We start from the raw sequence: 230,686 nt of genomic DNA, 5'->3' as shown, positions 1-230,686 counted from the left end.
AAAGTTTTTAAATTTTATTTCTAAAAACAGGAATGAAATTGAAGTTCTAAATTCTGACTGTGGGAAAATGGGAAATTATGTAATTGAGAAACGAACAAAAGCCGGCAGGTAACACCGTATAAACTTTATTGCTGGTTTTGGCTCACTTGGGAAATTCTTCGGAATTTCGCCGTTCGTGTTTTATTTATTAAATTCACTACTTATACATCGCAACAAAGCTTATACACAACCGTTAGCTACAATTTGAGAAAGCCAATCTACATATTAATCCTAATTATAATTTTCTCTTGCAAAGAGAATAATAAAAAAACGATGAAAATTGATAGTCCTGAAAAATTTGCTGAATACACAAACGAATTACAAAATAAAAAACATCCACTTTTACCAAAAAAAATTAGCATCCAATTAAAAAATAAAAACGGTGAAAATTTACAAATGGAAAACGTTCTCTGTCATCTAAACATTTATATTGATTCATTGAGTTATTACACTTATAGTTTTATTCCGACAAACTCGAACGGAATAGTCAATTTAACAAAAGAGCAAATGATTCAGAATACGGAGTTAAAACACTATTATGATGAAAGTATTCTAGCAGACAAAACTCCTGTAAAATTTGATTTTATGGTTATGGACAACAATATGCTTAATGGTATAATTTCAAGTATGGAAAATTATTTAAGAATAGATACAGAATCAATCAAGGCTGATTTGAAAAACAGAGGTCTGACTGATTCGCAAATTACTCTTCAGATTGGAGCTATTGAGGAAAAAATGAAATCTGACAAAAAATTGTTGGAATTTTTAGAGAAAAACCAAAACGCAGAATTAGAATTTAAACAAGCTGAATAAAAACAATCTAACATAGAGAAAATGGACAAAGATTTATTAAAAAAATTAATGGAAGACAAATTAAAAAATGGTGGAGAAGTTGACAAAAGTTTACCTTTTAGAAAACCACCAAAAGATTTGTTAGATAATGTAGAAAATCAAAATAATTCGGAACCTGAATCTGATAATTCTGAAGAAAAAGATAAATAAAAGCCAGTGCCTAACAAAGTATATAAAAAATTGCTGGTTTAGGCTAAATTTAAAGGAAGTTGCTTATTTTGTTACGTTTGATTTTCCTTCGAAAAATCCTCGCATACAAAACCGCAACTTTCCATATACATAAACGTTGTATGTAATAAGTCCAACTTTTGGCTTTTAAATACACTTTTTGATTGTGATCAAGGATAGGTAAAACAGGATTAAAATTAACTAAACGTAAGAATGTAGTTTAGTCAAGCTTATCGATTGACATCGTATGAGAGTTACACTTTCAAATACGCATGCTAGCGTAAAAAGCTTGCCGAAATTAGAAGATTTTTTTGACAATGTCAAGTTTTAAAACGATAATTTTATTTAAATCAATGTTTTACAGCAAAGCAGAAAATCATTTTTCAGATAACAAACCATATCAGTCTGTGGTTGATATAATTCATAATCTTGAAAAAACAAGTGGATTTAAAGTAATCTGAATGTAGCGCCTGGACTGACTACGTAAATATAAAAACAGAAACTATAAGATTTTAGCTATATTTACTACAAACAACAACGTGTAAATTGCATTAAAACGCAACTTACACGAAACGTTGTGTGTAACCTGAAAAAGATGAAACATTTATTTGTACTATTCGTTTTTATTTTAACTTCTTCTTGTAAAGTCGAGAATAATAAAATCAATAAAACATACAATCTAGATACAACTGTAGTTCAGACTGATAAAAACCAAACAGAACTTCAAAAAAGTAAAGTACAGAAAACTGATAGAGGTAAAAAGTACTCAGATACTACTCAAATTGATTATTTGAAAAACCAAAAAATTCTCGATATTCTAAAAATACTTCCGCTTGAATCAATGGAAAGTTGGAAATGGCCTCAAAAAGATCGAATCAAAACTGTAGAATTTATAGAGAAAAACAACTATCTCATAGACACTACCCAAGCTTATCACAAATTTAAATACATAAAACCAAATACTTTAGGAATTCAAGTTGTAGACGGTTTTTGGACACTTTCAATCTTTAACCTTACTTCAATAAAAAGTATTGTTATTACCAATGATATTGTAGGAGACGGAAAAGATATTCACACTTATATTTTTAATGGAGATAGTTTAGAACCAATTGAATTTAAAAAAGTATTTAGTAATGGTTTAGAAAATATTCTTAAAAAGAGATCGGAATCTTGTAGACTAGAACTAGAAGACAACTATTTTACCTTTGATTTTGATTTTTCAGACCCTAACTTAGTAAAATTCAAATCTTGGGGAATAGAAAAAGATGAACACCACAATTGTTTTAAGGGTAACGTCTTAGAGTTTGAAATAAATAAAACGAAAGAGTCATTTGAATTGAGAAAAACATACTGGAATAAAAACTAAATACGGCAACACACAACAAAGCGTATAATTAATTGCGGCTGAATTTCCTTATCAGAAATTCAATCTTATTAATTATCTTTCCGAAAAAACGGAAAAAGACTCGTATCCTTTTCCCGCAACTAATCATACACAAAACGTTGTGAGCAATATGAAAAAAATACTATCGATAATAATTTTAACTCTAATTTTAGCTTGTCAAAAATCAGAATACAAAACGGTTGACTTTAAAGCGTTTGAAATTACTGTTCCTTCAAGTTGGAACAAGTATAAAATAAAGGGAATTGATAGTTATGTAAGGGGACTAATAACTGACAAAAATGATACTTTGATTTTCGATTTAGGTTGGTACTCTGGAGATTTGACTAGAAATAATGAAGTTCTGGTATTTGATAAATCTGAATATTCTGAATTTACAGAAAAACAAAAAAAGCAACTGGAAAAAGTGAAGTACTTGGTTGTCGATGATTTTCTAACTGCAAAATATAATACAAAAGATTATCTAAAATACGAATATGAATTAGATAGTATTGATTGCTTTCAAGCTAAATTCATCAAACCAAAGAACAAAGGATTTGGAGCTAGTGGAATTTATATCGACAGTCTTAAAGGTGGTGGACCAAATTCTAATAAAACGAGATTGAGTTTTTATGGAAATAGTTTATCTGACTCAACTCAAACGGAATTTTTTAAAGCTTTAAAAAGTATAAAACTGACAAAATACTGTGAATAAAATACTGCTCACAACAATGTATAACCGCAATTACGGCGGATTCGACTTTGTCCGAATCTACTCGGAATTGCAAGCGTCAGTGCTTAACCAAAAAACAGTAACTTTAAACCCGTAACTGACGGTTATACGAGACCGTTGTAAACAATGCCGAAACCAAGTGAAGTACTATATTGGAGCATATTATCTGATTAAATTAAAACCTCTCGAATCCGGAACGATTAAAGGTTCGAAAATCTATACTTGTAGTCGTTGCATAAACGACTCTTTTTTTGACTCGTGGGCAATTTCTTGGGCAACAACTGAAAAAAAAGAATTTGAGGAAACCAAACGTACTTTTAATCTAACAGATAAAAATATTGAGGAGATTCAAGTTTGGGCGGACAAAAAACTGGATGAACAAAAACTTGGTTGGATAAATACATTTTCGGACATAAAAACATTGACGGAATACAAAGAGAAATTCTTTCCGAAAGATTCAAACTTTGAAATATTAAGTATCAGCTTCCCTGAATCTGACTTGGACGAAGTTTTGGAAATGACAAAACCAACTGATAAACTAACTGGAGAAGTTGGGATTTATCACAAACTAAAAACCAAAGAGATTGATTTAGAAAAAGATGAGAGTTTAGGTTACGACATAATCGGAATTGAAGCAGGTGGAGATTTTCACTCATTTCATTGCAATGATTTAACTAACGATTTGAAACATAAATTCGGAATTACAATAAACGAATTTGGTCTTATAGAAAATTATGCGAACTGGAATGAAATAATGGAATTCATGAATGACCAAGAATATGGATTTGAGCCTGTGCCTTGGTTTTATGTCAAAGTAAATAGAATAACGAAATGAAAAAAGCACTGTTTACAACAATGTATAACCGCAATTACGGCGGATTCGACGTCGTCCTAATCCACTTGGAATTGCAAGCGTTAGTGCTTAACCGAAAAACAGTAACTTTAAACCCGTAACTGACGGTTATACGAGAACGTTAACTATCATTGTCGAGAATTATATGAAGTTCTCCTTTTGATAAATCAAAGTCAGTTTCAAAATTGTACTTTTCAACAATAATTCCAGCTTTGTCCTTTTTTTAGAGAACTAAACGTTTGATGGTTTGGATCATTTGCCAATCTCCTAATTTCTTGATTGTCGGTTCTTATTTTGTGTTTGAAAAGTCTCTGGCTCGTTCCGATAACTAAGCTTACTTTTTATTTTTGAGTAGAACCTCATCGTATTTTTAGCCAATTCTCGCTGAACGTTCTGATCCGTTCTTTTTCTAAAAAAAAGGCTTTGTACTAAACTTAAAATACGCAAACTAAATGCAAGTAAGGCTTGTAACTATTTATCTTTTATTGGCTGACAATTGTTCTTGCTTATAAACCTTTAGATTTGCATTCTGTCTCGTTTGCTTTCAGTGTAAAATTTTCTAAAGGCTTTGAATTTTGGCTAGTGTTCTCCAACATTAGTTAACAGCGTGTATAAAAAAATGCTTCTTTATCTATAAATCAAAAATTATATTTACTTTTAAATCATGAAAATGAATGAAAAATTGCTACTAAAATCATCGCAACTTTTCATACACAATTACGTTGTATGTAATAAGTCCAACTTTTGGCTTTTAAATACACTTTTTGATTGTGATCAAGGATAGGTAAAACAGGATTAAAATTAACTAAACGTAAGAATGCAGTTTAGTCAAGCTTATCGATTGACATCGTATGAGAGTTACACTTTCAAATACGCATGCTAGCGTAATAAGCTTGCCGAAATTAGAAGATTTTTTTGACAATGTCAAGTTTTAAAACGATAATTTTATTTAAATCAATGTTTTACAGCAAAGCAGAAAATCATTTTTCAGATAACAAACCATATCAGTCTGTGGTTGATATAATTCATAATCTTGAAAAAACAAGTGGATTTAAAGTAATCTGAATGTAGCGCCTGGACTGACTACGTAAATATAAAAACAGAAACTATAAGATTTTAGCTATATTTACTACAAACAACAACGTGTAAATTGCATTAAAACGCAACTTACACGAAACGTTAGCTACAAGTTTTAACATCATATATTCATGATAAAAAAGAGATTTAAATTTATCTTACTAATTACTTCAATATTCAGTCTTTTTTCTTGCGCAAATACAAAATGTACTGAAATTAATTCTGCAGAAGGGAAAGGAGAGAAAGTATTGATTTCTATGATTGACTGTTACTCTTCAGAAATTGTTTTTGAATTAGAGGTAAAGTTAAATTTTATCAAAGACAGTTTGACCAATACTAAAACGATTAACATAGCTACTGAAAATATCTCATTAAAAAAGAGAAAGAACTTTAATTATCTTGTAGATGCAATTAGATTAAGTAAAGATTTTTACAGCTTGAGCATAGCAATAAGTAAAGGAAATAAAATTAGTATTTCTGGCATGAACCCTAATGATAAAGTTCTACCTAATTATTCTCGTAAAAGAGTTATTAAAGGTTCACTTTACACGTTTAGTTTTACAGGTACCGTAAGAGAAAAAAATGGGAACTTTTATTCAGTAATAGAGGCTGATTCTTCTAATATAATAGCAATAAAAGGCTTCAATAAAGATTATACTAATTATTTAAAAAATTATACAATTGAATTATCAATACACCAGTAGCTAACAAAATGTATAATTAATTGCGGCTGAATTTCCTCAACGAAAATTGTATTTTATTAATTATCTTTCCGCAACACCGGAAAATGACTAGCATCAATTTCCCGCAAAAAATCATACACAATTACGTTGGCATTCATTAACCAACATTTTCGCAAAAATTGATATTTAGAAATGAAAAAGATTTATTCACTTTTAGCAATCTGTATATTATTAACAAGTTGTTTTGATTTATTTGACCCAGCTTATTGGAAGGATGGAGATTATATTTTATCCACTAATCCTGGAGAGCATAGTTGCTTATCACTTGCCAATGACGGAATTGTACTTTTGGATTGTGTTAAAAGCATTGGAAGCAATAAGGAATATATAATAGCTAAAGAGACAAACGGAAAAAAACAGTTAAATTATTGGATAATCAAAAAACTTGAAAACAAATACAAAGAAAAACCAGAAGGTCCTTTTGTATATGATGAATTTGTTGAAATGAAGAAAAAACTTTCAATAGCAGATTTGAAATTTGAAAAGGAATTTGGGAAAAATTAAAATATATTACTCAAAGTACTAAAACGAAATGCCAACAAGATGTATAATTAATTGCGGCTGAATTTCCTCAGCGGAAATTCAATCTTATTAATTATATTTCCGCATCAACGGAAAATGACTCGCGTCCTTTTCCCGCAAAAAATCATACACAAATACGTTGCCATTCATTGGCGAAACGTACTCAAAAATGAATAATTAAAGAAATATTATTATGAAAATATACACAAAAAAAGCATTGAAATCGGGAATATTCGCAGGAATTGGTTTTGGAATTGCTACAGCCGGAATAGACTATTATGATGGAGATGATTTTCAATTATGGAAATTTATTTTTAAAGTTTTATTCTTTGCAATATTTATGGGACTTTATTTTAATTACAGCTTTAAAAAACAATTCGAAAAAGAATCTAAATAGAAATCTAAAACTGAACTGAATGCGGAATTTAGCAAGTTGCAGAATTGTTCACTCAATAGGAATTGAAAAAGTTTGTGGATTAAAACACTGACTGAACAAATTTACTAAAACGTTGAAACTCGGAAAACCGAATTTAGCGGAACAACAACAATCTAAAAAAACAACGAAATGGCAACACCGTGTATAATTCATTGCTAGTTATAGCCTACTTACGAAAGTCCGCGCGGACTTTCTATCTGTGATTTATTTGTTAACTTTAGTGCTTAAACACGCAACAAAATCATACACCAATACGTTAGCAATAAGCGAAAAAACTATGAAAAAAAATATTTTAATATTCACTTTAGTATTAATAAACTGTAGTAAAACGGATAAAACAGATTTTTTGTTAAAAGGAATCACTAAAGGAATCAAAGACAAAACACCAATCTATTTAAAAATAGAAAATCAAACAATAGACTCTACCAATATTGAAAATAACACATTCTTTTTTCAAACAAAAAAAATAGAGTTTCCTGTTGAGGCGGTTTTAAGAATAAACAATCCACCACAATACAAATCAATATGGTTAGAAAATAAAGAAATTCTATTTGATGCGTCTAAAACTGAATTTATAAAATATGCTAAAATAACAGGTTCTGAAACCCAAAAAACTTCCGATAGTTTATATCAGGAAATTAAGAAACTTTCATATAAAGAATCATTAAAAAAAGGAATGAGTTTCGTAAAAAACAATCCTAAAAACATTTTAAGTGCTAACCTACTTTCTTTCTATTCAACTACTTGGGGAAGAAAAAAAACGAAAGAATTATTTAATCCGATGTCTATTGAAAACAAGAATTCTATTTATGGAAGACAAATTAGTAATTACTTAAAATTAAATAAAAACTTTAAAATAAGTGACAAATTTGTTGATTTTGAAATGGAAGATCAGTTTGGATTAAAAAAACGATTATCCGATTTAAAAAACAAGGTTATTCTGCTTGAGTTTTGGTCTTCTTGGTGTTCTCCATGCCGAGAGGAAAATCCGAATCTAGTTAAAACGTACAGGAAGTTTAAAGACAAAGGTTTTGAAATATTTGCTGTTTCAGTAGATAATAATAAAAGTAGTTGGCTTAGAGCTATTAAAAAAGATAGTTTGGAATGGATTCATGTAAACGACCATTTGAAAGGGGATAGAAATGTAGCTTCTTTGATATATGGAACTTATTCACTACCTGATAATTTTTTAATTTCAAAAAGCGGAGATATTATTGCCAGAAACTTAAGAGGTAAAAAATTAAACGAGAAATTAAATCAAATTTTTGAATAAAACCTATTGCTAACAATGTATAACCGCAATTACAGCGGATTCAACTTCGTCCGAATCCACTCGGAATTGCTAAGGCTAGTGTTTAATCCTAAAATAATCGCTAATTTACCCGTAACTGACGGTTATACGAGACAGTTGTATGTAATAAGTCCAACTTCTGGCTTTTAAATACACTTTTTGATTGTGATGAAGGATAGGTAAAACAGGATTAAAATTAACTAAACGTAAGAATGCAGTTTAGTCAAGCTTATCGATTGACATCGTATGAGAGTTGCACTTTCAAATACGCATGCTAGCGTAAAAAGCTTGCCGAAATTAGAAGATTTTTTTGACAATGTCAAGTTTTAAAACGATAATTTAATTTAAATCAATGTTTTAGAGCGGAGCAGAAAATCATTTTTCAGATAACAAACCATATCAGTCTGTGGTTGATATAATTCATAATCTTGAAAAAACAAGTGAATTTAAAGTAATCTGAATGTAGCGCCTGGACTGACTACGTAAATATAAAAATAGAAACTATAAGATTTTAGCTATATTTACTACAAACAACAAAGAACTGAGGTAAAAAACCAACGATAATCTATTTAACTTAAGAAGTGTATAATTAATTACGTCTGAATAGCAACTATTTTAATAAGACAATTCAATAATCTCCTGTAGTAATTCCTCAGGAGATAGTTTTTTAGTAAGTCTTTCCAGGTTCTTTTCTGCTTTAGAAACATGACCAAATAATGAGTGGGATACTCCAATCTTTTTTATAAGATTAATAAAATATTCTAATGCTATTATGTTCTGATAGCGAACAAACTGATCAGCGTTTAAGTGTGGCACACCTTGACTTTTAACTACGTTGGAGAAATACTTTGAATACATATTGCAAAGTTCGTTATAATTTGTAGCATTAATTGCTTGATTTTGTAGCAAAAGTGAATTTTATTGCTTTAAGTACAAAATCCCCTTCCCCCAGAGTATGAATTTACTGGGTAAAAAATTACAGTACTCAGGAAAATACTCAAAATAAAACACTATATAACAACATATTAAAAAGCGAAAACAACAAAAGAGTATAAAAAGTACATTTTTTTCAGCTTTACTATTCTAGAAGTTAAATTTTCACAGTTTTTATATCAACATTTGCTTTTAAAATTTCCTTTGGGGTATATTCCTCAGTTTGTATTATTGAATGATGTCTTGCTTGATCTCTTACTGCTATTGTTGGAACTCCAGCTTTTAATAAATTTGTTATTCCTGTATCTTTTAAACTATACCATTGATATTTTTTAGACAAGTTCAAATGCAATCTTACTTTAGCCCATTCATCAGATATTTTTTTAGGAGCAAGTTTATTTTTACCAGGTAAAAAACTATCTGAGAATAAGTAATCACCAAGTTCAGCATTTTTAATATGATCAACTAAATAAGGAATTACCAAATCAGGTATTGTAACTGGCATGCTTTTTTTGTTTTTGGAAATATTACTATTAACATAGATAACGCCATTTTTTAAGATAATATCGCTTACTTTAAGTTTTGTCATTTCAGTTCTTCTAATTAGACAATAGTAACATAGTAAACAAAGCATATAATAATTCCTCTTTTCGTCTTCTAAGTATTTGAAAATTTCCTTTAAAGCTCCATCAGGTATTATTTCACGTTCTTTTACTTTTTCTGGAATTAATTCTATTCGATTCGTCGGATTATGTGAAATAAATTTTTTCACTATTAGCCAATCACTAAATGTTTTAATGAAGTTTAAATAATTATTTCGAGTTCTAGCTGAATTATCTCTATCATAATAAATAACATCTAAGAAATCACGCACTAACTCACCTTTAAACTTAATAACAAACATATCCTCTTCTTTTATCTCTTTGAGGTATTTGATAATATTTTTAATAAATGATTTGTAGCTCCTTAATGTATCTTCTCTTTTTTCGTTATTTCTTACTTCTTTTTCAGTTCTATCTAAAAATAGTTTTGATGCTTCAGTAAATTTATAAAACCCCTTACTTTCATTTTCATTTAAAAATGGGTTCCATCCCCTTTCAAGTTTTCTATTAATTTCTAAAACCATCTTACGGCCTAACTTTCTTCGTTCGGTAATACTTTTTAATGGACGCACCCTATTAGCTTTTCTCTTAAGCTTATTATCAAAAGGACATTTGACATAATAAATTATTTCCCAGCGTTTGTTTTCTCTCAATTCTGCAGGTACATAATCTACTAAGGATACTACGGTTTTTGGGTTTTGACTAGTGGACATTTTTTTTTTACATCAGGTTTAAAAAACTGTTGTAAAAAGTTAAACATCAATTTGCGGCGAATTTGCGGCGTTAATACCGCTATAAACTAACAAAACCCTTGTTTTCAAAAGGGTTTTGTTCAACTTAGTAGCGGGAGCAGGACTCGAACCTGCGACCTTCGGGTTATGAGTTCGAAGATTAAACCAATCATTTACTTTGAGCCCTTATTTTATTGACTTAAAGTAAACAACCCACTAATAAAAACTGTTAAAATAGTGTACGATTTAAGGCACGTTGTTAACATCTGCAATTTAATATAAATGGTTGAAATTTCTAATAGATAACTTTAAACAGTTATAATTTTATCTATTAATGGTTTTATTTCACTACTGATCAAAAGATCTATCTCGGTTGTCTCCATTGAAACAAACCCCTCATCCAAATCTGTTGCAACACTACAATAAACCAAAGCATCATCTTCTTCAGATAACGAATAACGTTTTATAAACTTCAAATAAGAATATGTAATCAATTGCTCATAATAAATATCTTTCAACATTCCCTTAGGCATAGATAAGGTCTCTATTATCAAACTACCCTTATTTTCTAGTTCTTTTAGTCGTAGAACATAATCAGAATCTACTTCTACTCCTTTGTATTTTTTGTCAACATCTGGATCATCTTTTCTATGACCAAAAACAGCATATACAGTATTCGGTGAAGTTTTCCCATTAACAGCAACAAACACGATAAATCTCATTGCCTTAGTTCTACTGTAGATCTTCTTATTAATATTCGAAAGTTCATCATACAGGTTTAGTTTCATAAGATTTGACAACATATAAGCACCCTCTTTAATTACTTTATTGTCATTTTTCAATAATTTAATCTCTTCTTTTTGCTTCCTATCTTTTCTGTCGGTTATATATTTATAATAACCAAAAAAAATTGGTGCCAAAACACCAATTAATTTTAACAAAAGCTCAAAGAACTCTATTGTCTTATCATCCATCATTTTCATTAATCATTTTAGACTTTATATAACGCTCCAGGAACTTTAAAATAGTAGTATGAAAACCAAAAGCAATCCAGTAACTAGCAATATATTTTCCCAAACCAACCTTTAAACTAATAGCATAAGGTATAGTAACAATTAAGCTAAAAACTATTATTTTCAAAGTTTTACTCTTCACAAAGACAATAGGAACTTTATGCACAAACCATCCTGAAGTAATAACTAACAGAACTATCATTACATTGATATTACTTATAACAGAATCAACTAACTCAGTATAACTCCAACTAGCCATATTCAACAGAATTTAATTTATACTGAATTGATTAACACTATAATAACCAGAAATTGTTAAAACTCCATTACCTGAATAAGCTGGAGCTCCTAAAGAACTAGCGTCCTCTTTATTCTGAAAGTAGATGTAATTATCAGTTACTCTTGGAACGAATAATTCACTCTCTTGAGACAAACCAGTATTTCTTATATTTAATATAGATACACTCTCTAAAGAACCAGACTTTAAATAAGGCATATTATTAATTCTTAGATCACCAGATGGCGAACCATTTCCTCCAATACCAACAAAAGAAATCGTAAAATAAACAATATTACCTACCCTATAATACACCCCATTAGTTGTTGATACATTATAAGAATAGCCACCACCACTATCAACCAAAACAGGATTAAAAGAAGTCTCATCTTCATATATATTGGAAAAATACGACTTAACCCAACCAGCAGTTGTTAAAGTATTATCGCCGTTAAGATTAATAACATGGTTTGCCATATTAGAAGTTAAAAGACCGTCAAACTCAAATTCAGTAGCCTTCATTTTAATATACTCTTCCTCATCATTTAACTTAAAATACGTTTCCCCGCCCTGTCCGTTAGGATCACCAATAAATACTTTAATCTCCCCTTCAGAAACCAAACCATCACTATACACACCTTCTACTCCAATTATATTTGGGGCCGAAGGATCACTATCATCAACAATAAAATTATTTCCTCCCGAAATATTTCGGACAACTACTCCCAAATCTTGAATTACCTTATCTACAAAACTTACCTTTGGAAGGTAACGAATATCCCCTTTATCATTTATAACGACTAAACTATCACTATCTGCTCCTACTCTTAAATTCTTAATCTGTAAGTCTCCAGTTGTAATCTTATCATTTCTTTGAGAATAAGAGAATAATACTGAAAAAACTAACATTAAAATTGAAAAACACTTTTTCATACTTTTTACTTTAAAATTAATAACCTTACTTCACTTTCTGGATTCGTCTCTACAAACAAACATTTACTTTTAACATAACCTAAACTTAATTCTGTAACTTCCTCTGCGGAAACATAAACGGACTCACACCCATCTTCAACCCTTTTAACTATAACATTTGATTTCTCTGAAAGATGTATTGACAACACAATTTCATCTCCCTTCATTCCAAAATATGCCCGCCCTTTAGCATCCGTTTTTTCGACATACCAAGCTTGACTAACACCTAAAACTTCCATTTCCTAAAACATTTTATAATAAATTACTTTTTAAACACTATTATTTCAACTGAACCATCAGAATCTGCTTCCAACCAAATTTTTGGTATTTTTAAAAATCCAAAATTCAAAACCCCTTCTCCTTGAATACTACCATAATCTTCTTTACCACTATTACTGCCTGTTTTTAGATAACCAGAACCTGAAAAATCAATAGCCATTAACAAAGAATTCTCTGGCAAGTCATACTCAACTGATTCACCCATAATTAAATCACCTAAAAGAATCTTTTTAACACCTTTCTCACTTAACTCATTAATTGCCTCTAATAGAGATTTTTTAGTTGTTGTTTTTAACAATGACATATCAATCAATCTTTCATCTGAACCATCCCATAAGTTCTGACCAAAACAAGCCAAAATAATTTCCAGAAAATTCTGATTCAATTTATTTCCAACCGTCTTCCCATCATCTCCTGACTGATTATTTACCCCTGTACCAAGATTAAATTTTTTCATTTCCTAAAAATTATTTTTCTTCACTTAAAAACCATGTATCATCACTTAAAAAATGTCTAGTACTATCTAAAGTAAAAACCCCTCTTCCTTCATTAGGATCAACATAGTTTGAGTTTTGTTCGAAAACAAAACGATGAATTATCTTTTCCGTATTCATATCTATACTTGTATTGACAACCAACTTAATTCATTTGACTTTTCTTCGTTCGATTGAACAAATACTATCCAAGATCCTGACGAAGGAAATTCAATACTAAATTCAGAGTCCGACAAACTCAAATTTTTTATAATCTTGGCCCCTTCTAATGTTTGAGTACTAATATTAAACTTCTGAACGATTTGTTGCAGATTAACGGGCGCATAACCATCCTCGTAACTAACTAAATATTTCCCCTGAACATTCAAAGGGTCACCAATATCAACTTTTGTAATTGCAATTTTAGACTGAACTTCTTCCTCACTAGTTGAAACAACATGAACATATTGTCTGTTCGAAAAATACTCCCCTTGTTTCAACTCAATTTCATACCACCCTTCCTCCTCAGGCTGAATATTAACACCGAAAGACTTTATTGTACTACCATTACTATGTGAAATAGGAAAAGCCTCTTCAGTTCCTTCATAATTAAAACTTGAAGAACTAACATAATTCTCAAGTTTTCTTAAAAACAACATTGCATTTACCTGATTAATACCTGTAATAGTGTAACTTGTTTCTAAAAAATACACATATGCACCAAAGGAAGTCGGAGATAAAAACTTGGTCGATATAACAATGCTAACATCATTAACACCACCTCCATCAGGAATTTCAAAATCATAGTCAACCGAATCTGAAATTTCTCCTATTTTCTTTTCAACTAGAACCAACTCGGTTTGATTTCCTGTTAAATCAAGCGTAAGATTTTCTATATTATAATCACGTAAGCCCTGATAATTAAACCTGATTATATCAATAGGAGAAAATAAGCCTTGACACACACCACTCATTTTCACGTTAATTTCATTTTGCAATTTCAAATACATTTTTGCAAAAACATCCAAATAAGAGGAAACTTCCTCGTCAGTTGATAACTTCCATCTACCCAAATGATAATCTGAATAATTATAAACCTCAGAATCCAAACGTATCTCTAATAAATCTCCTTCCTCTATAAAAACATCTTGTGAATTGGCAGTAAGATACTTTTGCTGAACAATACACTCACCTCCATATTCTGAATCATATACAACCGAATAATTCAACTCATTAACCTTTTCATAGTTAAGTGAATCAGTTTTTTTAACATACAACTTAAAACCATTATTCAAATAGTTAAAATCCTTCTTTGAAATTTTCATAAACAACAATTCAACAAAAGGATTACCGAGATACTCAACTTCTTTTAAAACAAAAGAACTTGGTATCAAAGAAATATTAACCGGAAATAAAGTAGAATTAATAATTTGACTCGTTATAGAATCAGAAAAGTCAAATCTTCTCTTAGAGAAAGAGTCAACAGCAGCTGAGTGAAACAATTCTTCTTCATATATTGTTGTAAAAGCTAAACCTCTATTCAAAGAATAACCAGCTTCCCCTTGATGATTTAAAGTGAAATCACATTTTGTAAAAACTAAACCTAATCCTAAATAAACCGTATTTAAAACAGGTTTTTCAACAGCAGGAAACAATCTTATATTATACCAACCCGTTTCCTTTAAAATAATTTTATCGATTTTCAATTCGCCTTTTATCTGAGAAGAACTTTGGGCTGTTAACTTAAAATCATAAATCCCTTTAGGAATATCTACATACTCAAGATTACTTAGAACAATTTCTTCCTCAACAATACTGGAGTTTTTGAAACTTTTCCTAGTAATAGCAAAGTAAAAAATGTCATCATAAGACCCTTCTTTGATATTTTCAGACAACGAATCATCCTCCACCGGAGAATATTCAAAATCAATTGATAGAGTTGCATATCTATTTAAATCATCTGAGCCTTCAACATAATATGACTTTACTAAAGTGGCATAATTATTCTCTAAATCTGTTTTACTCGAAACAAAATCTCTAAAAACTAAATTAGGACCTATAAAATCTTTCCCCGTATTCGGGGTAGCACTTAACCCTATAAAATCATTAGTGAAATTTAGTTTAGAATAATCAAAATCAGCGTCATAAAAAGACAATAACACTGAAAAATCTATAGATGAATTTGATATTAAAGTCCAATACTTAGGAGTTCTATCATTTACATCAGAATCAAAATTTAAAGGAAAAGCAAGAGCATTATCTTTAGGAATTATATGTTTTGATTTATCTGAATCCCAATTAACCACTACTTCATTAAGCAAAGGCTCTATTGAAATCATCTGTTCACTATAAAACTTAACAAACTTCTTATTTCTTACAAATGTACTTTTGCCCTCGTACACTATCGATTGTAAATATTTATTACTATAAACAAAAAACTCAATTTCATCATGAGCAAACTCATTTAAACCAATAACAACCCATTTGCCAAGATACTGAAACAACTTACACCCAATACTTACCAATAAGTCGCTAAGAATATCATAAGTCCTTTTCTTTCTTCCTGAGTCCATATAAACTGAAGTATCTACAATGAGATCATTATAATTCAACTCAAAGAACAGTTGCTGAATTGCAGGAGCAAACCAGACATCTAAAAACAATCCTGTTTGATTCAGACAAGCAATTAAAATCTCAATAACTGATTTTCGTTCTTCGTAAAAAGAATCTTGCAAATACTTTCTTTTTAAACGAGCTATACCATCAGAAGCAATAAAATCAACAAAAAAACCGCTATGATCATAAGGCTCAGAAAATTGTTCAGGAAGCAAAAAACCTTCCCAAAATAACTCAACTTGATCATTTTCATTTCGAGTTTCAACTATCACTTTAAATCTAGTTTCACTACCAGTAAACAGATGAAAGAAATACGCTTCATCATTAACTGGAACTAACATATTAAATTGGAGTTCTGAAGTAATTAGATTGTGAAACTTTGAGTCAGAACCATTGTAAATTAACTTAGGTGAGCCCTGTTCAGTTTTCTCATAAGACAATTCACGTCCATTGCCCTTTGCATCTATTATCTTTATATCGTAGAATACACTCATTACTTCGTTCTAGATTTTCTTGAATTATACTTATCTAGAACAAACTGCAACTTTCCTGCATCAGCTGTTATCCTTCCTCCCAAAACAATATCTAATGCCTGTCCAGCTGGAGTTATCAAATCCTTTAACTTATTCAATGGAGCAACAACCTCTGGATTATTACTTGCTCCAGCATACTCTCCTATCAAAGCATTTGTCGGACCGTAAACTATACCCCCATTTGCAAAAGGCCTTGGTGATGAACCACCATCTCCACCAGAAAAGTTAGTCGCAATACTACCAATCAAACTTCCAATTGCAACCAAAGCTACACCCGCAGCAATAGCTGTAAAAGGATTTGTAAAGGCCGCTTTTATCGCTAGCATTCCAACACCAATTTTTATTGCGGCTTTCCCTAATTGAACGGCTATATCTCCAACAGTTTTAAGCAACAAACCAGCAACATCTCCCATACTTACAGAACCATCAAACAATCCCGCAATCATAACTCCGAAATTCTCTAAAACAGAAGCTGAAGCAACAGAAATTGTATCAGAAATCTCAGTTGAAAAATCAATAAAACTGTCATTAACCGACCTTAATTCAGTTTCCAACTCTTCTCTTTCTTGTTTTACACCCTCAACTATACCTAAATCAGGAATCTGAGCAATCTTCCCTTCACCATTTCGCTTATCATCTAAAACTCCACGAACTTTATTTTTAGAACCATTTACACCTAATTTAACCGGTATATTTAATGGACTAATCTCATTTACTTTTTCAATTATCTCAGTCGTATCAATGTTAGACTTTAATAGTTTAATTTTTGATCGATTACCAACATTTTCAAAGGCCTTTTTTGTATTATTCCCAACATCACTCATTAACTTCGACCAATCTTCTTTTAACGACTCTCCAACACCAGAAACTCCCTTCCGAGTTTCATCTTTGTATTTTGATACTATTTTTGGAATTTCCTTGAATGATCCAGTGAATACAGCCTTGAATATTCTTCCAATAAGTTTAAACCTACTAACGAAAGAAGCAATAAAACCCTTTACTAAACTTGAGATTGACGAGAAAGCAAATTTCGCTACTGACCACATATTCCTGAAGACTAGAACAACGCTTTCAACCCCAGCTCTGAATAAAGAACTTTCATTATACAAGTCAATGAAATAGTTAGCAATATCAACTAACACTTCCCTAATAGGTGACCAATTTTTATAAACTATTACTCCAATTGCAGTTAAACCAGCGACTACCAATCCTATTGGACCAGTCAATAAAGTAAAACCAGTTGAAATAGCAGGTAAAATAGTTCCCGCAAGAGCTAATAATGGACCCACAGCGGCAGCTACACCTCCTAAAATAACTATAAACTTCTTTGTTTCAGGAGATAAATTTTGAAACCCAGAAACCAAGCCCTTTATGGTCTCCACAAAAGGAATAATAGCTTCCGCTATAATTGCACCAAACTCCTCGGATAAATCTCCAATACTGTTTTTTAACTGAGTTAAAGGACCTGTTCCTGCTTTTGCAGCAGCAGCAGCACTCCCTCCATATTGTTTTTCTAATTCATTAAGAATAATAGTTTGAGCTTCAGCTAATCTATTTGTTTCTACAAGTGTATTTATTGTAGATTTCTGTTCTTCCGAAAACTGTATCCCGGAACGACTTAAAGCTGACAAATTAGCAACAGGATCATTCAACGCCTTACCCAATTGAATAGAAGCTGACTTTAAATCACCATCTAACCTAGTTGCTAAATCTAATGCGGCTTGTTGAGTTCTATCGAATTGCTGACCTGCAATATTTGTAAAAGTTAATAATTGAGCTGTAACATTTTGCAAAATTTCTTCATCTCCAAAAAGAGTGTTGCTTTGTAAACTAGAAGCCATTTTTTGCAACTCATTTGAAGTAAAACCAACAGCATTTCCTGTTGTTCTTAATCCAGTTTCTACCTGAGCTATCGCTTTAACTTGTTTATCCCAATTTTTTAATGAAAGTGCGGAAAAAGCAATAAAAGGAGCTGTTACCCCAACAGATAATTGAGCACCAATTTTTTGCAAATTCTTTCCCACCTTTTGCATCTGTCTATTGACATTTTGCATTTGAGACGAAAACCCTTTTAAATCAGCGGTAAACTTTATATTTACATTAGCTAAACTAGCCATTGAAAGTTTCTTTTTTTAGATTATTAAAATACTCTTGTAACTCTTTTTTTGTATTAACCTTTCTTTCTATGTGTGTAGGCTCTTCTTCATCCCACGGCAACTCAAAAACATCTTTTAGAGAAAAATCCTTTTTATCTGTATGTGGCAACAAACAGTAAAAAATCGATAACCTTGTTCTTTGCCATTCTCCTTTTTCTTTGATTTCTTCTTTACGACGATAACCAATCAAAATATTTGCAAACTGGCGTGGTGTTAAAGAGTAGAAATAATCAATAGATAAACCTAATTCACCACAAGCCAAAATTTCTAATTCATCAAATGTCGGATCGAATATATTCGTTGCATCCGATCCGACTTTTACTTTCCCCCTTTCTTTGGTTCTACTTTATTGTTTGGCAACGAACTTGAAAACTCTCTCATTACTATAGATATATCAATATCTGACTTTAAAACACTTGTAATAACATCATCAGAATTAACTTGTACATCTGGAGTATGGCTTTTAATTCCTGAGATAATTAAATTTCCAATGAAATCTAACTGCTCAAAAGAAGGATCATCCATTTTATCAAGCTTTAACTCTTTAACCAATTTATCATAACCGGATACTTTATTATACCCATAATGCTGGCAAACATTTCTTAAAGCTCCATACCCAAACTTTAAACCGTAACTTTTACCTAAAACTTTTACCTTGATCATACCGCTATTCCTGTCATTAAAACACCATTACCCTTTAAAGAATAATCAAAAGTTACAGTTTCATCATTTGTTGATTTAACCGAAAAACTTTCAATGTAAGCCTTACCAGAAAACACAACATTACCAGCAACACCATCAGTAAACTCAACATCCACTAGCACACCTGATTGACCTGCATCTGAAATAGCTTTCAAATCATTCTCTGTTCCTGGAGCATTTCTTGCGTACGCATTCGAACTCAAACTCCAAGAACTTTTTCCTGGAGTATTTTCTACTCCGGTTGTATCTTTTGACGCAATCTCCTTAAACTCTCTTTGCCAATTTAAAGTCGCATCTGTTTCATGATAAACTTCATTCGTACCAATCTTGATACGCATTTTTGATCCCTCGTAAAAAGCCATAACTCTTTATAATTTTATATTAAATTTTTGTTCTATCAATAATCTTCCTTCTTCCAATACTCCTGATATTCCTCCCAAATCTTTATATGAATAACCTGAAGATTTAAAAGCGGATGTAACTGCATCAGCTATTGCACAACATTCGTCATACCCTAACGCATAACTAGTTACAATTACATTGTATCTTCTTGATACATCTTTTGACGCTGAACCAATATCTTCTATTCGATAAACAACAAAATTTTCAGATTCTTCAACAGAAGCATATAAAGGATAAATACTTTCAACTGTATTACTCAATAAATCGGTTAATTCACTCGAATTCTTTAAATCCGAATACACCCTTTCTGAACTTTCAACAAAACTCATATACTAAGCTTATTAATTTGTTTTTGAATATACTTAGCCAATCTTTGTTCCGATTCTCTAGCAACCCCACCTTTTGTTTGAGTATATGCTCTATCCATAAATGGATTTGATTTTATTTTCTTAGTTCCCCCAATAACAAACTGCCTTAAATACCAACCATCTGCTTTTTTAGTACTTCTAGGGCTTACAATAACCATCGGATTCAAACTCCTTCGCATTGTTTTCTTTCCTATACTTCTTTTACCTGTACCTGGAGAAATTACTGCTCCAAACACTTGATTTCTTCGTTTTTGAACATGTGGTTTTTTACTCACTGGAGCTAAAGACTTTGCCACCTTTACTGTAGAATTTGCAACTTGCCCTAATATTTTTGTTACTTCTCTCCTTTTCGTTTTATCATCTCCTAATTCCTTTAACTTTCTCTGCAGCTCCCGAAACCCCCTTATTTCAACTATTGATTTAGTCAATTTTAAACGCTTTTATCCTTAAATACCTCTTTACTCCAATTTTAGAAACTGAAACAATATTATACTTCTCATCATCAAACAAAACCTGCTTCTCTTTTGTTGCTCCAGGACCAACTAAACGAGCATCATATCGTAATACAAATGACTTTTTGTTTACATAAACAATTCTTCCTTCAATCTCTTCAGTACCTGAAACATCCTCTACCTTAGCCCAACAATTTTTTAAAACTTGCCATGTACTAGTTGTAGCACCTGTTGACTGTGATTTACTTTCAACATAACTCTGAATCGTAACCCTTTCAGTTAGCTCTCCTATGTATGCTTCATTCCTATTCATTGGAATAATATCTATGCGGCGCTAACATATGCATTACCGCAGTATTTTTAACTTTTGACCTGTCACTTCTAAACTCGTAATACTCTCCGACCAGTAAGAATAATGATTGCTTTATAGCCTTTGGGATTTTTTTAAATCCGCATGTTACCGTTAATGTAACTGCATCTGACTTATTCACTTTAACTTTTGGTAAATCCGATAACAAAAACAAAATTTTACTCTCAAACTTATCAATTGACTCTAAGTAATATAAATCTGTAGAAAGTGTTTGTTGTTCATTGCCCTCATTAACATATTCAACATTATCAACAGATTTAATAGTTTGTCTCTTAAAAGCAAAAACATCCTCGAATGACTTTCCTTTTACTGTATATGTTTGATCTAGTACATCACGACCTAGATAACTTATTATATAAGAGAACGCTGCCTCCATATAACTCATTATTAAAGCATCATCTTCAATATAATCTAGTTCAATCTTCAAATGATCTTTAACTTCTTTTAAAGTCACCAAATCCGTTACCTGTAAATCATTCAACTCTGTATAAAATGCCACTTACTTTAATTTTTTTAAAAAAAAGCCTGCCTCTAAGCAGGCTTTTTAGTATTCAAGAAACAACTAAACCAAATATCTAAAACGAAGATATCTATACTTTCTCAGCGTATTTTGTCTCAATTAACTCCATAGCTAAAGGCTCTGGAATATTCGCCTCATCACCTACATGATACCCTAGTTTAAACAGACCTGTAGGAGACAATAAAAACCTAACCTCTAAAAACTTTACTTTCCCAACAAGACCCATATTGGATTTACTATTTAATTCATCTTTTTTATTAAAAATTCCCATTCAATTTTCTTTTTTTTAAACCAACAAGAATACCTATGAAATAACCCAATCTTTAACAACTGAAAAAGCTTCAGGACTCCTTAATAAAATATCTAAATATTGATTTACAGTAATCTCAATGATTCCTGCCTTTTTTCCTGTAATATTATCCACGACCATATCAGAGAACCCCCATTCTCCAATTAACAACTCCTTAAAACTTCCTAAAATAGCAGCAGATAAATTTGTTCCAGTACCTTTGGTTAGATCAGATGGTAAAAAATTACTAACACCATACCCATAACCATTACACTCATTATTTGTTATTAAATATTTAGCATCACCTGTAGTATGTAAAGACTGTTTTAAAGAACCTTTCGTTTTAGTGTTAAACAGGTACTTTAAATCATTATCATAATAATTTGCATCACCCACCTTAGTCTCCATATCAACTAAGTGACTCCAAGAAGGCGAAGAACCATTAACCCCTGCTGAAAGAATATTCACATCAGGAGAATTTAAAATACCTAAAGGGACATTTCCAGTTCCTGGACCATTAATAGCTGCCAAATCTATTGCTCTTTCAACTGCTCTTCCTATCTCTTCAGCTGTAAACATCTCTAAATCTATTACTGACTGATGCAAGTTTTGAACAGAAATTGGAACAGTCGCAGAAACTCTTTTAGCATCCATAGCAACCCTTTTATATTGGTTCTTAGAAGAATTTACCTCAGAAATTTCACCTTCCCAAGTCGCAATAATTCCCCCTTTATTTTTAACAAAAGACGCAGGCCCCTTTAATCCTCTAACATATCTAGCCCCTAAAGACTCAATAATTGGTTTCGGAGTAAGAGCATCTATGACACCTTTAAATTCCTCATAAACTAACTTACCCCCAAAATCACCAGAATCCTCTCCAACAGTCTGTCCTGCAGCACGCATACTGTTAGGAATAGCAACTCCCTCAATTGTTCCTCCAAAATTTTTAGCTTCCCTTAAAGCTTCTTGGTGATACTCTGCTTCGACTCCATCCAAAACACCTCCAGGCAATTGAGAACGTAACGCTTTATGTAAAGAAAAACGTTCTAACATTTGCTGCTTTTCACGTCTTTCAGATTTACCTAATCCTGTGCCATCAATACGCACTCCATCTGATAATGACGTCGCTTTTTCATTATCCTCAATTATTTGAGCACGTTCAACTTCAGCATTTAGTCGAACTATTTCAGTTTGATGAGCATCAAATTGAGTATTTTCATCATCAGTCATTTGCCTTTTTTCATTTCGTGCCTTATTAACCAATGCTTGTTGTTTTTCCTTTAATGAAGCACGTTCAACTTTTAAATCTTGTAAAGTTTTCATATTACTTTTTTAACTATTAATTATTAATTGTGCTTCACGCACACTTCTTTTTAACTCTTGACCTTCCTCAGAAGAAGCTTCTGAAGACACCTCTTTTTTCACATCCTCAATCATTTCCTCCAAAGTGATTTGATTTCTTTTATGCGCATCGATATTGGAGCCTACTGTCACAACTGACCACTCAAATAGTTCGTGTCGTTCGAAATACAAGACATTCTCATCTTCCCCTTTCTCTTTATCTCCTAACCTTGCTTTATGCACACGAGCTCCAACACTAGCCATTTTTAGTGTTCCGTTTACGACTTTACGAAACACCTTTTCAGCCTTAGGGTTTGTTTCTGCATCTTCGAAAGTTACCACCCCAATCAACTTATCTCCCTCAACTCTCACAGTTGAAGTTCCAATGATATTATCTGGATCATCTGAACCAGACCTATGTTGGTAACAAACAATTGGGTTTTTTAAATACCTATTTAAATCCCAACCACTAATTCTAAAAACGGTATTATAACTATCTACCGCTTCCGAAGAGATTACAAACTCAACCTGACGGTTAGCAATCATCTCTTCTGACACATTCCTTACATATGCATCACGAGTGACTATTCTTTGATTTGAATTTTTACTCATTTGTTTTTTCTTTTAATTCTTTAAGCTTTGTATCAATTTGCTCTAAGGTTTGAGCATTAACAGGAGTTAAAGGCTCAGATAATCCTTCAAGCGAATTCATATCAAGTAATGATCTAACTTCATTTCGTGTATAAACTCCCGAGAAAATTAATTTTGAAAAATATTCTGCTTGCGTTTTTTTGTCTGCTTGAAGCAAAGAATTATGGTTAAAATTGATGTAAAGACCTTTTTCAACCTCTGACTTTGTTAATAACTTAACATCGTATTCAGCTTTAAACGATTTTGCCCATGGAAGAATTGAATCTGATACATGTGCAATTTCTTGATGTTCAATATTAGAAAAAGTTGCTCCTTCCAATGACTTTAATTTATGAGGTGGGATATTTAACCAACGAGCAACCTCGATAACTCCTTCTTTGTTTGTTTGAAGAAATTGCGCCTCTTGCGGAGTTAATCGGATATAATTGAAAGAACCTGATTCATCTAATACAGCAACTTTATGCTGTGTTGCAGTATTTAATCGATTTTGCAACGCACCTGCATATCTTGTTTTTGCCTCAGGATCCATTGGCTTGGCTGTTGTTACAATTCCAATTCCTTCTCCTTTAGTCTCATAATATTCTGAAGCGTACTCTTGTGAGTTTAAGTTGACTCCTAGACTCATTGCAGCTAATGTTACAACACCTACACCTACAATTCCATTTAATGTAAAACCAGGAACATGAATAATCTCGTATGAACTATATGATTTTTCTTTAATACGATAAAATAGCTTTGATTTGTGCTCAATTACTTTTACAGGAGTTAGATTTTGATCAACATACTGTAATGATTCTACTTTTTGTGTGAGCTCATTTCGATTAATAATGGCGTACGCATTTCCTTTTAAAATAGCTGACAACAGCATTACTTTATCAAAAGAAAATGCTGTCATGTATTGATTTGGACGTTTTGAAACTATGTAGTTCAAATGATGGCCTGAAAGTTTGATTCGATCACCATCCTTTTTCCGATAAATCGACTTAGGAAGTTTCGCATAATCGTTTGAAAGAATATTTAAACCATTATAAAATGACGAAAGTGTCAAAGCTGTTGTTTCATTTATTGGTTTTCCACTTTTGGTAATACCTCCAAAGAATGAATTAAAAAAACCGCCCGATTTAACAGGCGTGTTTCTTTTTTCCACAAACTCAGATTTAAGTGACTGTAACAACATTCTTTACATATTAACAATGTAAAGATGCTGGGTTTAGAATTTTAAGAAGTAAACAAATTGTTTGTTTTTAATATTTTGATAGAAATTTTTTAAATATTACATATCCAAAAACCAACTCCACAAGAATTAACATACAAACTAAAAAATATCTTACAGGGTTTCTGAAAATCTCTATTTCTAACAACAATGAAGTTCCAATTGCAACTCCAAATGTTAATAATACTATAGAAATGATTTTCAAGTCATCAAATTTCTTCATGTTCCACTTTTAAATTACCTAAATATTTGTTTATGATTCCATGAATCGTTTGCCTTTCAAGACCTGTTTTCTCTGCTATTGCAGGCACCGTATTATTTTCTTCACTTAAAAACAAATCAATAACTACCGCCGATTTAGTTTCATATGATACTGCCATAATTAATTTTTTAAATAATTTTTCCTACTATTTCTAAATGATTGAATTTCTGAATACTTATACTTACCAAATATGAGATAGTGTAAAAGATTTACTAATTCAAATGCTTGAGTTTGTGTTCTACACTTCTGCAATACTTTAAAATAATATTCCATAAATCCCGCTGTAGTACCTAGTTTTACAACTAAATCATAAGCCAAAGCTTTTAATCTTAGTTCAAATTGTTCCGCTTTTTGGTATTGATTCATTTTAATTATAATCTTCTATATTGTAATAATCTAGACTTTTTATACGGTAAAATATTAACCTCATTTTGTTGATTCCCTCCAAGAATATAAATGTGATCATTACTTTCTCTAATAAAAAAACCTACATGACCTTTCCACGTATATTTAGACCCTCTCCATAAGACAACAATATCGCCTACTTGAGGATTAACAACCTTTTCACCATATTCTAACCAACTTCTAGCATTCAATTTACCCGAATATTCACAGCCTGAAACCTTTGCTACCCAATTAACAAAAGCACTACACCATGCTGTTTCATCTTTTAATTTTGAACCATCAAAACCAATTTCATTGAAATACTTTAAAACCTCAGGATTATCTTCCTTACCTACGTACTCTTTCACTCCTATTTGAGACAAAGCATTATTTAGCAAAATGTTATTATTCATACTAGAGGTTTAATTCAATTTGTTATACCATTCAATTGCTTGCTGAATAGCTTCTACTTGATAGAAATTCTCTGACTCATTTTCAGAAATCAATTCCTTTTTTGCTGATTCTAAAATTTCAATTGTCGTTTCCCCATCAATCAACTTTTGACAAAGTCTTTCTTTTACTACCTTAATTTTTCTTTTTGCTTCCTTTTCTGTTATCATGATATTTACTATTAGTTTATATTTTGTTTACTCATTAGTGAATTGATGATTTTAACATCGAGTTCAGATAACTTATCTCTATTCGGGTATTTCAATTGCATTACCTGTCTAAATCTTAACCCTCTAATTGTTTTGTAGGATTCAAACAAAAAATTATTATCAATCCAAAAATGGTCGTGACGTTTTGACTTCTTATGTTGCAACATATTGCTCATACTACAGGTTTAATCTTCGTTTTTGTCTCCTCGTCAAATTCTTAATTGGAATACAAACAGTACCTTCTTTACATCCTGAATTCTTTTCTGGAATATTGGATTTAGGAGTTATATTTATTGGAGAATCTGTGTTTAATTCATTAATTTTCTTGAACTTATTTTCTATTTCCGTTTTAATATTATTTTCAATTTTCGTTGTTTCCTTGTTAATCGAAGTAATAATTATTGGTTTTAAAACTTTGCTGGTATAGACACTTAATCCAACAAATATGACTAGCATATAAATGATATTTTCAATTACATTTTTAATATTCATTCTATTCTTTTTTAAAGGTTAAATAATGAGTTACTCTAACGTAAGCGAGCATTTGTTGAACTATTCCAACAGATGGATCATAGTATTTATCATTATGTTTAATAATTATATGGCCATTGCCACTAGGAAAACAAACACGGACTAAGCTGTCGTTAGGAATTTCATCAAATTCAATCTTTCCACTACCTACTAGTTTAGTCTTGTAGCCATTTCTTTCTAAAAATGATTGCAAATCAGAATCCAAGTGAGTAGTCCAAAACTTCCCTAAATCTTCGCATATCTCTTCAATACTCTTACCTGTAATCATTGAGAGACAAGTTTGACCACATTGCATTGATTTATACGGTTGTTCTTTAAAAACAATCATTTCCAACTATAAATAATTACTTAATAGATTATCAAGCCAGTTCAAAAATTTCTTTACTAATTCCATATCAAAAAAACACTTATTGAATATTTTATAATTTGTAATAGTTCTCTATAATTTGTTTATCCAAATGAGATTTCAACATCAGGATTATTGTATTTACTCTCATTCGATTCTTCGATTGAAAGAGTTCCAGCTATTCCCATTATTGCAGCTATAATTCCATCTATCCGATTCGTAGAACGGCTTTTATCTATTCTGACATTTTCGTTTGTATCGTAAATAGGCACACAACCACTCAACATCCATTTAAGAATCGGATTTTTACCAACTCTTAATTTTCCAGACATAATTAGCCTTTGAAGTTCCTTTGTTGGTGACGAGTAATTAGTTAGTGTTTGCGTGAAAGGCGATAACTCAATACCTTCATCCATTAATTCTTGAACTAATACTCCCGAAAACTTTCGATCATACTCAACATGTTGAGTTTTGTTCTTGTAATAATTATTAATAATAACATCTCTAACAAAAGAATAATCAACCATATTACCAGGAGTTGCAATTAAATAAGTGTCATTTTCATCAACTGCATTTTCTCTTTTCATAGAAGCCCAGTATCTATATGGAACACCATCTTCTTTACTCCTTTTATCAATTGTGTCTTTCGGACAAAAACACCATACTTTCAAATCTCTAAAACCATTTTCATCTGGATAACTAACCATTGCATAAGCGGTTATATCCGTTGTAGAAGAAAGGTCAAGACCGCCACAATTACCAAGCAAAGCGAAATTCTCTTCTTTAATTGGCTCTTGGCATTTTTCCCAGTATTCAGTTTCAATCCATACTTCTGGAGCATCAACCCATTTGTTTAAATGTTTTGTCTTAAAATTTGGAATCTTACTTGGTTGATTTTTTGCCTTTTTATACTCTCCTAATAAAAAATCCATGGAAACAGTTATCCCTAAATTTGGATTAGCTTTCACCCAATTGCTCGGGTCCTCCCAATCATCACTTTCATCCATATCGTGAATCATTATGAAAAAACTATCATCCTCGTCAATACCTTCAAGTATTCTTTCACAACTCTCTTCAAACTTTTTACAAACTCCATGAATGTTGAATCCTGCAGTTGTAATCGTTTTTGTTAATGGTTGCTTTCTTGATGCGGAAGAAGACTCTAAATTTTCCTTAACTGAATCATCTTTGTGAGCATGATACTCATCAATAATTGTTCTATGTGAATTGATACCATCCTGAGTTTTACTATCTCCTCCTAACGGCTTCATAAAAGAGTTAGTTGGTAAGAACTTTATTTCTTTCTGGTACACTCTGTAACCTAGTTCTTGTAACAATGATGAACTGGAGATAAACTCAGATGCTTGAGTAAAACAAAGTTTAGCTTGTTCTTCTTTAGTTGCTCCAATATAAACTTCTGCACCCTGCTCAAAATCAAAAGCCATACAAAACAAACCGTCACCAGCTTCAACTGCTGTTTTACCATTTTTCTTAGCCACCTTTTCATAGGTGTTTTTTATAAGTCGGACCGCCTCCCCCTTTTCATTCGTAGTTTGCCAACCATAAACATTATATAAAAAGAACTGTTGATGCGGGGATAACTTAAATAAACTACCAGCTGATTTCCCTTTAGTATGTTTTAAAAAATTTTCAAAGAACTTAATTGGTGCGAATCCCTTTTTATGATCCAACCAATAACCTTTTTCATCTGCCTTGGATCCTACAAATTCGAAAAAGCGTTTAACTGCTAATTGAATTTTACGCCCTGTAACTATTTTTCCTGAGCGAACATCTTCTGCATATTGAAAAGGAATTGATGAGAGTATTTCTTTAGGAACTTGCATTTCTATTTTTTATCCGTGTAATACTTCTTTTACTTTTTCAAATAAACTTAACTGGCCATCACCCGATTCAATAGATTTTAATTTTTGACGATCTTTAATACTCAATCCAAAATGAGCAGAAACTTCATCAAGATGTTTATCCGCTTTTTCAATAATTGAAATGTGACCGGTTACATTCGTATAGCCTTTCTCAAATGTTTGGACCAATCCTCTGTAACCTAACCTATTTACTTCGGCATAAGCTTTACATCTAGCATCCATCCAAAAAGCTGCTTTCTGTAAGTGAGTTAAATCCAATTTTGAAAACTGCTTTGTACTCACAAATTCATACCCGAACCAATACCACCATTTCTTTTGTGCAGCGTTTAACTTCATAGAAGTTTCTGGCTTAGGCAACTCATTCAATACTTGGTATAATTTGGATTCCTTCTCAGTCAATTCTTGTTTTCTTCCTGAACTCGATTGACTATGCACAACTTTCAATTTCTCATTTTCCATTCACTTTCACTTTTACCCCCCCTACCTAAAAAATTAGTGTGAGTAAAATTCTCACTTGTAGGGGATGTACAGCGGTAAAACTCTCTAGAGATTTACCCCCATACCCTATTATTTATCTTGTTTATAACCATGCGCTTCTTTACCTGACTTACTATTATGACATTTAGAACATAATGGTTGTACGTTAGATCTAGACAACTTTTCCCCACCGTCTACAATCCTTACAATATGATCAACAACCTTAGCTTCTTTAACTAATCCCTTACTAGAACATAATCGACATAACGGTTCTTCAATCAAAACTTGCTTACGAAAATTCCTCCAAGCTCTACTGTTGTAAAACTTTGAGTTATCATTTAACCTTCTTCCGTGAGGAACTCTCTTCTCCTGCCAAGGTTTTCTCTTTGGTTGTGGTTTAAAAGGCATCCTGATAAGTTTGATTCTTAACAACTTCTCCATCAACATACTTCGTTTTATCTTCGAGATAAACCAACGGTACGTTCCCCAATGAACCATTTCGATTTTTCTCCACGATTAAAACAGCGTTCTCTTCTCCAATAAGCCCAAGCTCATCATACAAATCAGGATATCCTTCTCTTACATAACCATAATAGTTTGGACGATATAACATTCCAATTACATCGGCAGCTTCTTCAATTGCCGAAGCTTCTTTTAAATGATATTTTTTAGGGAGTTGATACTTTGATTTTCTTACTTCTCTACTGATTTGAGATAAAGCAATCACAGGAATATCTAACTCCTTAGCTAAATTTTTACACTCTCTTGCTGCTTCACCAACATTCATTCTGATATCCTTATCTCCTGAAAACATTTGGATGAAGTCAATCACTAACAACTCTATTCCGAATTTTCTTTTTAAAGACCTTGCTTTCCTTTTCATTTCTGGAACCGTTAACGCGGGCTTATCATCGATGTGAATTGGATAATCTTTTATCACGTCAATCTTTTTATTCAGAGTTGTGAAGTACTCTACTTTCTCAAATCCTTTTCTCATCAGTTGATTTAAATGAAAGGAAGTTTCTACAGCCACAGCTCTCAAACCTAATTGCTTTACAGACATCTCCATTGAAAACATTCCTACAGGTTTTTCAGATTTAGCAGCAGCTAACATTGAACATAAAACAAAGGCTGTCTTTCCCATTCCACTATCGCCACCAATGACAATAAAATCTTGTTTTTGCCATCCAGAAAAGTGATTATCTAAAGCAGTTATTCCCGTAGGCAAACCAGTTACAGAACCGTTGTTATTTGTTAATCTTTCCACATGTTCGGGAATAGAAACTATTGCATCGTGCCAAGTAACAGCGCTAGAATTAGTGTTTATCGAATCATCAATTAAACTCAAATCAGAACCTAATCTCTCAATCAATTCAATCGTATCAATTTGCTCATCATAAGCAGATTTAATTGCACTTGTAGAAATCTCAATTACTTTTCTCTTGATAAACTTTTCATGAATAAACCTAGCATGATATTCAATGTGTGCGGAAGAAGCAACTTTCTGTGTAAGCTTGATTAAGTAAATATCTCCACCCGCCTTTTCTAACAGCCCTAGTTGCCTTAATTTCTTGCTTAACGTCATCATATCAATTGGAGAATTCGAATCGAAAAGAGAACAAATTCCTTTGTAGATATTTTGATGTTTAGGATCATAGAACATTTCAACCTTCAGAAAAGAATAAACTTCCTCTATTGCCTTGGTATCTACTAACAAAGCTCCTAGAACCATTTCCTCGAATTCTGTTGCTTGTGGCGGTATGTTTGCTTTGATATTATTCATTACCCAATTCTTTTTCGTTTAATAGTTGGTTGATCATTCATAACCTTCACAACTTTTAAATCACCAGCCCAATTAAATTTTAATCTTTTAAGTCTTCCTAAAAGTTTTGACACGGAGTATTCAATTTCTTCCTCTTCAACTTTGATTTCAAAGTATTCTAAAAACCTTTCGAAATCTTTGATGGATTTCTTGTTTTGCATTTCCCAAATCTCAAGTTCTGATTTAGCATATTTTTGCAAAAATTGATAAGCAGAAAAATCTATATATATATGATTACTGGTATATTGATTATGATTCGTCGGGATTTTTCCCGAACCTTGATTGACAACATCACTAGTAACGTGGTCTACAGCGTTTTTTTGAGGTTCGGGATTTTTTACGACCCTTGTCGGGATTTTTCCCGAACCTTGACAAGCTTCGGGATTTTTCCCGACCCTTAAAATCCTCTTTCCTTTAGTCGATAATCGGATAAAATTCTTCTGATCTTTTCCCTTTTTTCTCTGATCAACATACCCCAATTTTACCAACGATTTTGTAATTCGATACACTTTATCATCTGAAGAAAAAATAACTGGCAATTCCCTTACAATTTTACCATATGAAATATTATAATAAACACCATCTTCGAATGTGAAAGCATCTGCCCAGGTACTTAACTTTCCAAAAAACTCCATTAAAGCACCTTGAAAATAAGTAAGCCTATACTTTACGCACATCTGCTGGTTAACTATTATAGAATACTCCATTTACTAAAAGTTGAATGATTGCTGCTTGTTAAAATCACGAGTAATGCGAAACATTACTCCTTGAATTTTCCTACTCTTTTTAAACCTTATCGCAAAAGCAGTTACAGAGTTTCTTATCTTTTCCTCCTCCTTTTTGAAATGTTTAGCCAAAAAACCAAAATTACATCCCAATAAAACGACCGATAAATACAACAGAACCTTAGTTTTATACTCTCCAATAACTAGCGGACTAGAATCCACTAACTCTTTTAATCTTTCAATTTTTTGAGTCATAACTAATACTTTTTTAGTGTCACACTCACACCATCTCTTATCGAGAACTCTGTTTTCTGTTTTGACGAATAATCTCTTCTATCAACTATAAAACCAACTATTGGATTTATACGAGTATCCCATAACGATTTTTCAGATTTACTTTTCATTATTTTTCACTTTTATTACGAATACTTTTTTAAACTCAATAGAGTGAGATTTCGAAGAAAGGTTAAGCATTACATCCAACTTCTCGAGATCATCCATACTCTCACAGTAATGCTTACTTTCTTCTTGACAAAAACTACAATCAACAACTCTGGAGTTATCACCCTCCATATATTTTTTATGTGAATTCATACCAAATTGAAATTTTTAATCATCTTCGCTTTAATAACATCAATATCCACAACATGCTTCGCTTTTGGTTTTTTAACATTGCCTACTCCTAGAATATCGCGAGCCATTTGTTTAGCTTCTTCTGATAAATCAGGTAGTGAATTGATGATATGTTTTTCAAGCGGAGACATTTATGAAATAGTAATTTCTCTTTTTGACCTTCGATTTAATCTTTGAGTTCTTGGAACTCTAACATCAAACTGATTTACAGAAACAATCATGAATAAGTGTAAAAACAACATGAATACACCAGGAACAAATGATTTAGGATCATCTAAACTCAATAGATACTTTTGAACAATTCCAGCTTTACTTCGAACACCAAATTTTTTTCGGATATTTTTAGTATGGCTATGAACAGTAGAAGGAGAAATAAACAGTTTATCTGCAATTTCTTTTTCACTTAAATCACTAGAAATGCAATGCGCGATTTTCATCTCTTGATTAGTTAATGTTTGCATAAGATTCTAATATTTTTTTCTTGCCTGTTTCAAAACCTGACTGTTTATATATATCTGCGATTTCAGCCGCACATTTAATTATTTTCAGATTCCCTTTTTTTTCACCCTTTATAATATCAGATACGTATGACTGATTTTTATATCCAAAAACTTGAGTAATTTCCTTAACAATACCATATGGTAAGCTTTCTCTTAATTCATCACTACCAACTAGTTCTTCTCCCATTTTTATAGTATATTTTGTGCTTTTATAATCTACTATTAGGTTTTTTTGTAACTTTGAATAGTGCAGTGACCTAACTTTACAAATATATAGGTTTTTTTAGATTATTATATGTTTTTTAAGGTTTTTGTATGTTTTTTTATACCTTTTTAATGTAATGCAATTACAATCAGTATGTTAACTATTGAAGAAAAAATAGATTTAGTTATTTCATTATGTGAAAAACATGATATTACCGCCTATGAAATAGGGAAAGAAACATCTGTTTCCAAAAGCGCCGCTCGAAATATTCTTAATAAGACCCAATCAAATCCAAAAAACAAAACTCTAAACATAATACTAGAATACATCGAAGAAAAGATTGTAGGAAGTCAAGCACAAATAGAATTAAAACCTGAAATTGCAGAAGAACACAGAAATGCTGCAAAGAGAAACTTTGAAACTCATATTCCACAGGAAGTAGATTTTGACTCTCTATCTATCGAGAATAAATTAAAAACTATTTATTTTCAGAATCAAAAAATACTTGCAATGGATGATAAATTAGAACAGGTTGCACAAGCTTTAAGTATTTTACTCCTGGATACTGATGCTATTAAAGATAAACTTGGAATTGAAGATGAAGTGAAAAACCAATTAAAAAATAATTTTTAGGTTCTAACAAAAAGTTTCTTCAACTGAAATTAATTTCTATTTTAGTGTACAATTAACCTCTTACATTAAAAATTATGAGCATATTATCGTTCCTTTTTGGGACTAGTAAGAAATTGCCCTACAATAAAAACGTTACGTTTAAAAGAAAAACTTCTGATTTTAAAATAGAAATAGGTGATAAAGTTAACCTTTGGAATCAACCAAACACAAACATTGTTAACCTATATGCCGAAGGTTCATCTGGTGGAGATGGCCTTGTAGGAACCACTAATGATAAGACACTAAGCTATCATCTTGTAAACAATAAAAATCTTTTTTTCGAGAATAAAATAGTTGGTATCTCAAACGATTTTATTCAGCTTCAAATCCTCATTTACAGAGACCAAATTCAAACTCAAAAGAACGAATCGGAAGCATATGATAAATGGATTAATAGATACACTAAACCATTTAACCCAAAAACTAACTGGGAACTTCGTTTTTATACAAACCAAGATGTTAAACTAAATAACCCTCAAATAGAAACTATAACTAAAGAATCTTTAAGTAAATATTACAATGATATAGAGAGTAGTATCTGGCTATCCGATGAAAACAAACATAAACTGGCTCTAGAACATAAATCTAGAAGTGTAGACATTGAAAAAACATTGCGAGCCTCATTTACAGGACATTCATTAGAAATTAAAAATACCAAACAAGAAGATTCTTGGCTTTATTTAGAGGTTGGGACTATTTAAAAAAATAAATAAACCTATGGAAGAGTACACAAAATCAGTAAAAGCCGTTTTATACGATAGAGCAAAAAAACCATTTACAGGAACCTTTATATTAGCTTGGATAATTTGTAACTGGAAATTTTTAGTAGCCTTATTTTTCATCAACGAGGAACGTTTAGGAGAAGGAATCACAAGAATTGAATATATCCAAAATCAGAGCCTTTTAACAACTTGTAACTTATTTTGGACCCCCCTATTATATACAATTGGAGGATTAATATTTTTTAGCATATTCAACTACTGGACTTTACTATTCTTGAAGATTTGGAAAGACCTACAATTCACAAAAATTGATAAAAAAACTAAAGTCGACGCAACTGATTATGCCAAATTACTTGATGAGTTCACAAATAGCAAATCGACATTTGCCAAACAAATTGACTCCCTTAATAAAGAAAAGACACTACTCCAAGCTGAAACCGTAAAACAAAAAGAAAGAATAAAAGTATTAGAGGAAGATATAAAAAGCTACCAGCAATCAAAATCTAAATTAAGCACTCAAAATAAAGAATACATAAAACAAAAAAGAGAACGTGAAGAAACTATAGACCATGTTTATGAAATACTGAAGGCTTATATTAACAAGTTTGGATCTATTACTAGAAGAAGTACTGGAAACTCAGTAAAAAACGAAGCTCCTAGCATAAAAAAGATAGAAGATAAAATAGCATTTATTAAGAATTTCTTCAATCACTATAGAGATAATTAACCATACTCACATGAAGAGAAAAAACAGATTCAAAAGACTATTGCTCTATAATATCAAATGTTTGTTAGTTGTATTTTTCCCTAATTCTCAAGGAGGGAATAGGTTTTAGACTTACTCATCGACCTTGACAACGATTTCAACCTTTTCCTTAGCGAAATTATAAAAAAAGTAAGCATTATGTCTATTGAATTCATTCGCTAAAAAAAGACCTGTTAGTCCTCCGCCAACAATTAGCATATCTGTTTATATCATTTTTGTATGAATTGAAAATATTCTATTATTAAACCTAGAAATGCAATAAAAAGACCTAGCCCAGCTACAGCTTTTCCTCCTGCTATTTTGTCAAAAAATGAGAGAATATTTAAAAAAACGTGTCCAACATGCATCATTACAATTCCAATAATTGCAGAAACTAATCCGATAACAAAAAATATTATATGTTGAACTTTTCCCCAAATAGTTTGCTCATTATAATATTCTTTTATGCTGTCAATGGTTTCTGAGAAGCCAACTTCAGCACCGTAATGTACGAATACGACAATTATTAATAACTCAGTAATTACAAAAAGTAACGCAATTATATTCTTGAAGTAATATTTGATTTTCCCAAATAAATCAATTGGAACTTCCTCTATTCTTAAATTATCGTTTAAATAGTCAAGTTTTTGTTCTAGATAATCAGTCACTTTTGGGAAGTACACATCTAAAATAGCCATAGAAAAACCAACTAGTTCTATTAGAAAAGAATTATTACTCAGGATCTCTATTATTTTATTCATTTTTTGTTTTTTAATGCCACACGATTAGTATAAAAGGTAGTTTTAATGCCGTTTCGGTTTTGTTTTTTATTCTCATTCTACATTTGCTCCTATTCCTATTTCTATAAAATCAATTTTTAATTTATCTTGAATTTTTAATTTATCTTGACTTTTTATCTCTTCTACACTTATTTTTCCTTGTAAGTGTGCTATTTCTACCTTAATCCAGAAAAATAATGATTTCAGTGTTTCTTTATATTCAATGATATCATCATAATTGCCTCTGTTTTGTGCATTAATTAGTTCAGCAGAAATTTGAAGAAGAGTTTCTTGAGATATGTTTTTTGAAACTGTTTCGTTCTCAATGATAGTTACCAGTAGATCAGGGTACGGTAAAGGATTATGTAGTCTCCGATATTTTTGATCATCTTCATCTTCGCTAGAATCTTGTTCTATATCAATATCTTGTTTGCCGAATTGATTAGTAAATGCATAAGTAACCTTTAATACTTCCAGCCCTGAATTGAGTAATTTGATAGTATCATTTCTTTCTTTTTTTTTATCCTCAATAGTAGATAAAGTTATGGCTACTAAAACACCAAACAGAGTAGCGATCATGGTTGATAAAAATGATAAGCTTTCTGATTTCTTACCCTTTTTGTGTGTTCTTATTAAGAAGATAATGCTAACAAGGGTTAATATTATCAGGATTTTTATATTTTCCATAGGTGTTCTTATTTAATGTACACAACGTATTTGTGTATGATTTTTTGCGGGAAAAGGACGCGAGTCATTTTCCGTTGTTTCGGAAAGATAATTAATAAGATTGAATTTCCGTTGAGGAAATTCGGCCGCAATTAATCATACACCTTGTTGTACACCGTTTTTCATTTATTTAATTTTTATCAAATCTGGTAAATTCCATCCGTTTCATTTTCGGACAATGATTAACTACAATGTCAAACTCTGAAACTTTTTCCGTTGGTGTCACATACCATTTGCCAAAACTATAAGTTAGCAAATAGACATTTTCAAATTCAGTCGGTTTTATGGTCAGTTCAGTTTTTTCAGTTTTCGCTTTTTGTGGAACAGTTCTTAATTCTAATGATATTTCATTTTCCGTCATTTTCCTTAAATCAAACATCAAGTCAACATCAGGCTCCAATTGGTAGAAGAATAGAACTGAACTTTCATTTATTTCAAAAGCGGTTGTGTTTCCATCGCAAGGTTCATAAACCACAAATTCATTGTTGAGTTTTTTTAAACTTATCCAATGTCTTGGGAATTCTTTTAGGTCAATTTTTATTGGTTTATGTTTTTTTGCAATTTCTTTTTCTTGATATGAAATTGCGTCATTATCCATTCGGTTTGGTTTCCAGTTAATCAGTCTTTTAAACGTTTCTGAATTTCGAGTTGTGTCGATAAACAACTGATGTTCGGAAAGGTCTAGGCTTTTCGGATTGTTCTTTTCCAAAATTGTATCCAAGTCAGCTTTCCAAGTAGGAATTTCAGTCAGTTTATTTTCCGTTTTTTCAGGTTTAGTTTTCTTATTACAAGAGACCAAAAATCCTAATATAAATGCTATGTATATTGCTTTTTTCAAATGGTGTACAACGGTTCGGCTATGCGTAGTTGCGTGGTTTAGTACTTAACTTTGCGAGTACATACCAAACTGAAAATCGGCGTGGATTTTCAGAAGTAAACGAGAACCAGCAATTACTTATAGCCATTGTTATGTGCTTTATTTTATTTTCGCTTTAAAAATTTTTTAAATTAAGTTCTTCATCAATGTTTGAATGTTTATTAGTCCAATCCTCACAAGCTGCAAATAAATTATCAAATTTTTTTAAAAACTCTATTAACGTACAATTATTATTTTCTTTAAATAGCCAATATTTTGTTTCTTTTTTTACTAATTCTTTTTTCCCTTCAGAAGTAAAATATAAGTATAATAGTTCGTTAGATTCGTTAAGTTTGGAGCCGCCCATTCCACCACTAATTCCAAGAAACTGAGCTTTCTCAACTATTGATTTTGGCATTATAGGATTATTAATCACTTTTCTAACATTCTGAAAACCATTGTCAAAATCAGTCGAGTTTATAACTATTTGTGTATTCAGTATCTTTTTGAAAAAATCATCTTTCGAAAATCTTTTTTTATGGTTCTCAACCATATTTTTTTCAAAATAGAATGATGGATTTGACATAAATTCTCCATTTATTTTAAAGTGACTACCAAATCCTTCTTGTTTTTTTAATTCCGTTAATAATTCGATTATTAACTCTACTCTTTTTTCTGTTAATTTTTTATTTAATCCAAATTGGTCAAACAGGCTAACTGCAATGATTAATGAAATTGCTGAAAATTCGAATACAGCTAATTCTTTAGCGTATTTAATTATTTTTTCAAAACAATAATCATTATGGATTATTATCCAAGAAATCAGAATTATATTTAATATGATAAAAACAATAATAAAATTCTTTTTTTTCTTCTTCATTTTGATCTAGTATTCTCTTTTGGGTTATTGCACATAACGTTCTGGCTAAGCTGCGTTTTAATGCAGTTTAGCTGTTGTTGGGCTTAGTTATTTCATTTTTCTTAGTTTGTCTCCGTCTATTTGAAAAATTCCGCCATCTCCAAATGTCCAGATTCTACCTTTTTTATCCTTTCGAACTCCTAAGCATTGAACGCTTTTCATTTCACGTTCAATTTGTATGCTATCATTAATGATTTCCACAAATAATGATTTATATCCTCCGTAACCTCCTGCTGCAACATAAACCTTATTTGAATCCTTTAAAATATCAAAGGGAATGGAAATATTAGGAATAGTGGTGACTTTATTCCATTCATTTTCTTGGTCTTTCTTTTCTAGAAGTCCATTTTGAGATATTCTATAATTACCATTAACCTTAGGGTTAGAGGCTTTAAACTCAGTTTCATTATCTTCGAGCTTGTCTATTCTCTTCCAGTTTTCTAGATCATTCGGTACACCTCCTTTGTGCTCAAGGATCAGCCCGTCCCAAGTAATTAATTGAACTACAGAGCTATAATCATTAGGAAATTCCAGAGGGAAAAACTCATCTAAATTAAATTCAAACTTTTCCCAAGTATCTCCATAATCATCTGAATAAAAGATTCTTGAATAGCTACTTTCGTGAATACCAATCCAACTATCTATACCCCAAACTCTGTTTTGATTATCAACTGATAAGTGTTTAATCAATGGGGTTTTTATTTCAATCCAATTTTCACCTCCATCAATTGTCCTAAGAATACCACCATTCCAAATTGCGGCTATTAAAGTGTCACCTGAAATTGGAACTAAATCGTGTATGGCAATTTGGTTTTCAGCAATTTCAACCAGCTTTTTACTCTCGTTCTTGTTATTTCTTTTTTGTCCGTTTTCACATGACAAAAGTAAGAGAGTAGCTATTAGTATGTTTAGAATGCTTTTGTTCATTTCAATTAAGCCCAACGGTCTCGTATAAACGTCAGTTACGGGTTTAAAGTTACTGTTTTTCGGTTGAGCACAAGCCTTAGCAAGTGCGAGTGGATTCGGAAATAGTCGAATCCGCCGTAATTGCGGTTATACCTTGTTGTGCAACGTTTTTTATTCACAGGTTGATTTTAGTGTTGTTATTCCATTTTCTTCAACCATTTCAAATCCATTATCAAGCATTGGTTGAAAGCTTTTTCGCCCAGTAAATTGCCAAAGAGCATATCCATATTGACATTGATTGATTATTCCATTCTGATATTCTTTTAACATTAACTCCTTTAGTTCATTCCAATACTTTCTCGGCGAATGGATAAAAATTATTAGTGGGTTAAATTCTGGGTCGACAAATTCTTTTTTATAGTATTTCCTAATTCGTTTAGTGCTTGGAAAACCGTATTTTTTTGTTATTTCTATCATTCTCTCGGTATGTTCAGCATCCATTGGATTAATGTATTTTTTATAAATTTTATTGCTTATACTGTCCGATACAAATTTCCGTTTTTTCATTTCTTCAATTCTTAAACTATCAGGAAGATTTTCAATTCTATCTGTTTCTGATTTGTCAAAAGTTTTAAAAATTGTGTATTCGCGCATAGTTTGGTCATATCCATACATAAATTCCATTTCCTCAACTAAAGCATTAATATCCTTTTGCAAGAGAGAGTCTTTAGCAGATTGAGAATAAATCGAATTACTCAATAATATGCTAAAAATCAGTAATTTTAATTTCATTCGTGATGTTTTTGGTAAATGTTGCACAACTCGTTATATCTGTATAAATATTCCTATTTATCGATAAAACATTCCGGATAACAGGAACTTTTATGTTTTTTTAGTGTTTCTATTTATCGGGGTTATAATTCAAAAATATTGAAATTAAATTAGAATCCAAATATATTTTCTTAAAGCTATAATTCAATCAATCTACAAGCAAATAAACGATTTCTTCATCCGTTGATTCTTGAATCAATCCTTTAATTTCACTTATTAATTCTTTTCTGAGGCATCTTTTTTCATTCAAATCAAAAACATCAGAGTTTGCTCTGTATTTTAAAACATCATTTAATAATTTACTTTTCATAGGGATTAACTTACTACAATAGATTTCTAACCTGAGAAAATCTCAAGAATAAAAAGAGTAACAAATTAGGGGGATATACTAGCTTTTCGCGACTTTTTTCACAACATCAATCATAGACTCTTTTTTATCTTCTTTCGCATACTTCATACCATAAAATGACAACTTCACTCTATCCTCTTTAAGCTTAGATATAATCTTTACTCTTTGCTTTTCATATATCCATACAGCTAGAGCAACAAAATATGTTGAACCTAATGTGAAGAGATAATACATTAGTTTTGAAAAATCCGCCAACGTTTTAAAAATCCAGAAGAATTGAAAGAAACAATAAAACAATAAAACATAGTGAATAATTCTAATTCCAATATTATTTCTTTCGACCCTATATGAACGAACCAAATTGAAAAACACATAAAAAAATATCGCAACAGTTGTAAAAAACTCAGTTGAAAAAAGCTGAAAAGAATCGAATCCAAAAAAGCGTTCTTCTTTTTTAATTTGTTTAAACTCTGCCGATACCTCCCTGTAAACCTTATTAACTTCGAGATATTCTTGATATTCCTTCGTTCCTTTAGCTGAGGCCTTTAATTTATTCAAAGCCTTCTTATTTTTATTTTTGACATCATAAAACCTAGACTCTCCATCAGAATAAACTTTAGAGAAATTAGGAATAAACTCATACGAATAAAACATTGAGGCTATTACGGTCGCAAAAAATAAATTTAAAAATAAACGAAAACGACTACTCTTCGTCGAAATCGTGGTCGTTTTGCCCTCCATTGTTTGGGTTGGTAATATCTTTCTTATCGGTTCCGAATTCATCTTGTTGAAGTATTTCATCATTGGTTATACCTTTTTCAGTATTATCTGTACAAGAAACAAAGCCTAAGACTGCAACAACTGCAATTAATTTTAATAATGATTTCATTTTATTTGTGATTTAAATTAACCACTAAAAATAAAATAAAAATCATTACCTCATATAGCTTTATTTCATTTTAAATCTGTGCTTTACACTTAACATCACTAACTTATAATTAGTTTTAACACCTAATTTCTCACGCATCCTTGCTGTCAAATTATAAAATGTACTTGGGGAATCCAGCCCCATCTCATTACATATTTCCTTCGTGCTTTTTTCCTCAATCATTAATTGTAAAGCTTCCGCTTCCCTTTCCGAAAGAATTTCATCAAGCGTAACAATCTTTCGTGAATCCAATTGCATCCTCAAAATCTCATCCATTACCACCTCAGAATAATACTTCTTCCCTCCACTAACTTTTTGCAAAGCTTCAATTACATCTTCAGCAGCTTCATATTTAGTAATAAAACCTAAAACACCGAGCACCATGGCCTTTTGAATCTGATCAACATCGTAAGTTCCTGAGACAACTAAAATATTAGGTATCCCCTCTAATTCATACAAAGTTTTAAGAATTTCTATCCCACTAATATCAGGCAACCCTAAATCGAGTATTACAACATCGCAATAGTTATCTTTATTATTAATCCACTCTAAAAAACCACTACCAGTTTTAGAAGAACCAACCATGGTAATACCATATTTTTTAAACATGGCTTGATAGCCCTCAATCACAATATCATGGTCATCTGTTACAAACACTTTCATTTCTTTTCTTTTTTTCTAACTGCTAATAGTGGCAGAATAGTATTCTTAAATTTAAATCACGGAAACAAATTTACATAACTCATTAAAAAGAATTTGTAGAGAAAACCTTAGACGCTCAAAATTTAGGCTTAACCGATAAAGCAATTAAAAAACTATTTCAATCATACCAGACCAATCTTTTGGAATATCAGCATCAATTTTATGCAGATAATTTTTCAACCCTTCCTTTGAATCGTGTCCTGTAATAGGCATTAATGCATCTACAGCTTGGTTATATGATAAATCTTTGGTTGTTCTTAGATACCTAAACAAATTGGTTATATAACTATGACGAAAAGAATACATTCCGAATTTTGAGTCTAACCCCAACTCATCTTTAATTTCTTTGAAAATCTTAGTGAAATAATCTCTTTTAGATTCTGGCTTAATTTGCCAAACCCCAGGTTTACCATTCATAGAAACCAGACTATAATCACCCGGATAAGTATTAAAATTTCCTGATCTCAATTCTTCCAATAAAACAGAAGGAATTCTTTTTACTTTGGTAGGTTTATTCTTTGCTTTGAAAAACAATAGACCTTGGTCCAAATCAACATCCTTCACTTTCAGTCTACACACTTCTATAGGTCTCAAAAAATTATAGGAAACAAATTTCAAAACAAGTAATAAAGCAATGTTATTCTTTCTTACTGCATTGGTAATCTCAAGAAGCTGTTTATCGGTAAATCTTCTATCCGTTTTACTTTTTGCGTCTTCTTTATGAATGGATTTTATAAAATTCTCTTCAATGATCTCTTGTTTCTCTAAAATACCAAACAAAGCACTCAAATCTGTTCGAGCATTATTTCGAGTCCTGGGGGAAGTTTCATTTAACACATGATTCAAAAATTTAAGCACTATTTTTTTATCAACCCAAGTAATTTCTTTTAGCTGATTTTCCTCTCCTATAAAATCCAAAAACTTATTCTTATAACTTCTGTACCCTTTTAAGGTACTATCACCAACTAGATTTTTAGCTATATCATAAGCAAAATCAAGCGCTTTTTTCACCGAATAAGCAACCTCTTGAAAATTCTCTTTACTATCTTCTAGTTTTGACTTTAAATCTTGCGGAGTATAGCCTGAATCTAATAGTTGTTTCAAAGCTCTTTTACTTTGATTTAAGAAATCTATTCTCTCAGTTTTAGTTTTGAAGTAGTTTACCCCTCCTTTAAAATTGGTTTGTCTTTCTAACTTTCCAGTATCAGGATTTCTATAAGACCAACGTAAATACCAATCTTCAGATAAAGCTTCTTTTTTTTGTTCTTCACTTAAATTCTTCCAATTATCGACTTTTACACCACCGGTGTAAAATCCTATTGAGTATTTCTTCTTCATATGTAAAGTGTTAAAAAAGTGTACTTTTTCGTGTACTTTGGGCAATTTAGGCTTTTTTGCAGACATAAAAAAAACGGTTTAAATTGCTTTAAACCGTTTTGCTATCGCTTGTTGCTCTTAGTAGCGGGAGCAGGACTCGAACCTGCGACCTTCGGGTTATGAGCCCGACGAGCTGCCTACTGCTCTATCCCGCGATATGGGTGGCAAATATACAAATATTTTTTTGTTATATCCAAATAAAATTTAACCTTTTTCAAAAAAACTAAATGAGTCTTTTTATAATCAACAGAATAAAAAACACTTACCTTTGCTTTTATGACACATAAAGCAGGATTTGTAAACATAATCGGGAATCCGAATGTTGGAAAATCAACCTTAATGAATGCCTTAGTTGGTGAGAAATTATCCATAATTACCTCTAAAGCACAAACAACCAGACATAGAATTCTGGGAATAGTAAATGGAGAAGATTATCAAATTGTTTTTTCAGACACTCCTGGAATTATAAAACCGGCATATGAATTACAAGATTCTATGATGGATTTTGTAAAAGCAGCTTTTGATGATGCCGATGTTTTGATTTACATGGTAGAAATTGGAGAAAAAGAATTAAAAAACGAAGCTTTCTTCAATAAGATAATTAATAGTAATATTCCTGTTATATTATTATTGAATAAAATAGACCTATCAAGCCAAGAAAAAGTTCAAGAAAAAGTGGAATACTGGAAGAAAAAAGTACCAAATTCATTTGTGTACGTCGTTTCTGCACTCGAAAAATTTAATGTAGAAACTGTTTTCTATAAAATAATTGAGCTACTTCCAGAGTCACCACCTTTTTATCCAAAGGATCAATTGACTGATAAACCTGAACGTTTCTTTGTAAACGAAACTATTCGAGAAAAAATCTTACAACATTATAAAAAAGAAATTCCATATTCGGTAGAAGTAGAAACAGAAAGTTTTGTTGAAGAAGATAATATTATAAAAATCCGTTCGGTAATTATGGTTGAGCGAGAAACACAAAAAGGTATTATTATAGGACATCGAGGTGTGGCTATTAAAAGAGTAGGAACAGAAGCTAGAAAAAGTCTTCAACATTTCTTCGATAAAAAAATATATCTTGACCTTTATGTAAAGATCAATAAGAACTGGAGATCGAACGATAAGCAACTTCGCAGATTCGGATATAAAGAATAATTTAACATAAACCGCTAATCGCTAACAATCACTTTTTGTTAAGATAACTTTCAAGTAAAATTTTACATGAAGTTTTGCCAAAAACTATCAATCATGAGAATTTTATTTAAAAACTTATCATTAGCACTAGCGGTTTCTTTAGTTAGCTGTAATGATGACAATGCTGGAACTACACCAGTAAATACAGAAGTTAACTTTGCATACGTAAACACCATAAATGTTGGTGGTGAAGGTGCTGCTGAAATTTCTGCATACGATTCAACAACTCAAAAACTATTTGTTGTCAATTCAGAAGCAAAAGAAATTTCTATTTATGACCTAAGAGATGTTGACTCTCCTGTTAAATCTGGATCAATTCCCGTTATGTCTGGTGCACCAAATAGTATTAGCACTTATGATGGAAAAGTTGCAGTAGCTCTTGAAGATGCCGTAAAACAAAACGATGGGAAAATTGCATTATATAATGCCGAAAACAATACTTTAATTTCTTCTTATACTGTAGGAGCTTTACCAGACATGGTTACTTTTTCTAAAGATGGAAAGTTGATTATTTGTGCAAATGAAGGAGAACCAAACAGTTTGTACACCAATGATCCTGAAGGAAGCGTGAGTATTATTAGTGTTGAAAATGGTAATGTTACTACTTTAAACTTCTCTGACTTTAACAGCCAAGAAGCTTCACTAGAAAGTAGTGGTTTTAGAGTATTTGGACCAAACGCTGATTTAGCAAAAGATATTGAACCAGAATATATAACTGTTTCAGACGATTCAAAAACTGCTTGGGTTTCTTTACAGGAGAATAACGGTTTAGCAAAAGTAAACTTAGTTACAAAAACTATAGAAGGAATATATCCTTTAGGATTTAAAGATTATAATGTTCCAGGAAATGCTATCGATCCTAGTAATAAAGATGATAAAAAAGAATTAAGAAATATTCCTGTTTATGGTATCTATCAACCAGATGCCATTACTTATGTGAATATTAATGGAACAGGATATATTATTTCAGCAAACGAAGGAGATGCTAGGGAATATATTGATGATAAAGGAACAGACACTGAAGATGATGACGAAGAAATCTTTGTAAATGAAGAAAGAATCAAGAAAATTGATTTAGATCCTACTGCTTTTCCAAATGCTGCTGAATTACAAAAAGAAGAAAATTTAGGAAGATTAAAAATAGCTTTAGATTTAGGTGACACTGATAATGATGGAGACTATGATAAGCTTTATTCTTATGGTGGAAGATCTTTTTCCATTTGGTCTGAAAATGGCGCTCTAATTTATGATAGCGGAAATAGTATTTCTGAAAAAACATTAGAATTAACTCCTGCTACTTTTAACGATGATGACGGAAGAAGTGATGACAAAGGTGCAGAACCAGAAGCTGTAGAAGTATTAAATATAAACAACGAACGTTACATTCTTTTTGTTGGACTAGAACGTACAGATCAAATACTAGTTTACGACATTACCAATCCAGCTTCACCAATGTTCTTAAGTATTTTATCTCATAATGGAGATGAAGCTCCTGAAGGTTTATTAGTTATTACAGCTAAAGATAGCCCTAATGGAAAAGATCTTCTATTAGTTTCAAATGAAGATAGTGGAACTGTAAGTATATACCAAAACGTACAGTAATCATTATACTAATGTATGGTAAGCAATCACTGTTTAATAAAGCAGTGGTTGTTTTTTATTCAGTTTCCAAGTGTAATGGTCGTGACTAACACAACTTTCTATCTCAAAGATATCAATGATTATAGGATGAACTAATAATTCAAATCTATACTACTTTTTTTCCTTACAACTACTGAAATTTTTGACAGTAATTCCTTTATCGAAAAACTCATATTAAGATAACATCTTGACTTTAAAAAAACCTGATTGTAAATAACTTATCATCAATATTCACAAGGTAAATATTATACACCTTAGCAAAAAAAGCATAGTAATTAAAAATACTAATGGTTTCCTTTCAGTAAATTGTATCTTTGCCCCAAATTTTATTTTAAATGAGTAGCATCGTTGCCATTGTAGGAAGACCAAATGTAGGTAAATCAACCCTTTTCAACAGATTAATTAAACGTAGAGAAGCTATTGTTGACTCCGTAAGTGGAGTTACAAGAGACCGTCATTACGGAAAATCTGAATGGAATGGAAAAGAGTTCTCTGTGATTGACACAGGAGGATATGTTGTAGGATCAGATGATATTTTTGAGGAGGAAATCAGAAAACAAGTTCAACTTGCGCTTGAGGAAGCAGATATCATTCTTTTTGTAGTAGATGTAGAACAAGGTATTACACCAATGGATAATGCTGTTGCTAAAATTTTGCGTCAAGTAGAAAAGCCTTTATTCATGGCTGTAAATAAGGTTGATAATGCAATGAGAGCTGCTGATGCTGTTGAATTTTATAACTTAGGTTTGGGAGATTACCACACTATTTCTTCGGTAAACGGTAGTGGAACTGGTGACTTATTGGATGCCATTGTTGAAAAAATACCAGAACCTATAGAAGACGATAAAGAAAATGAATTACCAAGATTTGCAGTCGTAGGAAGACCAAATGCTGGAAAGTCTTCTTTTATTAACGCGTTAATTGGTGAAGACAGAAATATTGTAACGAACATAGCGGGAACAACAAGAGATTCTATAGATACGAAATACAATCGTTTTGGCTTCGAATTCAATTTAGTTGACACCGCTGGAATTCGCAAAAAATCGAAAGTTAAGGAAGATCTAGAATTCTATTCTGTGATGAGAGCTGTTCGTGCAATTGAACACAGTGATGTGGCTGTAGTTGTTGTTGACGCTACTCGTGGTTTCGAAGGACAAGACGAGAAAATTTTTTGGTTAGCAGAAAAAAATAGAAAAGGAATTGTCATTCTGGTGAATAAATGGGACTTAGTTGAAAAGGAAACAAATACAATGCGTGATTTCGAAAGAAAAATACGTGAAACTGTTGCCCCTTTTACTGATATTCCAATCGTATTTATTTCTGCTTTAACAAAACAAAGAATATTCAAAGCAATTGAAACCGCTGTAGAAGTTTTTGAAAACCGTAAGCGTAAAATTCAAACGAGTAAATTGAACGAAACAATGCTCGAAATTATGCAGCATATGCCTCCTCCAGCAATTAAAGGTAAGTTTATCAAAATCAAGTATTGTATGCAACTACCAACACATACTCCTCAGTTTGCTTTCTTTGCTAACTTACCGCAATATATAAGAGATCCATATAAACGTTTTGTTGAAAATAAACTACGTGAACATTATGATTTTTCCGGTGTTCCAATTAGTATTTACTTCAGACAAAAATAAAAAGGAACCATAATTACCTAACTAAAACTTACTGTAATTATCTAATTTGAAATCTAGAGGTAAACGTATTCTAAGTGAATATATTCGTTATTTAGTTTACTTGTTATAAATTTTGGTAAAAGAGTAATTAATCTTTTTGCCTCTTCCTCCAATAGCTTTGCATTTTCTGGTCTCGACGTTGTAATGTTCTGAACGTACCCTTCTTTATCAACAATAAATCATACCCAAATTCTCGCTTCAATACCTTCAGAAACTGCATCAAGAGGATAAACTAAATTCCCTAAAAGATAATTAGCGAGAGTTTTTTTGATTCATTATTGTCGAATGGTAGTCTCATAATCCGACCAACCTATAAAAACTGGAATTTTACTTAACTTATCAAAACACACGTAATCTTTAATAATACCATTTACTAAAACTGTTTTATTCTGTGATTTAATAAATTAAAATTAACATATACTCTATGCTTCATTTTGGTTACTTTTCCATTATGTTTGGCTGGAAGCAACTTTGGTAAACTTGAAATTAATCGTTTCGCTTCATCTTCTAAAATCTGATGCTTTTTAGAACTAATAATATTCACATCCGAAACCTCACCTTTCTCATTAATAACAAATTCAGCTAAAACGTGATCTTCTAAACCGTTTTTAAATGCAGATGCAGGGTACTTCAAATTACTATTGATATGATGTTTAATTTGATTATTAAAGCAAATTTGCTGTTCGTCTCGGCTTGAGGTCAAACTACAGTTTTCAAATAATGGAATTTGATCAATCTCAAGAATTGACAATTTTCTGGGCGAAGATTTTTTTACACTTTTCCTTAAATTTAAAATACTAGAAGATATTCTTCTTCTAACGACTCTTTTACGAGATGAAATTTTAACAAATTCCGTTTCTTTAGATTTTTTAAAATTATCTTTGGCACACTTTCCAATTGAATTAAAATCTTCCACTTCATTCTCTGAACTTGTACAAACTTCCTTTTGGCCCATAACAATTAGGCTAGTAAACATTATTATTAGTGTAATAGAATTATTTAAAATCATAATATTGGGGGTTTAAAATGATTAATAAAACAATGAGTACTCAACCTATTTTAAGAATTTATGATCCTCTTCATTTCCTATTTCAAAATATTTTCTAATGACTAAATTTTTTAAAATCCAGTTTGTTAGGAAATACAATAGTGCTAAAGATTTTGAAAACTTTATTTCGGAACTAACTCATTATTTATAGTTTTTAATTTGGTATTCTCTTATATAATGTAAAAGTCACTTGCGTTATTTCTACTCCTCTCCCATTCTAAAATAATTACTACTGGCTATAACTTGCGTGTAAAATCTTTTAAATAGTACTTGTGCTCTTCCTCTAAAATGAGTTAACAAGAAGAAATTGTTACTTTGTTTTGAAAAAGGCTATTAGTCCATTTTTGAAGATTTCTTATCCGTTCTACATTGACTTTTTAGTACCTCATCGAATCATTAATATGCTACAGAAGGGTTCTTTTCATTGAAAGCTTTTATCCCTAAGTCAATTGCCTTAGTAGAGTAAACATATATTTATGAAAAAACCGAAAATTGAAAAAATATTCTTAGCAAGGAAGTAAACAAAATTTTCATGTTTCGGGGGTAACATTTTTTTGTTAATCCTAAGATACTGATTAAAAACACACTACACAAAGTTTTCTCAAAAAGATATTCTAAAATCAGGAAAAAACCCTTTTATCAAAAAACAACTTAAAATGAGTTTTTAAGTGAAGTTTAAAGGGAATTTTCTAAATGAAAAATAACATAAATTAACTTTTATTAACTTTTCGGAGCTCTGTTTTTTTTGTTCTTTTACGCCGACAATCAAAAACACCAATAAGTTCTATGAAAAAATTATTGATTTTAATTGCTTTAACCACATCTTTCTTGGTTTCTGGTCAGTCCTATAAATTTAGGATTTCAGGTCAAATTCAAACACAAAAAGAGAAAATGCCAATTGAAGCCGCAACAGTACATCTGGAGAAAGAAAAAGATAGCTCAATTGTTTCTTATACTATTTCTGATGATAAAGGTTATTTCTCTCTAGAAGGAAAATCATTTCATACCAAAGTAAAGTTATTTGTTTCTTTCATCGGAATGGATAACTACAGTAAAATAATCTCTTTAGACGAAACACCAGAATTAAACCTTGGAGCTATTTCTTTGAAAGAAGAATCAAATCTCCTGAACGAAGTAATCATAAAGTCAAGAGCACCCATAACTATAAAAAAAGACACACTTGAGTTTAATGTAAAATCTTTTAAAACTAAAAAGGATGCTAACGTCGAAGATTTATTAAAAAAGCTTCCTGGTGTTGAAGTCGATGAAGAAGGAAAAATTACTGTTAACGGAAAACCAGTTAATAAAATTCTAGTTAATGGAAAACCATTTTTTGGGAACGACCCATCAATTACAACAAAAAACTTAGCAAAAGAAATTATAGAGAAAGTACAAATAACAGATACTAAAACTAAATCTGAGGCATTTTCTGGAGAAAACGGTGATGCAAATAATAAAACTATTAACTTAACGATTAAGAAAGAAAATAATAAAGGGTGGTTTGGTAGAGTTTCTGCCGGAGGAGGAACTAATGAACGCTTTGAAGGTGCAACGATGGTTAATCGATTTGACAATAATCAACGTTTTAGTGTTTTAGCAAGTGCAAACAACATTAACTCACCAGGTTTTAGCTTTGGTGAAATTCAAAAAATGTTTGGAAATGGAAGCGGCGTTTGGATTGGAGGTAATGGTTCTTTTGGAGTTGGCGGTAGACAATTCGGAGGAGGAAATGGAATTATCACCTCAAAAACAGCTGGAGCAACATATGCCGATGAGTATGGAAAAGGAATTGATGTAAACGCTGATTATTTTTATTCAGGAAGTAATTCTAAAAATGTTTCTCGTAATAATCGAGAATATACATTACCAGATAGAAGATACTTTACAAATTCAAATTCAAATTCAGACAACGATAATCACAATCATAGCATAAATGCTGAACTTGACATCGAAATAGACTCTACATTTTTAATTAATGTAAATCCATCATTTGTATTTAACAAAAGGGAAAGTATTTTTAATAGATCAGAACAATCATTGGATGAGAACCAAGTATTAACAAACGAATTTACAAGTAGTTCTATCTCAAATTTCGATGCTAAAAACTTTCAAAATAGAATAGATATTACAAAACGTTTTGGTAAAAAAGGGGCGTTTATCAAAGCCACTGTGGAAAATCAAATTGATCAATCTGATGGAGAAGACTTTAATAAATCAACCATTGATATTTTAGGAACAAATCCAAGCTCTGAAGTAAGAGATCAAAAGAGCATTATAGACAATGAATTAAATAGTATACGATCAAGAATTTCGTATCGAATTCCTGTAATCGCAAAAAAGTTATATGTTGATGCTAAATATCGTTTTAGACGTGACGAAAGAACCAATGTCGAAAGCACCTTTGATTTTGATAATACCACACAAGATTTTAGTATTTTTAATACAGATTTAAGTTCTAATTTTACTTATAATGACATTACAAAAACTCCATCTATTGACTTTGTTTACAACGTAAAAAAATGGAGATTCAATTTTGAAATTGGTCAAGTAAATAGAACTTTGGAAAATATCGACTTGTTACGTCCAAACTTAAGTCTTGAAAAAGATTTCAATAATATTTCATTAGATGGAACATTTAGATATAGATTTGACTCTAAAGCATCTGTGTATTTAAATTATTCTTTAGATAACAATGCTCCAAGCATAAATCAATTACAGCCATTTAGCGACGTAAGCAACCCGTCTAATATTATCACAGGTAACCCAAACTTGAAACCAAGTCAAACTCATAGAGTTTATGCCAACTTTAATAAATTTAACTGGCAAAAAAGAACAGGTTTCTTTCTTTATATGGGAGGAAGTTTAACAAATAATCAAATTGTAAGCAGAACAACTATTGACGATAATTTAGTTAGAACCTCATCGTATGATAATGCTGATGGAGTGTATAATTTTTGGAGTGGAGCCAACTATAATAAAAATGTGAAACTAGATTCTGTCACAAACATTAATGTTAGAATTGGTACTCGTATAAACGGAAACAGAAGTGTGAATATTTTAAATGATGTTGACAATATTGCCGAAACATTTTCTGTAACTCCTAATTTTGGTTTTTCATTTAAATGGAATAAAGTTATATCTATTGAACCAAGATATGATTTAACGTTCTCCAAAACATCTTATAATGTAGATTCGTTTTTAGATCAAGAATTCACAAGTCACAGAGTAAGAATTAGAACAAGAACTAATGTACCTAAGAAATTAGAGTGGAGAAACGACATTAACTATACTTACAATCCAAATGTCATTGGATTCAATCAGTCTGCATGGTTTTGGAACTCAACATTGGCTTATTCTATCTTAAAAGATAAAGCAACAATTACACTTAAAGCATACGATTTATTAAACCAAAATACCAACGCACGTAGAGTTGCTACTGCAAATTATATAGAAGATTCGGAAAGCACGGTATTACAACAATACTTTATGCTTGGATTTAGCTGGAAATTTAATAGTCTTGGAAAAAAAGGGAAAATTAGAGAATACGATTATAGTTTCTAACAAAAAAGCCATCTGAATAGATGGATTTTTATATTCTTCTCGTGTAATATTTTCAAATTTGTGCGACTAATTTACACATTTCGTAATTTTGCAATTACAAAAAGAAGAGAAATAATGACAATACGTAACTTTAATGGAAGTTCAAATTTAGAATTACCTCTACATATGAACATCAGTTTCAAAAAGGTTTATGACCTCTTTGTTAAATACACTGATAATCAATATAAAGGACATCCTTATCATATCTCTTCCAAACATATGGTGGAAGAAATAAACAAAACCCCTGAGCTAATTGAAGGTTTTTCTGATTTTTCATTACTTGAAAAACATGAAGAAATTATTGACCTTGTTCTAGATCCATTATTCCCTGAAATTCTTAATGGAAACGAAATTAAAGCAGCGACTATTCCTTTCTCTTTTACCTGCTTCAAATTTACTAAACGATTTGAAATGATTTTAGAGAACGCTGGTAAGGATTATCTTTTTGAAGTACGAAATTTTGAGCCAGACGTTATGTATATTTATGCATGTACTTTAATTTTAGCTGCTATTTACGATTATCCAGTTGACTTAAAGCGTCCTTTTTATTTTGATATTCCAGATAAAAATACCGGATTCACAAGACACTACAGAGTTGCATTCAATGGCGATTTTATGGATATTACCCCAACCCCTGATGCCCCAAAAATTTCAGAAGAGGACATAAAATTGTTACTAGATAATTTTGATAATATAGATATTTGGAGAGAAAAGTTCCCGCCAAATTCATACCTTTTCAAAGGTTTTGGTATCATGAACCTTTTTGACGTGACAGCCGATGAAACTATCAATTCGATTCAAAATAATTTAATTGGTAGAGAGGATGAATCTATGACAGAAAAAATCAGAAATAATTTGAGAAGCTTTTTCGATATTGGTGATTTAAAAGTTGGTTATTCACTTTTTGATTTAGGAAATATGGAAGAAGGTCACGTTAAACTGAAACGATCTGAAAGCATATTACTAGGTAATCAAAGAAAAATTAACTGTTCGAAATATTTTTGTAGTAACGTAATTAATAAAATCTTTGTTGAAAGAGAAAGTGTTGTTATTTCAGATGTTCAAAAATATAAGGAACTTTCTGATGGAAATCAATTTTCACTAAATCTTGAGGAAAAAGGTATTGGAAGTATTATTTTAATTCCAATAAAAACAGCCGCAAATCAAGATTTACTTTTACTTGAAATGGCATCTCCGAGAGCCTACGAATTAAACTCAGTAAATAAGCAAAAACTACGAGACATTGTTCCAATGTTTAGAGCTGCGGCAGAACGCAATTCAGAAGAATACTTAAATGTTTTGGAAGCTACAATTCAAGAGTTTTATACATCTATTCATCCATCTGTAAAATGGAGATTTTATGAGGCTGCAGAAAATTACCAAAATGCACTTTTAGACAAAGATGAAGATGCAAAAATTGAAAAAATTGTATTTCATAACGTGTATCCTCTATATGGACAATCCGATATAAAAGGATCTTCAAAAGCAAGGAACTCAGCCATAAAACAAGATTTAACAAAACAATTAAATGCCGCTATTCATGTTTTAAGAGAGGCCTGTAAAAAAGAAACGCTTCCTATTTATGATGAACTAATGTATCGTGTTGAAGATTATTTAATTGAAGTTAATAAAGGAATGAAAGCAGGTGATGAAGTTGCTATTCTAGACTTTTTAAAGCGGGATATATATCCTGTTTTCAATCACATAAAAGAAATAAATGAAGAATTAACCCAAGTTGTGAATCAATATTTAAATCAATTAGATGATAATCTTCAAGTTGTTTATGAGAAAAGGAAAGATTATGAGAGCAGTGTTACAAAACTAAACGACAAACTAGCTAAATTTATTGACAAAAAACAAGAGGAAGCTCAAAAAATTTTCCCTCACTATTTTGAAAGATATAAAACAGATGGCGTAGAGTACAACATGTACATAGGTCAATCTATTACAAAACAACATAAGTACGACTCGTTATACTTGTATAATTTAAGATTATGGCAATTACAAACCACGTATGAAATGGAGAACCTTGCTTATAATCTTAGAAAAATCTTGGACTATGATTTACGTGTTGCTTCCTTAATTCTTGTGCACAGTAATCCACTTGCTATTGAATTTAGAATGGATGAAAAGCAATTCGATGTTGATGGAGCCTATAATATTCGATATGAAATTATCAAGAAGCGAATTGACAAAGCTTATTTAAAAGGTACTAAAGAACGTTTAACCGTTCCTGGTAAAATTGCTATCGTATATTCTCAAGATAAAGATGCTAATGAGTATTTAAAATACATTAAATACTTACAGTCTAAAAACCAATTAGGAAAGGTTGAGCTATTAGAATTAGAAGATTTACAAGGCGTTTCGGGTTTAAAAGCTATTCGCGTAGAAGTGATTTACGAAACTGATATAGATACTAAATCTTCGACATCAATTAATCAGTTGATTAAAAACATAAAATAAATTAATTCAAATACAGTATTAAAATAAGCATGCTACAGGAGAAGTTATAGCATGAATACTTTGTAAATAAAAAGCAATTGCAAAGGCTATTACACTTATAATAATTCCAATCATAAATACGGTATAAGTAGTTCGTAACAAACTATATTTTCTATTCAATACTAAACCAAGAAAATACAAATCTTTAGTTAAAGAACCGTATAAATAGTTTCTATCTTTCATCATTTCACTCATTCCCCATTCAAATTCTGGTAAACTCATTTTATGAAAGTTTCCAAAGAAAATTAAATTTACTTTTTTATTAGCAATATCTTCTTTTGAGAATTTTCCTTCTGTAACATTTGGTCTTGTTGCTAAAACTGACAAGACAATAGAAATAACAGTAAAAATTATAAATATAATACTTGGATAAATTAAATAACTATTTGATGGGTTATCTAGCTTTGGAATTAATGTTGATAAAACCATTGAAATAATAATAGCATTTACAGAAAGTAAAATATTCGCCTTCGTATCGGCTATATCACTTAAGGTAATATGATTTTTTAAAGCAACTCTAAACATAGTTTCAATTCCACGCTCAGGTAGTTCAACCTTTTCTTTTTTAAATTGTAACTCCTCCTTCTTTTGGAATAATTTTTTGTTTTCGTGTTTTATCTTTTTCTCAATCTTTAGAAGCTGGGCTAAATTTTTAGATTTTTGTTTTTGCCATTTTCTAATAGCTACATCTGAATAAAAACGGTGTTGATTTGTCAAGAAATTGATATTTTTTTTAACCCAATCAGCCTCTTTGATTTTTTCATTTGTTACTAATTCCATTTCTTTATGGAGTAACTGGGAAAATTCAGTGTAATTCTTACTTCCTAAATGCGAACAATCTGCATCTTTTAATAATTTTTGTAAATCTGTAGTAGGATTACTGTCGATTTTAGTAGCTAAAATAGTTTCTGCTACTACATCAACAAAATCTTTCCCAACACCTTCATTATTTAAAAATTCTGAAGCAATTTTTACACTTTCATCTTCATGACCTTTAGCTTTCACAGTAAATCCAGAATCATGAAACCAAGCAGCAACTAATAACCTTTCTCTATCAGCCTCTTCTAACTTTGCTTCTTCTGCTAATTCTGAAGATTTTTCAACAACTCGAAGGGTGTGTGACAAACTATGATAAACTAATTTTGTATCTAACTTTTCATTTAACGTAGCCATCACAAAACTTTCCGTTTTTTCTAAAAGAGTGCTCATAAATCAGTAATTTAGTTTAGTAAAAGTAACTAAACTTTAGTAATTTTAATAACGTAAGTTCTCATACAATTTCACGACAAACTATTATGCTTACTTGGAAAAATATAATATACTTCACAGTTAATGGAAATCCATTACCTGATAAAAGAATTGAAAAAACAGACGAAGAGTGGAAAGCTGAGCTTACCCCAGAACAATTTATGATTACCAGACTTAAAGGTACAGAAAGACCTTTTAGTGGAGAACATTGTTCTTCATTTAGCTCAGGTAAATACAACTGTGCTTGTTGTGGAACACCATTGTTTGATTCAACAATTAAGTTCGATTCAAGTTCTGGATGGCCAAGTTTTACGCAACCTATAAAAGAGAATGCTGTGAAATATCATAAAGATACTACTCATGGTATGATTCGAGTAGAAATAGTTTGTAATACTTGTGATTCTCATTTAGGACATGTATTTCCTGATGGGCCAGAACCAAGTGGATTAAGGTATTGTGTAAACTCATTATCAATTGAATTAGAGCATGAAAACTAAAATAGCTACAGTTGGCGGTGGATGCTTTTGGTGTACCGAAGCTGTGTTTAATCAAATTAAAGGCGTAGAAAAAGTAGTCTCTGGATACGCAGGTGGAAATGTTCCTGGCTACCCAACATACAGAGAAGTTTGTTCTGGGTTAACTGGACATGCAGAAGTTGTTCAGATATCGTATGATCCTGAAGTAATTTCATATCAGGAGATTTTGATAATTTTCATGACTACTCATGATCCAACAACTTTAAATAGACAAGGTGCTGATGTTGGTACGCAATACAGATCTGTAATTTATTATACTAGCGGAGAAGAGAAATCAGTGATTGAAGAAGTAGTTAAACAAGTTCAACCGTACTACGACAATCAAATAGTTACAGAGGTTAGCGAATTACCAACTTTTTATCCTGCAGAAGAATATCATCAAAACTATTATGCTAATAATAAAGAGCAAGGATATTGCAACTTTGTAATTACTCCGAAAATCTCGAAGTTAAGAAAGTTATATGCTGATAAATTGAAATAGATTATCTGACAGAGTTCTTTAGACGACAATCAAATTTTTCTATCCAAAAGCAGGGTGACTCGAAATAAGTGAGTGTTTATGTAATTAATGTGAACAAATCTAGTGAAGAATTGGAAATCACCTTAGAAAAACCAAACAGACACGATTTGTTCACCAAAGTGATAAAATTAGCTTGGTAACTTAAATGAAAAACAAAAAGCTAATCTCCTAGAAATTGCAGCAAACTGTCCTGTTCATAAAACATTGGAAAACTAGATATACTTTAATCTAGTTTAATTGATTAGGCGTATCTTTATAGTTCTTAAAAATAGTCCATGATTTTTGACCTTAACGACACATTTAACAAAGAACTTCCAGCAGATATTAATCAGGAAAATTCGAGAAGACAAGTATATAATGCTTGTTATTCTTTTGTTACTCCAAAGCAAACTTCGAATCCTACACTAATTCATTTTTCAAATGATTTTATCCGTGAAGTTGGAATTACAAAAGAGGATGCTCAGACGGAAGAATTCCTTAAGGTATTTTCTGGAAATAAAGTGTTGGAAAATACACATCCTTATTCCATGTGTTATGGTGGGCATCAATTTGGTCATTGGGCAGGACAGTTAGGAGATGGTAGAGCAATTAATCTATTTGAAATTGATCATAACGATAAACATTGGACTTTTCAATTGAAAGGTGCAGGTGAAACTCCATATTCAAGAACTGCGGATGGATTGGCCGTTCTACGTTCTTCAATAAGAGAACATTTATGCAGTGAAGCGATGCATTATTTAGGTGTCCCTACAACTAGATCCTTATCACTGAGTTTAACGGGAGATCAAGTAATGAGAGACATTATGTACAATGGAAAAGCTGCTTATGAAAAAGGAGCTGTAGTTTGTAGAGTGGCTCCTAGTTTTATTCGTTTTGGAAATTTTGAAATTTTCGCAGCTAGACAAGATGGTGAAACACTTAAAAAACTTGCTGATTATACTATAAAACATTTTTATTCGAATATTACTTCAGAAGGGAAACAAAAGTATTTAGATTTTCTAACGGAAGTTCTAAATAAAACTATAGAAATGATTGTACATTGGCAACGGGTTGGATTTGTTCATGGCGTAATGAATACAGATAATTTATCTATTCTTGGATTGACCATTGACTATGGACCTTATGGATGGTTAGAAGGATTTGATTATGATTGGACTCCGAATACCACCGATGCACAAAACAAAAGATATCGTTTTGGTAATCAGTCATACATTGCTATGTGGAACTTATATAAACTTGCTAATGCCTTATATCCTCTAATTGAAGAGGTAGAACCTTTACAAGCAATATTGAATGAATATGAAGCTATATATTTGAAAAAGTATGAGGCTGTAATGAAACAAAAATTAGGCTTGGAAACAGAATCAGACTATGCTTCTCTTATTTCTGGTATTGAGAAAACATTGCAATTAATCGAAACAGACTACACAATATTTTTTAGAAACTTATCATCAGTTACTAAAAATGATACTCCAGCGAGTGCAATACTGAAAATATCAGATGCTTTTTATAATCTAGAAGAACTTCAAAAAGAAAGTAAAAAAGAGTGGTTATATTGGTTTGCAGAGTATATTGAAACTATTCAATCATTAAATTCTACAGATGAAGAAAGAGCTTCACAAATGAACAATATAAATCCGAAATATGTTCTACGAAATTATATGGCACAATTAGCTATTGAAAATGCGGAGAAAGGAAAGTATGATTTAATTGATGAATTATATCAACTCCTTAAAAAGCCTTATGATGAACAACCACATTATGAGAAATGGTTTGCTAAACGTCCTGAATGGGCTCGTCATAAAGTTGGCTGTTCTATGTTATCTTGTAGCTCTTAGGTTTTTTATTTATTAAAAATAGTTACTCTTCTTCTAGCTTTCATTGCCGAACTTTATATGGTAACGAAATTGAGATAAGGCATTGGTTCAATAGTTAATCAACTAAAACTAATGATAACTTTTCACATATTAGAATCAAGATTTGATAACTCAAATTAAAAATTTGTCAAAATAAAACTATCAAAATAACTAATTCGCTCTTAACTACTATTTCAGAATACTCAGAATTGAAAGATAAATCACATCGATGTAATGTTAGAAAGTGGATCAAATAGCACATCCAAATAGTTCTGAAATATTCAATACATAAACCAATCTAAACCACAAGAAAAAATAAATCAAATATTTAGTAAGGTTTTTCTTAAGCGGTAAGATCTTCAAGAATCATAACGGAATTTAAAAATCAATCGAGTCTATATATATTTCAATCTCTTAGCTAAATTGTATATTTGTTATAGTTAAATTTTCTAATAAATGAAGAAACTATATCTAGTTCTTATCACATTAATTTATTTTTACGGGTGCGCATCTCATAAAGCTAAATATCATTCAAAAAACTACTCGCACACCATTACAACGAAAAAACCTACTCACTCTTTCTATTTAATTGGGGACGCTGGTAATGCTAAAATGAACGAAAGTGTAACTTCTTTAGAATACTTTCAAAAAGAAATTGATAAAGCGGATAAAAATAGTACAACACTGTTCTTAGGTGATAATGTATATCCATACGGTATTTATCCTAAAGATCATAAGGACTATGAATTGGTAAAACATAGACTTAAAATTCAAACCGACGCGGCGAAAAATAATTTGGGTAGAACAATTTTTATCCCTGGAAATCATGACTGGTATAATGGTATTGATGGCTTAAAAAGGCAAGAAAAGTTAGTAGAAAACGCTTTGGGAAAAAATACTTTTTTACCAAAAAATGGCTGTGGAATCGACAAGGTAAATATTAATAGCAATTTAACTTTAATTATAATTGATAGTGAATGGTTTATTATGAATTGGGACAAAGAACCAAATATAAATGATAATTGTGATATTAAAACCCGTGAACGCTTTGTAGAAGAGTTATGGAGCTTATTCAAAAAAAACAGGAATAAAAATGTCGTTGTTGCCTTACATCATCCACTATATTCAAATGGACCTCATGGTGGAAGCTTTTCTATCAAAGATCATATAGAACCAGTTCCAATTTTAGGAACTTTCAAAAACGTAATACGAAAACACGCTGGAATCCAAACAGATAATTTTCACAAGCAATATCAAAATTTTGTTCAACAAGTAGAAACAATAGCTGAAGACTTTAAAAATAATATTGTCTTCGTTAGTGGTCATGAACATAACTTACAGTACATTGAAAATAATGGATTTAAGCAAATAGTAAGTGGTGCAGGTTCAAAAAAATCAGCTGCTTTAATAGGTCATGGAGCTCAATTTACTTATGGTAATCTCGGCTATTCAAAATTAAACTTTTACCAAGATGGATCGGCGATTATAGAATATTACGCAGCAAACAATGAGGATAAAAACAAACTACTTTTTAGTAAACAAATAATTAAACCAAAACTAACCAAAACAAACTTTGATTTTTCCGAGTTTGAACTTCACAAGGAAGAAGTTACACTTTCTCTTTATAATAAAAAAGCAGTTGAAAAAAGTGGATTTCATAAGTTTATGTGGGGTGACTTAAATCGGGAGAAATATGGAAAACAAATTACAATTCCTGTGTTAGAGCTAGAAAATGTATTTGGTGGTCTCAAACCGATAAGAAGAGGTGGAGGAAACCAAACTAACTCTTTAAGATTAGAAAATCCTGATGGAAAACAATATGTACTCCGATCAATGTATAAAGATGGAAGTAGAATTATGGGAGGGATTCTTAAAGAAACTTTCTTAGTAGACGTTGTTCAAGATATTTTCACTATGTCTCATCCTTATGCTGCTTTTGTAATCCCAGATATGGCAGAAGCTGTTGGAATTTACCATACTAATCCGAAGTTATATTACATGCCTAAACAACCTGCTTTAGGAATGTATAATGATGTTTTTGGGGGAGGAATGTATTTACTAGAAGAACGTCCAGCTGGAAACCGAGAAGATATAACAACATTTGGTAATTCAAAAAAAATAATAAGTACTTACGATGTCTTAGAAAAGATTCGGAAAAATGGAAATCATAGAGTTGATCAAAACTTTACTGTTCGATCTCGATTATTTGACATGGTTATTGGAGACTGGGATCGACATGAAGATCAATGGCGTTTTGCTCGATTTGAAACTGAAGATGGAAAAAAATACTACAGACCAATACCTAGAGATAGAGATCAACCGTTCTCAAAATTTGATGGAGTTTTAATTCCATTATTAAAATTAAATACTCCACTTATCAAGAATATGCAATCGATGGATTATGATATAAAAGACATGAAATGGTATAATAATTACCCAAGATTCTTCGACGCGGAATTTTTAAATCAACTCTCATTAAATGACTGGTTAAAAGAAGCAGAACATATTCAAAATAAACTTACAAACGAAGTAATTGAAAGTGCTATTAAACAATTTCCTGAAAACATATATGAGATTGATGGAAAGGAAATAATCGAAAAAATAAAATCAAGAAGAGATAAGTTAAAGGAATTTGCAAAAAAATATTACAATAAACAAGCCAAAACAGTTCAAGTTGTAGGAACTGATAAAGATGATAAATTTATTATAAAGAGATTGAATAATAATGAGACTAGTATCGAAATCTTCAGAAAAGAAGATAAAATATTCAGCAGAGTTTTCTTAACAAGTGAAACCAATGAAGTACAATTGTATGGTTTAAATGGTGATGATAAATTTTATATTTCGGGTGATGTTGATGATAGTATTGTTATCCGATTAATTGGTGGAAAAAATCATGATGTTTATGAAGATACATCTCATGTTAATGGATGGAGCAAAAAAACTAAAGTATATGACTATTTATCAAAAAAGAATACTGTAAATGGTGGAACTGAATTAGAAGATTTAAGAGAAGATAGTTACTTTAAAAACACATACAATCACAGAGATATTGAAAATAACACCACGCTTATATTTCCAAGTTTAGGTTTAAATCCAGACGATGGATTATTTTTTGGTTTCAACGCAACACATACACGCTACGGATTTAAGAAAAGACCATTTGACAATCGTCATAATATTACAGCGAACTTCTACTCAGCAACAAATGGTTTTGATATAAGTTATACAGGAGAATTTGCAGAATTTATTGGAAATTGGATGTTAGAGTTAAAAGGAAAAGCTACAAGTGGTAACTACGCATTTAACTTTTTTGGGTTTGGGAATGTAACTGAATTTCCTGATTCTAAAGATTTAGATTTCTATCGAGTTAAAAAAGGAGAATACACATTTTTACCCTCTTTGGTCAGGATGTTCAATTGGGGAAGCACTTTAAAACTAACTGGAACTTTCGAAGCAATCAAAATTGAAAATACCCCTGGCAGAAATATTACAGACTTTTCTAACAGTCCAGTTAATATTTTTAATAGAAATTACTTCATTGGAGGTGAGTTTAATTTCAATCACAGAAGGATTGATAATAACAGTTTCCCTACGAAAGGAATGAACTTCAATTTAACCGTGGGTGCAAAAATGAACGCAGAAAACACAAATCGTAACTTTGGTTATATTAAAACTTCTTTGGCTATTTATCAAAATTTAGTTTCAAACAGAAGCTTGGTTTTGGCTTCGGAAATAGGAAGTCATTTAAACTTTAGAAATAGATTTGAAATTTACCATGCAGCAACAATTGGGGGTAATAGAAGTTTAAGAGGATATAACCGTCAACGTTTTACTGGAAGCGAAAGTTTTTACCATTCAAACGATTTACGTTTACGTTTAGGTGAAATTAAAGCTTTTATTCCGATGAAAATGGGAATTACAGGAGCTTTTGATTATGGAAAAGTATGGAGTCCTTTTGCTCCAACAGAATCAGAACCGTGGAATTCAAGCTACGGCGGATCAATATGGATAAGCGGATTAGATATGTTTACCATGAATTTAGCAATGTTTAACGGAAATGATGGAGGTAGATTTACCTTTAGCGTTGGATTTAACTTTTAATAATGACAGAACAAATTGTATTAACTGCAGCTTCTATTTTTGGAGCTTTATCAATTATCTTAGGAGCATTTGGAGCACATGCCTTAAAGAAAAAATTAACTTTAGAACAATTAACAAGTTTTGAAACTGGTGTTAAATATCAAATGTATCACGCCATTGTTTTACTGTTAATCGGATTTAATTTCCAATCAAAGCTAGATAATGCTTCACTATTTTTTATCATTGGAATTATATTATTTTCGTTTAGTATTTATGGTTTAGTTTTATCAGATGCGTTCGGGAAAAAAATAAAAATCCTTGGACCAATTACTCCAATTGGTGGTTTGTGTTTATTAATTGGTTGGCTTTTACTACTAGTAAATTTCTCGTAAAAAATAGTTGTTCTTCAACAGCAAAAATCTCAGAATTATATTTTTGTTTAACTTATATCAAAATAGATTAAACATTTTGTATCTTTGTAACTCAAAGAGTCATATTATGTTTGGTTTATTTAAAAAGAAATCCGAAAAGGAAAAACTTCAGAAATTATACACGAAATTATTAGCAGATGCTCACAAACTATCTACTTCAAACAGAAAATTGAGTGATGAAAAGGTTTATGAGGCAGAGCAGGTAATGAAGCAAATTGAAGCTTTAGAAAAACAATCTTAACATGACTAAGAAAAAAAAGCCAGATTCGGTTGTATATAATACAGAATCCGATAAATACGATGCCGCATTAAAACCCTACGCAACCTCTGTTGGAGCTCCCGTAATTACACCTACCGACACCACTGCATGGAAAAACAGAAGTGTTAATAAGGTAAATCATAAGATAAAAACAAAATACCTCGAACTCAAAGCTGAATACGAAAGAATGATGCAAGAGTTCGAATACAACAACTTAATTCTAAACGCTAACTTCTCTTTCGAACCCATAATAGGTGAAACATATCATTTATATTTAAATAAGAAAGAAGAACATTTTTTGTCTTTAATTGCCCCTGAACATTGTAATTTTAATTATGTTGGTAGCTTCATTTTGAATGCTGATCAAATCTGGGAAAAAGTTTAGTCTAACGTAATTGTATTGAATGACTGCAACAAAACATCAAAACATTTATATAATTGGAGCTGGAATTAGCGGACTAATTACTGCTCTTGAATTAGAAAAAAATGGCTATACTCCAACAATTTTAGAAGCTTCAGATTCTGTTGGAGGTAGAGTTAAAACCGATGTTTATGATGGTTTTCAATTAGATCATGGATTCCAAGTACTATTAACTTCTTATCCAGCTGCCCAAAAGTACTTGAACTACGAAGAACTAGAACTTCAAAAATTTTTACCTGGTGCCATAGTCTTTGGAAATAAAACTTCTTCAACTCTTGGGGATGGTTTTAGAAGTTTTGATTTGCTTTTTTCAACATTAACAACAAATAAGGTAACTTTCGTAGATAAGCTTAAAATACTAAAGCTAAATAAAATTCTAAAAAATAAAACTCTTGAGGATATTTTTTCCGAAGACGAAACCTCAACTTTAAAATATCTGGAGAAATTTGGGTTTTCACAAAAGGCAATCCGTAACTTTTTCACTCCTTTTTTCAGTGGTATTTTTTTAGAAACTACTTTAAGCACTTCGAGTAGAATGTTCGAATTTGTTTATAAAATGTTTGGAACAGGTTATGCAGCATTACCAAAAGCTGGTATTGGCGCTATTCCAAATCAGTTAAAAGAACAACTAAAATCAACTTCATTTTTATTCAATACGAAAGTAGCGTCAGTTGAAAAGAATTTGATCACACTAACAAACGGAAAAACACTTAAAAGTGATTTAACCATTATCGCTACAGATTCCTCGAAATTGTTAACCAATCATATTTCTTCTAATTTCCAACAATGGAAATCTTGTCAAACCTTATACTTTGAAACACCAAAAAGAACTATTGATAAACCACTAATTGGATTACTCGCAAACGAGTTTTCACTAATTAACAATATCTTTTTTACTACTTCGATAACAAACAATAATTCTTCCAAAAAAGAACTTTTATCTGTTACAATTGTAAGAGATCATAATTTACATGAAACTTTATTAGTGAAAGAAGTTATTAAAGAACTCAAGGAAATTTGTGGAATTGAAGTCTCAAAGTTTGTCAAGATGTATGACATTCCTAAAGCACTTCCAAAACTAGATACTTTAAGATATGCTCCAACTAAAGAAGCAATAACTGTTAGTGATTCTATTATTTTAGCAGGAGATCAATTATGCAATGGCTCTTTAAATGCCGCCATGCTTTCTGGTGAATTAGCAGCACAATTAGCTATTGAGACTTTAGAAAGCTAGATTAAATACTCTTTTGATACTCGTATTTTTTTAGTAATTCTAAAGTTGTATACTTCAACGCTTTTTGATCTGTAGCCTCTAAAATAATTTTCGGAGCTTTTCCATATTTTTCTGCTTCCAACCATCTGGAAATACATAAGCACCATTTTGATCCTACTTTTAAGCCAGGAAATTTCCAATTTGGAATTGGAGTTGTTAAATCGTTACCCCGTTTTCTAGTAAATTCCAAAAAGTCATCAGTCATAATAGCACAAACTACATGAGTGCCGTAATCAATACCTGTAGTTCTACAAAATCCGTCGCGAAAATATCCTGTTGCTGGATCAGCACAACAACTTTGCAAGGGTTTACCTAATACATTTAATTCCATTTCATCTAATTTAAACTTCTACGTTAATCTTTTGGAATAGAAATTCTATACAAATTTCCACCACTACCATGAGATCTTTCATCAGAGATATACAATGAATCTCCCACAAAATCAATGGCTTCTTTTTGTGAAGAAAATCCTAAATCAATTCTCTTTAGGTTTCCGGTAAAAAAATCATCATTTTTGAAATCACTAAATAATAAAACTTCCTGAGAAGTTAATAAAGCAACTTTAGTTTTATCCTTGGAAATTGCAGCAGAAGTAATCCAACAATTAATATTCGAACAGTTTTCAAAACTACTTATATATTCCGCTTCAAATGTTCCTTTCTTAGCAGGAATTCGATATAAACTTGTTTTTCCATAGTTATGTTTTACTCTACTTTTAGTAAAAATGTATAAGTTTTCTTTCAGGTAGAAAATACTTTCTGCGTCGAAAAATAGCTTTTTCTTTTTTGGTGGAAATTTATTTTGTTCTGGATAACTGAACTTTATTTTTTCAACTTTAACAGATTTTTTACTTAACAAATCTGATTCTTTAATTTTTAAAATAACCAAATCTTTTCTAGCACTTCGATTGTTCCCAAAATCTGCTAAATAAATATTTCCTTTATTATCGGATGTGATATCTTCCCAATCTCTATTTTTAGCTTTTATCTCGACAGTTTTAATAATTTCACCAGAAGTATTTATCAAATACAATCGATTTTTATTTCCTCCGTCATTGTGCATCCAAAAAGTTGAGTCGGTTGATTTCACCAAACCAGAAGCTTCTTTTAACTTCTTCGGAAGTTTCGTTACAAAAGTAACTTGACTATAATTTGTACAGCCATAAAATAGAAAAATGAAGACGAATAATTGAACAATTTTCATAGGATTAAAGATAAAAAAAGCTCCTGACAACAAGAGCTTCCTATCTTGTTAAAATAACGTTTAAATAGTCAAGGTATTTTTTACTGATGTCGTATACGTTTTTTCCGTTACAGAACTTACATAGGTCCAGTCCGTTTTAACTGCTGCTGCTGTTACAGTTAATTTCATTAACCCTCTATCTACTAAATTTGTACAATTCAAATCATCAATTAAAAACTCCAAAGCACCACCAAATTACTGTGCTACATCTCTTCCAACAAATGATTCATATCCAAGAGAGTAAACCGAGCTTCTTGCCAACTCATCCCCTACTTTTTCACCAGTAGTTGTTATTAAATCACTTTGCCATGCATTATGGGTATCTCCTGCTAGACTAGGATCTCTAAAAGAACCGTAAGTATCTTCTCCATACTCGTAAATATAATCACCTAAATGTACAACTACAACACCATCCGACTGATTGATTGCTTCATAAACATTAAAATATCCGTAAGCATAATTTGAACAAGAAGCTACAGCTAACTTTAATTCAGTAGTACTTGCTCCAAAGGTTAGCGTCTTACCAACTACAGAGGTAGCTTTATCATCAACATTAGCAAATCGATAATATAATTTTAAGTTCTGTGCCAAGTCTTTGATCTCGATAGCCACAGTATAATCTCTAGACGCATCAGTTTCTACTTCTCCTTTACGAACAATATTCGTAAAAGATTCATCTTTTGCTAATTGCCATCTTAATTTTACAGAAGTTTCCTGAGATGTATATCTCGTCCAAATAATTACTTGAGAGTTAGTTGGATCGAAACTTGCAACTCCGAGGTCGAAATTCTTTTCTGTTGCATCTGAAGGAATCGATGGTAAAGTATTTACATCATCTGAACTACAACTAATAAAATTTGGAGCTAACAGCATACCTCCTGTAGCTAATAAAGAGTTTTTTAAAAGTTTCTACGTTTTAAATTGGTTGCCATTGTATTTTAGGAATTTGTTACCTGCATAGCTACATAGCAGATAAATCCTAAATGTTATCAAAAGTTAACCGAAGTATAAATAAATATTACCAACCTCCAGTCGCACCGCCACCGCCGAAGCCGCCACCGCCACCGAAGCCGCCAAAACCACCTCCAAAACCGCCACCGAAACTACCTCCTCCACCAAATCCACCAGTTCTTCTGTAGCCACCTCTACCGGCATTACTCAAAATGATAGTTTCTAATATATCACGGGAATCTGAATCAGTATAATTTCGTCTACCTCCTTTACCTTTTCCTCCTCGAGAAATAAGAATGAAAAAGATTATCAAAATGATAATAAAGACTACAAAAGCAAAATTTCCTCCTTTTCTATTTCTTTTGCGAGTATTCTTATACTCGCCTTTCATTACTTTAAAGATAGCTTCTACTCCACTATCTAAACCAGCATAAAAATTACCCTTTTTGAAATATGGAAGAATCTCTCTTTCAATTATTTGTCTAGAAGTAAAGTCAGTTAATAAATGTTCCGTTCCATAACCAGTTCTAATAGTTATTTTACGATCGCCCTTGGCCAATAACATAAAGACCCCATTATCTTTGCCTTTCTGTCCAATCTCCCATTCATGAGCCCAATTAGTTGCCAAATATCCAATTTCTTCTCCCTTAGTCGAGTTAATTATAGCTACGAGAATTTCAGTAGAAGTCGAGTCACTATATCTAACTAATTTTTTATGGAGTTGTTCATACTGGAATTTATCTAGTAGTCCTATGCTATCAACTATCGCCGGAATAAAATTAGGTTTCTTAGATATTACAAACTGAGAAAAACCAATCTGAATTCCTAGAAAAAAAATAAATAATAAAAGTAGTTTCTTCTTCATTTATCCTTTCGAAATTTCATTTGACAATTCATCTTTATCATTAGAATTCCAGGGAAAATGAGATTTTAATTCATCTCCTGCTTTTAAAATACCTTCAACAATTCCTTCCTTGAATTTACCTGATATAAAACATTCTTGAATTATGTTTTTAGTTGAATCCCAAAAATTGTCGGGAACAACTGCATCGATACCTTTATCTCCGTAAATCACAAACTTATGATCCTCAACAGCAATATATATTAATACTCCATTTTGCTGTTCTGTTTTATTCATTTCTAGTTTTTGAAACACTTCTAAAGCTCGATCATAATGCCTAAGTTTTGTAGTACTTTCAATATGCACACGAATTTCTCCCGAAGTATTTCGTTCTGCTTGCGTAATGGCCTGTACGATTTCCTGTTCTTCTTCTGATGAAAGAAAATCTTCTAGATTCGACATAAAGTTAGAATTTAAAATTTACATCTACTGCTTTTTCAGATCCTTCTTCCGATTTAAATCTTGGCATATCTTTAAAGCCGAAGATTTTTGCAAAAATTACCCCAGGAATTTTCTCAATTTTATTAGCATATTTATTAACCTCATCGTTATATCTATCCCTTGCAACATTGATTCTATTCTCCGTACCTTCTAATTGACTTTGTAACTCCAAAAAATTCTTATTCGCTTTTAAATCAGGATATCTTTCTACATATACTAATAATTTAGATAAAGCTCCCTTTAACCCTGTTTGTGCTTGTTGAAATTGAGCTATATTTTCAGGAGTTATACTATTAGCATCAATTGATATCTGTGTTGCCTTAGCTCTTGCGTTAATCACTTCAGTTAAAGTACTTTTCTCAAAATCAGCAGCTCCTTGAACGGTTTTAACCAAGTTTCCTATTAAATCATTTCTTCTTTGATAAGAACTTTCAACTTTAGACCAAGCTGTCTTAACGCTATTTCTTAATCCAACCATCCCATTGAATTGAAAAGCTCCTATTAAAATTAAAATGATTATTCCTACTCTGGTTAGTTTATTTTTTCTCATACGTCTTTATTCTAATTGATTTTTTATTTGAATTAACTCAGCTTTCACTGCTTCTAATCTACTAATTATTTCCTGATTTTTCATTACTTTCTCAGGGTCTTGTTTTAGTTTTTGTTTGGCTCCATCAAGAGTAAAACCTCGTTCCTTAACAAGATTATAAATTAGTTTGAAATTTTCAATATCCTGTTGCGTAAATAATCGATTCCCTTTTGCATTTTTTTTCGGTTTTATGATGTCGAACTGTCCTTCCCAAAAACGAATTAAAGAAGTATTAACGTTAAAGGCTTTCGCAACCTCTCCGATTTTATAGTATCTTTTCTCAGGTAAATCAACGTGCATTGACGGTTTTTATTTGCAATGTACAAATTAATCAAAAGACTGACGTTGCTCTTGAGATGCTTTTTGCATCGCTATAAATTCTTCTGGAGATAAATCACCATAGTAGTAATAAATTGGATTTACTGGTCGGTTATTTTTATGTACTTCATAATGTAAGTGTGGAGCTGCAGAACGCCCTGTATTCCCAACATATCCGATTAAATCTCCTCGTTTAACTTTCTGTCCTTTTTTAGTCACTATTTTACTCATGTGAGCGTAAACAGTTTTGTAACCGTAACCATGCTCGATATAAACAACTTTACCAAAAGTTGCGCTTCTGTTAGCTCTTGTCACCTGACCATTACCTGATGCATATATTGGTGTTCCTGTTGGAGCCGTAAAATCCATGCCATTGTGCATTCTCCAAGATTTCAAAATTGGATGCAGACGCATACCATATCCTGAAGCCATTCTTGTTTCATCTTCATTTTTTATTGGCTTAATTGCAGGAATTGAAGCTAACATTTTTTCTTTCTTCTTAGCTAAATCAACAATTTCATCTAAGGATTTTGATTGAACCACGACTCTTTTAGAAAGAATATCAAGATCCTTCGTCAAGTCTATAATCATTCCACTATTATCGAATCCTTCTAAATTTTTATAACGATTAACTCCACCAAAACCTGCTTTTCTTTGTTCATCTGGAATAGGATTTGCTTCAAAATAAGTTCTGTAAATATAATTATCTCTTTGCTCTAAATCTTCTAAAACAGAGGTAAGTTCACTTAACCTCCTACCCAATAACTCCATATGTAGGTTGGAATTTTCTAACTCTCTCTTTTGCGCTTTCTCTTTTGGCGACTCAAAAAATTGGCTTAATACTACAAAACCAAGAAACGCAACTAAAGCAACACCAAGTAAACCAATAACTGTGTTCTTAAATTTATCCCTTTTTCTTACCTCAATCTGTTGGTAAGAAAGTGTCTCTGGGTCATAATAATATTTTACTTTTGCCATACGACCAAATGTAGTATTTTTGTGTCCTTTAGTAGAGAACGACTTCTATGTTTAGACGTGCAAATTTAAAAAATGTTTCAACATATAAGCATTCTTTACACTCAATTAGAAATTTTTTAACTAAAAAAGAATGAAATCTCAAGAGATTAGAACTAAGTTTTTAGAATTTTTCAAGTCTAAACAACATGAAATTGTTCCTTCTGCACCAATGGTGTTAAAAAACGATCCAACCCTAATGTTCACCAATTCTGGTATGGCACCGTTTAAAGAATATTTCTTGGGAAACGCCGCCCCAAAAAGTACTCGAATTTCTGATTCGCAGAAATGTTTACGTGTATCTGGAAAACATAACGATTTAGAAGAAGTTGGTTATGATACGTATCATCACACCATGTTTGAAATGCTTGGAAACTGGAGTTTCGGTGATTATTTCAAAAAAGAAGCAATTGCTTGGGCTTGGGAATTACTTACTGAGGTATACAAAATTCCGAAAGACATTTTATACGTTACTGTTTTCGAAGGAGACGAAAAAGACGGAACTCAAATGGATCAAGAGGCATATGACATTTGGAAAGAATATATTTCTGAAGATCGTATTCTAATGGGGAATAAGAAGGATAACTTCTGGGAAATGGGAGAACAAGGACCTTGCGGTCCATGTTCTGAAATTCATGTGGATATTCGTTCAGCAGAAGAAAAAGCCAAAACTGATGGAAAATCTTTAGTAAATGAAGATCATCCGCAAGTTGTTGAAATTTGGAATTTAGTTTTCATGCAATTCAATAGAAAAGCCAATGGTTCATTAGAAGAATTACCAGCAAAACATATTGATACAGGAATGGGATTTGAGCGTCTTTGTATGGTTTTACAAGGAGTTCAATCGAATTACGATACTGATGTATTTACTCCGTTAATAAGAGAAATCGAAACAATTACAGGAATTGAATACGGAAAAGATGAAAAGATTGATATTGCAATTCGTGTAATTGCAGATCACGTAAGAGCTGTTTCATTTGCAATTGCAGACGGCCAATTACCAAGTAATAACGGAGCTGGATACGTAATCCGTAGGATTTTAAGAAGAGCTATACGTTATGGGTTTACTTTCTTAAACAAAAAAGAACCATTTATTTACAAGTTAGCAGAAACACTTTCTCACCAAATGGGAGATGCTTTCCCGGAAATTAGAAAGCAAGATACACTTGTACATAATGTTATTAAGGAGGAAGAACAATCTTTCTTAAGAACTTTAGACCAAGGATTATTATTACTTGATAAAGTAATTGAAGATACAAAAGGAAAAGAGGTTTCTGGAAAAAAAGCTTTCGAATTATACGACACCTATGGTTTCCCGTTAGATTTAACTCAGTTAATCGCTCGTGAGAAGGGTTATGAAATAAATGAAGAGGAGTTTAGTGCAGGAATGCAAGCTCAAAAAGATCGATCAAGAGCGGCATCTGCTAGTGAAACTGGAGATTGGATAATATTACTTGAAGATGAAGTTGAAGAATTTGTTGGTTACGATACACTAGAGGTTGATGTTAAATTAACACGTTACAGAAAAGTATCTACTAAAAAAGATGGTGATCAATATCAATTAGTATTTAACATGACTCCTTTTTACCCAGAGGGTGGCGGACAAGTCGGTGATAAGGGGTATTTAGAAACTGCAAATGGCGATATCATTTATATTGTAGATACTAAAAAAGAAAACAATGTAATTATACATTTTGCTAAAAATCTTCCTAAAAACTTGAACGAAACGTTTAAGGCAGTTGTAAATGACGAATTCAGAAACTTATCTGCAAGCAATCATACAGCAACTCACTTATTACACCAAGCATTACGTACAATTTTAGGAACACATGTGGAACAAAAAGGTTCTTTAGTAAGTCCGGATTATTTGCGTTTTGACTTTTCTCACTTCTCTAAAGTTGATAAAGATCAACTTGCAGAAATCGAAGAATTTGTAAATGCTCGAATTCGTGAGAACTTACCTTTAGAGGAAAAGAGAAATATTCCAATGCAACAAGCAATTGACGAAGGCGCTATTGCATTATTTGGAGAAAAATATGGAGATAGTGTAAGAGCAATTCGTTTCGGACAATCAATGGAATTGTGTGGAGGAACACATGTCCAACAAACTGGAGATATTTGGTACTTCAAAATAAAATCAGAAGGAGCTGTTGCGGCGGGTATTCGTCGTATTGAAGCCATTACAAATGTTGCCGTAGGAGAGTACTTCGAAAATGTAGAACGTAATTTCTCAGAAGTAAAGGCTTTACTTAAGAATCCTAAAGATGTAGCCAAGTCTGTTAGTTCATTACAGGATGAAAATGCTGCACTTAAAAAGCAAATTGAGCAACTTTTAAAGGATAAAGCTAAAAACATGAAAGGTGATTTAAAAAATCAAATCACTGAAATTAATGGTGTAAACTTTTTAGCTACAAAAGTAGATTTAGATCAAGGAAGTATCAAAAACATCATGTTTGAATTAGGAGGGGAAGTTGATAATCTTTTTGTGTTATTTGCAACGGCGCCGTCTAACGAAAAAGCGATGTTGACTTGTTATATTTCTAAAGATTTAGCCAATGAAAAAGGTTATGATGCTGGTAAAGTAGTTAGAGAATTAGGAAAACTTATCCACGGAGGTGGTGGTGGTCAGAATTTCTTTGCTACAGCTGGAGGTAAAAATCCAGGTGGAATTCCAAAAGCATTAGAACGTGCAAAAGATTATATCATATAGAATCGAATATAAACTCACTAGTATTAAAGTCTAAAATTGAAATTTCAGTTTTAGACTTTTTTTTATTTTTGAAATATGAAAAAGAATGATCTATTTAGTAAAAGAAATGCAACCTACGTTTCATCTTTAGCAGGAAGTTTCTTGACTGTTTTTTACAAAGAAGAATTAGATTACTACTTTGATCAAATCCCTAAAACTATAGTTACAATCGGATTAGTTTTATTAGTAATTTACATCACCATAAAATTGTTTTTCTTAAAGAAAAAAGATTCTCATGTTTTATATATTCCTAGTGAAAACGATTATGTACACAAGGACACGGGGTTAGGCTCCACAGTTATTCTAATTATTGCTTTTTTAACGTATGGGTACTTTATCAATGAATATAATATACATGGAATATTAATTTTTCTCTTCCTTTTAATTCTCTCTGTAAGCAGTATTCCTTTAGAAAAAACTACTTCATTTCAAGTTAAAAATAAAAACATCACCTATAAAAATGGTAAAGAAGAACGAGTTTTCAAAACTGATGAAATCATATCTTTAGAAGTCTATCCGAATCAAATTCACATTCATAAACAAGACTCAAAAGAAACATTATTATTCTTATCCTTGGACCAAATAGATTTTCAAAACATCAAATCTTATTTCAATAAAAGAGTACCAGAAATTTCAGTTAAATTAGCTCAGAATTCCTCTAACTAAAAGAAAATGGATATTTACACAGCCGATTTATGTGATGATTTTATTGATATGCTTCAAGTAGCTACTCCAATTGGTTTTAAAGATTATGGTGCTAAAAAGAACTTTCACGGTGAAATTGTAACTGTAAAATGTTTTGAAAAAATTCCTTTAGTAAAACAAACTCTTAATACAGACGGAACAGGAAAAATTTTGGTAGTTGATGGTGACGGGTCATTAAATTGTGCTCTTATGGGAGATAATTTAGCCGCAATGGGAATTAAAAATAACTGGAACGGAGTGGTAATTTTTGGTTGTATTCGTGATAATAGAGAAATAGCCACCATAGACATCGGTGTAAAAGCACTGAATACGACACCGATAAAAAGTATAAAAATTCCTGAAGGAGAAGTGAATGTTAAAATCTCTTTTGCGGATATAGACTTTACTCCTGGTCATTATATTTATTGTGATGAGGATGGAATTGTAGTCTCAAAAACAAAATTAGTTTAACTTTTAGATATGAATCTACAAACTCAAATACCACTTCAGAAAGAAGTTCATCGTCAAATTGATTATTCTTCTAAGCTTTTTCTTTTAGGTTCTTGTTTCTCTGAAAACATTGGGAATAAACTTTCATATTACAAGTTTCAATCAACTCAAAATCCATTAGGAATATTGTTTCATCCGAAAGCTATTGAACAATTAGTTGTAAACTCAATGAACGATAAAGAATATACAGAAGAGGATATATTCGAATTAAATGAACGTTGGCATTGTTTTGATGCACATTCTCAATTAAGCAACAACGTTAAAGAAGAACTGCTTCATAACTTAAATGAAGCTATAAAAACAACAAATGAACAACTTACCAACTCAACGCACATTATAATTACCTTAGGAACGGCTTGGGTTTACAGACATATAAGTTCTGATAAGATGGTCGCAAACTGTCATAAGGTTCCTCAAAAGCAATTTTTAAAAGAACTGCTATCTGTTGATGAAGTAACTGAAAGTTTAGAAAGTATCACGGCTTTAATTCGATCAATAAATCCTAAAGTCTCTATAATTTTTACGGTTTCTCCAGTACGACATGTAAAAGATGGTTTTGTGCAAAATCAACAAAGTAAATCGCATTTAATTGCTGGAATTCATAACGTAATCGAACCTAGAAAAAATATTCATTATTTTCCTTCTTATGAAATTATGATGGATGAACTACGTGATTATCGTTTTTACAAAGAAGATATGATCCATCCTAACCAAACAGCTATTCATTATATCTGGGAAAAGTTTGTTTATAGTTGGTTTAATGAATTTTCATTATCAACAATGAAAAGAGTTGAAGAAATACAAAAAGGAATTACTCACAAGCCTTTCAATCCTAACTCTGAAGCTCATCAAAAGTTCTTGGAAAAATTAAAATTTAAACAAGAGAAGTTACAGAAGGAATTTTCATTTATAAGCTTCTAAATTTTGATTTGCCAACAAAAAATAAAACTTAACGAATTCGTTTTTGTATACTCAAAATGAGGTTCACTCTCTATACTTACAGTTCCCAAATGATTTCTTAGCTCCATGAAACAACTGAACATTTGACTTATATCAAAAATTTTACCTATCCCTAATGAAATACCAGAATCAAATTCAGAAAAATATTGAGATAAATCATCACTCCACTCTCTTTCATTTATTCTTTCTCTAGCCTTTAGGAAATAAGAAGTAAAAAAACCACCTTTAACATATAAAGGACTCTTATCACTAAAATTATACTGTACAGTTAAAGGAACTGTTACGAATTCATAAAGATCGTAAATCCTAAAGCTATTTATAACCTGTCCATTCAGAACAAACTCAGGAGAAAATACACTTGCTAATTTTCTTTCGTAATTGATTTCAGTTTGAAAAGACCATCTTTTACTTAGATAAATATTGGCATTTATACCAAATAAATAATCTATTTCAGAATCATGTTCTAAAACATCAGCTTCAAATCGCAACGATGAATAAGTTGCTCCTGCATGTAATCCGAGTTTAACCTTATTCTGACCGTATAAACCTGTGAAACAAATCAAGCCCAAGGTTAGAAAAAGTACTTTTAAAAATTTCATAACTTTTTTCTTACAAAAGAAATCATACCTAACTAATAAAAAAACAAAATCAATTAATGATTTCTTTATTTTAAAAACTAATTCCCGATAACTTCCATTTTATTCCAAGAAATACCTTCCTCATTCTAATTTTCATTTTCTTTTGGAGATTAGTCCTGATATTTAAAGTGTTCAAGAAAACCTAAAAGCTTTCCTAAACATACTAAACTCAATATTCACTTAAAACTTTATAAAAATGGGAAATGTAACATCAACAATTTACTCGACTACAGCTAAGGAGCCAATGACTCAACTAAACTTTTCTACTGATTTCAACGCAGAATCAGCTGTGGTAAAAGTAGATTTTTTAAAGAGTGGAAGCGTTGTAACCAGTCAGAGTTATAATTTAGATAACGCTAATCGTATTGCTAAAATTAATTTGGAAGCAACAGATATGAAATCTGAAGGAACATTAACTTTTGCTGCTGACGGCAATGCAATTGCCTATTCCGGAGTTGGAATTTGGGGGAATGTAACTTCTTTTAGAGCAGTAAACGTTGCGGTTGCTTATAGATAAGCACTAAGCATATTCATAGTAAGTAAATGAGAAAGAGATGCAGATTGCATCTCTTTTGTATTGTAAAATCTTATTAAATCTTTATAGGTATTGATCAACATTACCCCATGGCCCGCCATTAATAATATCAACTCCATGACCTTGTAAAAAATCTGTAGCTTGTCCACTTCTTCCTCCACTTCTACAAACAGCTATAACTGGTTTGTTCCAAGATTTAATATCTTCTACATTCTCTGGAATCGTGTTCAAAACAATGTGTTTCGCTCCTTCACTATGTCCTTCGTTCCATTCAGCTAAAGTTCTTACGTCTAATACAACTGCACCTTTATTTAGGTACTCTTGAATTTTATTTGCCATATTTTTTTTCTAAATAATAAATTAAATAAGTTCATTTAAACTACTTGCTCGTTATATATTATCGACAATCCATCATTAATCAAACTAGAATACTCTTCATCGACTTTAAGATTATCTAAATATGCTTTTATTTCATCTTGAGTACTGTAATTGTTTTCAACAGACAACTCATACAACTCCAATGCTAATAACCAATCGTTATTAAACTTCTCTTGAACAATGTTAAAAATACCTAAAACTACTTCTTCAGAAATAGTATCCTCTTCTCGAATTTGTCGAACTTGATCATACAAACCATACAGTTCTCGATCAGAATCGGAGTAATTAATTTTATGCGTTTTAGTTTCAGAAACTTTACCTAAATCTTCGTAAGAATTTACATCTGCAGGGCCTGAATAAGCCGAAACAATATCTACCCCAACAGCCATATCGTAAATCCCCCAATCTGGATGGAATAAAACGGTATCAAAATGAGAAACAGTACAGTTTTTAAAAGAAATTAATAAGATTCTACCTCTTAAATCTCTTGTTCCTGTAATTACTTCACCTTTAACGTTAACACCACCTTCAAATTCTAAACTTACTGTTTTACCTTCATAAATTCCATAAGCCTCTAAATCTCTAGGACTCATATTCTCAATCGGAATATTAATTCCTTTCAATTTACCAATTGGACTTCCAAATCCTTCTTTATGATAATTAATTCCGTGACCGATTAATTCTTTATCTCGATTTGAAAGTGCGGTTCCTCCAGCTGTTTGAATATAAATTGGTTTGTTATTTGAATCTGTAATTACATTCGAAAATACTCCTGAAATTTGAATTCCTGTTGACAATTCAATTGTTCCCAAGTTTTTAGAATCTATTAGTTTCTTAACTCCACTTAATCCGCCTTTACGAATTCCCATAGTGTTTGCATATTGCTCTAACACTAAACTTAAATGAGCAAAATCTGGTGTTACAAATAATTGGGGTTGTGGTTTTGTAATATCAAAAGAAACATTTGAAGCATTTAATGTATATGGCAATTTCTTAACAGAATCTTGCATACACCATTTACTCTCTCCTATGGAAGATAATAAACCTGCGCCATAAATCTTAGGATTCTCCACAGTTCCAATAAGCCCATACTCAACAGTCCACCAATGTAAGTTTCTTATTTGAGCCATTTCAGAAAGCTCTCCCATATTATTCTGTAACCATTCAACCTTTTCTTGAGCTTCTTGAATTTCTTTAAGAGTAGAATTTGGATTTTCTTTTAATATAGAAAGTAAACGAATTGCCTCATACATTTCATAATCTCGAGCGGAAGAAATTGCTTTTGCTCCAATTTCTCCGAATCGTCTTAAATATTCAGCATATTCAGGATTAGCGATAATTGGTGCATGACCAGCAGCTTCATGAATAATATCAGGTGCTGGAGTATATTTAATATGATCTATCGTTCTCATATCAGATGCAATTACCAATACATTATAAGCTTGAAATTCCATAAATGCATTTGGTGGAATGAATCCATCAACTGAAACCGCAGCCCATCCAATTTCTTTCAAAATTCTATTCATTCCTTCCATTCTTGGTATGGTATTAACAGAAATTCCTGTTTTATCTAATCCATCTAAATAGGAATTATGAGCTACTTTCCCCAAATAATCAACATTCATCCTCATTACATATCTCCATACTGCTTGGTTCTGAGAAGTATATTCATCATACGGTTGCTTCACCACAAACTTGTGCAAATGTTTCGGTAGTTTTTTCGTTACCTCATTAAGCTCAAAGTGAGTTTTCATAAGTTAAAAATCTTAGGGTTGTTTGTAAGCATAAAAATACTCATTTGAAAATTAATAAACCTTAAAATTTTAAATTTTGTATCTTTTATTGGACCAAGAAAACCATTCAAAATAAGAAGAAGAAAACTAAAAAAAAGATTGTTACTTCGTTAAAAAACTATAGTCTTTATTTATAATTTAAAACATAATGAAAACAAGAAAATCTATTTGTCGTAATAATACAAACAATTAGTCTTAGCGCAGAGCAGGATATCGCTTTTAATCTCTAGAGTGCAAATTTACTTGATCTAGAAGTAACGTTAGCAGACTTTGACCAAACAACGACTAGCAGTTTACATTTATAGAATCAAGAATAAATTTAATTGATAATTGACTGGTAAAAAAAAACAGAATATAAACATGAATTTCATTTACTAAAAAATAAAAAAACGATAAATGCTTTTGCTTTTATAGATAGAACTAAAAACGGGTTCTTAAAAATCATCAATAAGATGATTTAGAAAGGAACAATTTAGATGTAAAACTAACGCTAAAATCGGGTTATATTTCTCGATATAGAAAAAATCATACTATAAAAACTACAACTGAGCCAAGTAAACTCTCTGAATTTCAATTTAGACATCCTATTAAAAAAAGAATTCAAAAAATAAAGGGAACTATTTGAAAATATTCGAATCGAGATTAATAAATCATTATAAATAAAAAAAGCTAATACAGAAAGTATCAGCTTTTTTTTAATTTTAACAAAATGAAAAATTTATGCTCCTTTTAGCTTTCTAATAGCCTCTTTTTTAATTTCAATCTCTCTTTCTATTTTATTTAATCTCTTTTCAATTCTTTTTATAACTGAATATCGTCTTTCGATAGATTCCTTTGTTAGAGATCCCTCGAATTTTGCCGTTTCTAGTTTCTCTTTATTTCTTTTTAAACCTTCCCTACCACTTACTAAAATTTCCTCATTCACACTAATATCATCTTCAAAATCTATGATTTTTTGTCTGTTTTCTTTAGTCAATTTATCCTGAATAGCTTTCTTTTCAGCTTTTAACTCATTATCAAGTTTAGAAAGCTCATCATTCTTTTTTCTAAGCGCTTCTTGTTGTCTTTTAAAAGCCTCTTCACTTTCCTTAATTTCTTGAGCTAGTTTTTGCTTCGCTAATGCTAACTTCTCCTCTCTTTCTTTAATATCTAAATTATTTGTCTTTTCAACAACTGCATTCTCAACAATTTTAGCTTCTATTTTTTCTTCCGCAGCAATATTTAGGCTCTTTTTAAAATCATTCAATTCTTCCTTTTGTTTTGCTATTTTTCTTTCTAAAGAAGAAAGTCTCGATTGTACACTTCTTATTATCTTTTCCTTTCTTTCTGCTTCTATTTGACTTATTTTCTTTTTAATCTTATCTTTCTCTAAACGACTTTTAATTCTTGCTAATCCTTTTACTCCAGAAACTAACATTTCCTCGTTTACGCGTATTTGTTCCTCTTGCACTTTTATTTGCTTCTTACTTTCTCTTGAAATTTCTTGAGCAAAAGCAACGTGAATATTTAAACACACTAAAATAAGAGCAGGGATTATATTAAATACTTTCATTTTGTATTATTACTTTTATAATTCTTTATTTACACAATTGTCTATAATATATTCTTAGAATAAATCACAAACACATACCTCCTTTTTTGAGGGGTGCAAAACTACAATTTAAATTAATATCAACAAATTAACCAAAAACAATCTTTCAGCACTTTAACTGTAACAATTCTTACCTTTTAACTACCTATCAATAAAATTAAAACAATTTGCTATGGGATTCGGAGGACCTGTATCTGCTATGATTAGCAGTTTAAAAAACAACAAAAGAGAAAGAAAAAGTACATTTAAAAAAATGAAAAACCACTCGAGTCATTCGGACTCAACAAATCATTTGATTTTTAAGAATAGTGCAACGAAAGAAGATTTATTATTGATAAAAAAGAAGATTCGTTTAGAAAATAAGAGAAAGCTATTAACTAATGGAATTGGAATTTCTTTGATCGCTTTAGGAATCACCTATTTCTTAATTCGGTTAAAATTTTAGTTGAAAATTTATTCGAACTCGCAATCGGTTTCGTTAAATTTTAAGTGTAGGTAGTAAATCTTTACTACTTTTACTTTCCAAACTAAATCTAATGAACAAGAAAGTTATTTTAATGATTTTAGATGGTTGGGGAATTTCGCCTGACCCAAAAGTATCTGCAATCGACAAAGCCAATACTCCTTTTATTGATTCTTTATATAAAAGCTATCCTCATTCAGAACTAAGAACGGATGGCGAACACGTTGGTCTTCCTGTTGGACAGATGGGTAATTCCGAGGTTGGACATATCAATTTAGGCGCTGGAAGAATTGTTTATCAGAACCTTGCTAAAATCAATAAAGCTATTGAAGACAACACGTTGTCTTCTGAAAAAGTATTAATTGACACTTTTGAATTTGCAAAGCAAAATAACAAAACTGTTCACTTGTTAGGTTTAGTTTCTGATGGTGGAATTCATTCACATATTAATCATTTAAAAGGGTTAATTACAGCTGCCGATAACTATGGAATTGAGAACTTGTTCTTGCACGCTTTTACAGATGGAAGAGATACGGATCCAAAATCTGGAAAAAGATTTATCGAAGACATGAACAAGTTTATGAATTCAACTTCAGCAGAATTGGCAAGTATAACAGGAAGATATTATGCCATGGACAGAGACAATCGATGGGAAAGAATTGCTCTAGCTTACAACGCCTTAGTTCATGGAGAAGGTAAAAAAACTACAAATGCAATTGAAAGCATTGAAAACAGTTATGCTGAAAACGTAACTGACGAATTCATTAAACCTATAATTATGGTTGATGATGAGAATCAACCAAAAGCGACCATAAAGGAAGATGATGTTGTAATATTCTTCAACTTTAGAACCGATCGCGGACGTCAATTAACACAGGCTTTAAACCAAAAAGATTTTCCAGAACAAAACCTAAAGAAATTACCATTGTACTACGTTACAATGACAAATTATGACGATACTTTCGAAGGAATTAAGGTAGTTTATGACAACAAAAACATTGTAAATACTTTAGGAGAAGTTTTATCAAAGGCAGGTAAGCAACAAATTCGAATTGCTGAAACTGAAAAATACCCTCATGTTACATTTTTCTTTTCTGGTGGAAGAGAAAAAGAATTTGAAGGGGAAAAGAGACTCTTATGTCCTTCTCCAAAGGTTGCTACTTATGATTTACAACCAGAGATGAGTGCTTTTGAGATTAAAGATGTAATTGTTCCTGAACTTCAAAAAGCAGAAGTAGATTTCGTATGTTTAAATTTTGCAAATGGCGATATGGTTGGACATACAGGTGATTTTGACGCTGCAGTAAAAGCATGTGAAGCTGTAGATAAATGCACAAGCGAAATCATTACCACAGCATTAGAAAACAACTATACTACTTTAGTCATTGCTGATCATGGTAATTGTGAAACAATGATTAATCCTGATGGTTCACCAAACACAGCTCATACTACCAATCCTGTCCCATTAATTTTAATAGACAATGAGCTAAAGTCAATTAAAAATGGTATTTTGGGCGATATAGCTCCAACAATTTTAAAATTAATTGGAGTCGAACAACCAAAGGAAATGACACAACATTCATTAGTATAAATCCAAAATGAAAAAAATACTTTTATTCGTTTCAGTAATAATTTTAGCCGCATGTGCTTCCAGTCAAAAATTAGCAAACAATAATTCTAAACCCAAAGCGACTAAAAATGCTAATGGAAATTTAGTAGGCTATGCTACTAAAAGTGACTTTAAACAAGAGCCATTCGGTAGCGAATGGTTTAATGACTACTACGAATATTACGAAACTGATAAAAGTGTTATCAATAAATTAAAGCCACTTTTAACAAATATCACTATCAAAGGTTTTATGGGAACTTGGTGTGACGATAGCCGCAGAGAAACACCTAATTTTTATAAGATTTTAGACGAAGCAGGTTTTGATTACAACAAACTGGCTTTTGCTACTGTAAATCGTAATAAAACTGCAAACGGAATTGAAAAAGGATATAATATTGAAAGAGTTCCTACTTTTATTTTCTACAAAAATGGAAAAGAAATTGGACGATTTGTAGAACATACGATAGATGGAGCTTCGCTGGAGGAAGACATGCTTTTAATCCTTTTAGAAAAAGGATACAAACATGCATATGAAAAATAATTGGTGTCAAACAATGACGCTTCAATCCTTATTCAAAAGTTTACTAATTTCCATAATAACATTTTGTGTTACCTCTTACGTTTCTTTAATGTATTCTCTCTTATTCTCAGCTGGAAATTTAAACATGAAGCCAGTTGTTAATATTGGTTTTCCATTTAAATATTATCATCAATTTTGGCTAAATAAAAACGATTTCCCAAATAATAGCTGGAACCTTTCAAATTTCTTTCTGAATATTCTTCTATGTTGGATATTAACATCGTTTATTTATTTTTATTTCAATAAACCGAGACAATAGTATTTATCTGATTTTCTTAAATTATATTTGCACTTTATTTTAGGTTATGATCATACAAAAAACTAAAGAAGAAATAGAATTAATGCGTCAAAGTGCGCTTGTAGTTTCTAAAACATTAGGAATGCTTGCTAAAGAGGTAAAACCTGGTGTAACTAGTTTGTATTTAGATAAGTTAGCGGAGGAATTTATTAGAGAGCAAGGCGCAATTCCTGGTTTTCTTGGCTTGTATGATTTTCCAAATACACTTTGTATGAGTCCTAACTCTCAAGTAGTGCACGGAATTCCAAACAACACACCTTTAACTGAAGGGGATATTCTATCTATTGATTGTGGTGCCATACTAAATGACTATTATGGTGATCACGCTTATACTTTCCCTGTTGGAGAAATCGCTCCTGAAACTCAAAAATTACTTGATGTTACTAAAGAGAGTTTATATGTTGGAATTCGTGAGTTTAAGGTAGGTAACAGAGTTGGAGATGTTGGATATGCTATTCAACAATATACTGAAAAACATGGTTATGGTGTAGTTCGTGAATTAGTTGGTCATGGACTTGGTAAAACGATGCATGAAGATCCTGAAATGCCGAACTACGGAAGAAGAGGGAGAGGAAAAAAATTCATTGAAGGAATGGTTGTAGCAATTGAACCAATGACAAACATGGGCACTCAAAAAATAAGACATCATAAAGATGGCTGGACCATAACTACTTTAGACGAAAAACCTTCTGCACACTTCGAACATAATGTTGCTATTGTTGATGGAAAACCTGAATTACTTTCAACTTTTCATTACATTTATGAAGCTTTAGGTATTGAAAGTGACGAAGAAAAAGAATTCAGACAACAACCTTTAGTTCTTTAAATTGTCTCTTTTTAAATCCATATTAAACACTATTCCTCGTCCGTTGCTTATTAAATTAAGCTATCCGGTGAGATTCTTTTTAACTTTTTGGTTGAAAGGAAATAATTTTACGGATCCAATTGACGGTCAATCATTCAGAAAAATGCTTCCTTATGGATATGAAATACAACGTAAGAATGTATTATCACCATCGACCTTGTCTTTGGAAAGGCATCGCTTAATTTGGTTATATTTAAAAAATGAAACTGATTTCTTCACATCACAAAAGAAGAAAAAACTACTACATATAGCACCAGAGCAATGTTTCTACAGTCGATTTAGATATCAAAAGAATTTAGATTACCTTACATCTGACATTGAATCTCCTTTAGCAGATATAAAAGCAGACATCTGTGATTTACCTTTTGAAGCTAATACTTTTGACATTATTTTCTGTAACCATGTTTTAGAACATGTTACTGATGACACTAAGGCAATCCAGGAATTATTAAGAGTTATGAAACCTGGCGGATTTGGAATATTTCAGGTTCCTCAAGATATTAACAGAAAAAATACTTTTGAAGACAACTCTATAACGGATCCAAAAGAACGTGCTAAAATTTTCGGACAATACGATCATGTTCGTATTTATGGAATGGATTACTTCGACAAATTACGCTCTGTTGGATTTAACGTAGAAGAAATTAAATACTCGGAAAAAATTCCCCATGACTTGGTTACAAAATATGCGTTAGACGAAACTGAAATTCTGCCTATTTGCTATAAAAATTAATTAGTAAACTCAAGAATCTCTCCTTCTTTATTCGCGTACAATAAAACCACCTTTAATTCTGGATGTTTTTCTAGAAATACTTTTGTTTTTTCTAATCCCATAGCCATAAAAGCAGTCGCATACGCATCGACATCTGCACAGTCACCTTTAATTAGAACTGATGCACTTAACAAATTATTTTCTTGCGCTAAACCTGTTTTTGGATTTACAGTATGAACAACTTTCTCTCCCTTGTTATTTAACTTGAACTTTCTGTAATTACCAGAAGTTGCCATAGATTGATTGTTTATTTCAATAGTTCTTGATTGACTTCTTGAACCATCTGTGTTAGGGTCGTCAATTGCTACTTTCCAAGGTGAATTTCTCGGACTTTTTCCTCTTGCCCTTATCTCACCTCCGATTTCAACAAGGTAATCTTCGATATTTTTACCTTCTAATAATCTTCCTACAACATCAACCCCAAAACCTTTTGCAAAGGCATTTACATTGAACTCTATTTCGTTTGGCTTATTTACTTTATTTTCTACAAGAGTAATTTTCTCAAATCCCATAAACTGTTTCAAAGAATCTATTTCTTCTTTGGTTAAGTTTTTCTTCTCCTTACCAGAACCAAAACCATAAGCATTAATTAATTTACCAATAGTAGGATCAAAAAAACCATCTGTCTCTTTATAAATTCTTTTCGCTTTTTCAAAAGCCTCAATAAAATAGTCATCAACTACGACAAACTTATCGTTCTCATTAACTTTGGTTATAATTGAACTAGGAATATAAGTTGACAATGAATTATTAAACGCTTCAAAAACTGTATTAATTTCATCTTGATAATTTTTACTATCCTTATAAACGATTGTATAAGTGGTACCAAAAATATCGCCACGAAGCTTGGTATATTCATCTTTTTTTTGCTCTTCTTTACAAGCACAGAATATTATTAAAACTGAAAACGACAGAAGTAAATATTGCTTAAACATGGTTGATTTAGATTTATTTAACAAAAATAAACTAATATATACTAAAATAGCGTTAAGATGACTTTTAGTTTAATCATTTTGCTAAATTTGCAACTTACATTTAACTATAATCAAGATGAAAAAAATAGTATTATTTATATCAGCTACTTTTTTGTTAATGTCATGTGCTGCTAATAAAGAGCTTGAAGCTTTAAAATTACAACACAAGCAAACAAAAGATGAATTGTTAACAGTAAAAACTAACTTAACCAAGTGTTTAGTAGAAAAGGAAAAATATCAAGATCGCTCTAAAGATTTAGAAACACGAGTTGAAGAATTGAAGAAAGATAAACAAAATACTATTCAACAAGTTGAAAATTTAACCGTTCTTACCAAAGGAGCTAATGATAATATAAAAGAAACATTATCTCAATTAGGAAAGAAAGACAAATACATCAACAAAATTAGAGCAGCAGCATCTAAGAAAGATTCATTAAACTTAGTTGTAGCTTTTCACTTAAAGAAAGAATTACAAGATGGAATTGATGACCAAGATATTGAAGTAAATGTTGAAAAAACAGTAGTTTTCATTTCTATTTCTGATAAATTATTATTTAAAAGTGGTAGCTATACCATCACAGATAAAGCTTCTAAAGTTCTTAAGAAAGTTGCTACAGTTGTAAATGCTCAGCCGGAAATGGATGTTATGATTGAAGGTCATACTGATGACACTCCAATTTCTGAAGGATCAACTTTAAAAGACAACTGGGATTTAAGTGTAAGAAGATCTACTGCTATTGTTCGTGAGTTACAAAACAAATACGAAGTTGCTCCACAACGTTTAATCGCAGCTGGTAGAAGTAGTTATATTCCATTAGCAGTAAATGACTCTCCTGCTAATAAGGCAAAAAACAGACGTACAAAAATCATTATATTACCTCGCTTAAATCAATTCTTTGATTTATTGGATCAAAAAGTAGAATAGTATTTTACAATGAATAATCTTAAAATAGCGTAACAGTTATTTATGGATTAAATATGTGAAACATCCGAAGAAGTATAAAGCTTTGAGGGTGTTTTTTTTTATGATTTTATTATCATTTTGTTTTGATATTCTATTTTTTACAGTCAAAACTTGCACAGCTGAGCTTTCTTCTCAAGTTTTATCCAAATTATAACCTGTAAAGTATGTATCGGTAACTAATGAAATGTAAATAGGAACTTTTCGTTTTCCTTGATAGATAATATCTGCTACTCAAACTCATTCTGGTCGATTCACTTCAAATGTTCAATAAGATTTGTGTGTTCTCTTGTTCCAATTCTTAATTGTTTTGTTTTTACACCTCGAACCAACTAAATAATTTTATTTGCTATTAATTGAACTGTCTTAACTGTATAATTAGTTCGATAATAAACCATTCTACTAATAATTCGAGAGTATACACGTAGAAGAAATATTTTCTTTCTCTTAAGCTTCTAAACGATTGTTTTGCTTTTCTAATTGACGTGATTTTTGCACTAACTCTACTAATCTTTGTTCTGGTGATTGTAGAATATAGATGGCGCTTTGTGATCTTAATCAAAGCTACCATATGTTCTTAACCATACTAAAAAAGCACTATGGACTTTAATTCCAGGTTTAAGTTAAGCCTTTTAGTGAGCTAATTTCCATTTTACACTCTAAATACAACAAAAAGTTTAAAATTCAACTTACCATCTTTCTGTGTTCGTTTGCGGTGAATGTTGTCGTTCATAAGGTAACATAATTGTGTAACGTTACTTCAAAACGAAACAAATCTCTGCTTACTACAAAAACCTATAAGTTGCTTTGATTAAAAATGTATTCTCTAAAGTATTATCTAAAATCTGATTATTCAATCCTCCTAATAAAGATCTATCAGAATCAACATTTCCAGTAGTTCCTTGTGCCCAAACCAAAAACAGTTCAGAACCCGGAATATATTCCCATCGTGCTACTAAATTTGAACGAAACTGAACAAATGAAAAATTAGGATCCGAGAATTGATAATCTACAACTCCATTTCTGTCTTCATCTACTAAATAATCTCCTCCTGGTGATTGTTGAATTTGATTATCATCATACCAAGTAACACGCTCATTTAAATCTTTAGCAATAGAATTATTTACGTAGTTGAAATTATTATATCTACCTCTAGAAATAAATGGTTGACCATAATACTGAATCGATAAATTAGGATTAAAACTATAATTCAATCTTAATGTTGTACTCCATGTTTTTTGATCGATATTTCCTAAAAGATATCTTTTAACAGAACCATAATCTGCCTCTCCTACATATTGAGTTTTATTAGGGTTTTTAGAAAATTCTGTTGTTAAAGAAGCGCTAAAAGAATCAAAAGGCTGATAATTAAAACCTAAGACATATCTTGTAAGAGAGAAATTGTTTTGTTCAGTCCCACTTTGAATATATCCAGCTCTAAAATTAAACTTCCTACTCTGATCTGAACCAAAAAACAACACCATATAATTCTCTTCAGAATAACGCCATCTTGGTCCTCCTCGTAAGAAGGTGTTTAAAAATATTCTTGGCTTATGGACTAACTCTAATTCGGTCCACCAATTATTTATCCAATTAATGTTTCCTTCAAGACTATATTCCATTCGGTTATAATTTCCTTCAAAATCAAAAGAAGATAATTGTCGAACTCTAACATTAGCATCCCTATATATTTTTGTTGGAACTTGCCACAAATATCGAATATTCGCAAACTGTCTAATTTCATCTGCTTGCCTAAGAAAACCTACGTCATTCAGTTCTAACTCTGGAGAACGCCAATTTACTCCAGCCCAATATCTCCAATTTCCTCCGCCTCGTTTTCCTCCAAAAACTCGACCTCCAGTTCCCGTTAACGAAGTTCTATTTGGATCAACTTCAACATGACTAGCATCTACTCTTTGAAACAAGTGCGTTAGAGATTCTTGTGTTGCTTGAATTGCCTCTTTACTACCTGTTACGTGACTAGCAACAAAGTTACTTTGAATATAATAATCTCTATTATGCCATTCATGACGAAAATCTAATCCTCCTGTATAAGCATTTTTTCTTAGGAAACTTAAATCGTCAGTTAAATTTCTGTTTGTTGATGTAAAAATTCCACCAATATAACTGTTTCGCTCATTAAAATCTTTCTGAACTCTTGCTACAAAATAATTCGTTAGCGGCTCAACAAGCTCTTCTCTCCTATTACCATTATTTTCTATTTCTGCATATTCATTAGAAGTAACTGTTTCTAAAATTCCGATCGACCAACCATCTTTTGTTTTACCTGAAAACTTTGCAGCACCTAAAATTGTAGTATTGATAGGAACATCCGCAAATTCATTATCCGCTAAACTCACACTACCTTGTGGAGCTCTACCAATTCGTCGACTGTAAAAAACATTATCTGGCCCATTCGCAAATCGAAAATCGAAAATATTCTTATTTTCAACAAAAAACGGACGTTGTTCATTAAAGAATATTTGAAATCCATCTAAAGCAATTGCTCCTGGATCAGCTTCAACTTGTCCAAAATCAGGATTCACGGTTAAATCTAGCGTTAAATCATTAGTAATTCCAATTTTAGCATCTAAACCTGCATTTACACTAAAATCGCTACCATCTCTGAAGGGATTACTACCTTCCTTTTCATAAGTATCGTATTGAAAAACTGTAAATGGTTGAATTTCTAATTGCTTTTGTGATTTTAATCCTTTTAAACCATGAAGTTCACCAGCTTCGCTAATAAAGCCAGAAACTTCGTTTGGGATTCTTTGCCAGAGAGACCTTTCTTGCTTTCTAAATAACATTCTATTGATGTTTAAACCCCAAATTTGCTCCTCTGAATTACCAAAACGCAACTGCGTTAAAGGAATTTTCATTTCAGCTGTCCATCCTTCATCATCAACTTTAGCGTCTGTATACCAAATTGGATTCCAGCTAGCATCCCAATTCTGACCATTTTGTGTTGCAAGCTCTTCTCCCTTAACACCAGCAGCTGTTACCGTAAAAACAAAAGCTGTACGTTTATCATGATAACTATCAATAATAACATTTATTCTATCTCCAGCAAATCCGTCTCTTCTAGAAAGACGCTCCTCAATTTTTTCTGGTTCCTCATCAAAAGCTTTTAAGGCCACATATAGATACTTTTCATCATATCCTATTTTAAACTTAGTATCGTAGGTTGGAGCCTTACCTTCATCAGGAACTTTTTGTGTAAAGTTTCCACCCCAATCCAAATGATCCCATGCCTTATCTGTGATTACTCCATCAATTTTTGGAAGTGTAATCATTTTTTTTGTGTTGTAAATTTTTTTTGGAACAACAATAGTACTATTTTCACTCTCTTGACTGAATGTATTTTTGAATAGAAACAATCCAAGAAAAGGAAGTAATTTTCTGACTCTCATTAGTAGTTTTTAATAATCTTCAAAAGTACCGCCAATTTCTCTTAATAATATGTTAATTTAAAATATCGATTTAACAAACCAAAACAAAAGCAACTTACTATTTGCCAGATAAATAATTAATTGTAAATTTGCACTCCTTTTTTAAGGAAAAAATAAAAATTATTAACAGACAAAAACTAAATCGTGTATGAACACATTAAGTTACAAAACGGTATCGGCTAACAAAGCTACTGTAAACAAAGAGTGGGTTTTAGTTGATGCGGACGGGCAGTCATTAGGTCGTTTAGCTTCTAAAGTTGCAAAACTTATTAGAGGTAAACACAAAACAAACTACACTCCGCATGTTGACTGTGGTGATAACGTAATTATTATCAATGCAGACAAAGTACAATTAACTGGAAGCAAGTGGACTAACAAAACTTATTTACGTCACACTGGTTACCCAGGTGGACAAAAATCTCTTACTGCACAAGAAATTTTCGAAAAAGATCCAACAAGATTAGTAGAGAAAGCAGTTAAAGGTATGTTACCAAAAAATAAATTAGGTAGCGCATTATTTAGAAATTTATATGTATACGTTGGTACAGAGCACGGACAGGAAGCTCAAAAACCACAAACTATTAACCTTAACGATCTTAAATAATGGAAACAGTTCACAAAATCGGTAGAAGAAAAACAGCTGTTGCTCGTGTATATGTTTCTGAAGGAAGTGGAAACATTACTATCAACAAAAGAGAATTAAATAATTATTTCACAACTCCAACTTTACAATATAAAGTTCAACAACCTTTAATGTTAACTGAGAACTTAGCTTCTTACGATATTAAAGTTAATGTATATGGAGGTGGTGTTACTGGTCAAGCAGAAGCAATTCGTTTAGCAATTACCAGGGCTTTAGTTTCAATCAATGAAGAACACAAAGCAGTATTAAAGCCAGAAGGGTTATTAACTCGTGATCCAAGAATGGTTGAGCGTAAGAAATTCGGCCAGAAGAAAGCACGTAAGAAATTCCAGTTCTCTAAACGTTAATCGTTTATTTGAACTGTTATTTATAAGAGTATATTATTTATTAACAGTTTAGTATCTAAATATTTCAGACTTAATAACTACTGAAATATTGCGAAAACAGAACGTAAACACATTTTTTAAAATGGCAAACATTCAAGAATTATTAGAAAGTGGAGTACACTTCGGACACTTAACTAGAAAGTGGAACCCAAATATGGCTCCTTACATTTATACTGAGCGTAATGGTGTTCACATCATTGACTTGTATAAAACTTCAGCTAAAATTGATGAAGCTACTGCAGCTCTACAAAAAATAGCTAACTCAGGACGTAAAATCTTATTCGTTGCTACTAAGAAGCAAGCTAAAGATATCGTTGCTGAAAAAGCAAAATCAGTAAACATGCCTTACATCACTGAAAGATGGCCAGGTGGTATGTTAACTAACTTCGTTACTATCCGTAAAGCTGTAAAGAAAATGGCTTCTATTGATAGAATGAAACAAGATGGTTCTTTTGATGCATTATCTAAAAGAGAAAAATTACAAATTAACCGTCAACGTGAAAAATTAGAAAAGAATTTAGGTTCTATCTCTGATATGACTCGTTTACCAGGTGCATTATTTGTAATTGACGTAAAGAAAGAGCACATTGCTATTGCTGAAGCTCAAAAATTAAACATTCCTATCTTTGCAATGGTTGATACAAACTCTGATCCAAGACCGATCGATTTTGTAATTCCTGCAAATGATGATGCTTCTAAGTCAATTGACAAAGTTTTATCTTATGTTACTGAATCAATTTCTGAAGGGTTAGCTGAAAGAAAAGCTGATAAGGAAAAAGCTAAAACAGAGAAAGAAGCTCAAACTACTGAAGCAAAAGCTGAAGAAGCAAAATAAATTTTAATTTAAAGGTTTCATCATATTGAAACCTTTATTTTATTTTATCATTGTAATTATTAATACAACTAATAAAAAAACATAAAATGTCAAAAATTAGCGCTGCAGACGTAAAAAAGTTAAGAGAAACTACTGGTGCAGGAATGATGGACTGTAAGAAAGCTTTAGTAGAGGCAGAAGGAGACTTCGATAAAGCAATTGAAATCTTACGTAAAAAAGGACAAAAAATTGCTGCTAAAAGAGCAGATCGTGATTCATCTGAAGGTGTAGCCATCGCTAAAGTTAGTGAAGATAACACTTATGGTGTTGCAATCGTTTTAGCTTGTGAAACTGATTTCGTTGCTAAAAATGATACATATAAAGAATTAGCCCAACAGTTTGTTGATATCGCTATTAACTTTACTAACAAAGAAGATTTCTTAGCTGCTGATTTTGGAGATGGTAATACTGTTGCTGAAAAATTAATTGAGCAAACTGGTGTAATCGGTGAGAAAATCGAAGTTCCTTCTTTTGAAAGAATTGAAGCTCCTTATGTAGGATCTTATACTCACGTTGGTAAAATTGCTGCTTTAGTTGGAATTACTGAGCCAGTTGAAAAAGCTACTGACTTAACTAAAGATTTAGCTATGCAAGCTGCTTCTATGGGAGCTACAACTTTATCTTACAAAGATTTCTCTCCTGAGTACGTCGCTGCTGAAACTGATGCAAGAATTGCTGCTATCATAAAAGATAACGAAGAATTAGTGCGTTTAGGTAAAACTTTAAAGAATGTACCTCAATTCGTTTCTAGATTACAGTTAACTGACCAAGCTTTAGCTCAAGCTGAAGAAACTGCTAAAGAGCAATTAAAAGCTGAAGGTAAACCAGAGCAAATATGGGACAAAATCTTACCAGGAAAAATGGAAAGATTTATTTCTGATAATACTACTTTAGATCAAGAGCAGTGTTTATTAGATCAGAAATTCATTAAGGATGAGAAGAAAACTGTTGCAGAATATGTTTCTTCTTATGGTGATGTTGAAGTTAAGAACTTCGTAAGAGTTACTTTAGGGTAATTACTTTCTAACATATTTTATAAAAGACCTTTGAATACTCAAAGGTCTTTTTATTTTTACAATAAAAATTTTATAAAAAAATCATCGCTATTCTGTTTATCATAATTTCCATTTTTTATCGATAGAATTCCTAATTCAAATTCCAGACATAATAACTAATCCTTCTAGAACAAATAATTCATACGGAACTGGTTATTTGATTGGCTCTTTATTACCTTTAATTTTCACCTTTGGACTTTTAAGCATCGGTTTAAAATGGTTAAAATCAAAGCCAATGAATAATAATGAGATTAATAATATTGGTTCAGACTACTTTTCAACTGAATTATTGATAAGATTCATCTTTTTTTAGTTCCTAATACTTTGGTATATTTGCACAACTTTCAACAGAACTATGCAATACAAACGAATACTTCTCAAATTAAGCGGAGAAGCCCTTATGGGAAATCGCGACTATGGAATTGATCCAAAAAGATTAAAAGAATATGCCTTAGAGATAAAACAAGTTGTTGAAAAAGGTATAGAAGTTGCCATTGTAATTGGTGGAGGAAACATATTCAGAGGTGTATCTGGAGCAGCCAACGGAATGGACAGAGTACAAGGTGATCATATGGGAATGTTAGCGACTTGTATAAATGGTTTAGCTTTGCAAAGTGCCTTAGAAGATGAAGGTGTATTCACAAGAATGCAAACGGCATTAGAAATTAAAGAAGTAGCAGAACCATACATCAAAAGAAAAGCGATTCGACATCTAGAAAAAGGGAGGGTTGTTATTTTTGGAGCAGGAACTGGTAATCCATACTTTACAACAGATACTGCTGCTGTATTAAGAGCAATTGAAATAGATGCCGATGCAATTTTAAAAGGAACTCGTGTAGATGGAATCTATAATGACGATCCTGAGAAAAATAAAGATGCTATTAAATTCGAAACTATTACGTTTAAAGATGTTATTGACAAAGGCTTGAAGGTAATGGATATGACAGCCTTTACTTTGAGCGAAGAAAATAAATTACCTATTATTGTGTTCGATATGAATAAACAAGGAAATTTAATGAAATTAATTTCTGGAGAATCTATCGGAACAATAGTTGATCACAAATAAAATCGAATTAATCAAACCAATTCTGATTTACAAAATTTTCGAAAAATGACTGAAGAAATAGATTTTATATTAGACAGTACTAAAGAAGCAATGGATAGTGCCATTTCTCATTTAGAGAAGGAATTAAGAAGTATTAGAGCTGGAAAAGCTTCACCTGCAATGTTAGCAAATGTCCAGGTGGATTATTATGGATCTGCAACCCCATTAAGTCAAGTTGCAAACGTTAATACTCCTGATGCTCGTACAATTTCTATTCAACCTTGGGAAAAAAATATGTTACAAGAAATCGAAAAAGCAATTATGATTGCGAATTTAGGTTTCAACCCAATGAACAATGGAGAAAATATTATTATTAATGTTCCACCATTAACTGAAGAACGTCGTCGTGATTTAGCGAAACAAGCAAAAGCTGAGGCCGAAAATGCAAAGGTTGGTGTTAGAAATGCAAGAAAAGACGCGAATAACGAAATAAAGAAATTAAATGTTTCTGATGATATGAAGAAAAACACAGAAGCTGACATTCAAAATTTAACTGACAACTACGTTAAACAAATTGATGAAAAATTCTCTGTTAAAGAGAAAGAAATTATGACAGTTTAATTTTATACTATATTTTTTAAAGAAGAGTGTTTCCAACACTCTTTTTTTTTGTTCTATTACCTCATTTTAACCTACCTTTGCACAAATTTTTTTGGATGACTTTTTGGACTAAGATCGCAGGATTTATTTTACGTAATCGCTACCTAGTATTAGCTGTAATTATTGGTATTACTGCATACTTAGTCTCCCAAACAGATAATATTCGTTTCTCATATTCAGAAGCAAACCTGCTTCCAGAGGACCATCCAGTGAATGTTGAGTATGATAAATTCTTAGATATTTTTGGTGAGGAAGGAAACCTAATCATTCTAGGGTTAAAAGATAGCACTGTTTTTGAAGTAGAGAAATTCAATGCTTGGAACAAACTTGCCAAGAAACTAGATTCAACTGCTCAGGTAGAGCTTACCGTATCGATAACCGATATTAAAAAATTAGAAGCAGACAGAAAAAACAGAAAGTTCGTAGTAAGTCCGCTTTTAGACAAAGCTCCAAGCAAACAAGAGGATATTGAAAAAATAAAAGAACAATTATTTGAAAAATTACCGTTTTATGACAACATTCTTTACAACGAAGAAGGAACTATTCAAACGGCTATTTATTTAAAAAAAGATATTGTAAATACACCTGAACGTGCTGATTTCATAGAACAAGTTCTGATTCCAGAAGTTGAAAAGTTTGAAAAAAATTACAATCTTCAAGTTCGTATTTCGGGAATGCCTTACATCCGAACGTTAAATTCAAAGAACATCGCAGACGAAATGTTACTTTTCGTAGGAGGTGCACTTCTAATTACGGCTATTATATTCTTCTTCTTTTTTAGATCTTTCAGAGCAACGTTTATTACATTATTAGTTGTTGGAGTTGGCGTTATTTGGGCCTTCGGGTTTATAGGTTTATTAGGTTATGAATTAACGGTTTTAACTGCTTTAATTCCACCGTTAATTATTGTAATAGGAGTTCCGAATGCTGTTTTCCTCATAAATAAATATCAGCAAGAAGTTAAAAAACACGGAAATCAGGCAAAATCTTTACAACGTGTAATTTCTAAAATTGGAAATGCTACGTTAATGACGAACATAACAACTGCTTCTGGATTTGCCACTTTTGTTTTTGTAAAAAGTCAATTATTACGAGAATTCGGAATTTTAGCCTCAATCAACATTATTAGTATTTTCATACTTGCATTATTGATTATTCCTATTTTATACAGCTTCATGCCATTACCACAAAAGAAACATTTAAATCATTTAGAAAAAAGATGGATGGAAAATGTAGTAAATTGGATGGAACGAATGGTAAGACATCAACGAATTGCTATTTACATTACCACTGTTGTTATCATTATTTTAAGTATGGCTGGACTTTCATTAATCCGAGTTTCTGGAAGTTTAATAGAAGACATGCCTAAAGGAAAACAGTTTTATAAGGACATCAAATTCTTCGAAACTGAATTTGGAGGAATCATGCCTTTAGAAATATTAGTTGACACTAAAAGAGAAAAAGGTGTAATGAAGCTTTCAACACTGAAAAAGATGGAAAAGCTGAATGAAACAATTGAAACATTTCCTGAATTATCAAAACCTATATCAGTAAACAACATAGTTAAATACTCGAAACAGGCATTTTATAAAGGAAACCCAAAATATTATCAACTACCAACCAGCCAAGAACAAAATTACATTTTTGCCTACACAAAAAACTCAAATGGTAATTCAGAAATGTTAAAAAACTTTGTTGATAGTACCGGAAGATACGCACGTATCACTACATTTATGAAAGATGTTGGAACAGATAAAATGGATATTATTCAGGAAAGATTAAATGCCGTAATTAAAAAGCAATTCCCTGGTGAAAAATTCCAAGTTTCAATGACTGGTAAAGCATTAGTTTTCTTGAAAGGGACGAATTATTTAATAAGAAACTTAGTTATTTCTTTATCACTAGCTATTGTTCTAATTTCTATTTTCATGGCTTGGATGTTTAGAAGATTAGAAATGATTTTAATTTCGTTAATTCCAAATATGCTGCCATTGTTAATGACAGCAGGATTAATGGGAATCTTCGATATTCCAATTAAACCATCAACTATTCTTGTATTTAGTATCGCGTTTGGGATTTCCGTCGATGACACCATTCACTTCTTAGCGAAATATCGTCAAGAACTCTTAGCTAATAATTGGAAAATTAAACCTGCCGTGTACTCCGCTCTAAGAGAAACTGGTGTAAGTATGTTCTATACTTCTATAGTTCTTTTCTTTGGTTTTTTAGTATTTACGGTATCTAGTTTTGGAGGAACTATTGCACTAGGAGGATTAGTTTCCGTAACACTTTTACTCGCAATGGTTTCCAACTTATTATTACTTCCTTCTCTACTTCTTTCCTTCGAGGATAAAATCGCAAATAACAAAGTATTAAAAGAAACAAACTTTAAGATATTACCTCCCAAGGAGAAAACAGAAAAATAAAAGTATCTTTATTATAATAACCTATTATTCATAGGATAATTCCGTTGTTAATTTCTCTTTAAAAAATTATATTTGTCCCTCAATTTTTTAAAGAATATGAAAACAAGTAGCGTAAAAGAATTATTAGCTTCAGAAAAACTTCTGCAAGAAGTAAATGTTAAAGGTTGGGTAAAGGCGTTTAGAAGTAATCGTTTTATTCAATTAAATGATGGTTCTACTATTAATAATATTCAATGTGTTGTAGATTTCGAAAATACAAATGAAGACTTATTAAAGAGAATTACTATTGGCGCTGCTATTTCTGTAAATGGAACTTTAATTGAAAGTCAAGGTAAAGGTCAATCAGTCGAAGTACAAGTAACAAATGTCGAGATTTTAGGAGATGCAGATCCAGATGAGGTTTCAAAAACAATTTTACAGCCTAGGAAACACTCATTGGAATTTTTACGACAACAAGCGCACTTACGAGTAAGAACAAATACCTTTGGCGCAGTTATGAGAGTTCGTTCTGCCCTTTCATTTGCTGTACATCAGTACTTCCAACATAACGGATTTTACTATGTAAATACTCCTATTATTACTGGATCGGATGCTGAAGGTGCAGGCGAGATGTTTAAAGTTACTAACTTTGAAGCCAATAAAGCTCCATTGAATGAAGAAGGAGAAATCGATTATACACAAGACTTCTTTGGTAAGCAAACGAACTTAACAGTATCTGGACAACTAGAAGCTGAAACCTATGCAATGGGACTTGGTAAAGTGTATACTTTCGGACCAACTTTTAGAGCAGAAAACTCAAATACAAGACGTCACTTAGCTGAATTTTGGATGATTGAACCTGAAGTTGCATTTAATGATTTGGATGCTAACATGGATTTGTCTGAAGATTTCATTAAGTACGTTTTACAGTATGTTTTAGATAATTGTAAGGATGATCTGGCTTTCTTAGAAAACAGATTGATTCAAGAAGAGAAGACTAAGCCTCAAGCAGAAAGAAGTGAAATGTCTTTAATTGACAAAATTAAATTTGTTGTTGACAATAACTTTAAAAGAGTATCATACACAGAAGCAATTGATATTTTACGCAATAGTAAACCTAACAAGAAGAAAAAATTCCAATACATAATTAACGAATGGGGAGCTGATTTACAATCTGAGCACGAACGTTATTTAGTTGAAAAGCATTTTAAATGTCCTGTAATTTTATTTGATTACCCAGCAAAAATTAAGGCTTTCTACATGCGTTTGAATGATGATGGTAAAACAGTAAGAGCAATGGATGTTTTATTCCCTGGAATTGGAGAAATGGTTGGTGGATCGCAAAGAGAGGAACGTTTAGATGTTTTGAAAGAGAAAATGGCCGCTTTAGGAATTGAAGAAGAAGAATTATGGTGGTATCTAGATACGCGTAAATTCGGAACTGCTGTTCACTCTGGATTTGGATTAGGTTTTGAGCGTTTAGTATTGTTTACAACAGGAATGGGTAATATTAGAGATGTAATTCCTTTTCCAAGAACACCACAAAATGCAGAATTCTAAAAAGAATATTAAAATACGTCAAGATATCGCCATTCCTAATAAGAATGGCGATTTTATTTTTTCGAAAATCATATATTTGTAACTATGTTAAAACAAAGTTTACATCAAAAATTACTTCAAAAACTGTCTCCTCAACAAATTCAGTTAATGAAATTGATTCAATTACCTACACAAGCATTTGAAGAAAGATTAAAGCAAGAAATTGAGGAGAATCCAGCATTAGACACTGGAAAAGAAGAAAGTGATAGTTTTGAAGATGATTTTGCCAACGATATTGATTATGATGACTCTGGGAATGAAAAAATTGATGCGGAAGATATCAATATCGATGAATATTTAAGCGACGATGAATATCCTAGTTACAAAACTCAAGCTAACAATTATTCTGCCGATGATGAAGAAAAACAGGTTCCTTATGCTGCAGGAACAACCTTTCATCAATCTTTAAAAAATCAATTGAATACTTTCAGAATTAACGAAGAGGAAAAAGCTGTAGCCGAATTTTTGGTTGGAAGCATCGATGAAAGTGGATATATACGAAGAGAAATTATTGATTTAATTGATGATTTAGCTTTTACTCAAAACGTATTCACCTCAGAAGAGAAAGTTGAATATGTACTTAAAGATGTTGTTCAAAAGCTAGATCCCATTGGAGTTGGCGCAAGAGATTTAAAGGAATGTTTAATAATTCAATTAAAATCAAAATCTGAAACAAAAAGTAGAGTTTTAGCCATAAGAGTTTTAGAAACAGCATTTGACCATTTTGTAAAGAAGCATTACAAAAAGCTACTTGATAAATTTGATATTTCAGAAGAAGAATTAAAAGAGGCGAACGCTGAAATTGCGAAATTAAACCCTAAACCAGGAAGTTCATATGCTGGAAATAACAAAATTGCGGAGCAGATTGTTCCTGATTTTACAATAAGAATTATTGAAGGGAAATTAGAGTTGACCTTAAACTCTAGAAATGCTCCAGAACTACATGTTTCTAGAGAGTATAATAACATGCTTAAAGGTTATCAAGACGCAAAGGATAAAACAAAATCTCAAAAAGATGCAGTTTTATTTATTAAACAAAAACTTGACGCCGCTAAGTGGTTTATCGACGCGATAAAACAACGGCAACAAACGTTATTGGTTACGATGAACGCAATTATGCACTATCAGTATGATTATTTTTTAACTGGTGATGAACGTAAGTTAAAACCAATGATTTTAAAAGATATCGCCGATACTATTAACATGGATGTATCGACTGTTTCTCGTGTGGCCAATAGTAAATACGTTTCCACTCCTTACGGTACAAAGTTAATTAAAGAGTTCTTCTCAGAATCAATGAAAAACGATCAAGGTGAAGATGTTTCAACAAGAGAAATAAAGAAAATATTAGAAACAGTAATTGCTGAGGAGAATAAAAAGAAACCTTTAACAGATGAAAAATTATCAGGAATATTAAAGGAAAAAGGCTATCCTATTGCACGTCGCACTGTAGCAAAATACAGAGAGCAGTTAGACATTCCTGTAGCAAGACTCAGAAAAGAAATATAATGATGCGCTGGCACAAATTCTTATCTACAATACTGCATCCTATCGTAATGCCAACCATAGGTATATTATTGTATTTCTTGCTCTCACCTTTTTCGATAAGTTTTCCAGAGCAACTATACTTTCTAACATTCGTTTTCAGCTTAACTTATGTAGTTCCTGCTGTATTACTTATCACACTAAAATTAACGCGTCAGATAAGCTCAATAAACCTTCCAACAATAAGGGAAAGAAAAATTCCATTGTTTATAATGATGTGTCTATTTCTATTTCTAGCCAGTTACTTTAGTAATTTTAGAAATGTTCAAGATTTATCATACCTCTTTTATGGTACTTTATTGGGTTTAATTGGAGTTTACTTGATTTTCGCAATGGGAATTAAAACAAGTATACACTTACTTTCCATGGGGAGTGCTGTTGGTTATTTTATAGTTTTTCAACTTATTTATAATGTTTCCGTCATACCTTTAATCTTAATTCTTATTTTACTTTCAGGGCTTCTTGCTTCTTCAAGATTACATTTGAAAGCACACACACCTAAAGAAGTTTATTTAGGATTTCTGTTAGGAATTTTTACCCAACTGATATCCTACTATATGTTATAACAGATAAAATATAAGACCAAATTTTGTGATTTTACTACTCACATTAACTCCATTAATTGCGGCATTTTTATACATTGAATTTAATCCATAATAAAGGTAAAAATTAAAAGCATCATAACCGGCAGATATTTCTAACCCTGTCTGAAACTTATTGAATATATCAATGTTAGTGAATTCTCTCAATTGAGAATCATCCTGGTATGTAAAACTATTACTCAAATTATAACTAAATTTCACACCTGTATAAACTCTCCAAAATGAATAAGTCGCTGCACTAGAAGATCTCCATCGTAACTGCAACGGAAATTCCAAACTATGGGTTTTAAATTTGTTAGAACTGATATTATCAGCAACCTGAATAGTCTTTGAATCGATGACCTGTAAATCATGATTAAAGGAACTATATCCGTAACCTAAACCAAAAGCCCCAGCTAATTTTCCACTCTTTGAAAATGGAATATCCTTAATATAACCAAAAGATAAACTATAGGAAAAACCAGTATCATCAGCAGTATCTGGTTGATTACGTAGCAAATCATACGTAATCGACATATATAATTGATCTTCCCAATATTTTTCTCCAATTCGCAAAGAATCTTTCTGTGCTAAAACGTTAAATGTTAATAAAAAAGAGGAAATAAAAAATATTCTATACATGATCCGTCAAAATCTAAAAAAAAAGAGCAATTAAATAATTGCTCTTTTTCTATATAATAAATCAAAATGAAATTTATTCACTAATAGTACTTCCCTTGTGAGTAGACAAACTTAATTTAAGAGCATTTACATCTCTTAACCTTTGTCTAATATCAGTTAAAGTACCTACACTCATTTGCTTATCAGCCTTGATCGAAGTCGTCATTCTTGGATGATTTTCTTCAGGAACATCCAACCTTGCATTTAAAATAAATGCTGGAATGTCATCTGGCGTTGCAATCTTATCGTTTAATTGGATACTGTTATACTTCTTACCATACTTATCCATCTCTTTTGCCTGTCCTACATAAATGGTAGTAACTAAACTCTTTTGCTCTAGTTTTTTTACTTCTGTTGCACTAGGTAATTGTGGACTAGTAATTTGTAAATCTGTTTCTCTCATCACGGTAGTAACCATGAAGAAGAAAAGTAACATAAAAACAATATCAGGTAAAGAGGCCGTCGAAATCGCTGGAGTCCCTTTTTTCTTTTTTCCAAATTTTGCCATATCTAATTGTTTTTATCAATAATTATTCCGTATCTGTAGGGTCTAAATCCGTAATGATTTGAGGATAAGAATTTTTAATTAACTTAACTTGAACTTCAAGATTTTCATCTTTATTTCCGCTCTTTTTGTAAGCCTCTTCTATCTCATTAAAAGATCTCTTAAATTTCTTAAGTGCTAACTCATTTCTCAGTTCAGTGTAAGCTGTTCTTAATTCATTTTGAATCTTAACATAAACCTCGTAATCCGAAGCTCTATCACTTTCAATTGAAATAATTGCTTTATTTGGATGATCGGATGAATCAGGATTTCTATCTCCCGAACAATAATCACATTCCTTACCCTTCTCTTCTCCTGGCATTGGATTTCCAACACCTCCACCATTATCTATGAACTTTTTAGCAGCCTCTTTTAGATCTTTTAACTCCATAACATCTCCATCTACAAATAGATCGTTATTTCTGTTAATGCTAATTTCAAAGATATTTCTTTCTTTAATTTTTGGTGGATCGTAATTCGCTGGAGGTTTCTCTGGTAACTTCATAGAAATACCTGAGTCAACATCCATTGTTGTAGTTACAAGGAAAAAGATAAGTAGCAAGAAGGCGATATCTGCCATCGAACCTGCATTAATTTCTGGGTTTTCTCTTCTTGCCATGATACACTATTTAATTAATCCTTTTAATAAATCGAATACGAAGAATGCTCCAGCTATCACTAACAAGAATAAACTTCCCCAAATACCAGTACTAGTTAATTTTGAAACTGAACTGTCAGCAGCTGCAATAATTTCTTTGTTAGCGTTAATTACTTGATTTGCATCTGCAATCAAATATGAAACTAAAATTACCACACCTAAACTAGCAACTCCTAATATTGCTCTCTTTAAAGCAGCAGGATTTTTCAAAAACCCTAATAATGAAGCAACAACCGCAACAACAACCGAAGCAACTAATAAAATAATTGCGAAAGTAACCATCGGTGAAGAAGCATTATCAACTGCCACAACATCTTCTGCATCTACAGCCATAATGTTCGCATAAAGACCTAAGCCTACAACTCCCATAATAGCTATAAATATTGTTAAAATTTTATTATTCATGCTAGATACTATTTTTTATATTTAGCTAATAAATCGATTAAAGAAATAGAAGCATCTTCCATGTTATTTACGATACTATCTACTTTTGAAACAATATAGTTATAAAAAATCTGTAAAATTATCGCTACAACTAAACCGAATACTGTTGTTAAAAGTGCAATTTTAATACCTCCTGCCACTACTGCTGGTGAGATATCATTTTGTACCTGAATTTTATCAAAAGCCTCAATCATACCGATTACAGTACCCATGAATCCTAACATTGGTGCAAGAGCAATAAATAAAGATAACCAAGAAATATTTTTTTCTAATAATCCCATTTGAACTCCTCCATATCCAACTACTGCTTTCTCAGCTGCATCTAAACCTTCGTCAGTTCTTTCTAATCCTTGGAAGAAGATAGAAGCTACAGGTCCTTTAGTGTTTCTACAAACTTCTTTTGCTGCTTCAACACCACCAGAACTTAATGCGTCATCAACACTAGCGATTAATTTCTTAGTGTTGGTTGTAGCCATATTTAAGTAGATAATTCTTTCGATTGCAATAGCTAAACCTAAGATTAAGGCAACTAATACAATACCCATAAACGTTGGGTCTCCTTCAATAAAACGTTGCTTTAACTCTTGGTGGAAAGTTTTTTCCGCTTCTTGTGCAAAAGTTGATTGAATAGCCCCAAAGAACATAAATCCTGTAAGAGTTAGGACATTTACTGCTTTTTTCATTTTGTTATAATTAATTTAAAAATAGTTAACGTGTTAAAATTACAAATTTCTGTATTGATAATCAGCTTGATTACCAGTGAACTACCGTCAAATATCGACATCACCTATGTAACCCCGCCAGTTTTCAGAGAGCCAAGTAACAAAAAAATGTTGGTACATTAAAAAAAATTAACGCTAATTGTTAAAAAACTTTTCCTTTTTGCCACTTTAAATTTTAAAATTCTCAATTAAATTTCCGAACTTATTTCTCCTCTTAATGGTTTCTCAAAATAATATTTAAAATCTTCCTGTGATAAATTCTCTCCAAGTAGATACATCATTTTCGCTACGGCTGTTTCTGTGGTTATATCTCTACCATTAATTATGCCAATTCGCTTTAAATCGGTACTAGTTTCATATAATCCTAAAATTACGCTTCCTCCAGCACACTGTGTTACATTTACAACTTCAACTCCTTTTTGGATAATCTCTTCAAGTAAATTAATAAACCAAGTCTCTGTCAAAGCATTTCCAGAACCATAGGTTTCTAAAATAACTCCTTTTAGGTTATCTATATTAAGTATAGCCTCAACTACTTTTTTCGTAATGCCTGGAAACAATTTTAGTATAACGATATCATCAATTAGATTCTTTCTAAAAATCAATTGATTTTCTTTTGCTTCATTTTGAAATAACAAATGATGATTGAAGTGAAGATGAACACCACTTTCAGCTAATGGCGGATAATTCATAGAAGCAAATGCTTCAAATTGTTCAGCATTAATTTTAGTTGTCCTATTAGCCCTGTAAAGCTTATATTCAAAGTAAAGACCAACCTCTCTTATTACAGGCTTATTATTTACTCTTGCACAAGCAATTTCTATAGACGTAATTAAGTTTTCTTTAGCATCTGTTCTTAAATCACCAATCGGTAATTGAGATCCAGTAAAAATTACAGGTTTTTGTAAATTCTCGAACATAAAACTAATTGCAGAAGAAGTATACGACATCGTATCTGAACCTGTAAGAACTACAAAACCATCGAAATTAATATAATTCTCTTCAATAATTTCTGCAATTTTCACGTAATACGCTGGATTCATATTAGATGAATCAATTGGAGACTCAAAAGAAATGGTTGAAATATCGCAATCTAAATGTTGTAATTCGGGAATTTTCTCTTGAATTTGATTAAAATCAAAAGCTCTTAAAGCTCCTGTTTTATAATCTTTAATCATACCGATTGTACCACCAGTATATACTAATAAAATTTTTGGTTTGTTTGCCATTTTGTCAACTTTAACCACTGTTTTCTTGAAATGGAATAATTTATGCTGTAAATTTATCAAACAAAACAAGATTTGAAAATTAATTAGATACGATTATGATAGGCTTTTATATTCTTATTGGTATTATTACATTAATAAGTGCTTCTGTAAGCAATACCTTAAAAAGTAAATTTAAAAAATACTCAAGGATTCAATTGAGTAATGGAATGAGTGGAGCTGAAATTGCTGAAAAAATGCTTTCAGATCATGGAATATATGATGTTAAAGTTATTTCAACTCCTGGAATGTTAACAGATCACTACAATCCAAAGAATAAAACCGTAAACTTAAGCGAAGCGGTATATAACCAAAGAAATGCGGCAGCAGCAGCCGTTGCAGCCCATGAAGTAGGACATGCTGTACAACATGCACAAGCTTATGAATGGTTAGAAATGAGATCGAAACTTGTTCCAATGGTAAGTATTACTTCAAGGTTTTCTCAATGGATGATTATTGGGGGAATTGGATTTGGTGCAGCTTCAGGAAACACAGGTATTGGTTTTTATATCGCTATTGCTGGATTAATATTTATGGGATTAGGAACCCTGTTTAGTTTCGTAACTCTTCCTGTTGAATACGACGCTAGTAATAGAGCATTAGCTTGGTTAGAAAATAAAAACATGGTTACTCGTAAGGAATTAGCAGGTTCAAAGGATGCGCTTAAATGGGCAGCAAGAACTTATCTAGTTGCGGCTTTAGGATCCTTAGCAATGCTAGCATACTGGGCGCTTCAAATTTTAGGAAGTAGAGATTAAAAGCCCAATGCATAGAATAACAAAAGTCTCCCCAAACGGGGGGACTTTTGTTATTACCAACTTGATTATTCTTCTATTAGTGCAAGTTATATAATGAGCACTTAGACAATCACCCTTTTATTCAATACTATTTTTAATCTTAAAAGTTTTAGTCTAGAACTATTAACACCAAAGAAAATAACTAATATGTTTGAAAAGATAAATTTTGGTCTAGTAAATCAGAATATAGAATGACAATTCGTAAATAAATATTTCTTAAATTACTAAGAGTAATTCTTCACTTAATCAAACATGAATTATGTCACCCAAATTCGATAATAATACACTTTCTAAAGAACATTAGCCTACTTCAGTTACAAGAAACTTACCATCTGTTTAGATGCTAAACATGGGAATTCGGAAAATATTATTTGGTCAATTTTTATACATTTTTTTAAAAATACTAAGCTAAGATCAAGTACTCGATACTATAAGAAAATTTTATTATCTCTAAGTAAATTAAGAAACCACTTTTCGTAAATTTTAATTGACCTTTCACATTAGAAAACCAGAAATTAAAATAATTACAGAAAAATTGTAGGATTGAAATCCTAATTCGACCGAAATTTAACCCACTTTAGCGATTTTCAATTTTCAAAAACTTTCAGCAAGTATAGTTTTGACTTGTCTTTAGAAAAATGAAAATCAAATGAAAAAAATATTAAAAAAATTACTTTTATTAATTCTAGTTAGCCTATCCTTTGCTTCGATTCTTGGGCAACATTCAATAAATGGAAAAATTATCGATAATCAAAAACTACCTATGCCATTTGCGAATGTAATCCTAAACAGTGAGAAAGAAAACAGTACCCCTAAGGGAGTTGTTTCAGACAACAACGGAAATTACAGCTTCAATAATATTCCAGAAGGAAAGTATACTATAGAAGTTTCAATGTTAGGCTTTAAAACAAAGACTTCAGACAAATTTAACCTAACCTCAAACAAAACAATCAACTTTACTTTAAAAGAAGAAAACGAATCTTTAGACGAAGTTGTTGTTAAAAGTAAAAGACCTGTTATTCGTCAAACTGCTGAAAAATTAGTTGTTGACCTTGAAAATTCAGAGATGTTAAATAATAGTTTAGAAGATGTGGTAAAAAGAATCCCTGGTGTTATTGTAACAAATAACGGAATTAACTTCGCTGGTAGATCTGATGTTAGAATACTAATTAATGGTAAAACTACAGATTATATGGATATGGATACTCTTTTACAAGATCTTCCCGCTGATAACATAGCAAAAGTAGAACTAATTGAACAACCAGGAGCTGAATTCGATGCCGAAGGAACTGGACCAATTATAAATATAATCCTGAAAAAAAATGTACGATTAGGAAATCATGGTAATGTTGGACTATGGTTAGGTGAAGATGAAGGTTTTGAGTATGGTACAAATGCATCAATAGCAAGTTATAAAAACAAATTAAATTGGCAATTAAATACAGGATATTCAGCACCGACTTGGAGAAACGATTTATTCATAACACGTACTGTTGGAGATACATTTTATGATCAAGCAACTATTGAACCCTTTGACCCTAAAAGAATATGGGTCGGTGGAAATCTTGATTACTATATAAATAATAAAAACTCTATCGGCTTTGGAACACGTTTCAATAATACAATTTCAGAAAGAATTTCAAGAAGTAATACAGATATCTCATCTACATCTTCCTTAGAAAGATTTGTTACTGAAAACACCTTTGATAGAGATAGAAATACTTTTAGCATTAATCCTTATTATGAATTCAAATCTGAAACAGATCGATTGTTTGTAGATTTCAACTACGTGGATTATAAAAACGAAAATACAAATGATATTTATGCAGTAAATGGTAACACAATCCCTTTTCCAAACCAGCGCTTTCTTCAAAATGGAAAATATAACATTAATACGTATAAAGTGGATTACACCAAAACTATCTCAAATGAATTTAAGTTAAGTTTCGGAACTAAATACTCAGATGTTGACACTGATAGTGACTTACAGTTGTTCACGGAGAATTCTTCTGGTGGTTTTGATTTTCAACCAGAGGATAGTAATCGTTTTTTAATCAATGAAAATATATTCGCACTTTACACTAAAGTTAATACTACCATTGGCGATTGGTCACTTTCAGGAGGTGTTCGCTACGAAAACAGTTATACGAAAGGAACATCAACAAACACAAATAAAACCAGAACTAGAAATATTTCTCAATTATTTCCAAGTGCATCCATAAGCAAAAAACTTACAGAATCATTGGGTGTAAATGTTGCATATAGCTATAGAATTAGAAGACCTAACTATAATAGTCTAAATTCTTTTGTTACTGTTTATGATCCTTTAACTTCTGAGATAGGAAACCCAAACTTGAAACCAGCTTTCACTAATAATTTTCAATTCAATCTGACATTTGACAGTCAACCTTTCTTTACAGTTTCTTTCAGCGAAACTAAAGACAACTTATTCTTGTTTATATCACAAGATGATGATACAGCTCAAATATCAAGAACTACAATTAACTTAGAAGATAGACAAAACTGGAATTTCCGATTATTTGCTCCGTTAAAATTTGTGGAAGGATTAGAAGGTTTTACAGGTGTTATTGTTGATTACAACAAATTTGCATCCACAGAATTAGATCCAGATTTACTATTAACGAAGTGGAACTACGGATTATACACGCAGGCTAGCTATAAACTTCCTTGGGATGTAAAAGCAGAAATGTCTAGTTATTTCGGATCTGGAGCATTAGAAGGACAAATTGATGTAGGTTGGATTGGAAACTTAAGCTTTTCTTTCGGAAAAAAATTCATGAACGACAGGTTAAAGGTAAACTTAGGAATCAATAAAGTTTTAGACCGTGGTTTTGTGGGACGCGTAAATTACGATAATATCAATGCAAACGTTGAAAGTAATGGATCAAGACAAAATGTACAACTTCGATTCACATATAATTTCGGTGCTAAGTTTGGCAAAAAGAAATCTAAGAGTAATTCTTCAAGAGATGAAGAAAATAGAATCGACAGCAATGACTAATAATTTAATAAACTATAAACCTCTTTTTGTTCTAGGATTACTTTTTGAATGTTTAGGACAAATTTTACTAGCTCAAGGAAATAAATTTGTGTATTCCTTACAACCTATAGATTTTGCTCATTGGAGCTTACTATTAGGAGTTGCTTTTCTAATACCTCAGCTTGGTCAATTTCCTAAATCGGTTTTCACGTTTATTGGAGCTCCAATTCTTCTAATTGGAATTGTATCCATTATCGGTATGTGTGTATTAGATTTCATTTGGTGGAGCCAAACAACACAAGAAATCAGAAATGAATTTGCAGGACACTTATCCCAATTTCCTTCAATTTGGAAACCGTTTATCACAACAGGACCGGGATATACAAATATTGGTTTACTACTTCTTTCATTAAATTATTTCAAAACTGAAAAAGTTGGAGTTGGACTAATAATAATTGCTACCTTGTTGATCTATTTCGGAAGTTTTATAGCGTCTAGACTAATTTACGTGTATCTAATTTCTGCAATAGGTTATGCAATTATGTTGTTTAAAAACCCAATTGATGAACACCAAAATCAACAAATCTGATGTATATATATTAGCTATATATTTCACTTTCTCTTTCATAATTCAATTTTTCGATTATTATGATAGAGGGACTTATATGGTAGATTTCATTTTTGATTTTCCAATAGAATTAATAACTACAAATGCTATCATTCTTACATATGTATTTTGGTTAATTCCAAAGTTCATTATAACTAAACAATACGCTTCTTTTACTTTTATAGGAATATTGATATTGGTGTTCTTCTCTACTATAGATTATACTGTTGGATATTGGTCGGGCAAAAACGATTGGAATAATTATCCTATAGGATTAGATTATCTATTTGAAATGATAAATATCGGTACCAATAATAGTGCCTTTCCTTTTGCCTTATTACTTACTAAAAAATTTTATGAAGGACAGACTCAGTTTTTGAAAATGGAAAAGCAACAAAAAGAAAATGAATTAAAACTTTTACGATCTCAATTAGATCCACATTTTTTGTTTAATAATTTGAACACATTAGATAGTTTAATTGATTCAGACTCAGAAAAAGCAAAAGAATATATTAATCGACTATCACTAATTTACAGATACCTCATTAAAACTAAAGATTCTGAAGTTATGGAGTTGGAAGATGAAATACAATTAGCTGAGAACTATATTTTCCTAATTCAAACTCGATTCGGAGTAGATTATCATTTTCAAATTGATAAACAATCACCTTTAACTGATAAATTTATCCCTACAGGAGCAATTCAAACATTACTTGAAAATGTTGTAAAACATAATAAACCAAACGGTAAACCAGTTAAAACTTCAATTACCATTAAAGATAGCGAGCTAACTGTAGTTAACGAGAAATCTTCTTTAAAAAACAACAAAGAATCCTTTGGAACCGGTTTAGAAAACCTAAAAACCAGATATCAATTATTATCGGATCAAGAGATTTCAGTTGTGAATACAGAAAATAAATTTGAAGTAACTATTCCTATTATTAACTTAATTGAATAAATAATACTATGAAAATACTTATTCTAGAGGATGAAATACCTGCATACCAGAAACTTTCTGCCTATCTAAATGACTATTTCAAGGATAAAATGAATCACGATTGGGCCAGAAGTATAAAGGACGGCAAGCAATTTATGCAGGAAAAAATGTATGATATAATCCTGTCTGACATACAACTATTAGATGGAATTTCTTTTGATTTATTCGATGTTATCAATACGGACATTCCTATCATATTCTGTTCGGCACATGATGAATATTTATTCAAAGCTTTTAACTCCAATGGAATTGCTTATATTTTAAAACCTTATACTAAAAGAGAGTTTAATGGTGCTTTGGAAAAATACGAATCACTTTTTAAAAAAGGAACCTATGGCAACTTGAATACTGAAGTAATTAATGAATTGAAATCTACATTAAAAGAAGAAAACACAACGTTCAAAAAACGATTTGTGATTAAAAAGAGTAAGGGAATACAACTGCTAAATGTCATTGATATTTCCTTCATTGAGGCTTCTGGAGATTTTTGTATCGCAACCGATTACAATGGAAAAAGACACACCATTTCTCAATCGTTAGGGAGTATATCTAAAAAATTAAATACAGATAAATTTTTCAAGATCAATAGAAGCGAAATTATCAACATTGAATTCATAGAAAACATTGAAAGTCATTTTAAAAACAGATTGTTATTGACAATATCTGGATGTAAGGAAAAGCCTATGACCAGCTCTTCTACAACTGCTGAATTCAGAAAATGGCTTGAACAATAGATGAGGTTATATAAAATCAAAAGACTCGATTTCTCGAGCCTTTTTTCATATATAAACGATAGTAAATTTAAACTAATCTCTGTCTAAAAATATTTGTAAAACATACCAGAACAGTAGCATTAAAGAAGCAAATAAACCTAATGCGGCTGGTATATAATCTTCGGTTGTAAACTTATGTACTAAATTAGACGTTTGATATAAAATAGAACCTCCAGCTAATACACACATTCCTACTGAAAACCAAAGTCCCATATTAAACCCGAATAAAGATCCCCCAATGATTAAACCGATTGCTATAAAGAATCCAATAGTCAAAGCAGACCTTAAAAAAGAGAAGTCTTTTTTAGTAATGATAACTACGGCCGATAATCCCGCAAACAACGTTAAGGTGACAATTCCAGCCTGTTGAAGTACTGCCATACCTTCCGCTCCCATAAATCTAGTAACAATCGCGATTAATGGAACAAAAATAAATGCTTCTGCAAAAACATAACCTGCATAAGCCATGTACTGTAAATTCTTGTCTGTTGTTCTTAAAGCTGTACTTTCAGCATAGTTAGTTATTAACATAAAACCTCCGAGTAACAGTAACCACTTCCAACCTTGGGTCATTGAAAACATAAAGTTTACAAGAGCATCACTTTGCTGTAATAAAAATTCGAAAACAATAAATAATAAAACACCACCTGCAACGTGAGCATATGTTTTCTTATAAAACTCTACTCTTTCAGCATCGGTTGTTTGGGCGATTAATACTCTATCATTATCAAATGAATTAAAAGAATTTTCCATAGTTTTTTAAAATTTAATTAGATTGTAAAAATAGAATTTATTTTTAAATAAAAAACCCTAGAATTTTACTCCTAGGGTTAAATATATATTAATCATTTAATTTCAATACAGCCATAAAAGCCTGTTGTGGAATTTCTACATTTCCAACCTGACGCATTCTCTTCTTTCCTTTCTTTTGTTTCTCTAAAAGCTTACGCTTACGAGAAATATCTCCACCGTAACATTTTGCTGTTACATCTTTACGTAAAGCCTTGACCGTTTCACGAGCAATAATTTTTGCTCCGATTGCTGCTTGAATTGGAATATCGAATTGTTGACGAGGAATTAATTCTTTTAATTTCTCACAGATTCTTTTTCCAATCGAATAAGCGTTACTGTCATGTAATAAAGATGAAAGTGCATCAACCGATTGCCCATTTAGTAACATATCTACACGAACAAGTTTTGATTTCTTCATTCCAATTGGGTGATAATCAAAAGATGCGTATCCTTTAGAAACTGTTTTTAATCTATCATAGAAATCAAAAACAATTTCAGCTAACGGCATTTCAAAAATTAACTCTACTCTTTCGGGAGTTAAATATGTTTGATTAATAATTTGTCCACGTTTTTCAATACACAAACTCATCACTTGTCCTACAAAATCTGATTTTGTAATAATAGACGCTTTGATAAACGGTTCCTCTACTCTATCTAATTTGGATGGATCAGGTAAATCAGACGGATTGTTTACGATAATAATCTCATCTGGCTCTTTTTTTGTGTAGGCATGATACGACACGTTAGGAACAGTAGTTATAACAGTCATGTTAAACTCGCGTTCTAAACGCTCTTGAATAATTTCCATGTGCAACATACCTAAGAATCCACAACGGAAACCAAATCCTAATGCCGCTGAACTTTCTGGTTGAAATACTAAGGAAGCATCATTTAATTGTAACTTCTCCATAGAAGCTCTTAATTCTTCATAATCCTCGGTGTCTACCGGATAAATCCCAGCAAATACCATTGGCTTTACATCCTCAAAACCTTCAATATTATCAGTTGTAGGATTTACAAAATCTGTAATAGTATCTCCTACCTTTACTTCTTTAGCAGTTTTAATACCTGTAATTAAATATCCAACATCTCCAGTCTTGATTTCTTTCTTTGGCTCCTGTTTTAATTTTAAAGTTCCAACTTCATCAGCAAAATAGTCATTCCCAGTTGCCATGAACTTAATCTTTTGGTTCTTTTTAATTGAACCATCTATAATTCTAAAGTATGTTTCAATTCCTCTATATGAATTATACACACTATCAAAAATTAATGCTTTTAAAGGAGCATCTGGATTTCCTTCTGGTGCAGGAATTCTGTCTATAATAGCTTCTAGAATATTATCAACTCCAAAACCAGTTTTACCACTTGCTGGAATTACATCTTCCGGATCACAACCCAATAAATCAACAATATCGTCCGTTACTTCTTCAGGATTTGCCGATGGTAAATCAACTTTATTTAAAACTGGAATAATTTCCAGATCATTTTCTAAAGCTAAATATAAATTAGAAATAGTTTGTGCTTGAATACTTTGAGCAGCATCTACAATTAACAATGCTCCTTCACACGCAGCAATTGAACGAGAAACTTCATAAGAAAAATCTACGTGCCCTGGAGTATCAATTAAATTCAAAATATAAGGTTCTCCATTGTGAACATAATCCATTTGAATTGCATGTGATTTGATTGTAATTCCACGCTCTCTCTCCAAATCCATATTATCTAATAATTGATCTTGCTTTTCGCGCTCTGTTACTGTCTGCGTGAAATCTAATAATCTATCCGCAAGCGTACTTTTTCCATGATCAATATGGGCGATAATACAAAAATTTCTAATGTTTTTCATTCGTTCTTAATTCCTACTTAATGACTTGCAAAGATACGCTAATTGCACCGTGTCTAGCAAATAAAAGTTTATGATCACTATTTATTTTAAAATATTCTAATTTAAACAGAAACTATTATTTTTTAACGATAGTAATAACGAGTTTTTAAGTAAAGTTTCTGCTAATTCCAGTTCCTTTACTATCATGAAAAGTTCCTTTCAAGAATATTTATTCGTCTCCAAAATTAGAAGTCCTATAAATTTTATTAAACTATTTATTGTATGACTCATTTGCACAGTGATTTAAAGCACAGAACAAATGTTGGGTTTTCGAAAAGTAAGGCTACAGAAATAAAAATCATGATTACTAACGAAGTTGACAAACATATAACAATCAAAAGTATCCACACAAACATTCAATCAACCCGTGCTTCGTAAGGAATGGTAAAAGACTGCCTAATTTAGAAATAGGGCACACGAACGAAGTTCAGCTCTCATCATTCATTATCTGACTAATGGTAATTAAAATGACAAACTAATTTATTGTTGAAGATTAATTACATCATAGAATAAAAGTAATTACGTAATATTCTTAGGGTGAAAACAAGATAGCAAACTTTTGTAATGATTCAAAAAGTAAAATAGAATTTAGTGTTCGGTTTTGATGTTGCTCCAAAAATTGACTTGGATGTTCAGAAATATTACCAAAACGAAATTTACATAGAACATTATTTCACCAACACTCAAACCTTTGATTCAGAAGGATAAATTTCTATGAAGGTCTATGTTTAACAAAAAACTTAAACCATTTTTTTCCCTTTTAACCCAAATAAATTCCCCTTGACTGTAATTAATTATAAAAAATCTCGTAAGTAAAATAAATTTGCTACGACATTAATAATGATCTTAGGATTTGAGACCAAAATGAAACTTAGAATTTAATCTATATAACAAGCCATCAATCCAGAGTAACACTTGAATATTTAAGGTGTAACTCGAAGACTCAGCATATTCGTTTTTATTCTATTCGAACTAAAATCCGAAATTAGAGGTAGACATTATTAATAATTAAAGTTTTTAGAATCGTTTAAATATTAACATATGCTGAGCTCTTAAATGAAATGCACCACCCTAAGATTAAATACCTTACTTACTAATACTTACCGAGAACAAAGTTTAGAGTTCCAATTCTCCCTATATATAAATTACAAACAAAAAATCATGAAAAAACTTAGTCTAACATCACTTTTAATTTTATCTTTAGTAACTGTATGTTGTTCTACTTCGGAAGTCGTCAACGAAAATCCTGTGGTGATCGACCCTACTCAAAAAGTAACCTACCAAAAAGATATAAAAAATATAGTTAACAACAGTTGTGCGGTAAGTGGATGTCACACAGGTTCATCTCCTGCAGCAGGAGTATCGTTAAATACATATACTCAAGTTAGAAGTCAAGCTGAAAATGGGAATTTATTAAATCGTATTAATAGTACATCCAATTTTATGCCACCCTCAGGCCGATTACCTAGTGCAACACGTAGTATAATTGATCAATGGAAAGCTGATAATTTTTTAGAGAATTAATATTCTAACAATAAAAAAGAAACTATAATATGAGATTTTTAATTATTTTGATGCTGATTGCTCAATCAGTATTTGCACAAAAATATTTTACCAGAACTGGTACTACCGGTTTTAGAGCATCTGTAAAAGCTTTCGAACCTGTACAAGCGTTAAACAAAAGCACAAGTGCAATTTTAACCAATGAAGGAAAAATCGCTTCACAACTTTTTATAAGTGCATTTAAATTTCGACTGGCATTAATGCAAGAGCATTTTAATGAAAACTTTATGGATTCAGCAGAATTTCCAAAAGCAACATTTAGAGGATATGTTCAAAATATTAAAGTAAGTGAACTTGAAAATTCAAAAGAGATTATTATCAAAGGAACACTTAATATTCGGGGAATTGATAAAGAAATGGAAGCTAAAGGGACTATATCTAAAGTGGGAGAAAAAATCATTCTTGTTTCCAAATTCGTGGTTCTTCCAGGAGATTTTAATATTGAAATACCAAGTCTTTTACGACGTAAGATTGCACAAGAAGTAACTATTGAAATCAACTATGAATTTACTGAAAAATTATAACAAACTTATTCTCGTCTCCTTTATATTAATCGTTGGTTTTTTTGGATATAATTATGTTTTCAAAAAAGCTGATACAACAGAAGATATTGAAATTTCATTCGAAGGATCATCAAAAGATTTACTTTTAAAATTATCTAAAAGTGCTGATAAACTCAACAGTAAAGTTGTTTTAATAGAAGGAAAAGTATCTTCTATTAACGATGAAGGAATTATTATTGATGAAATGGTATTTTGTCAATTCACTGATGTACAATCAACACAAAAACTTAAGGAAAGTCAAACTGTAAAAATTAAAGGAATTATTATAGGCTACGACGACTTACTAAACGAATTAAAACTAAACCAATGCATTTTAAAAGACTAACCTTATTTTTCTGCTTTGTTTTGTCTATTAGCACATCAACAGTTCTTTCCCAAGATGATTTGTTAGATGAGCTTGATGATTTAGCTAAAAAAGATAAAAAATCAACAGATAAAAATGATAAAAACCTAACCCAGTTTGAGCTGCCAGCATTCAAAACACTTAAAATCGGAAATTTACAATCAACAAAAATTGCCGCTAAAGGAGAATTATATTTAATTGTTTCACACAGATTTGGCCCCTTAAAAGATGGTTTGGATACTTTTCTAGGTTTGGATTTTGCAAACACAAAAATAGAATTACTGTATAGTTTTTTTGATGGAATACAATTTAGCATCAGTAGAGAATCTTTTGAAAAAACAGTTGCTTTAGCAAGTAAAGTTAGAGTAGCTAGACAATCAAGTTCTTTTCCGATGAATTTAGCTGCATATGGTACTGTAAATATTAATGCAGAACTAAGCAATAGTCAGTTTAGCAACTATCGTTTAAAGGATGCAGATAGATTTAGTTATGCACTACAATTTTTAGCATCTCGAAGAATTTCAAAGAACCTATCTTTAGAGTTAGCTCCAACATATATTAGAGAGAACTTACAAATTCTAGAAGAAACATTTGAACTGAATCACAATCAATTCGCTATGGGAATTGGGGGACGTTTAAAGTTAAGTAAGCGTATTAGTTTCAATGCTGAATATGTGCATAATTTTAACAGACACCCAAAATCAATCTACTACAATCCATATACTTTTGGTGTTGATATAGAAACTGGCGGACATGTATTTCAATTATTATTTACAAATGCACAATCTACAAACGAACCCGGATTTATTAGTAATGCTAACGGAGATATTGCATTTGGATTTAACATTGTAAGAGTTTTTTAGCGAGTAATCCCTGTACTCAAATGTAGTTTACGCTAATCATGATTAGGGTAAACTACATTTATTTTTTCTCTAATCTCATCTAAAGTTTGAATCAAATTTAAACTAAATTGATTAGTTAATATCGGACTTTCGATATAGCCCTTATCTAAACATTCCATAACATGGGAAGCTTCAAAATAATATCCAAATCCTGCCCCATCATCTTCTTTTAATTCTTGAATTCCTTCCTCTGTTTTAATTAAAATCGGACAATTCATTTCTCTTGATATTTGGACCGTACCTTTTTCAAAATGAAAAATTGAAAAGTTTGGAGCATCGTTCATAAATCCTGCTCTCAAATATGCTCTTCTGTCTTCATTATATTCAAAAATAATATCAATATGCTGATCAGAGCCTGTTGGACTTTTAATTACATTCGCGACTATATTTTCTGGATTTCCTAGAGTTTGTAGGGCTGTAAAAACTGGGTAAATACCAATATCAAGTAAAGCTCCACCTCCTAAATTTAAATCATACAACCTACTTCGTTCATCAAACGGAGCATGAAACATAAAATCAGATTGAACCATTTTTAAATCTCCAAGCTCTTTTGATTCAATAATTGATAAAACTCTTTGAAACGTTGGAACCAATCTTGTCCAAAATGCCTCCATTAAAAACGTATGTTCCTGTTTCGACGTTTTAATCATTTTTTTAACCTCCTTGCTATTAATTGCAAAAGCTTTTTCGCACATAACCGCTTTCTTATATTTCAACGACATAATCGTGTGTTTGTAGTGAAAACTGTGAGGAGAAGCGATGTAAACAATATCGACATTCTCGTCTTGTAACATTTCCTCATAACTTCCAAAAGCTTTTTGAAAACCAAAATCCTTAGCAAATCTTTTCGCTTTATCAATATTCCTTGACGCAGCAGCATATAACACTGCATTATCTAATGTTCTTAAATCACTTGCAAAAATTTCCGCAATCCATCCGCAACCTAAAATTGCCCAATTATACTTTTTCAAAATAGTCTACTCTTTAGCTTAGAAAGATACTGTAGACGAGAAACTTTAACTAATATTAAAACGCGAAAAGATTAACACAAATACACGATAAATTCTATCTTAAAAAAGGAACAAATCAAACAAAAGAGTAATTTAAAACAAACTATATTTCAATAACTTAACTAAAAATTGCTAGTAATAATATAAATCGTAAATTTGCATCGATTTTGAATTATGGTAAAGATAGACAACATAGAACTTCCTAATTTTCCATTGTTATTAGCACCAATGGAAGATGTGAGTGACCCTCCTTTTAGAGCATTATGTAAAGAAAATGGTGCAGATGTAGTTTACACTGAATTTATTTCTTCTGAAGGATTAATTCGTGATGCAGCAAAAAGTGTTATTAAATTAGACATCTACGAAAAGGAGCGTCCGGTAGGAATACAAATTTTTGGAGCAAACATGGATTCTATGTTACGTTCCATAGAAATCGTAGAAAAAACCAAACCAGATATTATTGATATTAATTTTGGATGTCCAGTAAAAAAAGTCGTTTCTAAAGGTGCTGGTGCAGGAATTTTAAAAGATATCGATTTAATGGTAAAACTTACAGAAGCTATGGTGAAACATACCGACTTACCGGTTACTGTAAAAACCCGTTTGGGTTGGGATCATGATTCAATAAGGATTGTAGAAGTTGCAGAACGATTACAAGATGTTGGTATCAAAGCAATTTCAATTCACGGAAGAACTAGAGCACAAATGTATAAAGGAAGCGCTGATTGGAAACCAATTGCCGATGTAAAAAATAATCCTAGAATGCATATTCCTGTTTTTGGAAATGGTGATGTTGATTCTCCAGAAAAAGCAATGGAAATGCGCGACAAATATGGATTAGACGGGGCAATGATTGGTAGAGCCTCTATCGGTTACCCTTGGTTCTTTAATGAAGTAAAGCACTTCTTTAAAACCGGTGAACATTTACCTAAACCAACAATAGCCGAACGTATTGATGTTGCGAGACGTCATTTACAAATGTCTATTGATTGGAAAGGTGAACATTTAGGAGTTGTTGAAACAAGAAGGCATTATACCAATTATTTCAAAGGAATTCCTCATTTTAAAGAGTACCGTTTAAAGTTAGTAACCTCTGATGATCCTGCTGATGTATTTAGTGCGTTTGATGAAATTCACGCAAAGTTTGGTAACACTAGTATACCTGAAATGGGATAGGTTCGCCTTTTATCGAAATTTGTGAACCCTTCAACGAAAAACAAACTTATAAACAGCTAATTTTCAATAGTTAAAGCGAAATAGATTGTATCTTGGACATGTCAGTTAATTAAAACAATACCAAGTTAAAAGATTAATTAGACTTTTCTTTGATAAATGAAACATAAAGTAAATCTCGTCTTCCATTTAAGAGATCACTAAAAAGAAACATGTATCAAATTAAACAACATTAAAAACCGAACTAACACTTTAATGCAAGTTCGGTTTTTCTATTTATCGTATGAATTAATCTAGTATACGAAACGAATTTATCATCTTTTCAACTTCTGGAAATCTTTGGTAATAAGCCTCCCGTTCAGCAACATATGATATTGTATAGCCCACATTGTTGTAAACAATTAAATTATCTGATTTTTCTATTTGTTCGTTAAGTTTAAACCTTTTAATATAATTTATAACATAAATTTCGTCGTAAAGTTTATGCTTAGCTTTAACTAACTTATAATTGAACTTTTTTCGATTCCACTTTTCCTTCTTTAAAATGTAAAAGTTGAAATAATCTTTAAGGTTAACAGAATTTTTAACCTCTTTTTTAAGATCAGATCTATAGATACTAAGACTTGGACTTAAATTAGAACTTTTACTAACTCTTGGAACGTAATATTTTGCCCCTAGATCGCTTTTAAGTTTCAAATCACTGACTGTTTCAATAGCAAAAAATCCTTCTTTTGATAAACTCTAAACTATCTAAAACCTTAAAAGGATTGTTTTCAAATTCAGCGATTTTTGGATTGCTGTATGTTGATTTACATGATAAAAATAATACTAAAATTAGAGCGGTAAAGAATCTAATATATACCGTAATAATTATTTTGAAACAAAATCGATTGTTATTCTGGAACTTGCAATTTTAGCTGCAATAAATCCTAATATTGTAATTGTTAAAATTACAATAAAGAAATTAGACCATTGGAATTCTACAGGGTAAGGGATATTCTGTGTAATCATAAATACTCCAAACTGCTGTTGAATAAGTACAAGTATCACAGCCAAAAACAGACCTATAACTAAACCAAAAAGACAGAGCAAAAAACCTTGTAAAACGAATACTCGCTTAATATCTTTTAGTGTTGCGCCCAAATTTATAAGAGTTTTTAAATTCTTTCTTTTGTCAATAATCATCATGATTATTGCCCCAATAACATTAAATAAAGCGATAATTACAATTAATGTAAATATTAAATAAGAAACAAAATTCTCGGTATTAATCACCTTATAAATTAAAGCATTTAATTCGGCTCTGGTTTGAACCTTAAAAGAATCACCCAAATTTTGTTGTAAAATTGCAGCTTCGTCATCTACCTTGTCTGCATTTCTTAATTTAATCTCAACCGCTGAAACTTGATTTGGTTCGTAATTCAATAATTGTTGAGCAACTTCAAGTTCCGTAAAAACATATTTATTCTGAAACTCTTCCGATCCCGAATACACTCCAATAATTTGAACATTCGCAGATCGAAAAGCATTTGCCGCATTTAACATCCCTTTTCCTGGCTTAGGAACAAATATTTTTAACGGATCGGTCATGTTGAAGATTCGAAGTGATAATTTGTATGAAATTCCACTTCCTATAACTGCAGTATTTCTAAACTCAGGATCAACCCACTCTCCTATTACCAAAGACGAATCTAATGCAACAATTTCTGTATAATTATTATCTACACCCTTAATATGAGCAATATGGCTTTTGTCTTTATACTTTAAAAAAACACGTTCCTCTACTACTTTAGAAAATGAAACAATGTTCGTGTTAGAAATTAACTCTTCATCAATTTTTTGATCGTAATTAAAAGTCTTTCCTGTAATTGGTGAAATTTTAATATCAGGATCTGAAGCATTTAATAATGAATAACTAAATGTTCGTAAACCTGAGAAACCAGAAAGTATAATGAATAAAGCAATGGTACCAACAATTACTCCAAACATAGCAATCAAAGTAATGATATTAATAGCATTTGTGCTGCTTTTTGATTTTAAATATCGTTTGGCTATGTAAAAAGAAAAATTCAATTCGCGTTTAAATATATAGCAATATAAGAGTTACAGTAAAATTTAGCGTTTTTGTCTGCGTGGTAAAATATTTGGATTTTTAATTGGGTTTTCGTCTTCTCCGTTTAACGATTTATCAATTTCCTCGATATAATCTAAACTATCATCACCAAAAAATAATAATTCAGGCATTCTTCTTAATTGATTTCTCGTACGTTGTGCCATTTCATGACGGATTAATGGTGTATTAGATTTTACTCCTTCAATAATTTCATCTCTTTTATCTGAAGGAAAAACACTTAAATATACTTTTGCTACCCCAAGATCTGCCGTTACTGAAACTTTAGATACTGAGATAATCACTCCTTTCATTCCGTTTTGAGCAGCACGTTGAAGTACATCAACTAAATCTTTCTGTAATAATGCTGCAATTTTTCGTTGCCTGTTCGTTTCTTCCATGCTGCAAATTTATTGATAAATATTGAATTAGAGGTTAAACAAGTCTTCAGAAGTATTGAATAAAATAAAAAGTCGCCTGTTACAAAACTATTTTAAAACAACTCTGTAATATGGCGACTTTTTATTTTGAGTAGTACGAAGTATACTAGGGCATGTAAATCTTATTTTTTATAGCATACATTACCAAACCAACTCTATTGCGAATATTTAATTTTGTAAATAAACTGTCCCTATAACCATCTATAGTTTTCGGACTTAAAAACATTTTCTCTGCAATTTCCTTGTAAGTCAGTTCTGAACAAGCTAACCGCATGAATTTGATTTCGTTTTCTTTAAAGTTGACATGTTTATTAGCATTTTTTCCTGAAACTGATTCTAAGAGTAAGTTGGTTACATTTTTGGTATGGTAAAATCCATTTTCCATAATTTCCATTAATGCTTTTTCTAGGACTTCCTTTTTCGTGTCTTTTAACAAATACCCAATAGCACCTGCTTTTAGCATTTTTAAGATTGTACCATCAGCATCTTCAACAGACAATGCTAGTACATTTACATTTGGATAATTCGCTACTATCCATTCAGTAGTTTCTATACCATTCATAACTGGCATATTCACATCTACTAGAACAATATCAGGAATGTTTCGGGGTGATGCAGTAAATTTTTCTTGCACTTCACCTCCATTTTTACAAGTGTACAATACTTTAAATTTATCGAAAGTATTCACCATGCCCTCAATAGCCTGAGATAAAAGCGTATGATCGTCTACAACGACAACTGAATATTTCATTTTTGTTAGATAAGTTAGGTTACAATTTTTATATGAAGGCGATTATAATGTATAAATGTAGTAATAAATATTTAAAGTAGTACCCTTATTTGGAATCGATTTTAAATCAGCTTTTGCATTGATTAATTCAACTCTGGTTTTGATATTTTGAATACCAATTCCTTTGTTATTTGCTTCGTCAATATTAAATCCAACTCCATTATCTTTTGCGGTTATTTCTAAGACATCTTCTTTAAAGTTTAGGATGACATCTAATTTTGATCCTCTTGCATGTTTAATAGTATTTGAAAAGAACTCTTGTAGAATTCTAAACATTATAATTCCATGCTTTTGATCAATTTCCTTTTCCTCTCCGGTAACAGTTAACGAAGCTTCAATAAACTTTAAACGATTAAATCGTTCGATTTCTAAAGCAACAGCTTCTTTAAACTTGATATTGTTTATAAACTCTGGGTTAATCAGTTTAGACAAGGATCTAATTTCATTTAAACTTTTTGTGATAGTTTCTGAAATATCGTTCAAATTATCGGGGGTAGCATTTTGCAATTGAATTTTTGCTAAAGTGAGAAGTTGCCCGATATTATCGTGCAACTCCCAACTTATATTTCTTAACGTTTCTTCTCTAATTTCTATTTGCGTTTCGGCAATTTCATTTTCGAACCGTTTTTTCTCTTCTGCCTTTTCAGTTAGTAACTGATTTTTTCGGCGCTGAAATATTGTAAAAAGTACAATTAAAAAAAGTACAATTAACGTTATTATTATAGTAGAGATTATAAGTACTTCTTTTCCTTCTTGCTCCATATCAATCCATAAATTATAAATAAGTTCATTAATATAATTAATATATGTAAAATGAAGAAAAGGCCTCTATTTTGCATATACTTATAAAGAGTAAAAAAAGGAATCGAAGGCAAATAATAAACTAGAAATCCTACTGAAATCCAAAAAGGTAATAATTCTTTATAATTAAGTATTCTATCTGATAATAAAAGCTCTCTTAGGTATAGAAAAACATAAATACTTACGGAAATCGCAATAATTATAATCAAATAAGAAAACAAACTACTTCTATAAAAAACACCTAACCATAGCGATATGAATATTACTGGTAACATCACAAATAACTTTTCTTTTCTTTTATCTCTAATCAGTTTTAAATACATAAAAGTCATGATACTAAACTGAAAAAAAGAATAAAAATGATATATCGAAAAAGCAGTTTTATTAATACTTATCCTGTAAGCTCCAATAAGTTCTGTTATAGCTGAAAGAACGGTCAGAATTGTTAGTATAAATAAAAATCTTCCATTATATTTTACAAAATAAAATAAGCTAAGAAGGGCTGTTAATACTTGTAATAGTAACTCAATATATTCAATTTTCATTGCACTTTAAAAATTTTTAATTCAATGGAGGTGATAAGTGTCCATAATTTCCAGCACTACTTTCTTCTTCAGTAAATCCATCACGCATCATCATAGTTTTAAAAGAAGTTTTTACTTCTTCTTTTTTACTCGATTTCAACTTAAAGTTTTCCTTGTTATCATAACGCCATTCATAATTATATTTTTCAAGTATTTCTTTAAATGTTATTAATTTCTCTCTGGAAGAATTTAAAACATCTACTTGAACTTCTTTACCATTTACAATACTCGTGGGAATATATAAAAGATTCTCGTAACTTCTAACTTCCTCTTTTGGAGCATTCTCCTTTGAATAAACACCTTTGATGAAACTAATTCCTTTTAATTTTATTCCTTTTTCCTTAGCTTCCTTCTCCATATAATTCATATAGTTTTTCAACTCTTGAAAATCAAATGTATTAATCCGAGTATCCTCAAAACCTAATCCATTTACCAATAACTCAAATCGGGTTCTATCATACTCATGAAGCATAGTAACGATTTCCTTATAGGTTAATAATCTTTTTGGTTTTGTTACATCTGGACCATCATTTGTAATGATTCCAAAAAATTTACAAAGTTTACGTAGTAACGATTTCATTTTAGTTAAAGTTTAGTTATTTAATAAATTCAAAAATACAAGCATTTTTTTTACATAAAACAAACTCTTTAATTCTTGCTCAAAGAACTTAATAACTTCAAAACAAAATCGCAGGAAAAACCCCTTTTACTGTAAGGGATTTTCATATATCTACATATTAATATAAAACAAATAATTATACTTACTTCTCTTGAAATTTTAATACAAATTACTCGAAAGGAGGTGCTAAATGCCCTCTATTTCCTGCACTACTCTCCAAATCTTCAGCACTGCTCCTTTTTACATAATTCTCTCGAAGTCTTTTATTCACAATATTTCTGTTCTCATAATCTTCTTTACTATCGTACACCCAGTTATATCCATAATGAGCAAACATTTCCTTCATAGTGATAACTTGTTCTTTTGAAGATTGTACCGGATCAAATGCTATATTCTTTCCGTTTATGTTTGTTGTTGGCATTAACATTATGTTCTGATAATTAGGAACACCATGATCTGTATTCTCAGGATACGCACCAGAAACAAAATTAATTCCTGTAAACTCAATACCTTTTTCTTTAGATAACTGTTTTACATATTTGATGTAATTCTCTAAAGTTTCAATAGAATAATAGTTAATCCTCGTGTCTTCAAAACCTAAAGCATTCTCTAAAACAGGTTTTCTGGTTTTATCATAATGCTCCAGCATACCAATCATATCTTTGTACATTAAAGCATTCCAAGGTCTTTCCACTGAAGCTTCTTCAACATTTGTATTAACAGTGTCTTCATCTTTTTGGCATCCAATAAAAGATACCGCACTTACCAATAAGGCAAGTGAAACAATTTTAATTGTTTTCATAATTAAAAATTAATATTAATAAAATTAGTTTTGAATAATTACCTCCATTTAGGTTCATAGCATGAAATAGAGATAGCAATTATTTGGTTTAAAACTACAAAGAAATTATGGTTTAGATATTATAAAATATTTATTTCTCAAATTTATTTCCACCAACTAAATAGAAATTCATTTCGCGGCTACAATTTCTCGAATAAATGTATCCAAAAGTTTTCCTCTTTTTTATACAAGAAAAACACTCAAGAATCTTACTGAATACAACCTTTTGAATTCCAGTTTTTCTACTACCAACCAAACTAATTCTTTTACAAATCTTTGCCATCGCTATTTCGAAATACAAAATCAATGGCGGAAACCGAAAAGCCAGATAAAAAGAGTAGGTAACATCTAAAAACTATTAATTATGCCAAATTTAGTACCTGAGCTTAATAGCTTAGATTTTAATGTATACGTTGGGGGACCATTACAGGCAGCTATTCAAGCGCAAACTGCAGCTTCAATGGCAACCGTAAACTTTATTAAAGAAGTAGGGTTTGAAAAAGATGCAGATCCTACAAAACCAGATGAATTACGTTATGTAGATTTCCAATACAAGAAATCTGTTCCGAATCCACATAAAGGAAAAACATCACAAGAACTTCAAGATGAAGGTTTACCAGCAAATACAGACGTAATATCAAATTTTATTGACAGCGAAATCGAAATTAAAGTTCCGTTTTTAACTATGTTAACCATTCCATCAATCCGAATTGATGAAGTAAACATTGACTTTAATGCTCGTTTAAGTTCTACAGAAACAAGTAATGTTTCATCGGAATTTGCTGCTAGTGCAGAGTTAGGAATCAATTACAAAATTGTAAACTTTAAGGCTTCTGCTTCGTATAAAAGAAACACTTCTCAAGGAGTAAAAGTTGATAAAACTTACAATTTAGGAGTGAAAGTAAAAGCGGTAAATGATGAATTACCAGAAGGATTAAGCAGAATTTTGGACATGCTTGAAGATAGCATCGCTGCTGTAGCTTAATACAAATTTTAAAAGGTTGTTCTGCTTTTATGAATGACCTTTTCAAACTCTTCTTCTCATCAATTAATTTAAAAACTTACATCATGATTAACTTACATGAATATATCGGGAGTATTGCCACAAGTTTAACCGAAGCAAGAATGATTTCTGATTTAAAATCATTAGAAATTGCCCAGAAATTTGCTCAGCATGATTTATTAAAACATTTTTCTATTCCAAGATTAAGAGCACAAAATATTGAATTAACAATTCCTGTAGCTATTGGTGAACTAGAAACTAAATACCAAAAAGATTATCAACCTATTGATAATATTGAATTCAGTGCACAAACGTATAGTATTTTAAAAGACGTCACCCAAAGAACATCTTTCGATAGAAAAACTTCCGTTAGGTTAAAAGCGGCGATTAATAATGAGGTAGAATCTTTAGAGAAATTAATTAAAGCTACAAATGATGAAACTAGTTCTTTGCAATTATATGCTGCTAAAATCGCAGAGCAATTCATGGCAATTTCAAATGAAAAAATTGATGCTCCAGCTTTGATCAATCGAATATCGGAAAACCAAGCAAGCCAAATTAAACCAAAACAACCTGTAAAACAAGAACCAAAGGTAATTGTTGAGAGTTACAAGTTACAAGAAATAAAACCAGAAAACTTGATTCAAATTAAAATGACTTTAAACGAAGAAGGTTTAGAATGGCATACTTCGGAAGATGATAATGGAAATAGAAGTTCTAAATTATTGCCAGAATAATCATGAGAAAGTCCACTACTAAAATCGTAAATAGCCTAGAATTACAATTAGGTAAAATTTCGAATATTGTAAACTTATTAGAAAAGAAGAGCAGTACCAGTACTTCTACTTTAAAAAATTGGTTAACAGAAACAGAAGAAATGTTACAACAATTAAGCATTCCTGAATCCTCCCAATTTGCTGTAAAACGAGGAGAACTTACCACCTTTTTACCAGAAGATGCTCGAAATAAGCGAAAGGAATTATATAGGTTTTCTGCAAGTTTATTAACTGGAGCTCAAGAAAATTTATGGAGTCTTTATCAACAACACAAAGAAAAGTTAGATAATGCCTCACAACTTATTCATCAGTTATTACATATTATCTACCAAACAAAACAGTTCAAATACGATCCGAAAGAAGATTTTACCCAGTTCATTCATCAAATTTGGGGATTTTGCACTTCCCATGAACAGCTCAAAGCGTTAACTGTACAAATACTATCGTTAATAAATAAAACAGATGTACTTCTTGTATTGGCCAAGGAAATTGAAATTGAAAATCTATAGACTATCGTTTATAGATTTTTTATTTTTACCCCATGAACAAAATAGAACACATCGGAATTGCTGTAAAAAGCATCGAACAATCAAATACATTATTTAAAGCCTTGTTAGGAGAAGCACATTATAAAATTGAAGAAGTAGCTAGCGAAGGTGTTAAAACTTCTTTTTTTAAATCTGGACCTAACAAAATTGAACTTTTAGAAGCTACAACACCTGACAGCCCAATTGCAAAATTTATAGAAAAAAAAGGTGAAGGAATTCATCATATTGCCTTTGCTGTTGACGATATTGAAAATGAAATTCAACGTTTAAAAAAAGAAGGATTTACCGTGTTAAACGAAGTTCCTAAAAAAGGAGCCGATAATAAGTTAGTCGCTTTTTTACATCCGAAAACTACCAATGGAGTTTTAATTGAACTTTGTCAAGACGCTCCAAGCTAAAGATAGTCAAAAATCAAAGGAACTTGTTTCATATATTAGACCCATTTTTTTGACTTAATTTTCACTCTCAAAAGAGAAGCGAACTTACTCTTACTTCTCTTTTTTCATTTTGAACAATGACTAGTTTTTACCAATAATTTGTAAATTGCCAAACAAAACTCGAGTAAATGACGAATTCTTATGATTCTTTTCAAAAAAGACGATTACGCTCATCGTATGCTTCGGTTATTATAAGTATTGCTATCGTGTTATTTATGATTGGGATTTTAGGATTGATTTTATTAAAATCGACCAAAGTTGCCAACCATTTTAAAGAAGAAGTTGTCATGTCTTTGTTTTTAAAAGACGAAGTAACCAAAGAACAAATTAATGGTTTTAGAGAATCTCTTTTAAAAGAATCCTTTACAAAAGAACTCTACTTCATTTCTAAAGAAGAAGCAGCAAAAACTTACAGTAAAGATTTAGGTGAAGATTTCTTAGAATTTTTAGGAAGTAATCCTTTAAAAAATGGAATTGATTTGCATTTAAATGCCGACTATGTTACGCCAGAACAGATGCAGGAACTTCAACAAAAATTCTTAAAAAACGCATATACTTTTGATGTTTCCTATGATAAACCTCTAGTTGAACAGCTTACTAAAAACATTCAAAGAATGAGCTTTTGGCTGTTAATACTTAGTGGATTTTTTGTCGTAGTATCTATCATTTTAATTAATAGCTCCATTCGATTATCTATTTACTCAAAACGTTTTAATATTAAAACAATGCAAATGGTTGGGGCAACTAAAAACTTTATTCGTAAACCATTTATTTGGCAAAGCATAAAGCTTGGATTAGTAGGAGCTGTAATTGCTTTAATATGTTTAACTTTTGTTATTTATTATATCGATCAATACATCCCTGAACTAGAATTAACCAAAGACTATTTATCTTTAGTATATTTGGCCTCAGGAATTGTAGTAAGTTCATTTATTATTACTTGGGTTAGCACATTTTTTGCAACACAAAGATTCTTGAATTTACAAACCAACGAATTATATTATTAGACTATGAGTAAAAATAAAAATTCACAGCAACCAGAATTTTTATTCGGTAAAAGAAACTACATGTTAATGCTTATTGGATTAGCAGTCATCGCTTTAGGATTTATCTTAATGGCAGGTGGCGGAAGTGATGATCCGAATGTATTTAATCCTGAAATTTATAGTTGGAGAAGAATTCGCTTGGCTCCTACACTAGTTATTATCGGACTAGGAATTGAAATCTACGCAATTTTAGCGAATCCAAAAAAATAAGCATGGACATTATTGAAGCTATTATCCTTGGAATTATTCAAGGATTAACAGAGTTTTTACCTGTATCATCTAGCGGACATTTAGAATTAGTTAAGGCAATTTTAGGAGATACTTCTGTTCCTGAGGAAAGCATGACTTTGACGGTTGTATTGCATTTTGCAACAGCTTTAAGTACTGTTGTTATTTTCAGAAAAGAAGTTGGAGAGATTTTAAACGGTTTATTTCAATTTAAATGGAATGAACAAACGAAGTTTTCAGCGAAAATTGTGCTTTCAATGATTCCTGCTGTAATAATAGGGTTATTATTCGAAGATCAATTAAAATCATTATTCGATGGTAATGTTTTATTTGTTGGTTTAATGCTTTTAATTACCGCTATATTACTTTTACTAGCCGATAAAGCTAAGAACACAAATAAAGACGTTTCTTTTACAAACTCAGTAATTATTGGAATTTCACAAGCTATTGCAATGTTACCTGGAATTTCACGTTCAGGAGCTACTATATCTACTTCTGTTTTACTTGGAATTGACAGAACTAAAGCCGCCAAGTTTTCATTCTTAATGGTTGTTCCTTTAATTTTTGGAAAGATTGCTAAAGATATTTTAGGAGGTGATATTAATTTTCAATCATCAGAAATTATTCCAATGACTGCAGGATTTATAGCTGCTTTTGTAGCAGGATTATTAGCTTGTCAATGGATGATTGCTTTGGTAAAAAGAAGTAAACTTTCTTACTTCTCTATTTATTGTACCATCGTTGGTGTAATTGCAATTATTTACTCTTTATTAAATTAAATTATGAGTACTGTTGAAGATTTTAAAAACGGTAAGGTTTTACTTATCGATAAACCTCTTGAATGGACTTCTTTTCAAGTAGTGAATAAACTTCGTTGGCATATTCGTAAGCAATTTGACATTAAAAAAATTAAAGTCGGTCACGCAGGAACATTAGATCCTCTTGCTACTGGTTTATTAATCATTTGTACTGGAAAACAAACAAAAAGTATTGAAACCTATCAAGGTCAGATTAAAGAATATACAGGAACCATTGTTATTGGATCAACAACTCCAAGTTATGATTTAGAAACAGAAATCAATGAAACTTTTCCAACTGATCATATTACTGATGAGTTAATTCATAAAACAGCAGAACAATTTATAGGAAAAATTCAACAAAAACCACCTATTTTCTCAGCTATTAAGAAAGATGGCAAACGATTGTATGAATTAGCCAGACAAGGAAAAACTACTGAAATCAAATCCCGTGAAATTGAAATTCGAGAATTTGAAATCACAAATATTGATTTTCCAAATGTAGAATTTAGAGTTGTTTGTAGTAAAGGAACTTATATTAGGTCTTTAGCAAATGATTTTGGAGCTGCCTTAAATTCAGGTGGACATTTATCTGTATTACGCCGTACTAAAATTGGTGAATTCTCAGTAGTAAATGCACAGACTATTGATGGTTTTATTGGGGAACTCACTAATTAACTTTATCACAATCTACTCCTAAACTTTCGCAACGAATTTGGTAACAATTTTGAATTTTCGATTTTAACAGCGTTTTATTTGGCGATAACTCGATTGCTTTATTATAAAAAAACAAAGCATTTTTATAATGTTGAGAATTATAGAAAACATCCCCCTTATTCAAAAATATTTTTATTTGTTCTTGTTGAATTTTCAGGTTTTTAACTTCAATTCGTTTTTTGTAAGCTTTATTTTCTTGAATAAAATAGACTGCAAAACACCCCACTATAAGGTTTACAAAAACAATCATTAAAATATTGATTAGAATATTTTTATTAGCCTCCTTTTTTAACTCTGTTTTAATAGTCGATAATTCCTCATCCGAACATTTTACAAATTCCAATTTTCCTTCTTCTGATTTTAAATCCTTCTCTCTATCTCGAAATAAATTTTTCTTTCGTAATAACTTATCGTTATTGTCTAGAACTGGTTGTATACTTCCATATCCTCCCATAACTTTTTTAATTATAGGACGTAAAACTTCTTTTTTGTTACAAACTTCAACTTGGAACAATTGTTGTTTCAAAGAAGAAAACTTAAAAAATTACATGAAAAAACTACTACTTATTTTGGCATTAACAATCAGTTCATATACTCAAGCTCAGGTAAAAGAAAAACAACCATTTTTTATTGGAAACATAGGCACAACATTTGGCATCAATCAACAGTATCGTTTTGGAGAAGATGGAAATGGACCTTTTATAACTCCAAAATCTATTTTATTAAGAGCTGAAGTTGGATATCAAATTGATAAAAGATGGTCTGGTAGTTTGAGCATTGGATACGATCATCATTTTACTTATAGTATTAATTCTATTCCTCAGTTTGCTACTATCCGTTACAATTTTATCAATAAAAGTAGTTCCACCTATTTTATTGATGCTAGTTATGGAAGAATGTGGAGACCTTCAAATAACTTTAGCAATGGTAATTATTACAAACTAGGGCTTGGAATTATGAGTTTTAGTTCTAGTAGTTGGAATGGATTAATTAGAGTTGATTATCACCGAAAGAAAATTGCAGAATTTGAGAATGGAAATTTAGATAGTATTTCATTAGGTATCGGTTTTTCTTTCTTTTAAGGAAATCCCTATAAGAATCGATTATACCAACTATCTGTGATTGGCACTTCCCAGAAGTGTTCTAAATCATATTTGGTTTGAACGAGGTTATCAAATACGATAGTCTTGGCATTTACGGATTTATTTTTAAGTAATTTTTTAAACTCTTTGAGATCTTTATATTGAACAAACTCTCCTTGCTTAAAACATACATTCATTTTATCAAGTAACTCAACCTCGTATTCAATTTGTAGTTTTAGAATAAAAGCAACTTGTTCATCAAGATTTTGGTTAGTTAATTTAATTTCATCCTCTATGGCAAAAATTATAAATCTATCATACAAAACCTGATACCCAACATCACCATCAAAAGATTTATTCCATGTATTCAAAAAAGAAGTTAGTTTTTCTTTCAATGGTTCAATTTCTTGTGGATAAAATTTACGATTACATGGATAAATCCATAGTTTAGCCTCTTCGGATAATTTTTCAAATTCTACTACCATTTGGCAAATATAGATAAACAAAAAACCACCTAGTTAAGAACTAGATGGTTTTTATAACATAACCTTTATTTAAATTTAGTTCGATAATAAAGCAATGATGTCTTCTTGAACATTCACACCTTTATCTTTATTATACCATCGTTGAAGATCTTCTTTTACTTTAGCATCTACTACACCATTTTCTTCTTTATAATCAGCAATCATTTTCGTAGCTAACGAAGGTCTTGGTCCCCAAGTAAACAATACGTTTTTATCTTTATCTAAAGCTATCAACTTTGGTATTGATCTTCCTCCATTTGTTAAAAACTCATCCATTAGCTCGAGATTATCGTCTCTTAACACTAACTTCAGATCAACTTTTTCACTTTCATCTGCCATCTTACTCAACACAGGTAAATTTTGAGCAGCATCTCCGCACCAACCTTCTGTTAAAACCAACCAAGTTTGAGACTTTTCAATACTTTTAACAAACTCGATAGTATCTTCTCTTAGTTTAGATGTTTTATCCAATCTTTTCATTCTCCTATCATTCAATAAGCTATAATTATATAACGCCTCTGATTGATTCGGCCCTGTAGATTTATGCTCCTTTAATAAATGGCTAACTAACTCTCTATATTTTTCGTAAGAAATACTACTTTCTAAACTATTTTCAATTACTTCTTTCATATCTAACTTATCTTCCACAACTACTAAGACGCAATAAATAGTAAAAACTTACATTACAGATTACATGCTCATCATACTAGATTGAATATTTTTTAACATCTCTTTTGTCATTGATTCTAAATCAAACTTATGAGACCAATTCCAGTCTATTCTTGCTTTAGAATCATCAATGATTTGTGGCCAACTATTTGCTATGTCCTGACGAAAGTCAGGTTTATAACTAATTTCAAATTCACTTATATGCTTTTTTATTTCAGAAGTAATTTGATCGGGTGTAAAGCTAATTGCAGCTACATTATATGAAGTTCTAACTTTAATATCACTGGAGTTTGCCTGCATAATTTGAATTGTTGCATCAATTGCATCTTTCATATACATCATTGGAAGCTCAGTATCTTTATCCAGAAAACATTCGTATGTTCCGTCTTCAACCGATTTAAAATAAATATCTACAGCATAATCGGTAGTTCCTCCTCCTGGTTTTGTTTTCCAACTAATAATACCTGGATAACGTAAACTTCTAACATCTACTCCAAACTTTTTATGATAATAATTACACCAATGTTCACCAGCCAATTTGCTCATCCCGTAAACCGTAGTTGGATTCATAATGGTATCTTGAGGTGTGTTTATTTTTGGTGAAGCTGGTCCAAAAACAGCAATTGAACTAGGCCAATAAACAGTTTGAATTTGTTTTTCTCTTGCTAATTCTAAAATGATCAATAATGAATTCATATTTAACTCCCAAGCTTTCTGAGGATATTTCTCGGCAGTCGCAGATAACATAGCAGCCATTAAATAAACCTGAGTAATTTCATATTTCTTTATCACCTCTAAGATTGTATCCCTATCAGTTGCATCTATAATTTCAAAAGGACCTTCTTTTACAAATGAATCTTCTCCATATCTAATATCAGAAGCTATTACATTTTCATTACCGTTAATTAATCTCAAGCTTTGCGTTAATTCAGTCCCAATTTGACCACATGCACCAAGTATTAAAATCGTTTCTGCCATTTGTAAATATATATTTTCAGACTATGGCAAAGTTAATAAATTTAAAAATTCGTAAAATTGTTTTGTTATTTTTTAACTATTATCAAAATTAAGTTTCAACATCCTGATTTTTAACCTTTAACTTTATCTTTAGGAACTAAGTAATGAAAAGATGTATTTTTGTTTCGTATTTTAATGATTTATGATTCGACAAATATTTTTCTTATTTCTGGGTGTAACTGTATTAATCAGTTGCAAAAAGACTATTCAAAATACTGAAAAAGTTCCCAAAAAGACTGGGATGCAAATTCCTGTTAAAAGAAGAGGCATTGACATCTTATCAAATCTAGCTCAAAAAAAAGTTCAAGACTGGCAGCAATACGATAATTTGAGTAATTACCTAAATCAATTCAATAATACAAGTCCAAATGAAGCCTTAGATATGGCTATTGAACTAAATGAATTCATAAAGAATATAAAAGATAGTTTAAAAATTGAGGATTTAAAAACAAATTCTTTAAATGCACGTTACAATGTTTTAAGGAACGAGGCTCTTCGTTTGAAGGATATGACACTTATCCCTGCTATCCAACCCAACCAAGTAAATGAACAAGTAGATAAGATTATAATGGTATTTAACAGTTATACTCAAAAGGTTAATACGATTTATAACAAAAAGAAATTTGATGAAGAAATTAACTTGGATGTTATGTTCCAAAAAGATTTTTAGTTTAGTTTTTATCACTTTATCTTAAAAATGTTAAAATTTAGAATTCCGTTCTATGTTCTTTAATCCTTTTTTTATTAATTGAGGCATCATTTCAGGAATAAAATTGACTCCATTAGCAATACCATTCCCATTTACTTTATCCAGAAATCCAAAAACTTTTTGACTAAGCATTAGCTTTTTATGAGTTATGTCATATATATCTATAGAAATCTCTGAATCTCTAGACATATTTCTATCAATATCTTTTTCTGAATAAACATTTATGATGTACTTATAATTTGTAGTATTATTAATCAGTTCTAATTCTTGTAGGCTTGGCTTATTTGGTATATTTAAAAAGTGTTTTTTTCCTTTTTTATCTGCCATTTTTAATCTTTTAGTCACTTTGTTTTTAGTCCACTTTGAAAACGTTTCAAAAATAATTTCTTCTGAATTTGAATTCCTATGTTCTGGTAATTTCACCGTGTTAAGCAACCAATCCCCAGATGTATTTGTAAAATCAATTCCTTTATCAAAAGTGATAAACTTATGGCTATAGTTTATTGTTTTGAAAGAACATGAAATAAAAGTAGTTGAGATTAAAATGAGTAGAAGTATTTTTCTGAACATAATTTTAGTTTGAATCAATAATAATAAAAAGTCATTTCAATAATAAGAATTATATGTTGTAGAAAAAGAGAGTTTTGGAAATTTTATTCTTGTTTCATACCTAAAATTTTCAGGAAATTCATGGAAGAATAAAATCGTCTAAAAAAGCCGTAAATTTTCGGTAAAATGATGTAAAAAAAGCTTTTATATAGTTTTTTTATTGATAATCAGCTGGTTAATTGGTGCAGGCCAACTAATAGAAGTTCAGGAGTCTCTATATAGGGAAAACTATTTCTAAGATTAGTAAAATATAGAGAGGTTAAGGTGTTGGCGTTCAGTTTGTAAAAACAAAAAAGCTTCACAAAAAGTGAAGCTTTAAAGGTGGTCCCACATGGGCTCGAACCATGGACCCCCTGATTATGAGTAATATTCACAATACTGATTAAAATATTGATTAACAGCGATTTGAAGGTTTGTATTACATTTAAATTCGTAAAAAATTTGTAAATATAAATTAGTTCTTGTATCAATAGTTCTTTTTCGTTTCTTATAAGTCTTTGATAAAAAGTAGAATTTTTTTAGCTCTAAAATAGCTGTAAAGCTACTATTTAGTTTGAATTTGAAAACACTTATTAACATGCTACAAAATCAAGCAATCAATGCTACAAATTATAACGAACTTTGCAATATGTATGCAAAGTATTTCTCCAACGTAGTTAAAAGTCAAGGTGTGCCACACTTAAACGCTGATCAGTTTGTTCGCTATCAGAACATAATAGCTTTAGAATATTTTATTAATCTTATAAGAAAGATTGGAGTATCGCACTCCTTATTTGGTCATGTTTCTAAAGCTGAAAAGAACTTGGAAAGACTTACTAAAAAACTATCTCCTGAAGAATTATTACAGGAGATGATTGAATTGTCTTATTAACATAGTTGCTATTCAAACGTAATTAATTATATACTTCTTAAGTTAAATAGATTCTCGTTGGTTTTTACCTCAGTTCTTTGATGTATGCTGATTTTATTTTATTCATTTTGTTTTTAGCGTTGGCGAGAAAGCGCTGCCGCAAACGCAGTAAGGAGAAACCTTTAGGTTCACGAACACAAAAAGCAAACGAAAACCTGTGAGTAATTACAATGTTCTTGAACATGCGTTGGCTATTATCTATCTCGATTGACCCAAACCTGGGTTATCAACCATTCGTTTCATAGTATCAAAGAAAGCTTGATAGAAAGAGTCGTCTTTTGCATAGAGTTTATACAAGTCCAGTTCTTTTTTACGTTGCTCTCGCATTACATCATCTAATATCTTTTTGAAGGCAATTTCTCGATTCTGCGTGTCGCTATTCTCCGCTACCTTGGTTTGATAATCAGGATGTGCCTGAATATGCTTGCTCAGCGTGACAAATTTCACTCTTTGATCCTCTGGTGTTGCATCCCAACCATGAAACCATCTTTCATTGAAAGTTCTTATGATTTCTTCTAGCGGGTCTTTTTCTTCATCTCCGCCATGGGCTCCTCTTGGATTTGGATTTTGTGGGTCCAATTCCGTTGAAGAATCATCTAAGCCAATGGTGTGATTCAGTTTTGTTCGTTCCAAACCATACGTGGACAGATCAACTGATTCCAACAATTCATCAATGAGTTCGTCCTCTTTGGTTTTCACAATCAATTTAGGAACTAAGAATTTCAGGAACCAAAACAACTTTTCCCACTCCAATACCTCATAAGGCATGATGGAAGCCATTTGTCCATAGATTTTTACAAACTGTTTGGCTTTAATTTTGAAGTCTGCTTTTTCATCATCTTCCAATTCCAATTCTTGGTTGAAACGATTGGCTGCTGTGTCAATAATTGGACTGAGTTGTTGTGCATCTACACCCTCAAAATACTTTTCTACAAATGATTCTACTTCTGACCATTCATAAACAGCTACATCATCTAGAGATCCCTTGATTTCGTGCAATACATTAATATCTGTTACACCACTTAAAGAAGTAGAGGTATAAAAAGGATCAAATGAAGCTTTAATGTCATCTACTTTGTTGAAGAAATCTAGAACGAACAGATCTTCTGTTTTCTTTCCTAGCTTATCTGCTGCTCGGTTTAATCTACTTAAAGCTTGCACCGCGAGAACACCTTGCAATTTCTTATCTACATACATAGTACATAACTTAGGTTGGTCAAAACCTGTTAAGTATTTGTTAGCTACTACCAAAATACGGTACTCGTCCGTGTCAAATTTATCGCGGGTGTCTTTGTCTCCAAAGCCATTTAAATCTGCTTCTGTGTATTCTACACCATCTACCAGTTTCTTACCAGAAAAAGCGACTGCAATATTAAACGGATTGCCTTTGTCTTTTAATATTCTGGATAGCGATTGATAATAACGGATTGCTGATGGAATGTTTTGTGTTACTACCATGGCTTTTGCCTTTCCTTTCAGCTTTTTGGTGTTGTACACTTTACTAATAAAGTGCTCCATCATAATTTCAGCTTTGGTGGCAATGGTGCGTTTATCTCGCTCTACAAATGCACGCAGTTTCTTTTGTGCTTTTTTGGTATCGAATAGTGGATTATCTTCTATAGACTTTTCTATTTCGTAATAGCTTTTATAAGTGGTATAGTTCGCTAAAACATCCAAAATAAACCCTTCTTCAATGGCTTGTTTCATAGAATACAAGTGGAAAGGTTTAAATGAACCATCTTCTTGTTGGGTTCCAAAACGTTCTAGCGTAGCATTTTTTGGGGTGGCTGTAAAAGCTAAATATGAAGCATTGCCCTTCATTTTTCGGGCTTGCATGGCTTTTAATATTTTGTCTTGCGCATCTTCTTCCTCTTCATTTTGCCCCATACCCATGGCTTGGTTCATTTTACCTGCGGCTGTTCCACTTTGGGAACTGTGTGCTTCATCAATAACTACGGCAAATCGTTTGTCACTTAAATCTGTAATGCCATCTACTATGAAAGGGAATTTCTGAATGGTGGTAATGATGATCTTTTTGCCTTGCTCTAAATTGTCTCGTAAATCTTTAGAAGTGAAAGCAGGGGCAACAATATTTTTAACTTCTGAAAACTCTTTGATGTTTTCACGAAGCTGTTTGTCTAGTAACCTTCTATCGGTTACTACAATTACGGAATCGAATAATGGATTCTGAATCCCTTTTGAACCCGGTAATCCTTCTTGTTCAGGATAAGTTTCTATGAGTTGATAAGCCGCCCATGTAATGGAGTTGGATTTTCCTGAACCTGCCGAGTGTTGAATTAAGTAGGTATGACCCACACCGTTTTTAGAAGCGTGCCCCAATATTTTACGTACCACATCCATTTGATGGAAACGAGGGAAAAATAAGGTGCGCTTGCTGAGTGCATCTTTAGCTTTGCCATCAAAACGAACAAAATGCTGAATAATGTTGGCTAAACTTTCACGCGTAAATACTTCTTCCCACAAGTAAGCAGATTTATGTCCAAAAGGATTGGGTGGATTGCCTTTACCTTCATTATGTCCTTTGTTAAAGGGTAAAAAGAACGATTTACTACCAGCCAATTTGGTGCACATATACACTTCATCCGTATCTACCGCAAAGTGCACAATGCAACGCCCAAAATTCAATAGTGGCTGTCGGGTATCTCTATCGTATTTGTATTGTTTGATACCATGAACTTTGGCGTTTTGTCCTGTCCATTGGTTTTTGAGTTCTAAACTGGCAATTGCCAAACCGTTGATAAAAACCACCATATCAATTTCTTCTCTGGTGTTTTCTAGGTTATAGCGAATTTGTCGGGTAACACTAAACTCGTTTTTCTCAAAATTGTCTTTTACCATTTGGCTACTACTCGCCATAGGCAATTGATACAACAAGGTAAAATGCGCATCTTCTACTTCTAGACCTTTCCGTAACAAACGCAGAATGCCGTATTTCTTAACCATACGGTCGTAGCGCTCTAGAATTTTTAGTTTCCAATCGGAAGAGCGTTGCAGTTTTTCGAGTTCTTCTTTTTGAGTTTCCTCTAAAAAGTGCCAAAAACGGGTTTCATCTAGGGCATATTTTGCATTAAAATCATTGGCAACACCGATATAATAGCCATTGCCTGTCCGATACAAATCTTGCGCTTCTTGCACGGTGTTTCCTGCTGATTTTACATCTTCTAAGCAAGTTCCAGTTAAGGCTTTTTCTATGGCAGCTTCTAATGCCTGTTCGTTAGTTTTACTCTGCATGTATTGTACTTTTTAATGAGGCGATTAAGTAATCTTCAAATCGTCTAAAACTTAATCCAAATGCTTCAATTACTTTTTGAGGTACTAGTGTTCTATAATCACCATCTAGGTGAATTTCATCCAGCTGTTTAGTTTGCTCAAAAACTTCCACAAGGTGTTCTACCTTTTCACCAATATTGTTGACGAATTTTATATTGTCTAAAATTTTGTTGATATCTGAGATTTCAAATCTGTCTTCTTCATGATAGTCGGTCATGTCTACAGAACATAAAGCATAAATATTATGGTGCTCATTAGATCTCAATGTTTGGTTCCGAGACATTTTGATTGAAGTTCGTTTATCCCATCTAGATTTTACTTCTATGTAGTATTTAATCTCATCCTTTATTTTGATGACTATATCCTGACCATCTTGCTCGCCTAATACTTCACATTTAATATCCTCTGGCTGAAACAACTGTTTTAGGTGTTCTTTCAATTTCTCTTCTATGTGAGTACCGATTTGATGTTTGAATTGAAAATTAGCCTTACGTTGATTTTCATCTTCAATACTTTCAAGTGCTTTATTCAGTATTTCTTCAAAATTGGATTTTCTTACTAGGTCACCAATGTTTTTGATTTTTTCATCATCTAGTGTCACTATTGAAAATATGTCTTCTTTGGTTTCTTCTTTAGAAACCACTGAAATCATTATGCTTGCCTTTTTGTCGTTTAACTGAGGAAACAAATGTTGATATTTTTGCTCCGTTAAAAGTGGGATGATTTTGAGTATAGTGGTTTTAAAAGGATGATTCTCTATATCACTAATATTATCCTGAAATAAGGTTTCTTCAATAGTAGTCGTTAGAGATCTATTGTTGATGTAGTCGTCTGGTAGAAATGCATTAAAATCGCTAATCACTAAAACTTCATTAATATCCTTAGCAATAACACTTAAATAAATTAATTTAATATCCTCATCAACCCCTTTATCTCTTTTCAAATCTTCAGCTAAATGAAGTTCGAACAATTGATTTGGATAGATTTTGCTTTCCTTGTAAACCTCTTTATAGCTATCGTCATAGAGGGAGCATAAATCGCTCAAAAACGCAGTGTTCTCTTTAACCCAATTGTTATTGTGCAATGCTATTAAATTGCAGAATATTTTAATTAGTACTTTTCTGGTAGAGCGTGACTCAATATTTTCACTGTCTTCACTTAAACTAGGCAGGTGAAGTAAACTTTCATCCCAATTGTAGTAGGTTGAAATCTTTTTTAATAGTTGGTTTGGCTTACTGATTGAATCAGTACTATTGGTGAGTTTACAAAATTCTAATAGGGATTTGAAATAGGATGCCTCAACTTTATTTTTTGTCTCTACTAAATCATAATGATAAAGTTCATTGTTTAGTTCTTCAGGATAAAAAATAGAATCGCCTATATTTTTTTCATCTAAGCTGTTTTTTACTTCATCAGAGAAATTTCTACGATTAAATAAATTGATAGAAAAACTGAAATGAAAAGCAGGATGAATCAATTTTGAAACTGAGACAGGTATTAAAACTTTACCCAGTTCAATAAGTGTATCATTGAGATTATCGGGTTTTAGCAATACTCCAATTTTATTGAAATTCCCTTCTATATTGGGTATTAAGTCTAAATCGTTGAAATAGGCGATATCAACAAAATCAATGATGTGTTTATAGTATTGTACAAGAATCGTTTCGTTAAAATCTTGAAGACTACATTCACTTATTTTCTCAAGTAAATCACTATGAGTTATAAAATTGGTGGATTCATTGCTCCAGTTAATGGCGTGTTCACTCCATTTGACGATATCTTCTTTAACAGGGATGTTGGAATAAAACTTTGAGATGAGTTCATAAAAACAATCGAAAAGGTCATCTTCTGTGTTTAAAAAATCTTCCGATAAATAACTTACATTATTTATAGATTTATAGCCATCATTTGTTTTTACAAACGGTAGTTCACTTAATTCTGAATTCCATTTATTACTCAACTCGGTAAAGTACTCGTTCAAAAAGATATCATCTCTGTCTGTTCTAAAGTTGACGTTTGTATAGAGTAATGGGTTTTTAACTTCAATGATGTTGCTTCTTAAAAACGAAAAAATAAGGCTAGAGCATTTCTCAATAATGAGCCTATTTGCTTCTTCATCTGCTTTTACTTGATCCTTATCACTTTTTAAATGAATGGTGTCTCTAGGTTCTGTGGGTAAGAACTTATTGCAATTAATGATAAAGTTTAAACCAAAATCTTCTGAACCAATTAAAGGATAGTAATAGAATAAACGGGCAATATTCTCATTAAACTGAATGACCTCATTGTTCTTGTTTATTGGCAGGATAATTTCAATTTCTTCTTCCTCATCTCTTATACTGAAGAGATGTATTTCTTCATTGTTCTTTAATAGAATCGATTGGTGTAATTCAATTCCCTTGTCGTTTTTTATTCTTTGTTTACTATGAAATTGGTAAGTGTCCTTTGCTCCATTTGGTTGATGAATTACAACTTCTTTTAATCTATCATTTATTGTAAAAACCAAAGGGATATAATCATCTAAATACTTGGATGACTCTTTGATATATTCACGTTCTTTCTCCGAATGAGGGAGATACGTGAAAGTGGTTTTTAAGGCAGAAACTTCTACTGCACTTTCTTTCTCTAATAAATCGTAAACACGTTTTTTCTGATCCGAAATATTGTCACTTAGGTCTTGCCAAATTTTAGGTGTTCTGTCAATTTCAAAGTCTTTAATTGGCAAATAATATCCATCTGCATCCAGATAGGAGTTAAGCTTGAATTTCCTTCCAAAAGTGTGCGTAGTTAAAAACCCTGTGCCGTATTTACCGACCTCTGTAATATCTTCATCACCATATTTACCACTTACTTGTTTTACTAAAGAAATTAAAGTCTTAGTAGTAAATGCTTTACCGTTATGCGAGAAAGAAAACAGGTTATCTCGATAATCTATTTCAATTTTACACTGCGTGGTTAAATCGCAGGCATTTTGCACCAATTCCCAAATGGCACGATTGGAAGAATTTTTATTGAATTTTTCAAAATCACGCAGCATCCCATCAGCGTGCTGTTTTAAATCTGATCGTTCGTCTTCTTTCCTGGTTTTCTCTATTAATTGGTCTCTGTCTTCTTGCATAGCAGCTAACACACTTTTATTTTACCCGTTACCGCACTATCTATCAAGGTAGCTTTATACTCTTTAAGCTTTTCGATTTGGGTTTGTTGAAGGGCAATGGTATTATTAATTCTAAATGATTTTTTTTCAATAAAGTCGGTAATTACTTTTTGCTCTTTGATAGCAGGCAAGGGAACAATTTGCTCTCGAATTGAGTCGACCTCCAAATATGCTTGATTGGCAATCCATAATGAGATTCTATCAAAACTATCTCTCATATATTTACTCACGAAAACATACTTCAAAAAACTCTTTTCTATCTTAATATTAGCACGAAAACAAACTGTATTCTGATTTAAATATGCATTATTAAACCCCTCCTTTACAAATGCTAATTGGCCTACAGCAGATTCTTTTATATGCGGCTTACTCCCAACTGTTGATATAATAATATTACCCGTTGACAATTTAAACCTCGAAAATTCTTCTCTTTGATTGCTATAATCTATGAAGGACTTAACATTCTTAATCTCCCAATTTTTAATATTACTTGCTTTGACAATTGGTAAGCCTTTCTCTTCAATAAAATCTTGAGATTTGAAAGCAAACCCTTTAAAATAATTAGTTAGATTTTTCAATCTCTTCACCTCCCAATGCTCCGGAATCTCCCCAATCCATTCCACACCAGAGTCTTTCATCTTTACATTAGGGTCTAAACCTTTGGTTACCGCATTTTGAATGATGATTTGCTTGCGTTCTTTAAGCAGGGCTATTAGCTGCTCTTTTTGGGCAATGGCTTGGTCTATTTTAGCGGTTTTGTCGTCTAAGAAATTGGCAATGGCGGTTTGTTCATTTAATGGAGGGTATGCCAATAAACTATTTGAAATATGATTAAAATTTATTGTTTGCCTTACTCCAGAACCCAACAACTTCATGTAAGCTACATCATATCTATGTAGTAAATATTTGTAGTACTGTCGATTGATTTGCCCTAGATCTTTCAAAACAATATACCCTGAACTAACGACAACATTAATTTTAGATAGAGCTATTCTTAAGCTTTTAAGGTCATAATTAAGGTTTAATGGGTTAACAAGAAATTCGCCCTCCAGCACTTCCTGATAGGAAGCCTTTGTAGATTCTGGGATTTTGTCATCATCTTTTGTTATAACTTCTCCAAAACTTATTGCACCACAACCGAGATTCGGATTGTGAGTAATCTTTTTCTCCGAAAATAAATGTTTCAACTTTTTTGCTTCCCAGTAATCGGGTATTTCACCCAACCAATATTCTCCAGAATCTTTATATCCAGAATACTTTTGGAAAGTATTTTTAGTCAACGTCTGTTCCATTAGGCTAGGCTTAAGATGTCCATAATTAAACCTTCATTTTCTTTTTCCAAGGCCAAGATTTCAGCACTCACTTCTTCTATAGGTCTAAGTGGCTTGTGCTGGTAGAAATACTTGTTAAAGCTTATTTCATAACCAATTTTGGTTTTATCTAAGTCAATCCACGCTTCGGCTACATGTGGTTGTACCTCACGCAAGAAATAGTCGTGTATATTTTCTACCAATGGCACATTTTCGGTATCGCGTAAATCGCTCGAATTATCATAAATAATGTACTCGTCTTTATTACCACTTGGATAATACCCGTAATCCGATAATTGCTCCTCTGTACAATCTAAACGGTGTAAGAGTTGATCCAGTTTATCGCCACTCAGTTTTTGTTTTTTCTTAATGACCTTTTCAGCAGTTTCGTCATACCAACTTATCGCTCCTAGAATTTGATTTTTTTCACTGGCAGAGAGTTTGGTTTTACTTTTCTTCAACTCTTGGTTCACTAAGTCTAAAAAGACATTGTAATCGTTGTACTCCTCAGTACCAATGGCTTCCATTAATTGGGTGGCGGTGTTTAAAATGTCTTGTTGCTTTTTCCAAGTCGCAGGATTCGTTAAAGTTTTACGCTTTTTAGCGTTTAAATCCAGTTCGTTTTTCTCGCACCAATCCAAGAGTTCTTTTTCAATACTCTTTAAATCTGTATAAACTTGCTCACCATAGGTCTCATAAGCCCATTGCATGGCTTCACGAATGCTTTTATCAAAGCGTAAATCCGCAATGCGCTCGGCAGTGAATTGTGCTTTCAATCGGTTAGGTCTGTCAATGGTTACTTTGTAATAGCCAAAGTCGGCATTGTCAAATACTTTAACAGCTAAACCATCTTCACCTGCACGTTCTAGTGTTTCAAAATTCGCATACGCCTCCTGAATTTCTTTGATGTGTTCCGGGGTGAACTCGCAATTTTTATTACCTAAATTTTTACGCAATTTGGCATAACGCTCAGAAGCATCAATCAAGATGACTTTGCCTTTACGCTCCGCTGTTTTGGCATTGCTCAATACCCAGATATAGGTCGTAATTCCTGTATTGTAGAACAAGTTGTTCGGTAGCTGAATGATACAGTCCAACAAATCGTTTTCAATAATATAGCGTCTTATATTACTTTCGCCTCCACCGGCATCTCCCGTAAATAAGCTAGAGCCATTATGTACAGATGCGATGCGAGAACCTATTGGGCTTTGGTCGGTAGACTTCATCTTATTGACCATTTCCATCAAGAACAGCAATTGTCCATCAGAAGAACGTGGGGTAGCATCTACTTCCTCAGCATTGCCCCAATAGTCTTTTAATGAAATGACAAAACGCGGGTCAATGATTTCTTTACCGTCTTTAATGTATTTTAAGTCCGTACTCCATGATTTACCATAAGGGGGATTGGACAACATGAAGTCAAAGGTGTTACCTGAAAATTCATCGGTAGATAAGGTAGAACCAACACGAATGTTCTCCGGGTTATTCCCTTTAATCATCATATCCGATTTACAAATGGCATAGGTTTCGTCATTTATTTCCTTACCATACAAGTACACATCACCTGTGGCTTTTATTGCTCCTTCTTCATCCTTTATGAAGTTTTGAGCTTCAGTAAGCATACCACCAGAACCACAAGCTGGGTCGTAAATCGTCATTACAGGCGGTAGTTGGTCCTTGATAGGGTCAAAAACAATATGGGTCATTAGGTCAATTACCTCACGAGGGGTAAAGTGTTCTCCAGCTTCTTCATTGTTTTCTTCATTGAACTTTCTTATCAGTTCTTCAAAAACGTACCCCATTCCTAAGTTGGAAAGAGGAGGGAGCTTTCTACCGTCTGGGTCTTCCTTGTCAAAAGGTGTTAGGTTAATGTGCGGTGATGTAAATTTCTCCAATACATCTAACAACACATCTTTGGTAGCCATATGACGAATTTGGCTTTTCAGTTTAAACTTTTCAATGATTTCCTTCACGTTAGGGCTAAAGCCATTCAAATAATCTTCAAAATTGGCTTGAAGAATCTGTTGGCTATTGGTAGCTGTATCGTAAAGGCGTTGCAGCGTCCATTCACTGGTATTGTAAAACACATAACCACTGGCATCTTTCAACCCTGTTTCATCCCATTCGGTAAAGCCTGCTTCATCTCTCTGAAAAGCGAGCTCTTCCATTACAACTTCTTTGGTGGGTTCGAGCAGTGCATCTAGCCTGCGCAATACCACCATGGGTAGGATGACATCTCGGTATTTACCTCTTACATATACATCTCTTAGACAATCGTCAGCGATTGACCAGATGAAACTTATTAATCTATTGTGTACGGATTGGTTCATTTATTTTCTTTCGTGCTCGTTATTAATTCTTTAATGTCTACATCTAGGATTTGGGCTATTTCACTCAAAACTTCCAGCCTGGGCTGTTGTCTATTTTGTACATAACCATTCACCATATTGTAGCTTTTGCCTAGCTTTTCAGCTAGCCAAGTCTGCTTGATTCCTTTCTCTTCAAGTACTTCTTTTATTCTGTTCATTTCGTTTCAGAATTGGGAAGCACCAATTTAATAATTTAGATTTAATATATCGTATTTCGTGATATAAAATGTTTGAAATACTTAATAGGTTGGCGGTAGGGAAGTGAAAGCTCTTTTGCTGCGGAGGAACGGAGCAGCGAATGTGCTTGAACGTGCGGTGGGCTTTTCCTTTTCCTAAATTGCAGGTAACGTTTAGTGAAAAATGCGTTTTAATGGATTTTTACATAGTGTTGTAAATTGTTTATTCTTTTGTTTCCCATAACTGTGTATTGGAAATAGAGGAAAATCCTTTAGACTGCAAGATCTTATTGAATTTAGTTTCTATTTTAATTATTTCAGATATGTATAATTGTATCAGTCTTACAGTCCTTTTTTGGTATAATTCGCCAATTGTATAAACAGATTTTTCACTAACATATGTTTTTCCATGGGCATAATGATTGCGGATACTAAAAATATCGTTAACATAGGATATAAGCACAGCGTCTGTTTCATTTTGAGACCAATTTATCAAAGTAGTATTATCTATATTATTGTCATCTCGCTTTACATCCCATAGAATATCGACATTTTCATGCTTCAGTATACCCATCAGTTTTATTGCAGAGTTACTAAAATATAAATCTTTGTTTCCAATCTCGCAGGCAATAAGTTGTTCATTTGTTTTACTCTCTGGGTGATTTAGTTTGTCTTTTAAATCCTTTTCAGAGTCAAGTTCAATAATTTCTCGTATAAAGTTATTTTTCCCCTTATTTCTACTCCATGTTTCATGAGGCTGTTTACTGAAGTATCTTTCTTGCTGCTCTAAATTGAAGACTTTGTCTCCCATAAAATTAGCCAGTGATTCAAGGTAAAAGGCACCAAAAATAATTACATCTGCGTTAGCCAAGTATTCTACTAAAATTGTAGACTCTTTTTTAAAATTCTCTTTTTTGTGATGAAAAATTTCATGTAATGAGGATATTGTTTTATGAATAGTAGACATCTTTTCAATTATGTACAACGGTTTGGCTAAAAATAAGCGATAGCGACCCGTAGGGTTATTTTTAGGTTTTGTTGGCGGTAGTTATTTTTCACTTGCCTTATAATTTGGAATTTTATAGTTCTCCTTTAACCACTCAAAATAGTCGTTCAGATAACTAGGATTAAGATGTTTGATTATCTGTTTTCCAGTCGTTGAAAGTGTATAAAAACCAGGGAGCTTAATTTCAAAACTGGTTTCGTGCGTTGGTTCAAATTCTATGACTTTACCGAAATAACTCAATGCAAAATTTTTCTTCTCAGGGTTTTGCAGCGTTCTTGACATATCATTTGGCAAAAACAATCCCAACGTCTGCAAAGACTGTAAGCTTCCAAAATCAATACTTAAAGAATTTAATGTTGGTCTTAAACTTTCTGGGAGAGAAAAAACGTCTTGCGGAATTTGATGATCATTAACGCATAGTGAACATATCTTTTCAAATAGTTCAAGTTCACTTTTACCTAACATTTTTAGTGCCTGTAAAGTGCTCATTGAATAAGATCCTGGTTCATTATACTCTCCAGCAATTATTTTCGCAACAAGTTCTTGCATCTCATCACTAGAAACAGTTTTAGCATGTTCAATGGTATTCCAGAAAAAGTCATTGTCCATCTTAATATCGTTTGATTTATGTGGATCAATGTATTTTGAACTCTTAACCGCTGTATCAATCAAATTTTCTGTATTACGCATATACTCGATATACTGCATCCCCATTATTCCACCTTCTTTTGCCTTTTCGTATTCATCATGGATAAGTTTCTTCCTTATTTCACCTTCTGCGGCCCATTTGCTCAGTCTGAATCCGGTTACTTTGTCGATAATGGTTGTAAACAATGGTGTATTAGCAACCTTTGATGCACTTTCTATTGTTTTTGCTAATGAAGCAGGATCAGTCATAATGTTATTCTTTTTTACTTTTTCAATTACCGCCAACTCATTATATCTGTATAAATATTTCTGTTTATCGATTAAATATTCTGGATAACGAGAACTATAGCATTTTTTTTAGTGTTTTTATTTATCGGGGTATTTCTCAAAAGTATTGAAAATTTAATTAACTCCAAATAGTTTTTGTAAACACAAAAAAACACCCAACAGAAATACTGAATAGGGTGTTATAATGAACAAAAGAAAGGCAAAGTTTACAAATCGATAATTATATCATCCCCACTTTCTTCTTCAGGTAAAGTTGCTTTCTTTTCAAAAATATTATAGGTAACCTCCAAACTATTACCTCTATTTTTTTCTAATTCTGCAAAACGTTTTTCGTAGTTTTTATTACTATGACAATAAATGATTTTAGTTGGATTATGCGCCATTTTATTTCCTCCGTACATTCTGCCATTCTCCTTTACCTGAGAAATGAAAACCCAAATCACTTCTGGAAATTGATTTCTTAACTCGTTTAATTGGTCTGCTGTAATCTTTAAATCGGTAACGGAATCGGCAACAATAACATCGTTAATTTGACTTATCGCCTTTAACTCTTCCATTGGTTTTTCAACATAACCTTTAACTAAAATATTTCCTTTTCCCTGGGGAGTTGTATTTCTATTTAGAGAATCGATAGTGTCCTTACATTCCATTCCTCCTTGTTCATAATCAATATAAACCACTTTTTTGTTCAGTTCTCCAAAGCCATTAGCTATTTGCATAGCTAATTGACTTTTACTGGAGTGTTTATTTCCTTTGATAATGATCAGTTCTTTATACGGTTGGATATTCTGTAGAAATTTTCCAATTTCTCCTGGTAATCTATAAATTCCAGATGCTTGTTTTGGAGCCGAAGTAGCTTTTACATAGCCAAGTTTTTGCATCTTCTTTTCGTATTCACTTAACTCTTCATTTTCTGTTATGTCTATAACCGGAGTAGATGAAATATTGTCAACAGTAGTTTCTAAATTGTTGTTTTGTACCTTAGTTTCTTCTTCTTTTATAACAACAGGAGCAACAACAGTTGTTGCTATTGTTGGTTGGTTGTTGGTTTCTAGATCCAAAAGAACATCACCCGCTCCTTTTAATCCTAATTCCAATTGTCTTGATTTTCTTTGTTGTTTCGGAATGGAAAAGTTTACCGCAATTTTTAAGTGTCGTTTTTCAATTTCTGTTTTCATCTTTTTAATTAAAGAAGTTTTTCCTGCTTCTGTTAATAATGATGATTTTTTATAATTAGGGTAATTTCTACTATTGCTAAGAATATGTTTTGCTAGTAAACTATACGCATAGGCTTTTGATAATAGAGCATCACTAATCTTTTCTAGATTATAGCCTTTGTTTACATGTGAGAAAATTGTTTTCTCAGAGATTAACTTTTTAAACGAAAAATCAAACTCTTTTTTAGAGAGTTCTTTTTTCATTTTCTTTAAGTACAACGGAGTTCCTTCTTTGTCTCGTTGTAAGATATAATCCGTTGCTTTTTGCGCTAATGAAGAAGCTCTTAAAATTAACTTATTATCTTTCTTTATGTCTTTTAAAGCATTTCTCCATCCTTTTAAATACTCAGCATGACTTTTATTTGTTCTCCAAATAATTCCAGCTTCAGCACTTAAAAACACAGCTCCGAATTCAGCCACTAATTCTTCTTTAGCATATTGCTCCTGATCCATTGATAATTTTCTATCCAATCTTTCTTCATGGCCCGTAGCATGAATGTACTCATGAAAAAGGGTTCTGTAATAATCTAATTCCGTATCAAACCTTTCAATTTTTGGCATTTGCACATAATCTTTCCCAGGAGTATAAAATGCTCTATCACCACCATGTTTTAGTTCAGGAATTGGTGCCGGAAAGTTTTTAATAATAGCCTCAGCAACTTGTAACTTTTCACCATCATTTCGCACCATACTTTTTCTTAGCTCTTCCAGTTTAAAATCAATATTTTCTACATCTTCGCCATTGAAGATTTTATAGTATTTCATAATTGGAATGTATGATTGCCCTACCAATTCTTCAATACTAAACTTTGATTCACGTAACAGTCGAATTTTGCTTTTATTGACTTTTAAGAAAATGATAAATTTCCTGACATCATAAGTAGCAAATTTTAATCCTTCCTCAACAGATTCATAGATGAATAATCTGGTATAATAAATCACAGGATATCCCTTACTTCCTTTCTTTAATCTTCCTTTTAGTTTTTCAATTTGTTTGAAAGTTAAAAAGTACGGATTCTTAAAAGTACGAAACCCAAATATGGTTAGTAGATTGTGATTAATTCCTCTGTATGGCTTTTTAGAAATAAAATTGAGTGGTGTAATAAAAGGATTTGCCTTCCAACTTTGTAACCAGTTTTTACCTGAAGCCTCTTCAATCATCTGAATCATTTGATCCGTAATCATTTGGTAAATATCAGACTGAGACACTTTTCCATTTAAACCGATATCTTCAGGCAGATCAATCAACGGAATACCAAGCCCTTTGATTTCTGAATCATCAAGTGAAATCTTTTCTTTCAACAATTTACTTGATATGTTGATTTCAAACTTATCAGCATCAGAATTTTCAAGAATCGTTTTGGTTTTAGTAAATAGTTCTTGGATTGTTGGAGAAACAGAAGAAAGTAATTCTGCTTTAGAATTTATAGCAACTAATTTTGCTCTCTCAACAGTTGTTTTATCGAGTGCGTTGTATTGATTGATAAAATCTGCTACCATCAGGATATAAAGTTTTCGGTATTAAGTTCATATTGTTTCCCCATTGTATCTAGAATCAAAACAATCTTTATGTTTTCTTGCAGATCACCTTTGAAAATGGATAAATTCTCAAAAACATTTTTTGTTTCGAGTTCAACAGGAATATTATATAGTGTTAAGGAATCATTCGCATTAATTTTCAAATCATGCACGTCAACAAAAGCAGTTGCCAAAAACTGATTGTTCTTTCTATTGAAGAATCTAATCTCTTTTATTTTCAAAAGCTTAAAGGTGGTTAATCCTAAATCATGACTACTCTCATTTGTGATTGTTAAATCCAAGGATAACTTAATCATGCTAAAAGCAAGACTTCCAACTCTCAACTTGGTAATTTTAACTTTAAGACTATTAATGATCTGTTTTGTTTTCTTGGCTTTATTAACGGTAAAGGTTGTCAGTGCAATAGCACTTCCTATTAATATTTTCTTCATTCTGATTTTAGTTTACATAATCACTACTTCCAAAAGTTATCGGATACCAGCCTGAAACATTTATAATCCCATTGGTAAATGATACTGATTTCATAAAGTTGTTAGCGCCTTGACCTATAGAATCAGATAAGGAATCAGAATATTCAAATACAATATCTTTTTTATCAAAACCAGGTGCATTACCGCCTCTTGAACGTGCTATTAAATTTTGAAAATTAACATTCGATCTTGTAAATCCACCGATTGAAAAAGGGTATGATAAAGTACTTGTAACAGAGAAAGGTAAACCTCCAATATATAAGGTATTACTCGGTGTTCCTGTTTGATTAATATTGGTAAGGATTATGTGAAAATATACTAGATTACCGACTCTCTCGTAAAACGATCCAGCATTGGTAAAGGAATATGTTCCTGTATTACCTGCATCTTGTAATGTCGGATTAAAATTTCTTCGATCATTTCTTTGTAAAAGACCAGCAGTAGTTGCTGTAGGATATGGTAAAACTGCATTATTCCCAGAAGTATTTTCAACTTCTCTTGTTTCTTTCTTGTAGTTTAAATCTACTTTTGCTTTGCTCAGTAGATATTTTAAAATCTTAAAATCTAAATTAATTTTCATTGTAGCTTTTTTTCTGAACCAGTTAACTTTTAAAATCCGATAGGTGGACCAACAACAACTGTTGAAAAATGTGTTATTTCTCTATTTTCAAATTGTCCTAAGGAAACTTCATCACTCAAAATTATCTGCGGAAAATTCTTATACAATTTTTTATCAAAACCTTCCATGTTGTCAAACGTAATTTCTAGTTCTGATAAGTTTACAAACATGGAATTTGAGATTCCTACAAAAACTGTTTTTGGGAGATATAAGAATATTCCTTTTCTACCATCTGGGAGAAAACCAGTCTTAACTTCCAAAGGCTCTGAATTAGGATAAACGACACCAATATCAGTTACTAATGTTTCTGGAGTATCTAGTAAATCATTGTTCTTTAGTTTTTCCAGAAAATTTAAAGGACTATTTTCTAAATCTGAACTCACATCACTATAACTGACAGTTTCGAAATTGTAAGTATCTGTTTTATGAGTTAAGGCTAACCATTCATCTTTATTGATGATTGTACTATTAATGATCGCTTTAAATGGAGATACAATGGTACTAGTATTATTTTGGAATAATTTCGTAAACCCAACATGTACAACACAACGAATATTACAAATAGGATACTCAGGTAATTCTACAAAAGCAATTACTCGATTCGGTAAAAACCCATTGGGCATTCCTAATGGAGTATTATTAAAACTAGTACTAAGATTACACATTTTTAAAGTGTTATCCTTTAGATGAAAACAACCTTCATCTATTTCACTCACCCCACCACCTCCTTGTTTAAAAAAACCCAACTCAGCAAACTTTTTAACGAGTTCTGCACCATTTGAAGTACCAAAATTATCCGTTAGTTCACTGATTAATATTTTCTCATTGTTAAAACTAGTTTCATCCTTATCCGGCATTATCTGAATACCTCCGTTAATTGCGATAATATCCCTTGACTTAGCCGTGGACTGAACTGATGTTTTACCATCTTTCACATATGTAACTACTGTAACACCATTAATTAACTCTATACTTATCTGCCTACCCATATTTATTTCTTAGAACAACCACATGTTGATATAGTATCAACAACTGTTGTTGAATTGTTGTTTTTTAAGATATTAACAGGTTTGTATAACCTTTTAAAACTGAATCCGTACAAGCTATAAGTAATAGCTAACTCTGAATTTTCTAGAATACTTTCTGTAACATCAGGAGAAAGTACGTTAAAGAGAATATCGATATTCGAATTAGCAACAATTCGGTTATTCAAATCACAACTAGAATTTGTTGCGGCTAAACTTTCCTTATTGTAAATAATATCAATTGATTTGATCGGATAGGGAACATTAAGGGAAGTTAATGGCATAATGTTTAAAATAGCTCTTCCTTTAGCTACTTGCTTAATTCTTAAGTTGAACTTAACTGTATCAATAAATTCAATTAACTTTTTTCTTTTAAAAACTGTTTTCACAGCTACAATAGTTCCAAATAAAAAAAGACCACCATATTTATTTGATGCTTCTGATTTTTCGTTTTTCTTTTCTTCCATTACTTTTATAATTACCGGTTATTATGGATGTGTTCTTTTGTAGGTATCAAACTCTTTTTTAAGAGAACTATATTTTTGCTTCCAATAAGCTTCTACTTCTTCTAACTTCTCTTTTAAAGTAAGAACCTCGGATTTCATTGCTTCAAACTTTTGATCGGAATCCTCTACATACTTATCATAGGCTGCTTGCATTCCTGATAATGCATCTGTCTTTTTCTTTTTCCTTTCTATCCAAACAGATAAAAGACCACCAGCACCAAATACATATGCCAAAACATGATCTAAATGTTCAATTAGGTATTGTTTCATTTTTTTTGGGTCTTGTTTTTATAAAAATTAACGAGGCTATAGAAATAACTACAAATGCTCCAAGTACTTTTTTTTTTCAATGAGGATCCCAAACTTATCGGCTAAAGATTTTACTCTTTTATGCCAGATAGAAATCCAATCACTATTATTCAAAGAATTGTAATATTCCAATCTGTACTGACTTATTTTCTGAAATAGCTTTGTTGGAGCCACAGCGTTTATAGCTTTTATTGTGTTTGCTCCAATAGCTCCATCAACCACAAGGTTTTTCTTGTAATATTTATTCAATATCCCTTGTACTATTTTTGCAATAGTTCCTGGTCCAGCATTAATAGCATGATCCACAATGTTCTCGGCTACAGCTTGCGAATTAATTTCTGAAGCTCTTACAGTATCCCAATACCATGATTTATAAATCTCAGAAGCAATACTTACGGTGATTGATTTCATATCCTCTACCGTAGGAGGTCTATTCAACCATTTTTCGTAGGTCGTAGCAGCTATTCCCATATTAGTACCTACAAGATCACCTCTGGAATTATAATTACCAGGATCAGAAGAAAGCTTTTGATATCCTCCTTCAAACTTTAAAGCAGTTTGTTTGTATAGATTAAAATCAGCCATTACAAGGTTACCTTCTCCACGTTATTATTTCTGCTCACTAAATAAATTCCCCCTGTAATCAAACCAATAATTCCCAAGGCAAATAATCCATTCTTTTTCTTTTTTGAAGTGATTACAATTTCGTCTAGAAATTCATCCGATGATAACAAGGTGATAGTTCCTGTTAATTCACTCCCTTTGAGTTTTTTACCTGATTGCCCAATATGAGAAATCTCAATAATATCATTGTCTGAGGCTTCTATCTTAAATTCTCCATCGAAATTGGTAAATGCTCCTTGCCTTGTTGTGGTATTAACTAGATGAACATCTGGAATTGGTGTTCCTAAATCATCAATTATTCTTGCAACTCTAATAGCCATCTTTTAAATTTTTTTATTTGTTACTTGATGCTGTAAGACAACACCTTGATCTTTCATAAACCATCCTCTTTCTATGATATAGTAGTTTTCTTTTCTACCATCATTAGAAGCCCAAACACCATGAGCAATAACTTCACCTACATCTTCTCTAAATTCAAAAGTGCCATACAATTCTCCTGTTCCTTGCCAATTACCATTGGCATCTTGTACTGCTTTATTTACAGTAATCATACTTTTTGAAGCCGAATACAAATCCGTTCCTAATGGATACAATAACTGCTGATTTTGATTATCGGAAGGAGAGTTAATAATGTTCCAAAATGTTTTCAGCTCATCTGTATCAAGTCCTTTTCTGATATCAGTAAAAAGATTTCTTCTAAAGAGAATGGAATAAGCTTCCGATACATCTTTTACACTAGTGACTTGACTAGCAATACTAAATAAAGCAGATTCATCGGTAGAAATATTAATCGATGGAATCAAATAACTTAATACACTAGAATCTGGAAAACCTACTCTTGTAAAGGACTCATAAATAACAGCGGCAGCAGTTAAATTTGGATTCCCAACATTTTCACGAGCAAAACGATCTGCTCTAAGGTCCTTAAACTTTGACACTCCATAACGAACAGCCGCTAAAGAACCTAGAAAAACGAGTATCATTTTAGCCGCATTAATTGATTGACCAATAGTTTTTTTCCCTTCATCAGAATTTGCTATTTCATTAGCAACTAATGCTACGGGTACACCCTTTAAACCTTGTTTTGCATTACCCATAATTAGGAAACAAAAGATTTTAAGAAACTGTAGTTTTCTTTAAATGCACCCAATGCCTTTGGATTCTCTAAAAAGTTAGCAAACATTTGTAATCCTTCCGTGTCTGTTTTTGAAAGAATAGTTTCTATTGCTTTTTTCCTGTTATGTTTATCTGCGATGTTTTTACCATCAATTTCTATTTGAAACGGCATTATATCAATTCTTTTAAATTATACTTTACAACTAAATCGCTTAATTCTTTTGCGAATTCAGTATTCTGTTGTTGTCCAATTGCCAACAATACCAAATCATTGGTCTGTTGATCCGTAAACTCTTTAGAACTTACCATTGAGATTAATCCTTGCTTAATTTCTGATAAGTTTACATATGAAGCGTTCATACCAGGAGTAACCGATGCACTAGCTGATTGCTTTTGTATTATCGCTGGAACAATGTTTTTTCCTACATCTAAAAGAGCCTTTAATGTCTCTGGTTCTATAGCTGGTTTATCTTCGAGCTTTAATTTTAGAATCTCTAATTCGTTTCGCTCTTTAGAAAACATCAATTCAGTTTGAAGTTTTCTATTTTCATCGACCAGCTCTTCATTCTTACGAATTAACTTTTTAGATGTTTCTTTTAACTCTTCATTTTGCTTCTCAAGCTCTTGCAATATTCTTGCCTTGGTATGTAATGAAATTAATTCAGATGCATTCATTCCAAATGAACCATTCATGCCCAACATTTGTTGTTGATTAACAACAGATGTTGGATAAGTAGAAACAGCTGGTGCTAAAGTAGGTTCTACTATAGCACCATTTGTTGCTGTTTCATTAACCACCAAATTTTTAGTATTCTCTAAAGCAACTTGCCTAGGTTTGTCAACACGTAGATTTGAAGTTCCGTTAGGTTTAAACTTCTGAATGAATAATCTTGATACACCTTTTGATCTATACAGTGATATTAATTCTTCTAAAGAACCGTATTTTGAAAGTAAATCAGCATACTTTAGTTTTTTCTCTAAAGCTTTGTTTATTTCATAATCTATAACATCAATGGAATGTTTAGGATTACTCTTTAAAAAGTATTTTATGCTTTCTATATCTTGTATATTCATAATTAAGGTGGTGGTTTTATTCTTCTCTACAAATGCATCCAGTAACTTTAATAGCTCTTAGGTATAGTTTTTTCTTGTTTCCCTTTGTAGTATCAAAACTGATTTGCAAATTCTTTTGATCAAGAGTAACATTTGAGGCAAAGGAAGTATCTTCATAACCAAGCAACTTTAATAAACCAATATCAACAGGTGTTGATTCAAGGTTTTTGAAGTACACATCTCTCAAACCTTCTAACGAAATTGATTCATCGTTTTTGATAACTCTTTCAATTAAACTTCCTTTCAATTCCATTGTTATTTAGATTGATCGATATAAAAAATCATTTGAAAAGTAAACTCATCTGTTAAAGGAGTATTAGATTTAGCGAAAATTCTAATTTCTCTCCCTCCAGAAAAATAAAGTCTTTTTCTACTGTCAAAATGATTACCATTTGTTGGCTGATATTCTTGGTAAGAGACAAAAGGATGTAACTCATCTGAGTTACTAGCTTCTATCTTAACGTTCACATTTGAACTCGGATCATTATTCTTAAATAAGGCGCAAGCAACAACATTACCCTCTTCTAATTTTAGAGTAGCATCATCAACGCTATCTCCTGAAGGAATCGTCAAATTGACAACCGTATGTTTTAACTTTATCATAAAAAATGTGTTAAAAAAGCTCATAAGGAAGCTTATGAGCTTTTGTGTTAAAAATCAACCTTTAAAGGAATTACACAGAATCCTTTCTAAATACACTAATACCCGAAGTTGCTATCTCTAAATATTCGTAATCCGTAACATTACTCTTATATCCTTTTGGAAAAATTAACTCCAATTCAAAGTCCACACCACCAACAATTACAATTGGTTGTGTTAAAACTCTAAAATCATCTTCAATGGAATTCCCAGTATATTTATTCCCTAATCGGTATAATGGAAAATCCCCTAATAATTTACTTCCTTGAGATATCTTTAATCTAGCGTTTCTAAAAATACCAGGAAGCGCTTTTTGATAGGTTGCAAATCCTTCATGATTCTCATTAGCATTAGAATCATAACCGATTTTGATTTTGTCGATAATCTCCACTCTATCATGTTGAAATTGGGTTCCTTTAAATGTAGAAACACCATCTATCATTCTAGTTTCTGAATCAATTAACTGTTGGTTTGAACCACCCACTACGGCCTTTCTTAAATAGTGATCACTATCTAAAAAACGTATATTTCCTTGGGTTGCAGATTCAACCATTTGACTGGTTAATCTTTTACCATTCTCTTCTAAAATTTCTACTAATACACGTTTTGAGCTTAAGTCTCTCATTTTTCTATATTTTATTTTTTTCGTTGATACTTTACTTAATTAAGCAACCTTAAAGTTGAATTTCTGCTCTGATAATTGAGTATTTTCACCCCATGAAGAAGCATCTGGAATCATTAAGGTCGGTGTATATTTTATTTCTCCTGGAGAATTCATACCAAACATTGCTCTCATAATCTTTTGACTTTGAGTGCCTGAATCCGCTGGTAAAGATGGAGCTACAAGCTCATTTACTGCACCAAGTGTGTTGTCTAATCCAACACCCATTAAAAAACCTTTCACAAGATTTACTCCTAGTCCTTTGCCTTGTAAAGCTCCACCAACAGCAAAACCTCCAATTCCTAAAACTCCTCTGATTAATGGCTCGTTAAACTCACTCGGAGCGATAGCCATTAAAGCTCGTGAGCCATACGTTCCCGCAATTGTTCCCACTCCAACAGTAGCAGTATCCTGCATACTATTCTTATTGAATTTTAATTTCATATTTCTAATTCTAATTATTTATGTATTAAGCAAATAATAAATAGCCTCCGGTTAAAGCAGTTCCAAGAACCGCTAATACTCCTTTATTATTTTTCTTTGGTGGTATGGTATTTGAATGATCAACAGGACCAGGTGAAGGATTTGAAGTTCCGCCTCCGCTTCCTGGTGCTGTATTTTTAAACTGAATTGTTGCAATATCTTTTACAGAGTAGGTTCTAGTCCAACTTCCTCCTCGAAATTCAAAACTAATCGCTCTGCTATGAGTTTTATATTGAACATTGAAATCACTATTTAAAGCTGTGTATAAATCTTCTAAAGCTTTATTGAAGATTTTATAAGATACTTCTTCTCCCTTTTTGGTGCAATCTTTAGCTCTATCAATATTTGCTTTTCTATCATTTCTACCGAAGGTTAACTGAGCAATTACTTCATTTACGACATTTTTAGTAGCGTTTAAATCTCTGGATTTAACCACGTTTAGAAGATTATATTTTGTAAAAATGTCATTGACTTTTTCGGCAGTTTGAGGTTTTGCAATAGAAGGAGGAAAAGATGCGCCCCAACAACTTAAATCAAAACCATTATCGAAAACCTGACCAAAACCACGATCAATTATGTTTCCAATACCAATATTATCTACTAAAGAAGTAATACTATCAAAAGAAACAAACCCTAATCCAGAGGGAGAAGAAATATTGTAATAGTGTCTTTTTCCGTTTACTTGAAAAAAATCATTCGTAACAGAAATTTTAGGTTCAATTCCACGATCAACAAAATAACGAACGTCTTTTTTAATAGCATTGGTTACTAATATTGAAACTCCTTTTTTATTGAGTTCTGATAAGAAAACAACAAAATTTCTAACAGCATTATCAATGCTTTTTGTTGGTAATTTTGTCCCGGCATTCATACCGTAATATGGCAAACTGACGTCTTTTACATCCATGTCAAATTCTTTTAATTTTGTTACTTCTGTGTTGATTGACTTGGTGGCGTCGATAATCAATTCTTGATTTTTATATGGAACAACAACATATACGTGACTCCATCTTGTTGGATCGGAAGGTTGCACGACTTTTCGCAACTTATGGGCTATTCCTAAATTTGATAATATTGATGAAGCAAAAAGTGAATACGATTTACAATCAATTCCATCAAATCTCATGTGGTAGCTACAAGCTGGTGATTTCAATTTTTGTTCGTAACCATCGGCATCATATTGTAAGTAATTATAGAGCCAATTGTATATGTTGTTTATTGTTTCCGGAAGTGTTTCTCCTTTTAGTTCTTTAGAAATTTTTTCAGTTTGATAAGCGTACTTTTTGGACCATTCATTAATTAACTCTAATCCTCCAGTAGTAGTCGTTTCTTTCAAAAATGTAGATTGACAAGATACTTTTGGAAAGTACTTGTCATATTTTTTAGTACGACTTATCGGTCTATATAATAATTGATTTATTGCCTGTATGCTCATTTGTTAAAACTGAAATACAAGGCAAATATGAAGCAGATTTTTACACACGAATTAGGATTCGTGAAGATTCGTGAAGATAGATGAAGTTTCATCAGTTTTTATGAAGATTCGTGAGTTTTACACTTCACCAACTTCTTCTACAAACAAACGAAACTCTATTGGGGTGATAGTTTTTAAATATTTCGCTTTTTCCAATTCTAGATTTCTACATTTAGAAATAATATCATTGATTGTTTCCCTAATAAATACATCAGGTAGTTTACGATATAATTTGAATAAATCTTTTTTGGTGGCAACATAACATGGTTCTTTTAATTTCATTTCTTTATTTGGCTGCAAACAAAAAATCAACAACTGTTGTTGATTTGTTATTTATCTTCAATTAATTATGCTATTGATATTTTAATGACTAATTTCGTACCATCTTAGGAGACGTCCTAAGTTTCTTTTTCATAGCAATTTTCCCGCTCAATCTTTGAGTGGGTTTCTTTTTTTATAAATAATTCAAAGCTTATTAATTAGCTCATTCAACATCTCTTTGTTAATATACTTTTCCTTTTCCAACTCTTGTTGATAATACTTTCTGTATTGTTGTTCATTCAGATATAGCTTATACATAAGAAAACATGCTAGAATTGCTAATGTGACTATCGTTATTACTAGATTATTCATTTATGTGTTTTTAATTTTTGGTTAATAAACTCGATAATAAATATTACAAGCTTGTTTTTATTATATTTGAGAATGAAAAAGAATAGAACTTATAGAATCTTCATTTACAATCTCAAGTGTGTTTTATTATTGTTTTTCCCAAATTCTAATGGAGGCAATAGATTCTGATAACTACAGTTTTTAAAGTTTGTATTTTTGAATCATGTTTTTATTTAATCTTCCTTTTTATCTTTCTATTGTCATTATTGGCTTTTTAATCCATGTAGTATATAAATACTACAAAACGAAGAAGAATAATTAAACTACTGATTGTTTTTAATTTGTTTACCATGCTTGATTACGAAATAATATTTATCTGATTCCGCACCCCATTCAGGATTACCATAAGCAACTTCAATTCCTTTATGTTCAAATTGAATTATACGATCTTTATCATCTGCATTTGGATAACCTAATGTCATTATATTATAAGTGAAGCTTTTGAACCAAAAACCATAAACATTATATACATGATCTTGAGTATGTCCATCTCTTAAAGCGCATAGCCCCATATTTATTTCATCTATTGTCAAATCAATATCATTATCAACTAATCTTTTAATCCAATAAGGAGTAATTTCTCTATAATCCTCTGTTTTGATACCGTTTTTAGTCATATCAAACCATTTAGTTTTTAGTGGTAATCTTAAATCACTCATACTACTCTTTTAATTTATTTTGTTTTTACTAGTTTTACTTCATGGCTCAAAAAGAAACAGAAGTAAGTATTTGGTTTGTTATCATTTTCTTGATAGTTGTAGCTTTCATCATTTCCCTTTTCAGAGGGAATGGAAACAACAATGGACCATCTTCAGATCCAGGTGATGATATTAGCTTCCATGATGACTTTTAACTACTGTTTTACTTTATTTATATTTGCTTATGAAAAAGATTCGAGATTTCATTTTTTTAATTCTTCTAGCACCTTTCCTTCCTTTTTTCGATTCATTTCAAGGTTTCCAAGAAAACCCCAAGGGTGTTTTAGTTTTTTTGATAATACTTGGTTTGTTATTCATTACGGCTTACTTTATTACTTAAGAATCTACTGTTTGTTTTTAATTTGTTCGTATTTCTCTATCGCTTTAAATATTTGAATTATTGCTCTAGGATTAATTGCATTTCCTCCCGCTGTAAGACTTTCTTCGTACCATTTAGAAACGGTAATAAAGTCCAATTCGGGGGAAAGTTCATCGCCCACATTGAAAACTGCGGGTTGCCCGTGCATTTCTTGAAATTGTAAAAAAGTATTGCGTGATGGATCCAGGACATCTGTTTCTTTTTCCCTCCATTGGATTTTCGAGCTTCTCCCTTTTGAGTTTTCAATCTCGTAAGAGCTGCTTCCTTTGTCACCTTGTACATTTTTCCGTCCCATGCTGCCATTGTAGGCACAAATCCAAATCCTTTCTCTGATATTGGTAGCTCCGACACTTGCAGATGGAAATAAAAAACATTGTACTTCGTAGCCTTCAGCTTCCAAGTCAGCTTGCACTTCTGCGAGTACCAAACCTCCATTCCAATTAACAAGCCCGCGAACGTTCTCGCCCACGACCCAACGTGGTTGAATCTCTCTAATTGCTCTAGCGAATTCTGGCCAGAGGTGGCGATCATCTTTTTTTCCAAGTCTATTTCCTGCTGCTGAGTAAGGTTGGCACGGAAACCCGCCAGTAAGGATGTCGATTCGTCCTCTGTAAATATTGAAATCTGTCTCTTTGATATTTCCATGTCCTATTGAATTGGGCCAATAATGGCTAATTACTTTCTTACCGAATTCGTTAATATCACAATGGAACACATTCTCCCAACCCATTGCATGAGCTGCTAATTCTGGTCCACCAATACCACTGAATAATGTTCCTTGTTTTAATATCACTTATTCTACTCTTATTTTATAATTCTTTTACTAAATCTTGGACATAAAAAAACACCTTAATTAAGGTGTCTTGCGGTAAAAAATAATTACTGATTCTATTCTTCAAATAAACTCAAATCAATAGGCTCTATAAACTGAATACTGAAAACTTTATCGAATCCAATTGCTGGAGTAAAATAAAAAGAAACCCCTACAGACTCTTCTTCAATATACATTTTTGTATTAAAGTAATATTCAATTACAAAAAACTCGTGTTTCTTAACCCCCCCTGTAAAACTCTTAACGACTTTAATAATACTTGGTTTTAAGGGAACACCGTGTTTTTTAATTGAATCCGATGCTGATTTAAAATGATTAATGTACCATTCACGATTATCCCATTTTGATATAGTTAGATTTTCAATTTCATCAATTTTCAAATCTTTAATAAGAGATAAATAATATTTTGTTAAATCTATTCTTCCCTTGAAATTAAAATGCTCTTTAACATCAATAATTTCTTCTTTTATCTCTAAACTCTGAGCTATTAATGTTGAACTACAAAGAAGGGTCAAAAGTAAAGCTGTAATTATCTTTTTCATTTTTAAATATTTTTTAAAGAATATAAAAATAAAAGTAATAATTATATATTTCTCACCACAATTATGTCAAAGAACGTTTTTCCGTTTTTTAGGTATCGGAGAACCTACTGAATTTCTGGAATTTTATAACCTAATCGATGTAGGTCTCTACAGATAAAAAATGGTAAATCAAATAATTCTATATTTCCATTTTTAACTCTTTTCATGATGTTCTTATATTGAATATTTGGCATACTTCTTCTGCTACTCCAAATAGCAGCAATAGTATTCAAGTCCTTATCTGATAATTGAGAAATACAAATACCATCACTTTTATTTTTTTTATTTTTTTTAGACTCTTTCATCAATTGAAATCTTGATCATTAAAACCTTAGTGTCTTTTTTTATAATTTGTAATAGTTTATTGTAATTCGTTCTTTACTTTTAAGGAATGGATCTTACCACCTGAACCGAGGTCATATTTAATTGCTATTTTCACAGCCCGCTTAACAGAAGCTCCTTCTTCCATTGCTGCTAATGCTATAAATGCACCACTTCCAGTGGCATCAAACTTTTCTACTTCATATACAGTTAAGTTTGAACTTATGAAAAAACACTTATTGTCTTTTATTAAGAATGCGCTAAGTTGAACTTCGGCTGGTTTTATATTCATTTTTTCGATAACAAATGATTTATACTCAACGCACCAATTAATTATGTTTGACTTATTCATTTTTGGAAGTTTTTTATCACAAAACATTTGTAACAAATAGAAATGAGATGCTATACCAGCATATCCAATCGTTGCACCTTTAATACGGAAGATTTTACCGTTTGAATTTAAATTCTTGGATGAGTAATTGTCCGTATACCATTTTCTTTGATTGTTAATAGTTATTTGTGAATCACTCGCAATTTTGAATCCATCTTTATGTCTTTTTACTGCAATTGTTGTCATTTTTTAGCTGTTATTTTGGTCTTTTAGTTGTTGGTATATTTTACAACTTCTTTGATGTCCACTTAAGGCCTGTTTGGAAGGAAAACCTTTACCGCAGACGCATTTATGGGCTACCATTTGCTGTTGTTTTGCTAGTAAACGCTCATGTTTTGCTTGATTAGTTTTAAGAATCGCTAGTTCTTGCTGATATTTCGTTACAAATACGCTGATTAAAAGGTATCCTATTAGTGCAAATAGTGTGCTAATAAAAACCGATTTGAATAGTTCTAACCCTTTGTTGGTAAAGGCATGAAGTATAATCATCATCATTATTACATCAAATAAAAATAGGAAAACAGGCATCACTTTACTTTTTGTGTGAATAGAAGCTACAAGTAGACCTGCTGAAATTATTATTGCACTAAAAAAAGATGTTATTGTCCTAGCGCTTGGATTCGTAATACTTTCTTCTAGCACTTCGTAGAATAGAAACCCAATTTTAAAGGCATATCCGAATATGTAACAACATACTAGAATAGTAACTAATCTTAAGCTTGTAAGTATATTTTCTAATTGCATTTTAGGGATTTATTTGTTGATACTCGACTTCAATATTATTAATGAACTTATTGTATTTATTGATAATTGTTTTGATTACAGTCTGAATTATTGATTTCATTGTTTTTGATTGTTTGCTTACAGTTTATACACTGTATTATTGTCTTCTCGTATATGTCAAAGCCATCAACAACCAATAGTGTTAGGTTACAATTTGATTTATTACAGTTTTTTTCTGGTATACTCATTGTCATTTGACCAATACTTGTTTTTTTCGTTTTCTACTTTTATTAAAGTTCCATTCGGGAGGTCTTAACCCAGTTATGGGATTTATACCATATTTCCAGAATTCTCTTATTTGACTTGTTGAAATTTTGATGTCTTTACTTTTGCCCATCTTAATTTGATTTTATTTAACTAGAAGGTGTACCCTTCCAAATCCTTTTCACGTTTTTGGAAATGTTCATAGGATCGTTCGATTTATGTTCTAAATGTTTTGCGTTGTTTATTTCGTACGCTCTATTCATTCTTTCTTCATTGTAGGTGCGGAAGAATGTTAGGACTTTTGGTATTGAAATACTTTCATAAAATTCACCGAACTCACCTGCCATTATTCTTTTGAATAAAAGGGTTAAATCTGCAATTTTTAATGAGTTGTAGTTACTTAGTATTTCAGATACGCACAGAATGATCTGTGTTTCAGTCATAGGTTTGTTTAAATTCAATATTTCGTTTAGGTTTATTAACCATGCAGATAGGAAACCTTCCGAAAATTGGTGCCCTTTTTCTCGAATTATTGTAGCTAAACTTGGAGATTTACTTGAGAAACATTCATCGATAATCACTAAGTTTTTATAAACCTTTAAGCAATTATTTAGACTGTAACTTTCTAAGAACTTGTTGTTTGAAATCGCTGCTATACTCGACCCTCCTGTTGTTGTTAATTTTCTCATTGCCTGAATGATTTTTGAGTTCAAATAATCCCTTCCAATTATTTTCAATACTTTGATGAATGATTGCAATTGCAATGTTTTCATCTTGTTTTGATAATTCTGATAATTTTTTAAGAGAAGCTTGTTCTGATATGATAGATTTAAAACCAAAGCCAAATTCTTTATTCTTGAACATTTTCCATAGATTCCATTGTTTTAGGAATTCATCACTTTTGTATGGTAATACAAGGACTGGTTCGGATGCTTCTTTTACAATTTCGAGTGTTTGACTTTGGGGTTTGTTTGGTTTTTCCCCCATACCCCCTTTTCGTTTTTCATCTACATCTTCTTCTTTATCTTCTTCTTCATCTTCTTCTTCAAGCTTAAAGGAAGCTTGATTTAAGCTTTTTTTTAAGGTTATATTATTTTTCTTTAAAGCTCTAAAAAGTGGTTTATGTGGGTTATAATTTTTATTAAGTTTTTCGAAATCACAATAGTTAATTACTATATAATTTTTTAAAAGAATCATGTTTTCTGAAGCTTCAACAAAAGTTGGTAAAGCTTTAGTCAAGCTTGGAATGTCTATTTTATAACCGTTTTCAAATTCAAAATAATCTTCGTCAATTTCCCATACTCCTGAAGGATCACAATTATTCCATAGCCAATACCATGTTAATTTTAACCTAGGCTCAAGTTTACGCCAAGCTTTAGGCAAGGTAGATGTATCTATAAATCTTTTTTTGGACATAATTATTAAAATTATATTGTTGTTATATTGCTAGTCTTGCTAATTCCTCTTTTACGGATTCCACGTTATATTTTATTTTAGAATTCTTATGTTCTCCATACATTATTTTTAATTTTGTTGCAGGATCTTTGGATTGTTTTTCAAGCCAGTAAGCTGTAACTTGAAATCTCTCAATAACATCTTTCTTAAGGATGTATTTATGACGATCATCAACAATATTCTTAGAAGCAGCTTTTTGAACTAACTTATCAAGATCTTTTTCAAGAAGGAGTACAAACCCCATTTCAGACAGTTTCGAAGCTAAGTTTTGATCAATCATGTTTCTAGTTTCTTAAGACTAATGTTCTATTATCTATTCTTACCCATCTTTTTCCTTCTTCGATTAGTTTTCTTTCTAATCTTTTGGCAATATTTAAAGCTTTGTTACCTTTTTCTTTTTGATATTTCCTTGAATATGTGTCTATTGTAGATGAAATTTTACCGCTCATTTTTTTTGTTTTTGGGATGTAAGAGCCCAGGTCGATGAAAATCGACCTTTGCACTTACGGATTTAATTTAACTAACCTTAATAGCTCCCCTTCCGAAACTACTTACTCACTTAATTAAAAATTGAATGAAGAAACTATGCTTTATACCACGCTTTGTTTTTGTATAAACAATTGTTGTTGTCTGGTGGTTTTTTGTTGATGTGTTTTGTTGATCTTATCATTTTAATGGAATTGAAAAAAGCAACAATCAGCCTAAGATCGCGGAGCTGATTTGTTGCTTTAGGATAGACAACCTGTCTATCTTATTAGTTTTGTAAATTCTTTTATATGCGACCCTATTTAATACCACTTTTTATATATATTTGTTTATGTTGTTATTCAAATCTACAACACTTTATCGTACTTTACAACATTTTACGTAACTTTTTTTTATGAGTTTAGACAATATTACTTTCGAAGTAGCTTTTAAATATCTAACAGACAAGGGTGTAACTGCCTACGAGCTTCATAAATTTAGTGGTGCGAGTGAAGCTGGTTTTAGAAAGTTGTTGAATGGAAATGTAGATAATCCAAGAAGAAAAACAAAAGATATCCTCATAGATTATTATAAAAGTTTAGTAAGAGGTAAAAAGTTGACAATAACTGAAAAAGTAGATTCTGAACTCTTAAGTCAGGAACAAAGTTTGTTTCTTGATGATTTGATTTTAAACCATGAAAAGGCATTATTAAATCATGGTTTGTTTAAAACTTGGTTGAATTTAAAGTTAGCTGAACGTGAAAATGAAATTCACAGGGAATATACTAATCGAGACTCGAAAATTTAAACTATTAAGCTTCTTCTGCGAAAAGAAGGCAATCCTAAATGTCTAATTCTATACTCGGATCGAGGTCAATTATTACAAAATTTCCTTTAAGCGTGTTTATGAAGTCGCAAAACGCATTTAAGTATTGATAGTGTGTTTCGACAGGATCAAATCCCATTTTTGAACTCTTAAAATCAACTATTCTTTCTAATATATTCTTACTTTCAATTAAAATAGAATCTTTTATTAGGATTGAAGAGTTTGATTAATTTTCTCGATAAGATTCAAATTTTAGGGCATAAACAATAGTGTCCTTTTGGTTGGAAGTAACGATTAGTTCATAATACACTTCCCGATTACAACTGAAAATAATGGCAATGAATGATAGACATATAAATAAATATGTCCGTCTTAGTTTTCATTTCATAAGAGTACTAATTTAGATCAGACCTGCCTTTAATCTATTAATTCGTACTTTCTCTAGTTCTTCCTCAAGTAAATCCGACAAACGCTTTTCTTTCTCAAATTTTTGGACAATTTCATTTAGTGCTTGTCTTAGAATTATTACAGTTTCATTGTTACTACCTTTATATGCTTCTAAATCATTAAGAAGTTTAATGTATTTGATAATAACTATATCTTTAGAGACTTTTCCTAATTTATAATCCTTAATCAGGAATTTTATTTCTTGGGTTATTGATTTCAGTGAATTCATTTAAGTTGTTTTTAGTAAATCCACGAGTTCCTTACCACTATCAATCATTTCTTGTAAATCCTTTCGTGTTTCTTTTTTCTTTAATTCAACAAACTTGTAAATATAAAATAGCCCGATTACAATTAATGTTGTTAAGGCTGATGCAATCAATAGACCATATTCATAAGCAACAATGTTATAGTTTGTCTTAATAAAAAGTGCAAAGTATAACCAAAAGGTAGACACGAAAATAAATCCAATAGATCCAATTATTAAAACGTTCTTAAACTCACTTATTATTCCTGGTACCAACACTAAAACAAGCAGTATAAGTGATAATCCAAGTGTAAGATATGATCTTCCAAATTCGTAGGCAAAAATTCGAAAAGACGAATAACCCAATACGGAATATTCGCCTTTTAATTGTTTTTTCTTAGAATGATAATCATCTAGTAAAGATTTTTTATTTAATTCTAATTTTTTTGAAGCTATAATAAAATTTGGAACATCTAATTCTCCATTTTCTAACTTTGATAATAATTCTGAACGTTTATTGTTAGTGCCTTTTATTATTTTATTATATTCTTTATAATGTGTTTTATAAGGTTCCCACTTTTTTAATGGTTGGAACTTTTCATGAATAAAAGTGCTACCTAATAAAGTAAGGAAAAATGAACCAATAATTAAAGTTTTAATTACCACCTTCTTGTTGCTCATCTCCTTCATCGCCAACTTCATCTTTATTAATAAGTTGCTCATTTGAATCTAATAGTTTTTCATTAGAATCAGTACAGCTGTTTAAAGTGATTAAACCAAATACTACTACTAATACTAATACCGTTCTTTTAAATAAATTTTTCATTTTACTATAATTTTTAAATGTTAATAATTATAGTAAAATTAGTATATAATCTATTATGACACAGTTGTTGTGTTATAATTAATTTTATAATAAATAGGGTTATAGAGGATTACAATTTTTTTAAATATCTTTTCTACATCATATATTATAATTGGTTATTGATTCGGGGTGTTAATTGTAAGACAATATTAATAAAAAAATAGTACTGTAAAAAACCTCTATTTAAATTTATTGGTACCAAAATTAATGGTAACCCTAATTGTTTACAAACGAGAAATACCCTGAATTTCACCTAAGGGTTTTCCCTTAGAATTCTAAAAACTAGGTTTATTTAATTTTAATGTTTTAAATTTTAAGACTCTACCTATATATGGGTAAGTTATGTTTTTAGAACACTCTGTTTTTTATGTTACAAACCTTACGTCTTAAATTTACTTTTCTATTAAAAATATTCTTTTAAAATAGTTTGGCTCAATATAGATTTTTCCATTTGTGTCAATTAATTTCTTTTGAGAAGGTATGTTTTTGAAATATTTATACTTATAATTTCTTTTCCTTTCAGAATTTAAATATTCTAATTGATATATATAAAATTTACTAATTTGAATATCGGAAGTATCAATAATTTTTAAGTGATATTTATCTCTTTCTTCTTCGGGGTAAACATCTTTATATATTGTATCAACATGGTCTCTTTCATGCCCCATAAGTGAACGGAGCAAATCTGGCTCAACATACATTCGATTTGCAATTGTTGAAAATGTATGCCTTGCAACTTTTGTTGTAATAGGACCACCAAGGGGTAGTAATTCTAACTTATGGTATTTCTTAGATGTTATTCTTTCAATATTATCAATATGATGATTATACCTTAACTGAATTCTTTTCAAGTTTGCATTTATTCTTTTTCGAAAATTAGTATAACCTTTATAGTCTTTTCTTCCAGGAATAACAAAATTATCGCGGCTTAAGAATTGATTTAATATTCTTTTGGTTTTGGAAAATATTTTCAAATCGAATTCATATCCGCCATCATCCAATTTACCGCGCATGAAATATGCTCTATCCAAGTTGGAAATACTTTTTTTCTCTAAATAATAAATATCTGTTAGATCTTGTCCACCAAAGTAGAACTGAAGAAGAAATAAATTAATGGAATCCTGTTGTCCTTTTACGAAGTTCCCTTCAAGGGATTCTAGAATTTTAATAGCTTCCTTCGATATGTTTCTTTTTTTAGTCCTATTTTTCTTTACAGTTATACCTGTGAATATTCCTTCAAATGGATTGTGATCAAATTTTAATTTGTGTTGTCTTTTGCACTCGTTATATATAGCTCTTAATGCAGAAAGGTAAGCTTTAAGGGTGTTTTTTTTATTACCAAGTATTAATTTTTGATTCTTAAATTCTGATAGTAATTTATAGTCTATTTCTGAGATATAAATTGGATTCTTAAACTTTTTTAACTGATTAAGAGCTGTTATGTATGATTCTCCATTTCCTTCTTTAACTATTCCCTTTGCATTTACTTCTTTCTTCTTAATCTCGGCTAATTCATATCCGAATTTTATGAAATCTATTTTTAAATTAGTAGAATTAGAGTTACCTAGTTCAAGTTTACCAGTTAGTGCATTTTTTATATAATTGAAATCGATTGAGGAGTCAATAAGAGATTTAAGCAGTAAACTATCCAATAAACTTCTTTTATTATTGACAATTAGTTGTTTAGTTTTGTTTTTCTTAGGGAGTTGTTTGTTGAAATCCCATTCTTCCTTTGGAAAATTCATCTTAAGAGAGAAAGGTTTTTGGTTACTGTTCCAAGTTATTTCGCAAACTAAAGGGTAATTACCATTCTTAAGTTGTTGTCCTTTTCTTGTGTTTAAATAAATTTTACCCTGCATAAAATAATTCGTAAATAATTCGTAAAAAATAGTTTAATTTCAATTTATTTCGCCCAATTTCGGGATACACGAATTTATGTATTAACCTAATATCATAGCATGATTATTGTTTTTTTCTTTTGTAATTTTCGATATTTAGGAGAATGAGTCGAAGTTTAAAACTCTTAAAGACAGGTTTTTACGTATTTTTTTAGCAACAAAAAAAGCTTCACAAAAAGTGAAGCTTTAAAGGTGGTCCCACATGGGCTCGAACCATGGACCCCCTGATTATGAGTCAGGTGCTCTAACCAACTGAGCTATAGGACCAGTAAAATGGATTGCAAAAATAAAAACTTTTTTCAAATCCGAAAGGCTTTTTTATACTTTTCTCGTCATTAAGTTTTTTCCAAAACTAATTAGACTCTCTTTTGCTGATTCTGATATGTTTAGCATTTGTAAATCTTCAAAAGATTTATTTGTATATTCCATAATTAAATTCTGAGTTAATACAGGAATATCATTTTGTTCGAATATTCTAGTTACCTCGGCAATCTTATCTGAGTTGTCGTCTAATTTTTGATTGTAAAAGAATTCAAGCTTATCCTTGTCCACATCATTCGCAAGCTCCAAACATTTCAAATACAAGAATGTCTTTTTGTTTTCAATAATGTCTCCTCCAATTTGTTTTCCAAACGTTTCAGGATTACCAAAGGTATCTAAATAATCATCTTGAAGCTGGAAGGCAATACCTAAGTTTAATCCGAAATTATATAATCCGTTTGCTTGCTCTTCCGAGGCCTCAGCAACGATAGCTCCCATTTTTAAAGCTGCGGCTACTAAAACAGATGTTTTAAGAGTAATCATTTTAATGTATTCGGGTATTGTTACATTGTTTCTTGTTTCAAAGTCCACATCTAATTGCTGACCGTCACATACCTCTAAAGCAGTTTTACTAAATAGCTTAGCTAGTTTTTGGAATACGACAGGTTCGTAATTTTCGAAGTACTGATATGCCAAAATTAACATCGCATCACCAGATAATATCCCTGTATTTACATCCCATTTCGCATGAACAGTTTCTTTACCTCTTCGTAATGGAGCTTCATCCATAATATCATCATGAATTAGAGTAAAGTTATGAAATGTTTCAACCGCCATAGCAGCTGGTAAGGCTTTTTCGTATGAATTAGAAACTACATCACATGCAATTAAAGTTAGCAGAGGACGTAAACGCTTTCCTCCAAGTTGTAATATATAATCAACAGGTTCGTATAAATTCTTAGGTTCTCTATTAAAGTCTTGAGCTTCTAAATAAGAAATAAAAGACTGAAAGTACTTAGTTAAGTCCAAAGGTTAAGTTTTTGTGCAAAAATAAAGTAATTCAAGGAACTGGGTAAATTCAATGTTAAAAAATCATTAATACCAAGGAAACTTTTTTTGTTTCTAAAGTTTCCTTGTGTACCTTTGTATCGGATTATGAGAGATAAAATTATAAACAAAGCTGGAGAATTGTTCTTAAATTTAGGCTTTAAGAGCGTTACGATGGACGATATTTCCAGTGAGTTAGGAATATCAAAAAAAACATTGTACAAGCATTTTTCTAATAAAGTTTCGTTGGTAGATGCATCTTGTACAGAGATTCATAAATCTATTGAGAGAACTATCGTTCTTATTAAAGAAAAGAAACATAATTCAATAAAAGAGGAGTTCGCAATCAAAGCTATTTTTAAAGAAATGTTTAAAAATGCTAAGGACTCTCCGATGCACCAATTGAGAAAGTATTATCCTGAAATATATAGAACTGCAATGGATCGTGAAGTATCCATGTTTAAGGACTGTAATAGAGACAATTTAGAAAAAGGTATTGAACAAGGGTTGTATAGACCGAATATTGATTTGAGTTTAACAACTCAGTTTTATTTTACATTGGTTTTCGGATTTTATGAATCCGATACTTATGGTCAGAATATGCAAGAATTAGTAAAAATTGAATACAATATTTTAGAATATCACATAAGAGCTATTGCTACTGAAAAAGGAGTTAAAGAACTAGAGAAACAATTAAAAATAATCAATCAAAATCAGAACTAATGAAAAAATACATCAAAAATGTATTTATATTATTTTTTGTGAGCATAATAGTAAACGCTCAGGAAAAAGTGTTGCATTTATCCATGGAAGATGCAATTAATTATGCAATTAAAAATAATTACGATAATAAAGTTGCAGCAAAAAATATTGACGCGGCTAAGGAAAGAAAGTGGGAAACAACAACTATTGGGTTACCTCAAATAAATGGTAAGGTAGATTATCAATATTGGTTAAAACAACAGATTTCTTTACTTCCTGCTGCGGCCTTTGACAACCGAGAATCTGTAATTCAAACGGTAGAAGAATTTTTTGGGCTAACGGCTAATGGATCACCTGTGCCTCCAGAAGGATTCATTCCCCTAGTGTTTGGAACAAAACAAAGTATAAATGCTTCTGTAACTTTAAGTCAGTTAATATTTGATGGGTCTTACTTAGTGGGATTACAATCTGCTAAAACCTATTTAAAAATTTCTGAACAAGCAAAAGAGAAAACAGAGTTATCAACAAGAGAAGCTGTTGTAAATGCTTATGGAAATGTTTTAGTGGCAGAGAAAACATTAGAAATTTTAGAACGTAATAAAAGAGTTTTAAGTAATAACCTAAACGAAACAAAGAAGATTTTTGAAAATGGTTTAACAGAAGAAGAAAACGTTGAACAGTTGCAAATAACACTAGGAAACCTAGAAAGTAACATAAATAATACTAAAAGGTTAAAAGGTATCGCCTATCAAATGTTGAATATTGCATTAGGAATTGATATTAATAAAGAATTAGCATTAACGGACAATCTCGAAGAATTAGTGCTTAGAAATACCGATTTAGAATTACTTTCTAAAAAGTTTAATTTGGAAAATCATATTGACTACAGAATTGCTGAAAACAACAAAGTAGCGAATGAGCTTCTAGTGAAATTAGAAAAAAGTAAAGCCTTGCCGTCATTGTCAGCTTTTTTAAATTATGGGGCTAATGCAAATTCAGACAGTTTTACTTTTTTTGATAGTCAGCAACAATGGTTTGATTACTCCCTATTAGGTGTTTCTTTAAATGTACCTATTTTCAGTAGTTTTGGAAGAAAATCTCGAACAGCTCAAGCTCAGATTGAATTAGAGAATACTAAAATTAGATTGCAAGAAATTAAGCAAAAATTGGATTTACAAGCTCAAACAGCAATGAGTCAGTATCAATTGAGTATTGAAAACTATGAAACTGCAATAAAAAACTTAAGATTAGCCGAGAGAATCGAAAAAAAACAACAAATAAAGTTTTTTGAGGGATTATCTACCAGTTTTGATTTGTCGCAAGCACAAAATCAATTATACACGCAGCAAAACAATTACGTGCAGTCTATGTTAAATGTAATTGCAAAAAAAGCACAATTAGAAACAGCATTAAATATACCTATAAAATAATCAACTAATGAGCAAGATATTTATACTAACCGTAGCCTCAGTTTTGTTAATTTCATGCGGAAATAAAGAACAGTCAATAGAAGCAGTTTTATCTTCAAATGATCTCACAAAGATTAGAGCGAAAAAAGACGAATTAAGTACAAAATCTCAAGAAATAGCAATTCAAATTAAACAATTAGATGATGCTATTTCGAAATTAGATACCAATAAAAAAATACCTCTAATTACAACGATAAAAGCTGAGCCGAAAGAATTTATCCACTACTTAGAATTGCAAGGTAGTGTACAAACAAAAAAGAATGTATTAGTGTATCCGGAAGTACCTGGGCAACTAATAAGTGTTCTCGTAAAAGAAGGACAAAAAGTTATAAAAGGACAAGTACTTGCGCGTATTGATGATGGAGGATTATCAAATCAGTTAGCACAATTAGAAGCTAATGAAGCTTTAGCTAAAACTACTTTTGAACGTCAAAAGCGTTTATGGGATCAAAAAATTGGCTCTGAAATTCAATTTTTACAAGCAAAAACAAATTACGAAGCACAAAAAAATGCTGTAACTAATTTACGCAAGAGTATTGGTAAATATACTATTAGAGCTCCATTTAGTGGAATTGTAGATGATGTAATTAAAGAACAAGGAACCGTTATTGCACCTGGACCAGGAGCAGAGGTTTTCCGAGTTGTTAACTTAGACGATATGTATATCGAAACGAATGTTTCGGAAACATATATCAGTTCTGTGGTTAAGGGAAAGGAAGTTGAAATTGAATTTCCTATTTTAGGAACACAAGTTCATTCAAAAGTGCGTCAAGCAGGAAATTTTATAAATCCAGCCAACAGAACTTTCAAAGTTGAAATTGATGTACCTAACAAGGAAGGAAAAATTAAACCAAATTTAACTGCCAAATTGAAGATTAATGATTATACAAATCCATCAGCTTTTTTAATTCCTCAAAGTATTATTTCTGAAAACTCTAATGGCCAACAGTATGTTTACGTGGTTGAAGTTATAAAAGGTAAATCAGTAGCTAAACAAGTTATTATAGAAACCGGTAAAACCCAAGGAGATATTATTGAAGTTACTACCGGATTAACAAGTGGTATGGATATAGTGGACGAAGGAGCTAGAAGTGTAAAAAATAAACAAGAAGTAAAAGTTTTAGTAATAGCCAAATAAGAATTAAAAATTTGAACTGATGACAGACCAACAGAAAAAAGTAAATAAAGAGTTTGGATTATCTTCTTGGGCAATAAACAATAAAACGACCATTTATGTTTTAATGGTTATAATTTTGTTTTTGGGAATATCAGCATTCTTAGGTATGCCTAGAGAGAGTTTTCCAGAAATAAAAGAAACCAAAATATATGTAAACTCAATTTTTCCTGGAAATACAGCTGAAGATATTGAAAAATTAATCACTGATCCTTTAGAAGAAAAGTTAAATACTGTAAGTAATGTAAATAAAATTATATCAACCTCTCAAGAAAATGTTTCCATGATTACTGTGGAGTTCAGCGAGAAAATAACTGTTGAAGAAGCTAAGCAATTGGTAAAGGATGAAATCGATGAAGAGGTTTCTGGAGAGGATTGGCCAATTTTTAATGGTGCTAAAGTTGAACCAAATGTCTTTGTTTTAAATATAGCAGAAGAAACTCCAATTCTAAATATAAATATATCAGGAGATTATACGGTTGAGCAATTAAAAGAATACGCGGAATACCTTCAAGATGATATTGAAGATTTGAAAGAAATAAAAAGGGCTGATATTCGTGGAGCGGAGGAAAAAGAGGTAGAAGTTGCTGTAGATATTTATAGAATGATGGCAGCCCAAGTTAGCTTCGGTGACGTATTACAGGCCATAGGTAATGGTAATGCAACAGTTTCAGCAGGAAATATTATTGCAAGCGGACAACGAAGAACAATTAGAGTTTTGGGTGAAATTGAGGCACCTAATGAATTAGAAAACTTCGTGGTAAAATCTGAAAGAGGAAATCCAATCTATTTGAAAGATATTGCTAAGGTTAGTTTTAAGGATAAAGACAAGACAACATACGCTAGGGAAAACGGGCAATCAGTTGTTATGCTCGACATTAAAAAGCGTTCTGGTGAAAATATGGTTGAAGCCACAGAGAAAATTAAAGATATCGTGGAAAAAGCCAAAGATTCTAAGGTTTTACCAGGAAATTTAAAAATAACGTTAGCAAATGATCAATCTTCTAAAACAGTAGGGCAAGTTGATGACTTAGTTAACAATATTATTTTCGGAGTTATTCTTGTTGTAACAGTCTTAATGTTCTTCTTGGGGTTAAAAAATGCATTATTTGTTGGATTTGCAATTCCAATGTCCATGTTTATGTCATTAATGATATTAAATTTAATGGGATATACCATGAATACGATGATTCTTTTTGGGTTAATCATGGGACTAGGAATGCTAGTAGATAATGGTATTGTAGTTGTGGAAAACGTTTATCGTTTAATGGATGAGGAAGGAATGACAAGACTTGAGGCAGCTAAAAAAGGAATAGGTGAAATTGCACTACCAATCATTATCTCAACGGCAACTACTGTAGCTGCATTTGTGCCTTTAGGTTTATGGCCAGGAGTAATGGGGCAATTCATGATTTATTTTCCGATTACATTATCTGTTGTGTTAGGTTCATCGTTATTTGTTGCAATTTTCTTTAATTCAGTATTGGTTTCTCAATTTATGAGTACTGAGGATAAAAATATGCCACTAAAAAGAATTATCAAACTAACAGCTTCCTTGGGTGTTTTGGGTATTTTAGTTTTGATATTTGGAGGCATATTTAAACCGTTGGGTACCTTATTAATTTTCGCTGCTGTAAATTTTTGGGTCTATAGGTTTGTAATGCGTCCATTGGCCAACAGATTTCAGAGAGATGTACTACCAAGATGGGAACGATTTTATGAAAAGATGATTAAATTGGCTATTGGAGGTTGGAAGCCTCAAATTATAACAATAATAACCTTTGTCGGTTTAGTTGTATCGTTTATGGTATTTGGTTCTTCAGTTGAATCTCAAAGAACAAAGGTTGAATTTTTTCCTGATAATACACCAAACCAAATTGTCGTTTATGTTGAGTATCCACAAGGTACAGATATCGAGAAGACAAATGCTATTATGACTGATTTAGAGGAAAGAGTTTCCAAAATTGTGAACTCTTCAAAGTATTTAGATGGTGATTATAATTTTTTAGTAGAAAGCTCAATTACTCAAGTTGGTGCTGGATCTGGAAATCCACAAACAGATGGAGGTTCTACCGCAGAAATGCCCCATAGAGGTAAGATAGTAGCTTCAATGCGTGAATACAAATATCGTAAAGGCGCTAATAGTAAAGTATTAAAAAAGGCAATAACAGAGGATTTACAAGGTGTGTATCCAGGATTGTCTATTTCAATAGAAAAAGATCCTGTTGGACCACCTGCAGGATATCCAATTAATATTGAGTTAGAGGGTAAGAATTATGTTGAGCTAATTAATACTGCAGAGAAAATGCGTGATTTTATTAATACAAAATCAATATCGGGAGTTGCAGAGTTGAAAATAGATGTAAATAAGTCAAAACCCACAATGTTAGTGAATGTTGATAGAAAAAAGGCAGGCGAGTTAGGTGTTTCTGCATCTCAGGTAGGTCAACAGTTACGTAATTCTATTTTTGGAACAAAGGCTGGAGTTTACAAAGAAGATGGCGAAGATTATGATATTTATGTTCGATTTAATAAGGATAATCGCTACAATACCAGTGCTATTTTCAATCAAACATTAATATTTAGGGATATTTCGACAGGTCAGGTAAAATCAATTCCTGTTTCAGCTGTAGCCAATCAAAAAAACACATCAGGATTTAGCGCAATTAAACATAAAAATGGAAAAAGAGTAGTTACAGTGTATTCTGCTTTAGCCCCAGGGTTTACAGACGCAGGAGCTATTGTTTCTAAGATTAAGGATGAAATGGGTAATTTTACTGATTTACCTTCAACTGTTGAAGTTGATTACACTGGGCAAATTGAAGAGCAAGATAAGCAGATGAAATTTTTAATGGGTGCTTTGTTTTCTGGTTTAGGATTGATATTCTTGATTCTAATATACCAGTTTAACTCTATTTCAAAACCTGCAATTATCATGCTAGCAATTTTCTTGAGTTTAATTGGTGTATTCGGTGGAATCGTAATTTCTGGATCTCCTTTCGTAATTATCATGACAATGATGGGAATTATTTCTTTAGCGGGTATAGTAGTAAATAACGGCGTAGTGTTACTTGATTATACCCAGTTACTATTAGATAGGAAGAAAGTTCATTTAGGTTTAGAGGAAGATGATTTTGTTTCTATTACAGATTTAAAAGAAAGTATCATTAAAGGAGGGAAGGCACGTTTACGTCCTGTCTTGTTAACGGCAATTACAACTATTTTAGGTTTAATCCCATTAGCAACAGGATTAAATATCAATTTCTACACGCTGGTATCAGAATTAAACCCTCATATTTATGTAGGAGGAGATAATGTTATTTTCTGGGGACCTTTAGCTTGGACTGTAATTTATGGTTTAATAGTAGCAACATTTTTAACACTCATAGTAGTGCCGATTCTATTCTATTTAATTACGAAATTAAAAATGTGGATAAGAAATCAAGGTAACTCAGATTTAGATGAAGATCAATTAGAGGAAATAACGGGAGTTTCCAGTTAATTAAATTAATTTGTTAAGTGAAATGAGTTAGAGGTAAACAACCTCTAACTCTTTTTGTTTTTTTGTTATATGAATAAAAAGGAGGTTTATACGGTTGAAGAGATTAAACGAAAAATGGAGCGCTATTGCGTTTATCAAGATCGTTGTCATAAAGAAGTGGAAAATAAGTTAAGAGAATATAAACTAATTCAAGTTGCAAAAGAGGCTATTTTATTACATCTCTTAGAGCATGATTTTTTAAATGAACAACGATTTTCGAAAAGTTTTGCTCGTGGAAAATATCGAATAAAAAAATGGGGACGACTTAGGATTTCTAGAGAATTGAAAATTAGAAATATTTCAGATTATAATATAAAAACAGCGTTGAAGGAAATAGACAATGAGTTGTATATGAGTAATTTATTTCATCTTACGAAGAATAAAAATGAACTCATCAAAGATCAAAACATATACGAAAGAAGACGGAAGTTATATACGTATTTAAACTATCGAGGTTATGAATTAAATTTAATTAATCAGGTAATTAATCAAGTCATAAAATAAAAAACTCCATGGATAATGAATCATGGAGTTTTTATTTCTATAACACTATTGTATTATTATCTTTTAATTAGTTTTTTAGTCGCTATTTTTCCATTGGAAGACATGTTCATGATATAAATACCACTAGAATATGAACTCATATCTATTTCAAAAGTAGTGTCCGTAATGTTCTTTTTAGTAAAAACTTGCTTTCCTGTTAGATCTAATACTTTAACAGTTAACTCATCTGATGTAGTCCTTTTAATATTAAAAATATTTTGAGATGGATTTGGGTAAATCGAAATACCGCTAAGGAAAACATCGTCTTCTGCAGATAATACTGAAGAGGTAGGTATGTCAGAGTAGAATATTCCTCTACCGAATGTTCCCGCATATAGTGTTGAATTTAACTCATGGATTTCTAAATCTCTAATTTGTGTATTTGGTAAATTTGTATCAAAAGACTGCCATTCCGTTAAATCATCATTAATAAAGTATACTCCTAATGTAGTTCCTAAATACAGGGTATTATTATCACTTCCTTTATGGTGTTTAATAACAGTTAAGCTTTCTAATGGAATATTAGTTCCAATTACAGTTTTTGTGGGAACAGAGCCTGTTATATTGGTAATTTTATGTACGTTATTACTAGTAGCTACCCAAATAGCTTCTTCGTCGGAAGGGTCGGTCGCTATACCTCTTATGGTTCCTTCATCGAAGTTAATCTTTGTAAAGGTTACTCCTCTGTCAGAGCTTCTATGTAATCCTTCTCCTTGCGCTACATACATTATGTCGTTATTTTCCGGATTAATTACTAATCGATCTATATCATCATCTTCGAAGTTATGGTCTGAAATTTTATCCCATCCATTTGTCCCATTAAACTTATATACCTGACTATAACCAGCGTATATTTCACTGTTGCTTGTTATAGCCATTGGTGTAATCCATTCACCTCCTGAATCACCAGGACCTCGCTCCTCAGGTGGAGAACCAATTTGACGTGAAAGACTTATACCACTATCGTTGGTTATATTTAAATAACCACCATATTGAGTAAAACCATAATATGTTTGTGAGTCGTTCGGATCAACTATTCCTTCCATTCCATCACCGCCATGATAATGTCTCCAGCCGCTATTGTTGTATCCAAATCCACCATTGTCTTGCAATCCACCAGCAATTACCTCTCTTCCTTCTTGTGAAATGGAAATTCTATAAAATTGACTAATAGCTATATTTTCTGTAAGGTAAGTAAAATTGACACCTTCATCCTCAGACACATATATTCCACCATCTGTTCCTGCAAAGAGCTTTCCGTCTAGGAATCTTAAGAAATGAATATCCGCATGCGTATAATTTGGAGATTCCCATACATCCCATTTGTTGATTTGTGAAAAATTATCACCACCGTTTGTTGATTTCCATAAGTCTAGAACCCCAACGTAAACAATATCTTTGTCTTTATCTGAAACTGTTAGAGCTAAATCATACCAAGCTTGAGTACTGCCAAAGATATCATTTGTTTCGGCGGTTTTAGTAAATGTTATTCCGCTATTGGTGGACTTATAAATTCCATTAAAATTATAATTTAAACCTAAATCATTGTCTCTTACTGTAGCACTAACAACGTAAACATAAGCGTCATCTGCATCAGTTACATCCATTGTTAACCTTCCAGAATTTGTTAAACCAGGTAATGAAATTGCGGTGAAGGTTTCTCCTCGGTCTGTAGATCTATAAAACATATTTCGAGAAACAGCATACCAAATGTTTGGATCTCCTGGCTTCATTTTGATATCGTCAATATAGCCAGTCAATTTTGTACTCCAGGTAACACCTCCGTTAATACTTTTTTGTAAACCTGTAGAGGTAGCCACGATAATAGTACGTGAATTGTTAGGAAATATATAAATTTCATTCATATTATCTGGATTTCCAGGGATTGCTCCTGTATTATTCCAAGTGGTGCCTCCATCAGTACTTTTCCATACTCCAACAGCATACGAATGAGACGAGTCATCATCACCAGTTGCAATGTAAATAATATCCGAGTTGTTAGGATCTATGGCAATACCAGATACTCCTATTTGTGGTAAGTAGTCTCTTAAAGGAGTCCAGTTGATTCCTGCATCAGTTGATTTCCATATACCACCAGCAGGAGATCCAACATAATAGGTGTTCGAATCGTTAGGGTCAACAGCTATTGTGTTTACTCTTCCTTGACCGACAGTTTTAGTTGGATCTGAAAAGTATCGTGAAGTGCTACTAAAAGGCCCTAAAGATTTCCAGTCACTTACATTTGTATTGTTTTTTGCTGATTTGCCATGAAGCGCATTTTTTACTCTCCAAGCGTCCCATAACTTTTCCTTTGATGCTATAGTCCCATCTTCATTTAAATAATGAGACCAGTTATTTTCCCATCTTTTAAATGGTTTTAAACCACTACCCTTTTTACTAGCATCGATTGTGCTAAAATATTTTTCTGCTTGCGAAGCCATCTCTTTCAAGGTCGGTTTTGCACCTTTTCGTTGAGCATCTCCAAGATCCCAAGGAGAGTTTGTTTTATATTGTCCGTGACACAAAGTGCCAACAAATAATAAGAGAATTATATATTTGTAGCTCATAATTTGTTAAAAATTTGTCAAAAATAATGAAAGTTTTGCAGGTAAAACAATCTAACACCGCAATGCTTTACTTAAAAAATGTTAAAATTTAAGATAAAGCTAAAATTTTAACATTTTTAAGAGAATGTGATAAAACTAAACTAAAAATCTTTTTGAAAATAACATCCAAGTTAATTTCTTTATCAAATTTCTTTTTGTTAGATATCGTATTAACCTTTTGAGTAAACTATTAAATATCATTATAATCTTATCCACTTGTTCATTTACTTGGTTGGGTTGGATAGCAGGGATAAGTGTCATATCCTTCAAACGGGGAGCTTCGTTCCTTATAACATTGTAACGTGCATTTAAAGAATTTGTTTTTAAGTCCTCAATTAGTAAACTATCTTTTATCAATCTTATGAGTTCATTTAGTTCAATGGCCATATCTAAGGATTCGTTTGGACTAGTATTTATTGAATTTATTCAGTTACTTACTCAAATTATAACAATAATAACCTTTGTAGGTTTAGTTGTATCGTTTATAGTATTTGGTTCTTCAGTTGATTCTCAAAGAACAAAGGTTGAGTATCCACAAGGAACAGATATCGAGAAGACAAATGCCATTATGACTGGTATAGAGGAAAGAGTTTCCAAAATTGTGAACTCTTCAAAGTATTTAGATGGTGATTACAATTTTTTAGTAGAAAGCTTAAATACTCAAGTTAGTGCTGAATCTGGAAATCCACAAACAGATGGAGGTTCTACAGCAGAAATGGCCCATAGAGGTAAGATAGTAGCTTTAATACGTGAATACAAATATCGTAAAGGAACTAATAGTAAAGTATTAAAAAAGGCAATAACAGAGGATTTACAAGGTGTGTATCCAGGATTGTTTATTTCAATAGAAAAAGATCCTGTTGGACCACCAGCAGGATATCCAGTTAATATTGAGTTAGAAAGTAAGAATTATGTAGAGCTAATTCATACTTCAGAGAAAATGCGTGATTTTATTAATAAAAAATCTATATCGGGAGTTGCAGAGTTGAAAATAGATGTAAATAACGTGAGTTCGATTTAAGAAACCTGACTTATTTGTAAATAAAAAGCGAGAAATTCAGTAGATTAAGGTAATGAATTTTAAATGTTTAACTAATTTTTTCGCTATGATTTCTGATACTTAAATTATTGAAATTTTCTGTGAATTATATGATTTTATGAAAGAATTTGATGTTGTTTTAACAAAAAGCAGCATTTCTGACTCCTCTCAATTAAAAAAACGGAACAGAAAATCTAAAATAAGTGGAAGTGAAATAATGACTATTATGATTATTTTTCATCTAAAGTCATATCGTAATCTGAAGCATTTTTACCTTGATTACGCAGGTAGACATATGAGCGACTTCTTTCCTGATGTTGTTTCTTATAATAGATTTGTAGAACTTCAAAAACAAGTAGCACAGCGATTAGTTATATATTTAAAAATTAAAGGTTTAGGAAAATATTCAGTTGCGTCTTTTATTGATTCTACTACATTAAAAGTTTGTCATTATAAAAGAGAGAGACAACATAAAGTATTTAAAGGTATTGCTGAAAAAAGTTATAGGACTTTAGGTTGGTTTTACGGATTTAAGGTAGACTTAGTCTGTGTAATGATAGTGTTCCTTTGAAAAATAAAAGCTTCAATGATAAAATCTTCGAAAATATATGGAGACAAAGGATATTTAGGAAAAGATTTATTTGATAAATTGTTCGTACATGGTATCCATTTAATAACCAAATTAAGGGAAAATATGAAGAAAAAAGCACTTGAATTTATGGATAAAGTATATCTAAGAAAAAGAGCAATTATAGAATCGGTAAATGATATCCTAAAGAACACTTGTCAAATTGAATTCGCCAGACATAGATCTTTTGATAACTTTATTGGAAATCTAATTGCCGGATTAATAGCATAAGCTTTTCTTGATGCTAAACCTTCTATCAAGATTCAAAATTTATTACCAAATGTAAGTGTAAGTTAAATCCCACTCACCTTATTTAAACAACTTACAAACTATAATGTGGTTAAGAAATCATACAAATTATCACCTTTTTCTAGTCCTAATTTCTTTTTTACTCTATATCGAGTAGTTTCTACACTTCTCGGGGAAACATTAATTAATCTTGCTACTTCTTTACTTTTAAGATTAGAAACTATATATGTGCAATGTTTTAAATCATTAACCGATAAACTTGGAGCTATTCTCTTGAGTTTAATAAAAAAATCAGGTCTTGTTTTTTCAAATTGGATCTTAAAATCTTTCCACATATCTTCTTCAGATATTAGTGTTGCTAATTTTTCATTCAACTTAAATAAAAAATTAGACGAGCTGGAGTTACTCATAGCATAACTTTCAATATCGTCAGATATTTTCTTAATTGTATCATTATAAGTAGATATTCTTAAAGCCCTTGAAAATAAAGATTGTTCATTCAAAAAAAGTAAGTTATCTATCTCTTTATTTTTCTTGTTTAAGTCTTTGTTTTTTTCCCTAAGATCTATAACTGATTTACCTAATCTATCATTAAGACTTTTAATTTGTTTACTTTTTTTCGTATTTGAAAATATTATCCATCCTGATACCAATATCAAGACAAATAAAGCCAATATGAATACAGATTTTATATACAACTCTTCATTTTGATTATTTATTGTTTTATCTTTTAAGGAAGCAAATTCATATTCCAACTCAAGTTTTTCAGCAAAAGAATTACTTAGTTTTGTTTCATTATTTTTAAAGGCAGCTTCTAGTTCCTCACTTGACAATTTATAATACCTGAGCGCTTCATTTAATTTCCCTATCTCTTTATAATATTTGGCAAAAGCTTTATTTATTAAACTTCTTGTGTAACTATCGGCATAGGAGTCGTACTCCTTGTAAGTGTTTAAAGTATTTATAGCCTCGGTATAGTTTTGAACCTGCAAATGATTATCTGCTACATAATAATAAATCCTTGAATAGTTTACTATTTTCTTATTAGATTCTTTTAACACCTCAAGAAAAGACTTTGAGTAAATTAAAGACGAGATCCAATCATTCATGTATCTTGCGTTTACAGTTAAATTGTAATATGTATCTACTAATTGATCGATATTATTAGACTTTTTACTGTAAATTTTGGCTTCCCTAAATAAGCTATCTGATTCACTATATTTTCTCTCTCTCATCGAATAAATCACACCCAATAAGTTTTTAATACAACCTATTAGGAAATAATCATTTGTTTTTTCTGCAAGATTTAATGAATGTTGTAATAAATTTTTTGCTTCTTCATGTCTATGCAAATATACTTCACTATTTACCCCTTTTAAGTAGAGAATTTTACTGTAAATTGAATCCTCCTTAATATGTAGTTCATTTATTTTTAAAAATCTAAGAATATTGTTTATGTAATTTTTTTCTTTAGTTTCTTGAAATAAATAATATTGATTAACAATGTCACTTTTATAATTATCAAGTGTAATTGAATTATATGAATTAGTTTGTGCAGATATTTTAAAAGTATGTGCGATTAGAAAAATCATGTAAATGAATTGAGAAAAAGTATTTCCTATGTTTTTCATGACTTCTTTTTTATTGCTAAATTAATACTGCAAAGTAACTTTTATATTAGATTCAATTTAAAATATCTTTGAAAAAGATACATCAAAAACACTACATGTTTTTAATATTAGCCCATCTTTATTCTCGTCACGAATAATTCATCAAGAAGCATCATAATATAACCCTTCAATTCCACTTCATTAGATTTAACTACAGATATAATGTCTAATATTGTATCAAGATTTAGTAATAATCCCTATCATCTTACAAATAAAGTTACCAAAGTATAAACCCTACCACTTCCATATTTAACAAGTTTTACTATTGGTAACTTTTTTAAAAAAACATAAATTTATTAGCCTTAATTAATAAAACATGAGAAGAATATTTATACTTATTTTAGCTTTAGCAATTACTTCTTGTAAAGAAAAGATAAGAAATACCAACACTTCAGAAACCGATAAGATTGAATACACAAAATTTGTAAACCCTTTTATAGGAACAAGTAAAATGGGACATGTTTTTCCAGGTGCTACCACACCCTTTGGAATGGTGCAACTTAGCCCTCAAACTAACTTTCAAGTAATGTTCGATCAAAATGGCAGTTACAATAAAGAAACTTATGAATATTGCGCTGGATATCAATATAGAGACTCTACCATTATAGGCTTTACTCATACTAACTTTAGTGGAACTGGACATTCAGACTTAGGTGATTTTCTTGTTATGCCTACTACTGGGGATTTGGTTCTTGATCCTATAAAGATGAAAGATGGGAAAAAAGGTTTCTACTCTACTTTCTTCCATGAACATGAAGAAGCTTCTCCGGGCTATTATAAAGTGGATTTAAATAGTTATGGAATTAAAGTAGAGTTAACAGCAAGTGATCGTGTTGGTTTTCATCAATATACTTTTCCAAAATCTAATGACGCACATATTATATTAGATATGGTATATAATGTGTATCATCATGATAATAAAAACGTATGGACTTTTCTTCGTGTAGAAAATAATTCTACTATCACTGGGTATCGACAAACTAAAGGATGGGCTAGAGACAAGAAAGTATTTTTTGCTGCTAAATTCTCAAAGCCTTTTAAAAGTTATGGTCATAAAAAATATGATACCATTAAATATGACGGTTTTTACAGACGATTTAATCAAGATGAAAATTTCCCAGAAATGGCAGGAAAAAACCTAAGAGCGTATTTCAATTTTGACACTGATAAAGATGAACAAATAAGAATAAAGTTTGCTTTATCCAATGTAAGTACGTCTGGTGCTCTAAAAAATTTAGAAGCTGAAATACCGCATTGGGATTTCAATAAAACATACACAGAAACAAAAAATAAGTGGAATCAGGAGCTTTCAAAAATTGAAGTTAAAACTTTAACTAAAGAACAAAAAACAACCTTTTATACAGCGTTGTATCATACCAATCTTTCTCCTATTGTATATGAGGATATTGATGGAAAATACCGTGGATTAGACCAAAATATATACACATCAGAAGGGTTTACTAATTATACAATATTTTCTCTTTGGGACACCTATAGAGCACTTCATCCTCTCTACAATATAACTCAACCGAAAAGAAATAATGACATGATAAAATCAATGTTAGCTCATCACGATCAAAGTGTACATAACATGTTACCTATTTGGAGTCATTATTCCAATGAAAACTGGTGTATGATTGGTTATCACGCAACATCAGTTATTGCAGATGCTTTAGCAAAAAACGTAGGAGACTTTAGTATTAATCAGGCCCTTAAAGCTTCAACCAATACAGCAACAGTTCGTTATTTTGATGGCATTGGAGACTATATAGATTACAAATATGTTCCAGATGATAAAAGTCATTCATCAGTATCAAAAACATTAGAATACGCTTATAATGATTGGTGTATCTCAAAAATAGCGAAAAGGGCAGGAAACTCTCATATTGAAAAAGAATACACAATAAGATCTGAATATTATAAAAACGTATATGATCCTTCTATTGGATTTATGAGACCAAAATTAGCTAATGGAACTTTTAGAGAGAACTTCGACCCAATGGATACTCATGGACAAGGTTTTATTGAAGGGAATGCATGGAATTATGGGCTATACGTTCCTCAAAACATCAACAAAATGATTGAAATGATGGGTGGTAAAGAAAAATTTTGTAGCCAATTAGATCAGTTATTTTCTATGGAAATAGAAGATAAATATATTGTAAACCATGAAGATATTACTCGTGATGGAATTATCGGAAATTATGTGCATGGAAATGAACCAGGTCATCATATACCTTATTTATATAATTGGACAGGACATCCTGAAAAAACTCAATCCCGTGTACGAATGATAATGGACTCAATGTATGGATCAACTGTAGATGGTTTATGTGGAAATGATGATGCCGGACAAATGAGTGCTTGGTATATTTTTAGCAGTTTAGGATTTTATCCAGTAACACCAGGATCTTCAAATTATGCATTAGGAAGCCCATTGATAAAAGAAGCCGTTATTCATTTAGAAAATGGAAATACATTGACCATAAAAGCTCTTAATCAAAGTAGAGCTAATGTTTATGTGAAAAGTGTTATTTTAAACGGTAAAAAAATAGAAGGTACTTTAATATCACATAATGATATCACTAAAGGAGGTGAAATGATTTTTGAAATGAGCCACAACTATAAATAAGCTTAAAACCGATAAAAACAAGATCAAACCTAAAGTTAAACTCAATTCACGCTTTAATCTTAGGTTAGGCACAGTTTTGACGTTAATATAAAGATATAACTAAAATAAATTAAAAAATAAGCTGCTTTGATAATAAGCCATGGGGCATAGTTTGAAATAATTAGTAACCACCAAGAAGCACTTATTTCTTGGTGAATTTTTGTTTTTACAACTTATAATTTTTTGTTAAAAAACAAACTAAACACTGTAATTCATAGTTAGATATATACAAAAAATACAGTTTTATCTCAAAAGTTTAACCAAAAATATTATATTTGGCTTAATTACAAACAACCAAATATTAAAGTCCTCCCATGAAAAACCCACTATTTATGATAGTGCAGAGGCTGCTATCTAAGAATAAAATTGCATATGATAAGAAAGAACTTGCCTTTCAAATAAAAAGTCATCCTTCTTATCCAAGTTTACATGCTATAACTGGTGTCTTAGATCATTTCAATATTGAAAATATTGCAGCTGAAGTACCAACCGATATTCAAACTCTTCATCAATTACCTGATAGTTTTATTGCTCAAATAAATACTGATGAAGGAACAGACCTTGTCACGGTTTCGAGAATTAAAAATAAACCTGAGTATTTAATTTTCTCAAGTAGCAGTAAAGATAATAGACTTTCGGAATCTGAATTCATTCAAAAATTTACCGGGATAATTGTCGCTGTAGAAAAAACTGATAACGAAACCGCAGGTAAAGAATCTAACACTTTCGTTGACTATATCTTACTAGTTTTTCTTGTAAGTGCTATTGGTTTCCTTAATTATGAAAATATTGGTGCAATAAATCTAGCACATGTAGTATTATCTTTATTTGGAATCGTAGCCAGTTACAGTATTCTGAAGCAAGAACTTGGAGAAAACACATTAATCGGGGATGCGTTTTGCTCTGGAAATAATGAAAAGAAAGACTGTGATGCAGTTTTAACCTCAAAAGGAGCAGAAATTATAAAAAATCATAAATTGAGCGACCTCAGTATAATGTACTTTATTGGTTTAACAATTGCCTCTTTAAGTTTAAGTAATTTTAATCCAGTATTTTTTATAAGTGCTCTAGCACTTCCAATAACAATATATTCTATTTATTATCAGTCACAGGTCGTAAAAACTTGGTGTACTTTATGTTTGTCAATTGTTGGCATATTATGGCTACAAGCTGGTCTTATTTTCTTTGAAACAAAAGATTTTACCTCGCTATTTAATATGGATACAAAGGATATTGTTGTTACCGCTTTAAGTTTCATTGGAACTTATGCAACTTGGCGATATATCAAACCATTAGTTAAAGATATAATCAATCTTAGAAAGGAAAAAATTGAATCTGTAAAATTCAAAAGAAATTTTAACTTATTTAATAGTCTATTACAAAAATCTCCTAAACTAAATACTCAAATACAAAATTCTGGTGAAATAATTTTTGGTAATAAAAACTCTTCTCTAGAAATTACGATTATTACCAACCCTTTTTGCGGTCACTGTAAGCCAGTCCACAAATTAGTAGATCAAATTTTAGAGCGATATAACAATCTCGTTAAAGTAACTATTCGTTTTAATGTTCCAGTCGAAAATCCAGATGTAAATGGAGTTGTTGTTGCCAATAGATTAATTGAATTATACAATGAAAAAGGTGAAAAGGATTGTATGCTAGCAATGAATGAAATCTATGGTGACGTAGATTATGAAACCTGGTTAAAGTCTTGGAAAACAAGCGATAATTTTGATAGTTATCAGGAAGTATTAAAAAGTGAAAAAGAATGGTGTACCACAAATGGTATTAATTTCACTCCTGAAATTCTAATTAACGGAAAATCTTTCCCAAAAGAATATAGTAGAACTGATTTAAGTTTTTTCATTGAGGACTTAGAAGAAAACTATAGTAACATTCCCCAACATTCTGAACTATAAAAAAGATAAGCAAAGTCGAATTAACGACTTTGCTCTTATGAACAATATTCTCTCGCGAAGAATAGACACACTCGGTGAGTGTCTTAAAATGTTCACCGCAAATGTAACTTTATTATTTTTATTATGAAAAAATCAATTTTAAATTTAGGTGTGGTATTAAACAAAAGAGCTCAAAAAGACGTTTTTGGAGGTGTACAACCATCTTTATCTCAAGCTGACTTTGATAAATGCAGATTATATGTAAACACTCCAGACGGAGGAGGATACTGGTCAGACTACGTTTCTTATGATCAAGCTTCTTCTGAGTGGAATGGAACCGAATATAGTGATGGAAGCTATGCTTCTGGATACTGTTGTGCTAGTTGCGCATTTTAAATTTATAAAAGCCTGTTTTTATAAAAACAGGCTTTATTTAATTTAATCAACCAAATGAGAGTTTTTATAATAATAATTGTATGTGTTTTTCTTTCGTGTAAGAATGAAAAAAAAGAAGTTGTAGCTAAAATTGATACTGTTCCTATCAAGATAGAAACCAGTAGCAAAGGATTTGCTAAAATCATTATAGTTAATGAATCAAAAGGAAATCCAATAAGTATATCTCGAACAAAGAATTACTATAACGCAAATCAAAATTTAGACAGAATACTTTCAAAAAAGGCAAATGATACAATTTCGTTATTAATTAACAGAAAAGAAAAAATTGGGGTTACTACAAAAAACCACATCAAAAAAGAAACTATTTTAAAGCCTGATGATGTAATTAAAATTAATATAAATGATAATAATTTATCGATTAATTCAAACTGTAAACCACCAAAAATCTATAGTAGTTTAGAATTAAAAACATTAAGAAAGAGCTTTTATGAGATTGATTCATCAAGACCTTTTAAACCTCATTCAACAAAATACGAAAAGAAGGCTGTTATTTATCCTCTAAATATTAATTACAGTAATTTTAAAAGTAAAGAAGACGAATTATTTACATTTATTGATCTTTTAATCAAAGAGACAAATGAAAATAAAGCTTCTTTATCTAAAACTACAACAAAAAATAATTGTAACAACCAATACTCTGAAGAACTAGATCTTAACTTAGTTAAAGAACTAGGACTGCTCTACTCGTGCTCTAAAAATGAAAAACTTGAAAGTATAATCACAGATTACTTCTCGAACCTAAAATTAGATGACATTAATCTCTATGAAAAAACTAATATTTTTATTAAAAGAGTAATTTTAAAAAACGAAAAAATTAAGGAAAAGTTTAAGCTAAAAGTAAACTATGGAAAAGCATTTGATCTTTCCTCAAATTACACAACATTTAAACCCGAAATTCAAGCATATTTAAAACTTGTTTGTATCAACCAAATGATGGTGCAAAAAGATAATAAAGGATCTGTTTTGGCTACTATCAACAAATTTGAAAAACAATATCCTAATAGTTTTTTGACTCCTCAAATACAAAACTACAAATCACAACTACAAAGAAATACAGATATGCATCCTGAAGGAGTTTTGCTTGTGAATCATAATAGCAAGCAGACAACGCTTGATAAGTATTTAAAAAATAACTTAGGGAAAGTAGTTTATATTGATTTATGGGCAAGTTGGTGTTTACCTTGCAGACACAAAATGGGTGACCTAAAAAAACTAAAAGAACATTATGCAGACAAAAATGTAGCTTTCGCCTATTTATCTATTGATGAATATGAAAAAGATTGGCAGCAAGCTTCAATTGAAGAAGAAATAAACACAAATAGAAACAGTTTTTTAATTCAAAATTTTAAATCTTCTAAATTTCTGAAAAGTTTAAAAATACACTCAATTCCACGATATCTATTACTGGATCGTAACGGTGAGATAATTGATGAAAATGCTCCAGGACCAGATGCCAAGGAATTAAAAGAATTAATTAATAAAAACCTACTCTAATAATTTGAGAAAATTTCCACATTACAAACAAACAGAAGCTAAGGATTGTGGTCCTACTTGTATAAAAATAATTGCGAAACATTATGGAAAAACCATAAACACTCAGCAATTAAGGAATTTAAGTGAAACCACAAGAGAAGGAAGTAGTTTGTTAGGCTTAAGTGAAGCAGTTGAATCAATTGGTTTTAAGTCTTTAGGTATTAAATTGGCTTTTGAAAAATTTATCGAAGCTCCCTTGCCGTGTATTGTTCATTGGAATAAAAATCATTATGTTGTTGTTTATAAAATTAAAAAAGATACTGTATACGTTTCAGACCCTGCTCATGGTTTAATAACTTTTACCAAAAAGGAATTTATTAAAAATTGGATTGGGAATAATGCAGATGAATCAACTGAAGAAGGAATTGCATTATTAATTGAACCGACTCCAAAATTTTATTCAGAAGAGTTTGAAGAAGATGAAAAGTTTGGCTTCTCATTTATATTTAAATACGTCTTCAAATACAAGAAGTTTATAGTTCAATTAATTATTGGTCTTCTAGCTGGAAGTGTATTACAACTAATATTACCATTTTTAACACAAAGTGTAGTTGATGTTGGTATTGAAAATCAAGATTTGAATTTTGTATACCTCATCTTATTTGCTCAGCTCTTTTTATTCCTCGGAAAAGCATCACTAGAAATTATAAGAAGTTGGATTTTACTACATTTAAGCACAAGAATCAATATTTCTTTAATTTCTGATTTTTTTATCAAATTAATGAAATTACCTATTTCTTATTTCGATGTGAGAATGACGGGGGATTTGTTACAAAGAATTAACGATCATAAAAGAATAGAAAGAATACTTACAACTTCCTCACTTACAGTATTATTCTCTTTTGTCAATTTAATTATTTTTAGTCTTGTTTTAAGTTTTTATAGTTTTCAGATTTTTGGTGTTTTTGTTTTAGGAAGTGTTCTTTATTTCTCGTGGGTGTTGTTTTTCTTCAAGAAAAGAAAGGAACTTGATTACAAGAGATTCTCAGAAGTAAGTCAAGAACAAAGTAAAGTTATTGAACTTATAAACGGGATGCAAGAAATTAAACTTCACAATGCTGAAAGAAGAATGCGTTGGAATTGGGAATATGTTCAAGCTCGTTTGTTTAAAGTTGCTACTAAAAGTTTAGCTCTTGAACAAACTCAAAGCGTTGGTTCAAACTTAATAAATGAACTTAAAAACATGTTCATTACAATTCTTTCTGCAAAACTTGTAATTGATGGAGATATTACACTCGGTATGATGATGGCGATTAGTTATATAGTAGGTCAGTTAAACGGACCAATAACCCAACTTATCAATTTTCTGAGAGATTTACAAGATGCTCAAATATCTTTAGATCGTTTAGGTGAAATACATAACATGGAAGACGAAGAAAGCCCAAATGATGAAAGAGTAACCAACATACCAACAAACCACCCAATTGAATTAAATAATATTTCATTTAGATATACTGGAGGACTTGATCCTGTTATCAAAAATTTAACCTTAGAAATTCCTGCAAATAAAACCACAGCAATTGTAGGTGTAAGTGGGAGTGGTAAAACTACTATCATGAAATTATTACTTGGTTTTTATCAAGTAGATGAAGGAGAAATAACAGTCGGAAACTTCAACTTTAAAAGTTTATCACAAAAAGAATGGAGAAGAAATTGCGGAGTAGTAATGCAAGAGGGATATATCTTTAACGATACCATTGCTAAAAACATTGCTGTTGGTGAAGATTTTGTAGATAAGGAGAAGCTAGCTCATGCGATTGACGTAGCAAATATTTCAGATTATATTGATGGGCTTCCTTTAGGGTTTAACACAAAGATTGGGAGTGAAGGAAGTGGATTAAGTACTGGACAAAAACAACGTATGTTAATTGCTCGATCTGTTTATAAGAATCCGAAATTCTTATTCTTTGATGAGGCCACCTCTGCACTTGACGCCAATAACGAAAAAGTAATCATGGAAAAACTAAATACTTTTTTTGCAGATAAAACTGCTGTGGTAATTGCACATAGATTGAGTACAGTGAAAAATGCTCATCAAATAGTTGTTTTAGATAAAGGAAAAATTATAGAAAAAGGAAATCACCAAGAACTTATTAAATTAAAAGGAAACTATTACGACCTGGTTAAAAACCAATTGGAACTAGGTAGTTAAAAATATTCTTTCGCGAAGATAGACACATCCCTTGAGTGTCTCTAAATGTTCAGGGATTTAATTAATTTAAATCTAAAAGATGATGAAAAAATCAATCTTAAACTTAGGAAACAGCTTAAATAAGGCTGACCAAAAGCAAATTATTGGAGGTTTTAGACCCGTAAAATTTCGTTGCCTAGTGAATTATGGCGACCCTAGATGTTGTACACCAGCCGAGTGTGGAGAAACGGGTGGTATTTGGCATCCTGGAGCTAATGGTTATGGAACTTCACAAAATTGCGCATGCTTTTAATTTTAACACTATGAAAAAATCAATCTTAAATATTGGTAAGGCTTTAAATAAAGCCGACCAAAGAAGTATAAAAGGTGGTCGAGTATTTAGAGGACCTTGTTTTGAATGGTGTGCTGACCCATATATACAGCAACTATATTGGAAGCCTTTGAATTGCAGTTGTAACACCGGTGGATCTGGTGGCGGAAATAATAATCCTCCAGGAGGTGGAGGTGATTCTGGTGGACCTGTTTAATAGTTAAAGTTTAATACGGAAAGTGTAATAACTTTCTTAAAGCATTATTAAAATGAAAAAATCAATTTTAAAAATAGGGACTATTTTAAATAAGGAACAACAAAAAACACTTAAAGGAGGATTTATACCATCTCTTTACCAATTTTGTTGTACCAGAACACAAGGATTTTGGATCAGTCAATATCCATTTTTAGGAAATGATCCCTATTACACTTGTACAAGTGGTATATGTAATAATCGAAACACATTCTAATTATGAAAAAATCAATTTTAAAAATAGGAACTGTCTTGAACAGAACAAATCAAAAGTTAATACATGGTGGGTTAAGAAGTGTTGGTATTTCAGATGGAGAATGCAATCAATTTGTTCAATCTCAAATTCCATGTTCCCCAACAAGTGACACATGTGAATTAGATGCTGTATGTAATTACAGCACTGGAAGATGTGAATGTGATGACCCAACATTTGGTGGATTAGGATAATCCTTCGATTTAATGAATACTAATTTTAGCATTTGAAATGAATATAACACGAATTAACAACTATCATATCTCAAATTGTAGTTCAATAAAAAATACTAGTCACTTATTGGTAACAACTACAAAAGACTTGATTGATAATTCTTTTAAAGGAGTTTCAAAAACTAATATTAATTTTTTACATTACTTTTTAAGAGAGAGGTAACTATATCTCTCTCTTTTATACTTTTTAGCATAATGCCGCAAGATATTCAAGATATAGAAATTAGAAGTGAAGAGGTACAAGAAATATTAACTAAAGTACCTAATTGGATGATTCGATATGGAAACACATTAGTTTTTGTATTGATTCTAATGCTGTTATTTATTTCATGGTTTATAAAATATCCTGATGTAATAACATCACAGGTTATGGTCACTACTTCTACTCCACCTGAAAAATTATTTGCTAAATCTACAGGTCAATTTGAAGTGTTTTTAACTACCGAAGGAGCAGATGTAAAGGCAAACGATGTATTAGCAGTAATTGAAAATACGGCCTCCTATAAAGACGTTTTATTACTTAAAAGTATTGTAGACACTATTCAGAACTACGACAAAGATTTCTCATTTCCAATTGACGATTTACCTCCATTAATTTTAGGAGATATTATATCTAGTTTTTCACAATTTGAAAATGATTATTCAGAATATATTTTAAATAAAAAACTTACTCCATTTAAATCTGAATCGTTTGCAAATAAAATGTCGGTAATTGAAGTTAAAAGAAGATTACAAATTGCACTATCGCAAAGAAATTTGAGCGAAAAAGAATTAGAAATTAAAAAATCAGACCTTGAGAGGAGTAGGAAAATGTTTGAACAAGGTGTAATTTCCGCTAAAGAAAAAGAACAACGCGAAGTTGCTTTTTTACAATCAAAAAGAAATAACCAAAATAATGAAACAACAATTTCTCAATTACGAGAATTAATCAATAACTCTAACAAAAATTTAGAAGGAACATCTATCAAAAAAACTCAAAATGATATTCGTTTAAGAAAGAAAGCTCTTCAATCCTTCTTCTACTTAAAAAAAGCAATCAAAGATTGGGAAAAGCTTTACGCTTTAACTTCTTCTATAGATGGAAAAGTGTCTTTCCTATCATTTTGGAATAAGAATCAGAATGTAAATACTGGTGATTTGATATTTACAATTATACCAGAAACTAATGAAAACTTCATTGGAAAAATAAAAGCTCCAGTAGCGAACTCTGGTAAGATTAAAACTGGACAAAAAGTTCAAATAAAATTACTCAATTATCCTGCTGATGAATTTGGAAAGTTAAATGGAACTGTAAAATACATTTCCCCTATTGCTGACCAAGAAGGCAACTATTTAGTAGATGTTGCTTTACAAAAGGAACTTAAAACAACCTACGACAAAAACATTGAATTCAAACAAGAAATGACTGGAACAGCTGATATTGTAACGGAAGATTTAAGATTAATAGAACGCTTCTTTTATCAGCTTAAAAATGTTTTAAAATAATAATTCATCGAGAATAGATAAATACATCCTCAAATTGTCAGGATGTATTATACAATACGTCAACTTTGAAATATGTAATTTAAGAGTTTGGTAAAACTTTTTAAATGGTTAAACAAGTTATAAAATAAAAGAAGACGCCAGCTGCCTCACCAATACTGTCATCAAATGTTTAGCCCATGGCCTTTAAACTCTAACCATTGACTACCGTTTTTATTAATTCGAACGCACGTATGTTTACAATTAGATGATAATGATATATAAAAAAACAGTTATCCACGACTTGGACAACTGTGATATGTCTTAGAAATAAATCGAAATTTATTCTTTAAAACTTTGTAATCTGGCTACATATTTTCCAATAACATCAAATTCTAAATTTACCTTAGTTCCAACTTTAAAGTTTTTGAAAACAGTATGCTCTAATGTGTAAGGAATAATTGCAACACTAAATTCATTTTCCTTTGAATTTACAACAGTTAAACTCACTCCGTTAACTGTAATTGATCCTTTTTCAATAGTAACATTATTGTTCTTAGAATGATATTCAAAAGTAAAAAGAGTGCTTCCATCTTGATCTTGAATTCCTTTGCAAACGCCAGTTTCATCAACGTGACCTTGAACTATATGGCCATCCAGTCGATCGCCCAATTTCATCGCTCTCTCTAAATTAACCTCTTCTCCAACCGCAATATCTCCCATATTGGACTTATCCATTGTTTCTTTGATGGCAGTAACCACATATTCGTCACCACTAATTTTTACAACAGTTAAACATACTCCATTATGGGCAACACTTTGGTCTATTTTCAGTTCATTTGTAATAGTACTATTAATTGTAAAATGAATATTCTCTAAATCCTTTTCTATATTTGAAACTACACCAATAGTTTCTATGATTCCTGTAAACATTGTATTAATTTAATTACTTTTGTTTACATCAAAAATACGACATCAAAAGTCTATATGGAAAAAACTGATAAAATTATTGTAGGAATTTCATTAGGGGACGCAAATGGAATTGGTATCGAAATTGTTTTAAAAACATTTCAAGACAAAAGAATGTTTGATTTTTGTACGCCAGTTTTATTTGGTTCGAATAAAGTAGTCTCTTTCCATAAAAAAGCATTGAACTTAAATAGTAGTGTTCATGGTATCCACTCTTTAGATAAAATAGTTCATGGAAAATTGAACTTGATTAATATTAGTAAGGAGGAATTTAAAATTGATTTAGGTAAAACTACTCCTGACGGAGGGAAATTTGCCTTAAAATCATTAACCAGTGCAATGGATGCCTTGCAAAACAATGCTATTGATCTACTATTAACTGCTCCTATTAATAAAGATAATATTCAATCAAAAGAATTTGACTTTCCCGGACACACAGAATATCTAGAAGATAATCTAGAAGGTAAAAGTTTAATGATATTAATGACTGAAGATTTACGTATCGGTTTAATAACAGGTCATATTCCTGTTGCTAATATTGCTGAAACTATCACTCCGGAGTTAATAACAGAAAAAGTTAACATTATGGAACACGCATTAAAACAAGATTTCAATATTAGCAAACCTAAAATTGCAGTTTTAGGATTAAATCCACATTGCGGAGACAAAGGAGTTATAGGAAAAGAAGATGATGAGATAATTAGACCAACAATTCAAAAAATTAAGGAAACAGGAAAATTAGTTTTCGGACCTTATGCTGCTGATGGATTCTTTGGATCCAAAACATATAAGCAATTTGACGGGGTATTAGCAATGTATCACGACCAAGGTTTAGCTCCTTTTAAAGCATTGTCTTTCGGAAATGGGGTTAATTTTACAGCCGGACTCAGTAAAATAAGAACATCTCCAGACCATGGTACGGGATTTGAAATAGCTGGAAAAAATAAAGCAAATACTACTTCCTTCGAAGAAGCTTTATTTACTTCTTTAAAGATTTTCAGAAACAGAAATGAATACATTGAGTTAGAGAGTAATAGATTACGATCAAAATAATATTTATTTATTCCGTATTACAAAACATTTTATTATATTTGCGCCCTCAATTTGACGTTGTATATGAAAGGATTAAAAGAATATAATATTTCTTTTGTGGGTTTGAAAGAAGGAAGCCACCACTTTCAATATCAAATAGAGAACAAGTTCTTTGAAGAATTTCAGTATTCAGAATTTAATGAAGTTAACATTAGTGCGGACATTAGCTTTGTTAAAAAGAATACACTACTAGAGTTATTATTCACAATTAACGGAACAATAAATGTACCTTGTGATATAACTAATGAAAATTTCGATCAAGAAATTTCAGGAGATTTTTCTTTAGTAGTAAAGTTTGGACCAGAATTCAATGATGAAAATGATGAGATTTTAATTATCCCTCATGATGAGTATCAAATTAATGTAGCTCAGTACATCTATGAATTAATCGTTCTTTCAGCACCGTCTAAAAGAATACATCCAGATGTATTAAGTGGAACCATGAAATCTGAAGCTCTAGAGAAGTTAAAAGAATTAGAAATAAATAACGAAAAAACAGTTGAGGAAGAATCAACTGACCCTAGATGGGATAAATTAAAAGATTTACTAACAGGAAAAAACGAGTAAAATGGCACATCCTAAGAGAAAAATATCAAAAACTAGAAGAGATAAAAGAAGAACTCACTATAAAGCTACTATGCCTCAGATAGCTGTTGATCCTACTACTGGTGAAGCTCATTTATACCACAGAGCTCACTGGCACGAGGGTAAATTATATTACAGAGGTCAAGTTGTTATTGATACAACAGAAGCTGAAGTTTAAGACATTTACTGACTATTAAGTTGGGTTATAGAATATTAACGCCGAAAACGAATGTTTTTGGCGTTTTTTTAGTTACAAAGTGAAAAAAAAATCACTACTTTTGGAAACTGAATTTACTATCCGTAATAGATATGAATAAAACAACTGCAGCAATTACAGCAGTAGGAAAGTACGTCCCTGATTATGTTCTAACCAATAAAGAGTTAGAAACGATGGTTGATACAAATGATGAATGGATTACTACTCGAACTGGAATCAAAGAACGACGAATTTTAAAAGAAAAAGGTGAAGGAACTTCGTTTATGGCAATAAAAGCCGCTGAAGATTTAATCCGCAAAGCTAGTATAGATCCATCAGAAATAGATCTAGTTATCGTTGCTACAGCTACACCTGATATGCCAGTTGCTTCAACCGCAGTTTACACTGCAACTAAAATTGGTGCAGTAAACGCATTCGCTTATGATTTACAAGCAGCATGTTCAAGTTTCTTATATGGTATGTCTGTTGCTTCAAGTTATATAGAGTCAGGTAGATATAAAAAAGTGTTATTAATTGGTGCAGATAAAATGTCATCAATTATTGATTATACAGATCGCGCAACATGTATTATTTTTGGAGATGGAGCAGGTGCAGCTTTATTCGAACCAAATGAAGAAGGTTTAGGTTTCCAAGATGAATACTTGAGAAGTGATGGAATTGGTAGAGATTTCTTGAAAATCGAGGCAGGCGGATCTGCCTTACCTCCTTCAGAAAAAACTCTAGCAGAGGGGCGACATTTTGTGCATCAAGAAGGAAGAACAGTTTTTAAATTCGCTGTTTCTAACATGGCTGATGTTTCTGAAAAAATCTTAGAAAAAAATAAACTAACCAAAGACAGTGTAAACTGGTTGGTACCACATCAAGCAAACAAAAGAATTATTGAAGCTACTGCTAACCGCATTGGCTTAGATGAAAGTAAGGTTATGATGAATATTAGCCGATATGGTAATACAACTTCAGCTACTTTACCTCTTTTGTTAGCAGACTATGAAGAAGAATTAAAAAAAGGAGATAATTTAATATTTGCTGCCTTTGGTGGTGGATTCACATGGGGATCTATCTACTTGAAATGGGCATATAATAAATAGACAATCAACTAAAATTATAAACAATGGACATTAAAGAAATCCAAAATCTTATTAAGTTCGTAGCCAAGTCTGGTGCCAGTGAGGTAAAATTAGAGATGGATGATGTAAAGATTACGATTAAAACTGGATCTGACGCTCCAGAAACAAAAATCATTCAAGCTGCAATGCCAGCTGCTCCACAAATGATGGCTGCTCCACAACCAGTTGCAAGTGAACCTGCAACTCCTGCAGCACCTGCAGCTCCAAAAGCTACTGAAGACGAATCAAAATATTTAACTATTAAGTCTCCAATTATCGGAACATTGTACCGTAAACCTTCTCCAGATAAACCTGTATTTGTAGAAGTTGGTTCTGAAATTAAAGCTGGAGATACAGTTTGTATTATTGAAGCAATGAAACTATTTAACGAAATCGAATCTGAGGTTTCTGGTAAGATCGTTAAAGTTTTAGTAGATGATTCATCACCCGTTGAATTTGATCAACCTTTATTCTTAGTTGATCCATCTTAATTTAAGTCTTATAACTCAATCTATTGAGTTTAAAAAACTTATCAATTATGTTTAAAAAGATATTAATTGCCAATAGAGGTGAGATTGCACTACGTGTAATTCGTACCTGTAAAGAAATGGGCATCAAAACTGTAGCGGTATACTCTAAAGCAGATGCTGAAAGTTTACACGTAAGGTTTGCTGATGAGGCTGTATGTATTGGCCCTGCTCCGAGTAACGAGTCTTACTTAAAAATGGACAGAATTATTGCTGCTGCTGAAATCACAAATGCTGATGCCATTCACCCTGGATATGGTTTCCTTTCTGAAAATGCAAAATTTTCTAAGTTGTGTGAGGAGCACGATATTAAATTTATCGGGGCGAGTGAAGAAATGATCTCTAAAATGGGAGATAAAGCAACTGCAAAAGCAACGATGATTGCTGCAGGTGTACCATGTATTCCTGGATCTGAAGGAATTTTAGACTCTTACGAAGAAGCTGAAAAAATTGCTGTAGATATGGGATTTCCTGTAATGCTTAAAGCAACTGCCGGTGGAGGTGGTAAAGGAATGCGTGCTGTTTGGAATAAAGAAGATTTAAAACCAGCATGGGATTCTGCTCGCATGGAAGCAAAAGCTTCTTTTGGAAACGACGGAATGTACATGGAGAAATTAATTGAAGAACCAAGACATATTGAAATTCAAATTGTAGGTGATTCATTTGGTAAGGCGTGTCACTTATCTGAAAGAGATTGTTCGGTTCAGCGTCGTCATCAAAAATTAACGGAAGAAACTCCTTCTCCATTCATGACTGATGAATTAAGACATGCAATGGGGGAAGCTGCAGTTAAAGCTGCGGAATATATTAAGTATGAAGGTGCTGGTACGGTAGAATTTTTAGTTGATAAACACCGTAACTTCTACTTTATGGAAATGAATACTCGTATCCAGGTAGAGCACCCAATTACAGAAGAAGTAGTTGATTATGACTTAATCCGTGAGCAAATTTTAGTAGCTGCTGGCGTACCAATTTCTGGTAAAAACTATACTCCTCAATTACACTCAATTGAATGTAGAATTAACGCTGAAGATCCACATAAAAACTTTAGACCTTCTCCAGGTAAGATAACTTCTTATCACGAACCAGGTGGTCATGGAGTTCGTATTGATACACATTCTTATGCTGGATATACAATTCCTCCAAACTACGATTCAATGATCGCTAAATTAATTGTGACTGCACAAACACGTGAAGAAGCAATTAATAAAATGAAGCGTGCGTTAGATGAGTATATTATTGAAGGAATTAAAACAACAATTCCTTTCCATAGACAATTAATGGATCATCCAGATTATGTAGCAGGTAATTACACTACAAAATTCATGGAAGACTTCGAGATAAAATAAGTTCTAAATATATTTAGTTAAAAATCAGTGACCACGTGGTCACTGATTTTTTATTTGGTAATTTCGTCACATGCTTTTTATTTATAATTTAATTATACGCATCGTTTATTTTTTCATCAAAGTAATAGCTGTTTTTAACGCTAAGCTAGGATTATTTGTAAGTGGTAGAAAAGACACATTTCGTGCTTTAGAAAGCATTAAAACAAACGATAAGGTTTTTTGGATTCATGCTGCTTCTTTAGGTGAATTTGAGCAAGCACGACCAATTATTGAACAGTTAAAAAGTCTCTATTCAGATTATAAAATTGTAGTTACCTTCTTCTCTCCATCTGGATATGAAATTCGTAAAAATTATGATTTAGCTGATGTTGTGTGTTATCTACCTTTTGACACTTCAAAAAATATGAGACGTTTTATTCATCAAGTACACCCTGATTTGGCAATTATAGTCAAGTACGAATTTTGGCCAAATCTGTTAAATGAACTTCGTAAAACAAAGACAAAAACATTATTAGTTTCTGGAATATTCAGAAAAGATCAATTATTTTTTAAATCTTACGGAAAATGGATGCGTAACTTCTTATCTGCCTTCAATCATTTCTTCGTTCAGAATACAAGCTCAATAAAGTTACTGAATCAAATTGACTTCAAAAATGTTACCCTTTCTGGTGATACACGCTTCGACAGAGTGTATAAAATTTTAAATCAGAATAACTCTATCAATTTTATTGAGGAATTTAAAAACAACAAGTATACAGTTGTTGCTGGAAGTACATGGAAGGAAGATGAGGATTTACTTGTAAAATATATAAATGAAGTTGCTACAGATGAAGAAAAATTTATCATTGCACCGCACAAAATAGACCCAGTAAGTATTGAAACTCTAAGAAAATCAATTCTTAAAAAAACAATATTGTATTCTGAAAGAAATAATGTTAACCTGAAAAATTATAATGTATTTATTGTTAATACCATTGGAATATTAACAAAAATCTACTCTTATGCCAACATTGCTTACGTTGGTGGAGGTTTGGCAACAGGATTACATAATATTTTAGAACCAGCTACCTTTGGCATTCCTATAATTTATGGAGATAACAAGTATCAGAAATTTAATGAAGCCCATGAACTGCTCGCATTAGGAGGGAGTAAAACTGTTAAGAATAATAAAGAATTAATTAGTACTTTGGTCGAATTAAAAAACAATATAAGCTTAAGAGTAGCAATGGGAAATATTTGCAAGTCCTACATAAATACTAATATTGGTGCTACTAATACTATTATAGCGTACATAAAACAACATATACAATAATGGAAATACTTTTACAACCTTGGCCTTGGTATGTGTCAGGACCTTTGATATCAATGATTCTCTTTTTATTTTTTTACTTTGGTAAAAGCTTTGGAGTTTCAACTAATTTAGAAACCATTTGTACCATTGCTGGGGCAGATAAATTATCAGATTACTTTAAAAAAGATTGGAGAGAACGCGATTGGAGTTTACTCTTTTTAGTTGGACTTATTATTGGTGGTTTTATTAGTTCTACCTTTTTAACACCTTATGGATTAGATTCTATAAATCCAGAAACTATAAAAGAGTTAGAAACTCTAGGTTTTACATACAATCAAAACTCATATGTACCAGATGAGCTATTTAGTTTAAATACTACTTTAACCATTAAAGGTTTCCTCCTTTTATTATTTGCAGGAATTCTTATTGGTTTTGGTACACGTTATGCTGGTGGATGTACCTCAGGACATGCAATTACTGGTTTAAGTAATTTACAATTACCATCATTAATTGCGGTTATTGGTTTCTTTATTGGTGGTTTGATTATGATTTGGTTAATATTCCCTTTAATTTTTGGCTAAGATGAAGTATGTAAGATTTTTAATTATCGGGATTCTATTTGGAATCATATTATCGAAATCAGAAGCAATTTCATGGTATAGGATTTTTGAAATGTTTAAGTTTCAATCTTTCCATATGTATGGAATTATTGGTTCAGCGGTTTTTATATCCGTAGTGTTAATGTTTCTGTTTAAAAGACAATACATTAAAGATTATTTAGGAAACCCGATTACTCCAAAACCAAAAGACAAACACTACATAAAAGCAATACTTGGAGGAACTATTTTTGGTTTAGGCTGGGCTTTAGCTGGTGCCTGCCCTGCACCAATTTTTGTTTTAATAGGAAATGGAATCTTTTCAATTATAATTGTATTAATTGGAGCCTTATTAGGAGCTCTTATTTATGGTTTGTTAAGTAATAAACTACCAAAATAAAGAGAATTTATTTCATAATGATAGCTATATCAAATTATTAGTTAATTCAAGAACCGCTCTCTTATCATTTATCATAAAAATTTATTCAGAAAGAGAGTTTAAGCCTGAAATGAATCGTTACATCTTTAATGATTAATTCACATGAATCATTATTGATAAAATTAAATCATAAATAATCTTTTACCATCTACTTAACTTAATGATACTATTTTTTTAATATCTTCTAATATAAATAGCATTTATTAGCCTTTTAAAAAACCGATTAACATATATTGACTAATTGAAAAAATTATATGCATTAATAAATGATCATGTAAATAGAGAGTAAATTTATAAGCAATTAATCTATTTGTAATCTGTTATTCTATTAATCTTTGATGAGCATTATCTTATCTAAATCAATAGAATTGGTATTATCTACAACCTTCCAACGATAAATTTTGGATAACTGATAAATTTTGGATAACTCTTCAAATAAACGTCTTTTAGCTTCTTTCTTTTGATTTGTTAATTCTATGGTTTCTTTTAACCTTTCAATAGCTTTAGAATTGACTGTATTGAGTTCCTCCTTTGAAAATGTATTGAATTGACTCTGTTTTAGGTCGAAATATTTGACCTCAGGAGAAATAACAACTTCTTGTTCAGGAATTTTATTAATGATAATTTCTCTATTTAGACTATCAATTTGAATATCTATTTGAGACAAATCATAACCCACTTCAACCTTCGCATTTACAGACACAATGGCTTTTTTCTGAAACTGTAAATAATCGAAAAAGTACTTTTTAGTATCGCCGGAACTATACATTTCAGAATAGTTACCTTGTGAAACGACCAACTTGCTTAGATTCTTAATTTCATTAACCATTACCTTCACTTCTTCAGCTTGATAAACTGGCTTTTGCCTATCATACCAGAGTTTAGCAAGTAAAAACCCCAATAAAAACACCGCAAGATATTTTAAAAAACGCATGATTTTTTATTTGAAAGGTACTAAAAAAAGAAATTGAAAAGAGTATTATGCTTCCTCTTTCTTTGGAAATGCATGTTTATGCAGAATAAATAACAATACTACTCCGATACTAATCCAACTATCGGCTCCATTAAAAATCGCATTGAAAAACGTAAAACTTTCGCCTTGATACATTGGGAAATATAACATATCAACTACTTTACCAAAAAAGAAGTCCTCATAACCTTGTTCAGGGAACATAGTTGCTATTGCCCCTCCACTTTTCGATTCTGAAAAAATAACACCGTAGAAGACCGAGTCAATTATATTACCAATTGCACCAGCAAGGATTAATGAAATTGCAATTATTACTCCGTTATGGAATTTGTTCTTAATAGTATCTCGCAACCAGTAAATAATTGCTCCAACAGCAACAATTCTAAATAATGTCAAGAACAACTTTCCTGCTTTACCACCGAACTCAAGGCCCCAAGCCATTCCATTATTTTCTGTGAAATGAATTCGAAACCAATCCAAACCTAGTACTTTTATTTCCTCCCCTAAATAAAAGTGAGTCTTTATATATATTTTAGTGATTTGATCAATTAAAATTGCTAGTATAACGGTAAGAATTGCAATAGATTTCTTTGACATTTTTTAAATTTAATAGGAACAAAAGTAAGAATATTCTATTGAATTAGAAATGCTTTCTAATTACTGTTGTAAAAATATATTTCGGAAAGAATATTGGTTTACTAAGAAAGATATTTAAGGCTACTTCTCTATTTATTTTTAGCTTTATTTTATTGGGAATAAAAATGATTAAAAATATTAATAATCTTGAAGGAGTAACTGTGTTAAATAAACAAAGTTTAAATAACATTACTGGTAAAGGAAACCTATTTTATGGCATCAGCTCAAATGGACATGGAGCCTTCACAGATACAGATATTTCAGGAAACGGAATTCATTGCACCCCACTTGCCTAAGTTACACCAAAAGATAAATCTAATCCTGGAATTAAGGTGCCTTTAGTGTAAATATGAGATAAAGTAATACAATACAGTATTATTCTTCAATTCGTTTGATTAATTGCTTTCGATAAGATTTTCCTACAGGTAATACTTTATCATTAATCAATATTACCTGATTGCCATCTATAAGTTTTAAATGATTAAAATTGATAACATAGGATTTATGTATTCTTAAAAAGTTGTTTGGAAGTTTTGTAAGAAACTCGGTTAACGTTTGAGGTGTCAAAATCATGGTATCTGTATAAATTTTTATATAATTACCATAAGCCTCTACATAGTAAATTTCATCAAAATTTAACTTTATGATTTTCTTATCGCTTTTAACGAACAACGAATTAGCTTCGTTTTCTTTATTTACGGTTATTGGTTGGGTATTACTAACCGGAGTTGTTTTGAGTTTCTGTTGAACTTTAACTATTGCTTGTAAAAATCGTTCTAATGAAAATGGTTTTAATAGGTAATCCGTCACGGCAAGTTCAAAACCTTCTATAGCATATTCCGGATAAGCTGTTGTGATAATAACCTCTGGTTTTTTTGCTAATGATTTTAATAAGCTTATTCCAGAGAACTTCGGCATATTGATATCTAAGAATAGTAAATCTATTTGCTCTTTTTGCAATACTTCCATTACTTCAAAAGCATTCTTGCAAGTAGTTACTAACTCTAAATACGGAATATCTTTAATATAATTCTCTATTATTTGACGTGCAATTGGCTCGTCGTCTGCAATTAAACATCTTATCTTTTCCATATTATATCGAAAGTTTTAAATCAACAGAAAAAATACTCTTGGTTTTTCCAATTTTTAAACTATGTGCTTCAGGATAAATTAAATCTAGTCTTTTTTTGACATTGACTAATCCAATTCCACTTTTCCCTTTTTCTAGGTTCTCACCTTTATCACTATGTATATCGAATGAATTTTCACACTTGAATACTAATTCATTTTCAGAAATATGAATATCAATATTTACTGTGCTTTTTTCTCCTTCAATAGGAGCCAAATGCTTAAATGCATTCTCAACAAACACAATTAATAACATTGGAGCTAATTTCTTATCTTTTAGTATTCCAGAAATTGAAAAGGAAATATCTGCTTGTTCTTCCAACCTCAATTTTTCAAGAGAAATATAATTTTCTAAATAACTCATTTCCTTTTGTAAAGAAACAAAAGACTCTCTTGTTTCATACAAACTGTAGCGTAATAAATCCGATAGTTTCAACATCAGATTTGGTAGTTTATCCGACTTTACCACAGATAAACCATACAAATTATTCAATGTATTAAATAGAAAATGAGGATTCAGTTGTCCCTTCAATAACTTTAATTCAGCTTCCTTTACCTCTTGTCTGCGTTTAAAACTATCTCTTGCTATACGAATAGTCATACCGAAAATCATTGCTAATAAAATAAACCCAAACAGGTTTAAAAACATCTTTACATCTAACGGTTGATTTATGGCTTTACTAATAACATAAACCGGCAATAAAGTAAATAGCGTACCACTTAAAATAAAAAGTATGAAAAATATAGTTTTCCTTTTTTGGAAATATGGAAGAACAAAATAATTAGTAATGTAAATAGTAGGTAGTAAAAATAGAATTGCATAAAGAGCTATTTGAATTCTATTTTCAGATTGAATTCCACCGATTAAAATGATAAACAGAATGAACCATACAAATATGTTTTGTACCAGTTTATTATCTATCAAAGTATCTAGTTTAGACATTCCCATATATTTAAAATAGTTACTACAAACTTAATTATTACCTGCAAAAAGGACACTTTTTAATGATGAAAGATATTTTTTTCTATCTGAATGTACTCATTACAATGATTATCGTTCAAATTCCATAAAATCATTTTTGCGACTACGTTCATCATTCTTCTTTTTAAAAACTGAGATTTTAATTGACTTTTGAAGTGTTAATTCTAAAAATCAATTCATTATGCAACTATTTAAAATATTCTTTACAATGTTTTTGTATGCAATGAGTGTTATCTATAATTCGGAAACAAAACAAGAACAACAACATAATTCTACTATTCAAAAAGCAGTGACTTCAACTGTAGCGTTTGATAAAAACATAGAAAATAAGAACAACAATATTTCTAACATAATTCTAGAAGATAATTCAACACAATTAAAATAAATAACTATGAGACTCGATATACAAAACGTATCTAAAAAGTACAGTGCAACCAAATACGGATTAAAAGACTTTTCAATTGGTATTGACAAAGGAATATTAGGATTGTTAGGACCAAATGGAGCTGGTAAATCTACTTTACTAAAAATGATTGCTACTGTAAGCAAACCAAGTGACGGCCAAATTATTTTAAACAAAAACAACGTTGTAAAAGACCCTAATTACATGCGTAAACAAATTGGCTTTTTACCTCAGGATTTTGGAGTGTATCCTAACTTAAACGCTTTTGAATTTTTAAAATATATGGCAGCCATGAAAGGTGTTGGCGGAAAGCATTTAAACTCTAAAATAACACAACTTTTAGAAGGTTTGAACTTAATGGATGCTGCTCATAAACCTATTGGGAGTTATTCTGGAGGTATGAAACAACGTGTAGGAATTGCCCAAGCTCTATTAAACGATCCAAAAGTGTTGATTTTCGATGAACCAACTGTTGGTTTAGATCCGGAAGAGCGCATGAGATTCAGAGATCTTATTCATCAATTAGCCAATGATGCCATTGTGATATTGTCTTCACATATTGTTTCAGATATAGATACTGTGGCTGATAAAGTTGCTATAATGAAAAATGGAAATTTACTCGCCTATGGAGATCAAGAAGAATTGATTGATAAGGTAAAAGGTAAAGTTTTTGAAACAACAATTGAAAAAAACACTTTACACGAGTTTAAGCAAAATCATTTAGTAGTTCATTCTTTACTAAAAGGTAATTCTTCCATCGTAAGATTTATTAGTTCCCAACAACCAAATGGAGCTTTAGCACAACAACCAACTTTAGAAGACACTTATTTATACACCACTAAAACATCTTAATCATGAAAACGTCGAACAAGAAAACGCTACAAATCATACTTTTTTTAATCATTGCGATTTCCCTATTAACAGCTTTAATTATTTCTTCAGACACCATTCACTTTGGAGTATATAATGCACATTAAATCTTATCACTATGAATATTTTTCCTTTAATAAAATATAGCTATTTACAACGCGTAAGAAATTATAATTTCTTAATTACACTTTGCACAAGTTTAGCGGTTGCATATACATTTGTACCAGCACCAGATGCTAATTATTCAACAATAAGAATTGCAGATTATGTTGGTGATTATAATTCTGCTTGGTTTGGATATGTTACAGCGATTATGAGTAGTTTATTTTTATCGCTTGTTGGTTTTTATCTGATTAATGGTGGAATTAAAACCGATATTCAAACTAAAGTCGGACAAATTATTGCTACTACAAAAGTTACGAATACCACGTATTTATTTTCAAAAGTTATAAGTGGATTTTTCATATTATTGACTATTCTTGGAGTAGTACTTATTATGAGTATCGCTTTATTTCATTCGTACAATGAAAACTTTCCTTTTGAAATTTTTCAGTTTATAAAACCTTATTTCTTAATTACTATTCCAACATTATTTTTCATTGCCGTGTTAGCCGTTGTTTTTGAAGTTTTCTTCAGAAATTATACTATACTTCAAAATATTGGTTTTTTCTTCTTATTCTCTTTCTTAATGTTGTCATCAAGAACTCATCAAGATCACTTTTCATCTGATATGTTAGGGACTAAAATCGTTATGAATAAAATGGAAAACCAAGTTAGAGAATTAACGCAAGGAGATCATATCAAACAATTATCTATTGGATACGTAATTGGAAATAAAAATGCTGCGAAAAAATTTCATTTTAATGGAATGGAGTTTCCATACTCATTTGTAATTAGCAGAATATTTTGGATTGCTTTAGGAACATTACTTGTTTTTCTTGCTACCGGTTTCTTTCATAGGTTTTCGCTAAAGGAATCTTCTACTCAAAAAGCACCAAAAGTTGCGACTCAAACTGAAATAACAAATAAGGAAATTCAAATCTCAGGATTATCCAAACTAACTACGAATTTCTCTATTCTTCCGCTACTTAGAACCGAATTATTATTACTGATTAGAAAAGGAAAAAAATGGTTGTGGTTTATAAATGGTATTGGAATATTACTCTTAGCGCTGCTTCCTTTAGAAATTTCACATCAGTTTGTATTACCAATTCTTTGGTTTTTCCAAGTAAGTAGAATCTCAGATTTAACTACAAAGGAATTTACAAATAAAGTACACTATTTTGCTTTTGCTTCTTTTAATCCCTTACATAGATTGTTGATTTCTCAACTCTTAGCGAGTATTCTATTGCTTCTATTCTTAGCTCTTCCTTTATTGGTAAGATTAATACTAGCCGCAAATTTTATAGCTTTAAGCACTGTAATTCTTGGAGCAATTTTTATAGTTTTCTTAGCAGCAGCCTTCGGAATAGTAACAAAAGGGAAAAAGTTATTTGAAGTAGTATTTTTCATGATTACGTATACTAATATCAATAAAATTCCTTTTACAGATTATTTCGGAGCCTTAAGTCAAAACAACTTTTTATCAGTTAAATTAACAATCTGTATTCTGATGCTTGGTACAATGGTGTATAGCATTCGTAATTATCAATTAAAAACATCTTAATGTTTTAATAGTAGTTCACTCTAATAAAAAATGAGACTAATTTCTTAGTCTCATTTTTTTGATTTTTTATATTTTACCGAACTAAAAGTTTATCCTTTTAACCAAGCGTTTAATAAATATTTTTGTTTGGAATTAGCGGTATCAACTCTCTTGATAGCTTTTCCTTTTGTAAAAGCAGGCGTTAAGGTATTTTTGATTACAATTTCTTTACCATCCCTTTCCAACTTCACTTCTACTATTTCTCCCGGCTGCCATCTGAAAACTCCTTTAGGGATGAAAAGTATCACGAAACTACTAGGCCTCAATTAAAAAATTATTGTAAAACAGATAATTATTCTGTTAAATAGAACCTATAGTAAAAAAACCACAGAAAAAAGCTGTTTAATAGAACAGAATAAAACATACCTCAAAGACACATAAACTTTATAATTATCTCAGTTATGATCTATTGTGAACTCTTCTTGTAACATAAACTTCACTGTAGAGATTGCAACGTTTATGTTATTAGACAAATAGAACACCAGTTACAATTTAAGCATGTACTTAAATAAAATATCTTATCAAAAGTCTATACTTTAAAATCTAGCTCATTTTACTAGCAATATAAAATCTTGATTTTTGACGAGTAAATTTTATCCCAAATTCCTAAAATTTATCCCTACTGCAATGGGATAAATTTTAAGAATTTGTCGTTTGATCTAATTAAGTGGCATTTTAGAACATTTCACAGGTACAAATAATACTTTTCATAAAACTCTTTTACATTTCGAGTATCATTAATCAATTTAAATTTTCAAACTGAAATTTTATGAAAAAAACTATTTTTTCAATTGTTTTGTATGTACTAACTTACAATATCTCAGCACAAGAACTTCCTCAGATTACTCCTGTATCACCACAAGCAGCCAGTTTAGGAAAGTACGGGGAAATTCCAGTAAATTTAGCGACAGGTAAGATTAACTATAGTATTCCGTTATATACTATAGATGTAAATGGTTTTCAATGGCCGATTTCCCTGTCGTATAATTACAACGGCCTTGTGGTAGAACAAGACCCACCTATGACAGGTCTTGGATGGGATTTAATGGCAACAGGAAGAATTACAAGACAAGTTCGTGGTCTGCCCGATGAAAGAGGAGGTTCTAAACTCTATAAACAAAACTATATCATTCCTTATCTAGAGTGGGATTATTCAACTTCGAACTATCCTGAAAATGAATTGGCTAGTATTTACGAGAACATTCATACCAAAGCGTTTGACGGACAACAAGATAAATATTTTATTAACGCAGGTAGTTTGTCAGGAAGTTATGTGTACAATGTAAACGATGAAATCGTTTTTCTAAACCATAGAAATTACATAGTACAAAACACTGCTAATGGTATAAAAGTTATTGATGAACGAGGTGTTACTTTTTTATTCGAGCAGAAAGAATATGGAGCTTATACCGTATATGATGATGGTGAAATTGATATTCCAGTAAGCTATTTATTAACCAAAATTAAGCTCCCTAATAATCAAGGAGAGATTGATTTTGAGTACCATCCAACAATAGCTTATGTCAAAAAAGTTTATACTGAAACAGAGGTGACAGGATTTGGAATTGGACCTACCTACGATTTTGGACAAGATCTAAGAACGATACGCAATACGCCCTTAAAAAAAATTAAGTTCCCTAATGGTGAGATTCGATTTGACATTACCACTGCAACAGACAATCAAGTTAAGACTAGTGCACTCAATACGGTTTCTGTGTGGAATGGGAACAAAAAGGTCTTGCAGTATGATTTAGGCTATAGTAACCCTAACAAAAAATTAAAGACTCTAAACTCAATTGAGCGAGTAAGTGGAATTCAAAGACTTTCATATTATGATTTTGAATATCACTCTTTCCCAACATATATTGATTACAGAAAGCAAGATTTTTGGGGATTTTACAACGGTAAAGGTAATGTTAATTTGTTAAATGGTAATAAGGAAATTGATTTTAGTAAAACTGTTATGGGAGCATTAAAGAAAATTTATCATCCAACAAAAGGAACCACTGAAATCACCTATGAACAGAATACCATTGAAAGTACTGCTGGTAATAGCAATGGTTCTTGCTCGTTCAGTCATAACAAATCTATTACAGGACAATTGATTGGAAATATCCAAGGAAAGGATATTGACACTATTATTCAGATTCCAGCTAATCAAATTGTAAAGGTATATGCATATGCCGAAGTAGGGAATGGATCTGCCACAAATATGTTTGGAGCTGAATCTAACATAAACATACAAACCACAGGTGGTGCATGTAATTATCTTAATATTAACATTAACGAGGCGGTATACGGAGAAGAGTATTTTTGTAATCCTGAACCTGGAAACACATGTCCTACTATTCGTCGAAAAGTTGACAACCAAACCGAATATACGGATGATGGTAAAATTCATATTCGAGGATCGGTTAGGGCACCACAAGGAAAATTGGCAAGAATTCATTATACCATTACCTTTGAAGACAGACCCAATGAGGATAAATTTGTTGGTGGAATTCGCGTTGCCCGAACCAAAGATTGTGCTGAGATTGGAAATTGCACTACGACCAATTATGAGTATGTTGAAGAAGATGGAAAAAGCAGCGGCAAGTTACTGGGAGCCCCAGCAATTTTCAAGTATAATATTATTTATGAACAAGCACCACCGTTATATCATGGAATTAAAACATACAGATCAGCACACAGTATGCAAAACTTCACCAGCTACCAAGGTTCACCAGCTTTATACAGTCGTGTAGAAACTATTAAAAATGATGGAAGTAATGGTAAAATTATACAATATTTTAGTGCTTTTAAAAATGGTGAATCTGCTGCGAATCCATTTATTGAAAGAGAGAGCAAAGACTGGAAGTCAGGTAAGTTAATAAAAGAAGAAATCTTCAAAAAAACAGGCTCGACCTATACCTTACAAAGCATAACAGAAAATACATATGATGAGTTTTTTCCCTTTGGAAGATTTGCTCAAAGCAGTCTCAAAGCTTATAATTTTGCCGTATCAAGAACTCGTATTCGAACTGGCTATATAGGTCCTGGCTTCGGGGGAGGATATGGAACCATAGAAGGAGATCCTACTGACTACAGCGAATTAAGTGTTATTGATTATCCAAAGGCTTATAAATTAACGAAAACTGAACATACAGAATTTCATTCTAGTGGTAACTTCACAACAAATACCTTTAATGAATATGATCCTCAAAAGTTATTACTGAAGGAACAACGAATTATTGACAGTGATGGTGTGAGTAGAATTTCAAAAACTCAATATGCTCATGATTTGAATAATAATACATTAATTGATCAGAATAAAGTAGCTGTTCCGCTTAGAAGTCGGCAATATATAAAATCCGGATTAAATCCGGAATTAAAACTTTCTGAACAAAATACAGTGTATGGCACTAAATCAGGATTTTACGTTCCTATAAAATCACAAACTTCCAAAGGTTATAACCTACTTGAAGATCGTATTATTTATGATAGTTATACATCCAAAGGAAGGGTTAGAGAGGTAAGCAGAAAAGATGGAACAAAAATCTATTACGTTTGGGGTTACAATGATATGTATCCAATCGCGAAGATTGAAGGATACACTTTTTTCACTTCAACGCAGTACTCATACATTAATCAGGCAATTTCTGCTTCGAATAACATTACCAATAACACAACTGAAAATACACTAATAACTAAACTTACACAATTAAGAAATAGCTTCAATTCATCAACTGTTCAATTAACAAGTTATACCTACAAACCTTTCATTGGACTCTCAAGTATGACAAACCCTAGAGGAGAATCAATTTATTATGAATATGATGGTTTTAATCGATTGGAATATATTAAGGATGATCAGGGAAATATATTAAGTAAAAACGAATACAATTTTAAAAACTAACTACTATGCAAAAGTATTTAATAAAAAAGATATTTTTTATCATTATTGCAATGAGTTATACAATAAACTCGTTCGCAACCAATACGAATACAACCGATGGAAATAACGTTAGTATTAGTGGAAACACAGTTGTAAACGTTAATGATACTAAAACCTACACAGTAAATTCAAATGGTCATTATATTTTTAGTGGGAATTGGGCTGTTTTAGGTGCTAATATTATTAGCCAGAACTCTTTGAGTATAACTATTCAGTGGACTACTCCAGGTTCTAGAATTCTAAATTACACGGCAACTACATTTGGTGGAAGTCAGTCAGCTTCATTAGAAATAACGATTAATCCATCTTCAACTTCGAATCCGATAAGCTTAAGCCAAAATAGAAATTATGTTTATACCATTTCTCCACAGAAACCCGTGACGAACATGTCGCAAATTAACCAAAACAGAGATGCACTAAAGAATATTGTATACTATGATGGATTAGGAAGAACTGAACAAAATATTGCAATCCAACAAAGCCCACAGGGAAAGGATATTGTTATCCATACGGAATATGACAGTTATGGTCGTCAAATAAAAGAATATTTACCTTATGCGTCTTCAACCACTAACGGAGCGTTTAAAATAAATGCATCAGAAGAAACAAAGAACTTTTATATCTCAAATTATAGTTCTGATATGAGCATCCTAAATCCTAATCCTTTTTCACAAAAAGCCCTTGAAAACTCTCCTGCAAATCGAGTGATAAAACAAGCAGCACCTGGCTTTGATTGGGCTATGGGAAGCAATCATGAAATAGAGTTTGATTATCGCACTAATAGTAGTAATGAAGTAAGAAAATACAGCGTATCACTAAACGCATCTTATGTACCTACACTAACAGGTGGTACTTCATATTATCCTGCAGGTAGATTGTCGAAAACGATTACGAAAGATGAAAATCATACTGGTACTAACAAAGTTCGAACGACAGAGGAATTTAAAAATAAGTTAGGACAGGTAATTCTTAAAAGAACCTATATTACTAATTCTATTGCAGCTGACACCTATTTTGTATATGACGATTATGGGAATTTAACTTATGTATTACCCCCTAAATCTGAACCTCACACTGCTAAACCTGATAGCGTAGAACTCTCAGAATTGTGTTATCAGTATAAGTATGATAAGAGAAATCGATTGATTGAGAAAAAAATTCCTGGAAAGGGTTGGGAATACATCATTTACGATAAACTAGACAGACCTGTCCTTACTCAAGATGCGATTTTAAGAAATCAAAAAAAATGGTTATTCACCAAGTTTGATATTTTGGGGAGAATGATTTATTCTGGAATTTATACTCACGGGACAGCACGCAATCAAGAGCAAATGCAGAATACTTTTGATACGGCTCTAGCAAGAATGGGTAGTAAAAAATTATATGAAAATAAGACAACAAGTGAATTTGGTTCTCATGCACAGCATTACTACACTAATAATCAATTCCCATTCAACAATATTGAAGTACTTACGGTTACTTATTATGATAATTATACGTTTAATAGAGCGGGAACAAGTACTTCCGTGTCTAATATTTATGGCGTTAATTCTACAACACGTACCAAAGGACTAATCACAGGAAGTAAAATAAAAGTATTAGGTTCTTCTCAGTGGATAACCAATGTAACTTTTTTTGACTCCAAAGCGAGACCTATTTATGAATATAGCAAAAATGATTTTCTATTAACTACAGATATTGTAAAAAATAAGTTCGATTTTACTGGTAAAGTTGTCGAATCAACTACGCAACATACAAAATCAGATGATAACTTATCAACGCTTACCATTACTGATAAATTTGAATACGATAACACCGGAAGGCTGCAAAAACAGGTTCAGAAAATAGGAAATCAAGCAGAAGAGATTATTGTAGAAAATGCCTACGATGAGTTAGGTCAATTAAAAAGTAAAGGTATTGGTGGAAAGACCACTCAAAATCGTTTACAAACGGTCGATTTTAAATATAATATAAGGGGTTGGTTGAAAGAAATTAATAATACAAATTTTTTAGGAGATGACTTATTTGCATTTAAATTGAATTATAATACGGTAAATCACTCGGGAACTAGGCTGTATAATGGTAATATTTCAGAAACAAGATGGAGAACCAAAAATGATAATGTTTTGAGATGGTACAAGTATACTTATGACGGTCTAAATCGAATCAAAACCGCCATTGATAAAGATAATCGATACAGTCTTAATTCTGTCAGTTATGATAAAAATGGAAACATTACGGATTTACAACGAAAAGGACATATTAATAGCAGTGCAACAAGTTTTGGACTCATGGACAATTTACAATATACTTATGCCAGTAGAAGTAACCGATTAGTGAGAGTTCAAGAAAAAATGGGAGGTAATATTACCTACGGATTCAAAAATGGCTCAAACAATACAACTGAATACACCTATGATCTTAATGGTAACTTATTAAGGGATTATAATAAAAATATGACATCTAATACGTTATATAATCACTTGAATCTACCTACAAGAATCACTATTGGCGGTAAACATATTCATTATACCTATGATGCTACTGGAACTAAATTGAGGAAGGTTGTAAACGGAACTACTACCGATTATGCTGGTAATTTTATTTACGAAAAAAGCGGATTAGGGGCTAAAAAATTGAAGTTCTTTAATCATGCAGAAGGATATGTAGAACCCAATAATACAGGGAAATTTGATTACATTTACCAATACAAAGACCATTTAGGAAATATAAGACTCACATATTCAGATACAGATAATAACGGAAATGTGAATCAAAGTGAAATTATAGAAGAATCTAACTATTATCCATTTGGTCTTGAACATAAAGGCTATAATGACGCAATTAACAGTAGTGAAAATAATTCTTATACTTATAATGGAAAAGAACTCGAGGAAGAATTAGAAAAAAACACTCTTGCATATGGTTGGAGAGATTATGATCCTGCAGTTGGTAGATTTAATAAAATCGATAGATTTGCTGAAAAATATTACAATATGTCTACTTATAGTTACGCAGGAAATAACCCTGTGTTATTTGTCGATATTCAGGGTGATAGTATTGGTTTAGGTAAAGATATCTTTCTAAAATTTATGACCATGGTAGAGAACAAAATAAAAGATATTAAGAACAGAAGAAATGGCAGAATTAATGCTCTTAAAACAAAAGGTAAAACAGATAAAATAAAAAGGCTTAAAGCCAAGTGGAATAAGAAGGATCAAAAAAATTCTATTTTATCAGTTTATGAAAAGACGCTAGATGAACTCAGAGAAATGGAAGCTGAAAAAAATCTCATTTTTGATATAAAAACTGACGTCGGTGGTGGGAGTTATAAAGATGGCTTTTTAGGTTATGATACATCACGAAATACTGTTACTGTTAACCTTGTTGATGGTTATAACAAAGGTGACTTAGCTCATGAGTTAAAACACGGATATCAATATTTAAAAGGTCAAATGTCACTTTACATGACACCAGATGGCACATTTTATGGAGGTGATTTACATGATCTCATAGACGAAGAAGAAGCATACAACAGAGGCAGTAAATTTGGAGGAAAAGGTTCTTACAGAAATAAAATACAAATTGAATATAATTTCGAAGGTTCAAAGTTGGTCCAACGAACTTTGCAAAATACAACGGTTCAGCCCACAGTAACAAAAAAATTCAATATTAATGGAACGAAAAAATTATTAATGGTAAAACATTTTTACTATAAAAAATAAAAAGTATTTCTTTAAAAATCCTTTTAAAGAAATAAAATTTATATGAAGACAATAATAGACTCTTATATCAACTACTTGCCGTCCCGCTGCCCATTTTATGTTACGACTGCCGATCGAATCCTTACATGTGGTGGTTATGAGTAAGTAATTAAAAGTTAGATTTTAAGAATATTAGAGACAGAGCCACAGCAGAAATGTTGTGGTTTTGTTATTTTTAGAAGTATGCTTTTTTTAGCTTTGAAATCAAGTATATAAATTACACTAAAAAATTTGCTGTTCTCCAGGGGTAAAAGAATGTTCAGATAGGTCACACGTTCAAGTATTTTTTTTCTTTCAAAATTACAGAGTTTTGATCTATCAAAAAACCCTAAGATACATCTAAGGATGTAGCTATTTTATTAGCAATCCAGACAGACGGTATAATCTTGTAACGATTAATCTACCAATAAAGGCATCATAAATACCTATCAGATCCTCTAAATGCTCTCTAGACAACTTTTTATCACTGCCTAACCTAATTATTGTAATGTTAATAATTATTTTCAAATAAAAAAACCTTTAAATATACGAGGTGATATGTATTCGAAAGGTTAAAACAAACATATAAAACAGGACAGAAATAAATACATTAGAAAACTAACCAATTAGCTTACTAAACAAAAACTAAAAACTAAAATCAAAAAAGCCGTCTATAAATTATTACTTTTTAGACGACTTTACTTTATTGTTTTCTTTTAGCTTCAATACTCAATGTTGCGTGAGGAACTAATTTTAAACGTTCTTTTTGAATAAGTTTACCTGTTACTCTACAGACACCATATGTTTTATTTTCAATGCGAATTAAAGCGTTTTTAAGGTCTCTAATAAACTTTTCTTGACGAATAGCTAATTGCATATTCGCTTCTTTTGCCATGGTATCAGTGCCGTCTTCGAAAGATTTAAATGTAGGTGAAGTATCATCTGTACCATTATCAGCACCATTTTTATATGATGATTTTAACAATTCTAAATCTTCTTCAGCCCTTTCGATTTTCTTTTGAATAATCTCTTTAAACTCTTGTAAGTCCGAGTCTGAATACCTTACTTTAACATCTTCTGCCATACTACTTAGCTTTTTCGATTAACATTCTACTTTTAATGGTATCAAATTCAATTTCTGTACCACTTTCTAACGAATCAACAAAAACTAATTCATTAGTTAATGTTTCCGTTTTAATGTAGTTTTCGTTCGCTTGAACCGATTGTTGTAACTCTGCAAAGTTTAAGAATGTAAGTTTGATTTTATCTGTTACCTCAAAGCCAGAATCTTTACGAGCATTTTGAATTCTATTTACCAATTCTCTTGCGATTCCTTCTTTTCGTAAATTTTCAGTTATAGTAACATCTAAAGCAACTGTAATTCCATCTGCATTTGCTACAAGCCAACCTTCAATATCTTTCGACGAAATTTCTACATCTTCTGTTCCTAATGTAATACTTTTTCCGTTAATTTCTATAGAAATTTGCCCCTCTTTTTCTACAGTATTTATCTGATCTTGGGTAAAAGACTGAATTTCAGAAGCAACCAATTTCATATCTTTTCCAAATTTTGGACCTAACGCTTTAAAATTTGGTTTTATTTGTTTTACCAATATTCCAGAAGCATCATCTAATAACTGAATTTCTTTTACATTAACCTCAGATTTTATTAAAGAGGAAACAGCATTAATCTCTTCTTTTTGAGCAACATCTAATACAGGAATCATAATTTTCTGTAATGGCTGACGTACTTTAATTTTTTCTTTAGCTCTTAATGACAATACCAATGAAGAAATAGTTTGTGCGTTTTCCATTTTACGCTCTAATGATTTATCTACAACAGAAGCATCAAATTTTGGAAATTCTGCCAAGTGAACACTTTCAAAAGTTTCCTTACCAGTAGCTGCATTTAAATCTTTATATAATCGATCCATAAAGAATGGTGCAACCGGAGCTCCTAATTTTGCAACAGTTTCCATACATGTATATAATGTTTGGTATGCTGAAATTTTATCCTGAGCATATTCTCCTTTCCAGAAACGTCTTCTACATAAACGAACGTACCAGTTACTTAAATGATCTTGTACAAAATCGGAAATTGCTCTGGTAGCTCTTGTAGGTTCATACTCTGCATAGAATTTATCAACCTTTTCAACTAATGTATTTAACTCAGATAAAATCCAACGATCAATCTCTGGACGATCTGCTAATGGAACATTTGCTTCACTGTAAGTAAATCCATCAATGTTTGCATATAAACTGAAGAATGAATACGTATTATATAATGTTCCGAAGAACTTACGCTTTACTTCTTCTATACCTGCAATATCAAATTTTAAGTTATCCCAAGGATTTGCATTGGAAATCATATACCAACGTGTAGCATCTGGACCATATTCTGCTAACGTTGTAAACGGATCAACTGCATTTCCTAAACGCTTCGACATTTTTTGTCCGTTTTTGTCTAATACTAAACCATTAGATACAACATTTTTATATGCTACAGAATCGAATACCATAGTACCAATTGCATGTAATGTATAGAACCATCCACGAGTTTGGTCTACTCCTTCTGCTATAAAGTTTGCTGGGTAGCTCTTTTTGTTATCAACTAATTCCTTGTTTTCAAATGGATAGTGCCATTGTGCATATGGCATTGATCCTGAATCGAACCAAACATCAATTAAATCAGTTTCACGACGCATCGGTTTTCCTGATTCCGACACTAATATGATTTTATCTACAACATTTTTATGAAGATCTACTTTTTCGTAGTTTTCTTCGGACATATTTCCTACTTCAAAATTGGCAAAAATATCGGTATCCATAACACCAGCTTTCACTGCTCTTGCTATTTCTCTTTTTAACTCTTCTAAAGATCCGATACAAACTTGCTCTGTTCCGTCTTCTGTTCTCCAAATAGGTAATGGAATTCCCCAGAAACGAGAACGAGATAAGTTCCAATCGTTAGCATTCTTTAACCAATTTCCAAAACGACCTTCACCAGTTGATTTTGGTTTCCAGTTAATCGTTTCATTTAAATCGAACATTCTATCCTTAACATCAGTTACTTTGATGAACCAAGAATCTAATGGATAGTATAAAATTGGTTTGTCTGTACGCCAACAGTTTGGATAACTGTGTACATACTTTTCAACCTTAAATGCTTTATTTTCTGTTTTTAATTTAATCGCTAATTCAACATCAACAGACTTCTCTGGCGCTTCACCATCAGTGTAATATTCATTCTTTACATACTTTCCGGCGAATTCTTTTAATTCTGGTCTAAATTTACCCTGTAAGTCAACTAGCGGAACTGGGTTTCCATTTTCGTCTAAAACTAACATAGGTGGAATTTCAGGAACCGCTTGCTTTGACACAAACGCATCATCAGCACCAAATGTTGGAGCTGTATGTACGATACCTGTACCATCTTCTGTTGTTACGAAATCACCAGAAATTACTCTAAATGCATTTTCTGCATTTTCATATGGTAATACGTAATCAATTAATTGTTCATATTTTATTCCAACTAAGTCGGCACCAACAAATTCTTTAACGATGAAATATGGAATTACTTTATCACCATCTTTATATGATAATAACTCAGGCTTCTCTTCTACTTGATTGAACTTTTTACCAGCGAATTGCTTATTAACTAAATTTTTTGCTAAAACTACATTAATTGGTTTGAACGTATATTGGTTATACGTTTCAACTAAAACATACTCTATTTTCGGTCCAACAGTTAATGCTGTATTACTTGGTAATGTCCAAGGAGTTGTTGTCCATGCTAAGAAGTGAATATCACCTTCATTCTGCAGGAAATCTGGTAATGTTTCTTCTAAAGCTTTGAACTGAGCGACAACTGTTGTATCTGTTACATCTTGATACGTTCCTGGTTGATTTAATTCGTGAGAACTTAAACCTGTACCTGCTTTAGGTGAATATGGTTGAATTGTATAACCCTTGTATAATAAATCCTTATCATAAATCTGTTTTAGCAACCACCATACAGATTCCATGTATTTTGATTTGTATGTGATATATGGATCGTTCATATCAACCCAATACCCCATTTTATGCGTAAGGTTATTCCAAATATCAGTATAACGCATTACTGCTTTTTTACAAGCTTCGTTGTACTCTTCAACAGTAATTTTAGAGCCGATATCCTCTTTTGTAATTCCTAATTCTTTTTCAACACCAAGTTCAACTGGTAATCCGTGAGTATCCCAACCTGCTTTACGCTTAACTTGATATCCTTTTTGTGTTTTATATCGACAAAAAATATCTTTAATAGAACGTGCCATAACATGATGAATTCCTGGCAAACCATTTGCAGATGGTGGGCCTTCGAAAAACACGAATGGTTCATTTCCTTCGCGTGTAGTTACACTTTTCTCAAAGATGTTATTTTCCTCCCAATAATTTAAGATTTCTTCTGCTACTTTTGGTAAGTCTAATCCTTTGTATTCCGTAAAATTCTTACTCATTTTATCGTTCTAAGTATTGAATTTGCGAAATTACATATTTTATTGGAATCCTTCGATTTGAGTCAATAAAAAAGTGCCTTTACAGACACTTTTTACGAATACTTTAAACGGTGGTCATTGTATTTACTTAATTTTAAGTTTTTGACCTATTCTAATTATATCTGATTTTAAATTGTTGAGTAATTTTAATTCCTTTACCGTCATTCCGAACTGTTTAGAAATACTAAATAATGTATCGTATGGATGGGAAACAACATAAATATTTTCATTAGATAACTCATCAATACTGCTATCTTTATTCTCTCTATTTATGATTGTATCTTTATATTTTTCATTAACAATGTAAAAGTATGATCTTCTATTTTTCGAATGATCCTCCTCAGAACATTTACTTTGATTCATATCATTACAGTTATTTAACAATCTTTCTTCTCCATAACCAATTGCGCTTTCAATTCTTTCTGGAGCAATTCCTCTTGATACAATATAATCCCTTGTTGATTTAGCTCTTTTTTCCGATAAGATTTTATTATATTCTTTTGTTCCTCTGCTATCAGTATGCGATTCAATCTTAATTACCATATCGGGATTATTCTTCATAACCGAGACAATATGCTCTAACTCGTATTCTGCATCTTCACTAATATCGAATAAATCAAATTGAAAATATATTGGATTAATTACTATCTGCGCAACTTCCTTATTTTTAACAATTAAAGACTCTAAAACTAAATCAGTTTTGTTTTGTTTTTTATTCACGTCTTGTGTTAATACCTCTTTCTGATTACTTCTATAATTATCCTTAGATGCTATAACTATAAAATTACTTTCACAATCAATATTTTTGAAATGATACTTACCATCTACTAGTGTTTTCTTTTCATTAATTGGTGCTCCATTTTTATCAATTAATCTGACTGTTGCTCCAGTAATTGGTTGTCCTGAGCTAACATCAGTTATAACTCCTACAATTTCCTCTTTACACTTGTAAATTACAAAACTATAAATATCATCATCTCCTTTACCACCTTTTCTATTTGACGAAAAATAACCGAAAGACTTATCTTCGCTAATCACGAAACTAAAATCATCTCTTGGGCTGTTTACTGGTGATCCTAGGTTTAATGGCTCTGTAAACTCATCTCCATTAACTTTAGCTTCAAATATATCTAAAGCTCCTAGGCCTAAATGTCCATCTGATGCGAAATATAGTGTATTGTCATTATCTATATTAGGAAACATTTCTCTTCCTTCTGTATTTATTGGTCTTCCGAGATTCTCAACTTTGCCGTAACCTCCATTATCATTTATAGAAACTTTGTATATATCAGTTGCTCCGATTCCTCCTGACATATCAGAAACAAAATACAATGTCTTCTCGTCAGCACTTAACGCAGGATGACCACATGAATACTCGTCACTATTAAAAGGAAGTTCTACAATATCATCCCATTTATTATTAATTAATGTAGCCTTATAGATTTTTAAATGAGTTACTCTATTTTTATCGCCATCCAATTTATCTCCATCGAAGTTATCTCGTGTGAAATACATCGTCTTTCCATCTGAAGTAATTACTGCATTAGATTCGTGATAGCGTGTATTTAAAGAAGGTAGTTTTTTAGATTCATTTACTTGTAGTCCTTTTTCTATATCATTACTAAGCTCCGCTTCCGCCTTATAAATATTTAAAAACGGTTGTTCATTCCACTTATATAACTTTTTATCGAATTTAGACCCTTCTGGTTTAGTAGAAGCAAAATATAAGTCATTGCCATAAATATATCCTCCAAAATCAGAATATTTTGTGTTAATATTCAAATTTTGAATACTCATGTAGGTTTTCTTCTTATTAGAATATTTTACAAAATAATCTTGATTATTCTCTAGAGCAATTGCCCTTGAATCACCTTTATTTACATCTTTTAACTTCCTCAACCATTCATCTGACTCTTCAATCTTACCATTACTCTTTAAAGATTGAGCATATCTAAACAAATATTCAGATGAAACTTCTTCTTTATATTTTTCAAATAAAAGGCGATACCATCTCTCCGCCTCAGCAGTGTTTGTATTATAGTAATTTGCATCTCCCAACCTGCTTAATACAAGCATAGATTTATCACCCTTATTATAGATAACCTCGTATAGTTCTGCAGATTTTTTATACGCATATTCTTTAAAATAACGATCTGCTGCATATCTCCTTTGTGAAAATCCTGAAAAACTAATTACCAATATATAAAATAGTAATACTTTTCTCATAAATTATAATTTAAATTAAAAGAATCTAGGCGATTTTAACACTCGACTTCTTTGTATATCCCATCGTAACATCAGTTCATATGTTCCCGAATTAAAATTATTATAATTTGACGTAGTCAAATCATAAGCAAAACCTATGTTTAAGTTGCTTGTTGCTTGAAGACCAACTAAAGCACTAATTGAGTCGTTCCACCTCCAAGCTGCCCCAATGGCAAACTTTTCATTAAAAAGAAAATTACCTGATACATCAAGAGACAATGGTGCTCCATTCACAACTTTTACTAAGGTTGCAGGTTTGAACTTAATTGTTTCGTTAACATCGAAAACATAACCTGCAATTCCGAAAAAGTGTAATCTTTCTTCGGCCAAATCCCCGTCTCCGAAATTCGTAGTTGCAATTGTATCATCATAATGTTCTGTCCTTATAAAGTTGGGAATGGCTAAGCCAATATACCAATTACTTTTGTAAAAGTATATACCTGCTCCAATTGTAGGTAAAAACTCACTAATATTACCTTCAAAAATACGTTCCTGTTGCCTTGCAGTTCCTTTACTCCAATCAATAGCTAAATGCCTTCCTCCTAGTTTTAAACCAAAAGCTAAATTTCCTTCATTTCCAGTTCGAATAGTATATGATACATTAACATCAAGATATATCTCATTAGATGGACCTATCTGATCATTAGTTAAATTAAAACCAAGTCCTACACCAGAATACCCTATTGGAGTATCGTAACTTAAAGTTTGAGAATCAGGGGCTCCATCTAATCCAACCCACTGAGTTCGACCTAAAGCAGTTATTACGGTGTGATCATTTGATCCAGCATACGCGGGGTTAACACTCATTGTATTATACATATACTGTGTATATTGAGGATCTTGTTGTGAAAAAACTAAAGTCCCCTGAAATATCACTAACATTGTTAGTTTTCGTAAAATCAATATTCTTTTCATCTTTAACATAAGAAAGTAGATTTATTTTTATTCGTTAATGTATAACCAACCTGCCTTAGCTCTTTCTCCATTTCCTGGGTTAATTATGTAATAATAAGTTCCAACTGGTAATTTTTTATCTACGTTAATTGTGACTCTACCATTTGATATTCCTTCAAACCTTTTTGAAGCGTCAAGGTTACTATATCCACTAATTTTGTAAACTGTATTACCCCATCGATTAAATATTTCAACCGTGTTCTTGGAATATTCTGGATTGTCGATACAAGGTATAAAAAAGTATTGATTCTCATTATTTCCGTCACCTGGAGACATTAAATTATAAGGTGATAAGCAAGTATCTGTAGATATAACAACAATTGTTACTGTAGCCCTTGTACAATTTTGAGGTATTAAATTATCACATATTGTATAAGTAAAAGTATCCGTTCCATTAAATCCATCATTTGGTGTGTAGGTTATAATATCATCACTTGGATCATTAGGTGTTCCTCCATCATCAATATAAACGGTTCCATTATTCGGATCAGTTACATCAATAGTCCCATCATTTGGTATATCATTATCGTTTACCGTTATATCAATATCTACATCTTCCCCAGCATTTGTAGTAGTCATATCATCAACTGCATCTGGCGTAGGAATAACTGTTACAGTTACGGTAGCTGTTGAACAATTTGCAGGACTTGCATTGTCACAAATCGTATAAGTAAATGTATCAGTGCCGTTGAAATCTGGATTTGGAACATAGGTCACGACATCATCACTTGGATCATTGGGTGTTCCTCCATCATCAATTGTTACTGTTCCGTTTGTTGGACTTGTAACTGTTAAAGTACCATCGCTTGGTACATCATTATCATTATTTGTTACATCAATATCAACTGAACCGTCTTCGGTTACCGTTGCGGTGTCAT

243 protein-coding genes, 2 tRNA genes and 1 pseudogene (1 of these 246 running past the window's edge) are annotated in these 230,686 nt (G+C 31.4%); 103 read left to right on the top strand and 143 right to left on the bottom strand.

Features of this window, described 5'->3' with window-relative positions; genetic code table 11:
* The 12 genes from BTO06_RS01195 to BTO06_RS01155 all read left to right on the top strand — a co-directional run.
* Positions 1-112, top strand: partial view of a hypothetical protein gene (locus BTO06_RS01195; RefSeq protein ID WP_157811694.1) — the 3' portion only. The gene continues 557 nt to the left of window position 1, outside the view; the window shows 112 of its 669 coding nt (coding positions 558-669); its start codon lies off the left edge, out of view; it ends in the stop codon at positions 110-112.
* Positions 113-312: 200 nt separating this feature from the next.
* Positions 313-852: a hypothetical protein gene (locus BTO06_RS01190; RefSeq protein WP_100923572.1), complete on the top strand. Its 540-nt coding sequence runs from the start codon at positions 313-315 to the stop codon at positions 850-852.
* Between the two features lie 21 nt (positions 853-873).
* Complete coding sequence (locus BTO06_RS18350; RefSeq protein ID WP_157811693.1) at positions 874-1,041, top strand: hypothetical protein; 168 nt, start codon at positions 874-876, stop codon at positions 1,039-1,041.
* A 335-nt stretch (positions 1,042-1,376) separates the two neighbouring features.
* On the top strand, positions 1,377-1,520 hold the full coding sequence (locus tag BTO06_RS18345; RefSeq protein WP_157811692.1) for a hypothetical protein: 144 nt from the start codon (positions 1,377-1,379) through the stop codon (positions 1,518-1,520).
* A 134-nt stretch (positions 1,521-1,654) separates the two neighbouring features.
* A complete protein-coding gene (locus tag BTO06_RS01185) occupies positions 1,655-2,425 on the top strand; it encodes a hypothetical protein (RefSeq protein WP_100923571.1) in 771 nt (256 codons plus the stop codon).
* 148 nt (positions 2,426-2,573) lie between these two features.
* Positions 2,574-3,155: a hypothetical protein gene (locus BTO06_RS01180; protein WP_100923570.1), complete on the top strand. Its 582-nt coding sequence runs from the start codon at positions 2,574-2,576 to the stop codon at positions 3,153-3,155.
* A gap of 157 nt (positions 3,156-3,312) precedes the next feature.
* Entirely contained in the window at positions 3,313-4,008 is a 696-nt protein-coding gene (locus tag BTO06_RS01175) for a hypothetical protein (protein ID WP_100923569.1), read from the top strand.
* A 939-nt stretch (positions 4,009-4,947) separates the two neighbouring features.
* Entirely contained in the window at positions 4,948-5,091 is a 144-nt protein-coding gene (locus BTO06_RS18340) for a hypothetical protein (protein ID WP_157811692.1), read from the top strand.
* 143 nt (positions 5,092-5,234) lie between these two features.
* Positions 5,235-5,807 carry a hypothetical protein gene (locus tag BTO06_RS01170; protein WP_100923568.1) on the top strand — a complete coding sequence of 191 codons (573 nt, stop codon included), beginning with the start codon at positions 5,235-5,237 and terminating at the stop codon, positions 5,805-5,807.
* 171 nt (positions 5,808-5,978) lie between these two features.
* Positions 5,979-6,350 (top strand): hypothetical protein, encoded by a 372-nt coding sequence (locus BTO06_RS01165; RefSeq protein ID WP_100923567.1) that lies wholly within the window; start codon positions 5,979-5,981, stop codon positions 6,348-6,350.
* A 211-nt stretch (positions 6,351-6,561) separates the two neighbouring features.
* Positions 6,562-6,765, top strand: a complete 204-nt coding sequence (locus BTO06_RS01160) for a hypothetical protein (RefSeq protein WP_100923566.1) — start codon at positions 6,562-6,564, stop codon at positions 6,763-6,765.
* A 316-nt stretch (positions 6,766-7,081) separates the two neighbouring features.
* Positions 7,082-8,077, top strand: coding sequence for a TlpA disulfide reductase family protein (locus BTO06_RS01155; protein ID WP_100923565.1), 996 nt, complete (start codon positions 7,082-7,084; stop codon positions 8,075-8,077).
* Between the two features lie 633 nt (positions 8,078-8,710).
* Here BTO06_RS01155 and BTO06_RS01150 read toward each other — a convergent pair.
* The 39 genes from BTO06_RS01150 to BTO06_RS00975 form a co-directional block, all read right to left on the bottom strand.
* Positions 8,711-9,004 carry a hypothetical protein gene (locus BTO06_RS01150; RefSeq protein ID WP_157811691.1) on the bottom strand — a complete coding sequence of 98 codons (294 nt, stop codon included), beginning with the start codon at positions 9,002-9,004 and terminating at the stop codon, positions 8,711-8,713.
* A 181-nt stretch (positions 9,005-9,185) separates the two neighbouring features.
* Complete coding sequence (locus BTO06_RS01145) at positions 9,186-10,343, bottom strand: tyrosine-type recombinase/integrase (protein ID WP_100923563.1); 1,158 nt, start codon at positions 10,341-10,343, stop codon at positions 9,186-9,188.
* Positions 10,344-10,669: 326 nt separating this feature from the next.
* Complete coding sequence (locus BTO06_RS01140) at positions 10,670-11,338, bottom strand: hypothetical protein (RefSeq protein ID WP_157811690.1); 669 nt, start codon at positions 11,336-11,338, stop codon at positions 10,670-10,672.
* Positions 11,328-11,633 carry a hypothetical protein gene (locus BTO06_RS01135; RefSeq protein WP_100923561.1) on the bottom strand — a complete coding sequence of 102 codons (306 nt, stop codon included), beginning with the start codon at positions 11,631-11,633 and terminating at the stop codon, positions 11,328-11,330. The genes BTO06_RS01140 and BTO06_RS01135 overlap by 11 nt, the downstream gene beginning before the upstream one ends.
* Before the next feature lie 12 nt (positions 11,634-11,645).
* Entirely contained in the window at positions 11,646-12,584 is a 939-nt protein-coding gene (locus tag BTO06_RS01130) for a hypothetical protein (RefSeq protein ID WP_100923560.1), read from the bottom strand.
* Positions 12,585-12,589: 5 nt separating this feature from the next.
* Entirely contained in the window at positions 12,590-12,862 is a 273-nt protein-coding gene (locus tag BTO06_RS01125) for a hypothetical protein (RefSeq protein WP_100923559.1), read from the bottom strand.
* A gap of 23 nt (positions 12,863-12,885) precedes the next feature.
* On the bottom strand, positions 12,886-13,359 hold the full coding sequence (locus BTO06_RS01120) for a hypothetical protein (protein WP_100923558.1): 474 nt from the start codon (positions 13,357-13,359) through the stop codon (positions 12,886-12,888).
* A gap of 10 nt (positions 13,360-13,369) precedes the next feature.
* Positions 13,370-13,516 carry a hypothetical protein gene (locus BTO06_RS18335; RefSeq protein WP_157811689.1) on the bottom strand — a complete coding sequence of 49 codons (147 nt, stop codon included), beginning with the start codon at positions 13,514-13,516 and terminating at the stop codon, positions 13,370-13,372.
* 2 nt (positions 13,517-13,518) lie between these two features.
* Positions 13,519-16,485 (bottom strand): hypothetical protein, encoded by a 2,967-nt coding sequence (locus tag BTO06_RS01115; protein WP_100923557.1) that lies wholly within the window; start codon positions 16,483-16,485, stop codon positions 13,519-13,521.
* The gene (locus BTO06_RS01110; RefSeq protein ID WP_100923556.1) at positions 16,485-18,641 is read right to left on the bottom strand and encodes a phage tail length tape measure family protein; all 2,157 of its coding nucleotides are present in this window, start codon (positions 18,639-18,641) and stop codon (positions 16,485-16,487) included. Before BTO06_RS01110 ends, BTO06_RS01115 begins: the two co-directional genes overlap by 1 nt.
* On the bottom strand, positions 18,634-18,942 hold the full coding sequence (locus BTO06_RS01105; protein WP_100923555.1) for a hypothetical protein: 309 nt from the start codon (positions 18,940-18,942) through the stop codon (positions 18,634-18,636). Before BTO06_RS01105 ends, BTO06_RS01110 begins: the two co-directional genes overlap by 8 nt.
* A 56-nt stretch (positions 18,943-18,998) precedes the next feature.
* Positions 18,999-19,343 (bottom strand): hypothetical protein, encoded by a 345-nt coding sequence (locus tag BTO06_RS01100; RefSeq protein ID WP_100923554.1) that lies wholly within the window; start codon positions 19,341-19,343, stop codon positions 18,999-19,001.
* The gene (locus BTO06_RS01095) at positions 19,340-19,744 is read right to left on the bottom strand and encodes a phage tail tube protein (RefSeq protein ID WP_100923553.1); all 405 of its coding nucleotides are present in this window, start codon (positions 19,742-19,744) and stop codon (positions 19,340-19,342) included. Before BTO06_RS01095 ends, BTO06_RS01100 begins: the two co-directional genes overlap by 4 nt.
* Positions 19,745-19,750: 6 nt before the next feature.
* Positions 19,751-20,113 carry a hypothetical protein gene (locus BTO06_RS01090; protein ID WP_100923552.1) on the bottom strand — a complete coding sequence of 121 codons (363 nt, stop codon included), beginning with the start codon at positions 20,111-20,113 and terminating at the stop codon, positions 19,751-19,753.
* Positions 20,110-20,580 carry a hypothetical protein gene (locus BTO06_RS01085; protein WP_100923551.1) on the bottom strand — a complete coding sequence of 157 codons (471 nt, stop codon included), beginning with the start codon at positions 20,578-20,580 and terminating at the stop codon, positions 20,110-20,112. The genes BTO06_RS01090 and BTO06_RS01085 overlap by 4 nt, the downstream gene beginning before the upstream one ends.
* Positions 20,573-20,917, bottom strand: coding sequence for a phage head closure protein (locus BTO06_RS01080; protein WP_100923550.1), 345 nt, complete (start codon positions 20,915-20,917; stop codon positions 20,573-20,575). The genes BTO06_RS01085 and BTO06_RS01080 overlap by 8 nt, the downstream gene beginning before the upstream one ends.
* Positions 20,910-21,473 (bottom strand): head-tail connector protein, encoded by a 564-nt coding sequence (locus BTO06_RS01075; protein WP_100923549.1) that lies wholly within the window; start codon positions 21,471-21,473, stop codon positions 20,910-20,912. Before BTO06_RS01075 ends, BTO06_RS01080 begins: the two co-directional genes overlap by 8 nt.
* Before the next feature lie 91 nt (positions 21,474-21,564).
* Positions 21,565-21,765: a hypothetical protein gene (locus BTO06_RS01070; protein ID WP_100923548.1), complete on the bottom strand. Its 201-nt coding sequence runs from the start codon at positions 21,763-21,765 to the stop codon at positions 21,565-21,567.
* Positions 21,766-21,798: 33 nt separating this feature from the next.
* Entirely contained in the window at positions 21,799-23,106 is a 1,308-nt protein-coding gene (locus BTO06_RS01065; protein WP_100923547.1) for a phage major capsid protein, read from the bottom strand.
* A gap of 9 nt (positions 23,107-23,115) precedes the next feature.
* On the bottom strand, positions 23,116-23,736 hold the full coding sequence (locus BTO06_RS01060; RefSeq protein WP_100923546.1) for an HK97 family phage prohead protease: 621 nt from the start codon (positions 23,734-23,736) through the stop codon (positions 23,116-23,118).
* Positions 23,729-24,922 carry a phage portal protein gene (locus tag BTO06_RS01055; RefSeq protein ID WP_157811688.1) on the bottom strand — a complete coding sequence of 398 codons (1,194 nt, stop codon included), beginning with the start codon at positions 24,920-24,922 and terminating at the stop codon, positions 23,729-23,731. The genes BTO06_RS01060 and BTO06_RS01055 overlap by 8 nt, the downstream gene beginning before the upstream one ends.
* A 97-nt stretch (positions 24,923-25,019) precedes the next feature.
* Positions 25,020-25,211, bottom strand: a complete 192-nt coding sequence (locus tag BTO06_RS01050; RefSeq protein WP_100923544.1) for a hypothetical protein — start codon at positions 25,209-25,211, stop codon at positions 25,020-25,022.
* A complete protein-coding gene (locus BTO06_RS18330; RefSeq protein WP_157811687.1) occupies positions 25,198-25,368 on the bottom strand; it encodes a hypothetical protein in 171 nt (56 codons plus the stop codon). The genes BTO06_RS01050 and BTO06_RS18330 overlap by 14 nt, the downstream gene beginning before the upstream one ends.
* Positions 25,369-25,370: 2 nt before the next feature.
* Positions 25,371-25,616 carry a hypothetical protein gene (locus BTO06_RS01045; RefSeq protein ID WP_100923543.1) on the bottom strand — a complete coding sequence of 82 codons (246 nt, stop codon included), beginning with the start codon at positions 25,614-25,616 and terminating at the stop codon, positions 25,371-25,373.
* Between the two features lie 5 nt (positions 25,617-25,621).
* A complete protein-coding gene (locus BTO06_RS01040; RefSeq protein WP_100923542.1) occupies positions 25,622-26,047 on the bottom strand; it encodes a TIGR02594 family protein in 426 nt (141 codons plus the stop codon).
* Positions 26,048-26,056: 9 nt separating this feature from the next.
* Positions 26,057-26,254 carry a hypothetical protein gene (locus BTO06_RS01035; protein WP_100923541.1) on the bottom strand — a complete coding sequence of 66 codons (198 nt, stop codon included), beginning with the start codon at positions 26,252-26,254 and terminating at the stop codon, positions 26,057-26,059.
* A gap of 216 nt (positions 26,255-26,470) precedes the next feature.
* Positions 26,471-26,785: a hypothetical protein gene (locus BTO06_RS01025; RefSeq protein ID WP_100923539.1), complete on the bottom strand. Its 315-nt coding sequence runs from the start codon at positions 26,783-26,785 to the stop codon at positions 26,471-26,473.
* A 1-nt stretch (position 26,786) separates the two neighbouring features.
* Positions 26,787-27,092: a hypothetical protein gene (locus BTO06_RS01020; protein ID WP_157811686.1), complete on the bottom strand. Its 306-nt coding sequence runs from the start codon at positions 27,090-27,092 to the stop codon at positions 26,787-26,789.
* A 182-nt stretch (positions 27,093-27,274) separates the two neighbouring features.
* Entirely contained in the window at positions 27,275-29,014 is a 1,740-nt protein-coding gene (locus BTO06_RS01015; protein WP_100923537.1) for a terminase large subunit, read from the bottom strand.
* A gap of 9 nt (positions 29,015-29,023) precedes the next feature.
* On the bottom strand, positions 29,024-29,512 hold the full coding sequence (locus BTO06_RS01010; RefSeq protein WP_100923536.1) for a P27 family phage terminase small subunit: 489 nt from the start codon (positions 29,510-29,512) through the stop codon (positions 29,024-29,026).
* A gap of 108 nt (positions 29,513-29,620) precedes the next feature.
* Positions 29,621-29,938, bottom strand: a complete 318-nt coding sequence (locus BTO06_RS01005; protein WP_198517118.1) for an HNH endonuclease signature motif containing protein — start codon at positions 29,936-29,938, stop codon at positions 29,621-29,623.
* Complete coding sequence (locus BTO06_RS01000; RefSeq protein ID WP_100923534.1) at positions 29,928-31,313, bottom strand: replicative DNA helicase; 1,386 nt, start codon at positions 31,311-31,313, stop codon at positions 29,928-29,930. The genes BTO06_RS01005 and BTO06_RS01000 overlap by 11 nt, the downstream gene beginning before the upstream one ends.
* Positions 31,313-32,059, bottom strand: a complete 747-nt coding sequence (locus tag BTO06_RS00995; protein ID WP_100923533.1) for a hypothetical protein — start codon at positions 32,057-32,059, stop codon at positions 31,313-31,315. The genes BTO06_RS01000 and BTO06_RS00995 overlap by 1 nt, the downstream gene beginning before the upstream one ends.
* 3 nt (positions 32,060-32,062) lie before the next feature.
* Positions 32,063-32,332: a hypothetical protein gene (locus tag BTO06_RS00990; protein ID WP_100923532.1), complete on the bottom strand. Its 270-nt coding sequence runs from the start codon at positions 32,330-32,332 to the stop codon at positions 32,063-32,065.
* 2 nt (positions 32,333-32,334) lie between these two features.
* Positions 32,335-32,481 (bottom strand): hypothetical protein, encoded by a 147-nt coding sequence (locus BTO06_RS18325; protein ID WP_157811685.1) that lies wholly within the window; start codon positions 32,479-32,481, stop codon positions 32,335-32,337.
* The gene (locus tag BTO06_RS00985) at positions 32,471-32,671 is read right to left on the bottom strand and encodes a hypothetical protein (RefSeq protein WP_100923531.1); all 201 of its coding nucleotides are present in this window, start codon (positions 32,669-32,671) and stop codon (positions 32,471-32,473) included. Before BTO06_RS00985 ends, BTO06_RS18325 begins: the two co-directional genes overlap by 11 nt.
* Complete coding sequence (locus BTO06_RS18320) at positions 32,668-32,841, bottom strand: hypothetical protein (protein ID WP_157811684.1); 174 nt, start codon at positions 32,839-32,841, stop codon at positions 32,668-32,670. The genes BTO06_RS00985 and BTO06_RS18320 overlap by 4 nt, the downstream gene beginning before the upstream one ends.
* Positions 32,842-33,171 carry a response regulator transcription factor gene (locus tag BTO06_RS00980; RefSeq protein WP_100923530.1) on the bottom strand — a complete coding sequence of 110 codons (330 nt, stop codon included), beginning with the start codon at positions 33,169-33,171 and terminating at the stop codon, positions 32,842-32,844.
* Entirely contained in the window at positions 33,155-33,397 is a 243-nt protein-coding gene (locus BTO06_RS00975) for a hypothetical protein (RefSeq protein WP_100923529.1), read from the bottom strand. The genes BTO06_RS00980 and BTO06_RS00975 overlap by 17 nt, the downstream gene beginning before the upstream one ends.
* A 171-nt stretch (positions 33,398-33,568) precedes the next feature.
* Between BTO06_RS00975 and BTO06_RS00970 the strand changes: the two genes are divergently transcribed.
* From BTO06_RS00970 to BTO06_RS00960, 3 genes are all read left to right on the top strand, one after another.
* Positions 33,569-34,048 carry a hypothetical protein gene (locus BTO06_RS00970; RefSeq protein ID WP_100923528.1) on the top strand — a complete coding sequence of 160 codons (480 nt, stop codon included), beginning with the start codon at positions 33,569-33,571 and terminating at the stop codon, positions 34,046-34,048.
* 74 nt (positions 34,049-34,122) lie between these two features.
* Positions 34,123-34,788 carry a hypothetical protein gene (locus BTO06_RS00965; protein WP_157811683.1) on the top strand — a complete coding sequence of 222 codons (666 nt, stop codon included), beginning with the start codon at positions 34,123-34,125 and terminating at the stop codon, positions 34,786-34,788.
* Positions 34,789-34,804: 16 nt separating this feature from the next.
* Positions 34,805-35,536 carry a hypothetical protein gene (locus BTO06_RS00960; RefSeq protein WP_157811682.1) on the top strand — a complete coding sequence of 244 codons (732 nt, stop codon included), beginning with the start codon at positions 34,805-34,807 and terminating at the stop codon, positions 35,534-35,536.
* Positions 35,537-35,784: 248 nt separating this feature from the next.
* Here BTO06_RS00960 and BTO06_RS00955 read toward each other — a convergent pair whose 3' ends face one another.
* The 12 genes from BTO06_RS00955 to BTO06_RS00905 form a co-directional block, all read right to left on the bottom strand.
* Entirely contained in the window at positions 35,785-36,315 is a 531-nt protein-coding gene (locus BTO06_RS00955) for a hypothetical protein (RefSeq protein ID WP_100923525.1), read from the bottom strand.
* Positions 36,316-36,387: 72 nt separating this feature from the next.
* Positions 36,388-37,020, bottom strand: coding sequence for a hypothetical protein (locus tag BTO06_RS00950; RefSeq protein ID WP_100923524.1), 633 nt, complete (start codon positions 37,018-37,020; stop codon positions 36,388-36,390).
* A gap of 169 nt (positions 37,021-37,189) precedes the next feature.
* Complete coding sequence (locus BTO06_RS00945; protein ID WP_198517075.1) at positions 37,190-37,897, bottom strand: hypothetical protein; 708 nt, start codon at positions 37,895-37,897, stop codon at positions 37,190-37,192.
* Positions 37,898-38,051: 154 nt separating this feature from the next.
* Positions 38,052-38,795, bottom strand: a complete 744-nt coding sequence (locus BTO06_RS00940) for a hypothetical protein (protein ID WP_100923523.1) — start codon at positions 38,793-38,795, stop codon at positions 38,052-38,054.
* Between the two features lie 87 nt (positions 38,796-38,882).
* A complete protein-coding gene (locus tag BTO06_RS00935; RefSeq protein ID WP_100923522.1) occupies positions 38,883-39,761 on the bottom strand; it encodes a WD40/YVTN/BNR-like repeat-containing protein in 879 nt (292 codons plus the stop codon).
* A gap of 150 nt (positions 39,762-39,911) precedes the next feature.
* Positions 39,912-40,532, bottom strand: coding sequence for a hypothetical protein (locus BTO06_RS00930; RefSeq protein WP_100923521.1), 621 nt, complete (start codon positions 40,530-40,532; stop codon positions 39,912-39,914).
* Between the two features lie 187 nt (positions 40,533-40,719).
* A complete protein-coding gene (locus BTO06_RS18315) occupies positions 40,720-40,881 on the bottom strand; it encodes a hypothetical protein (protein ID WP_157811681.1) in 162 nt (53 codons plus the stop codon).
* A 78-nt stretch (positions 40,882-40,959) separates the two neighbouring features.
* Complete coding sequence (locus BTO06_RS00925; protein ID WP_100923520.1) at positions 40,960-41,574, bottom strand: hypothetical protein; 615 nt, start codon at positions 41,572-41,574, stop codon at positions 40,960-40,962.
* Between the two features lie 49 nt (positions 41,575-41,623).
* Positions 41,624-41,809, bottom strand: coding sequence for a hypothetical protein (locus tag BTO06_RS00920; RefSeq protein WP_100923519.1), 186 nt, complete (start codon positions 41,807-41,809; stop codon positions 41,624-41,626).
* Between the two features lie 60 nt (positions 41,810-41,869).
* On the bottom strand, positions 41,870-42,511 hold the full coding sequence (locus BTO06_RS00915) for a response regulator transcription factor (protein WP_100923518.1): 642 nt from the start codon (positions 42,509-42,511) through the stop codon (positions 41,870-41,872).
* 144 nt (positions 42,512-42,655) lie between these two features.
* Positions 42,656-43,888 (bottom strand): tyrosine-type recombinase/integrase, encoded by a 1,233-nt coding sequence (locus BTO06_RS00910; RefSeq protein ID WP_157811680.1) that lies wholly within the window; start codon positions 43,886-43,888, stop codon positions 42,656-42,658.
* 121 nt (positions 43,889-44,009) lie between these two features.
* A tRNA-Met gene (locus tag BTO06_RS00905) sits at positions 44,010-44,082 on the bottom strand.
* A 121-nt stretch (positions 44,083-44,203) separates the two neighbouring features.
* On the opposite strand from BTO06_RS00905, the gene era reads away from it, so the two are divergent.
* The 3 genes from era (at position 44,204) to der (ending at position 48,408) form a co-directional block, all read left to right on the top strand.
* Positions 44,204-45,085: a GTPase Era gene (era, locus tag BTO06_RS00900; protein WP_100923516.1), complete on the top strand. Its 882-nt coding sequence runs from the start codon at positions 44,204-44,206 to the stop codon at positions 45,083-45,085.
* 93 nt (positions 45,086-45,178) lie between these two features.
* A complete protein-coding gene (locus BTO06_RS00895; RefSeq protein ID WP_100923515.1) occupies positions 45,179-46,726 on the top strand; it encodes a choice-of-anchor I family protein in 1,548 nt (515 codons plus the stop codon).
* 374 nt (positions 46,727-47,100) lie between these two features.
* A complete protein-coding gene (gene der, locus BTO06_RS00890) occupies positions 47,101-48,408 on the top strand; it encodes a ribosome biogenesis GTPase Der (RefSeq protein WP_100923514.1) in 1,308 nt (435 codons plus the stop codon).
* A gap of 412 nt (positions 48,409-48,820) precedes the next feature.
* Here der and BTO06_RS00885 read toward each other — a convergent pair whose 3' ends face one another.
* Positions 48,821-49,402: an energy transducer TonB gene (locus BTO06_RS00885; protein WP_157811679.1), complete on the bottom strand. Its 582-nt coding sequence runs from the start codon at positions 49,400-49,402 to the stop codon at positions 48,821-48,823.
* 879 nt (positions 49,403-50,281) lie between these two features.
* Here BTO06_RS00885 and BTO06_RS00880 point away from each other — a divergent pair.
* Together BTO06_RS00880 and BTO06_RS00875 are read left to right on the top strand one after the other, a co-directional pair.
* Positions 50,282-53,056 (top strand): outer membrane beta-barrel protein, encoded by a 2,775-nt coding sequence (locus tag BTO06_RS00880; RefSeq protein ID WP_100923512.1) that lies wholly within the window; start codon positions 50,282-50,284, stop codon positions 53,054-53,056.
* A gap of 114 nt (positions 53,057-53,170) precedes the next feature.
* Positions 53,171-55,558: a GAF domain-containing protein gene (locus tag BTO06_RS00875; RefSeq protein ID WP_100923511.1), complete on the top strand. Its 2,388-nt coding sequence runs from the start codon at positions 53,171-53,173 to the stop codon at positions 55,556-55,558.
* Positions 55,559-55,576: 18 nt separating this feature from the next.
* Here the strand turns inward: BTO06_RS00875 and BTO06_RS00870 are convergent, their stop codons facing one another.
* Entirely contained in the window at positions 55,577-56,806 is a 1,230-nt protein-coding gene (locus BTO06_RS00870; RefSeq protein WP_100923510.1) for a Pycsar system effector family protein, read from the bottom strand.
* Positions 56,807-56,892: 86 nt separating this feature from the next.
* Between BTO06_RS00870 and msrB the strand changes: the two genes are divergently transcribed.
* The 8 genes from msrB (at position 56,893) to BTO06_RS00835 (ending at position 66,185) form a co-directional block, all read left to right on the top strand.
* A complete protein-coding gene (msrB, locus tag BTO06_RS00865) occupies positions 56,893-57,342 on the top strand; it encodes a peptide-methionine (R)-S-oxide reductase MsrB (protein WP_100923509.1) in 450 nt (149 codons plus the stop codon).
* Positions 57,332-57,862: a peptide-methionine (S)-S-oxide reductase MsrA gene (gene msrA, locus BTO06_RS00860; RefSeq protein WP_100923508.1), complete on the top strand. Its 531-nt coding sequence runs from the start codon at positions 57,332-57,334 to the stop codon at positions 57,860-57,862. Before msrB ends, msrA begins: the two co-directional genes overlap by 11 nt.
* A gap of 314 nt (positions 57,863-58,176) precedes the next feature.
* Positions 58,177-59,739: a protein adenylyltransferase SelO gene (locus tag BTO06_RS00855; RefSeq protein WP_100923507.1), complete on the top strand. Its 1,563-nt coding sequence runs from the start codon at positions 58,177-58,179 to the stop codon at positions 59,737-59,739.
* Positions 59,740-60,213: 474 nt separating this feature from the next.
* Complete coding sequence (locus tag BTO06_RS00850; RefSeq protein ID WP_100923506.1) at positions 60,214-63,861, top strand: metallophosphoesterase; 3,648 nt, start codon at positions 60,214-60,216, stop codon at positions 63,859-63,861.
* Between the two features lie 2 nt (positions 63,862-63,863).
* Positions 63,864-64,232, top strand: a complete 369-nt coding sequence (locus tag BTO06_RS00845; RefSeq protein WP_100923505.1) for a DUF423 domain-containing protein — start codon at positions 63,864-63,866, stop codon at positions 64,230-64,232.
* Positions 64,233-64,338: 106 nt separating this feature from the next.
* A complete protein-coding gene (locus BTO06_RS18310; protein WP_157811678.1) occupies positions 64,339-64,512 on the top strand; it encodes a Lacal_2735 family protein in 174 nt (57 codons plus the stop codon).
* A gap of 1 nt (position 64,513) precedes the next feature.
* Positions 64,514-64,915 (top strand): DUF2452 domain-containing protein, encoded by a 402-nt coding sequence (locus BTO06_RS00840; RefSeq protein ID WP_100923504.1) that lies wholly within the window; start codon positions 64,514-64,516, stop codon positions 64,913-64,915.
* A 19-nt stretch (positions 64,916-64,934) separates the two neighbouring features.
* The gene (locus BTO06_RS00835; protein ID WP_100923503.1) at positions 64,935-66,185 is read left to right on the top strand and encodes an NAD(P)/FAD-dependent oxidoreductase; all 1,251 of its coding nucleotides are present in this window, start codon (positions 64,935-64,937) and stop codon (positions 66,183-66,185) included.
* A gap of 1 nt (position 66,186) precedes the next feature.
* Here BTO06_RS00835 and BTO06_RS00830 read toward each other — a convergent pair whose 3' ends face one another.
* The 9 genes from BTO06_RS00830 to BTO06_RS00795 form a co-directional block, all read right to left on the bottom strand.
* Entirely contained in the window at positions 66,187-66,555 is a 369-nt protein-coding gene (locus BTO06_RS00830; protein WP_100923502.1) for a DUF2237 family protein, read from the bottom strand.
* 23 nt (positions 66,556-66,578) lie between these two features.
* Positions 66,579-67,427, bottom strand: coding sequence for a hypothetical protein (locus BTO06_RS00825; protein WP_100923501.1), 849 nt, complete (start codon positions 67,425-67,427; stop codon positions 66,579-66,581).
* A gap of 60 nt (positions 67,428-67,487) precedes the next feature.
* Positions 67,488-67,649 (bottom strand): hypothetical protein, encoded by a 162-nt coding sequence (locus tag BTO06_RS18305; protein ID WP_157811677.1) that lies wholly within the window; start codon positions 67,647-67,649, stop codon positions 67,488-67,490.
* 12 nt (positions 67,650-67,661) lie between these two features.
* Complete coding sequence (locus BTO06_RS00820; protein ID WP_100923500.1) at positions 67,662-68,339, bottom strand: alkaline phosphatase D family protein; 678 nt, start codon at positions 68,337-68,339, stop codon at positions 67,662-67,664.
* Between the two features lie 145 nt (positions 68,340-68,484).
* Positions 68,485-69,282 (bottom strand): TPM domain-containing protein, encoded by a 798-nt coding sequence (locus BTO06_RS00815; protein WP_100923499.1) that lies wholly within the window; start codon positions 69,280-69,282, stop codon positions 68,485-68,487.
* The gene (locus BTO06_RS00810) at positions 69,283-69,720 is read right to left on the bottom strand and encodes a TPM domain-containing protein (RefSeq protein WP_100923498.1); all 438 of its coding nucleotides are present in this window, start codon (positions 69,718-69,720) and stop codon (positions 69,283-69,285) included.
* A 4-nt stretch (positions 69,721-69,724) separates the two neighbouring features.
* The gene (locus BTO06_RS00805) at positions 69,725-70,309 is read right to left on the bottom strand and encodes a LemA family protein (protein WP_100923497.1); all 585 of its coding nucleotides are present in this window, start codon (positions 70,307-70,309) and stop codon (positions 69,725-69,727) included.
* A 6-nt stretch (positions 70,310-70,315) separates the two neighbouring features.
* On the bottom strand, positions 70,316-70,648 hold the full coding sequence (locus BTO06_RS00800) for a MerR family transcriptional regulator (protein ID WP_100923496.1): 333 nt from the start codon (positions 70,646-70,648) through the stop codon (positions 70,316-70,318).
* Positions 70,649-70,675: 27 nt separating this feature from the next.
* Positions 70,676-71,644, bottom strand: coding sequence for a M23 family metallopeptidase (locus tag BTO06_RS00795; protein ID WP_100923495.1), 969 nt, complete (start codon positions 71,642-71,644; stop codon positions 70,676-70,678).
* A gap of 130 nt (positions 71,645-71,774) precedes the next feature.
* Here BTO06_RS00795 and alaS point away from each other — a divergent pair, with 130 nt between their 5' ends.
* From alaS to BTO06_RS00775, 4 genes are all read left to right on the top strand, one after another.
* A complete protein-coding gene (alaS, locus tag BTO06_RS00790) occupies positions 71,775-74,390 on the top strand; it encodes an alanine--tRNA ligase (protein WP_100923494.1) in 2,616 nt (871 codons plus the stop codon).
* Between the two features lie 75 nt (positions 74,391-74,465).
* Positions 74,466-75,095 (top strand): hypothetical protein, encoded by a 630-nt coding sequence (locus BTO06_RS00785; RefSeq protein ID WP_100923493.1) that lies wholly within the window; start codon positions 74,466-74,468, stop codon positions 75,093-75,095.
* 6 nt (positions 75,096-75,101) lie between these two features.
* Positions 75,102-75,584, top strand: coding sequence for a ribonuclease E activity regulator RraA (gene rraA / locus BTO06_RS00780; RefSeq protein WP_100923492.1), 483 nt, complete (start codon positions 75,102-75,104; stop codon positions 75,582-75,584).
* Positions 75,585-75,593: 9 nt separating this feature from the next.
* A complete protein-coding gene (locus tag BTO06_RS00775) occupies positions 75,594-76,544 on the top strand; it encodes a GSCFA domain-containing protein (protein ID WP_100923491.1) in 951 nt (316 codons plus the stop codon).
* Here BTO06_RS00775 and BTO06_RS00770 read toward each other — a convergent pair.
* Entirely contained in the window at positions 76,541-77,182 is a 642-nt protein-coding gene (locus BTO06_RS00770; RefSeq protein ID WP_100923490.1) for a porin family protein, read from the bottom strand. The two genes, BTO06_RS00775 and BTO06_RS00770, sit on opposite strands and share 4 nt — an antisense overlap.
* Before the next feature lie 235 nt (positions 77,183-77,417).
* Here BTO06_RS00770 and BTO06_RS00765 point away from each other — a divergent pair, with 235 nt between their 5' ends.
* Positions 77,418-77,738: a hypothetical protein gene (locus tag BTO06_RS00765; protein ID WP_100923489.1), complete on the top strand. Its 321-nt coding sequence runs from the start codon at positions 77,418-77,420 to the stop codon at positions 77,736-77,738.
* A gap of 81 nt (positions 77,739-77,819) precedes the next feature.
* Here the strand turns inward: BTO06_RS00765 and BTO06_RS00760 are convergent, their stop codons facing one another.
* From BTO06_RS00760 to BTO06_RS00750, 3 genes are all read right to left on the bottom strand, one after another.
* A complete protein-coding gene (locus tag BTO06_RS00760) occupies positions 77,820-78,095 on the bottom strand; it encodes a rhodanese-like domain-containing protein (protein ID WP_100923488.1) in 276 nt (91 codons plus the stop codon).
* A gap of 35 nt (positions 78,096-78,130) precedes the next feature.
* Positions 78,131-79,888 (bottom strand): aromatic amino acid hydroxylase, encoded by a 1,758-nt coding sequence (locus BTO06_RS00755; RefSeq protein WP_100923487.1) that lies wholly within the window; start codon positions 79,886-79,888, stop codon positions 78,131-78,133.
* A 757-nt stretch (positions 79,889-80,645) separates the two neighbouring features.
* Positions 80,646-81,479 (bottom strand): hypothetical protein, encoded by an 834-nt coding sequence (locus BTO06_RS00750; protein ID WP_100923486.1) that lies wholly within the window; start codon positions 81,477-81,479, stop codon positions 80,646-80,648.
* Positions 81,480-81,690: 211 nt separating this feature from the next.
* Between BTO06_RS00750 and BTO06_RS00745 the strand changes: the two genes are divergently transcribed.
* The 5 genes from BTO06_RS00745 (at position 81,691) to BTO06_RS00720 (ending at position 86,066) form a co-directional block, all read left to right on the top strand.
* Entirely contained in the window at positions 81,691-81,963 is a 273-nt protein-coding gene (locus BTO06_RS00745; RefSeq protein WP_100923485.1) for a hypothetical protein, read from the top strand.
* Between the two features lie 91 nt (positions 81,964-82,054).
* A complete protein-coding gene (gene gpmI / locus BTO06_RS00740) occupies positions 82,055-83,572 on the top strand; it encodes a 2,3-bisphosphoglycerate-independent phosphoglycerate mutase (protein ID WP_100923484.1) in 1,518 nt (505 codons plus the stop codon).
* Positions 83,573-83,579: 7 nt separating this feature from the next.
* The gene (locus BTO06_RS00735) at positions 83,580-84,131 is read left to right on the top strand and encodes a thioredoxin family protein (RefSeq protein ID WP_100923483.1); all 552 of its coding nucleotides are present in this window, start codon (positions 83,580-83,582) and stop codon (positions 84,129-84,131) included.
* Between the two features lie 344 nt (positions 84,132-84,475).
* Positions 84,476-85,294 (top strand): type I methionyl aminopeptidase, encoded by an 819-nt coding sequence (gene map, locus BTO06_RS00725; protein WP_100923481.1) that lies wholly within the window; start codon positions 84,476-84,478, stop codon positions 85,292-85,294.
* A 1-nt stretch (position 85,295) separates the two neighbouring features.
* The gene (locus BTO06_RS00720) at positions 85,296-86,066 is read left to right on the top strand and encodes a class I SAM-dependent methyltransferase (protein WP_100923480.1); all 771 of its coding nucleotides are present in this window, start codon (positions 85,296-85,298) and stop codon (positions 86,064-86,066) included.
* Here BTO06_RS00720 and BTO06_RS00715 read toward each other — a convergent pair.
* Positions 86,063-87,040: an FAD:protein FMN transferase gene (locus tag BTO06_RS00715; protein WP_100923479.1), complete on the bottom strand. Its 978-nt coding sequence runs from the start codon at positions 87,038-87,040 to the stop codon at positions 86,063-86,065. The genes BTO06_RS00720 and BTO06_RS00715 overlap by 4 nt on opposite strands.
* Positions 87,041-87,155: 115 nt before the next feature.
* Here BTO06_RS00715 and BTO06_RS00710 point away from each other — a divergent pair, with 115 nt between their 5' ends.
* Positions 87,156-88,004, top strand: a complete 849-nt coding sequence (locus tag BTO06_RS00710; protein ID WP_100923478.1) for an OmpA/MotB family protein — start codon at positions 87,156-87,158, stop codon at positions 88,002-88,004.
* An 821-nt stretch (positions 88,005-88,825) separates the two neighbouring features.
* On the opposite strand, the gene BTO06_RS00705 is transcribed toward BTO06_RS00710, so the two are convergent.
* Positions 88,826-91,453 carry a DUF5916 domain-containing protein gene (locus tag BTO06_RS00705; protein WP_100923477.1) on the bottom strand — a complete coding sequence of 876 codons (2,628 nt, stop codon included), beginning with the start codon at positions 91,451-91,453 and terminating at the stop codon, positions 88,826-88,828.
* A gap of 187 nt (positions 91,454-91,640) precedes the next feature.
* Here BTO06_RS00705 and rplM point away from each other — a divergent pair, with 187 nt between their 5' ends.
* The 10 genes from rplM (at position 91,641) to BTO06_RS18300 (ending at position 102,270) form a co-directional block, all read left to right on the top strand.
* The gene (gene rplM, locus BTO06_RS00700; protein WP_100923476.1) at positions 91,641-92,096 is read left to right on the top strand and encodes a 50S ribosomal protein L13; all 456 of its coding nucleotides are present in this window, start codon (positions 91,641-91,643) and stop codon (positions 92,094-92,096) included.
* Positions 92,096-92,482: a 30S ribosomal protein S9 gene (gene rpsI / locus BTO06_RS00695; RefSeq protein ID WP_100923475.1), complete on the top strand. Its 387-nt coding sequence runs from the start codon at positions 92,096-92,098 to the stop codon at positions 92,480-92,482. The genes rplM and rpsI overlap by 1 nt, the downstream gene beginning before the upstream one ends.
* A 121-nt stretch (positions 92,483-92,603) precedes the next feature.
* Positions 92,604-93,356: a 30S ribosomal protein S2 gene (rpsB, locus tag BTO06_RS00690; protein WP_100923474.1), complete on the top strand. Its 753-nt coding sequence runs from the start codon at positions 92,604-92,606 to the stop codon at positions 93,354-93,356.
* Positions 93,357-93,442: 86 nt separating this feature from the next.
* On the top strand, positions 93,443-94,411 hold the full coding sequence (tsf, locus tag BTO06_RS00685) for a translation elongation factor Ts (protein WP_100923473.1): 969 nt from the start codon (positions 93,443-93,445) through the stop codon (positions 94,409-94,411).
* Between the two features lie 394 nt (positions 94,412-94,805).
* Positions 94,806-95,516, top strand: a complete 711-nt coding sequence (gene pyrH / locus BTO06_RS00680; protein WP_100923472.1) for a UMP kinase — start codon at positions 94,806-94,808, stop codon at positions 95,514-95,516.
* Positions 95,517-95,561: 45 nt separating this feature from the next.
* Positions 95,562-96,116 (top strand): ribosome recycling factor, encoded by a 555-nt coding sequence (gene frr / locus BTO06_RS00675; protein WP_100923471.1) that lies wholly within the window; start codon positions 95,562-95,564, stop codon positions 96,114-96,116.
* Between the two features lie 95 nt (positions 96,117-96,211).
* Complete coding sequence (locus tag BTO06_RS00670) at positions 96,212-98,581, top strand: efflux RND transporter permease subunit (RefSeq protein WP_100923470.1); 2,370 nt, start codon at positions 96,212-96,214, stop codon at positions 98,579-98,581.
* Positions 98,582-98,677: 96 nt separating this feature from the next.
* On the top strand, positions 98,678-100,120 hold the full coding sequence (asnS, locus tag BTO06_RS00665) for an asparagine--tRNA ligase (RefSeq protein ID WP_100923469.1): 1,443 nt from the start codon (positions 98,678-98,680) through the stop codon (positions 100,118-100,120).
* A gap of 84 nt (positions 100,121-100,204) precedes the next feature.
* Positions 100,205-101,668 (top strand): RNA polymerase factor sigma-54, encoded by a 1,464-nt coding sequence (gene rpoN / locus BTO06_RS00660; RefSeq protein WP_100923468.1) that lies wholly within the window; start codon positions 100,205-100,207, stop codon positions 101,666-101,668.
* Positions 101,669-101,916: 248 nt separating this feature from the next.
* A complete protein-coding gene (locus tag BTO06_RS18300) occupies positions 101,917-102,270 on the top strand; it encodes a hypothetical protein (protein ID WP_157811676.1) in 354 nt (117 codons plus the stop codon).
* Here the strand turns inward: BTO06_RS18300 and BTO06_RS00650 are convergent.
* From BTO06_RS00650 to BTO06_RS00625, 6 genes are all read right to left on the bottom strand, one after another.
* Positions 102,265-102,927 carry a porin family protein gene (locus BTO06_RS00650; RefSeq protein WP_100923466.1) on the bottom strand — a complete coding sequence of 221 codons (663 nt, stop codon included), beginning with the start codon at positions 102,925-102,927 and terminating at the stop codon, positions 102,265-102,267. The genes BTO06_RS18300 and BTO06_RS00650 overlap by 6 nt on opposite strands.
* Positions 102,928-103,000: 73 nt before the next feature.
* Entirely contained in the window at positions 103,001-103,474 is a 474-nt protein-coding gene (locus BTO06_RS00645) for an ExbD/TolR family protein (RefSeq protein WP_100923465.1), read from the bottom strand.
* Positions 103,475-103,496: 22 nt separating this feature from the next.
* The gene (locus tag BTO06_RS00640; protein ID WP_100923464.1) at positions 103,497-104,129 is read right to left on the bottom strand and encodes an ExbD/TolR family protein; all 633 of its coding nucleotides are present in this window, start codon (positions 104,127-104,129) and stop codon (positions 103,497-103,499) included.
* A gap of 6 nt (positions 104,130-104,135) precedes the next feature.
* Positions 104,136-104,573 (bottom strand): hypothetical protein, encoded by a 438-nt coding sequence (locus BTO06_RS00635; RefSeq protein ID WP_100923463.1) that lies wholly within the window; start codon positions 104,571-104,573, stop codon positions 104,136-104,138.
* Positions 104,574-104,581: 8 nt separating this feature from the next.
* Entirely contained in the window at positions 104,582-105,295 is a 714-nt protein-coding gene (locus tag BTO06_RS00630) for a MotA/TolQ/ExbB proton channel family protein (RefSeq protein ID WP_100923462.1), read from the bottom strand.
* Between the two features lie 227 nt (positions 105,296-105,522).
* Complete coding sequence (locus BTO06_RS00625) at positions 105,523-106,563, bottom strand: asparaginase (RefSeq protein ID WP_100926678.1); 1,041 nt, start codon at positions 106,561-106,563, stop codon at positions 105,523-105,525.
* A gap of 95 nt (positions 106,564-106,658) precedes the next feature.
* Between BTO06_RS00625 and BTO06_RS00620 the strand changes: the two genes are divergently transcribed.
* The 5 genes from BTO06_RS00620 (at position 106,659) to BTO06_RS00600 (ending at position 112,735) form a co-directional block, all read left to right on the top strand.
* Positions 106,659-107,357 (top strand): zinc metallopeptidase, encoded by a 699-nt coding sequence (locus BTO06_RS00620; RefSeq protein WP_100923461.1) that lies wholly within the window; start codon positions 106,659-106,661, stop codon positions 107,355-107,357.
* A 688-nt stretch (positions 107,358-108,045) separates the two neighbouring features.
* Positions 108,046-110,418 carry a TonB-dependent receptor domain-containing protein gene (locus tag BTO06_RS00615; RefSeq protein ID WP_198517117.1) on the top strand — a complete coding sequence of 791 codons (2,373 nt, stop codon included), beginning with the start codon at positions 108,046-108,048 and terminating at the stop codon, positions 110,416-110,418.
* Entirely contained in the window at positions 110,387-110,986 is a 600-nt protein-coding gene (locus BTO06_RS00610; RefSeq protein ID WP_100923460.1) for a hypothetical protein, read from the top strand. The genes BTO06_RS00615 and BTO06_RS00610 overlap by 32 nt, the downstream gene beginning before the upstream one ends.
* Entirely contained in the window at positions 110,961-111,962 is a 1,002-nt protein-coding gene (locus BTO06_RS00605; RefSeq protein WP_100923459.1) for a sensor histidine kinase, read from the top strand. The genes BTO06_RS00610 and BTO06_RS00605 overlap by 26 nt, the downstream gene beginning before the upstream one ends.
* 8 nt (positions 111,963-111,970) lie before the next feature.
* Positions 111,971-112,735 (top strand): LytR/AlgR family response regulator transcription factor, encoded by a 765-nt coding sequence (locus BTO06_RS00600; protein ID WP_100923458.1) that lies wholly within the window; start codon positions 111,971-111,973, stop codon positions 112,733-112,735.
* Between the two features lie 72 nt (positions 112,736-112,807).
* On the opposite strand, the gene BTO06_RS00595 is transcribed toward BTO06_RS00600, so the two are convergent.
* Both BTO06_RS00595 and lepA read right to left on the bottom strand, forming a co-directional pair.
* Positions 112,808-113,527 (bottom strand): Bax inhibitor-1/YccA family protein, encoded by a 720-nt coding sequence (locus tag BTO06_RS00595; protein WP_100923457.1) that lies wholly within the window; start codon positions 113,525-113,527, stop codon positions 112,808-112,810.
* A gap of 88 nt (positions 113,528-113,615) precedes the next feature.
* A complete protein-coding gene (lepA, locus tag BTO06_RS00590; protein ID WP_100923456.1) occupies positions 113,616-115,412 on the bottom strand; it encodes a translation elongation factor 4 in 1,797 nt (598 codons plus the stop codon).
* Between the two features lie 1,200 nt (positions 115,413-116,612).
* On the opposite strand from lepA, the gene BTO06_RS00585 reads away from it, so the two are divergent.
* Genes BTO06_RS00585 through BTO06_RS00570 form a run of 4 tightly spaced genes read left to right on the top strand, consistent with a single transcriptional unit; the run spans position 116,613 to position 118,783 of the window.
* Positions 116,613-116,975 carry a c-type cytochrome domain-containing protein gene (locus tag BTO06_RS00585; RefSeq protein WP_100923455.1) on the top strand — a complete coding sequence of 121 codons (363 nt, stop codon included), beginning with the start codon at positions 116,613-116,615 and terminating at the stop codon, positions 116,973-116,975.
* Between the two features lie 29 nt (positions 116,976-117,004).
* Positions 117,005-117,538, top strand: coding sequence for a YceI family protein (locus BTO06_RS00580; RefSeq protein ID WP_100923454.1), 534 nt, complete (start codon positions 117,005-117,007; stop codon positions 117,536-117,538).
* Positions 117,516-117,902, top strand: a complete 387-nt coding sequence (locus tag BTO06_RS00575; RefSeq protein WP_100923453.1) for a hypothetical protein — start codon at positions 117,516-117,518, stop codon at positions 117,900-117,902. Before BTO06_RS00580 ends, BTO06_RS00575 begins: the two co-directional genes overlap by 23 nt.
* Complete coding sequence (locus BTO06_RS00570; RefSeq protein ID WP_100923452.1) at positions 117,884-118,783, top strand: DUF5777 family beta-barrel protein; 900 nt, start codon at positions 117,884-117,886, stop codon at positions 118,781-118,783. Before BTO06_RS00575 ends, BTO06_RS00570 begins: the two co-directional genes overlap by 19 nt.
* A 32-nt stretch (positions 118,784-118,815) precedes the next feature.
* On the opposite strand, the gene BTO06_RS00565 is transcribed toward BTO06_RS00570, so the two are convergent.
* Entirely contained in the window at positions 118,816-119,793 is a 978-nt protein-coding gene (locus BTO06_RS00565; protein WP_157811675.1) for a Gfo/Idh/MocA family protein, read from the bottom strand.
* 213 nt (positions 119,794-120,006) lie between these two features.
* Between BTO06_RS00565 and dusB the strand changes: the two genes are divergently transcribed.
* Positions 120,007-121,008 (top strand): tRNA dihydrouridine synthase DusB, encoded by a 1,002-nt coding sequence (gene dusB, locus BTO06_RS00560; protein ID WP_100923450.1) that lies wholly within the window; start codon positions 120,007-120,009, stop codon positions 121,006-121,008.
* A gap of 285 nt (positions 121,009-121,293) precedes the next feature.
* On the opposite strand, the gene BTO06_RS00555 is transcribed toward dusB, so the two are convergent.
* From BTO06_RS00555 to BTO06_RS00520, 8 genes are all read right to left on the bottom strand, one after another.
* Complete coding sequence (locus BTO06_RS00555) at positions 121,294-121,701, bottom strand: hypothetical protein (protein WP_100923449.1); 408 nt, start codon at positions 121,699-121,701, stop codon at positions 121,294-121,296.
* Positions 121,702-121,875: 174 nt separating this feature from the next.
* Complete coding sequence (locus tag BTO06_RS00550; protein WP_100923448.1) at positions 121,876-123,078, bottom strand: ABC transporter permease; 1,203 nt, start codon at positions 123,076-123,078, stop codon at positions 121,876-121,878.
* A gap of 42 nt (positions 123,079-123,120) precedes the next feature.
* The gene (rbfA, locus tag BTO06_RS00545; protein ID WP_100923447.1) at positions 123,121-123,516 is read right to left on the bottom strand and encodes a 30S ribosome-binding factor RbfA; all 396 of its coding nucleotides are present in this window, start codon (positions 123,514-123,516) and stop codon (positions 123,121-123,123) included.
* Positions 123,517-123,661: 145 nt separating this feature from the next.
* Positions 123,662-124,306: a response regulator transcription factor gene (locus tag BTO06_RS00540; RefSeq protein ID WP_100923446.1), complete on the bottom strand. Its 645-nt coding sequence runs from the start codon at positions 124,304-124,306 to the stop codon at positions 123,662-123,664.
* Positions 124,307-124,348: 42 nt separating this feature from the next.
* Positions 124,349-125,107: a sensor histidine kinase gene (locus BTO06_RS00535; RefSeq protein WP_100923445.1), complete on the bottom strand. Its 759-nt coding sequence runs from the start codon at positions 125,105-125,107 to the stop codon at positions 124,349-124,351.
* Positions 125,077-125,691 (bottom strand): hypothetical protein, encoded by a 615-nt coding sequence (locus BTO06_RS00530; RefSeq protein ID WP_100923444.1) that lies wholly within the window; start codon positions 125,689-125,691, stop codon positions 125,077-125,079. The genes BTO06_RS00535 and BTO06_RS00530 overlap by 31 nt, the downstream gene beginning before the upstream one ends.
* 16 nt (positions 125,692-125,707) lie before the next feature.
* Entirely contained in the window at positions 125,708-126,310 is a 603-nt protein-coding gene (locus BTO06_RS00525; RefSeq protein WP_100923443.1) for a hypothetical protein, read from the bottom strand.
* A gap of 208 nt (positions 126,311-126,518) precedes the next feature.
* A complete protein-coding gene (locus BTO06_RS00520; RefSeq protein WP_100923442.1) occupies positions 126,519-127,151 on the bottom strand; it encodes a hypothetical protein in 633 nt (210 codons plus the stop codon).
* 403 nt (positions 127,152-127,554) lie between these two features.
* Between BTO06_RS00520 and BTO06_RS00510 the strand changes: the two genes are divergently transcribed.
* The 8 genes from BTO06_RS00510 to truB all read left to right on the top strand — a co-directional run bounded on the left by BTO06_RS00510 (position 127,555) and on the right by truB (position 132,703).
* Positions 127,555-128,175, top strand: coding sequence for a DUF2589 domain-containing protein (locus tag BTO06_RS00510; protein WP_100923440.1), 621 nt, complete (start codon positions 127,555-127,557; stop codon positions 128,173-128,175).
* An 83-nt stretch (positions 128,176-128,258) separates the two neighbouring features.
* Positions 128,259-128,930, top strand: a complete 672-nt coding sequence (locus BTO06_RS00505; RefSeq protein WP_100923439.1) for a hypothetical protein — start codon at positions 128,259-128,261, stop codon at positions 128,928-128,930.
* A gap of 2 nt (positions 128,931-128,932) precedes the next feature.
* Positions 128,933-129,478, top strand: a complete 546-nt coding sequence (locus BTO06_RS00500) for a hypothetical protein (protein WP_100923438.1) — start codon at positions 128,933-128,935, stop codon at positions 129,476-129,478.
* Positions 129,479-129,510: 32 nt separating this feature from the next.
* The gene (mce, locus tag BTO06_RS00495) at positions 129,511-129,915 is read left to right on the top strand and encodes a methylmalonyl-CoA epimerase (RefSeq protein ID WP_100923437.1); all 405 of its coding nucleotides are present in this window, start codon (positions 129,511-129,513) and stop codon (positions 129,913-129,915) included.
* 167 nt (positions 129,916-130,082) lie between these two features.
* A complete protein-coding gene (locus BTO06_RS00490; protein WP_100923436.1) occupies positions 130,083-130,961 on the top strand; it encodes a cell division protein FtsX in 879 nt (292 codons plus the stop codon).
* A 3-nt stretch (positions 130,962-130,964) separates the two neighbouring features.
* A complete protein-coding gene (locus BTO06_RS00485; RefSeq protein WP_100923435.1) occupies positions 130,965-131,210 on the top strand; it encodes a DUF3098 domain-containing protein in 246 nt (81 codons plus the stop codon).
* A gap of 2 nt (positions 131,211-131,212) precedes the next feature.
* Positions 131,213-132,007 carry an undecaprenyl-diphosphate phosphatase gene (locus BTO06_RS00480; RefSeq protein WP_100923434.1) on the top strand — a complete coding sequence of 265 codons (795 nt, stop codon included), beginning with the start codon at positions 131,213-131,215 and terminating at the stop codon, positions 132,005-132,007.
* 3 nt (positions 132,008-132,010) lie between these two features.
* A complete protein-coding gene (truB, locus tag BTO06_RS00475; RefSeq protein ID WP_100923433.1) occupies positions 132,011-132,703 on the top strand; it encodes a tRNA pseudouridine(55) synthase TruB in 693 nt (230 codons plus the stop codon).
* Here the strand turns inward: truB and BTO06_RS00470 are convergent.
* Positions 132,696-133,268 carry a tetratricopeptide repeat protein gene (locus BTO06_RS00470; protein WP_157811674.1) on the bottom strand — a complete coding sequence of 191 codons (573 nt, stop codon included), beginning with the start codon at positions 133,266-133,268 and terminating at the stop codon, positions 132,696-132,698. The two genes, truB and BTO06_RS00470, sit on opposite strands and share 8 nt — an antisense overlap.
* A 22-nt stretch (positions 133,269-133,290) precedes the next feature.
* Between BTO06_RS00470 and BTO06_RS00465 the strand changes: the two genes are divergently transcribed.
* A complete protein-coding gene (locus tag BTO06_RS00465) occupies positions 133,291-133,824 on the top strand; it encodes a hypothetical protein (protein ID WP_157811673.1) in 534 nt (177 codons plus the stop codon).
* An 8-nt stretch (positions 133,825-133,832) separates the two neighbouring features.
* On the opposite strand, the gene BTO06_RS00460 is transcribed toward BTO06_RS00465, so the two are convergent.
* The 3 genes from BTO06_RS00460 to BTO06_RS00450 form a co-directional block, all read right to left on the bottom strand.
* On the bottom strand, positions 133,833-134,309 hold the full coding sequence (locus BTO06_RS00460; RefSeq protein ID WP_100923430.1) for an ABC transporter ATPase: 477 nt from the start codon (positions 134,307-134,309) through the stop codon (positions 133,833-133,835).
* Between the two features lie 75 nt (positions 134,310-134,384).
* Positions 134,385-134,978: a thioredoxin family protein gene (locus BTO06_RS00455; protein WP_100926676.1), complete on the bottom strand. Its 594-nt coding sequence runs from the start codon at positions 134,976-134,978 to the stop codon at positions 134,385-134,387.
* A gap of 60 nt (positions 134,979-135,038) precedes the next feature.
* Positions 135,039-135,995, bottom strand: a complete 957-nt coding sequence (locus BTO06_RS00450) for an NAD-dependent epimerase/dehydratase family protein (protein ID WP_100923429.1) — start codon at positions 135,993-135,995, stop codon at positions 135,039-135,041.
* Positions 135,996-136,176: 181 nt separating this feature from the next.
* On the opposite strand from BTO06_RS00450, the gene BTO06_RS00445 reads away from it, so the two are divergent.
* A complete protein-coding gene (locus BTO06_RS00445; RefSeq protein ID WP_100923428.1) occupies positions 136,177-136,704 on the top strand; it encodes a hypothetical protein in 528 nt (175 codons plus the stop codon).
* A gap of 30 nt (positions 136,705-136,734) precedes the next feature.
* On the opposite strand, the gene BTO06_RS00440 is transcribed toward BTO06_RS00445, so the two are convergent.
* Positions 136,735-137,313, bottom strand: coding sequence for a hypothetical protein (locus tag BTO06_RS00440; RefSeq protein ID WP_100923427.1), 579 nt, complete (start codon positions 137,311-137,313; stop codon positions 136,735-136,737).
* Between the two features lie 616 nt (positions 137,314-137,929).
* Between BTO06_RS00440 and BTO06_RS00430 the strand changes: the two genes are divergently transcribed.
* Positions 137,930-138,223: a hypothetical protein gene (locus BTO06_RS00430; RefSeq protein ID WP_100923425.1), complete on the top strand. Its 294-nt coding sequence runs from the start codon at positions 137,930-137,932 to the stop codon at positions 138,221-138,223.
* Positions 138,224-138,460: 237 nt separating this feature from the next.
* On the opposite strand, the gene BTO06_RS00425 is transcribed toward BTO06_RS00430, so the two are convergent.
* The 25 genes from BTO06_RS00425 to BTO06_RS00305 form a co-directional block, all read right to left on the bottom strand.
* Positions 138,461-141,514, bottom strand: a complete 3,054-nt coding sequence (locus BTO06_RS00425) for a type I restriction endonuclease subunit R (protein WP_100923424.1) — start codon at positions 141,512-141,514, stop codon at positions 138,461-138,463.
* The gene (locus BTO06_RS00420) at positions 141,504-144,671 is read right to left on the bottom strand and encodes a sacsin N-terminal ATP-binding-like domain-containing protein (RefSeq protein ID WP_100923423.1); all 3,168 of its coding nucleotides are present in this window, start codon (positions 144,669-144,671) and stop codon (positions 141,504-141,506) included. Before BTO06_RS00420 ends, BTO06_RS00425 begins: the two co-directional genes overlap by 11 nt.
* Before the next feature lie 5 nt (positions 144,672-144,676).
* Positions 144,677-145,990, bottom strand: a complete 1,314-nt coding sequence (locus BTO06_RS00415; protein WP_198517116.1) for a restriction endonuclease subunit S — start codon at positions 145,988-145,990, stop codon at positions 144,677-144,679.
* An 11-nt stretch (positions 145,991-146,001) separates the two neighbouring features.
* Positions 146,002-148,350 (bottom strand): type I restriction-modification system subunit M, encoded by a 2,349-nt coding sequence (locus BTO06_RS00410; RefSeq protein ID WP_100923421.1) that lies wholly within the window; start codon positions 148,348-148,350, stop codon positions 146,002-146,004.
* Complete coding sequence (locus tag BTO06_RS00405) at positions 148,347-148,547, bottom strand: helix-turn-helix domain-containing protein (RefSeq protein ID WP_100923420.1); 201 nt, start codon at positions 148,545-148,547, stop codon at positions 148,347-148,349. The genes BTO06_RS00410 and BTO06_RS00405 overlap by 4 nt, the downstream gene beginning before the upstream one ends.
* 241 nt (positions 148,548-148,788) lie before the next feature.
* A complete protein-coding gene (locus BTO06_RS00400; RefSeq protein ID WP_100923419.1) occupies positions 148,789-149,532 on the bottom strand; it encodes a hypothetical protein in 744 nt (247 codons plus the stop codon).
* A gap of 81 nt (positions 149,533-149,613) precedes the next feature.
* The gene (locus tag BTO06_RS00395; RefSeq protein WP_100923418.1) at positions 149,614-150,468 is read right to left on the bottom strand and encodes a DUF2806 domain-containing protein; all 855 of its coding nucleotides are present in this window, start codon (positions 150,466-150,468) and stop codon (positions 149,614-149,616) included.
* Positions 150,469-150,713: 245 nt separating this feature from the next.
* Positions 150,714-153,224, bottom strand: a complete 2,511-nt coding sequence (locus BTO06_RS00390) for an ArdC family protein (protein WP_100923417.1) — start codon at positions 153,222-153,224, stop codon at positions 150,714-150,716.
* The gene (locus BTO06_RS00385) at positions 153,224-153,694 is read right to left on the bottom strand and encodes a hypothetical protein (RefSeq protein ID WP_100923416.1); all 471 of its coding nucleotides are present in this window, start codon (positions 153,692-153,694) and stop codon (positions 153,224-153,226) included. Before BTO06_RS00385 ends, BTO06_RS00390 begins: the two co-directional genes overlap by 1 nt.
* Positions 153,695-153,701: 7 nt before the next feature.
* Positions 153,702-154,313 carry a hypothetical protein gene (locus tag BTO06_RS00380; protein ID WP_100923415.1) on the bottom strand — a complete coding sequence of 204 codons (612 nt, stop codon included), beginning with the start codon at positions 154,311-154,313 and terminating at the stop codon, positions 153,702-153,704.
* 29 nt (positions 154,314-154,342) lie between these two features.
* Positions 154,343-155,341, bottom strand: a complete 999-nt coding sequence (locus BTO06_RS00375; protein ID WP_100923414.1) for a hypothetical protein — start codon at positions 155,339-155,341, stop codon at positions 154,343-154,345.
* Between the two features lie 2 nt (positions 155,342-155,343).
* Complete coding sequence (locus tag BTO06_RS00370; RefSeq protein ID WP_100923413.1) at positions 155,344-155,844, bottom strand: hypothetical protein; 501 nt, start codon at positions 155,842-155,844, stop codon at positions 155,344-155,346.
* 21 nt (positions 155,845-155,865) lie between these two features.
* A complete protein-coding gene (locus BTO06_RS00365) occupies positions 155,866-156,153 on the bottom strand; it encodes a hypothetical protein (protein ID WP_100923412.1) in 288 nt (95 codons plus the stop codon).
* A gap of 48 nt (positions 156,154-156,201) precedes the next feature.
* The gene (locus BTO06_RS00360; protein WP_100923411.1) at positions 156,202-156,777 is read right to left on the bottom strand and encodes a glycoside hydrolase family 108 protein; all 576 of its coding nucleotides are present in this window, start codon (positions 156,775-156,777) and stop codon (positions 156,202-156,204) included.
* A complete protein-coding gene (locus BTO06_RS00355; protein ID WP_100923410.1) occupies positions 156,777-157,136 on the bottom strand; it encodes a hypothetical protein in 360 nt (119 codons plus the stop codon). Before BTO06_RS00355 ends, BTO06_RS00360 begins: the two co-directional genes overlap by 1 nt.
* Positions 157,137-157,139: 3 nt before the next feature.
* Positions 157,140-157,913: a hypothetical protein gene (locus BTO06_RS00350; protein WP_100923409.1), complete on the bottom strand. Its 774-nt coding sequence runs from the start codon at positions 157,911-157,913 to the stop codon at positions 157,140-157,142.
* Between the two features lie 2 nt (positions 157,914-157,915).
* Positions 157,916-158,104 carry a hypothetical protein gene (locus BTO06_RS00345; protein ID WP_100923408.1) on the bottom strand — a complete coding sequence of 63 codons (189 nt, stop codon included), beginning with the start codon at positions 158,102-158,104 and terminating at the stop codon, positions 157,916-157,918.
* The gene (locus BTO06_RS00340; RefSeq protein ID WP_100923407.1) at positions 158,104-159,006 is read right to left on the bottom strand and encodes a hypothetical protein; all 903 of its coding nucleotides are present in this window, start codon (positions 159,004-159,006) and stop codon (positions 158,104-158,106) included. The genes BTO06_RS00345 and BTO06_RS00340 overlap by 1 nt, the downstream gene beginning before the upstream one ends.
* Positions 159,007-159,022: 16 nt before the next feature.
* Positions 159,023-159,298: a hypothetical protein gene (locus tag BTO06_RS00335; protein WP_100923406.1), complete on the bottom strand. Its 276-nt coding sequence runs from the start codon at positions 159,296-159,298 to the stop codon at positions 159,023-159,025.
* 2 nt (positions 159,299-159,300) lie between these two features.
* Positions 159,301-159,648 carry a hypothetical protein gene (locus BTO06_RS00330; RefSeq protein WP_100923405.1) on the bottom strand — a complete coding sequence of 116 codons (348 nt, stop codon included), beginning with the start codon at positions 159,646-159,648 and terminating at the stop codon, positions 159,301-159,303.
* Between the two features lie 70 nt (positions 159,649-159,718).
* A complete protein-coding gene (locus tag BTO06_RS00325) occupies positions 159,719-160,309 on the bottom strand; it encodes a hypothetical protein (protein ID WP_100923404.1) in 591 nt (196 codons plus the stop codon).
* Positions 160,310-160,348: 39 nt separating this feature from the next.
* Complete coding sequence (locus tag BTO06_RS00320; protein ID WP_100923403.1) at positions 160,349-160,789, bottom strand: hypothetical protein; 441 nt, start codon at positions 160,787-160,789, stop codon at positions 160,349-160,351.
* 25 nt (positions 160,790-160,814) lie between these two features.
* Positions 160,815-162,263: a transglutaminase-like domain-containing protein gene (locus BTO06_RS00315; RefSeq protein WP_100923402.1), complete on the bottom strand. Its 1,449-nt coding sequence runs from the start codon at positions 162,261-162,263 to the stop codon at positions 160,815-160,817.
* 117 nt (positions 162,264-162,380) lie between these two features.
* Entirely contained in the window at positions 162,381-162,584 is a 204-nt protein-coding gene (locus BTO06_RS00310; protein WP_157811672.1) for a hypothetical protein, read from the bottom strand.
* A 653-nt stretch (positions 162,585-163,237) separates the two neighbouring features.
* Positions 163,238-163,633: a hypothetical protein gene (locus BTO06_RS00305; RefSeq protein WP_100923400.1), complete on the bottom strand. Its 396-nt coding sequence runs from the start codon at positions 163,631-163,633 to the stop codon at positions 163,238-163,240.
* Positions 163,634-163,674: 41 nt separating this feature from the next.
* On the opposite strand from BTO06_RS00305, the gene BTO06_RS18295 reads away from it, so the two are divergent.
* Positions 163,675-163,827, top strand: coding sequence for a hypothetical protein (locus BTO06_RS18295; RefSeq protein ID WP_157811671.1), 153 nt, complete (start codon positions 163,675-163,677; stop codon positions 163,825-163,827).
* A gap of 189 nt (positions 163,828-164,016) precedes the next feature.
* Here the strand turns inward: BTO06_RS18295 and BTO06_RS00300 are convergent, their stop codons facing one another.
* From BTO06_RS00300 to BTO06_RS18285, 9 genes are all read right to left on the bottom strand, one after another.
* Entirely contained in the window at positions 164,017-164,844 is an 828-nt protein-coding gene (locus tag BTO06_RS00300) for a DNA cytosine methyltransferase (RefSeq protein WP_100923399.1), read from the bottom strand.
* A gap of 95 nt (positions 164,845-164,939) precedes the next feature.
* The gene (locus BTO06_RS00295) at positions 164,940-165,425 is read right to left on the bottom strand and encodes a hypothetical protein (protein WP_100923398.1); all 486 of its coding nucleotides are present in this window, start codon (positions 165,423-165,425) and stop codon (positions 164,940-164,942) included.
* A 104-nt stretch (positions 165,426-165,529) separates the two neighbouring features.
* Positions 165,530-165,769: a hypothetical protein gene (locus tag BTO06_RS00290; RefSeq protein WP_100923397.1), complete on the bottom strand. Its 240-nt coding sequence runs from the start codon at positions 165,767-165,769 to the stop codon at positions 165,530-165,532.
* Between the two features lie 56 nt (positions 165,770-165,825).
* A complete protein-coding gene (locus tag BTO06_RS00285; RefSeq protein ID WP_100923396.1) occupies positions 165,826-166,362 on the bottom strand; it encodes a hypothetical protein in 537 nt (178 codons plus the stop codon).
* A gap of 3 nt (positions 166,363-166,365) precedes the next feature.
* The gene (locus BTO06_RS00280) at positions 166,366-166,920 is read right to left on the bottom strand and encodes a C2H2-type zinc finger protein (RefSeq protein WP_100923395.1); all 555 of its coding nucleotides are present in this window, start codon (positions 166,918-166,920) and stop codon (positions 166,366-166,368) included.
* A gap of 392 nt (positions 166,921-167,312) precedes the next feature.
* The gene (locus tag BTO06_RS00275) at positions 167,313-167,852 is read right to left on the bottom strand and encodes a hypothetical protein (protein ID WP_100923394.1); all 540 of its coding nucleotides are present in this window, start codon (positions 167,850-167,852) and stop codon (positions 167,313-167,315) included.
* Positions 167,770-168,579 (bottom strand): hypothetical protein, encoded by an 810-nt coding sequence (locus tag BTO06_RS18290; RefSeq protein ID WP_157811670.1) that lies wholly within the window; start codon positions 168,577-168,579, stop codon positions 167,770-167,772. Before BTO06_RS18290 ends, BTO06_RS00275 begins: the two co-directional genes overlap by 83 nt.
* A gap of 22 nt (positions 168,580-168,601) precedes the next feature.
* On the bottom strand, positions 168,602-168,898 hold the full coding sequence (locus BTO06_RS00265) for a hypothetical protein (RefSeq protein ID WP_100923392.1): 297 nt from the start codon (positions 168,896-168,898) through the stop codon (positions 168,602-168,604).
* Positions 168,899-168,902: 4 nt separating this feature from the next.
* The gene (locus BTO06_RS18285; protein ID WP_157811669.1) at positions 168,903-169,067 is read right to left on the bottom strand and encodes a hypothetical protein; all 165 of its coding nucleotides are present in this window, start codon (positions 169,065-169,067) and stop codon (positions 168,903-168,905) included.
* Between the two features lie 431 nt (positions 169,068-169,498).
* Between BTO06_RS18285 and BTO06_RS00260 the strand changes: the two genes are divergently transcribed.
* A complete protein-coding gene (locus tag BTO06_RS00260; RefSeq protein ID WP_100923391.1) occupies positions 169,499-169,891 on the top strand; it encodes a hypothetical protein in 393 nt (130 codons plus the stop codon).
* 418 nt (positions 169,892-170,309) lie between these two features.
* On the opposite strand, the gene BTO06_RS00255 is transcribed toward BTO06_RS00260, so the two are convergent.
* The 6 genes from BTO06_RS00255 to BTO06_RS00235 all read right to left on the bottom strand — a co-directional run bounded on the left by BTO06_RS00255 (position 170,310) and on the right by BTO06_RS00235 (position 174,653).
* Positions 170,310-170,585, bottom strand: coding sequence for a hypothetical protein (locus tag BTO06_RS00255; protein ID WP_100923390.1), 276 nt, complete (start codon positions 170,583-170,585; stop codon positions 170,310-170,312).
* Entirely contained in the window at positions 170,586-171,281 is a 696-nt protein-coding gene (locus BTO06_RS00250; RefSeq protein ID WP_157811668.1) for a hypothetical protein, read from the bottom strand.
* On the bottom strand, positions 171,256-171,426 hold the full coding sequence (locus BTO06_RS18280) for a hypothetical protein (RefSeq protein WP_157811667.1): 171 nt from the start codon (positions 171,424-171,426) through the stop codon (positions 171,256-171,258). Before BTO06_RS18280 ends, BTO06_RS00250 begins: the two co-directional genes overlap by 26 nt.
* A 431-nt stretch (positions 171,427-171,857) precedes the next feature.
* Positions 171,858-173,324: a phage integrase SAM-like domain-containing protein gene (locus BTO06_RS00245; RefSeq protein ID WP_100923388.1), complete on the bottom strand. Its 1,467-nt coding sequence runs from the start codon at positions 173,322-173,324 to the stop codon at positions 171,858-171,860.
* Between the two features lie 232 nt (positions 173,325-173,556).
* Positions 173,557-173,630: transfer RNA gene (locus BTO06_RS00240), tRNA-Ile, on the bottom strand.
* Between the two features lie 51 nt (positions 173,631-173,681).
* Complete coding sequence (locus BTO06_RS00235; protein ID WP_100923387.1) at positions 173,682-174,653, bottom strand: polyprenyl synthetase family protein; 972 nt, start codon at positions 174,651-174,653, stop codon at positions 173,682-173,684.
* Positions 174,654-174,779: 126 nt separating this feature from the next.
* Here BTO06_RS00235 and BTO06_RS00230 point away from each other — a divergent pair, with 126 nt between their 5' ends.
* The 5 genes from BTO06_RS00230 to BTO06_RS00210 all read left to right on the top strand — a co-directional run bounded on the left by BTO06_RS00230 (position 174,780) and on the right by BTO06_RS00210 (position 182,061).
* Positions 174,780-175,394: a TetR/AcrR family transcriptional regulator gene (locus tag BTO06_RS00230; RefSeq protein WP_100923386.1), complete on the top strand. Its 615-nt coding sequence runs from the start codon at positions 174,780-174,782 to the stop codon at positions 175,392-175,394.
* A complete protein-coding gene (locus tag BTO06_RS00225) occupies positions 175,394-176,803 on the top strand; it encodes a TolC family protein (protein ID WP_100923385.1) in 1,410 nt (469 codons plus the stop codon). The genes BTO06_RS00230 and BTO06_RS00225 overlap by 1 nt, the downstream gene beginning before the upstream one ends.
* Before the next feature lie 7 nt (positions 176,804-176,810).
* Positions 176,811-177,980 carry an efflux RND transporter periplasmic adaptor subunit gene (locus tag BTO06_RS00220; RefSeq protein ID WP_100923384.1) on the top strand — a complete coding sequence of 390 codons (1,170 nt, stop codon included), beginning with the start codon at positions 176,811-176,813 and terminating at the stop codon, positions 177,978-177,980.
* 19 nt (positions 177,981-177,999) lie between these two features.
* On the top strand, positions 178,000-181,518 hold the full coding sequence (locus BTO06_RS00215; RefSeq protein WP_100923383.1) for an efflux RND transporter permease subunit: 3,519 nt from the start codon (positions 178,000-178,002) through the stop codon (positions 181,516-181,518).
* A 69-nt stretch (positions 181,519-181,587) separates the two neighbouring features.
* Positions 181,588-182,061, top strand: coding sequence for a regulatory protein RecX (locus BTO06_RS00210; protein WP_100923382.1), 474 nt, complete (start codon positions 181,588-181,590; stop codon positions 182,059-182,061).
* A 56-nt stretch (positions 182,062-182,117) separates the two neighbouring features.
* Here BTO06_RS00210 and BTO06_RS00205 read toward each other — a convergent pair whose 3' ends face one another.
* Positions 182,118-184,667 (bottom strand): T9SS type A sorting domain-containing protein, encoded by a 2,550-nt coding sequence (locus BTO06_RS00205; protein WP_100923381.1) that lies wholly within the window; start codon positions 184,665-184,667, stop codon positions 182,118-182,120.
* A gap of 400 nt (positions 184,668-185,067) precedes the next feature.
* On the opposite strand from BTO06_RS00205, the gene BTO06_RS00195 reads away from it, so the two are divergent.
* Positions 185,068-185,727 (top strand): hypothetical protein, encoded by a 660-nt coding sequence (locus BTO06_RS00195; RefSeq protein ID WP_157811666.1) that lies wholly within the window; start codon positions 185,068-185,070, stop codon positions 185,725-185,727.
* A 136-nt stretch (positions 185,728-185,863) separates the two neighbouring features.
* A pseudogene (locus BTO06_RS18970) lies at positions 185,864-186,604 on the top strand (IS982 family transposase).
* Between the two features lie 98 nt (positions 186,605-186,702).
* Here the strand turns inward: BTO06_RS18970 and BTO06_RS00180 are convergent.
* Positions 186,703-188,253 carry a helix-turn-helix transcriptional regulator gene (locus BTO06_RS00180; RefSeq protein ID WP_100923376.1) on the bottom strand — a complete coding sequence of 517 codons (1,551 nt, stop codon included), beginning with the start codon at positions 188,251-188,253 and terminating at the stop codon, positions 186,703-186,705.
* Between the two features lie 355 nt (positions 188,254-188,608).
* On the opposite strand from BTO06_RS00180, the gene BTO06_RS00175 reads away from it, so the two are divergent.
* The 9 genes from BTO06_RS00175 to BTO06_RS00140 all read left to right on the top strand — a co-directional run bounded on the left by BTO06_RS00175 (position 188,609) and on the right by BTO06_RS00140 (position 199,536).
* On the top strand, positions 188,609-190,924 hold the full coding sequence (locus BTO06_RS00175) for a GH92 family glycosyl hydrolase (protein ID WP_100923375.1): 2,316 nt from the start codon (positions 188,609-188,611) through the stop codon (positions 190,922-190,924).
* A gap of 371 nt (positions 190,925-191,295) precedes the next feature.
* Positions 191,296-192,882 (top strand): vitamin K epoxide reductase family protein, encoded by a 1,587-nt coding sequence (locus BTO06_RS00170; protein ID WP_198517115.1) that lies wholly within the window; start codon positions 191,296-191,298, stop codon positions 192,880-192,882.
* A 123-nt stretch (positions 192,883-193,005) separates the two neighbouring features.
* The gene (locus tag BTO06_RS00165; RefSeq protein WP_100923373.1) at positions 193,006-193,257 is read left to right on the top strand and encodes a hypothetical protein; all 252 of its coding nucleotides are present in this window, start codon (positions 193,006-193,008) and stop codon (positions 193,255-193,257) included.
* A gap of 54 nt (positions 193,258-193,311) precedes the next feature.
* Complete coding sequence (locus BTO06_RS00160; RefSeq protein ID WP_100923372.1) at positions 193,312-194,811, top strand: TlpA family protein disulfide reductase; 1,500 nt, start codon at positions 193,312-193,314, stop codon at positions 194,809-194,811.
* Between the two features lie 4 nt (positions 194,812-194,815).
* Complete coding sequence (locus BTO06_RS00155) at positions 194,816-197,002, top strand: peptidase domain-containing ABC transporter (protein ID WP_100923371.1); 2,187 nt, start codon at positions 194,816-194,818, stop codon at positions 197,000-197,002.
* Positions 197,003-197,081: 79 nt separating this feature from the next.
* Positions 197,082-197,294, top strand: a complete 213-nt coding sequence (locus BTO06_RS18275) for a hypothetical protein (RefSeq protein WP_157811665.1) — start codon at positions 197,082-197,084, stop codon at positions 197,292-197,294.
* Positions 197,295-197,304: 10 nt separating this feature from the next.
* Positions 197,305-197,529, top strand: a complete 225-nt coding sequence (locus BTO06_RS00150) for a hypothetical protein (protein ID WP_157811664.1) — start codon at positions 197,305-197,307, stop codon at positions 197,527-197,529.
* Positions 197,530-197,784: 255 nt separating this feature from the next.
* Positions 197,785-198,012, top strand: coding sequence for a hypothetical protein (locus BTO06_RS00145; protein ID WP_100923369.1), 228 nt, complete (start codon positions 197,785-197,787; stop codon positions 198,010-198,012).
* A gap of 234 nt (positions 198,013-198,246) precedes the next feature.
* Positions 198,247-199,536, top strand: coding sequence for an HlyD family secretion protein (locus BTO06_RS00140; RefSeq protein ID WP_100923368.1), 1,290 nt, complete (start codon positions 198,247-198,249; stop codon positions 199,534-199,536).
* 318 nt (positions 199,537-199,854) lie between these two features.
* On the opposite strand, the gene BTO06_RS00135 is transcribed toward BTO06_RS00140, so the two are convergent.
* Positions 199,855-200,445: a riboflavin synthase gene (locus tag BTO06_RS00135; RefSeq protein ID WP_100923367.1), complete on the bottom strand. Its 591-nt coding sequence runs from the start codon at positions 200,443-200,445 to the stop codon at positions 199,855-199,857.
* A gap of 54 nt (positions 200,446-200,499) precedes the next feature.
* On the opposite strand from BTO06_RS00135, the gene pdxA reads away from it, so the two are divergent.
* From pdxA to BTO06_RS00090, 9 genes are all read left to right on the top strand, one after another.
* A complete protein-coding gene (pdxA, locus tag BTO06_RS00130; protein WP_100923366.1) occupies positions 200,500-201,534 on the top strand; it encodes a 4-hydroxythreonine-4-phosphate dehydrogenase PdxA in 1,035 nt (344 codons plus the stop codon).
* A 63-nt stretch (positions 201,535-201,597) separates the two neighbouring features.
* Positions 201,598-202,140: a YceD family protein gene (locus BTO06_RS00125; RefSeq protein WP_100923365.1), complete on the top strand. Its 543-nt coding sequence runs from the start codon at positions 201,598-201,600 to the stop codon at positions 202,138-202,140.
* 1 nt (position 202,141) lies between these two features.
* On the top strand, positions 202,142-202,336 hold the full coding sequence (rpmF, locus tag BTO06_RS00120; RefSeq protein WP_100923364.1) for a 50S ribosomal protein L32: 195 nt from the start codon (positions 202,142-202,144) through the stop codon (positions 202,334-202,336).
* Positions 202,337-202,467: 131 nt separating this feature from the next.
* Positions 202,468-203,463, top strand: coding sequence for a beta-ketoacyl-ACP synthase III (locus BTO06_RS00115; RefSeq protein ID WP_100923363.1), 996 nt, complete (start codon positions 202,468-202,470; stop codon positions 203,461-203,463).
* A gap of 23 nt (positions 203,464-203,486) precedes the next feature.
* Complete coding sequence (accB, locus tag BTO06_RS00110) at positions 203,487-203,972, top strand: acetyl-CoA carboxylase biotin carboxyl carrier protein (protein WP_100923362.1); 486 nt, start codon at positions 203,487-203,489, stop codon at positions 203,970-203,972.
* Between the two features lie 47 nt (positions 203,973-204,019).
* A complete protein-coding gene (gene accC, locus BTO06_RS00105; protein WP_100923361.1) occupies positions 204,020-205,357 on the top strand; it encodes an acetyl-CoA carboxylase biotin carboxylase subunit in 1,338 nt (445 codons plus the stop codon).
* 70 nt (positions 205,358-205,427) lie between these two features.
* Positions 205,428-206,669 (top strand): 3-deoxy-D-manno-octulosonic acid transferase, encoded by a 1,242-nt coding sequence (locus BTO06_RS00100; protein ID WP_100923360.1) that lies wholly within the window; start codon positions 205,428-205,430, stop codon positions 206,667-206,669.
* The gene (locus tag BTO06_RS00095; protein ID WP_100923359.1) at positions 206,669-207,229 is read left to right on the top strand and encodes a YeeE/YedE family protein; all 561 of its coding nucleotides are present in this window, start codon (positions 206,669-206,671) and stop codon (positions 207,227-207,229) included. The genes BTO06_RS00100 and BTO06_RS00095 overlap by 1 nt, the downstream gene beginning before the upstream one ends.
* A gap of 1 nt (position 207,230) precedes the next feature.
* Entirely contained in the window at positions 207,231-207,644 is a 414-nt protein-coding gene (locus BTO06_RS00090) for a DUF6691 family protein (RefSeq protein ID WP_100923358.1), read from the top strand.
* A 367-nt stretch (positions 207,645-208,011) separates the two neighbouring features.
* Here the strand turns inward: BTO06_RS00090 and BTO06_RS00085 are convergent, their stop codons facing one another.
* A complete protein-coding gene (locus BTO06_RS00085) occupies positions 208,012-208,617 on the bottom strand; it encodes a DUF4230 domain-containing protein (RefSeq protein ID WP_100923357.1) in 606 nt (201 codons plus the stop codon).
* A gap of 45 nt (positions 208,618-208,662) precedes the next feature.
* Entirely contained in the window at positions 208,663-209,250 is a 588-nt protein-coding gene (locus tag BTO06_RS00080) for a lipoprotein signal peptidase (protein WP_100923356.1), read from the bottom strand.
* Positions 209,251-209,414: 164 nt separating this feature from the next.
* On the opposite strand from BTO06_RS00080, the gene BTO06_RS18270 reads away from it, so the two are divergent.
* Positions 209,415-209,585, top strand: coding sequence for a hypothetical protein (locus BTO06_RS18270; protein ID WP_157811663.1), 171 nt, complete (start codon positions 209,415-209,417; stop codon positions 209,583-209,585).
* Positions 209,586-209,664: 79 nt separating this feature from the next.
* On the opposite strand, the gene BTO06_RS00075 is transcribed toward BTO06_RS18270, so the two are convergent.
* Together BTO06_RS00075 and BTO06_RS00070 are read right to left on the bottom strand one after the other, a co-directional pair.
* Entirely contained in the window at positions 209,665-210,381 is a 717-nt protein-coding gene (locus tag BTO06_RS00075; RefSeq protein WP_100923355.1) for a LytR/AlgR family response regulator transcription factor, read from the bottom strand.
* 1 nt (position 210,382) lies between these two features.
* The gene (locus BTO06_RS00070) at positions 210,383-211,360 is read right to left on the bottom strand and encodes a sensor histidine kinase (protein WP_100926675.1); all 978 of its coding nucleotides are present in this window, start codon (positions 211,358-211,360) and stop codon (positions 210,383-210,385) included.
* A 220-nt stretch (positions 211,361-211,580) separates the two neighbouring features.
* Between BTO06_RS00070 and BTO06_RS00065 the strand changes: the two genes are divergently transcribed.
* The 3 genes from BTO06_RS00065 (at position 211,581) to BTO06_RS00055 (ending at position 214,338) form a co-directional block, all read left to right on the top strand.
* Positions 211,581-211,784 carry a hypothetical protein gene (locus tag BTO06_RS00065; RefSeq protein WP_100923354.1) on the top strand — a complete coding sequence of 68 codons (204 nt, stop codon included), beginning with the start codon at positions 211,581-211,583 and terminating at the stop codon, positions 211,782-211,784.
* Between the two features lie 6 nt (positions 211,785-211,790).
* Positions 211,791-212,654: an ABC transporter ATP-binding protein gene (locus tag BTO06_RS00060; RefSeq protein WP_100923353.1), complete on the top strand. Its 864-nt coding sequence runs from the start codon at positions 211,791-211,793 to the stop codon at positions 212,652-212,654.
* 136 nt (positions 212,655-212,790) lie between these two features.
* On the top strand, positions 212,791-214,338 hold the full coding sequence (locus BTO06_RS00055) for an ABC transporter permease (protein ID WP_100923352.1): 1,548 nt from the start codon (positions 212,791-212,793) through the stop codon (positions 214,336-214,338).
* Between the two features lie 89 nt (positions 214,339-214,427).
* Here the strand turns inward: BTO06_RS00055 and BTO06_RS00050 are convergent, their stop codons facing one another.
* Complete coding sequence (locus BTO06_RS00050) at positions 214,428-214,643, bottom strand: hypothetical protein (protein WP_157811662.1); 216 nt, start codon at positions 214,641-214,643, stop codon at positions 214,428-214,430.
* A gap of 503 nt (positions 214,644-215,146) precedes the next feature.
* Here BTO06_RS00050 and BTO06_RS00045 point away from each other — a divergent pair.
* Together BTO06_RS00045 and BTO06_RS00040 are read left to right on the top strand one after the other, a co-directional pair.
* Entirely contained in the window at positions 215,147-218,272 is a 3,126-nt protein-coding gene (locus BTO06_RS00045; RefSeq protein ID WP_100923350.1) for a hypothetical protein, read from the top strand.
* A 5-nt stretch (positions 218,273-218,277) separates the two neighbouring features.
* The gene (locus BTO06_RS00040; RefSeq protein WP_100923349.1) at positions 218,278-222,036 is read left to right on the top strand and encodes a DUF6443 domain-containing protein; all 3,759 of its coding nucleotides are present in this window, start codon (positions 218,278-218,280) and stop codon (positions 222,034-222,036) included.
* 721 nt (positions 222,037-222,757) lie between these two features.
* Here BTO06_RS00040 and BTO06_RS00035 read toward each other — a convergent pair.
* The 5 genes from BTO06_RS00035 to BTO06_RS18645 form a co-directional block, all read right to left on the bottom strand.
* Entirely contained in the window at positions 222,758-223,138 is a 381-nt protein-coding gene (locus BTO06_RS00035) for a TraR/DksA family transcriptional regulator (RefSeq protein ID WP_100923348.1), read from the bottom strand.
* A 1-nt stretch (position 223,139) separates the two neighbouring features.
* Complete coding sequence (gene ileS, locus BTO06_RS00030) at positions 223,140-226,550, bottom strand: isoleucine--tRNA ligase (protein WP_100923347.1); 3,411 nt, start codon at positions 226,548-226,550, stop codon at positions 223,140-223,142.
* Between the two features lie 123 nt (positions 226,551-226,673).
* Positions 226,674-228,815: an OmpA family protein gene (locus tag BTO06_RS00025; RefSeq protein WP_100923346.1), complete on the bottom strand. Its 2,142-nt coding sequence runs from the start codon at positions 228,813-228,815 to the stop codon at positions 226,674-226,676.
* 15 nt (positions 228,816-228,830) lie between these two features.
* Positions 228,831-229,769 carry a PorP/SprF family type IX secretion system membrane protein gene (locus tag BTO06_RS00020; RefSeq protein ID WP_198517114.1) on the bottom strand — a complete coding sequence of 313 codons (939 nt, stop codon included), beginning with the start codon at positions 229,767-229,769 and terminating at the stop codon, positions 228,831-228,833.
* Between the two features lie 27 nt (positions 229,770-229,796).
* Positions 229,797-230,686: Ig-like domain-containing protein (locus BTO06_RS18645; protein WP_198517113.1), on the bottom strand; the 890-nt coding region annotated here is incomplete at its 5' end.

Origin of the sequence: Tenacibaculum sp. SZ-18, from assembly GCF_002813915.1 — a bacterium.
Taxonomy (GTDB): Bacteria; Bacteroidota; Bacteroidia; order Flavobacteriales; family Flavobacteriaceae; genus Polaribacter.
Note: the sequence above shows the minus strand (reverse complement) of the source record. Positions and strands in the feature narration are given on the sequence as shown.

Bases quoted from the DNA above. Each gene is read 5' to 3' on its own strand.
- BTO06_RS00935 (WP_100923522.1), bottom strand. From the start codon at position 39,761: ATGAACAAAAGCATTCTAAACATACTAATAGCTACTCTCTTACTTTTG.
- BTO06_RS18275 (WP_157811665.1), top strand. From the start codon at position 197,082: ATGATGAAAAAATCAATCTTAAACTTAGGAAACAGCTTAAATAAGGCT.
- BTO06_RS01040 (WP_100923542.1), bottom strand. From the start codon at position 26,047: ATGAATAATAACATTTTGCTAAATAATGCTTTGTCTCAAATAGGAGTG.
- BTO06_RS01135 (WP_100923561.1), bottom strand. From the start codon at position 11,633: ATGGCTAGTTGGAGTTATACTGAGTTAGTTGATTCTGTTATAAGTAAT.
- BTO06_RS00100 (WP_100923360.1), top strand. From the start codon at position 205,428: ATGCTTTTTATTTATAATTTAATTATACGCATCGTTTATTTTTTCATC.
- BTO06_RS00745 (WP_100923485.1), top strand. From the start codon at position 81,691: ATGGGATTCGGAGGACCTGTATCTGCTATGATTAGCAGTTTAAAAAAC.
- BTO06_RS00305 (WP_100923400.1), bottom strand. From the start codon at position 163,633: ATGAGTGATTTAAGATTACCACTAAAAACTAAATGGTTTGATATGACT.
- BTO06_RS00045 (WP_100923350.1), top strand. From the start codon at position 215,147: ATGAAAAAAACTATTTTTTCAATTGTTTTGTATGTACTAACTTACAAT.
- BTO06_RS00615 (WP_198517117.1), top strand. From the start codon at position 108,046: ATGAAAAAAATATTAAAAAAATTACTTTTATTAATTCTAGTTAGCCTA.
- BTO06_RS00995 (WP_100923533.1), bottom strand. From the start codon at position 32,059: ATGGAGTATTCTATAATAGTTAACCAGCAGATGTGCGTAAAGTATAGG.
- BTO06_RS00175 (WP_100923375.1), top strand. From the start codon at position 188,609: ATGAGAAGAATATTTATACTTATTTTAGCTTTAGCAATTACTTCTTGT.
- BTO06_RS00800 (WP_100923496.1), bottom strand. From the start codon at position 70,648: ATGCACGTTGATTTACCTGAGAAAAGATACTATAAAATCGGAGAGGTT.
- BTO06_RS01165 (WP_100923567.1), top strand. From the start codon at position 5,979: ATGAAAAAGATTTATTCACTTTTAGCAATCTGTATATTATTAACAAGT.
- BTO06_RS01050 (WP_100923544.1), bottom strand. From the start codon at position 25,211: ATGAAGAAATTTGATGACTTGAAAATCATTTCTATAGTATTATTAACA.
- BTO06_RS18300 (WP_157811676.1), top strand. From the start codon at position 101,917: ATGATGTGTCTATTTCTATTTCTAGCCAGTTACTTTAGTAATTTTAGA.
- BTO06_RS00365 (WP_100923412.1), bottom strand. From the start codon at position 156,153: ATGAAACAATACCTAATTGAACATTTAGATCATGTTTTGGCATATGTA.
- BTO06_RS00920 (WP_100923519.1), bottom strand. From the start codon at position 41,809: ATGAAATCATTATTAAAATTAATTGCAGTTGTTGCAGTCTTAGGCTTT.
- map (WP_100923481.1), top strand. From the start codon at position 84,476: ATGATCATACAAAAAACTAAAGAAGAAATAGAATTAATGCGTCAAAGT.
- rpoN (WP_100923468.1), top strand. From the start codon at position 100,205: ATGTTAAAACAAAGTTTACATCAAAAATTACTTCAAAAACTGTCTCCT.
- BTO06_RS00670 (WP_100923470.1), top strand. From the start codon at position 96,212: ATGACTTTTTGGACTAAGATCGCAGGATTTATTTTACGTAATCGCTAC.
- BTO06_RS00795 (WP_100923495.1), bottom strand. From the start codon at position 71,644: ATGGCAAAAGTAAAATATTATTATGACCCAGAGACACTTTCTTACCAA.
- BTO06_RS00485 (WP_100923435.1), top strand. From the start codon at position 130,965: ATGAGTAAAAATAAAAATTCACAGCAACCAGAATTTTTATTCGGTAAA.
- BTO06_RS00585 (WP_100923455.1), top strand. From the start codon at position 116,613: ATGAAAAAACTTAGTCTAACATCACTTTTAATTTTATCTTTAGTAACT.
- BTO06_RS00055 (WP_100923352.1), top strand. From the start codon at position 212,791: ATGAATATTTTTCCTTTAATAAAATATAGCTATTTACAACGCGTAAGA.
- BTO06_RS00275 (WP_100923394.1), bottom strand. From the start codon at position 167,852: ATGAGAAAATTAACAACAACAGGAGGGTCGAGTATAGCAGCGATTTCA.
- BTO06_RS00785 (WP_100923493.1), top strand. From the start codon at position 74,466: ATGAAAAAGAATGATCTATTTAGTAAAAGAAATGCAACCTACGTTTCA.
- BTO06_RS00480 (WP_100923434.1), top strand. From the start codon at position 131,213: ATGGACATTATTGAAGCTATTATCCTTGGAATTATTCAAGGATTAACA.
- BTO06_RS00845 (WP_100923505.1), top strand. From the start codon at position 63,864: ATGACAGAACAAATTGTATTAACTGCAGCTTCTATTTTTGGAGCTTTA.
- BTO06_RS00210 (WP_100923382.1), top strand. From the start codon at position 181,588: ATGAATAAAAAGGAGGTTTATACGGTTGAAGAGATTAAACGAAAAATG.
- BTO06_RS00575 (WP_100923453.1), top strand. From the start codon at position 117,516: ATGAATTTACTGAAAAATTATAACAAACTTATTCTCGTCTCCTTTATA.
- BTO06_RS00215 (WP_100923383.1), top strand. From the start codon at position 178,000: ATGACAGACCAACAGAAAAAAGTAAATAAAGAGTTTGGATTATCTTCT.
- BTO06_RS00395 (WP_100923418.1), bottom strand. From the start codon at position 150,468: ATGACTGATCCTGCTTCATTAGCAAAAACAATAGAAAGTGCATCAAAG.
- BTO06_RS00910 (WP_157811680.1), bottom strand. From the start codon at position 43,888: ATGAAGAAGAAATACTCAATAGGATTTTACACCGGTGGTGTAAAAGTC.
- BTO06_RS00490 (WP_100923436.1), top strand. From the start codon at position 130,083: ATGACGAATTCTTATGATTCTTTTCAAAAAAGACGATTACGCTCATCG.
- BTO06_RS00085 (WP_100923357.1), bottom strand. From the start codon at position 208,617: ATGCGTTTTTTAAAATATCTTGCGGTGTTTTTATTGGGGTTTTTACTT.
- BTO06_RS00960 (WP_157811682.1), top strand. From the start codon at position 34,805: ATGGAAGAGTACACAAAATCAGTAAAAGCCGTTTTATACGATAGAGCA.
- BTO06_RS00710 (WP_100923478.1), top strand. From the start codon at position 87,156: ATGAAAAAAATAGTATTATTTATATCAGCTACTTTTTTGTTAATGTCA.
- BTO06_RS00445 (WP_100923428.1), top strand. From the start codon at position 136,177: ATGATTCGACAAATATTTTTCTTATTTCTGGGTGTAACTGTATTAATC.
- BTO06_RS00125 (WP_100923365.1), top strand. From the start codon at position 201,598: ATGAAAGGATTAAAAGAATATAATATTTCTTTTGTGGGTTTGAAAGAA.
- BTO06_RS00450 (WP_100923429.1), bottom strand. From the start codon at position 135,995: ATGGCAGAAACGATTTTAATACTTGGTGCATGTGGTCAAATTGGGACT.
- BTO06_RS00520 (WP_100923442.1), bottom strand. From the start codon at position 127,151: ATGAAAACAATTAAAATTGTTTCACTTGCCTTATTGGTAAGTGCGGTA.
- BTO06_RS18335 (WP_157811689.1), bottom strand. From the start codon at position 13,516: ATGAATACGGAAAAGATAATTCATCGTTTTGTTTTCGAACAAAACTCA.
- BTO06_RS01160 (WP_100923566.1), top strand. From the start codon at position 6,562: ATGAAAATATACACAAAAAAAGCATTGAAATCGGGAATATTCGCAGGA.
- BTO06_RS01005 (WP_198517118.1), bottom strand. From the start codon at position 29,938: ATGCCTTTTAAACCACAACCAAAGAGAAAACCTTGGCAGGAGAAGAGA.
- BTO06_RS00410 (WP_100923421.1), bottom strand. From the start codon at position 148,350: ATGAACCAATCCGTACACAATAGATTAATAAGTTTCATCTGGTCAATC.
- BTO06_RS00250 (WP_157811668.1), bottom strand. From the start codon at position 171,281: ATGAGCAACAAGAAGGTGGTAATTAAAACTTTAATTATTGGTTCATTT.
- BTO06_RS00245 (WP_100923388.1), bottom strand. From the start codon at position 173,324: ATGCAGGGTAAAATTTATTTAAACACAAGAAAAGGACAACAACTTAAG.
- BTO06_RS00090 (WP_100923358.1), top strand. From the start codon at position 207,231: ATGAAGTATGTAAGATTTTTAATTATCGGGATTCTATTTGGAATCATA.
- BTO06_RS00040 (WP_100923349.1), top strand. From the start codon at position 218,278: ATGCAAAAGTATTTAATAAAAAAGATATTTTTTATCATTATTGCAATG.
- BTO06_RS00965 (WP_157811683.1), top strand. From the start codon at position 34,123: ATGAGCATATTATCGTTCCTTTTTGGGACTAGTAAGAAATTGCCCTAC.
- alaS (WP_100923494.1), top strand. From the start codon at position 71,775: ATGAAATCTCAAGAGATTAGAACTAAGTTTTTAGAATTTTTCAAGTCT.
- BTO06_RS01140 (WP_157811690.1), bottom strand. From the start codon at position 11,338: ATGATGGATGATAAGACAATAGAGTTCTTTGAGCTTTTGTTAAAATTA.
- BTO06_RS18290 (WP_157811670.1), bottom strand. From the start codon at position 168,579: ATGTCCAAAAAAAGATTTATAGATACATCTACCTTGCCTAAAGCTTGG.
- BTO06_RS00840 (WP_100923504.1), top strand. From the start codon at position 64,514: ATGACTAAGAAAAAAAAGCCAGATTCGGTTGTATATAATACAGAATCC.
- BTO06_RS01130 (WP_100923560.1), bottom strand. From the start codon at position 12,584: ATGAAAAAGTGTTTTTCAATTTTAATGTTAGTTTTTTCAGTATTATTC.
- BTO06_RS00990 (WP_100923532.1), bottom strand. From the start codon at position 32,332: ATGACTCAAAAAATTGAAAGATTAAAAGAGTTAGTGGATTCTAGTCCG.
- BTO06_RS00405 (WP_100923420.1), bottom strand. From the start codon at position 148,547: ATGAACAGAATAAAAGAAGTACTTGAAGAGAAAGGAATCAAGCAGACT.
- BTO06_RS00075 (WP_100923355.1), bottom strand. From the start codon at position 210,381: ATGGAAAAGATAAGATGTTTAATTGCAGACGACGAGCCAATTGCACGT.
- BTO06_RS00980 (WP_100923530.1), bottom strand. From the start codon at position 33,171: ATGCAAACATTAACTAATCAAGAGATGAAAATCGCGCATTGCATTTCT.
- BTO06_RS01180 (WP_100923570.1), top strand. From the start codon at position 2,574: ATGAAAAAAATACTATCGATAATAATTTTAACTCTAATTTTAGCTTGT.
- BTO06_RS01125 (WP_100923559.1), bottom strand. From the start codon at position 12,862: ATGGAAGTTTTAGGTGTTAGTCAAGCTTGGTATGTCGAAAAAACGGAT.
- BTO06_RS00390 (WP_100923417.1), bottom strand. From the start codon at position 153,224: ATGGTAGCAGATTTTATCAATCAATACAACGCACTCGATAAAACAACT.
- BTO06_RS00310 (WP_157811672.1), bottom strand. From the start codon at position 162,584: ATGAAATTAAAAGAACCATGTTATGTTGCCACCAAAAAAGATTTATTC.
- BTO06_RS00510 (WP_100923440.1), top strand. From the start codon at position 127,555: ATGCCAAATTTAGTACCTGAGCTTAATAGCTTAGATTTTAATGTATAC.
- BTO06_RS00645 (WP_100923465.1), bottom strand. From the start codon at position 103,474: ATGGCAAAATTTGGAAAAAAGAAAAAAGGGACTCCAGCGATTTCGACG.
- BTO06_RS00385 (WP_100923416.1), bottom strand. From the start codon at position 153,694: ATGAAGAAAATATTAATAGGAAGTGCTATTGCACTGACAACCTTTACC.
- BTO06_RS00140 (WP_100923368.1), top strand. From the start codon at position 198,247: ATGCCGCAAGATATTCAAGATATAGAAATTAGAAGTGAAGAGGTACAA.
- BTO06_RS01025 (WP_100923539.1), bottom strand. From the start codon at position 26,785: ATGAATATTAAAAATGTAATTGAAAATATCATTTATATGCTAGTCATA.
- BTO06_RS00150 (WP_157811664.1), top strand. From the start codon at position 197,305: ATGAAAAAATCAATCTTAAATATTGGTAAGGCTTTAAATAAAGCCGAC.
- BTO06_RS00770 (WP_100923490.1), bottom strand. From the start codon at position 77,182: ATGAAATTTTTAAAAGTACTTTTTCTAACCTTGGGCTTGATTTGTTTC.
- BTO06_RS18310 (WP_157811678.1), top strand. From the start codon at position 64,339: ATGTTTGGTTTATTTAAAAAGAAATCCGAAAAGGAAAAACTTCAGAAA.
- BTO06_RS00350 (WP_100923409.1), bottom strand. From the start codon at position 157,913: ATGGGTAATGCAAAACAAGGTTTAAAGGGTGTACCCGTAGCATTAGTT.
- BTO06_RS18325 (WP_157811685.1), bottom strand. From the start codon at position 32,481: ATGAAAAGTAAATCTGAAAAATCGTTATGGGATACTCGTATAAATCCA.
- BTO06_RS00820 (WP_100923500.1), bottom strand. From the start codon at position 68,339: ATGCTGTTAGCTCCAAATTTTATTAGTTGTAGTTCAGATGATGTAAAT.
- BTO06_RS00080 (WP_100923356.1), bottom strand. From the start codon at position 209,250: ATGTCAAAGAAATCTATTGCAATTCTTACCGTTATACTAGCAATTTTA.
- rpsB (WP_100923474.1), top strand. From the start codon at position 92,604: ATGGCAAACATTCAAGAATTATTAGAAAGTGGAGTACACTTCGGACAC.
- BTO06_RS00535 (WP_100923445.1), bottom strand. From the start codon at position 125,107: ATGGAGCAAGAAGGAAAAGAAGTACTTATAATCTCTACTATAATAATA.
- BTO06_RS00950 (WP_100923524.1), bottom strand. From the start codon at position 37,020: ATGGAAAATATAAAAATCCTGATAATATTAACCCTTGTTAGCATTATC.
- BTO06_RS00225 (WP_100923385.1), top strand. From the start codon at position 175,394: ATGAAAAAATACATCAAAAATGTATTTATATTATTTTTTGTGAGCATA.
- BTO06_RS00070 (WP_100926675.1), bottom strand. From the start codon at position 211,360: ATGTCTAAACTAGATACTTTGATAGATAATAAACTGGTACAAAACATA.
- mce (WP_100923437.1), top strand. From the start codon at position 129,511: ATGAACAAAATAGAACACATCGGAATTGCTGTAAAAAGCATCGAACAA.
- BTO06_RS00025 (WP_100923346.1), bottom strand. From the start codon at position 228,815: ATGAGAAAAGTATTACTATTTTATATATTGGTAATTAGTTTTTCAGGA.
- BTO06_RS00570 (WP_100923452.1), top strand. From the start codon at position 117,884: ATGCATTTTAAAAGACTAACCTTATTTTTCTGCTTTGTTTTGTCTATT.
- BTO06_RS00465 (WP_157811673.1), top strand. From the start codon at position 133,291: ATGAAAAAACTACTACTTATTTTGGCATTAACAATCAGTTCATATACT.
- ileS (WP_100923347.1), bottom strand. From the start codon at position 226,550: ATGAGTAAGAATTTTACGGAATACAAAGGATTAGACTTACCAAAAGTA.
- BTO06_RS00035 (WP_100923348.1), bottom strand. From the start codon at position 223,138: ATGGCAGAAGATGTTAAAGTAAGGTATTCAGACTCGGACTTACAAGAG.
- BTO06_RS00925 (WP_100923520.1), bottom strand. From the start codon at position 41,574: ATGTTTTATTCGTATGAGTTTATTCCTAATTTCTCTAAAGTTTATTCT.
- BTO06_RS00440 (WP_100923427.1), bottom strand. From the start codon at position 137,313: ATGTTCAGAAAAATACTTCTACTCATTTTAATCTCAACTACTTTTATT.
- BTO06_RS00280 (WP_100923395.1), bottom strand. From the start codon at position 166,920: ATGCAATTAGAAAATATACTTACAAGCTTAAGATTAGTTACTATTCTA.
- BTO06_RS18345 (WP_157811692.1), top strand. From the start codon at position 1,377: ATGTCAAGTTTTAAAACGATAATTTTATTTAAATCAATGTTTTACAGC.
- BTO06_RS01015 (WP_100923537.1), bottom strand. From the start codon at position 29,014: ATGCAAGTTCCTAAAGAAATACTCTCATCAATTCCTTTTCAATATGCA.
- BTO06_RS00230 (WP_100923386.1), top strand. From the start codon at position 174,780: ATGAGAGATAAAATTATAAACAAAGCTGGAGAATTGTTCTTAAATTTA.
- BTO06_RS00895 (WP_100923515.1), top strand. From the start codon at position 45,179: ATGAGAATTTTATTTAAAAACTTATCATTAGCACTAGCGGTTTCTTTA.
- BTO06_RS00930 (WP_100923521.1), bottom strand. From the start codon at position 40,532: ATGAAATTAAAATTACTGATTTTTAGCATATTATTGAGTAATTCGATT.
- BTO06_RS00715 (WP_100923479.1), bottom strand. From the start codon at position 87,040: ATGTTTAAGCAATATTTACTTCTGTCGTTTTCAGTTTTAATAATATTC.
- BTO06_RS00370 (WP_100923413.1), bottom strand. From the start codon at position 155,844: ATGGAAGAAAAGAAAAACGAAAAATCAGAAGCATCAAATAAATATGGT.
- truB (WP_100923433.1), top strand. From the start codon at position 132,011: ATGAGTACTGTTGAAGATTTTAAAAACGGTAAGGTTTTACTTATCGAT.
- BTO06_RS00265 (WP_100923392.1), bottom strand. From the start codon at position 168,898: ATGATTGATCAAAACTTAGCTTCGAAACTGTCTGAAATGGGGTTTGTA.
- BTO06_RS18295 (WP_157811671.1), top strand. From the start codon at position 163,675: ATGGCTCAAAAAGAAACAGAAGTAAGTATTTGGTTTGTTATCATTTTC.
- BTO06_RS00850 (WP_100923506.1), top strand. From the start codon at position 60,214: ATGAAGAAACTATATCTAGTTCTTATCACATTAATTTATTTTTACGGG.
- BTO06_RS00825 (WP_100923501.1), bottom strand. From the start codon at position 67,427: ATGAAAATTGTTCAATTATTCGTCTTCATTTTTCTATTTTATGGCTGT.
- BTO06_RS18285 (WP_157811669.1), bottom strand. From the start codon at position 169,067: ATGAGCGGTAAAATTTCATCTACAATAGACACATATTCAAGGAAATAT.
- BTO06_RS01090 (WP_100923552.1), bottom strand. From the start codon at position 20,113: ATGAGTTTTGTTGAAAGTTCAGAAAGGGTGTATTCGGATTTAAAGAAT.
- BTO06_RS00060 (WP_100923353.1), top strand. From the start codon at position 211,791: ATGAGACTCGATATACAAAACGTATCTAAAAAGTACAGTGCAACCAAA.
- BTO06_RS00295 (WP_100923398.1), bottom strand. From the start codon at position 165,425: ATGAAAAAGATAATTACAGCTTTACTTTTGACCCTTCTTTGTAGTTCA.
- BTO06_RS00885 (WP_157811679.1), bottom strand. From the start codon at position 49,402: ATGGGCCAAAAGGAAGTTTGTACAAGTTCAGAGAATGAAGTGGAAGAT.
- BTO06_RS01145 (WP_100923563.1), bottom strand. From the start codon at position 10,343: ATGTCCACTAGTCAAAACCCAAAAACCGTAGTATCCTTAGTAGATTAT.
- BTO06_RS00810 (WP_100923498.1), bottom strand. From the start codon at position 69,720: ATGTCGAATCTAGAAGATTTTCTTTCATCAGAAGAAGAACAGGAAATC.
- rpmF (WP_100923364.1), top strand. From the start codon at position 202,142: ATGGCACATCCTAAGAGAAAAATATCAAAAACTAGAAGAGATAAAAGA.
- BTO06_RS18340 (WP_157811692.1), top strand. From the start codon at position 4,948: ATGTCAAGTTTTAAAACGATAATTTTATTTAAATCAATGTTTTACAGC.
- BTO06_RS00530 (WP_100923444.1), bottom strand. From the start codon at position 125,691: ATGAAAATTGAATATATTGAGTTACTATTACAAGTATTAACAGCCCTT.
- BTO06_RS01100 (WP_100923554.1), bottom strand. From the start codon at position 19,343: ATGATCAAGGTAAAAGTTTTAGGTAAAAGTTACGGTTTAAAGTTTGGG.
- BTO06_RS00315 (WP_100923402.1), bottom strand. From the start codon at position 162,263: ATGAGCATACAGGCAATAAATCAATTATTATATAGACCGATAAGTCGT.
- BTO06_RS00160 (WP_100923372.1), top strand. From the start codon at position 193,312: ATGAGAGTTTTTATAATAATAATTGTATGTGTTTTTCTTTCGTGTAAG.
- lepA (WP_100923456.1), bottom strand. From the start codon at position 115,412: ATGAAAAACATTAGAAATTTTTGTATTATCGCCCATATTGATCATGGA.
- BTO06_RS01060 (WP_100923546.1), bottom strand. From the start codon at position 23,736: ATGAGTAAAAATTCAAATCAAAGAATAGTCACTCGTGATGCATATGTA.
- BTO06_RS00620 (WP_100923461.1), top strand. From the start codon at position 106,659: ATGATAGGCTTTTATATTCTTATTGGTATTATTACATTAATAAGTGCT.
- BTO06_RS00940 (WP_100923523.1), bottom strand. From the start codon at position 38,795: ATGAAGAAGAAAAAAAAGAATTTTATTATTGTTTTTATCATATTAAAT.
- frr (WP_100923471.1), top strand. From the start codon at position 95,562: ATGACTGAAGAAATAGATTTTATATTAGACAGTACTAAAGAAGCAATG.
- BTO06_RS00625 (WP_100926678.1), bottom strand. From the start codon at position 106,563: ATGGCAAACAAACCAAAAATTTTATTAGTATATACTGGTGGTACAATC.
- BTO06_RS00815 (WP_100923499.1), bottom strand. From the start codon at position 69,282: ATGAAGAAGAAACTACTTTTATTATTTATTTTTTTTCTAGGAATTCAG.
- BTO06_RS00880 (WP_100923512.1), top strand. From the start codon at position 50,282: ATGAAAAAATTATTGATTTTAATTGCTTTAACCACATCTTTCTTGGTT.
- accC (WP_100923361.1), top strand. From the start codon at position 204,020: ATGTTTAAAAAGATATTAATTGCCAATAGAGGTGAGATTGCACTACGT.
- rraA (WP_100923492.1), top strand. From the start codon at position 75,102: ATGGATATTTACACAGCCGATTTATGTGATGATTTTATTGATATGCTT.
- BTO06_RS00975 (WP_100923529.1), bottom strand. From the start codon at position 33,397: ATGGGAGAAGAACTAGTTGGTAGTGATGAATTAAGAGAAAGCTTACCA.
- BTO06_RS00630 (WP_100923462.1), bottom strand. From the start codon at position 105,295: ATGAAAAAAGCAGTAAATGTCCTAACTCTTACAGGATTTATGTTCTTT.
- BTO06_RS00400 (WP_100923419.1), bottom strand. From the start codon at position 149,532: ATGTCTACTATTCATAAAACAATATCCTCATTACATGAAATTTTTCAT.
- BTO06_RS00340 (WP_100923407.1), bottom strand. From the start codon at position 159,006: ATGAATATACAAGATATAGAAAGCATAAAATACTTTTTAAAGAGTAAT.
- BTO06_RS00255 (WP_100923390.1), bottom strand. From the start codon at position 170,585: ATGAATTCACTGAAATCAATAACCCAAGAAATAAAATTCCTGATTAAG.
- accB (WP_100923362.1), top strand. From the start codon at position 203,487: ATGGACATTAAAGAAATCCAAAATCTTATTAAGTTCGTAGCCAAGTCT.
- BTO06_RS00595 (WP_100923457.1), bottom strand. From the start codon at position 113,527: ATGGAAAATTCTTTTAATTCATTTGATAATGATAGAGTATTAATCGCC.
- BTO06_RS00375 (WP_100923414.1), bottom strand. From the start codon at position 155,341: ATGGGTAGGCAGATAAGTATAGAGTTAATTAATGGTGTTACAGTAGTT.
- BTO06_RS00610 (WP_100923460.1), top strand. From the start codon at position 110,387: ATGAAGAAAATAGAATCGACAGCAATGACTAATAATTTAATAAACTAT.
- BTO06_RS00970 (WP_100923528.1), top strand. From the start codon at position 33,569: ATGTTAACTATTGAAGAAAAAATAGATTTAGTTATTTCATTATGTGAA.
- dusB (WP_100923450.1), top strand. From the start codon at position 120,007: ATGGTAAAGATAGACAACATAGAACTTCCTAATTTTCCATTGTTATTA.
- BTO06_RS00335 (WP_100923406.1), bottom strand. From the start codon at position 159,298: ATGGAATTGAAAGGAAGTTTAATTGAAAGAGTTATCAAAAACGATGAA.
- rplM (WP_100923476.1), top strand. From the start codon at position 91,641: ATGAACACATTAAGTTACAAAACGGTATCGGCTAACAAAGCTACTGTA.
- BTO06_RS00505 (WP_100923439.1), top strand. From the start codon at position 128,259: ATGATTAACTTACATGAATATATCGGGAGTATTGCCACAAGTTTAACC.
- BTO06_RS00650 (WP_100923466.1), bottom strand. From the start codon at position 102,927: ATGTATAGAATATTTTTTATTTCCTCTTTTTTATTAACATTTAACGTT.
- tsf (WP_100923473.1), top strand. From the start codon at position 93,443: ATGTCAAAAATTAGCGCTGCAGACGTAAAAAAGTTAAGAGAAACTACT.
- BTO06_RS00985 (WP_100923531.1), bottom strand. From the start codon at position 32,671: ATGAATTCACATAAAAAATATATGGAGGGTGATAACTCCAGAGTTGTT.
- rpsI (WP_100923475.1), top strand. From the start codon at position 92,096: ATGGAAACAGTTCACAAAATCGGTAGAAGAAAAACAGCTGTTGCTCGT.
- BTO06_RS00635 (WP_100923463.1), bottom strand. From the start codon at position 104,573: ATGAATAATAAAATTTTAACAATATTTATAGCTATTATGGGAGTTGTA.
- gpmI (WP_100923484.1), top strand. From the start codon at position 82,055: ATGAACAAGAAAGTTATTTTAATGATTTTAGATGGTTGGGGAATTTCG.
- BTO06_RS00145 (WP_100923369.1), top strand. From the start codon at position 197,785: ATGAAAAAATCAATTTTAAAAATAGGAACTGTCTTGAACAGAACAAAT.
- BTO06_RS00260 (WP_100923391.1), top strand. From the start codon at position 169,499: ATGAGTTTAGACAATATTACTTTCGAAGTAGCTTTTAAATATCTAACA.
- msrA (WP_100923508.1), top strand. From the start codon at position 57,332: ATGAAAACTAAAATAGCTACAGTTGGCGGTGGATGCTTTTGGTGTACC.
- BTO06_RS00165 (WP_100923373.1), top strand. From the start codon at position 193,006: ATGAAAAAATCAATTTTAAATTTAGGTGTGGTATTAAACAAAAGAGCT.
- der (WP_100923514.1), top strand. From the start codon at position 47,101: ATGAGTAGCATCGTTGCCATTGTAGGAAGACCAAATGTAGGTAAATCA.
- BTO06_RS18315 (WP_157811681.1), bottom strand. From the start codon at position 40,881: ATGAAAAGTAAATTATTAAATGATGTTTTAAAATACAGAGCAAACTCT.
- BTO06_RS00750 (WP_100923486.1), bottom strand. From the start codon at position 81,479: ATGAAAGTATTTAATATAATCCCTGCTCTTATTTTAGTGTGTTTAAAT.
- BTO06_RS01000 (WP_100923534.1), bottom strand. From the start codon at position 31,313: ATGAATAATATCAAAGCAAACATACCGCCACAAGCAACAGAATTCGAG.
- BTO06_RS00915 (WP_100923518.1), bottom strand. From the start codon at position 42,511: ATGAAAGTGTTTGTAACAGATGACCATGATATTGTGATTGAGGGCTAT.
- BTO06_RS00345 (WP_100923408.1), bottom strand. From the start codon at position 158,104: ATGCCGTTTCAAATAGAAATTGATGGTAAAAACATCGCAGATAAACAT.
- BTO06_RS00875 (WP_100923511.1), top strand. From the start codon at position 53,171: ATGACAATACGTAACTTTAATGGAAGTTCAAATTTAGAATTACCTCTA.
- BTO06_RS00420 (WP_100923423.1), bottom strand. From the start codon at position 144,671: ATGCAAGAAGACAGAGACCAATTAATAGAGAAAACCAGGAAAGAAGAC.
- BTO06_RS01095 (WP_100923553.1), bottom strand. From the start codon at position 19,744: ATGGCTTTTTACGAGGGATCAAAAATGCGTATCAAGATTGGTACGAAT.
- msrB (WP_100923509.1), top strand. From the start codon at position 56,893: ATGCTTACTTGGAAAAATATAATATACTTCACAGTTAATGGAAATCCA.
- BTO06_RS01010 (WP_100923536.1), bottom strand. From the start codon at position 29,512: ATGGAAAATGAGAAATTGAAAGTTGTGCATAGTCAATCGAGTTCAGGA.
- BTO06_RS00540 (WP_100923446.1), bottom strand. From the start codon at position 124,306: ATGAAATATTCAGTTGTCGTTGTAGACGATCATACGCTTTTATCTCAG.
- BTO06_RS00640 (WP_100923464.1), bottom strand. From the start codon at position 104,129: ATGGCAAGAAGAGAAAACCCAGAAATTAATGCAGGTTCGATGGCAGAT.
- BTO06_RS00705 (WP_100923477.1), bottom strand. From the start codon at position 91,453: ATGAGAGTCAGAAAATTACTTCCTTTTCTTGGATTGTTTCTATTCAAA.
- BTO06_RS01110 (WP_100923556.1), bottom strand. From the start codon at position 18,641: ATGGCTAGTTTAGCTAATGTAAATATAAAGTTTACCGCTGATTTAAAA.
- BTO06_RS00855 (WP_100923507.1), top strand. From the start codon at position 58,177: ATGATTTTTGACCTTAACGACACATTTAACAAAGAACTTCCAGCAGAT.
- BTO06_RS01020 (WP_157811686.1), bottom strand. From the start codon at position 27,092: ATGATTACAGGTAAGAGTATTGAAGAGATATGCGAAGATTTAGGGAAG.
- BTO06_RS18330 (WP_157811687.1), bottom strand. From the start codon at position 25,368: ATGGCAGTATCATATGAAACTAAATCGGCGGTAGTTATTGATTTGTTT.
- BTO06_RS00760 (WP_100923488.1), bottom strand. From the start codon at position 78,095: ATGGCAAATAAAATTCAAGAGTACCTAAATAAAGGTGCAGTTGTATTA.
- pyrH (WP_100923472.1), top strand. From the start codon at position 94,806: ATGCAATACAAACGAATACTTCTCAAATTAAGCGGAGAAGCCCTTATG.
- BTO06_RS00220 (WP_100923384.1), top strand. From the start codon at position 176,811: ATGAGCAAGATATTTATACTAACCGTAGCCTCAGTTTTGTTAATTTCA.
- BTO06_RS00600 (WP_100923458.1), top strand. From the start codon at position 111,971: ATGAAAATACTTATTCTAGAGGATGAAATACCTGCATACCAGAAACTT.
- BTO06_RS00955 (WP_100923525.1), bottom strand. From the start codon at position 36,315: ATGAATAAAATAATAGAGATCCTGAGTAATAATTCTTTTCTAATAGAA.
- BTO06_RS01115 (WP_100923557.1), bottom strand. From the start codon at position 16,485: ATGAGTGTATTCTACGATATAAAGATAATAGATGCAAAGGGCAATGGA.
- BTO06_RS00455 (WP_100926676.1), bottom strand. From the start codon at position 134,978: ATGAAAGAAGTAATTGAAAATAGTTTAGAAAGTAGTATTTCTTACGAA.
- BTO06_RS18350 (WP_157811693.1), top strand. From the start codon at position 874: ATGGACAAAGATTTATTAAAAAAATTAATGGAAGACAAATTAAAAAAT.
- BTO06_RS00525 (WP_100923443.1), bottom strand. From the start codon at position 126,310: ATGAAATCGTTACTACGTAAACTTTGTAAATTTTTTGGAATCATTACA.
- BTO06_RS00330 (WP_100923405.1), bottom strand. From the start codon at position 159,648: ATGATAAAGTTAAAACATACGGTTGTCAATTTGACGATTCCTTCAGGA.
- BTO06_RS00285 (WP_100923396.1), bottom strand. From the start codon at position 166,362: ATGACAACAATTGCAGTAAAAAGACATAAAGATGGATTCAAAATTGCG.
- BTO06_RS01190 (WP_100923572.1), top strand. From the start codon at position 313: ATGAAAATTGATAGTCCTGAAAAATTTGCTGAATACACAAACGAATTA.
- BTO06_RS18320 (WP_157811684.1), bottom strand. From the start codon at position 32,841: ATGTCTCCGCTTGAAAAACATATCATCAATTCACTACCTGATTTATCA.
- BTO06_RS00830 (WP_100923502.1), bottom strand. From the start codon at position 66,555: ATGGAATTAAATGTATTAGGTAAACCCTTGCAAAGTTGTTGTGCTGAT.
- BTO06_RS00290 (WP_100923397.1), bottom strand. From the start codon at position 165,769: ATGAAAGAGTCTAAAAAAAATAAAAAAAATAAAAGTGATGGTATTTGT.
- BTO06_RS01065 (WP_100923547.1), bottom strand. From the start codon at position 23,106: ATGAAAACTTTACAAGATTTAAAAGTTGAACGTGCTTCATTAAAGGAA.
- BTO06_RS00320 (WP_100923403.1), bottom strand. From the start codon at position 160,789: ATGAAATTAAAATTCAATAAGAATAGTATGCAGGATACTGCTACTGTT.
- BTO06_RS01185 (WP_100923571.1), top strand. From the start codon at position 1,655: ATGAAACATTTATTTGTACTATTCGTTTTTATTTTAACTTCTTCTTGT.
- BTO06_RS00765 (WP_100923489.1), top strand. From the start codon at position 77,418: ATGGGAAATGTAACATCAACAATTTACTCGACTACAGCTAAGGAGCCA.
- BTO06_RS00205 (WP_100923381.1), bottom strand. From the start codon at position 184,667: ATGAGCTACAAATATATAATTCTCTTATTATTTGTTGGCACTTTGTGT.
- BTO06_RS01120 (WP_100923558.1), bottom strand. From the start codon at position 13,359: ATGAAAAAATTTAATCTTGGTACAGGGGTAAATAATCAGTCAGGAGAT.
- rbfA (WP_100923447.1), bottom strand. From the start codon at position 123,516: ATGGAAGAAACGAACAGGCAACGAAAAATTGCAGCATTATTACAGAAA.
- BTO06_RS01170 (WP_100923568.1), top strand. From the start codon at position 5,235: ATGATAAAAAAGAGATTTAAATTTATCTTACTAATTACTTCAATATTC.
- BTO06_RS00135 (WP_100923367.1), bottom strand. From the start codon at position 200,445: ATGTTTACAGGAATCATAGAAACTATTGGTGTAGTTTCAAATATAGAA.
- BTO06_RS00115 (WP_100923363.1), top strand. From the start codon at position 202,468: ATGAATAAAACAACTGCAGCAATTACAGCAGTAGGAAAGTACGTCCCT.
- BTO06_RS00355 (WP_100923410.1), bottom strand. From the start codon at position 157,136: ATGGCTATTAGAGTTGCAAGAATAATTGATGATTTAGGAACACCAATT.
- BTO06_RS01045 (WP_100923543.1), bottom strand. From the start codon at position 25,616: ATGAATCAATACCAAAAAGCGGAACAATTTGAACTAAGATTAAAAGCT.
- BTO06_RS00605 (WP_100923459.1), top strand. From the start codon at position 110,961: ATGAACACCAAAATCAACAAATCTGATGTATATATATTAGCTATATAT.
- BTO06_RS00460 (WP_100923430.1), bottom strand. From the start codon at position 134,309: ATGGTAGTAGAATTTGAAAAATTATCCGAAGAGGCTAAACTATGGATT.
- BTO06_RS00095 (WP_100923359.1), top strand. From the start codon at position 206,669: ATGGAAATACTTTTACAACCTTGGCCTTGGTATGTGTCAGGACCTTTG.
- BTO06_RS01155 (WP_100923565.1), top strand. From the start codon at position 7,082: ATGAAAAAAAATATTTTAATATTCACTTTAGTATTAATAAACTGTAGT.
- BTO06_RS00805 (WP_100923497.1), bottom strand. From the start codon at position 70,309: ATGAGAAAAAATAAACTAACCAGAGTAGGAATAATCATTTTAATTTTA.
- BTO06_RS00500 (WP_100923438.1), top strand. From the start codon at position 128,933: ATGAGAAAGTCCACTACTAAAATCGTAAATAGCCTAGAATTACAATTA.
- BTO06_RS00735 (WP_100923483.1), top strand. From the start codon at position 83,580: ATGAAAAAAATACTTTTATTCGTTTCAGTAATAATTTTAGCCGCATGT.
- BTO06_RS00195 (WP_157811666.1), top strand. From the start codon at position 185,068: ATGAGTTCATTTAGTTCAATGGCCATATCTAAGGATTCGTTTGGACTA.
- pdxA (WP_100923366.1), top strand. From the start codon at position 200,500: ATGGAAAAAACTGATAAAATTATTGTAGGAATTTCATTAGGGGACGCA.
- BTO06_RS00835 (WP_100923503.1), top strand. From the start codon at position 64,935: ATGACTGCAACAAAACATCAAAACATTTATATAATTGGAGCTGGAATT.
- BTO06_RS00425 (WP_100923424.1), bottom strand. From the start codon at position 141,514: ATGCAGAGTAAAACTAACGAACAGGCATTAGAAGCTGCCATAGAAAAA.
- BTO06_RS00360 (WP_100923411.1), bottom strand. From the start codon at position 156,777: ATGGCTGATTTTAATCTATACAAACAAACTGCTTTAAAGTTTGAAGGA.
- asnS (WP_100923469.1), top strand. From the start codon at position 98,678: ATGAAAACAAGTAGCGTAAAAGAATTATTAGCTTCAGAAAAACTTCTG.
- BTO06_RS00775 (WP_100923491.1), top strand. From the start codon at position 75,594: ATGAATCTACAAACTCAAATACCACTTCAGAAAGAAGTTCATCGTCAA.
- BTO06_RS00065 (WP_100923354.1), top strand. From the start codon at position 211,581: ATGCAACTATTTAAAATATTCTTTACAATGTTTTTGTATGCAATGAGT.
- BTO06_RS00870 (WP_100923510.1), bottom strand. From the start codon at position 56,806: ATGAGCACTCTTTTAGAAAAAACGGAAAGTTTTGTGATGGCTACGTTA.
- BTO06_RS18270 (WP_157811663.1), top strand. From the start codon at position 209,415: ATGATTAAAAATATTAATAATCTTGAAGGAGTAACTGTGTTAAATAAA.
- BTO06_RS00380 (WP_100923415.1), bottom strand. From the start codon at position 154,313: ATGAAAATTAATTTAGATTTTAAGATTTTAAAATATCTACTGAGCAAA.
- BTO06_RS00325 (WP_100923404.1), bottom strand. From the start codon at position 160,309: ATGAGAGACTTAAGCTCAAAACGTGTATTAGTAGAAATTTTAGAAGAG.
- BTO06_RS00580 (WP_100923454.1), top strand. From the start codon at position 117,005: ATGAGATTTTTAATTATTTTGATGCTGATTGCTCAATCAGTATTTGCA.
- BTO06_RS00180 (WP_100923376.1), bottom strand. From the start codon at position 188,253: ATGAAAAACATAGGAAATACTTTTTCTCAATTCATTTACATGATTTTT.
- BTO06_RS00020 (WP_198517114.1), bottom strand. From the start codon at position 229,769: ATGAAAAGAATATTGATTTTACGAAAACTAACAATGTTAGTGATATTT.
- BTO06_RS01070 (WP_100923548.1), bottom strand. From the start codon at position 21,765: ATGGGAATTTTTAATAAAAAAGATGAATTAAATAGTAAATCCAATATG.
- BTO06_RS18280 (WP_157811667.1), bottom strand. From the start codon at position 171,426: ATGAAAAATTTATTTAAAAGAACGGTATTAGTATTAGTAGTAGTATTT.
- BTO06_RS01080 (WP_100923550.1), bottom strand. From the start codon at position 20,917: ATGAATAGGAATGAAGCATACATAGGAGAGCTAACTGAAAGGGTTACG.
- era (WP_100923516.1), top strand. From the start codon at position 44,204: ATGACACATAAAGCAGGATTTGTAAACATAATCGGGAATCCGAATGTT.
- BTO06_RS01035 (WP_100923541.1), bottom strand. From the start codon at position 26,254: ATGATAACAGAAAAGGAAGCAAAAAGAAAAATTAAGGTAGTAAAAGAA.
- BTO06_RS00170 (WP_198517115.1), top strand. From the start codon at position 191,296: ATGATAGTGCAGAGGCTGCTATCTAAGAATAAAATTGCATATGATAAG.
- BTO06_RS00430 (WP_100923425.1), top strand. From the start codon at position 137,930: ATGCTACAAAATCAAGCAATCAATGCTACAAATTATAACGAACTTTGC.
- BTO06_RS00755 (WP_100923487.1), bottom strand. From the start codon at position 79,888: ATGAAAACTCACTTTGAGCTTAATGAGGTAACGAAAAAACTACCGAAA.